The sequence below is a fragment of the Chryseobacterium sp. OV279 genome (assembly GCF_900128945.1).
GTDB lineage: Bacteria > Bacteroidota > Bacteroidia > Flavobacteriales > Weeksellaceae > Chryseobacterium.
In genome coordinates this window covers 288,357-519,042 of sequence record NZ_FQUD01000001.1, presented here as the reverse complement: position 1 = coordinate 519,042, position 230,686 = coordinate 288,357, and the positions used below count along the sequence as shown (strand labels likewise).

General features: G+C 37.3%; 214 protein-coding genes, 3 tRNA genes, 1 pseudogene and 1 riboswitch (1 of these 219 running past the window's edge). Of the genes and pseudogenes, 140 read left to right on the top strand and 78 right to left on the bottom strand.

What is annotated here, in order from left to right; all coding sequences use genetic code 11:
* The 3 genes in view from BUA72_RS02220 to BUA72_RS02210 are tightly spaced (at most 20 nt apart) and all read right to left on the bottom strand, a layout consistent with a single transcriptional unit that may run on beyond the window.
* Positions 1–1,951 carry the 5' portion of a TonB-dependent receptor gene (locus BUA72_RS02220; RefSeq protein ID WP_072921654.1) on the bottom strand. 506 nt of this gene lie to the left of the window's left edge, so only the first 1,951 of its 2,457 coding nucleotides appear in the window; its start codon is at positions 1,949–1,951; its stop codon lies beyond the left edge, outside the window.
* A gap of 20 nt (positions 1,952–1,971) precedes the next feature.
* A complete protein-coding gene (locus BUA72_RS02215; RefSeq protein ID WP_072921653.1) occupies positions 1,972–3,450 on the bottom strand; it encodes a trehalase family glycosidase in 1,479 nt (492 codons plus the stop codon).
* A 2-nt stretch (positions 3,451–3,452) separates the two neighbouring features.
* On the bottom strand, positions 3,453–4,682 hold the full coding sequence (locus BUA72_RS02210; protein ID WP_072921652.1) for an MFS transporter: 1,230 nt from the start codon (positions 4,680–4,682) through the stop codon (positions 3,453–3,455).
* A 123-nt stretch (positions 4,683–4,805) separates the two neighbouring features.
* Between BUA72_RS02210 and BUA72_RS02205 the strand changes: the two genes are divergently transcribed.
* On the top strand, positions 4,806–5,711 hold the full coding sequence (locus BUA72_RS02205; protein ID WP_072921651.1) for an AraC family transcriptional regulator: 906 nt from the start codon (positions 4,806–4,808) through the stop codon (positions 5,709–5,711).
* Positions 5,712–5,832: 121 nt separating this feature from the next.
* Here BUA72_RS02205 and BUA72_RS02200 read toward each other — a convergent pair whose 3' ends face one another.
* Positions 5,833–6,387, bottom strand: coding sequence for a thioredoxin family protein (locus BUA72_RS02200; protein WP_047452112.1), 555 nt, complete (start codon positions 6,385–6,387; stop codon positions 5,833–5,835).
* Positions 6,388–6,789: 402 nt separating this feature from the next.
* Between BUA72_RS02200 and BUA72_RS02195 the strand changes: the two genes are divergently transcribed.
* From BUA72_RS02195 to BUA72_RS02180, 4 genes are all read left to right on the top strand, one after another.
* On the top strand, positions 6,790–7,386 hold the full coding sequence (locus BUA72_RS02195) for a TetR/AcrR family transcriptional regulator (protein WP_034723706.1): 597 nt from the start codon (positions 6,790–6,792) through the stop codon (positions 7,384–7,386).
* 359 nt (positions 7,387–7,745) lie between these two features.
* Positions 7,746–8,906, top strand: coding sequence for an efflux RND transporter periplasmic adaptor subunit (locus tag BUA72_RS02190; protein WP_034723705.1), 1,161 nt, complete (start codon positions 7,746–7,748; stop codon positions 8,904–8,906).
* Between the two features lie 40 nt (positions 8,907–8,946).
* Entirely contained in the window at positions 8,947–12,129 is a 3,183-nt protein-coding gene (locus BUA72_RS02185; protein ID WP_072921650.1) for an efflux RND transporter permease subunit, read from the top strand.
* A gap of 151 nt (positions 12,130–12,280) precedes the next feature.
* Entirely contained in the window at positions 12,281–13,693 is a 1,413-nt protein-coding gene (locus BUA72_RS02180; protein WP_072921649.1) for an efflux transporter outer membrane subunit, read from the top strand.
* A 71-nt stretch (positions 13,694–13,764) separates the two neighbouring features.
* Here BUA72_RS02180 and BUA72_RS02175 read toward each other — a convergent pair whose 3' ends face one another.
* Positions 13,765–14,382, bottom strand: a complete 618-nt coding sequence (locus tag BUA72_RS02175) for a SixA phosphatase family protein (RefSeq protein ID WP_083544104.1) — start codon at positions 14,380–14,382, stop codon at positions 13,765–13,767.
* A gap of 117 nt (positions 14,383–14,499) precedes the next feature.
* Positions 14,500–15,411, bottom strand: a complete 912-nt coding sequence (gene miaA / locus BUA72_RS02170) for a tRNA (adenosine(37)-N6)-dimethylallyltransferase MiaA (RefSeq protein WP_072921647.1) — start codon at positions 15,409–15,411, stop codon at positions 14,500–14,502.
* A gap of 43 nt (positions 15,412–15,454) precedes the next feature.
* Between miaA and BUA72_RS02165 the strand changes: the two genes are divergently transcribed.
* The 3 genes from BUA72_RS02165 to nadA all read left to right on the top strand — a co-directional run bounded on the left by BUA72_RS02165 (position 15,455) and on the right by nadA (position 18,079).
* Positions 15,455–16,312, top strand: coding sequence for a YicC family protein (locus BUA72_RS02165; RefSeq protein ID WP_047452121.1), 858 nt, complete (start codon positions 15,455–15,457; stop codon positions 16,310–16,312).
* 70 nt (positions 16,313–16,382) lie between these two features.
* Positions 16,383–16,949, top strand: coding sequence for a guanylate kinase (gene gmk / locus BUA72_RS02160; protein ID WP_047452124.1), 567 nt, complete (start codon positions 16,383–16,385; stop codon positions 16,947–16,949).
* A gap of 110 nt (positions 16,950–17,059) precedes the next feature.
* On the top strand, positions 17,060–18,079 hold the full coding sequence (gene nadA / locus BUA72_RS02155; RefSeq protein ID WP_072921646.1) for a quinolinate synthase NadA: 1,020 nt from the start codon (positions 17,060–17,062) through the stop codon (positions 18,077–18,079).
* Positions 18,080–18,140: 61 nt separating this feature from the next.
* Here nadA and BUA72_RS02150 read toward each other — a convergent pair whose 3' ends face one another.
* From BUA72_RS02150 to BUA72_RS02120, 9 genes are all read right to left on the bottom strand, one after another.
* Positions 18,141–18,347 (bottom strand): bacteriocin-like protein, encoded by a 207-nt coding sequence (locus tag BUA72_RS02150; protein ID WP_047452128.1) that lies wholly within the window; start codon positions 18,345–18,347, stop codon positions 18,141–18,143.
* Between the two features lie 140 nt (positions 18,348–18,487).
* Positions 18,488–18,682, bottom strand: a complete 195-nt coding sequence (locus BUA72_RS02145) for a bacteriocin-like protein (protein ID WP_072921645.1) — start codon at positions 18,680–18,682, stop codon at positions 18,488–18,490.
* 80 nt (positions 18,683–18,762) lie between these two features.
* Positions 18,763–18,933, bottom strand: coding sequence for a bacteriocin-like protein (locus BUA72_RS24330; protein WP_156122750.1), 171 nt, complete (start codon positions 18,931–18,933; stop codon positions 18,763–18,765).
* A 218-nt stretch (positions 18,934–19,151) separates the two neighbouring features.
* The gene (locus tag BUA72_RS02135) at positions 19,152–19,352 is read right to left on the bottom strand and encodes a bacteriocin-like protein (protein WP_139259481.1); all 201 of its coding nucleotides are present in this window, start codon (positions 19,350–19,352) and stop codon (positions 19,152–19,154) included.
* 202 nt (positions 19,353–19,554) lie between these two features.
* Positions 19,555–19,725 (bottom strand): bacteriocin-like protein, encoded by a 171-nt coding sequence (locus tag BUA72_RS24325; RefSeq protein ID WP_156122751.1) that lies wholly within the window; start codon positions 19,723–19,725, stop codon positions 19,555–19,557.
* Between the two features lie 33 nt (positions 19,726–19,758).
* Positions 19,759–19,944: a hypothetical protein gene (locus BUA72_RS02130; RefSeq protein WP_047452134.1), complete on the bottom strand. Its 186-nt coding sequence runs from the start codon at positions 19,942–19,944 to the stop codon at positions 19,759–19,761.
* A 28-nt stretch (positions 19,945–19,972) separates the two neighbouring features.
* Positions 19,973–20,191, bottom strand: a complete 219-nt coding sequence (locus tag BUA72_RS02125) for a hypothetical protein (RefSeq protein ID WP_072921642.1) — start codon at positions 20,189–20,191, stop codon at positions 19,973–19,975.
* A 41-nt stretch (positions 20,192–20,232) separates the two neighbouring features.
* Positions 20,233–20,406: a bacteriocin-like protein gene (locus tag BUA72_RS24320; protein WP_175548845.1), complete on the bottom strand. Its 174-nt coding sequence runs from the start codon at positions 20,404–20,406 to the stop codon at positions 20,233–20,235.
* Positions 20,407–20,617: 211 nt separating this feature from the next.
* A complete protein-coding gene (locus tag BUA72_RS02120; RefSeq protein WP_131401672.1) occupies positions 20,618–20,818 on the bottom strand; it encodes a hypothetical protein in 201 nt (66 codons plus the stop codon).
* A gap of 363 nt (positions 20,819–21,181) precedes the next feature.
* Here BUA72_RS02120 and thrA point away from each other — a divergent pair, with 363 nt between their 5' ends.
* The 7 genes from thrA to BUA72_RS02080 all read left to right on the top strand — a co-directional run bounded on the left by thrA (position 21,182) and on the right by BUA72_RS02080 (position 28,304).
* Positions 21,182–23,629 (top strand): bifunctional aspartate kinase/homoserine dehydrogenase I, encoded by a 2,448-nt coding sequence (gene thrA / locus BUA72_RS02110; RefSeq protein WP_072921639.1) that lies wholly within the window; start codon positions 21,182–21,184, stop codon positions 23,627–23,629.
* A 10-nt stretch (positions 23,630–23,639) separates the two neighbouring features.
* A complete protein-coding gene (locus BUA72_RS02105) occupies positions 23,640–24,581 on the top strand; it encodes a homoserine kinase (RefSeq protein WP_047452142.1) in 942 nt (313 codons plus the stop codon).
* Between the two features lie 10 nt (positions 24,582–24,591).
* Positions 24,592–25,905, top strand: a complete 1,314-nt coding sequence (gene thrC / locus BUA72_RS02100) for a threonine synthase (protein WP_072922470.1) — start codon at positions 24,592–24,594, stop codon at positions 25,903–25,905.
* Positions 25,902–26,273 (top strand): dihydroneopterin aldolase, encoded by a 372-nt coding sequence (gene folB, locus BUA72_RS02095; RefSeq protein WP_072921638.1) that lies wholly within the window; start codon positions 25,902–25,904, stop codon positions 26,271–26,273. The genes thrC and folB overlap by 4 nt, the downstream gene beginning before the upstream one ends.
* A 29-nt stretch (positions 26,274–26,302) precedes the next feature.
* Positions 26,303–27,661 carry a DUF4403 family protein gene (locus tag BUA72_RS02090; RefSeq protein ID WP_072921637.1) on the top strand — a complete coding sequence of 453 codons (1,359 nt, stop codon included), beginning with the start codon at positions 26,303–26,305 and terminating at the stop codon, positions 27,659–27,661.
* Positions 27,662–27,686: 25 nt separating this feature from the next.
* Complete coding sequence (locus BUA72_RS02085) at positions 27,687–28,166, top strand: RDD family protein (protein WP_072921636.1); 480 nt, start codon at positions 27,687–27,689, stop codon at positions 28,164–28,166.
* Positions 28,167–28,233: 67 nt separating this feature from the next.
* Positions 28,234–28,304 (top strand) — tRNA-Cys (locus BUA72_RS02080).
* A 368-nt stretch (positions 28,305–28,672) separates the two neighbouring features.
* On the opposite strand, the gene BUA72_RS02075 is transcribed toward BUA72_RS02080, so the two are convergent.
* Both BUA72_RS02075 and BUA72_RS02070 read right to left on the bottom strand, forming a co-directional pair.
* On the bottom strand, positions 28,673–29,257 hold the full coding sequence (locus BUA72_RS02075) for a DUF6705 family protein (protein ID WP_072921635.1): 585 nt from the start codon (positions 29,255–29,257) through the stop codon (positions 28,673–28,675).
* A gap of 11 nt (positions 29,258–29,268) precedes the next feature.
* On the bottom strand, positions 29,269–30,597 hold the full coding sequence (locus BUA72_RS02070) for a hypothetical protein (protein ID WP_072921634.1): 1,329 nt from the start codon (positions 30,595–30,597) through the stop codon (positions 29,269–29,271).
* Between the two features lie 466 nt (positions 30,598–31,063).
* Between BUA72_RS02070 and BUA72_RS02065 the strand changes: the two genes are divergently transcribed.
* From BUA72_RS02065 to BUA72_RS24795, 4 genes are all read left to right on the top strand, one after another.
* Positions 31,064–31,246, top strand: coding sequence for a hypothetical protein (locus BUA72_RS02065; protein ID WP_047452288.1), 183 nt, complete (start codon positions 31,064–31,066; stop codon positions 31,244–31,246).
* A gap of 274 nt (positions 31,247–31,520) precedes the next feature.
* On the top strand, positions 31,521–31,682 hold the full coding sequence (locus BUA72_RS24315; protein WP_175548844.1) for a hypothetical protein: 162 nt from the start codon (positions 31,521–31,523) through the stop codon (positions 31,680–31,682).
* Between the two features lie 118 nt (positions 31,683–31,800).
* Positions 31,801–31,989 carry a bacteriocin-like protein gene (locus tag BUA72_RS24800; protein WP_410493271.1) on the top strand — a complete coding sequence of 63 codons (189 nt, stop codon included), beginning with the start codon at positions 31,801–31,803 and terminating at the stop codon, positions 31,987–31,989.
* Between the two features lie 421 nt (positions 31,990–32,410).
* Entirely contained in the window at positions 32,411–32,584 is a 174-nt protein-coding gene (locus BUA72_RS24795; RefSeq protein WP_410493270.1) for a bacteriocin-like protein, read from the top strand.
* A gap of 149 nt (positions 32,585–32,733) precedes the next feature.
* Here BUA72_RS24795 and BUA72_RS02055 read toward each other — a convergent pair whose 3' ends face one another.
* The 3 genes from BUA72_RS02055 to BUA72_RS02045 all read right to left on the bottom strand — a co-directional run bounded on the left by BUA72_RS02055 (position 32,734) and on the right by BUA72_RS02045 (position 36,197).
* Positions 32,734–33,462 carry a hypothetical protein gene (locus BUA72_RS02055; protein ID WP_072921632.1) on the bottom strand — a complete coding sequence of 243 codons (729 nt, stop codon included), beginning with the start codon at positions 33,460–33,462 and terminating at the stop codon, positions 32,734–32,736.
* A gap of 31 nt (positions 33,463–33,493) precedes the next feature.
* Positions 33,494–34,222 carry a hypothetical protein gene (locus tag BUA72_RS02050; RefSeq protein WP_139259479.1) on the bottom strand — a complete coding sequence of 243 codons (729 nt, stop codon included), beginning with the start codon at positions 34,220–34,222 and terminating at the stop codon, positions 33,494–33,496.
* Positions 34,223–34,748: 526 nt separating this feature from the next.
* Positions 34,749–36,197, bottom strand: coding sequence for a serine hydrolase domain-containing protein (locus BUA72_RS02045; protein WP_072921630.1), 1,449 nt, complete (start codon positions 36,195–36,197; stop codon positions 34,749–34,751).
* 1,034 nt (positions 36,198–37,231) lie between these two features.
* Between BUA72_RS02045 and BUA72_RS02040 the strand changes: the two genes are divergently transcribed.
* Entirely contained in the window at positions 37,232–38,059 is an 828-nt protein-coding gene (locus BUA72_RS02040) for a glycosyltransferase family 2 protein (RefSeq protein WP_083544103.1), read from the top strand.
* A 488-nt stretch (positions 38,060–38,547) separates the two neighbouring features.
* On the opposite strand, the gene BUA72_RS02035 is transcribed toward BUA72_RS02040, so the two are convergent.
* On the bottom strand, positions 38,548–38,997 hold the full coding sequence (locus BUA72_RS02035) for a hypothetical protein (RefSeq protein WP_072921629.1): 450 nt from the start codon (positions 38,995–38,997) through the stop codon (positions 38,548–38,550).
* A 249-nt stretch (positions 38,998–39,246) separates the two neighbouring features.
* Between BUA72_RS02035 and BUA72_RS02030 the strand changes: the two genes are divergently transcribed.
* From BUA72_RS02030 to BUA72_RS01995, 8 genes are all read left to right on the top strand, one after another.
* Positions 39,247–39,795, top strand: a complete 549-nt coding sequence (locus tag BUA72_RS02030; RefSeq protein ID WP_072921628.1) for a glycine zipper domain-containing protein — start codon at positions 39,247–39,249, stop codon at positions 39,793–39,795.
* 51 nt (positions 39,796–39,846) lie between these two features.
* Positions 39,847–41,478: an LIC_10190 family membrane protein gene (locus BUA72_RS02025; RefSeq protein WP_072921627.1), complete on the top strand. Its 1,632-nt coding sequence runs from the start codon at positions 39,847–39,849 to the stop codon at positions 41,476–41,478.
* A 50-nt stretch (positions 41,479–41,528) separates the two neighbouring features.
* Positions 41,529–42,599, top strand: a complete 1,071-nt coding sequence (gene aroC, locus BUA72_RS02020) for a chorismate synthase (RefSeq protein WP_072921626.1) — start codon at positions 41,529–41,531, stop codon at positions 42,597–42,599.
* 15 nt (positions 42,600–42,614) lie between these two features.
* Entirely contained in the window at positions 42,615–43,178 is a 564-nt protein-coding gene (locus tag BUA72_RS02015; RefSeq protein ID WP_072921625.1) for a thioredoxin family protein, read from the top strand.
* Between the two features lie 48 nt (positions 43,179–43,226).
* On the top strand, positions 43,227–43,766 hold the full coding sequence (locus BUA72_RS02010; protein WP_047452305.1) for a TlpA family protein disulfide reductase: 540 nt from the start codon (positions 43,227–43,229) through the stop codon (positions 43,764–43,766).
* An 84-nt stretch (positions 43,767–43,850) separates the two neighbouring features.
* Positions 43,851–44,192, top strand: a complete 342-nt coding sequence (locus BUA72_RS02005; protein WP_034723657.1) for a YkvA family protein — start codon at positions 43,851–43,853, stop codon at positions 44,190–44,192.
* Between the two features lie 124 nt (positions 44,193–44,316).
* Positions 44,317–45,696, top strand: coding sequence for an orotidine-5'-phosphate decarboxylase (gene pyrF, locus BUA72_RS02000; RefSeq protein WP_072921624.1), 1,380 nt, complete (start codon positions 44,317–44,319; stop codon positions 45,694–45,696).
* Between the two features lie 54 nt (positions 45,697–45,750).
* On the top strand, positions 45,751–48,573 hold the full coding sequence (locus BUA72_RS01995) for an aminopeptidase (RefSeq protein WP_228407827.1): 2,823 nt from the start codon (positions 45,751–45,753) through the stop codon (positions 48,571–48,573).
* Between the two features lie 403 nt (positions 48,574–48,976).
* Here BUA72_RS01995 and BUA72_RS01990 read toward each other — a convergent pair whose 3' ends face one another.
* Positions 48,977–49,744, bottom strand: coding sequence for a T9SS type A sorting domain-containing protein (locus BUA72_RS01990; RefSeq protein ID WP_047452311.1), 768 nt, complete (start codon positions 49,742–49,744; stop codon positions 48,977–48,979).
* An 88-nt stretch (positions 49,745–49,832) separates the two neighbouring features.
* Entirely contained in the window at positions 49,833–50,588 is a 756-nt protein-coding gene (locus BUA72_RS01985; RefSeq protein WP_072921622.1) for a T9SS-dependent surface endonuclease, AS87_RS02955 family, read from the bottom strand.
* 186 nt (positions 50,589–50,774) lie between these two features.
* Here BUA72_RS01985 and BUA72_RS01980 point away from each other — a divergent pair, with 186 nt between their 5' ends.
* Entirely contained in the window at positions 50,775–53,966 is a 3,192-nt protein-coding gene (locus tag BUA72_RS01980; protein ID WP_047452316.1) for a hypothetical protein, read from the top strand.
* A 269-nt stretch (positions 53,967–54,235) separates the two neighbouring features.
* The gene (gene dusB / locus BUA72_RS01975) at positions 54,236–55,231 is read left to right on the top strand and encodes a tRNA dihydrouridine synthase DusB (RefSeq protein WP_047452318.1); all 996 of its coding nucleotides are present in this window, start codon (positions 54,236–54,238) and stop codon (positions 55,229–55,231) included.
* 42 nt (positions 55,232–55,273) lie between these two features.
* On the opposite strand, the gene deoC is transcribed toward dusB, so the two are convergent.
* From deoC to BUA72_RS01950, 5 genes are all read right to left on the bottom strand, one after another.
* On the bottom strand, positions 55,274–56,020 hold the full coding sequence (gene deoC, locus BUA72_RS01970; RefSeq protein WP_072921621.1) for a deoxyribose-phosphate aldolase: 747 nt from the start codon (positions 56,018–56,020) through the stop codon (positions 55,274–55,276).
* A gap of 2 nt (positions 56,021–56,022) precedes the next feature.
* The gene (locus BUA72_RS01965) at positions 56,023–56,493 is read right to left on the bottom strand and encodes an Lrp/AsnC ligand binding domain-containing protein (RefSeq protein ID WP_047452322.1); all 471 of its coding nucleotides are present in this window, start codon (positions 56,491–56,493) and stop codon (positions 56,023–56,025) included.
* 18 nt (positions 56,494–56,511) lie between these two features.
* Positions 56,512–57,447: an endonuclease/exonuclease/phosphatase family protein gene (locus BUA72_RS01960; protein WP_228407848.1), complete on the bottom strand. Its 936-nt coding sequence runs from the start codon at positions 57,445–57,447 to the stop codon at positions 56,512–56,514.
* A gap of 383 nt (positions 57,448–57,830) precedes the next feature.
* Positions 57,831–58,502 carry a tRNA (guanosine(37)-N1)-methyltransferase TrmD gene (trmD, locus tag BUA72_RS01955; protein ID WP_072921619.1) on the bottom strand — a complete coding sequence of 224 codons (672 nt, stop codon included), beginning with the start codon at positions 58,500–58,502 and terminating at the stop codon, positions 57,831–57,833.
* The gene (locus tag BUA72_RS01950; protein WP_072921618.1) at positions 58,499–59,761 is read right to left on the bottom strand and encodes an NAD(P)/FAD-dependent oxidoreductase; all 1,263 of its coding nucleotides are present in this window, start codon (positions 59,759–59,761) and stop codon (positions 58,499–58,501) included. Before BUA72_RS01950 ends, trmD begins: the two co-directional genes overlap by 4 nt.
* A gap of 72 nt (positions 59,762–59,833) precedes the next feature.
* Here BUA72_RS01950 and BUA72_RS01945 point away from each other — a divergent pair, with 72 nt between their 5' ends.
* Genes BUA72_RS01945 through BUA72_RS01935 form a run of 3 tightly spaced genes read left to right on the top strand, consistent with a single transcriptional unit; the run spans position 59,834 to position 61,919 of the window.
* Positions 59,834–60,559: a hypothetical protein gene (locus BUA72_RS01945; RefSeq protein ID WP_139259475.1), complete on the top strand. Its 726-nt coding sequence runs from the start codon at positions 59,834–59,836 to the stop codon at positions 60,557–60,559.
* Positions 60,552–61,022: a hypothetical protein gene (locus tag BUA72_RS01940; RefSeq protein WP_072921616.1), complete on the top strand. Its 471-nt coding sequence runs from the start codon at positions 60,552–60,554 to the stop codon at positions 61,020–61,022. The genes BUA72_RS01945 and BUA72_RS01940 overlap by 8 nt, the downstream gene beginning before the upstream one ends.
* Positions 61,023–61,055: 33 nt before the next feature.
* Positions 61,056–61,919, top strand: coding sequence for a glycoside hydrolase family 25 protein (locus BUA72_RS01935; protein ID WP_072921615.1), 864 nt, complete (start codon positions 61,056–61,058; stop codon positions 61,917–61,919).
* Positions 61,920–62,093: 174 nt separating this feature from the next.
* Here BUA72_RS01935 and BUA72_RS01930 read toward each other — a convergent pair whose 3' ends face one another.
* The gene (locus BUA72_RS01930) at positions 62,094–63,740 is read right to left on the bottom strand and encodes an alpha/beta fold hydrolase (protein ID WP_072921614.1); all 1,647 of its coding nucleotides are present in this window, start codon (positions 63,738–63,740) and stop codon (positions 62,094–62,096) included.
* Positions 63,741–63,885: 145 nt separating this feature from the next.
* A complete protein-coding gene (locus tag BUA72_RS01925) occupies positions 63,886–64,398 on the bottom strand; it encodes a 5' nucleotidase, NT5C type (protein WP_072921613.1) in 513 nt (170 codons plus the stop codon).
* A 379-nt stretch (positions 64,399–64,777) separates the two neighbouring features.
* Here BUA72_RS01925 and BUA72_RS01920 point away from each other — a divergent pair, with 379 nt between their 5' ends.
* Positions 64,778–66,670, top strand: coding sequence for an ABC-F family ATP-binding cassette domain-containing protein (locus tag BUA72_RS01920; protein WP_072921611.1), 1,893 nt, complete (start codon positions 64,778–64,780; stop codon positions 66,668–66,670).
* A gap of 93 nt (positions 66,671–66,763) precedes the next feature.
* Here the strand turns inward: BUA72_RS01920 and BUA72_RS01915 are convergent, their stop codons facing one another.
* The gene (locus BUA72_RS01915; RefSeq protein WP_072921609.1) at positions 66,764–67,819 is read right to left on the bottom strand and encodes a Gfo/Idh/MocA family oxidoreductase; all 1,056 of its coding nucleotides are present in this window, start codon (positions 67,817–67,819) and stop codon (positions 66,764–66,766) included.
* Between the two features lie 188 nt (positions 67,820–68,007).
* Between BUA72_RS01915 and BUA72_RS01910 the strand changes: the two genes are divergently transcribed.
* From BUA72_RS01910 to BUA72_RS01900, 3 genes are all read left to right on the top strand, one after another.
* A complete protein-coding gene (locus BUA72_RS01910) occupies positions 68,008–70,290 on the top strand; it encodes a TonB-dependent siderophore receptor (protein ID WP_072921607.1) in 2,283 nt (760 codons plus the stop codon).
* An 86-nt stretch (positions 70,291–70,376) separates the two neighbouring features.
* Positions 70,377–70,892 (top strand): hypothetical protein, encoded by a 516-nt coding sequence (locus BUA72_RS01905; RefSeq protein ID WP_072921605.1) that lies wholly within the window; start codon positions 70,377–70,379, stop codon positions 70,890–70,892.
* Positions 70,893–71,053: 161 nt separating this feature from the next.
* On the top strand, positions 71,054–71,647 hold the full coding sequence (locus tag BUA72_RS01900; protein WP_072921603.1) for a hypothetical protein: 594 nt from the start codon (positions 71,054–71,056) through the stop codon (positions 71,645–71,647).
* A gap of 100 nt (positions 71,648–71,747) precedes the next feature.
* Here the strand turns inward: BUA72_RS01900 and BUA72_RS01895 are convergent, their stop codons facing one another.
* Positions 71,748–72,383, bottom strand: a complete 636-nt coding sequence (locus tag BUA72_RS01895; protein ID WP_047452341.1) for a peroxiredoxin — start codon at positions 72,381–72,383, stop codon at positions 71,748–71,750.
* A gap of 94 nt (positions 72,384–72,477) precedes the next feature.
* Here BUA72_RS01895 and BUA72_RS01890 point away from each other — a divergent pair, with 94 nt between their 5' ends.
* Positions 72,478–73,362, top strand: a complete 885-nt coding sequence (locus BUA72_RS01890; RefSeq protein WP_072921601.1) for a mechanosensitive ion channel family protein — start codon at positions 72,478–72,480, stop codon at positions 73,360–73,362.
* Positions 73,363–73,403: 41 nt separating this feature from the next.
* Here the strand turns inward: BUA72_RS01890 and BUA72_RS01885 are convergent, their stop codons facing one another.
* The 8 genes from BUA72_RS01885 to BUA72_RS01850 all read right to left on the bottom strand — a co-directional run bounded on the left by BUA72_RS01885 (position 73,404) and on the right by BUA72_RS01850 (position 81,074).
* Entirely contained in the window at positions 73,404–73,886 is a 483-nt protein-coding gene (locus BUA72_RS01885; RefSeq protein WP_072921599.1) for a hypothetical protein, read from the bottom strand.
* A gap of 80 nt (positions 73,887–73,966) precedes the next feature.
* Positions 73,967–75,157: an ADP-forming succinate--CoA ligase subunit beta gene (sucC, locus tag BUA72_RS01880; protein WP_047452345.1), complete on the bottom strand. Its 1,191-nt coding sequence runs from the start codon at positions 75,155–75,157 to the stop codon at positions 73,967–73,969.
* Between the two features lie 131 nt (positions 75,158–75,288).
* On the bottom strand, positions 75,289–76,566 hold the full coding sequence (locus BUA72_RS01875) for a chloride channel protein (RefSeq protein ID WP_072921597.1): 1,278 nt from the start codon (positions 76,564–76,566) through the stop codon (positions 75,289–75,291).
* 96 nt (positions 76,567–76,662) lie between these two features.
* Positions 76,663–77,346, bottom strand: a complete 684-nt coding sequence (locus BUA72_RS01870) for a hypothetical protein (protein ID WP_139259473.1) — start codon at positions 77,344–77,346, stop codon at positions 76,663–76,665.
* Positions 77,347–77,415: 69 nt separating this feature from the next.
* Complete coding sequence (locus BUA72_RS01865; protein ID WP_034723624.1) at positions 77,416–77,802, bottom strand: DUF423 domain-containing protein; 387 nt, start codon at positions 77,800–77,802, stop codon at positions 77,416–77,418.
* A gap of 33 nt (positions 77,803–77,835) precedes the next feature.
* Positions 77,836–78,495: a hypothetical protein gene (locus tag BUA72_RS01860; RefSeq protein WP_072921593.1), complete on the bottom strand. Its 660-nt coding sequence runs from the start codon at positions 78,493–78,495 to the stop codon at positions 77,836–77,838.
* Position 78,496: 1 nt separating this feature from the next.
* Positions 78,497–79,579 carry a hypothetical protein gene (locus tag BUA72_RS01855; protein ID WP_072921591.1) on the bottom strand — a complete coding sequence of 361 codons (1,083 nt, stop codon included), beginning with the start codon at positions 79,577–79,579 and terminating at the stop codon, positions 78,497–78,499.
* Between the two features lie 166 nt (positions 79,580–79,745).
* Positions 79,746–81,074 carry a hydroxymethylglutaryl-CoA reductase, degradative gene (locus BUA72_RS01850; RefSeq protein ID WP_047452358.1) on the bottom strand — a complete coding sequence of 443 codons (1,329 nt, stop codon included), beginning with the start codon at positions 81,072–81,074 and terminating at the stop codon, positions 79,746–79,748.
* Between the two features lie 143 nt (positions 81,075–81,217).
* Here BUA72_RS01850 and BUA72_RS01845 point away from each other — a divergent pair, with 143 nt between their 5' ends.
* Positions 81,218–82,477: a putative DNA modification/repair radical SAM protein gene (locus BUA72_RS01845; protein WP_034723618.1), complete on the top strand. Its 1,260-nt coding sequence runs from the start codon at positions 81,218–81,220 to the stop codon at positions 82,475–82,477.
* Positions 82,478–82,607: 130 nt separating this feature from the next.
* Entirely contained in the window at positions 82,608–83,366 is a 759-nt protein-coding gene (locus BUA72_RS01840; protein WP_072921589.1) for a TIGR03915 family putative DNA repair protein, read from the top strand.
* Between the two features lie 377 nt (positions 83,367–83,743).
* Here the strand turns inward: BUA72_RS01840 and BUA72_RS01835 are convergent, their stop codons facing one another.
* Positions 83,744–84,544, bottom strand: coding sequence for a DNA alkylation repair protein (locus BUA72_RS01835; RefSeq protein ID WP_072921587.1), 801 nt, complete (start codon positions 84,542–84,544; stop codon positions 83,744–83,746).
* Between the two features lie 96 nt (positions 84,545–84,640).
* On the opposite strand from BUA72_RS01835, the gene BUA72_RS01830 reads away from it, so the two are divergent.
* From BUA72_RS01830 to BUA72_RS01770, 13 genes are all read left to right on the top strand, one after another.
* A complete protein-coding gene (locus BUA72_RS01830; protein ID WP_072921585.1) occupies positions 84,641–84,982 on the top strand; it encodes a winged helix-turn-helix transcriptional regulator in 342 nt (113 codons plus the stop codon).
* 366 nt (positions 84,983–85,348) lie between these two features.
* Positions 85,349–86,221 carry a DUF4846 domain-containing protein gene (locus BUA72_RS01825; RefSeq protein WP_072921583.1) on the top strand — a complete coding sequence of 291 codons (873 nt, stop codon included), beginning with the start codon at positions 85,349–85,351 and terminating at the stop codon, positions 86,219–86,221.
* Between the two features lie 83 nt (positions 86,222–86,304).
* A complete protein-coding gene (gene pfkA / locus BUA72_RS01820) occupies positions 86,305–87,291 on the top strand; it encodes a 6-phosphofructokinase (protein ID WP_047452372.1) in 987 nt (328 codons plus the stop codon).
* A gap of 31 nt (positions 87,292–87,322) precedes the next feature.
* Entirely contained in the window at positions 87,323–88,327 is a 1,005-nt protein-coding gene (gene gap / locus BUA72_RS01815) for a type I glyceraldehyde-3-phosphate dehydrogenase (protein WP_072921581.1), read from the top strand.
* A gap of 787 nt (positions 88,328–89,114) precedes the next feature.
* Positions 89,115–89,888 carry a LuxR C-terminal-related transcriptional regulator gene (locus BUA72_RS01810; protein WP_047452377.1) on the top strand — a complete coding sequence of 258 codons (774 nt, stop codon included), beginning with the start codon at positions 89,115–89,117 and terminating at the stop codon, positions 89,886–89,888.
* A gap of 96 nt (positions 89,889–89,984) precedes the next feature.
* The gene (locus BUA72_RS01805) at positions 89,985–91,172 is read left to right on the top strand and encodes an oxygenase MpaB family protein (RefSeq protein WP_072922468.1); all 1,188 of its coding nucleotides are present in this window, start codon (positions 89,985–89,987) and stop codon (positions 91,170–91,172) included.
* 204 nt (positions 91,173–91,376) lie between these two features.
* Positions 91,377–92,381: a recombinase RecA gene (gene recA, locus BUA72_RS01800; protein ID WP_034723605.1), complete on the top strand. Its 1,005-nt coding sequence runs from the start codon at positions 91,377–91,379 to the stop codon at positions 92,379–92,381.
* 390 nt (positions 92,382–92,771) lie between these two features.
* A complete protein-coding gene (gene htpG / locus BUA72_RS01795) occupies positions 92,772–94,664 on the top strand; it encodes a molecular chaperone HtpG (protein ID WP_047452379.1) in 1,893 nt (630 codons plus the stop codon).
* 173 nt (positions 94,665–94,837) lie between these two features.
* Positions 94,838–95,923, top strand: coding sequence for a hypothetical protein (locus BUA72_RS01790; RefSeq protein WP_072921579.1), 1,086 nt, complete (start codon positions 94,838–94,840; stop codon positions 95,921–95,923).
* A gap of 13 nt (positions 95,924–95,936) precedes the next feature.
* Complete coding sequence (locus tag BUA72_RS01785; protein ID WP_072921577.1) at positions 95,937–96,488, top strand: LemA family protein; 552 nt, start codon at positions 95,937–95,939, stop codon at positions 96,486–96,488.
* A gap of 2 nt (positions 96,489–96,490) precedes the next feature.
* Complete coding sequence (locus tag BUA72_RS01780) at positions 96,491–96,847, top strand: hypothetical protein (RefSeq protein WP_072921575.1); 357 nt, start codon at positions 96,491–96,493, stop codon at positions 96,845–96,847.
* Between the two features lie 9 nt (positions 96,848–96,856).
* Positions 96,857–97,642 (top strand): hypothetical protein, encoded by a 786-nt coding sequence (locus tag BUA72_RS01775; protein WP_139259471.1) that lies wholly within the window; start codon positions 96,857–96,859, stop codon positions 97,640–97,642.
* A gap of 156 nt (positions 97,643–97,798) precedes the next feature.
* Positions 97,799–98,179: a helix-turn-helix transcriptional regulator gene (locus tag BUA72_RS01770; protein WP_034723592.1), complete on the top strand. Its 381-nt coding sequence runs from the start codon at positions 97,799–97,801 to the stop codon at positions 98,177–98,179.
* Positions 98,180–98,295: 116 nt separating this feature from the next.
* Here the strand turns inward: BUA72_RS01770 and BUA72_RS01765 are convergent, their stop codons facing one another.
* Positions 98,296–99,090 carry an alpha/beta hydrolase gene (locus BUA72_RS01765; RefSeq protein ID WP_072921571.1) on the bottom strand — a complete coding sequence of 265 codons (795 nt, stop codon included), beginning with the start codon at positions 99,088–99,090 and terminating at the stop codon, positions 98,296–98,298.
* Positions 99,091–99,506: 416 nt separating this feature from the next.
* Positions 99,507–99,803 (bottom strand): MGMT family protein, encoded by a 297-nt coding sequence (locus BUA72_RS01760; RefSeq protein ID WP_072922467.1) that lies wholly within the window; start codon positions 99,801–99,803, stop codon positions 99,507–99,509.
* Positions 99,804–99,920: 117 nt separating this feature from the next.
* Here BUA72_RS01760 and BUA72_RS24310 point away from each other — a divergent pair, with 117 nt between their 5' ends.
* Complete coding sequence (locus BUA72_RS24310) at positions 99,921–100,067, top strand: hypothetical protein (protein ID WP_175548843.1); 147 nt, start codon at positions 99,921–99,923, stop codon at positions 100,065–100,067.
* A 263-nt stretch (positions 100,068–100,330) separates the two neighbouring features.
* Here the strand turns inward: BUA72_RS24310 and BUA72_RS01755 are convergent, their stop codons facing one another.
* Both BUA72_RS01755 and BUA72_RS01750 read right to left on the bottom strand, forming a co-directional pair.
* Positions 100,331–101,305, bottom strand: a complete 975-nt coding sequence (locus tag BUA72_RS01755) for a deoxyhypusine synthase family protein (RefSeq protein WP_034723588.1) — start codon at positions 101,303–101,305, stop codon at positions 100,331–100,333.
* Between the two features lie 180 nt (positions 101,306–101,485).
* On the bottom strand, positions 101,486–101,866 hold the full coding sequence (locus BUA72_RS01750; protein ID WP_072921570.1) for a GreA/GreB family elongation factor: 381 nt from the start codon (positions 101,864–101,866) through the stop codon (positions 101,486–101,488).
* A 22-nt stretch (positions 101,867–101,888) separates the two neighbouring features.
* On the opposite strand from BUA72_RS01750, the gene BUA72_RS24725 reads away from it, so the two are divergent.
* Complete coding sequence (locus BUA72_RS24725) at positions 101,889–102,023, top strand: hypothetical protein (RefSeq protein ID WP_262484389.1); 135 nt, start codon at positions 101,889–101,891, stop codon at positions 102,021–102,023.
* 194 nt (positions 102,024–102,217) lie between these two features.
* On the opposite strand, the gene arfB is transcribed toward BUA72_RS24725, so the two are convergent.
* Positions 102,218–102,610: an alternative ribosome rescue aminoacyl-tRNA hydrolase ArfB gene (arfB, locus tag BUA72_RS01745; protein ID WP_072921568.1), complete on the bottom strand. Its 393-nt coding sequence runs from the start codon at positions 102,608–102,610 to the stop codon at positions 102,218–102,220.
* A gap of 39 nt (positions 102,611–102,649) precedes the next feature.
* Positions 102,650–103,684 (bottom strand): AMP-binding protein, encoded by a 1,035-nt coding sequence (locus tag BUA72_RS01740; protein WP_072921566.1) that lies wholly within the window; start codon positions 103,682–103,684, stop codon positions 102,650–102,652.
* A 100-nt stretch (positions 103,685–103,784) separates the two neighbouring features.
* Here BUA72_RS01740 and BUA72_RS01735 point away from each other — a divergent pair.
* Together BUA72_RS01735 and BUA72_RS01730 are read left to right on the top strand one after the other, a co-directional pair.
* A tRNA-Gln gene (locus BUA72_RS01735) sits at positions 103,785–103,855 on the top strand.
* Between the two features lie 527 nt (positions 103,856–104,382).
* A tRNA-Gln gene (locus BUA72_RS01730) sits at positions 104,383–104,453 on the top strand.
* Between the two features lie 179 nt (positions 104,454–104,632).
* Here BUA72_RS01730 and BUA72_RS01725 read toward each other — a convergent pair.
* The 6 genes from BUA72_RS01725 to BUA72_RS01700 all read right to left on the bottom strand — a co-directional run bounded on the left by BUA72_RS01725 (position 104,633) and on the right by BUA72_RS01700 (position 110,220).
* Positions 104,633–105,736 (bottom strand): agmatine deiminase family protein, encoded by a 1,104-nt coding sequence (locus BUA72_RS01725; RefSeq protein WP_072922466.1) that lies wholly within the window; start codon positions 105,734–105,736, stop codon positions 104,633–104,635.
* Positions 105,737–105,740: 4 nt separating this feature from the next.
* Complete coding sequence (locus BUA72_RS01720; protein WP_072921564.1) at positions 105,741–106,355, bottom strand: hypothetical protein; 615 nt, start codon at positions 106,353–106,355, stop codon at positions 105,741–105,743.
* Positions 106,356–106,464: 109 nt separating this feature from the next.
* Positions 106,465–107,268, bottom strand: coding sequence for an AraC family transcriptional regulator (locus BUA72_RS01715; RefSeq protein ID WP_072921562.1), 804 nt, complete (start codon positions 107,266–107,268; stop codon positions 106,465–106,467).
* A gap of 125 nt (positions 107,269–107,393) precedes the next feature.
* Positions 107,394–108,194, bottom strand: coding sequence for a GLPGLI family protein (locus tag BUA72_RS01710; RefSeq protein ID WP_072921560.1), 801 nt, complete (start codon positions 108,192–108,194; stop codon positions 107,394–107,396).
* 193 nt (positions 108,195–108,387) lie between these two features.
* Positions 108,388–109,809: an amino acid permease gene (locus BUA72_RS01705; RefSeq protein WP_072921558.1), complete on the bottom strand. Its 1,422-nt coding sequence runs from the start codon at positions 109,807–109,809 to the stop codon at positions 108,388–108,390.
* A gap of 117 nt (positions 109,810–109,926) precedes the next feature.
* Positions 109,927–110,220, bottom strand: a complete 294-nt coding sequence (locus tag BUA72_RS01700; RefSeq protein WP_047452397.1) for a helix-turn-helix domain-containing protein — start codon at positions 110,218–110,220, stop codon at positions 109,927–109,929.
* 186 nt (positions 110,221–110,406) lie between these two features.
* On the opposite strand from BUA72_RS01700, the gene ccoN reads away from it, so the two are divergent.
* The 5 genes from ccoN (at position 110,407) to BUA72_RS01675 (ending at position 122,362) form a co-directional block, all read left to right on the top strand.
* Entirely contained in the window at positions 110,407–112,686 is a 2,280-nt protein-coding gene (gene ccoN, locus BUA72_RS01695) for a cytochrome-c oxidase, cbb3-type subunit I (protein ID WP_072921556.1), read from the top strand.
* A gap of 19 nt (positions 112,687–112,705) precedes the next feature.
* Positions 112,706–113,593, top strand: coding sequence for a cbb3-type cytochrome c oxidase N-terminal domain-containing protein (locus BUA72_RS01690; RefSeq protein ID WP_072921554.1), 888 nt, complete (start codon positions 112,706–112,708; stop codon positions 113,591–113,593).
* Between the two features lie 477 nt (positions 113,594–114,070).
* Positions 114,071–119,101: a translocation/assembly module TamB domain-containing protein gene (locus BUA72_RS01685; protein WP_083544102.1), complete on the top strand. Its 5,031-nt coding sequence runs from the start codon at positions 114,071–114,073 to the stop codon at positions 119,099–119,101.
* On the top strand, positions 119,101–121,428 hold the full coding sequence (locus BUA72_RS01680; RefSeq protein WP_072921552.1) for a translocation and assembly module lipoprotein TamL: 2,328 nt from the start codon (positions 119,101–119,103) through the stop codon (positions 121,426–121,428). Before BUA72_RS01685 ends, BUA72_RS01680 begins: the two co-directional genes overlap by 1 nt.
* 1 nt (position 121,429) lies before the next feature.
* Positions 121,430–122,362 (top strand): YihY/virulence factor BrkB family protein, encoded by a 933-nt coding sequence (locus BUA72_RS01675; RefSeq protein WP_034723575.1) that lies wholly within the window; start codon positions 121,430–121,432, stop codon positions 122,360–122,362.
* A 126-nt stretch (positions 122,363–122,488) separates the two neighbouring features.
* Here the strand turns inward: BUA72_RS01675 and argS are convergent, their stop codons facing one another.
* The 7 genes from argS to BUA72_RS01640 form a co-directional block, all read right to left on the bottom strand.
* On the bottom strand, positions 122,489–124,255 hold the full coding sequence (gene argS / locus BUA72_RS01670; protein WP_072921550.1) for an arginine--tRNA ligase: 1,767 nt from the start codon (positions 124,253–124,255) through the stop codon (positions 122,489–122,491).
* A gap of 121 nt (positions 124,256–124,376) precedes the next feature.
* The gene (locus tag BUA72_RS01665) at positions 124,377–125,777 is read right to left on the bottom strand and encodes a SusD/RagB family nutrient-binding outer membrane lipoprotein (protein ID WP_228407826.1); all 1,401 of its coding nucleotides are present in this window, start codon (positions 125,775–125,777) and stop codon (positions 124,377–124,379) included.
* A 39-nt stretch (positions 125,778–125,816) separates the two neighbouring features.
* Positions 125,817–128,840 (bottom strand): SusC/RagA family TonB-linked outer membrane protein, encoded by a 3,024-nt coding sequence (locus BUA72_RS01660; RefSeq protein ID WP_072921546.1) that lies wholly within the window; start codon positions 128,838–128,840, stop codon positions 125,817–125,819.
* 528 nt (positions 128,841–129,368) lie between these two features.
* A complete protein-coding gene (locus BUA72_RS01655) occupies positions 129,369–130,814 on the bottom strand; it encodes a SusD/RagB family nutrient-binding outer membrane lipoprotein (protein WP_072921545.1) in 1,446 nt (481 codons plus the stop codon).
* Between the two features lie 11 nt (positions 130,815–130,825).
* Positions 130,826–133,822 (bottom strand): SusC/RagA family TonB-linked outer membrane protein, encoded by a 2,997-nt coding sequence (locus BUA72_RS01650; protein ID WP_047452413.1) that lies wholly within the window; start codon positions 133,820–133,822, stop codon positions 130,826–130,828.
* 379 nt (positions 133,823–134,201) lie between these two features.
* Positions 134,202–135,848, bottom strand: a complete 1,647-nt coding sequence (locus BUA72_RS01645; RefSeq protein ID WP_072921543.1) for a SusD/RagB family nutrient-binding outer membrane lipoprotein — start codon at positions 135,846–135,848, stop codon at positions 134,202–134,204.
* A 10-nt stretch (positions 135,849–135,858) separates the two neighbouring features.
* Positions 135,859–138,852: a SusC/RagA family TonB-linked outer membrane protein gene (locus tag BUA72_RS01640; protein WP_072921542.1), complete on the bottom strand. Its 2,994-nt coding sequence runs from the start codon at positions 138,850–138,852 to the stop codon at positions 135,859–135,861.
* 315 nt (positions 138,853–139,167) lie between these two features.
* Between BUA72_RS01640 and BUA72_RS01635 the strand changes: the two genes are divergently transcribed.
* On the top strand, positions 139,168–139,752 hold the full coding sequence (locus tag BUA72_RS01635; protein WP_047452418.1) for a ribonuclease HII: 585 nt from the start codon (positions 139,168–139,170) through the stop codon (positions 139,750–139,752).
* Between the two features lie 85 nt (positions 139,753–139,837).
* Here the strand turns inward: BUA72_RS01635 and yidC are convergent, their stop codons facing one another.
* Positions 139,838–141,634, bottom strand: coding sequence for a membrane protein insertase YidC (gene yidC, locus BUA72_RS01630; protein ID WP_072921541.1), 1,797 nt, complete (start codon positions 141,632–141,634; stop codon positions 139,838–139,840).
* 179 nt (positions 141,635–141,813) lie between these two features.
* Entirely contained in the window at positions 141,814–143,421 is a 1,608-nt protein-coding gene (locus BUA72_RS01625) for a CTP synthase (RefSeq protein WP_034723566.1), read from the bottom strand.
* A 153-nt stretch (positions 143,422–143,574) separates the two neighbouring features.
* Between BUA72_RS01625 and BUA72_RS01620 the strand changes: the two genes are divergently transcribed.
* From BUA72_RS01620 to BUA72_RS01595, 6 genes are all read left to right on the top strand, one after another.
* Positions 143,575–144,177, top strand: coding sequence for a CDP-alcohol phosphatidyltransferase family protein (locus BUA72_RS01620; RefSeq protein ID WP_072921540.1), 603 nt, complete (start codon positions 143,575–143,577; stop codon positions 144,175–144,177).
* Positions 144,167–144,970, top strand: coding sequence for a phosphatidate cytidylyltransferase (locus BUA72_RS01615; protein WP_072921539.1), 804 nt, complete (start codon positions 144,167–144,169; stop codon positions 144,968–144,970). The genes BUA72_RS01620 and BUA72_RS01615 overlap by 11 nt, the downstream gene beginning before the upstream one ends.
* Positions 144,971–144,974: 4 nt before the next feature.
* Positions 144,975–146,012, top strand: coding sequence for a patatin-like phospholipase family protein (locus BUA72_RS01610; RefSeq protein WP_072921538.1), 1,038 nt, complete (start codon positions 144,975–144,977; stop codon positions 146,010–146,012).
* A gap of 236 nt (positions 146,013–146,248) precedes the next feature.
* On the top strand, positions 146,249–147,010 hold the full coding sequence (locus BUA72_RS01605; protein WP_072921537.1) for an SDR family NAD(P)-dependent oxidoreductase: 762 nt from the start codon (positions 146,249–146,251) through the stop codon (positions 147,008–147,010).
* Positions 146,917–148,287: a phosphatase PAP2 family protein gene (locus tag BUA72_RS01600; RefSeq protein ID WP_139259469.1), complete on the top strand. Its 1,371-nt coding sequence runs from the start codon at positions 146,917–146,919 to the stop codon at positions 148,285–148,287. The genes BUA72_RS01605 and BUA72_RS01600 overlap by 94 nt, the downstream gene beginning before the upstream one ends.
* A 3-nt stretch (positions 148,288–148,290) precedes the next feature.
* Positions 148,291–149,985: a bifunctional alpha/beta hydrolase/class I SAM-dependent methyltransferase gene (locus tag BUA72_RS01595; RefSeq protein WP_072921535.1), complete on the top strand. Its 1,695-nt coding sequence runs from the start codon at positions 148,291–148,293 to the stop codon at positions 149,983–149,985.
* A 150-nt stretch (positions 149,986–150,135) separates the two neighbouring features.
* Here the strand turns inward: BUA72_RS01595 and BUA72_RS01590 are convergent, their stop codons facing one another.
* Both BUA72_RS01590 and BUA72_RS01585 read right to left on the bottom strand, forming a co-directional pair.
* The gene (locus BUA72_RS01590; RefSeq protein ID WP_072921534.1) at positions 150,136–150,705 is read right to left on the bottom strand and encodes a YceI family protein; all 570 of its coding nucleotides are present in this window, start codon (positions 150,703–150,705) and stop codon (positions 150,136–150,138) included.
* A gap of 67 nt (positions 150,706–150,772) precedes the next feature.
* Positions 150,773–151,183, bottom strand: coding sequence for a hypothetical protein (locus tag BUA72_RS01585; RefSeq protein ID WP_072921533.1), 411 nt, complete (start codon positions 151,181–151,183; stop codon positions 150,773–150,775).
* Between the two features lie 55 nt (positions 151,184–151,238).
* Between BUA72_RS01585 and radA the strand changes: the two genes are divergently transcribed.
* The 3 genes from radA to BUA72_RS01570 all read left to right on the top strand — a co-directional run bounded on the left by radA (position 151,239) and on the right by BUA72_RS01570 (position 154,391).
* Entirely contained in the window at positions 151,239–152,588 is a 1,350-nt protein-coding gene (gene radA / locus BUA72_RS01580; RefSeq protein ID WP_072921532.1) for a DNA repair protein RadA, read from the top strand.
* A gap of 11 nt (positions 152,589–152,599) precedes the next feature.
* Positions 152,600–153,703: a helix-turn-helix domain-containing protein gene (locus tag BUA72_RS01575; RefSeq protein WP_072921531.1), complete on the top strand. Its 1,104-nt coding sequence runs from the start codon at positions 152,600–152,602 to the stop codon at positions 153,701–153,703.
* A gap of 91 nt (positions 153,704–153,794) precedes the next feature.
* Complete coding sequence (locus BUA72_RS01570) at positions 153,795–154,391, top strand: acyl carrier protein phosphodiesterase (RefSeq protein ID WP_072921529.1); 597 nt, start codon at positions 153,795–153,797, stop codon at positions 154,389–154,391.
* Between the two features lie 561 nt (positions 154,392–154,952).
* Here BUA72_RS01570 and BUA72_RS01565 read toward each other — a convergent pair.
* Positions 154,953–155,453, bottom strand: a complete 501-nt coding sequence (locus BUA72_RS01565; RefSeq protein ID WP_072922464.1) for a DUF6702 family protein — start codon at positions 155,451–155,453, stop codon at positions 154,953–154,955.
* Positions 155,454–155,522: 69 nt separating this feature from the next.
* Between BUA72_RS01565 and BUA72_RS01560 the strand changes: the two genes are divergently transcribed.
* Both BUA72_RS01560 and BUA72_RS01555 read left to right on the top strand, forming a co-directional pair.
* Entirely contained in the window at positions 155,523–156,101 is a 579-nt protein-coding gene (locus BUA72_RS01560; RefSeq protein ID WP_047452444.1) for a HupE/UreJ family protein, read from the top strand.
* A gap of 67 nt (positions 156,102–156,168) precedes the next feature.
* The gene (locus BUA72_RS01555; RefSeq protein ID WP_072921527.1) at positions 156,169–158,559 is read left to right on the top strand and encodes a M1 family metallopeptidase; all 2,391 of its coding nucleotides are present in this window, start codon (positions 156,169–156,171) and stop codon (positions 158,557–158,559) included.
* Between the two features lie 283 nt (positions 158,560–158,842).
* Here the strand turns inward: BUA72_RS01555 and BUA72_RS01550 are convergent, their stop codons facing one another.
* Positions 158,843–159,541 carry a LytR/AlgR family response regulator transcription factor gene (locus tag BUA72_RS01550; RefSeq protein WP_034723538.1) on the bottom strand — a complete coding sequence of 233 codons (699 nt, stop codon included), beginning with the start codon at positions 159,539–159,541 and terminating at the stop codon, positions 158,843–158,845.
* Positions 159,541–160,647 carry a sensor histidine kinase gene (locus BUA72_RS01545; protein WP_228407825.1) on the bottom strand — a complete coding sequence of 369 codons (1,107 nt, stop codon included), beginning with the start codon at positions 160,645–160,647 and terminating at the stop codon, positions 159,541–159,543. Before BUA72_RS01545 ends, BUA72_RS01550 begins: the two co-directional genes overlap by 1 nt.
* 151 nt (positions 160,648–160,798) lie before the next feature.
* Between BUA72_RS01545 and BUA72_RS01540 the strand changes: the two genes are divergently transcribed.
* From BUA72_RS01540 to BUA72_RS01485, 12 genes and pseudogenes are all read left to right on the top strand, one after another.
* Positions 160,799–161,494 (top strand): DUF2490 domain-containing protein, encoded by a 696-nt coding sequence (locus BUA72_RS01540; protein ID WP_072921526.1) that lies wholly within the window; start codon positions 160,799–160,801, stop codon positions 161,492–161,494.
* An 18-nt stretch (positions 161,495–161,512) separates the two neighbouring features.
* Positions 161,513–162,799 (top strand): CitMHS family transporter, encoded by a 1,287-nt coding sequence (locus tag BUA72_RS01535; RefSeq protein ID WP_034723535.1) that lies wholly within the window; start codon positions 161,513–161,515, stop codon positions 162,797–162,799.
* Between the two features lie 242 nt (positions 162,800–163,041).
* Positions 163,042–164,280 (top strand): cation:dicarboxylate symporter family transporter, encoded by a 1,239-nt coding sequence (locus BUA72_RS01530; RefSeq protein ID WP_072921525.1) that lies wholly within the window; start codon positions 163,042–163,044, stop codon positions 164,278–164,280.
* A 99-nt stretch (positions 164,281–164,379) separates the two neighbouring features.
* The gene (locus BUA72_RS01525) at positions 164,380–164,895 is read left to right on the top strand and encodes a hypothetical protein (RefSeq protein WP_072921524.1); all 516 of its coding nucleotides are present in this window, start codon (positions 164,380–164,382) and stop codon (positions 164,893–164,895) included.
* Positions 164,896–164,945: 50 nt separating this feature from the next.
* Positions 164,946–165,665: a DUF3108 domain-containing protein gene (locus tag BUA72_RS01520; protein ID WP_072921522.1), complete on the top strand. Its 720-nt coding sequence runs from the start codon at positions 164,946–164,948 to the stop codon at positions 165,663–165,665.
* Positions 165,666–166,236: 571 nt separating this feature from the next.
* On the top strand, positions 166,237–166,515 hold the full coding sequence (gene groES, locus BUA72_RS01515) for a co-chaperone GroES (RefSeq protein WP_034723531.1): 279 nt from the start codon (positions 166,237–166,239) through the stop codon (positions 166,513–166,515).
* Positions 166,516–166,626: 111 nt separating this feature from the next.
* Positions 166,627–168,252: a chaperonin GroEL gene (groL, locus tag BUA72_RS01510; protein ID WP_072921520.1), complete on the top strand. Its 1,626-nt coding sequence runs from the start codon at positions 166,627–166,629 to the stop codon at positions 168,250–168,252.
* 189 nt (positions 168,253–168,441) lie between these two features.
* Positions 168,442–169,437 (top strand): phosphotransferase, encoded by a 996-nt coding sequence (locus BUA72_RS01505; protein ID WP_072921519.1) that lies wholly within the window; start codon positions 168,442–168,444, stop codon positions 169,435–169,437.
* A 21-nt stretch (positions 169,438–169,458) separates the two neighbouring features.
* Positions 169,459–169,632: pseudogene (groEL, locus tag BUA72_RS01500) on the top strand (chaperonin GroEL); the annotation flags it as partial.
* Between the two features lie 232 nt (positions 169,633–169,864).
* Positions 169,865–171,712 carry an NACHT domain-containing protein gene (locus BUA72_RS01495; RefSeq protein ID WP_052202410.1) on the top strand — a complete coding sequence of 616 codons (1,848 nt, stop codon included), beginning with the start codon at positions 169,865–169,867 and terminating at the stop codon, positions 171,710–171,712.
* 196 nt (positions 171,713–171,908) lie between these two features.
* Positions 171,909–173,003: a DUF2971 domain-containing protein gene (locus BUA72_RS01490; RefSeq protein ID WP_047452458.1), complete on the top strand. Its 1,095-nt coding sequence runs from the start codon at positions 171,909–171,911 to the stop codon at positions 173,001–173,003.
* A 185-nt stretch (positions 173,004–173,188) separates the two neighbouring features.
* Positions 173,189–174,004 carry a hypothetical protein gene (locus BUA72_RS01485; RefSeq protein ID WP_047452460.1) on the top strand — a complete coding sequence of 272 codons (816 nt, stop codon included), beginning with the start codon at positions 173,189–173,191 and terminating at the stop codon, positions 174,002–174,004.
* A gap of 95 nt (positions 174,005–174,099) precedes the next feature.
* On the opposite strand, the gene BUA72_RS01480 is transcribed toward BUA72_RS01485, so the two are convergent.
* Positions 174,100–174,333 carry a helix-turn-helix domain-containing protein gene (locus BUA72_RS01480; RefSeq protein ID WP_047452463.1) on the bottom strand — a complete coding sequence of 78 codons (234 nt, stop codon included), beginning with the start codon at positions 174,331–174,333 and terminating at the stop codon, positions 174,100–174,102.
* Between the two features lie 40 nt (positions 174,334–174,373).
* Positions 174,374–174,592, bottom strand: a complete 219-nt coding sequence (locus tag BUA72_RS01475; protein WP_072921517.1) for a helix-turn-helix domain-containing protein — start codon at positions 174,590–174,592, stop codon at positions 174,374–174,376.
* Positions 174,593–174,639: 47 nt separating this feature from the next.
* Between BUA72_RS01475 and BUA72_RS01470 the strand changes: the two genes are divergently transcribed.
* The 40 genes from BUA72_RS01470 (at position 174,640) to BUA72_RS01275 (ending at position 207,551) form a co-directional block, all read left to right on the top strand.
* Positions 174,640–174,834 (top strand): SymE family type I addiction module toxin, encoded by a 195-nt coding sequence (locus BUA72_RS01470; RefSeq protein WP_228407824.1) that lies wholly within the window; start codon positions 174,640–174,642, stop codon positions 174,832–174,834.
* 119 nt (positions 174,835–174,953) lie between these two features.
* Complete coding sequence (locus BUA72_RS01465) at positions 174,954–175,811, top strand: GLPGLI family protein (RefSeq protein WP_072921515.1); 858 nt, start codon at positions 174,954–174,956, stop codon at positions 175,809–175,811.
* An 84-nt stretch (positions 175,812–175,895) separates the two neighbouring features.
* The gene (locus tag BUA72_RS01460) at positions 175,896–176,741 is read left to right on the top strand and encodes a hypothetical protein (RefSeq protein WP_072921513.1); all 846 of its coding nucleotides are present in this window, start codon (positions 175,896–175,898) and stop codon (positions 176,739–176,741) included.
* A 59-nt stretch (positions 176,742–176,800) separates the two neighbouring features.
* A complete protein-coding gene (locus tag BUA72_RS01455; protein WP_072921511.1) occupies positions 176,801–177,073 on the top strand; it encodes a hypothetical protein in 273 nt (90 codons plus the stop codon).
* Between the two features lie 127 nt (positions 177,074–177,200).
* Positions 177,201–177,869, top strand: coding sequence for a DUF4919 domain-containing protein (locus BUA72_RS01450; protein WP_083544101.1), 669 nt, complete (start codon positions 177,201–177,203; stop codon positions 177,867–177,869).
* Between the two features lie 193 nt (positions 177,870–178,062).
* Entirely contained in the window at positions 178,063–178,914 is an 852-nt protein-coding gene (locus BUA72_RS01445; protein ID WP_072921508.1) for a Kelch repeat-containing protein, read from the top strand.
* A 236-nt stretch (positions 178,915–179,150) separates the two neighbouring features.
* Positions 179,151–179,687 carry a hypothetical protein gene (locus tag BUA72_RS01440; RefSeq protein WP_072921506.1) on the top strand — a complete coding sequence of 179 codons (537 nt, stop codon included), beginning with the start codon at positions 179,151–179,153 and terminating at the stop codon, positions 179,685–179,687.
* A 104-nt stretch (positions 179,688–179,791) separates the two neighbouring features.
* Positions 179,792–180,379 (top strand): hypothetical protein, encoded by a 588-nt coding sequence (locus tag BUA72_RS01435; protein WP_072921504.1) that lies wholly within the window; start codon positions 179,792–179,794, stop codon positions 180,377–180,379.
* A gap of 28 nt (positions 180,380–180,407) precedes the next feature.
* Positions 180,408–180,896 carry a hypothetical protein gene (locus BUA72_RS01430; protein WP_072921502.1) on the top strand — a complete coding sequence of 163 codons (489 nt, stop codon included), beginning with the start codon at positions 180,408–180,410 and terminating at the stop codon, positions 180,894–180,896.
* Positions 180,897–180,913: 17 nt separating this feature from the next.
* A complete protein-coding gene (locus tag BUA72_RS01425) occupies positions 180,914–181,786 on the top strand; it encodes an aldo/keto reductase (RefSeq protein WP_072921500.1) in 873 nt (290 codons plus the stop codon).
* A gap of 88 nt (positions 181,787–181,874) precedes the next feature.
* Positions 181,875–182,528 (top strand): hypothetical protein, encoded by a 654-nt coding sequence (locus tag BUA72_RS01420; RefSeq protein ID WP_072921498.1) that lies wholly within the window; start codon positions 181,875–181,877, stop codon positions 182,526–182,528.
* A gap of 72 nt (positions 182,529–182,600) precedes the next feature.
* Entirely contained in the window at positions 182,601–183,260 is a 660-nt protein-coding gene (locus BUA72_RS01415; RefSeq protein ID WP_072921496.1) for a DUF2461 domain-containing protein, read from the top strand.
* 81 nt (positions 183,261–183,341) lie between these two features.
* Complete coding sequence (locus BUA72_RS01410) at positions 183,342–183,731, top strand: VOC family protein (protein WP_072921494.1); 390 nt, start codon at positions 183,342–183,344, stop codon at positions 183,729–183,731.
* A 144-nt stretch (positions 183,732–183,875) separates the two neighbouring features.
* A complete protein-coding gene (locus BUA72_RS01405) occupies positions 183,876–184,646 on the top strand; it encodes a hypothetical protein (RefSeq protein WP_072921492.1) in 771 nt (256 codons plus the stop codon).
* A gap of 129 nt (positions 184,647–184,775) precedes the next feature.
* Entirely contained in the window at positions 184,776–185,159 is a 384-nt protein-coding gene (locus BUA72_RS01400; RefSeq protein WP_047452494.1) for a 5-carboxymethyl-2-hydroxymuconate Delta-isomerase, read from the top strand.
* A gap of 69 nt (positions 185,160–185,228) precedes the next feature.
* On the top strand, positions 185,229–186,485 hold the full coding sequence (locus tag BUA72_RS01395) for a serine hydrolase domain-containing protein (protein WP_072921491.1): 1,257 nt from the start codon (positions 185,229–185,231) through the stop codon (positions 186,483–186,485).
* A 157-nt stretch (positions 186,486–186,642) separates the two neighbouring features.
* The gene (locus BUA72_RS01390) at positions 186,643–187,254 is read left to right on the top strand and encodes a TetR/AcrR family transcriptional regulator (protein WP_047452502.1); all 612 of its coding nucleotides are present in this window, start codon (positions 186,643–186,645) and stop codon (positions 187,252–187,254) included.
* 24 nt (positions 187,255–187,278) lie between these two features.
* Complete coding sequence (locus BUA72_RS01385; RefSeq protein WP_072921489.1) at positions 187,279–188,124, top strand: sialate O-acetylesterase; 846 nt, start codon at positions 187,279–187,281, stop codon at positions 188,122–188,124.
* Positions 188,125–188,330: 206 nt separating this feature from the next.
* Positions 188,331–188,846, top strand: coding sequence for a DinB family protein (locus BUA72_RS01380; protein WP_072921487.1), 516 nt, complete (start codon positions 188,331–188,333; stop codon positions 188,844–188,846).
* 40 nt (positions 188,847–188,886) lie between these two features.
* Complete coding sequence (locus tag BUA72_RS01375; RefSeq protein WP_072921485.1) at positions 188,887–189,447, top strand: hypothetical protein; 561 nt, start codon at positions 188,887–188,889, stop codon at positions 189,445–189,447.
* 58 nt (positions 189,448–189,505) lie between these two features.
* A complete protein-coding gene (gene arr, locus BUA72_RS01370) occupies positions 189,506–189,922 on the top strand; it encodes an NAD(+)--rifampin ADP-ribosyltransferase (RefSeq protein WP_072921484.1) in 417 nt (138 codons plus the stop codon).
* A gap of 17 nt (positions 189,923–189,939) precedes the next feature.
* Positions 189,940–190,434 carry a tetratricopeptide repeat protein gene (locus tag BUA72_RS01365; protein WP_072921482.1) on the top strand — a complete coding sequence of 165 codons (495 nt, stop codon included), beginning with the start codon at positions 189,940–189,942 and terminating at the stop codon, positions 190,432–190,434.
* Between the two features lie 9 nt (positions 190,435–190,443).
* Positions 190,444–190,950: a hypothetical protein gene (locus BUA72_RS01360; RefSeq protein ID WP_072921480.1), complete on the top strand. Its 507-nt coding sequence runs from the start codon at positions 190,444–190,446 to the stop codon at positions 190,948–190,950.
* A gap of 121 nt (positions 190,951–191,071) precedes the next feature.
* The gene (locus tag BUA72_RS01355; RefSeq protein ID WP_072921478.1) at positions 191,072–191,830 is read left to right on the top strand and encodes a hypothetical protein; all 759 of its coding nucleotides are present in this window, start codon (positions 191,072–191,074) and stop codon (positions 191,828–191,830) included.
* A gap of 71 nt (positions 191,831–191,901) precedes the next feature.
* Positions 191,902–193,146: a hypothetical protein gene (locus BUA72_RS01350; RefSeq protein ID WP_072921476.1), complete on the top strand. Its 1,245-nt coding sequence runs from the start codon at positions 191,902–191,904 to the stop codon at positions 193,144–193,146.
* A gap of 77 nt (positions 193,147–193,223) precedes the next feature.
* Positions 193,224–193,772 carry a dihydrofolate reductase family protein gene (locus BUA72_RS01345; RefSeq protein WP_072921474.1) on the top strand — a complete coding sequence of 183 codons (549 nt, stop codon included), beginning with the start codon at positions 193,224–193,226 and terminating at the stop codon, positions 193,770–193,772.
* A gap of 116 nt (positions 193,773–193,888) precedes the next feature.
* The gene (locus BUA72_RS01340; RefSeq protein ID WP_072921472.1) at positions 193,889–194,668 is read left to right on the top strand and encodes an alpha/beta fold hydrolase; all 780 of its coding nucleotides are present in this window, start codon (positions 193,889–193,891) and stop codon (positions 194,666–194,668) included.
* 32 nt (positions 194,669–194,700) lie between these two features.
* Positions 194,701–195,360: a DUF4272 domain-containing protein gene (locus BUA72_RS01335; RefSeq protein WP_072921470.1), complete on the top strand. Its 660-nt coding sequence runs from the start codon at positions 194,701–194,703 to the stop codon at positions 195,358–195,360.
* A 147-nt stretch (positions 195,361–195,507) separates the two neighbouring features.
* Complete coding sequence (locus BUA72_RS01330; RefSeq protein ID WP_072921468.1) at positions 195,508–196,257, top strand: hypothetical protein; 750 nt, start codon at positions 195,508–195,510, stop codon at positions 196,255–196,257.
* Between the two features lie 65 nt (positions 196,258–196,322).
* A complete protein-coding gene (locus BUA72_RS01325) occupies positions 196,323–197,342 on the top strand; it encodes a sensor histidine kinase (protein ID WP_072921466.1) in 1,020 nt (339 codons plus the stop codon).
* An 8-nt stretch (positions 197,343–197,350) separates the two neighbouring features.
* Positions 197,351–198,118, top strand: coding sequence for a LytR/AlgR family response regulator transcription factor (locus tag BUA72_RS01320; RefSeq protein ID WP_072922461.1), 768 nt, complete (start codon positions 197,351–197,353; stop codon positions 198,116–198,118).
* Positions 198,119–198,141: 23 nt separating this feature from the next.
* A complete protein-coding gene (locus BUA72_RS01315; RefSeq protein WP_072922460.1) occupies positions 198,142–198,900 on the top strand; it encodes an SMI1/KNR4 family protein in 759 nt (252 codons plus the stop codon).
* Between the two features lie 174 nt (positions 198,901–199,074).
* A complete protein-coding gene (locus BUA72_RS01310; RefSeq protein WP_175548842.1) occupies positions 199,075–199,488 on the top strand; it encodes a toxin-antitoxin system YwqK family antitoxin in 414 nt (137 codons plus the stop codon).
* A 214-nt stretch (positions 199,489–199,702) separates the two neighbouring features.
* Positions 199,703–199,828: riboswitch (FMN riboswitch) on the top strand.
* 90 nt (positions 199,829–199,918) lie between these two features.
* Positions 199,919–200,563, top strand: a complete 645-nt coding sequence (gene ribB / locus BUA72_RS01305; RefSeq protein WP_072921463.1) for a 3,4-dihydroxy-2-butanone-4-phosphate synthase — start codon at positions 199,919–199,921, stop codon at positions 200,561–200,563.
* A 131-nt stretch (positions 200,564–200,694) separates the two neighbouring features.
* On the top strand, positions 200,695–201,690 hold the full coding sequence (locus tag BUA72_RS01300) for a T9SS type A sorting domain-containing protein (RefSeq protein WP_072921461.1): 996 nt from the start codon (positions 200,695–200,697) through the stop codon (positions 201,688–201,690).
* Between the two features lie 244 nt (positions 201,691–201,934).
* The gene (locus tag BUA72_RS01295) at positions 201,935–202,687 is read left to right on the top strand and encodes a DUF3575 domain-containing protein (protein WP_072921459.1); all 753 of its coding nucleotides are present in this window, start codon (positions 201,935–201,937) and stop codon (positions 202,685–202,687) included.
* A gap of 92 nt (positions 202,688–202,779) precedes the next feature.
* Positions 202,780–203,457 carry a response regulator transcription factor gene (locus BUA72_RS01290; RefSeq protein ID WP_072921457.1) on the top strand — a complete coding sequence of 226 codons (678 nt, stop codon included), beginning with the start codon at positions 202,780–202,782 and terminating at the stop codon, positions 203,455–203,457.
* Positions 203,454–204,722 carry a sensor histidine kinase gene (locus BUA72_RS01285; protein WP_072921455.1) on the top strand — a complete coding sequence of 423 codons (1,269 nt, stop codon included), beginning with the start codon at positions 203,454–203,456 and terminating at the stop codon, positions 204,720–204,722. Before BUA72_RS01290 ends, BUA72_RS01285 begins: the two co-directional genes overlap by 4 nt.
* Before the next feature lie 102 nt (positions 204,723–204,824).
* The gene (locus tag BUA72_RS01280; RefSeq protein ID WP_139259467.1) at positions 204,825–206,237 is read left to right on the top strand and encodes a porin; all 1,413 of its coding nucleotides are present in this window, start codon (positions 204,825–204,827) and stop codon (positions 206,235–206,237) included.
* 21 nt (positions 206,238–206,258) lie between these two features.
* Positions 206,259–207,551 carry an MFS transporter gene (locus BUA72_RS01275; RefSeq protein ID WP_034723451.1) on the top strand — a complete coding sequence of 431 codons (1,293 nt, stop codon included), beginning with the start codon at positions 206,259–206,261 and terminating at the stop codon, positions 207,549–207,551.
* A gap of 205 nt (positions 207,552–207,756) precedes the next feature.
* On the opposite strand, the gene BUA72_RS01270 is transcribed toward BUA72_RS01275, so the two are convergent.
* On the bottom strand, positions 207,757–207,969 hold the full coding sequence (locus BUA72_RS01270) for a hypothetical protein (RefSeq protein WP_040997349.1): 213 nt from the start codon (positions 207,967–207,969) through the stop codon (positions 207,757–207,759).
* An 857-nt stretch (positions 207,970–208,826) separates the two neighbouring features.
* Between BUA72_RS01270 and BUA72_RS01265 the strand changes: the two genes are divergently transcribed.
* The 5 genes from BUA72_RS01265 to BUA72_RS01245 all read left to right on the top strand — a co-directional run bounded on the left by BUA72_RS01265 (position 208,827) and on the right by BUA72_RS01245 (position 213,382).
* Complete coding sequence (locus BUA72_RS01265) at positions 208,827–209,678, top strand: alpha/beta fold hydrolase (protein ID WP_047452538.1); 852 nt, start codon at positions 208,827–208,829, stop codon at positions 209,676–209,678.
* Positions 209,678–210,148: an RNA polymerase sigma factor gene (locus tag BUA72_RS01260; RefSeq protein ID WP_072921452.1), complete on the top strand. Its 471-nt coding sequence runs from the start codon at positions 209,678–209,680 to the stop codon at positions 210,146–210,148. Before BUA72_RS01265 ends, BUA72_RS01260 begins: the two co-directional genes overlap by 1 nt.
* Positions 210,138–210,740, top strand: a complete 603-nt coding sequence (locus BUA72_RS01255) for a hypothetical protein (protein ID WP_072921450.1) — start codon at positions 210,138–210,140, stop codon at positions 210,738–210,740. The genes BUA72_RS01260 and BUA72_RS01255 overlap by 11 nt, the downstream gene beginning before the upstream one ends.
* A gap of 46 nt (positions 210,741–210,786) precedes the next feature.
* A complete protein-coding gene (locus tag BUA72_RS01250; RefSeq protein ID WP_072921448.1) occupies positions 210,787–211,398 on the top strand; it encodes a class I SAM-dependent methyltransferase in 612 nt (203 codons plus the stop codon).
* A 199-nt stretch (positions 211,399–211,597) separates the two neighbouring features.
* The gene (locus BUA72_RS01245; RefSeq protein WP_072921446.1) at positions 211,598–213,382 is read left to right on the top strand and encodes a GEVED domain-containing protein; all 1,785 of its coding nucleotides are present in this window, start codon (positions 211,598–211,600) and stop codon (positions 213,380–213,382) included.
* Between the two features lie 66 nt (positions 213,383–213,448).
* On the opposite strand, the gene BUA72_RS01240 is transcribed toward BUA72_RS01245, so the two are convergent.
* The 3 genes from BUA72_RS01240 to truA all read right to left on the bottom strand — a co-directional run bounded on the left by BUA72_RS01240 (position 213,449) and on the right by truA (position 216,823).
* Positions 213,449–215,209, bottom strand: a complete 1,761-nt coding sequence (locus BUA72_RS01240; protein ID WP_047452549.1) for an ABC transporter ATP-binding protein — start codon at positions 215,207–215,209, stop codon at positions 213,449–213,451.
* 286 nt (positions 215,210–215,495) lie between these two features.
* Positions 215,496–215,837: a hypothetical protein gene (locus BUA72_RS01235; protein WP_072921444.1), complete on the bottom strand. Its 342-nt coding sequence runs from the start codon at positions 215,835–215,837 to the stop codon at positions 215,496–215,498.
* Positions 215,838–216,067: 230 nt separating this feature from the next.
* Positions 216,068–216,823 (bottom strand): tRNA pseudouridine(38-40) synthase TruA, encoded by a 756-nt coding sequence (truA, locus tag BUA72_RS01230; RefSeq protein WP_228407823.1) that lies wholly within the window; start codon positions 216,821–216,823, stop codon positions 216,068–216,070.
* 88 nt (positions 216,824–216,911) lie between these two features.
* Here truA and lpxK point away from each other — a divergent pair, with 88 nt between their 5' ends.
* From lpxK to BUA72_RS01200, 6 genes are all read left to right on the top strand, one after another.
* Positions 216,912–217,937, top strand: a complete 1,026-nt coding sequence (lpxK, locus tag BUA72_RS01225) for a tetraacyldisaccharide 4'-kinase (RefSeq protein ID WP_047456586.1) — start codon at positions 216,912–216,914, stop codon at positions 217,935–217,937.
* Entirely contained in the window at positions 217,921–218,736 is an 816-nt protein-coding gene (locus BUA72_RS01220) for a purine-nucleoside phosphorylase (RefSeq protein ID WP_072921443.1), read from the top strand. Before lpxK ends, BUA72_RS01220 begins: the two co-directional genes overlap by 17 nt.
* A gap of 102 nt (positions 218,737–218,838) precedes the next feature.
* A complete protein-coding gene (locus BUA72_RS01215; protein WP_072921442.1) occupies positions 218,839–219,354 on the top strand; it encodes a TlpA family protein disulfide reductase in 516 nt (171 codons plus the stop codon).
* Positions 219,354–219,809: a GNAT family N-acetyltransferase gene (locus BUA72_RS01210; RefSeq protein ID WP_072921440.1), complete on the top strand. Its 456-nt coding sequence runs from the start codon at positions 219,354–219,356 to the stop codon at positions 219,807–219,809. Before BUA72_RS01215 ends, BUA72_RS01210 begins: the two co-directional genes overlap by 1 nt.
* Before the next feature lie 280 nt (positions 219,810–220,089).
* Positions 220,090–221,187: a DNA polymerase IV gene (dinB, locus tag BUA72_RS01205; protein ID WP_072921439.1), complete on the top strand. Its 1,098-nt coding sequence runs from the start codon at positions 220,090–220,092 to the stop codon at positions 221,185–221,187.
* A gap of 48 nt (positions 221,188–221,235) precedes the next feature.
* Positions 221,236–222,708, top strand: coding sequence for an alpha-amylase (locus BUA72_RS01200; protein WP_072921438.1), 1,473 nt, complete (start codon positions 221,236–221,238; stop codon positions 222,706–222,708).
* A gap of 82 nt (positions 222,709–222,790) precedes the next feature.
* Here the strand turns inward: BUA72_RS01200 and BUA72_RS24305 are convergent, their stop codons facing one another.
* The 3 genes from BUA72_RS24305 to BUA72_RS01190 form a co-directional block, all read right to left on the bottom strand.
* Entirely contained in the window at positions 222,791–222,946 is a 156-nt protein-coding gene (locus BUA72_RS24305) for a hypothetical protein (RefSeq protein ID WP_175548841.1), read from the bottom strand.
* Positions 222,947–223,102: 156 nt separating this feature from the next.
* Positions 223,103–224,440 (bottom strand): carboxylesterase family protein, encoded by a 1,338-nt coding sequence (locus BUA72_RS01195; RefSeq protein WP_083544097.1) that lies wholly within the window; start codon positions 224,438–224,440, stop codon positions 223,103–223,105.
* A 165-nt stretch (positions 224,441–224,605) separates the two neighbouring features.
* The gene (locus BUA72_RS01190) at positions 224,606–225,508 is read right to left on the bottom strand and encodes a helix-turn-helix domain-containing protein (protein ID WP_072921436.1); all 903 of its coding nucleotides are present in this window, start codon (positions 225,506–225,508) and stop codon (positions 224,606–224,608) included.
* A gap of 131 nt (positions 225,509–225,639) precedes the next feature.
* Between BUA72_RS01190 and BUA72_RS01185 the strand changes: the two genes are divergently transcribed.
* Complete coding sequence (locus BUA72_RS01185; protein ID WP_072921434.1) at positions 225,640–226,044, top strand: cupin domain-containing protein; 405 nt, start codon at positions 225,640–225,642, stop codon at positions 226,042–226,044.
* 42 nt (positions 226,045–226,086) lie between these two features.
* Positions 226,087–227,142, top strand: coding sequence for an NAD(P)-dependent alcohol dehydrogenase (locus BUA72_RS01180; protein WP_083544096.1), 1,056 nt, complete (start codon positions 226,087–226,089; stop codon positions 227,140–227,142).
* Between the two features lie 367 nt (positions 227,143–227,509).
* Here BUA72_RS01180 and BUA72_RS01175 read toward each other — a convergent pair whose 3' ends face one another.
* On the bottom strand, positions 227,510–227,872 hold the full coding sequence (locus BUA72_RS01175; protein WP_034723417.1) for a winged helix-turn-helix transcriptional regulator: 363 nt from the start codon (positions 227,870–227,872) through the stop codon (positions 227,510–227,512).
* A gap of 82 nt (positions 227,873–227,954) precedes the next feature.
* Here BUA72_RS01175 and BUA72_RS01170 point away from each other — a divergent pair, with 82 nt between their 5' ends.
* Positions 227,955–228,839, top strand: coding sequence for an NAD(P)H-binding protein (locus BUA72_RS01170; protein ID WP_072921432.1), 885 nt, complete (start codon positions 227,955–227,957; stop codon positions 228,837–228,839).
* 342 nt (positions 228,840–229,181) lie between these two features.
* On the opposite strand, the gene BUA72_RS01165 is transcribed toward BUA72_RS01170, so the two are convergent.
* Positions 229,182–230,465 carry an alkaline phosphatase family protein gene (locus BUA72_RS01165; protein WP_072921430.1) on the bottom strand — a complete coding sequence of 428 codons (1,284 nt, stop codon included), beginning with the start codon at positions 230,463–230,465 and terminating at the stop codon, positions 229,182–229,184.
* Positions 230,466–230,686 lie beyond the last annotated feature (221 nt).

The following is a 230,686-nucleotide window of genomic DNA, read 5'->3' as shown; positions in this document are numbered from 1 at the left end:
CTGAAGTTCCGTCTGAGAATACATCAGTAAATGAAAGGTTTTTAAGCGTAGAATAGAAAGGAATAATTCCGATATCGAAAGTACGTGAATAATATTTGTACCCTACTTCCAGCTGATTGGTATCAACCGCTTTGATCGCGCTCAGATCTGACATATTATTGTAGTAAGCTTCCTCATTTGGAGATCTGAAACCGTGGGAGAAACGGGCATATACCGCATTTCCTTTGTTAAGCTTATAATTCGCGGCCAATGTGTAAGACACTTTGTTGATATCATAGTTCCAGTAGGTATATTTATTACCCAGTACCGCCATATTATCATCTGCCGTAGTCGTTGCAAAACTGTGGGTTCCGTCAGTCGTTAAACCGGAATTATTCAGATTCGCTGTGGTTGTATTGACGCCATATCCTTTATAGTAATCACGGCTGTAACGCATTCCTGCATTAAGGCTTAAGTCCTCTGTAACATTATAATCAAAATTCAGATACGCATCATTAAGACTTCCCTGAATCTGTGAATCTCTGATCAGGAAAGACATGTCTTTCACCCCATTGTAAGTCTGAGAATATCCTGTAGCTGAAGGACTCATAGACGGATTCACCAAATTTAAAAGCTCCGGTTTATCAGAAGAAGTCGCTAAAACATTGCTCCAGTTCCAGTACTGATGAGATTTCCAGTTTGATTTATAAAAACCTGCCGTTACACTTCCTTTGTCAAATTTATAATTGAACTGTAAATCATTCACGAAATTATTCATCTGCTTATCAATCGCCCAGAATCCTAATTTCTGTATGTACTGTGGATTCACAATAGCCCCATTGCTCACCAGAGAATACTGATAATTGCTCATTCCCAAACCACCTTCACTCCCTGGTTTAGTGGCATAATCGGAAGCCAGTTTAGGAGCTCCTGCAGGGAACATCCCTGTGTACTCCATATTGATATTGGTATATCTCGTCTTGTTCAGAACACTGAAATTATTTCCAAGATCATATTTAAATTCTGCGCCCACTACATCTACTTTCGGATGAATTCCGTTTTCAAGATCTCTCTTAAAAAATCCGCCGCCTGCCTGTGGAATATTAAGCTGACTTACACCTCTGTAACTGTAAGTTCCATAGTTGGCATCAAAACCAGGGAATTCCTTAAGTTTGTCTCCGTCCTGTAATAAAGGAATTGGAAGGTAGAAGGTATTTCTGTCGTCCAGTTTTTTGTAATAGACTTTAGCGTAACCTTTATCAAAGACATATTTAAGATTCATTCTGATCTGTCCGCCATTATTAGCTCTGAAACCTGTCTTTCTGATTCCGTTATCTGTTCTGTAGAAGCCGCCGACGTTAAAGAATAATTTATCCTTTACCAAAGCACCGCCTACATTCATGTCTGTACGCATCAGGCCGTAAGTACTGGTTTCAAGCTTAGCCGTTCCTTTAAAATCATTACTTCCTTCTTTGGAAATAAAGTTGATCAGTCCTCCGGGAGAATTGTTTGCATAGATAGAACCTGAACCTCCTCTCAGCGCTTCCAGACGGCTCACTGTATTATCTACACGGAAAAAATTATCCGCATTCGCAAACTGAAGCGCTCCGTCCTCAAACACAGGAAGTCCGTCTTCCTGAACCTGCACGAATTCATAAGCTCCTGCAGAAGGAATCCCTCTTGCGAAAAGGTTGTTTCCCACCTCACCACCTGAAGTTTCCACAGCAAATCCCGGAACCCTCTGTAAAAGAGCGGCTGCACTGATAGGATTCTGCTTCTGGATCTCTTTTGCCGTAAACGTAGAGATAGCGGTGCTTGATTCTATTTTCTTTTTCGGGCCGGAGTTTCCGGTAATAACGATTTGGTCTATGGATGACGTCTTGATGGAATCCTGAGGGGTTTCCTGGGCATACGCATTGTTAAAGTACAGCGTAGCGGTGGCAGCCATTAAAAATATCGATCTTTTTTTCATAGCAAATGATTTTTATAGAGTTAGTTTTGTTTTAATTTGAGATAGACCCCGTTTGTCCATCCGAATCCGTCCTGATTCGGGTACTCTCCTCCTCCTGCAATGGTTTCAGTGTCTAGCGCGTTGTATTTTTCCATTAATTTTCCGGTGTTGCTGTAGACCCTTTCCACATTCTTACACCAGTTATTTTTTATTTCCTCAGCCAGTTCATCGAAACCATAATTCTTCATTGCTTTGTAACCTAACCACTGATACGGCGCCCACGCATTGGGAAGATCCCACTGCTGACCGGTTTTCTTTGTAGTCGTTACAAGACCTCCCTGATAAAGGAATTTATCTTTAATATGCTGAGCAACAGATTCAGCCTGTGTCTCGTCTGCCAGTCCCAAAAATAATGGGTAAAGAGCAGCAATATGTTCAGACGGTGTGTTTTTGTGTTTTTTTAAGTGATAATCTTTATAACATTCAGTGTTTTCATCCCAAAAGTAAGTGTTGATCATCTGTCTGCGTAATGCTGCTCTTTGAGTAAAATAATTTTCTTTTTCTGTCAGATTCAGAAGTGCTGAAGATTTGGCCAGTGTTTTCTCCAAATGCCATAGAAGGCTGTTCAGATCCACTTCTGCAATATTCAGTGTTTCTATCGTCTGTATATGTTCTCCGTCTGCAAACCATCTGCTGGAAAAATCCCAGCCGGATTCACAGGCACTTCTAATATTTCTGTAAAATTCTTCGCCTGCATTGTCGCCGTCTTCAATATCGATCAGATAGCTTTCAGGGCGGGGTGCATTTTCTGCATCATAATAACGGTTCAGAAGATCTCCGTTCTTCGTTTTCACCACTCTTTTCACACTGGAATCATTCTCCAGCCATTCTTCCCCATTCATCCAGAAAGCATATTCCTTCTCTAAAGTATCGTGATATTGGGTGTATATTTTTTCATCACCATTGGTTTCAAATAAAAGATCCAGCATCAGCGAAAAATACGGTGGCTGTGAACGGCTCAGGAAATGGGTTCTGCTCGCATTCGGAACAAATCCTACATTCTGAATTAAATAAGAACAGTTTTCCACAATATTCTCCATCATTTCCGTTCTTCCCGAAACCTGCAGCCCAAGCATAATGAAATAGCTGTCCCAGTAAAAGAATTCATTGAAACGGCCTCCCGGTACGATATAAGGCTTCGGAAGTTTCAGTAATGTTCCTTTTTCTTCATAAGCCGTACGGGTCAGTTCATCCCAAAGTTTTTCAATATGCTGCTCAATCGGCAACTGATCTTGTCTGTGGATAGAAATTTTGGCTCCCAGGAAATCAAAATTCGCCATCACAAAATCTTTCAGATCAAATCCCTGACTTCCCTTTTTCTTTTCATATTCCGCATTGATCTCCGAAACAGGAAACATCGGAACGGCATCAGTCATCATCTTCTGGTCTTCAAAGATCTCTGCTCTCTGTACATCATCAAAAAGAGTCTGGATTTCATTTATGTAAAGCTGTTTATTCATTATTATTTCTTAGGATTTATTTTTAATTTATTCATGAAAATCGCCGAAATGATCAGCAGTGAAAGCGGGATCAGTGAAAGATAAAACGCCTGCTGTCCGCTGAATTCCTGAAATACAAAACCGGTAATCATAGAACCTATCGTTCCTCCGATGGCAGAAAAAACCACGATCAGTCCGGCCATCGCACTGTGTAAATATTTTGGAATGGATGCCAGGATCACAGAATTGATACTTGGATAAATTGGTGCCAGCAAACCTCCCATCAAAGGAAATAAATACACGACAAGCGGAGCATTGAACCAACCCGTTCCTTTATCAATCTGAATATTGTGAGTTAATGGCAGAACCAGAATAATACTTACCGCAAAACCAATCACGCAAAAGGAAACCACATAAATCCAGCTGAATTTCTTGGAGAAAAAGCCTGATAAAAATCTTCCCAGTGCAAAAGCTCCGGCTAAAACGGCTCCGGCCTGAATACTCATAGACGTCGGAAGCTTTAAAATTTCTTTATAAAAAGTAGGCGTCCATGTCTGGAAACTCTGTTCTACCAATACAAATAAGAAGGCACACAGGAGAAAAAACAATACTTTTTTATAGCTGAATAAGCTGATACTGTTTTTCAGATCTCCCAGCAAATCGGTTTTCTCGCTTCTGGCCTCGCTTTCGTTCAATTTTGAAAAGAATAAAAACAAAAATGACAAAGTAGATACAGCACCCAACACCCAATACACGTTCAGCCATTGAGTCGATTTCGGATTATGATCATCAATGAACAGACTGAAAAGAACATTTCCCGCCAAAACTCCAATCATAAAAAAACCTTCCAGAAAGCCCATAAAGCTTGAATGCTCTTTATCGGTGTTCGTTACAAGACCAATAGAAGTAAAAACTGAGATTTTTATTAATGCAAATGAAATTCCCACAATGGCAAACAACAGTTTGAAAAACCAGAAGTCATTGGAAAAGGGCATCACAAAACACATGCAGCTAACCAGAAAAAGAGCGATAAGCATGGAATTTTTAATCCCTATTTTCGGCAGAAATGATGCCAGAATAAATGAACATATAGCAATCGGGAGATCTTTAAATCCTTCCAGAATACTGGCTGAAGATTTTGAGATTCCGAAGTTTTGCTGTACCTGCAGAATAACGGTTCCCACGGAATTCAAAAGAATCGCGAAAACAAAATAGTTCAAAAACAGTACGGCTTTAATATTGAAATTTTTCATGGAGATCATTTCTTGTCGGCTAAGATAGAAGCATTTCGCTTAACATTAATTTAACACAATAAATCAATATTTGAACTATATTAATATAATTAGTATTTTTATTGAATAAATACGATTAATCAGATGAAAGTCAGTTTTGAAAGAATCATTGCGAGTGAAAAGAGTTCCTTCCGCACCCTGCACAACAATTCGCCCATCTGCGAGTTCAAATGGGAATACCACTACCATCCCGAAATCGAACTGGTTTGTGTTATTTCCGGGAACGGAACCCGCCACGTAGGTTATCACAAAAGCAATTATACGAATGGAGATCTGGTATTGATCGGTTCCAATATTCCGCATTCGGGGTTTGGATTAAATTCTACGGATCCGCATGAAGAGATTGTTCTTCAGTTCAGGGAAGAAATTCTTCAGTTTCCTCAGCAGGAAGTGGAAGCCCGGTCGATCAAAAATCTGCTGGAGCTTTCCAAATACGGAATTCATTTTCATCATAAGATCAAAAAACTTATGCTTCCCAAACTGAAACTCATGCTGGAATCTGAAGGCTACAAAAGGTATCTGCTGCTGCTTGAGATTTTGTTTGAACTTTCAAAATGTAAGGATTATGATCTTTTGAACAAGGAGATTATGCCCTACACAATTATCTCTAAAAATAAAACGAGACTGGAAAATATCTTTACCTACGTAGAACATCATTATGATAAGGAAATCAATATCGAAGATGTAGCCAAACTAGCCAATCTTACCCTGCCAGCTTTTTGCAACTTTTTCAAAAAAGCGACGCAGATCACTTTTACGGAATTTGTGAACCGTTACCGTATCAATAAAGCATGCCTACTGATGGCTCAGGATAAGAGTATTTCAGAATGCAGTTACAGCTGTGGATTTAACAATGTGACTTATTTTAACCGGATGTTTAAAAAGTATACGGAAAAAACGCCTTCTGAGTTTATAAAGAATTTCTCGCACAATAAGGTAAATGTGGGTCTGAAGGTTGAAAAAGAGGTTACATTAAAAGCTAGCTTTTAAAAATTCTATTATTCTTGGCAAGGTTTTGAACCTTGCCAAGGATAAAAAAAGCCGCTCTTAAAAAAAGAACAACTTTATACTTATATATATGACGGTTAAAAATTTTCAACCATTCATCCTATTATTTCCATTTGATATTGCATCCCATGCTTGGCTTCTGAATCTCTTCCTGCGGTTCACCCAACAAAAGGTTTTCGAAAGCGATGATCAGGTCTTCTCCGGTTACATCTTTGTTGTTTCCCGGTCTTGAATCATCCATTTGTCCTCTGTAGATCAGATCTAATTTATCATCGAAGAAATAGAAATCAGGTGTGCACGCAGCATCATAAGCTTTGGCTACGGCCTGGCTTTCGTCATACAGATATGGGAAATCAAAATTCCTTTCGATCTGGAATTCGATCATTTTTTCCGGAGAATCCGCCGGATATTTTTCTACATTATTGGCATTGATTGCAATGAATTCAATCCCTTTTTCATTATAGTCTTCATACAGTTCGTTGATCTTGTCGATCACGTGAAGAACAAACGGACAGTGGTTGCACATAAAGATCACCAGTGTTCCTTTCTCACCTTTCAGATCTTCCAGAGATTGGATCTCATTAGTTTTTGAAGGGTTCGGAAGTTCGAAAAACGGAGCCTTGGTTCCTAAAGCCAGCATATTGGAGGGAGTATTCATATCCTTTATTTTCTTTATCAGCAAAGATAAAGTTTCTTTTAATACAAGCCAATTCAGTAATTTATAAACTTGCGTTAAATGTTAATTAACCGGAGGTCGGGATAAGAAATTCAGATTAAAGGATTGGAAGACGGAAGCTGGAGGATGGAAGTTATTACTGGACGGTAAATATTGAACAATTTCTTTTGAATGTATTGAAGTAGTTTAAAAAATAGTAATAACATACCTCTCGTATTCACATATTTGGACTTCAATAACTTCCCTCTTCTAGCTTCTGACTTCCTTACTTCACGATAAAAACCGAAATGTTATCTCATGAACTTATGTTAATTATCAAATATTATTTGGAAGATATACTTAAAAGTTTGTAGTTTTGCTAACACTGTTAGTAAATAAAAAATCATGGGCCTACATGAACGTCGTCAAAGAGAGAAAGAATCCATACGTGCAAATATTTTGCAGGCGGCTTTCGGTTTGGCTAAAACAGAGGGCTGGGCATCACTTTCGATGCGTAAAATTGCAGATGCCATTGAGTACAGTGCTCCTGTAGTGTATGATTATTTTGAAAACAAAGAAGCCATTTTGTATGAAATTTCTATCAATGGTTTTCACTGTCTTCATATAGAGCTGTTAAAAGCTCAGCAGAAATTTGAAACTCCGGAAGAGCAGCTTACGGCCATCGTAGATGCTTACTGGGATTTTGCTTTTAAAAATAAAGAATACTATCAGCTGATGTTCGGTTTGGGAATGCAGTGTAGCGGTAAGGGCCAGATGAAAGAAGAATTTTCGTCATTCCAGGACCTGATCTATGAGTGTACCTTCAACATCATTAAAAAGAACGGATCCAATCCGGACAATGCCTGTCATATGTCTCACGCTTTATTTTCTGCGGTGCACGGTTTGATCTCTATTATGATGATGCGAAATACAGATATTCCTTCTACGATGAATAAAACGACTTTAGACGAAACGGTTTCAGCTTTCGTTAAGTCTTTGTAAATTTTTTTTGAACCAAAAATTAACACCGTTAGGAAAAATAACATCGAATTTCGGTAAAATATTCAGTTAAAAAACTAAAAAAAGTAACATGGAAACTATAATTCAAAATTTCAGGACAGCTTTTATCAATCACTTAACACTGTTAGATAAATTAACACTCAATTAATACACCTCACTTATCCATACATTCAACATTAAAAAACAGACAGCACTTATGAAAATGACGATCTGACTCCTTTATTAAAAATTCTGAAATTTTTTTTGAACTTAATATTAACACCGTTAGGAAATATATCAGAATTAATTTAAAAAACACTATTACTTAAATCTAACACTTCATTAAAAAAATTAAACCCACAATGAAAATACCTGGAAAAATAAGGTTTATCGTACTTATATCAAGTATTATCCTTTTGCAGAACTGTACCCAAGCAGCAGAAGGTTCCAATGCAGCACCGCCTGCTCCGGAACTTCCGGTTTACACCGTGATCACATCTCCAGCGACAACATATCAGGAATTTCCTACCGCACTGGAAGGTAAAAACAATGTAGAGATCAGATCTCAGGTAGACGGATACCTGGACAGAATCTATGTGGAAGAAGGTTCTTACGTAAGAGCCGGACAGCCATTATTTAAAATAGATTCAAGAGCGTATGGCGAGCAGGTGAATATGGCGCAGGCCAATCTTCAGGCTGCCAATGCCAATATCGAAAAGGCTAAAGTGGAAGTTGACAGACTTCAGCCGCTGGTAGCTGCAAAAGTAGTTTCCGATGTACAGCTTAAAACCGCAAAAGCCAATTATGCTGCTGCCGTTGCCGCTTCATCACAGGCCAGAGCTTCAGTAGGAAACGCAAGGATCAATGTAGGATTTACAACGATCACAGCACCGGTAAGCGGATACATCGGAAGAATTCCTTTCAAAAAAGGAAGCCTGATTTCAAGAACAGATGTTAATCCATTGACATTACTGTCGGACATCAGTGAAATTTATGCTTACTTCTCTTTAAGCGAACTGGATTTCATCGCGTTTCAGAAGAAATATCCGGGAGCTACTTTAGATGAAAAGCTGAAGAATATGCCAATGGTAGATCTGGTGATCGCAGATAACAGCATTTACCCACAAAAAGGAAAAATGAGCATTGTAGACGGTCAGTTTGATAAAACTACAGGAGCCATCAGCGTTCGTGCCGTTTTCCCTAATGCGCAGGGAGCTTTAAGAACCGGAAATACAGGAAGAGTGCGTATGCCTCAGATGCTTTCCAATGCCCTGATCATTCCACAGGAATCTACTTTTGAAATTCAGGACAAGACCTACGTATATATCTTAGGTAAAGACAACAAAGTAACCAGCAAGCCGATTAAAGTCTCAGGAAAAACAGAAAACTATTACTTTATTTCTGAAGGAGTTGCTCCGGGAGAAAAAATCGTGTACACCGGAATCGGAGCGTTGAAGGATGGTGCTTCTGTCAAGCCAAAAGCAATCTCTTCTGACAGCTTATTGAGAGCCAGACCTTTGTAATCTATTCCGAATACAGAAGACTTAAAAAAATAAACTTCTTATGTTAAAACAATTTATAGAAAGACCGGTACTTTCAACGGTCATCTCCATAATACTCCTATTATTGGGGGCGCTGTCCCTCTTTAATTTACCGATTGCCCTCTTCCCCGATATTGCTCCACCGAGCGTTCAGGTAACGGCTTTCTATCCGGGAGCTAATGCTGAGGTAGTTGCCCGTTCGGTAGCCACCCCTATTGAAGAAGCCGTGAACGGAGTGGAGAATATGACCTATATGACCTCCAACTCCAGTAATGACGGTACCATGACCCTGAGTGTTTATTTCAAACAGGGAGCTGATGCCGATAATGCTGCAGTAAACGTACAGAACAGGGTATCGAAAGCGATGAGCCAGCTTCCTCAGGAAGTGGTACAGGCGGGGATTTCCACACAGAAAGTTCAGAACAGTATGATTATGTTCATGGGACTGAGCAGTGATGATCCGAAACAATATGATGAACTTTTCTTACAGAATTACCTTAAAATCAACGTAATTCCACAGATACAGCGTATTCCGGGAGTTGCACAGGCTCAGGTTTTCGGAACGAGAGATTATTCCATGAGACTATGGCTGAAGCCGGACAGACTGGCAGCCAACAATCTTTCACCACAGGAAGTACTTGCGGCAGTTAAAGATCACAATCTTGAAGCTGCTCCGGGACGTTTAGGCCAGGGAAGTAAGGAAACCTACGAGTATATCCTTAAATATAAAGGAAAATTGAGCAAGAATGAAGATTACGAAAATATCGCCATCAAAGCGAATAATGACGGATCATTCTTAAGATTAAAAGATGTAGCGAGAGTAGAATTCGGTTCTTATACGTATACAGCGACCAACAGAGTAGATGGAAAACCGGTTGCCGGATTTGCGATTCTTCAGACTGCAGGTTCCAACGCGAATGAAATCTTAACTGAAATTGAAAAACAGGTTGATCAGATGAAAACTACCCTTCCAAAAGGAGTTGAGCCGATCATCATGTACAATTCCAAGGATTTCCTGGATGCTTCTATCCATCAGGTTGTTGAAACTTTGGTGATTGCATTTATCCTGGTATTTCTTGTCGTGTATATTTTCCTTCAGGATTTCAGATCAACATTGATTCCGGCTATTGCGGTACCGGTTGCGATTATCGGAACCTTCTTCTTCCTTCAGCTGTTTGGATTCAGTATCAACATGCTTACCTTGTTTGCATTGGTACTCGCCATCGGTATTGTGGTGGATGATGCCATCGTTGTGGTGGAAGCCGTCCATTCCAAAATGGAACAGACAGGAATGCCGGTAGATCAGGCAACGACAAACTCTATGAGTGAAATTTCCGGGGCTATTATTTCCATTACTTTGGTGATGTGTGCCGTATTTATTCCGGTAGGTTTCATGCAGGGTCCTGCAGGGGTTTTCTACAGACAGTTTGCCTTTACTCTTGTGATTGCCATCCTGATTTCTGCGGTGAATGCCTTAACATTAAGCCCGGCTTTATGCGCAATGTTCTTAAATGATCCTCAGGGAGAACATGGGGAACACGGTCTTAAAAAAGGATTTGGAGCAAGATTCTTCAACGCATTCAACGTGGCCTTTAATAATATGACCCGTAAATATATTTACAGCCTTAAGTTTTTGATTAAAAATAAATGGGTTGCGATAGGAGGATTAGTAGTAATTACCGCTGCAAGTGTTTTCTTAATTAAAAAAGCACCGTCAGGATTTATTCCTACTGAAGACCAGGGATTCGTTCTTTATGCAGTTAACACGCCTCCGGGAAGTTCACTGGAAAGAACCCACAGAGCTACCGCGCAGATCGATAAGATCATCAATGGTGAAAAAGCTACCAACCACCTTTGGGTAGCAGACGGAATGAACTTTATCAGTAACGCCAATGCTTCTCCCTATTCTGCAGGTTTCATTAAACTTAAAGATTACGATAAACGTGGCGAGATGAAAGATCCGGACCAGATCGCAGCTGCTCTGACAGGAAAAGTAAGTCAGGTGAAAGATGCGAACGCGTTCTTCTTCAACTTCCCAACGGTACAGGGATTTGGTAACGTTTCCGGGTTTGAATTTATGCTTCAGGATAAAACAAACAGTTCTTTTGAGCAATTGGGAACAACGACTCAGGCCTTCATTGGAGAGCTGATGAAACGTCCGGAGATTGCCTTTGCTTTCACAACGTATGCCGCAGGAAATCCTCAGTATACAATTGATGTAGATGCTGACAAAGCCAATCAATTGGGAGTTTCTATCACAGAACTGATGCAGACGATGCAGATCTATTACGGAAGTAGTTTCGTTTCAGATTTCAACAGATTTGGGAAATACTACAGAGTAATGGCTCAGGCAGATATTCCTTACCGTACAGATATCAATTCTCTGGAAGGGATTTATGTGAAAAATAAATCAGGAGAAATGGTTCCGGCGAAAACACTGGTCACCTTAAAAAGAACCTTCGGACCTGAAACAGTGACAAGAAACAACCTGTTCAACGCAGTAACGATCAACGGAACTCCAAAACCTGGTTACAGTACCGGAGATGCCATCAAAGCGGTAGAAGAAGTTGCGAAACAGTCGCTTCCAAGAGGTTACGGTTACGAATGGACGGGAATCACCCGTGAAGAGATCAAAACGGGCGGTCAGACAGTATTTGTCTTCCTTTTAAGTATCCTGTTTGTGTACTTCCTGTTAGCAGCACAGTATGAAAGTTATATCCTACCGTTTGCCATTATTCTTACCATTCCTACCGGGATATTCGGAGTATTTGCTTTCACTGGATTAGCCGGAATTGATAATAATATTTATGTTCAGGTAGGATTAATCATGCTCGTCGGGCTATTGGCTAAAAATGCCATCCTGATTGTAGAATTTGCCGTTCAGAGAAGAAAAGCAGGTAAAAGCCTGATCGAATCTGCACTGCAGGCTTCAAGACTACGTTTGAGACCGATCCTGATGACCTCTTTCGCCTTTATCGTGGGGATGCTTCCATTGGTATGGACGCAGGGAGCTTCAGCCAAAGGTAACCACTCTATCGGGTACAGTACCGTAGGAGGAATGCTTACAGGAGTGATATTCGGGATTTTCATCATCCCGGTCATGTATGTGATTTTCCAGTATCTGCATGAAAAAATGCCGAGCAGAAAAAATAAAAGACTTCAAAGACAGAAATTGGAAGAAGAACTTCTAACCACAGCTCATTAATATATATTGAAATACAAAACTTTGAGCTTCATAGAGAAGCAACTATTCAAACTAATATCATAAAAAAAGCAGAGTACTCTCCTACTAAAGACCTCTTTGCTTTACAAAACCGCTCAAAGTTTTGTATTCAACTAAAAGTCTATTTAAAACTATGAAAAGAATTAAGAATTTTATCTTAACCCTTATATTAGCTTTAGGCGCGGTGTCGTGTGTGTCCAAACTGGCATATACCGAACCTGACCTTCAGCTTCCGGAAAAGTTCCAATACACCGCTACTGCTGATACAGCCAGTATTGCCAACCTGGAATGGAAACAGTTTTTCAGCGATCCTATTTTACAGGATTTGATTGAAAAAGGAATTAAAAATAACTATGATCTTCAGATTGCTTTAAAACAGGTAGCTTCATCCCAGGAGAAACTGAAACAGGCAAAATATCTTCAGTATCCGGATGTAGGTTTTGCCGTTTCAGCGCAAATTTCAAAACCATCGGAAAACAGCATGAACGGAAAAAGCTTAAATTCATTTTTAGGTCAGAGTCATGTTGAGGATTATAATGCAGCCTTCAACCTTTCATGGGAAGCTGACATCTGGGGAAAAATTAAAAACCAGCAGGAAGTTTCAAGAATGCAGTATCTGCAGACTTATGAAGCAACAAAAGCTGTTCAGACACAGGTCGTAGCAGCGATTGCACAAGGATATTACAATTTATTGATGCTTGACAAACAGATTCAGATCGCAAAATCAAACCTGGAATTAAGCACCAATACGCTTTCCATTACTGAAAAAATGTGGCAAAGTGGAGATACGACTTCTTTAGGGGTTCAGCAGGCAACAGCTCAGAAACAATCTACAGAACTTCTGATCACTCAGTTGGAGCAAAATATTGCCATCCAGGAAAATGCTTTAAGTATTCTTGTGGGTGAAAATCCAAACAAAGTGAACAGAACGATTGAAATGTCTGATACTTCTCTGCCACAGACTATTTCAACGGGTCTTCCTGCCGCGATGGTAAGCCGTCGTCCGGATGTCCGTCAGCAGGAACTGGTTTTGTTGGAATCCAATTCAATGGTAGGAATTGCTCAGGCGAATATGTATCCTGCTTTGAAAATCACAGCTAATGGTGGTGTGAATTCATTTAAAATTGATAACTGGTTCCAGATTCCGGCTTCATTGTTCGGATCTGTATTGGGAGGAATTACTCAGCCTATTTTCCAGAAAAGACAATTGAAAACGGATCTGAATGTAGCTAAAATCCAGAGAGAGAAAAACGTGCTGGCTTTCCGCCAGTCTGTTTTAAATGCAGTAGGCGAAGTTTCTGATGCTTTGGTTTCTAATGAAAGTTTAAAAGTTCAGGAACAGAAAGCAACAGATCAGGTAACCACGTTGAAAAACGGAATAAAAAGTGCAGAAATGCTTTACAAAGGCGGTATGGCCAATTACTTAGAAGTGATTACAGCTCAGGGAAATTCTCTGCAGGCTGAACTGAATCTTGCGTCCGTAAAAAGACAGAGACTGAGCAGCATTGTAGATCTTTACAGAGCGCTTGGCGGCGGTTGGAAGTAGTAAATTTAATTATATTGTTTTTAGTGCGGTCTCTTTTCAGGGACCGCATTTTTTTTAATAGAGTTCAGGTTTTATGGTGTACTTTGTCCAAACTTTTTTTGAACCGCAAACACTGATCCCGCTGCTGCAGAGTTTTTCGTAATAAATACATTATCAAACTGTGTCTCACTGATGGTCACATTCAACGTATTATTACTCAACACTTTTACCATTTCAGGAACTGTATTGGAATGGCCGACAATGACAACAACTTTTCCCTGATTTTGTGCAAGAATATTGTTTATAAATAATTGAGTGGCAGCAAAAGTAGCAGCCGGCGCATATTCCTTAATAACAATTCCTTTACTCTCTGCCAGTGGAATGGCTGTTTGGCGTGTACGATTGTATGCTGTAGTATAAATATTATCTATATGAACATTTCCCAGTAAACGTTTCAATTCTTCTGCTCTCAGTTTACCGGCACTGGTAAGATCAGGATCTGTTCCTACATTTTCTTTTTCTGCATGACGCAGCAGAATGCATACCGTCTCTGTACTGCTGATTTCTGAAGGGAGAGGAATGCCTAATGGGTTTTCAGTATTCTGAACATTATTTTTAATATTCTCGTTTTGGATTTCCTGGCTGGAAGCTCTTTCACAGCTTGTGAAGATCATCAGAGGTATCAAACCCGATATAATTAGTTTTTTCATAATTCAATTGATTTAAACTGTGTTTGGAAATCGTCCTATTTTCAAGCCCAATTTAAATAAAAAAAAACGATAAAACTTTTTATAAATAGATATTATTTTTAAAATAGAATGAATTTTCTATTGATTTGAGATGGAAATAAATTCAATTAAACGATCAAAATCTTCCTGTGAATATCCCAATGACAGATAGTGAATATCATCCGCTTTTCTGTACCATGTCAGCTGGCGTTTTGCATATCTGCGGCTGTTTTTTTTGATCTCGGAAACGGCAAAGTCAAGGTCCCATTCTCCATCAAAATATTTGAAAAGTTCAGAATACCCTACTGTTTTCAAGGCGGTAAGATCTTTAAATTCCTCCAAACTTTCTGCCTCAGCCAAAAGTCCTTTCTCCATCATGATATCTACCCTTCTGTTGATCCTGTCATACAGATCTTCTCTCGGAGCTTCAATTCCGATACGGATCACATTGAAATCTCTGGAATCCTGGGAGACAGCAATCTGTTCGGAATATTTTTTATCCGTCTGCCAGATCACGTCAATAGCGCGTAAAAGTCTTCGGTGATTGTGAAAATCTACCACTTCAAAATACTCGGGATCGAGCTCTTTAAGAATCTGCTGAAGTTTTTCGATTCCTTCCGTATCCAGTATGTCCTGAAGTTTTTTCTGATTGTTTTCATCCGCTTCCGGCAGATCATTCAACCCCTCAATCACTGCTTTTTCATACATCATGCTTCCACCTACCAAAATGACGGTGTCATGATTGACAAAAAGTTCATTAAGTTTTTTTAAAGCATCTTCCTCATACTGCCCGATAGAATAATAGTCCCGAACCGAAAGATTCCCAATAAAATGATGAGGTGCCTGCGCCAGTTCTTCTTCCGAAGGTGATGCAGTACCGATTTTCATTTCTTTAAAAAACTGACGGGAATCGCAGGAAACAATTTCCGTATTGAAATGGTTGGCCAGATCAATGGCCAGTCTCGTTTTACCTATTCCGGTGGGGCCTACAACAGAAATCAATTTTTTCACAGTGCTAATTTAAATGTTTATCTTTGTACAACAATAAAAAACTATGATTTTATCAATGACCGGATTCGGCAGAGCCGAAGGTGTTTTTGAAGGGAAAAAGATCTCAATAGATATTAAATCCTTGAACAGCAAAAGCTTTGATTTAAATATTAAAGTTCCTTTACGTTATAAAGAAAAGGAATTCGAGATCAGAAAAATTCTTAACGACAGGATTATCCGAGGAAAGGTAGACTGCTACATCAATCTGGAGAACCTTGAAGAGACAAACGACGTGAAAATCAACAGGAGTTTAATTGACTCTTATATGAATGAGCTTCGTAACATCGCTTCAGACGGGCCAGACTTTGAATATCTGAAAATGGCGGTAAGACTTCCGGATGCGATTTCTTCAAGACCTGACGAACTTACGGAGGGTGAATGGGAAGCTCTGGCAAAAATCGTTCACGCATCGGTAGACCGTTTCATGGAATTCAGAAAAACGGAAGGAGGTATCCTGCACGAAGAACTGGAAAGAAATATCCAGAATATTGACAAATACCTTTCAGAAGTTATTCCTTTTGAAGAAGAAAGAATCATTGCGGTAAAAGAGCGTTATCAGAAATCTCTAAAAGAGTTTGAAAATGTAGACGAGACCCGTTTCTATCAGGAAATGGCTTATTTCACAGAGAAACTTGATATTGCAGAGGAAAAGGTAAGGCTTACCCAGCATTTGAAATACTACAAAGAAGTGATGGACAATGAAGATTTCAACGGAAAAAAACTTGGTTTTATTTCTCAGGAAATCGGAAGAGAGATCAATACTTTAGGGTCAAAAGCCAATCATGCAGAAATCCAGAAACTGGTGGTCATGATGAAAGATGATTTGGAAAAAATTAAAGAACAGACGTTAAACGTATTATAGACCATAGACCTATAGACAGGAGATCATAGATTTTATTCTCTTATCTCTAATCTAAAAATCTCTAATCTAAATGGATAAAGTAATCATATTTTCAGCGCCGTCTGGAAGCGGAAAAACTACATTAGTAAGACATTCTCTGGAAACATTTCCTGAACTCGCATTTTCTATCTCATGCACGACAAGACAGCCGAGAGGAAGTGAAGCCCATGCCGTGGATTATCATTTTTTGAGTCCCGATGAATTCAGACAGAAAATAGCGGAAGATGCTTTTGTAGAATATGAAGAAGTGTATACTGACAAATATTACGGTACTTTAAAATCAGAAGTGGAAAAGATCTGGAATCAGGGAAAAGTGGTGATCTTTGATGTGGACGTAAAAGGAGGAATTTCTTTAAAAAAATATTTTGGAGAAAAAGCCCTGTCTATTTTCATTGAACCGCCGTCCATAGAAGAATTGGAACGAAGATTGATCTCCAGAAACACAGATGATGCAGAAACCATCAAAACCCGAGTAGCAAAGGCCGGAGAAGAAATGACCTATGCGAAAGAGTTTGACAGGATCGTAATCAATACCGATCTTGATGAAGCAAAAAAAGAAATAGAAAGTTTAATAAAAAAATTTATAGAAAGAAACTAGAAGCTGGAAATTAGAAGTTAGCTGTGCCGTTATACCCATTGAAGTCACATCGAAACTCTAACTTCTAATTTCTAAATTCTAACTTCTATAATCAAAAAATTGAGGTTGATATGAGTACCGAAACATTAGAAAAAGCTAAATCTGCGATTCCCGTAAGAGGATTTCTGGATATAAAAGATATAGCGATTCCTCAAGGAGAAGAATTAGTGAAAGCTATTCTTAAGCTTAAAGAAGAAAAAAATGCGGTGATCCTTGCCCATTATTACCAGCCGGGAGAAATTCAGGATATCGCTGATTTCCTTGGAGATTCTTTACAGCTGGCTAGACAGGCCAAAGATACCAATGCAGACATGATCGTATTCTGCGGAGTACATTTCATGGCTGAAGCCGCTAAAATTCTGAACCCGACTAAAAAAGTAGTTCTTCCAGATACGATGGCAGGATGCTCTCTGGCAGACGGATGTTCAGGAGAAGGCCTTAGGAAAATGCGTGAGCAGCATCCGAATGCCCTGATCGCCACTTACATCAACTGTAATGCTGAAACCAAAGCAGAAAGCGACATCATCGTGACCAGTTCAAATGCTGAAACGGTGATTGAAGCTTTACCAAAGGACAGACCTATCATCTTTGCACCGGATAAAAACTTAGGAAGATATCTTTCTAAAAAGACCGGTCGTGATATGATTCTTTGGGATGGAAGCTGTATCGTGCACGAAGCATTTTCTATGGAAAGAATTGCTCAGCAACTGGCTGAAAATCCTGATGCGAAAATGATTGCACACCCTGAAAGTGAAGAAGCGGTTCTGAAGCTGGCTCACTTCATCGGTTCTACTTCTGCCCTGTTAAATTTTGTTGAGAAAGACGACTGTCAGAAATTCATCATTGCTACTGAGGAAGGAATTCTTCACGAAATGAGAAAACGTGCACCGCACAAAGAACTAATCCCTGCTTTAGTTTTTGACGAAAGTTGTAACTGTTCAGAATGTTTCTACATGAAACGTAATACCATGGAGAAACTGTATTTGTGCATGAAATATGAACTTCCGGAAATCCTTATTGACGAAGAGCTTCGTTTAAGAGCTCTGAAACCTATTGAAGCGATGCTGGATCTTTCGAAAAGCATCAAATAATTAAAAATAAATAGTAAAAAAGGAACTGTTTTCTAAATGTTTAGAAAACAGTTCCTTTTTTTTATAATTCAGGATTTATACACTCCATACTTACAAGAACACACATTTTACAATGATCTGCAATTCCCTGATAAGCTGAACATGGATACTTATATCCAGGGCCATCTCCAAAAGTAGCATTTTGAGGACATCCTGAACATCTTGATGGACCCGCTGCTCCGTTTACTTTCTCCAACTCTTTTCTGTTTAATTTTTTTAAATTTTTCATGATAATTTTAATTTTTTTGAATTTTAAATATAGTAATTTTATCCCATAAAGGTGATATACCTATTAAAAAAATTAAAATACTTAGAATAGTTCTTTAAAAGACAAAAAAAGCACTATCCTTAAATAGTGCTTTCTTATTCTTATAATGGTCCGGAACATAGATAATCTACTTTTACCCGTAATTTACAGCATTCAGGTAAAGCATTAAAATCATCGCATGATCTCGGGTAATTCGGTCCTGGTCCATAAGGTCCCGGAGGGCAGTTTTCGAAACAGCCATTTCCTCCGTTAATGGATTTCAAATTTCCTCTGTTTAATTTTCTTAGATTTTTCATATTAATTTGTTTTGGTTTATAAATATATGATTTTAAACCTAATTCATGAAAATACACAGTTAAAAGCAGAATACTTTTAATTACAGCATGGGTGCATAACAGGTACCACCTGGTTTTCTCCAGCAGCCCCATGCACCGCCTCCACGGAAACATACATAGGCAGCGCCTCCGCAGGTCTCAATCTGAAAATCGGTAATTCCACCACTCACTTTGCTTTTTTGTTCTCTTGAGAGTTTTTTTAAATTTTTCATATTAATTTTATTTTGTGTCATAAATATAACATTTTATCCCTTTATGATGAAATATTATACGCCTGAAAAATAATGAATTAAGATAGAAAAATAAAAGAGCGGAGATGGGAGAGATAAAAGCCGGTAAAATATTTAACCTCAGCTTTATTACTTCTATTTTAAATCCCCATAATTAATAATCAAAGAAACTTCTTCCATCTCTGCTCCTTAAGTCCGGATTAATTAATAACAGGACCTACACAACCCATATGTACCAAGTACTGACCTTTACAACAGTCACTCAAAGCATTATACTGTTGACAGCTGCGGGTAGCACCAGATCCCGGAGGTCCAAAAGTAGTTCCTGCAGGGTAAGGACATCCTCCTGGGCAAGCAGCACCATTGATGTTTTTCAATTGTTCTTTTGATAATTTTTTCATAATAATTTTTTTTGAGATTGATATAGTGATGTCCAGAAGCCTGAAATTGGAAGAAGGAAGGTAAAAGCAGCACCACAACGCAACTTTGTTAATTTTCAAACCATTACCTGCTAAAAATGAATGTCTAACAGTAACTTCCAGCCTCCATCTTCCATCCTCAAACTTCTTTAATCTTAATTTTCTTAAGTCTGGTTAAGGCCAATTACACCATCGGAGGATAACAGGTTCCGCCGGGTGTTCTCCAGCATCCCCACGCACCGCCTCCACGGAAACATACATAAGCAGCACCGCCACAGGTTTCGATCTGAAACTCAGTAAACCCACCGCTGATCTTACTTTTTTCTTCTCTCGAAAGTTTTTTCAGGTTTTTCATATTGAATGTATTTTAATGTGTTTTTTTAAGATCTTACCACCCTCCGCCTTCTCCGGGAACCACAAAATCATTGCAGTTCGCTGCGGCAGAGATGCATGTCTTGCCTTTTTCACACCATTTGCGGTTTTTTCCACAGTAGACGTAAACAGGACCATCAATTCCAGTTGCTCCTTTTAGGTTTTTCAATTCTTCTCTTGAAAGTTTCTTCATTCTTTTCATAATGATTAATATTATAGAGATTTTTAACTTATAATTCTACTTCAAGGCCAGGCATACCACATCCTCCTCCTTGAAGACAGTTACTGGCTCTGCAAACTTCAGAAACCGGTGGACAAACCTGAATGGCCTTCAGAACATTACACAAGGTAGAGCCTCCGCTTGGAGTATTACAACTAATTAAGACATAGCCGTAACCTCCAGTAATATTTCTGAGTTTTTCTCTTGATATTTGATTTGCATTTTTCATATTGATCTTTTGGTTTTTAATTACACATGTAAAGACAGTATCTATTCTACTTCTACAGGAAGCTTACCACAGTAGATTCCTTTGGGAATACATTTTTTCGCGTATTCACACCAATAATGGGTATAAATGCAGACACATGGGAAAGGGCCACAATCTATACCGGCACCCGCCACTGTTTTTAACTCTTCTCTGGTTAATTTTTTAAATTTTTTCATAATATTCTGAGTTTAAATTACTGTTGTTATTATTTTTCACACTCTGTTGATATGTTAAACAAATATGAAACGTACAGACTTCAAAACAAAGCCAGAATTCACAGGTGTAGCTGAATATTGAGTAAGTGATCCGTTTTGGGTGATTACCGTTATTCTACATAAAAAAAGACTGCCTTTTCAGACAGTCTCTTGAATTTCTTTTATCTTTCGATTATTGAAAACACGCCGAGCTAACAAGAACGCAGGTACTGCAACTTGCCGTAACAAGTTCATAGTAGTCCTCGCATGAATAGGTATAGCCTGCTGCAGAACCTCCAGGACCAAATCCGCCTCTAGGGCAGCTTTTACAATTGGAAGCAGCTCCATTAATCATTCCCAAATGTTTTCGGGTCATTTTCTTTAAATTTTTCATGTTTATTTTGTTTTATTTTAACGCCTAAATATAGCAGTTTTACTGGAAAAAAAAAGCCTAAAACCCAATATATTTCTCTTAAATATGAATTAAACAATACAGATATGTACCATTAATTAATATGGCCATCTAAAAATAATTTGTACATTTGTTCCGTAAAGAATGAATTTTCTAAGAAACATATCAGCTATTTCTACACCGGAATTACTTATTTCGGGGCTGTCTTTTGTTTCTACATCAACGATTACATCTACAACATCTACCCCGTAGCGGGGTACATTTTCACATATCATTTCCTGCACCCGTACTCTTTTTTTTAAAAGAGCAAACATTCGCTTTTCTCCAATCTCAAATACATCATAGATGAAAGTCTTAAAATTCGGCGGTACATCCGTCGCCAATGCCCGGAATATTCTTCTGGCAGAACATATTATCAAAAAAGAATCTTCACAGAACAAGATTATTGTTATAGTTTCAGCCCTTCATGGCGTTACCGACAGTCTTATAAAAGCGGCGGAATATGCTGCTGTTAAAGACGAAAATTACATCCCGATCATCAAAGATCTTGAAGAAAAACATCTTGAACTGGTCAAAGAACTGATCCCGGTTTTAGAACAAAGTTCTTGGCTGAGCTTCGTTAAAAAACATTGCAATGATATGGAAGATATCTACAACGGGATCTTTGTATTAGGTGAATTCACAGATAAAATCAGGGACAGAATTACTTCATATGGCGAATTTCTGTCTTCAAATATCATGGCAGCCAGGCTTCATTACGAAGGACTGGACAGTCTTTGGATGAATTCATCTGAACTGATCAGAACAGATAGCAACTTCACTCACGCTAAGGTAGATTTTGATAGCACAGACCAAAATCTGAAAAACTACATCGCTGATCACCAAAACCAGATCATCATTGCACCCGGTTTTATAGCTAAAGATAAAAACGGCAACGCCACCACATTAGGACGCGGCGGCTCCGATTACACTGCGGCTATCATTGCTGCGGCTGTTTCTGCTGAAGAACTCCAGATCTGGACCGATGTAAGTGGAATGATGACTGCAGATCCCAGACTGGCATCCAATGCCAAACCCATTCCTGAGATTTCTTATCATGAAGCGATGGAGCTTTCTCATTTTGGAGCAAAGGTTCTTTATCCACCTTCCATACAGCCCGTCATGGCTAAAAATATTGACCTTAAGATCAAAAATACATTTGATCCGGAAGCCTATGGAACTTTGGTTTCCCACAATCTCAATAAGTCTGCAGATGAAAAGCAACCTGCAGCAGGCGTTTCCAATATGAGTCATATTGCTCTTCTTACTTTGGAAGGAAGTGGAATGGTAGGAATTCCCGGCATTTCTGCAAAGCTTTTCCAGTGTCTGAGTTTTGAAAAAATAAATGTGATTCTTATTACCCAGGGATCATCGGAACATTCCATTACTATTGCTGTGAATGAGAAAGAAGTATTTCATGCCGAAAATGTGGTGAATGCAGCTTTTGAAGATGACATACAGCTGCAGAGAATGGCTCCAGTAAAAATAGAAACCGGACTTTCAATTGTTGCTCTGGTTGGAGAAAACATGAAGAACAGAAGCGGTCTCAGTGCCAAAATGTTTGGATGCCTCGGAAACAATGGGATCAATATCAGAGCTATTGCCCAGGGATCTTCTGAAAGGAATATCAGCATTGTTATTTCTGAAAAAGACACCAAAAAAGCGGTCAATATTTTACATGAAGAGTTCTTTGAATCGGAAATAAAACAGGTTCATCTTTATATCTGCGGAACCGGAAATGTGGGTTCAAAACTCGTACAGCAGATTTATGAACAGAACAGTTATCTTCAGGAAAATCATTTGATTAATTTAAGAATTGCCGGAATTTCAAACAGCCGTAAGATGTTCTTTTCCGATCATGGAATCTCTGAAAACGAATTTAGCAACTGGCATGAAAAAGCTATTGAAGCCTCTATCCACGGATTTGCAGACGAAATTATTTCACGAAATCTCAGAAACTCTGTATTTATCGATGTGACTGCCAGTTCATCAGTCCCGGAAGTGTATGAGGATTTATTAAAAAGAAGTGTGAACATTGTGGCCTGCAACAAAATCGCAGCTTCTTCAGATTTTGAACAGTATAAAACGTTAAAACGCACTGCCCGAAACCATAACTGTAATTTTTACTTTGAAACAAATGTAGGTGCCGGACTTCCTGTGATTGGAACCATTAATGATTTAATGAAAAGCGGTGACAAAATCACATCTATTCAAGCGGTACTTAGTGGAACTTTAAATTTTGTTTTCAATAATTATGACGGAAGCAGGACTTTCTCTGAGGTGGTTGCCCAAGCGCAGAAAGAAGGTTATACTGAACCGGATCCGCGTCTGGATCTTACAGGAACAGATGTAGCCCGCAAGATTTTAATTCTGGCCAGAGAAGCCGGATATACGCTTCAGTTTGATGAAATTGAAAACGAAAGCTTTCTGCCTGAGGAATGTCTACAGGGAAGTGTGGAAGACTTTTATCTGAAGCTTACCGAGTATGAAGATCATTTTAAAAATTTACTAAATGCTGCAAAAAAAGAAGGCAAGATTTTAAAATATACCGCTGATTTTAAAGACGGAAAAGCCAAAGTCGGTTTGCAGCACGCCGCTCCGGACAGCGATTTGTATCATCTTTACGGTAAGGACAATATCGTCATCTTTAAAACCTTAAGATATTCCGAGCAGCCTCTTGTGGTAAAAGGCGCAGGCGCTGGTGCTGAAGTTACGGCCAGTGGTGTTTTTGCAGATATTATAAGATCCGTTTAAAATAAATAGTATGAAAAGTATAAAAATAAAAGTTCCGGCCACTGTTGCCAATCTGGTGTGCGGATTTGATATCCTGGGAATGGCCATCCATGAGCCTTACGACGAAATGGAACTGAAATTATTGGACAGCCCGGAGATCATTATCAGACATGAAGATCATTTCGGGCTTCCGGAAGAACCTTCTCAAAATGTAGCAGGTGTTGTTCTGCAGAATATCCAGCAACACCTTCAGCTGACGAAAGGTTTTGAAGTAACGATTCGCAAACATATTAAACCTGGCAGCGGGCTCGGCTCCAGTGCGGCAAGTGCCGCAGGAGCCGCTTTTGGGGCCAACGCTTTGTTAGGAAATATTCTGTCTGATGAGGAACTGGTTCACTTCGCTATGTTTGGGGAAGAGCTGGCTTCAGGAGTGCGTCATGCCGATAATATTGCCCCGTGCATTTATGGTGGCATTACATTGGTGAAGTCCTCCTCTCCTATTGATATTATTCCGTTGAGTACTCCCAATCTGTTTGTGGCAGCTGTACATCCTCAGGTTGAAGTGAAGACTTCCGATGCACGACAAATCTTAAAGAAAAATATTCTGCTGAAAGATGCGGTAGAACAATGGGGAAATATTGCAGGATTGGTCGCCGGAATTTTAAAAAATGACATTCCATTAATCGGACGGAGCTTGAATGATGTATTGATAGAGCCTGTCCGCAGCATATTGATCCCAAAATTTGATGAAATTAAAATGAAAAGTTTAGAAGCGGGAGCTCTAGGCGGTGGAATTTCAGGTTCCGGACCCTCCATTTTCATGCTGGCAGAGACCAAAGAAACGGCAGAAAAAATTGCTCAGCTGATGAAATCCGTGTATGACGAAATTGAGATTGAGAGTTTTGTATACGTGTCAAAAATAAATCCTGCGGGAATAGAGATCGTTGAAGAAATAAATGATGAAAACCAATAAAGCAAAGACAATGAAGTATTATAATTTAAAAGATAAAGAAGAAACCGTTGATTTTAAAACGGCCACTATAAAAAGCCAGGGCAGCCGGAAAGGATTATTTTTTCCAGAAACTATTCCACAATTTGATCAGGAATTCATCTCCAATCTGCACCTCTATTCTAATGAGGAAATTGCGTTCCGATGCATGAAAGATCTTATCGGGGAGGAAATTCCAGCGGAAGAATTAAAAAAGATAGCTGCTGAAACGGTCAACTTTGATATTCCATTGAAAAAAATCAATGAGCAGATATCCGTTCTGGAGCTTTTCCATGGCCCCACTTTGGCCTTTAAAGATGTCGGTGCAAGATTTATGAGCCGGTGCCTGTCTTATTTTCTGAAAAATCAGGATAAAAAAGTAACGGTACTGGTTGCCACTTCCGGTGATACAGGAGGAGCCGTTGCTCATGGATTTTACAACGTTCCGGGAATCAATGTGGTTATTCTTTATCCTAAAAACAGGGTAAGTCCGGTTCAGGAAAAACAGCTTACCGCACTGGGTGGAAATATTTCTGCCTTGGAAGTCGATGGAAATTTTGATGACTGCCAGCATCTTGTGAAACAGGCTTTTTCAGATGAAAGCATTAATTCCGAATTGTTTTTGACATCCGCCAATTCCATTAATATCGCAAGGTGGCTTCCTCAGCAGATTTATTATCTATTAGCCCTAAAACAATGGCAACAGCAGGAAAATACAAATCCTGTGATTGGTGTTCCAAGTGGAAATTTCGGGAATATCTGCGCTGGACTTCTCGCCTATTTCAGGGGACTTCCTGCCGGACACTTTATTGCAGCCTGTAATGAAAATGATGTGGTTCCGGATTATCTGAAATCCAACGAATATCATCCTAAAAAAGCAGTAGCCACTTTGTCTAATGCCATGGATGTGGGAGATCCAAGCAATTTCACCAGAATCCTTGAACTTTTCGGACATCAGTTTGAAGATCTGAAAAACATGATCTCAGGCTATTCTGTCGATGATGAATCTACGTTGAAAACCATCGCAGAGGTTTATGAAAAATATGGATATATTCTTGATCCTCACAGTGCCGTTGCTTTTAGTTCTCTCGAACAGTATCTGAATGAAAATCCGGGTAAAAAAGGATTTATTCTGGGAACCGCTCATCCGGTTAAATTCCCTGAGGCAGTGGAAAAAGCAGCCCATATCAGAATTGACATTCCTGAAGCCCTTAACGATCTGATGAAAAAGGAGAAAAAAACTACAGAAATACATGCAGATTTTGAAGAATTAAAACGATTTTTGCTGAATAAAAATCACGAACAATGAGCAAGATCTTTCTTGAAGATGTAAAAATATATGCGTACCACGGGGTTCTTCCCGAAGAAAACATCATCGGCACCTATTATATTTTAAATGCGGAACTGCACACGGATCTTTGGAAGGCCGCTGAAACAGATGACCTGAATGATACGATAAGCTATGCAGATATCAACGGAATCATTCATCAGGAAATGGCCATCAAATCCAAGTTATTGGAACATGTGGCGGGAAGAATTACGATGAAGATTCATGAAAATTTTCCTCAGATTTCTTATATCAAACTGAAAATCACAAAAACTTCCCCACCCATGCAGGGCGAAATGAAAGGCGCAAGCATCGAACTGGAAAGAAGTTTCAAACCCGGTGATCAATAATTTTTATTTCACTAAAAAAACATAAAAAATTGAAATCCATCACACTATTATTTTTATTAAGTTTTGCCGTTGTTTTCGGCCAGACTACAGGTGATACGCCAACATATAATTTTCCTAAGATCAGATCCAGCATTACCATGCCGGTCACCATTCCGCTTTCTGAGATCAGTAATATGATCAATGCTTCGGTAAAGGAACTGGTATTTCAGGACGATTCCTATACGGATAACAATAACGACCAGTTTAAGGTCAAAGTTTGGAAAACCCGTCCTATACGTTTGGTGGGCGGGACAAGCCAGAATCTACTGATTGAAGTTCCGTTGAAAATATGGGCGGAAAAGGGAATCGGTACTTTGGGTGTGTATTCATACCAGAACACGACTTTTGAAACGGTAATGTCTTTTAATACCACCATTAATTTTAATAATAACTGGACGATCTCTACCAATACGCAGCCTAACGGTTTCAGATGGGTCACAAAACCTGTCCTGAATTATGGTAAAATACAGATCCCAATCACTTCACTGGTAGAAAAAAGCCTGAAAGAACAGCAGGGAAAATTTGCTAAAACGATTGATCAGCAGATGAATGCTCAGCTTAATTTCCAACAGTATGCGGTAATGGCCTGGAATGTTTTTTCACAACCTTTTAATATTTCGGAGGAATATAATACCTGGCTGAAAATAAGTCCGGTAGGGGTTAACATCACTCCATTGAAGTTCTATGGAAATGAAATCACCACGAATATCGGAATGGATATTTATTCGGAAACATTTACCGGAAGCAAGCCGGCTGCATCACCCAATGTAAAATCAGCTGGTAATTTTACTCTTGTTCCGGTTTTAGCGGATAAATTTCTTCTCCAGACCACAGCCAATGTTCCTTTTTCTGAGGCAACGAATATTGCGAGAAATATGTTCATGAACAAAGAATATGACGTGAGAGGTTCAAAAGTGAAAATCAAAGACATCAGGGTTTACGGTTTGGACGGAAGGGTGATCATTGAGGCTGAAACAGAAGGTTATGTGAACGGTAAAGCTTTGATCTCGGGAATTCCTGTTTATGATGAAACAAAAAAGAAAATTGTACTTTCCAATACAAAATTTAATCTGAGAACTGCCAATATCCTACAGAAAACCGCTACGCTGCTCTTTAAAGGAAAGATCGTAAAGATGATCGAAGATGAGTATGGAATTCCAACTCAGGATCTGGAACTGGCTTCAAAGAAAAGCATTGAAGACGCCTTCAACAAAGAATATTACAAAGGTTTAAAAATGAACGGAAGGGTGTACAACCTGAAACCCGGTAGCATTCTCTTAAATGAATCAGGAATCACCGCAGTCATTGAAACCAACGCTACTTTAAAACTAATACTCAACGGAATCTAAATTTTTCAAAAACTAATTACCAACCATGAGAAAATATTTACAGATCATCGATAGAAACCGGGCTTCCAAGGGTGCAAGATTTGCCAATTATATGATTGATCTTATTGCATTTTATATTGTGTTCTTTGTCATTATGCTGATCATTACCCTCATCAATCCTGCGTACGGTCGTTGGTTTGCCAATACACACGATCTGCTGCAAAGATTGATAGGGATTGTTTCTTATACATTATTTTCTTTCTTCATTGAAGCTGTAACCGGCGGGAGAAGCCTTGGAAAACTGATTACCGGTACAAAAGTGATTATGACCGACGAAGAAAAACCATCTGTGGGAGCTTATTTTTTAAGAAATATCATAAGAGGAATCGTATTAATCGATCAGCTTTCATTTTTTGGAGAAAATGGTCTTCACGACAGCTGGAGCAATACCCGGGTCATCAACATCAAAAATTATGATGCTGAAAGACAGCTAAAAAGCGATATCAACAGCATTGGAGCGAAATAAATTATTTAAAAATTTTTGTTCATTAAGAATTTTTGCTATATTTGCACACCTCAAAAATGGTAAAAATGGTACTTTGGCCGAGCGGCTAGGCAGTGGTCTGCAACACCATCTACAGCGGTTCGAATCCGCTAGGTACCTCAATAAAACCTCTAATTATTTTAATTAGAGGTTTTTTGTTTTTAAAGTGTGTCAATATCAGTGTCAACCATTTTCAAAATCATTGTATTTTGAAATTTTCACATATTTAAAAAATGCTCTCTTAACCTCATTTCAAATCAACGTCATCCCGCTGATTTAATTTTTTCCTTAGTTGTGCATACCGTTTTGTAATCTTACCATTGTAGAATTTTTTTAAATATTTACAGGTGGTTCCACAACAAAAACTGTAATATTCTGTAATAGAAAAAATTTAATTCCAATACTATATACTTGAACTCTCATTTTAAAATTTATCCAATAAAAAAAACCGCCTCTAGGGCAGTTTCAGTTTATTGTTAATCTTTTCACTACTGTTTTGTAAAAATTAAATCTTTTGTCTCTGGAAGATATATGTTAATATCTATTCCTTCGGGACACTTATTACTATCAAGGATAATGTCGTTTGGCCTATATTCCCATGAAATCTTTGTGGAATTTATTTTTTTTAAGTAAATATCTCCCCAACCCACACGACAATTTGTTCCTCCATAATACAAGAGTATTTTATTATCATCAGATTCTACCCATCGGCTATATATCGTATTTTTTATCTGATTTGACTGGAACGTATCATTCTGAGTATCTTGAAGAGTAATTCCTAATGAATTTTTTATAATGTACCTAACAGATAATACGTCTTTGTAATATTTATACTTACCTCTATCAAAAAACATATGATTTTGTTTTGCTATAAACAACGTAATTTTTTTATCTTGGAAATTAGCAGTGTAGTTTCCTACATATGTATCTAATTCATTGTTAATATCTTTTAAATAAGAATTGTTAGGTATTTGTGTATAATCTGTTTTTAAAGGAAATTCTTGCTGTGCTTTGCAAGAAAAAATGCAAAAAAATACAAATGTAAAAGCTGATTTTATGATTATTTTATTCATATTATTATTTTTTAAGGGCAAGGAACATCAGTTATAGTTCCGTTTTCATTTTTATTAATTGTTTTTATAGTTCCATCACTTTCTACTCTTTGCAGCCTTACTTTTCCATTAAGGTTCATATCATCAAGTATTCCAAAAAAAAGTTTTTCATATCCTTCGTGAGTTGAGGATTTATAAATACTATTTCTTAATGCCATGTTATCTATATAATTGTCCAAATCTTCTTGTGAAAAACTTATCAAAGCATCACTATAATTTCCGTCAAAAGTCGCTACATAATGCATGCCATTTGGTGCTACCATCCCAATAAATGCGTTACTGGGAGTTCCGTGATCTCCCTGTGCTAGTGCAAATTGAAGTAACTGTTCTACATCTGGTGGAGAAAGCATTGGAATTCCTGTAGGTGTGTGATTATGGTAACCACCAGCATAGCCTGTTTTATCTCCGAAATTTACACTGTGAGCACTTCCATGTATTACATCTGAAGGTGTTCCGTCTGCCTTTATTTTATAACCATCTTCTCCTCCTTCTGTTGATTTTGTTTTTAAATTATCTATCGCTGGTTTGGATATAGTGTTAGTAATAATTTTCTTTGTTTGTTCACATGGATTCGCAGGTGTATTAGGACTTGGGGTTTCCGGACCATTTCCTTCACCACCACCAGTTCCACCGGGACCTTCTGGATTGAGACAGTTGTCATAAGGTTGACATCCTCCTGGAGGTGGTCCTCCATTCCAAATTCCTCCGGGAATGCCACCGCCTGTTCCGGGCATAGTAATAACTACCTCTCCAGTATCACAAGGTGATCCGTCAGAACTGCAATTACCATTTCCTTTAGCTGTAATTCTTTGCTGTAATGTATTTTTTAGAAATGCTTCTTTAAATAACCCTAGCATTTTATCATAATTTTCTACTTCAGGATACATTTTTAAAAATTCTACCTGAGTATCATTTTCCTTTAGCTTGGCAATAATAATACCATCAACCTTTCTATTTCTAATTAATGGAAAAAGTGTAAATTTTTCATTGGTCTTCGTGGTGAAATCCTGAGAACGAATATTGAGTTCTACATATTCATCTGCCATTTCTGATGAATTTTTAAATGCTTTCCTCAGTGCTTTAGCGGTGTGTTGAACATTGTGAATGTCATCATAGCGTTCCAATAGTGTTTTGAAACCTTTCGCATAGTTGACCGTTTCTTCTCCTTGAGCAGTGAATACTCTAAATTTAGATGGCTGTTGTTCTTCACTACTGTTAAGAAGATCCTCTGAACGGCAGGAGATTAAAGAAAGGACCACGGCAGCATTGAGAAGCAGCCGGATCGATAAATTTTTCTTCATTGGTGATGTTTTTTTAAGTGTTAAATATAATTAAATTTTCATCATCACTATGAAGTGATATTTGAAAAACTCAAATTCTATTTTTGCATAAATTTTAAAATTTACGCGTTAATCTTAAAAATCATCAGAGCTCCTTAAATGTGGAAAGTACTGTATTTTAATTTCTTTATTACATAATAACATAAAGTTACAGCGACATAGCCTATCGTATTTCATAAATCAACTACAATTTGTTTATTAATAAAGCTTACCGAGTTTTAAAATAGTATATGAAGCATTATTTGGGCATACCATATAACGCAATAAAATCTCTAATTACTAGAGGTTTCTTGTTTTTCGTTTCCCAATTATTTTAGCACCAGTGTAAAAAGTACTTCCAATGAATTCTATCAATTGACTCCAATATATAATCACCATGTCGGGAATTTATGTATATTAGCCATAACTAATTATAAAATAATATTTTATGAAAAATTTTGAAAGTCTAAAAAGAAAAGCAACAAAATTCTCAAGAGAAGATATGAAAACTATAAAGGCAGGTATGCAATGGACAGGTCAGGGCAGTTGTAATATTGAAGACGAAAGACCCGGTGCTGCTCCAATGTGGTGGCAAAAAACAAAAAATTATTTCTGTAATTTGACTCGCTAATCTTAAATTATTTAAACATAAAAAATTCCCCATTTAATAAGTGGGGAATTTTCTTTACATTTTTCATGGTTTTGATTTTAATTAGGCGCAAAATATTGGAACTATTCCCTAATCACAGACTTAACATAAAAAAATAACTCTCTGCACGGTTGATTTATTTTAATACTTTTGAAATAATCTTTTTAATTAAATAACAAATCAGAACGAAAAACTATGAAAAAATTAAATGTTAAGAATCAACTTACAAGAGCCAAATTAAAAGTCGTATTTGCAGGTGGCCCAATTGACGAACCAGCTCCTGGTGAAGGAGAACCGACTGGAGAAACATGTGGAACTGGAGGAAAAAGATGCTACGATTACGAAAGATGTTGTCAGCATCCAGCTGGCTTTACCTATTGCAATACGCGTCCTTGTGGTGAATAGTCAAACAATCTGAACTAAAAATTATACTTCACCAGCTATAACAGTTAACATAATAATTTTCTTTAAAAATTTAATTCTCCATTATTGGAATAGTATTATATTTGGGATCTAAACGAATTAAATACTTAACTATGAAAAATTTAAAGAAAATCTCAAGAGAAGAATTAAAGCAATTGAAAGGTGGAGGTCCTAATGTACCAACATGCCCTCGTGGAGCAATTTGGAGATGCGAGGCTATTGGAATCTGTGATGAAAACTTCGATCAATGGGATTGCCTGTGTGGATGCTATCCAGTGAACACACTTCCTTTTCCAAGATAAATCAAAGCCCTCTTTTTAGAGGGTTTTTCATTTCCTTTCTTTTAAGTTCAGCTTCTACCAAAAAGACAAAGCTTTGAAAATAAAAAAGCCTCCCGGGGCACGAGAGGCAAAACTGTAATTTTTTTTTAGAAAGATATATTATTAGTGATGCGATTCTTATAATCCAAGGTTTGTGCCGTTCGATATCATAAATCCAAAAATCGTGACTTTTGTGGTATCTTTTATTTTATACTTCAGAAACTCATTATAAAGTCTATTAATAATAACCTGTTGCTCTTTTAAAAATAAATCTATGACTTTTTCACTTGGTTAAAATTTATTTTGCTAAATGCGTAATTAACATAATAAAATTCTTTAAAAAATTTAATTCCCTGTTAATGGATATTAGTATCTTTGAAATCTAACGAATAAATACTTAACTATGAAAAATTTCAAAAAGCTAACTAGAGAAGATTTAAAAAATGTTGCAGGCGGAGGAGCAGTACCTTATTGCAGAGTTGGATACATTTATATGTGCCAGGCAGTAGGAGCATGCTTTCCGGACCAGGACATCTGGGACTGTGCATGTGGTTGCGTTCCGAAAGTTAAGCCTTAATAATTTAAACCCTTCTTTTTTAAGAGGGGTTTTTCAATGGAGAGCTTTTCTAGTTTAATATTTTCCTTTTGATTTTAGATACCATTCTATAAAAAAATCCCGCCTGGAGCGGGATTTACTGTTATCATTCAAAAGATTATTTTTTACATTTATAACCGGAAAACTGTAAAAGTATATGTTCTGGCTATATTTCCGTTATTGGTAATGGTATAGGTATTCGCAGACGTTTTAACCAGGGTGTAATCAAATTGGGTACCTCCTCCACCGTCAGCACAACCGGTTACATTCGCAAATTGAAGTCCCCAGGTGGCTGATGTTCCGGCTCCGCCTGCAGAGCTTGTTACTGTTCCTACTTTGTCTCTGGCAACAGCACTTAAATATCCTAGTGCTATATCAGAATACATATAAGTAGAAATCATTGTTCTTCCGCACGCATTCCCAGACCTCACGATCAGCATTCCTGCAGGAATATTAACTGCAGCAGGGATTGTAACGGTGCCGCTTGCCCCCGGTAATATGCTTGTGCTGTTTATAGAATAGCTGTATTTTGCTGTGGTTACATCACCGGTAGCCCCTCCCCTTATCAATAGGTCATGATCTGCTGGAACCTGACGGATCAGATTCTGAATACGCAGACTCTGATTATTGGCATCAACATCTAATTTTCTCTGCGGAGATACGTTTCCAATTCCCGTATTTCCGGATGACGTAATGATAAAATCATTGGCCTGCTGCCCCGCTGAAGGAACTCCCGAAACAGAGTTGTCCTTTGCCGCGTCTATATGGAATAATCCCTGTGTATTGGTTGTATTAATACCAAATTGCGCATAACTCACAAAAGATATGAGTATATAAAGTATGATATATAATTTCTTCATAATTTTATTTTTTTGTAAAAATCAGAAAAGATTACAAACGGAAAATAGTCACCACATAGGTTCGTGCTACATTCCCGTTGTTTACAATCAAATAACTGCTGGCTGTAGGTTTTGAAACCGTAAAATCAAACTGAGTAGCATTTCCTGTGGCACAGGTTGCAGTTCCGGGAAACTTAACAGACCATACGCCGGATCCTCCACCTCCGCCTGGTATAGGAGCAATCGTTGAAGTGCCCACTTTATCACCTGCAATGGATGTTGCATAACCAAGAGAAATATCCGAATAAATAAAATTCGTGATCATGTTTGCTCCACATGTATTGCTTGTTTTAACGACCAACATTCCGTTTGGAATACTTATACTGGCAGGAATAGTAACGGTTCCGTTTGCAGCCGCTGCTACAGTAATGGTTGTAGTATAGACGTACCTTGTCGCGACTACGTCTCCATTAGCTGTATTGATCGTAAGAAAATCATGATCATCAGGAAGTTGCTGGGGTAGATTTCTTATCCTGAGACTTGCACTACCGGCATCGATATCCAGCTTTTTCTGTGGAGCTATCAAACCTATTCCAACATTCCCGGCAGCAGTAACCACAACATCATTAACCTGTTGTGCCGCTGTGGGCGCTCCTGTTGTAGGATTGTCCTTTCCTCCGTCCACATGAAACACAGTTTGTGGATTCGAAGTGTTAATACCAACCTGCGCAAAACTTAGCACAGCGGTACAGATGTAAAAAATCGAAAAAATTTTCTTCATAAGTTGATTTTTTTAGTGAAGGTTTTTTATTGCTTTTAATTTGTGTCTTAATACGATAAACATTGAGCTCAGACCATTAATGGTATTCTGATTCACTTGTCATCAAGCAGTTCATTGTGTGTTTTTTATTATTATGAATAAAAATAGATTATTTTAAAGAAATAATCTCCAATATTTGAATTATTTTTTATCAAAATTAACCATATAATAATTAATGCATTCTTGAGTCATGCAAAATAAATAATCCTTTGAGTCCTCAAATTTGATATTTTAAAAAGCAGACCTCATTAATTATCAGTCAACGACGCATTTCTTCAGCAAACAATGATCACGTTAATAAAAACCTTACGCCTCTTCCGATAATCCTAATCGGGAAGTTGCAAACAAAAAAAAACTTCCCATTACGGGAAGAATTGTAAGTACTAAATGATTGGGAATGAATGATAATAAACAGGGCTAAATTAATCCATAAGCAGCCATCCATCCTATGACCCAGATCATAAAGAATATGTTTGTATTATGGTTTTCAATTCTGGGCCTGAACTTCTTTTAAAACTTTCTTCCCGTTTTCGTTATCAGGATTTAAGTCAAGAGACTTTTTATACATTTCAATACCTTTAGTTTTATCACCGGTTTTTAACAGTACTTCACCGTAACTGTCATAAGCATTCCAGCTATCAGGATACAAATACACACTAAGTTTAAAAATACCCAGCGCTTCTTTCTTTTGATTGGTGGCCAACAACCGGTATCCCCAATTGTTCAGTTCAGATTCCTGTGGTTTAAAATCCGGATTTTGTTTTTTCTCATTCTTCACAAAATCTATTGCATTTTCATATCCGACCTTTTGTAGATTTTTTCTGAGGTAAGTCAACGGATCCGCTTTAATAATATCTGGAATATAACATCCCGCAATTTCTTCAATAAAATCTTCCGGAGCACTTCCTCCTAAATTGGTCAGTACAATCACTGCCAAATGATCATCAGGATAAATGAGCAGAGCAGATCTGTTTCCGCCCGACATTCCAATCGCCTTATGATTTTTTCTAAGCTTCGCAATTCCCCAGCCGCGTACCCAATCCGTAGGTTTCCCGTTATTAAATTTGGCAGGGGTCCACATCATATCAACTGTTGATTGTTTTTGCAGCAATTTTCCGTTTTGCAGGGCAATAACCCAATTGGCAAGATCTTCGGAAGTGCTGTTAAGACCGGCGCCTGTTCTGGTGAAATCAGGAAATTCATAATAATTATTGACCAATTTATCCCCACTCATCCTTTTTCCATCGAAAAAACTTCTGTAACTGTAGCTCGGCGCATAATGCGGAATAATATCTCTCGAATCTCCAAAAACCGTATTCTTCAAATTAACCATCTTAAACTGTTTGTCTTCGAAGAATTCAGCAAATGGCTTATGGGTAAGCTTCTCAATAATTTTTCCAAGTAAATAATAATTGGTTTGATTATAACTGAACTGCTCACCTGTCTTAAATTGCATAGGAGTGGTTTTAAGTTTTTCGAAAATTGCTTCCTCACTTCCTAATGCCCCAACATTCCCGGTTGTAGGATCTAAAAGTCTCAGCATATCAGGCAATCCGGAAATATGGGTCAACAGTTGATCTATTGTTATTTTCTGCCATTCCAAAGGCAAGCCATCCAAATAAGTACTGACGGGTGCCTCCAGTTTTATTTTTCCCTGTTCAACCAATTGCATAACGGCTACCCCAGTGAAAATTTTAGTATTTGAATTAATTGGAAAAATCGTGTTATCCTTTACAGCAATTTGATCCTGCACATTGGCGAGCCCGTATGATTTTCTTAAAACAATTTTCCCATTTTGAACAACAGCAATCTGCACTCCTGGAATTCGCCTTATTTTCATCTCCCTTTGAATGACTTCATCTACACTGGAACTTACGTTTTGGGCAAGAGAGGATAAGGAAATGAATAATGATACAATAAACAGATAAATTTTCATGGCTTATTTTTACCTATAAAACAACTGAAAACCAAATCTATTACAGTCTTTCAATAATTTAACATGAATATTTTCCGGTTTTAAGATCTTTCCGCAAAATATCTTATTAATTGTAGGGTTCAGGACACCAAAATTACCGACGGAATACAATAAAATGTAGAGCAAAAAAAATCCCCAGATTGCTCTGGGGATAAAAACTAATAACCATGAAAACTCAAATTAAACATGAGTTGCTTCATATATTGAAAAATCGTGCCAAAGTAGCTTTTGGAAAAAATACTTTTCTATATTTTTTTTAATTTATTATTTCTGAGGAAGTTCGGATTTAGATTTTTTATTCAGGGACAAAACCATGAAAATTACCGATATAATCACACTTTCAAGTACGTATAGAAAGTTTTTAAAATATATAAATCACAGATTTACTTTGAAATTGAAATCATCATGAAGCTAATTTTATGATCAAAATCATAATTCAGCCATTATTTTCTTTTTATATTATCGTGAAACCAATTCCGTTTCCATCAATATTTTTTATCGTTAAAAAACAGGAAATTTTTTTTTGGGACTTTTATAACGAGAACCTTTTAGGCTAAAAGCTGTAGTAAAATAAAAAGCCCCCATAATGGAGGCCTCAAAAAACACAAATGATGAAAAAATTTTTATAATCTTTAAATAATTATCTCTCGTTTAATCTTACAGTCAAAATTACTTTATTTTAATCTTTCCACTTTATGACTGAACTCATAAAGTTCTTTTTTTTCAATTCACACTTCTTCCAGGGATCTGTTTTAAAATTTAAATGCCGTTAATCAAAAAAATACACAAGCTGTATGTTCAACAATATCAAACAGTTTAGATAAAAAGATATAAAATAATTTTACCATATTTATACAAATAAACAATTATTAACGAATATTATACGTCATAATTTTAGAAAATACAAAAAATAAATTAAATATAACATGATCGAGGTTATGTTTTTCCATTATTTTATTTCCTAGTTTTACATATCTATTTTAATTCAATATAACGTGATAAAATTCTCTATTCTTATTGCCAATTACAACAATGGCAAGTACTTTAGAGACTGTTATAACTCGTTGATCAGCCAGACATACGGAAGCTGGGAAGTTATAATTGTCGATGATGCATCTACTGATGATTCTGTAGAACAAATCAAGGGCATTATACAAAATGACCCCCGTTTCAGACTCTACAAAAATGCCACTAATCAAGGCTGCGGCTATACCAAGAGAGAATGCATGAAATATGCAAAAGGAGAAATATGTGCCTACCTGGATCCGGATGACGCCCTTTATTCTGATGCTTTGGAGAAAACAGCTGAAGAATTTACTAAAAATGACATTACAGCCGCCTACTCGCAGATGATGCTCTGTGATGAAAATTTAAATCAGAATAAGGTATACGCCAGCACCAAACAGATCTACAACAGCAGATATTTTTTCAACTGCCCTACTCAATTTGCACACTTCTTCACTTTTAAAAAAGAAACTTACCTGAAAACTTCCGGCATCAATCCCAATCTAAAAAGTGCCGTAGACCAGGATCTCTATCTGAAGATCCTGGAACATGGTAACGTAAAATACATCAAAGAACCCCTCTATCTGTACAGATTACACTCTAATGGTATTTCCCAGCATAATTTCAAACAGGGAGCCAAGGAGTCTTTTGCCAAAGTAATCCACGATGCTATGAAAAGACGGGGCATCAGCAAAATCAACAACAAAATTGTTCCGGATGTATATACCGATGCACAGGAGATTTACGAACTCCTGAACTATCAGACCCAGAAACTTCACCGGCTGATCAATAAAGTAAAAGTAACTTTCAACATATAATTTGATTATGGCTTCTCAGAAATGGGAAGCTTTTTTATTACCAATCACTGTCTCTTTCTTTCAAACGGGTTGTCAAAAAAACGGCCCCCAATCAAGGAGGCCTAAAAACACAAATGATGAAAAAAATCTATTTAGAAAAATCCAAACAGAATCTGTTGACAATGACTGTCTTAATATTTTTTCTTACTGTATTTCTTCCAGTAAGCGAAATCATAGCTGTAACACCAAAAGTCAGATTTATGATTGATTTTTTTAAGAATCACATAACACCCCAAAATAACGAGCATTGATAAAACAAACAAAATAACCAGTTTTAAAATAAATGAATAGTCATGGATATCCATAATGAATAGTTTTCAGTTTTTATAATGTTAAATTTAATATAAATTTCCACACAGTGTGAATAAAAACTATTTATATCTATGAATTCATTAAAAAAATCCTCGTGTGAGGATTAATAAACGGATGTAAATATTTTCAACACCATGCTATTCTGCCCAGGTCACCGGAATATAAACGGTAATATAGCCATCAGCATCTACCTGCGCATCAGATACAGTTCCTGTTACAGACCCATATCCTGTCCAGCCTCCTTGTCCCTGCATAGCGGAAAACTTATAAGTTCCTGCCGGAATTCCTTCATAATACCCCGGAAGTGTCTGGAAACCTCCGCTGTAATAAGTATCAAACACTTCTCCTGTCACCGTATTCTCGGCCAGGAAACTTCCAACATCGTGATTTCCTGAAAGCATCTTGGTTCCATCTAAAGAAATAAGACCGAATCTCACTTTGTAGGTGTTCGTTTTTGAAGCCTCTTTAGAGACTTCAGATTTTGCCTGAGGTTTAACATCAGTCACCATATCATCATTGGAAGAGCACGATACAGCTGCCACCGACAAGGCTACAAAAGCCATCGTTTTAAAAATTGCTATTTTCATATTAAAGTAATTTGGTATTTCAAAAGTAACCAATTCATGTGAACTGAATAAAAACCTTTAATTAACTTAAAATTACATTCTAACCCTGATCCACAGGGAAAAGCTGTACAAACCCTTTGAGCCGGAAAAGGAGGTTTTATGTAAAAATTCATTAATTTAACATTCATTAACTAAATTTTGGCTTCATAATTGAAAATACAAAGGAAGTTGTTGCCGTTTTGGCTCAGACTACTTATTAAAATTTGAATTATGAGAAAGATAGTATTAACAGGTATTTTATCAGTTTTTTTACTGACAGCCTGTAAGAAAGACGATAGGACAGCTGAAAAATCTCTTGAAGAGCAGAAACTTGAATTTCAGGCAAGACAGCTTGATATAGAAAAACAAAAGCTGGCCATTGAGAAAGAAAAACTAGTGTACGAGGCACAGAAAAAGGTAGACAGTATCTCAGAAAGTAAAAAATCTCAGGCAGCTGCAGCCAATTCAAAACCTCAGATCATAAGAGAAACGAAAACAGTATATAGAGACAGAGGATCCAACTCCAATTCAGGAGGCGGTACTTATGCAGATAACGGAAACAGTTCTTCACAGGGAACCACCCAAAAGAAAAAAGGATGGAGTAAAGCCGCTAAAGGAACCGCAATCGGTGCCGTAGGTGGTGCCGCTGTAGGAGCCATTGTTGCTAAGAAAAACAGAGGTCTTGGAGCCGTGATTGGCGGTGTCGTTGGTGGTGCAACCGGTTATACAATCGGTAGGGCCGGAGACAGAAAAGACGGACGGGTACAACCGCGTAATTAATATTTTCACGATAACATTTAAAGATTGCTTATTTTTAGGCAATCTTTTTTTATGATATTACTTTTACTTTCTACGGTACTCATTCTCCCGGTCCTCGCAGGCTGGGGAAAAATCATGGAAAGATTTACGGGTTCTTTATTGAATGGGATTTCAGGAAATGTTGTAACAGGGATTTTAGGACTCAGTCTGACCTGGACCGTTCTCGCCTTTTTTATTCCTATGACTATATATGTAGAAATTCCTTTTGTATTAGCGGGGATTTTATTTTTCTTCATCAGGAAACTCTATATTGAATTTTATAAATTCTCCAGAAAAGACATTTTTCTGATTGGAGGAATTTCACTGATCATTTTATACACCGGTTCCTTTTATCCTTATATATTGGATCATTTTGGCTATTATGTTCCTACGATCAAATGGCTCACAGAATTTGGCCTAATCAAAGGGATTTCCAATCTGGATCTTACGTTGGGGCAGATGTCTGTATGGCATATTTTTCAGGCAGGATTTTCCAACTTTTCAGATCCTTTTTTAAGGATGAATGCTATTCTTCTGATCATCTACACCCTTTACATTTTTGAAAGAAAAAGTTGGATACAGCTTTGTTTTATTCCGGTCTTATTACTTTTTTCACAGTCTCCCAGTCCTGATCTTCCGGTGATCACATTATCATTAATTATTTTAAATGAAATTATAAAAGGAAATAAAAACATTGGTCTTTTGTTCGCTTATTCTGTTTTTATTTTTTCTATAAAGCCTACGATGATCTGGCTTCCTGTATTCACTTTTCTTTGCTCTGTATTTATCTTTAAACCTAATTATAAACATTTCATCTTCGGGATTCTCATCCTTCTATTATTCTTTATTAAAAACATTTGGACTTTCGGATATCCTGTATTCCCTGTTGCATTAGGCGATCTCGGATTCAGCTGGAAGCCTAATCCTGAGGTTTTAAAAATCTCCTCTCAATATGCCATTCAGAAAACCTATGATATGCAGTATACCTATGAGGAAATTCAAAAATTTTCTTCTTACGACGCGGTCAGAAACTGGTTTTCGCTGGAAGGAATTAAATCAAAGATCAATATTATTTTCATCCTCAGTTTAGCACTGTTTTCTGTTTTCGCTATCCTTAAAAAGAAAAAAATCATCACACTGATCTGTATTTCTCTGTTAATAAAAAGTATACTGGTATTGGCTTTTTCTGCTCAATACCGATTTTTTATCGATGTGTTTTTTGTCATATTTTTTATCCTGTTCATTCAGTTAAGCAAAAGAAATTCACTTGTCTTTTTCTCTGCATTAAGTTTTATGGTGATCGGAGTTTTGAGCTTTCCCAACTTTATCCGCCAGTATATTCCAAGTTTTAAGCCCGGAAATTTCATGGCCGGATTCAAAAAAGAGCAGCTTTACAAACCTTCAACTTATCATTACAACAAATTTGAAACGTTCCGGACTGGAAATTTAAAGTTCAATATATCAAAAGATTATCCTTTTAATTTTGACACACCGCTTCCTGCCATTTCATCCGGATATATTCTTGATGATGTGCAATCAGGAATTTTCCCACAATACATTGACGAAAAAAACATCAAAAAAGGGTTGATCTGGAAAAAGCTCACCGCAAAGGAAAAAAAGGAATTGGAGAACGTTATTAATAGTATCAAAAACACTGATAAATAGAACAAATCCAGAAACTTTAATATCTGAAGAAAAATAGGTAATTTTGTATCATGTTCAACACATTAGGTAATCTTCTCAGTCTTACAACATTTGGAGAAAGTCACGGCGTGGCTTACGGCGGTATCATCAATAATTTTCCGGCAGGATTAACGGTAGATTTCGATAAAATTCAATATGAATTGGATCGTAGAAAACCGGGCCAGTCTGCAATAGTCACTCAAAGGAAAGAAAGCGACACGGTAAAGTTCCTTTCCGGAATCTTTGAGGGAAAAACTACGGGTACCCCAATCGGTTTTATTATAGAAAATGAAAATCAGAAGTCTAAGGACTATGATCATATTGCAGATTCGTATCGTCCGAGTCATGCAGATTTCACGTATGACCAGAAATTTGGAATAAGAGATTATCGCGGAGGAGGAAAATCTTCAGCAAGAGAAACCATCAACTGGGTCGTTGCCGGCGCTTTGGCTAAACAGCTTTTGTCAGGCATCGAGATCAATGCATATGTTTCGTCCGTAGGCGATATTTTCTGTGAAAAACCTTATCAGGCACTGGACTTTTCCAAAACGGAAAGCAATGATGTACGTTGTCCTGATGCTGAAACTGCAGAAAGAATGATCGAAAGGATCAAAGAAATCAAAAAAGAAGGTAATACAATCGGTGGTACGGTGACGTGTGTAATCAAAAACGTCCCTGTTGGCATTGGAGAACCTATTTTCTCTAAGCTTCAGGCTGAATTGGGCAAAGCAATGCTGAATATCAATGCCTGCAAAGGTTTTGAATACGGAAGTGGTTTCTGCGGAGCAAAAATGACCGGAAAGGAGCACAATGATGCTTTCAATACCGATTTCACAACAAAATCCAATCTTTCAGGAGGAATCCAGGGAGGTATTTCCAACGGAATGGATATTTATTTCCGTGCAGCATTCAAACCAGTGGCTACTATTTTAAGACCTCAGGACAGTGTAGACAGATATGGAAATCCTGTGACCGTAGAAGGAAAAGGACGTCATGATCCATGTGTAGTGCCAAGAGCAGTCCCTGTTGTGGAAAGCATAGCTGCATTTGTGTTGGCAGATCTGTTTTTGATCAACAAAACAAGAAATATTAATAATTTTTAATACATAAGTTTAGTAATGAAAAATTACTGGGATCAGGGTATTTCTTTTGAAGAATATATCCGCATCGGAAGAGAAAGACTGGAAAATCCTTCCACTCAACAAGAAATTGAATACAAACAATATTACGAACTGGGACTTCAGAGAATGGACCGGACACTTAAAAAGTATGTTCCGGATGAAGAACAGTTAAAAGAATTAGCTGCCAAAAATTTTGACGGAAAGATTCTCATCATTTCAGAAGCGTGGTGCGGCGATGCCAGTGCTACGGTTCCTGCTCTTGTTACTTTTTTTAAGGGACACAATGAGGTGAAAATTTTCCTGAGAGACAGTGATAAAAGCCTGATTGGCCAGTTTATGACCAACGGTACGGAATCTATCCCGAAAGTGATCATCCTTGACAAGGATTTCAATGTGAAAAATTCTTGGGGACCGCGTCCAAAATACGGATACGAACTTTTAATGAAGCATAAGGCAGATCCGGAAGCTTACCCGAAAGATAATTTTTACAACGATCTTCAATTGTATTATGCCAAAAACAGAGGCAAGGATGCAGTTCAGGAAATTTTAGAATTATTATAATACAAGATTGAATTCCATACGGCTTAAAATAACAGTAAAGATCAACGCATGAAAAAGAATATCATTTATATTGTCCTTATCATCATCATTGGGGTGGTAGCTTTTGTCCCGGGACTAAAGGAATATCTGAGAGATCAGTTTTTCCCGATCGCTACGATTGAAAATGCCGTGCATGTAAGTGAAGAGGATTATGATGTTGAGCTGAAAGGAATCAATGTACCGAGTACGAATCTTAAAGCTTTTAAAAACAAACCTGTTTTCCTGAATTTCTGGGGAACATGGTGTCCACCGTGTAGAAAAGAGTGGCCTACCATTCAGAAATTATATGATACAAGAAAAGGGAATGTAGATTTTGTGCTTATTGCGATGAATGATAAGGAAGAGGCGGTCGTAAAGTTTTTAAAGGAAAATAATTACAACGTTCCTGTCTATATTGCTCAAAGTCCTATCTCCGAAAAAATACTTCCGAAAGTATTTCCTACCACGTTTCTTATCGATCAGCATGGAAGGATCATCATTAAGGAGGATGCCTACAGAGATTGGAACACAGAGACTGTGCATCAGTTCATTGATAATATCATCAAGTAATTTATTTAACTAAATTTTATAGTTTATTGGTATAAAATTTGCGAAATTTACTGTGTTGAAAAATTTATTAAAACTAAACACAAAATGAAATATTCAAAATTGAATCTTGCAAAAGAAGCCATCAGCCACAAAGGTTTCGTAAAGAAAATCCCTGATATATTCAGAATGGTAAAACTATGGAGAAAAGGAGAATATCCAATGAGATCCATTGACATTATCCTTCCGCTTCTGGGACTTTTATACGTGATCTCCCCTATTGACCTTCTTCCTGAATTTGCGGTGCCTGTATTGGGTGTTATGGATGACTTAGCAGTATTATCGCTTACGATTCCAAAGCTGATCAAAGAAGTGGACAAATTCTTACTGTGGGAAGCTGAACAGAGGCTGAACGGAACAAAAGTTATCGACGCAGAAATTGTAAAATAATAATTTACAGAAATATTCTTCACCCATCCTGAAACATTTCAGGGTGGTTTTTTATTGACAAATGACGGATAAATTTTTAAGCCTTATTTCAAATCATTAAATTTGCAGTATCTAATAAAAAATAATGGAAAGTAAAAAAGAATTTTTCTTAGAGTGCTACAAGCTGGGCATCATCAAATTCGGAAGGTTTACCTTGAAAAGCGGCATCGAAAGTCCGTTCTATGTAGACCTGAGACCTTTGGCTTCAGACCCTAAAATTTTAAAAAATCTGGCTAATTATCTGTTGGAAATGCTTCCACTGGATAATTTTGATTTAATCTGCGGGGTGCCTTATGCGGCGCTTCCGATGGCTACTGCTATGTCTTTGGAAAGCTACATTCCATTAATTATTAAAAGAAAAGAGGCTAAAAACTACGGAACGAAAAAACTGATCGAAGGAATTTATCAGAAAGGACAGAACTGTCTTTTGGTAGAGGATGTGATCACTTCCGGAAAATCTCTTGTAGAGACCATTGCCGAGGTAGAACAAGAAGATCTGAAAGTAGCTGACATCGTGGTGGTTCTTGACAGAGAGCAAGGCGGAAAACAGTTACTGGAAAACAAAGGCTACAGAGTTCACACGCTTTTCAATATTTCAGAAGTTTGTACGATTCTTCAGGAAACTGGGGAACTGTCTGATGAAGAGGTAAAAAGAATTCAGGATTTCTTACAGGGAAACCATATTCAGTTTGAAGAAAAGACAAGAAGTTCTTACGAGCAGAAACTCGCGCACGCACAGCATTCTGTATCCAAAAAGTTACTTGAAACCGCTTTAGCTAAAAAATCAAACCTGATTGCATCGGCTGATGTTACCACTACACAGGAATTACTTGCTCTTGCCGAAAAAGTAGGTCCTCATGTGATTGCATTGAAAACGCATATTGACATCATTTCAGATTTTGACTACGAAAAAACAATTCTTCCGTTAAAAGCATTAGCTGAAAAACACCAGTTCTTACTGATGGAGGACAGAAAATTTGCAGATATTGGCAACACGCAGGAACTTCAGTTCACCAGCGGTGTATTTAAAATTACAGACTGGGCAGATTTCGTGACCTCACAGGTGATCGGAGGATTTGAATCTCTGGACTGCTTTAAAAATGTAGGGGTTGTAGCTATTGTAGGAATGTCTTCCAAAGGAGCACTGACTACAGCAAATTACCGTGAAGAGGCTCTTAAAGTGGCATTATCACATCCAAATGTAATCGGTGGGGTATCTCAGAATCAGATTCCTGAAGAACTCCTTCTTTTCACTCCGGGTGTTAATCTTGCAGATTCAGGAGACGGAAAAGGACAACAGTATAATACTCCTGACCATGTCTTCAAAATGCTTCACTCTGATTTCATCATCGTAGGCAGAGGAATTTATAAGTCTGACGATCCAGAAACTGCTGCTGTCACGTATAAAAACGAGGGCTGGAACGCTTATGTTAATTCTTTGCAAAAAAATACCATCCAGGGCTAAAACGCTGTTGAATATATTCAAAATAAGTTTATATTTGGGCTTTATCACAGGATATTGAAAAAGATCACCACATGCCTTGTTTTGTTTTGGGGAATTGTACAGGTTTCTGGGCAAAAAGACAGCATATATATTGAAGCAAAATTATCTGCCGACAGAAAAACGCTGGAGGTCAATCAGGAAATTGTGTATTACAATCATTCCGATAAAGACCTGCATTCGGTGAAACTTCTCAATTGGGTTTCTGCTTATAACAAAAAAGGAACCTCTCTGGTTTACAGAAAACTGGAAGACCGCAGCAGTGACCTTCATTTTGCAAAACCTGAACAACTGGGTAAGCTTCTGGATTTAGAAATCAAAAATTCAGCACAGCAGCCAGTTCCAGTAAGTTCCAAGACGGATGAAAATCTTTTTCTTCCTTTGACAGAAGCTTTAAAGCCTGGTGAAAGTATTACCTTACAGCTTCATTACAGTATGTCTCTTCCTGATAAGAAATTTACAGGTTACGGGACAGCTGATACAATGACAGCCTTAAAATATTTCTTTATTGTTCCGGATCATTTTGATCCGGACAATATTTCCAAAAGAAATTATCATGATATTGAAGAGTCCGTAAGTTTCAATACTTTCTGGACCGTTAATTTCGATCTTCCTCCCAACAGTTTTATCGAAGGGAATCTCCCACAGGTTCAGATGAATTCATTTAAGGGTTATCTTGATTCTGATCCTGAATTTGTGATTGCACAGAACGGGCTTCCTTCCATAAAAATTAATGTGGATGGATCGGATATGGAAATCAAGTTCGGTTATAATCTGAAGCCGGAAGAAAAGCAGAACCTTGAATTTTACCTTCCTTTGCATTTAAAGTTCATTAAAGAGAAGATCGGTTTCCTTCCGAAAAATCTCTTTATATCTGATAAATTCAGGTCTTCGGAAGACTTTTTTGGAAATAATGACATTGCTTTCTGGAAATTCAGATTTCAGCTGTTCAATGATGCTGAAAAAACAGACCTCGATTATTTCGGAATCATCACCAAAAAAATTCTTGACGAAAGTATTATCGCGGATAAACTGGAGCATCACTGGTTTAAAAACGGTTTAAAATCATATCTAGAAATCCAGTATCTTCAAAAGTTTTACAAAGACACCAAATTATTGGGTAATCTTCCGGAAACAAAAATTTTTGGAGTAAAACCTCTGAAACTCTTCCATGCGTCTCAGGTTAAATTGATCGACCGTTACGGATTATCGTATCAATACATCATGTCTCAGAACCTTGATCAGAAGATCAGTGAAAAATTCACGGTTTTGAGTAATTTTAATCATATGGCGGTCAGCAGTTTTGAAACGGGAAGTCTTTTCAATTATACCGCAGAAAAAATGGGGTATGATCATTTCAACAGCATATTAAAAGATTATATCGCCAAAAATACAGACAAGAAGATCAATCCCGAAGAGTTTCTAAAGGAGTTGGCTGAAAAAGATAAAACATCAACGTATCTCTCAGATTTCTTAAAACAAAAAAACAGGGTTAACTTCAGGCTGAGAACTGTCAGAAAAGAAGAGGATTCTCTCAATATTAAAATCGCAAAAAATACAGATTCTCCGATTCCTGTAAAGCTGGAAACCAAGACTAGTGAAGGTGAGAAAAAATCTTACTGGATAGAAACGGAACAAGACGAAAGAATTACAAATTTCGCTCTTCCTGCTTCAGAAGATATTCATAAAGTAACGCTGAACAGTGGCTATATTTTCCCTGAATCTAAATACAGAGACAACTTCCTGTATGCAAAAGGTCTGTTTTCGAATGCTAAAAAAATAAAATTCAAGCTGATTAAGGATATTCCCAATCCTGAATACAACGAAATATACATCAGCCCAAGGGTGCGTTTTAATAATACCTATGATAAATTCCTTTTGGGGGTGAATTTAAAAAATCAGTCTTTGTTTGATCAGAAGTTTCTGTATTCATTTACTCCAACCTACAGTACCGGAACCGGAAAACTGACAGGATCAGGAGCGGTCTCCTACTCTTTTCTTCCGGCAGAAAGTATTTTCAGAAGCATTACTTTCGGAGTGTCAGGATCTTATTTTCATTATGATTACGGATTGGCTTACAGAAAAGGTTCTATATTTTCGAATTTCAGCTTTAGAAAAAATCCACGAAGTACGGTCAGCAGAAGTATCGGATTTTCCTACAATTATCTGGAAAGAGATCTGAGTCCAAAAATGGTTGCCAACAGAGACTATGGTAAATACAATCTATGGACTGCAGGCTATGGCTACAGTGACAGCCAGATGATCCATGAAAAAAGCTTAAGTTTGAGCACTCAGGGTATGGAAGACTTCAATAAAATAACTGCTGAAGGATTTTACAGATGGGAGTTTGCGCCTAAACAAAAGTTGAGCGTCAGATTATTTGCCGGTTATTTTGTAAGGAATGAGACCCGAAATAATATGTTCAACTATGGAATTTCAAGGGTTTCCAACTACTCTTTCTCCTACAATCTTCTGGGTGAAAGTGCCAACAGCGGGTTACTCGCTCAACAGTTTATCTTGGCTGACGGAGGATTTAAATCTTTTCTTCCCGGATCTGTCAATCAGTGGATCACGTCTTTCAATGTAGATTCAAGTGTGTGGAAGATATTTCACGTTTATGCGGATGTCGGAATGTATAAAAACAAAAACCGTCCTGCAGAATTTATCTGGGACAGTGGTATTAAAGTAAGGGTGATTCCGGATTTCCTTGAAGTTTATTTCCCGATACAGTCGTCCTTAGGTTTTGAACCTTCTTTTAAAGATTATGCTAAACGCATCAGATATACTTTGGTCCTTAATCTTGGTGCGGTCATCAATGCGGCAAGAAGAGGTTGGTATTAAGGAGCTGGAAGAAGGAAGAGGGAGGCTGGAAGTTACTATTGGTCATTCATTTTAATATTTCCATAAACTTGTTTTAAATAAAAAAGCAACTGTAAAGTACAGCTGCTTCTTTTAACATGTTATATTGAAAACTAACTTTTAAATTCTCTTAAACAGATTTTATCCATCTTATTCAAGCCAAATATCCCGGCTGTTATTACTATCTGGAATATATCAAAAACAGTACCACAAAAAATAAGGATTTTCAAAGAATACGCTTTAAAAGAAATACATTCTATAGATTTCAAAGTATTAATTAATAAATTTTAAATAAAACTCAACTATAAGGTGTGATTTTATAAAAAAGCTCCGGCCATTTCTTCGAAATGGCCGGAGCGTATATTCTTTAAAAGAAACTAAAAAATTAGTCTTTTAAGATCTTCTGAGATACAGGCTCGTTGTTTACAGTTCCTGTTACGATATAGTTTCCTTTTGCCAGGTCTGCAACATTTACAGCCTCATTTTCTTTTACAGAAAGAGATTTCACAACTTGTCCGAACATATTGTAAATTTTTAGGTCTTTACAATTTTTCGCAAAATTAATTTCTGATTTTACAAAAGTATTTTTAACTAAACTGTATTTTGATACAGATAAATCAACCGTAGATAAAGAAGAGTTCTGGATTAAAGAAAACTCATCAAAGCTCGCTGTAGAGTTGTTATAAGCACGTACTTGTAACTGGAACTGAACAGCCGCGGCAGGAGAAGTAAAAGTTAACGTTTTTTGAGTCCAAACACCTACTTTAGCTAAGTAACCATTATTATTTCTCAATGGATCTGTCGTTGCATCAGATGTCAAATACACAGGAGCGGATCCGGCATCTAGAAAGCAAGACCAAATTCTAGCTCCATTTCCAGTACCTGCTGATTTATACCAAAAGCTAACGGTATATTGAGTATTAGCAATAATAGGAATATTTTGATAGAACCCTGTTGTTGCTGTTGCTACATATCTAGCATAATTTGCTCCCTGGTAAGGAGTATCCGTCTCAGCTGTAGGTAAAGTGTAAGAAGCTACCGTACCTGCTGTCCAATTACTAAGCCCACTTTCAAAACCTGGGTTTTGAACTAAATTTTGAGAAAATCCCAAAATACATGAAGTAATTCCTAAAACAGTAAAGATTTTTTTCATTATAAAAAGTTTTAAATTTATGGGGTAAAAGTACAAAAAAACCGTCATTATATTAAAATGACGGTATATAATTAACAATTAATTAAAGTTACCTTTTTATTATTTTCTCGGAAACCGCTTTACCATTGACATTTCCGGCAACAATATAAATCCCTTTCTTGAGATCTATTATGTTTAGCATTCCATTTTCTTTTACGGAAGCTGTTTTAACCAACTGTCCGCTTACGTTGAAAATTTTAACATCAGATTGAACTCCAAAATAGATTTCATTCTCTACTGAAGTATTTTTAATGAACTTAACTGAAGAAGCTTTAGTGTCATTTACAGCAAGTGCACCTTGAGTCACCAGTTTAATATCATCAATGAAGAATCTTCTTCCTCCTGCTGCTGAAGCAAATTTAAGTTTTGTAGCAGCTGTTCCTCCCAGTATATTTACTGTATAGGTAGAGAATGCAGAGTTGGTCAAAGTAAAAGTACTTGTACCACTGATGCTTCCTCCTCCGGTGATGGTAACCGTTAACGATGTATTATCAGTACTGAAACCAGCAGCTCTGAAAGTTAAGGTTGCATTACCTGAAAGCCCTGTTAATGCTGGTGTAGTCACCGCTCCTGCCGTACTCCCAGATCCAGCTTTAATACATTGTGACCCTCCTCCTGAAGCTCCAAACACCCAACCTGCTGTAGTATAAGCGCTCAGTGATTTTGTTCCAACGTTTCCTGTCCAGGAATCATCATTTCCTCCAGTTCCATCTAAATCGTCAAACGTTGCATTGAAAACAGTAGTCTGAGCAAATGTCGCAACAGCAAATACAGCTGTAGCCACTAACGAATAAAATTTTTTCATGATTGTAAAATTTAATTATTAATAATTTATACCCCAAAATTACCAGTATTTTTCAGGGGTTTACAATAATTAGATTAATTTTCTGTTAATAATGCTAAACCTACTTCCGTTAACATTTTTTAGCTATTTTTACGACTTATTTTGATAGGCTTGCGCAATTTTTTTATTCTGATCGGTTTATTTTTCATGGGCATATTTTCGGCTCATGCACAAATATTTTCGTGGAAAAATCCAAACATTCCGCAAGACAGTATCAAGAAGGACAGTATTCTCGCCGCAAGGTTTGAACAGGACATTTTCGCAAAGGATACACTTGATTTCGTAAGGACTAATAACAAAATCATCGTAGATGAAGCCGTACTTGCCAAAAACGATAAAAAACGATTTCTCGGCGAGCTTAATTCAAAAGGTTCCATTATCCGCGGGATTACTTTTGGTAACAATCAGGGGCAGTCGGTACAGAGTTCTATGGACCTTCAGATCTCCGGACGTCTTTCAAAGGACGTTACTATTTTAGCCAGTATTTCGGATCACAACTTACCTATTCAGGCTGACGGTTATACGCAAACTTTAGAAGAGTTTGACAAGATTTATATGCAGCTTAATATTAAGGATAAATCGATCCTGAGAGCCGGACATCTTGATCTTGTAGAAGCTAAGAGTTATTTTGCAAAATTCCAGAGACGAAGCATGGGAATTGAGTTCCAGACTGAGTTTGGAAATGATAATAAAACCTTTGTAGACGTTTCTATGGGCGTCGCACGAAGTGAATTCCACAGGGTGCGTTTCCAGGGAGTTGAAGGTAACCAGGGACCTTATCGTCTGACGGGGAAAAACGGTGAACAGTTCATCACGCTTATCTCAGGTTCCGAGCAGGTATTTATTGACGGTATTTTGATGAAGCGTGGGGAAAACCAGGATTATACCATCAACTACAATACAGGAGAAGTCACATTTACCAGTTTCCGTCCGATTTTCCAGCAGAATTTCATCACGATCTCTTATAATTATACAAACAGAAATTATTCAAGATATTTATTTACCGGAAAAGTTGAGCATCAAAGGGAAAAACTTAAAGTAGGACTGAATTGGTTCATGGAAAATGACAATAAAAATGCTCCTCTGGCCCTCAATCTTTCTAAGGAAGACGAACAGATTCTGGCAGACGCCGGAAATAATCCTGACTTAATGTATGCTCCATCAGGTGTGGTTACCGCTTACGATGTCAATAAAATTCTGTACAAATTAAATCCCGCCGGGAATTTCTACGAATTCTCTACCGATCAGAATGAAACACTGTATCAGGTTTCCTTTACTTATTTCGGGATCAGTAAGGGGGATTATAAAATCACGCAGACTACGAATAACGGACGTGTTTTTGAGTTTGTAGGTAATAATATGGGAGATTACAGAGCGGTAAGAAAACTTCCTTCGCCTCAGAAATCACAGGTATATTCAGTGAATTCAGAATATCTTTTAAAAGAAGGAAAAATAGGCGCAGATTTCTCCCTGAGTAATTATGACCTGAACCTTTTCTCCTCAAAAGATGCGGCTCAGAATATGGGGTATGCATGGCGTGTTTTCGGAAATAAAACGTTCACAAAAAGCAAATGGAAAGGGACTCCAAGTTTTGAATACCAATATATTGATAAGCAATTCCATATCTTGGACCGTATCAATGATGTGGAATTCTCAAGAGACTTTAACTTAGTTCAGGAATTCAGCCAGCGAACTCAAAACAGATTTACGTTCAGCTTTTTAAATAAATGGAACAATAAGTCAACCCTGAACTACAGAATCAATTATCTGGATGAACAGGATACATACAAGGGGATAAAAAATGACCTTGATTTTGGCTGGATCACAGGAAAGTTCTTCACCAAAGGAAATTTATCCTACCTTAATACCAACGCTACTCTTCAGGATACCAAATTCATCAGAGGTGGAGTTTCCACTGAATTTACCGGTAAGAAAGGAAGCTGGGCCTTCGGAGGAAGTATGGAACATAATGAGAAAAAGTATAATGATACGCAACTCATGGATGTCACCAGTTTCAGCTGGAAAGAACTTTTCGTACAGAAAAAAATCGGTGACAGTACCCGTACAAAATTGTTGGCCAAAGTGTATATGAGGGACAATGACTCCGTCCGTAACAACAGGCTTGAGAACATGAACAACATCTTAGGGATCATGGCGGAAAGTCAGCTGATTAAAACGGATAAAACCACTTTAAATGCTTTGGTACACTACAGAAAATTTTTCTACCAAAGTAATGAAGGTGATGTGAGCAGAAATAATGATTTCGTTGTCGGGAATATCCTTTATAACCAACAGCTATTCAGAAACGGGATGCGTTTGCAGGCTTTTTATGAACTCGGAAACGGACAGGAAGCGCAAAGAGAATTCCAATACCTTAAAGTAACAGACGGACAGGGTGTTTATAAATGGACCGATTACAACGGAGACGGTATTCAGCAGCTCGATGAATTCGAAATTGCAGAATATTCCGACTTGGCGAAATATATCAGGATTTATACGAATTCTGTACGCTACATTCCTTCCAATAAAAATAAAATCCAGCTGGCATTATTCGTCAATCCATCGATTGTTTTCAATTCTGAAAATAAATTCTTAAAGCGATGGAATTTTAATGTTTCGTTAAATTCACAAAACTCATTCTATAAAAAAGACAAGGTTCTGGTATTGAATCCTTTTGAAAAAAACAGCGACCAGATCCTTAAAAATCAGAATATTTTAGCTTCCATGCAGTTCAATCCAACTGAAAAATCAGGATGGAACGGAAATTACCGTTTCATTACCAACGATAACCTGATCAATGCCAATTTCAGTAATGAGGAACGTCAGCAAACATCTCACTTTGTCAATGTCGGTTACTGGTTTAACAAAGAATTCAGAGTAGATTGGGAAAACTCTATTCATGATCTCAAAAATTCATCCCAACTTTTTACCACAAGGGATTACCGTCTGAATAATGTTGAAACGAAACCAAAAGCAACCTATAAATTTACAGATGCTATTCAGGCCGAGCTTTCTTCTGCTTACCGCCAGAAAAAAAGAATAGACGGTGAAGAATTACTGAAAGCTTTTGACATCACAGGAACCATTCAGTGGGAACGCAAGAAAACTTCGATCAGAGGGAATTTCTCTTTTATCAACAACAATTTCACCGGAAACAATTTCAGTATTGTAGGAAACCAGATGCTGGATGGCCTTAAGCCCGGGAAAAACCAGGTGTGGAGTGTCTTTATTCAACAGGCGATCAACTCTTTCCTTCAGCTTAATCTCAACTACGAGGGAAGAAATTCCGGAGAACGAACCATTCACATTGGAAGTATGCAGGTGAAGGCGAGTTTCTAGTTGAGTTGGAGGGTGTGAGAGTTAGAGAGTCTGAGAGTGGGAACTAGTTACTGGTTGAAAAATTGACGACGAAGGTCTCACGTTTCTCATCTCATGTCTGAAATCTGATGTCTAAAATTCACAATTCACTTGCGAAGCACAATTCACAATTCTAAATCCACGACCTCAATTAGTCTTAAATCTGACATCTCCTATCCGATATCTCCGCCCTATCTTCACCATAGAAATTATCATATCCCCGAATGTTTATAATTTCGTAAATTTGCCGCATGGTAAAAATAGGCAATATAGAACTGCCGGAATTTCCGCTTTTGCTGGCTCCGATGGAAGATGTAAGTGATCCTCCGTTCAGACGCCTGTGCAAGATGCATGGGGCAGATCTGATGTATTCAGAATTTATTTCTTCTGAAGGCTTGATTCGTGATGCGATGAAGAGCCGCAAGAAGCTTGATATTTTCGATTATGAAAGACCGGTCGGGATCCAGATTTTCGGTGGAGATGAGGACGCAATGGCAATGTCTGCAAGAATTGTAGAGACGGTAAACCCGGATCTGGTAGACATTAATTTCGGATGTCCTGTAAAAAAAGTAGTATGCAAAGGAGCAGGCGCAGGAGTTCTTAAGGATATTGACCTTATGGTACGCCTTACCAAAGCTGTTGTAACCTCTACGCACCTTCCTGTAACGGTTAAGACCCGTTTAGGATGGGACAGCACCAGCATCAATATCGATGAAGTGGCAGAGCGATTACAGGAAACCGGTATCAAAGCATTAACGATTCACGCCAGAACCCGTGCACAGATGTACAAGGGTGAAGCGGACTGGGAACATATTTCAAGAATTAAGCAGAATCCTAATATTGAGATTCCTATTTTCGGAAACGGTGATATCGATTCTCCGGAAAAAGCTCTTGAATACAAACAGAAATATGCATGCGACGGAATTATGATTGGCCGTGCAGCGATTGGTTATCCATGGATTTTTAACGAAATCAAACATTTCTTTGAAACGGGTGAGCATCTTCCTGAACCGGTTATTGCAGACCGTCTTTTGGCTGTACGCCAACATGCAGAATGGAGTGCAGAATGGAAAGGTGAAAAGCTGGGTCTTATTGAGATGAGACAGCATTACAGCAATTACTTCCGTGGGGTACCTCACTTCAAAGAATTCAGAAAAAAATTCCTGGAGGTCTATACTTTAGAAGAAATGGATGCCTTGATCAAAGAAACGCAACAATTCTACGAAGAATATCAGGCACAGGTATAAATAAAAAAACCATCAAAATTTTGATGGTTTTTTTTATGTTTTTTAATAACCTCCGGATGAGGATTCGTTTTTAATTAATGCCAGTGCTGAGGAAGTTCCAATTCTTTTCACTCCCATGTTGATCATTTTTTCAGCGTCTTCAGGAGTTCTTACCCCTCCGGCAGCTTTTACAGGTAGTTTTCCTGCATTGTCCAGCATAATTTTAATGCCTTCAAATGTGGCTCCGTTGGGTTTTCCGCCTTCTGTCTGGTAAAAGCCTGTAGAAGATTTTACAAAAATATCCGGGAACTCATTTTCAGAGAAATTCTCTTCTGCCCAGTTTGAAATATTTTTGGTGATATCTGCAATCTGCTCATCGGTAAGTGCTGCAATTTCAATGATCCATTTAACCACTTTTTGATGCTGCAGTCCCAGCTGAGTACATTCTACAAATTCTTTTTTCACCAGTTCCAGATCTCCTTTGAGATACGCACTGTAATTCGTAACAAAATCCAGTTCATCCGCTCCGTCTTCAATTGCTTTCGAAGCTTCCACAAGCTTTTCTTCAATAGAATAGGTTCCTTCATGAAAACCTATTACGGTTCCTACCGCAACATTTGAATTTCTTTCCTGAATATACTTTTTGATATCAGCTACATAATCCGGACGGATCATGACGGCAAAAATACCGTTATCAATGGCTTCCTGCGCTAATTCTTTATCTAATTGTAATGTTTCTTCGTTTGAGATGCCTGACTGTGCAGGTGTTTTCAAATAGGTTGAATCCAAATATTGGGCAATGTTCATAATCGTTATACTTTCAGTTGTCTGTAAATACCTTGTTCCAAAGATATGAAAGTTTCTGTTCTTGTCACCCCTTTAAACTTCTGAAGTTTGTTAAGAATCTGCATAAGATGGTCATTGTCTTTGCAAAGAACTTTTAAGAATATGGTATAATTTCCTGTTGTATAATGGGCTTCTACTACCTCATTCACATCATGCAGAGATTTTACAACCTCCTGATAATGGCTGGGCTGATCTAAAAATACGCCGATATACGAAATTACTTTATATCCTATTTTTTTAGGATTAAGAAAAGAAATGGAGTTTTCAATAACTCCGGCATGTTCCAGCTTTTTGATTCTCTGGTGCACTGCCGTTGTGGAAATTCCAACGTTTTTCGAGATGTGGGCTAATGACGTTTTAGCGTTATCCATTAGCATGTAAATGATCTCCTTGTCAATTGAATCTAAATGATAACTTGTGTTGCTTGAATTTTTCATTTTCTACTTTTTTATTATTTATGTTTTTGTTTCTTCAAATTGTACAAAAACCGGAAAGTGATCGCTGTATCCGCCCAAGTACCGTGTACCGGCATAGGTTCGGAAGGGTCGTCCTTCAAAATTTCGTGTCCGGCTGCTTATTTTTTCAGAATTAAAAATTTTGGCATTCTGAAAGTTCAAAACATCGTTGTCAAAAAGAGATTTTGACAAGATAATCTGATCATAAAGCAGACCTGACTTATAATGAAAAGTAGAATAATTTCTTGTAGAGAACAACTCTTGAAAAGGGTTTACCAATACCTCCTCATGATCGTTGTCGTAGAGAATTTTTACTAAATTTTCATCATCCGGGTTTTCGTTAAAATCACCGCACAATATCACATGTTCCTTTTCTTCAAGTACAATCCTCAAGATCCGAGAACGGATCTCATTAAGAATAAAGTCTCTTTTGGGCTTGTTAACGTCTTTTTCTCGCTTGGAGGGAAGATGGGCGATAAAAATATTAACAACAGTTCCTTTATATTTAATTTTAGAAAATAGTACGTCTCTGGTTGTGTCGTAATTTTCTGTGTTTTTTTTATTTATAATTTCAAAGAAGAAAGTAATAGTTTCTGAATCTATGATTTCTACTTTGCTTTTATCATACAGCAGGGCAACATCTACCTTTCTTTCATCCATAGAATTGTAATGTACAATCCCGTATTCGGAATTAAAAGGTTCCATTTCTACCAGATCTTCCAAAACTTTCCTTCCGGAGACTTCTGAAAGTCCAATCAAAAATGGGAGTACACCATTTTCCTCCTTCATCAGTTGAAAAACGTGTGATATTTTAAAAAGCTTGTTCCTATATCTTTGTTCGTCCCAATTTTTCAAGCCCGATCTCGTAGGATCTAATCTGTGGGTTGGTTTGGGATCAGGTAAAAATAAATTTTCGACATTGTAAAAAGAGAACATCTCCATCTGCACAAATTGCTATCTTAAAAATTATCACTTTCTTTTCCGTTGTAAATTTATTATTTTTTTTCAAATTCCGTTAATTTATTTATAATATTTTTACATTAATGTTATACAATAAATGTAACTTATTGAATAAAAAACATCAACAAGAAAGCTTTTATACGATTAAATTATCAAGCATTTAGAATTATTAACCCAAAGGAGAAAATTAAAACAGCATCCATTTTTCAATTTATAAAGAAAAAAATAAATATATTCTAAGACTTTCAATTAATAATTTTCGCTTATTTTAATTTTTATATCAATTCTTATTCCGTTTTATTTTTAACGGTCTGAAAATGTGAAAAAAGTACCGATTTAGGGTAATTTACTTATTGTTTTTACAGTAAATCCGGACGCTTCTCCTGAGTAATCCTTACGGCTTCTTCGTGACGCCACTCTTCAATCTTCGCAAAATTACCACTTAAAAGTATTTTTGGAACCTCTAAATCTTTATAAACTTCAGGTCTTGTATAGATAGGCGGCGAGAGAAGATCATCCTGAAAACTGTCCGTAAGGGCACTCTGCTCATCATTTAACACTCCGGGAACCAGCCTGATGATAGAATCTGCCAGAACGCATGCTGCCAGCTCTCCTCCGGTAAGTACATAATCCCCGATTGAAATTTCTTTGGTAATATGAAGGTCACGAACTCTCTGGTCAATGCCTTTGTAATGACCACAAAGGAAGATCAGGTTATTTTTGATAGAAAGGGAATTGGCAATTTTCTGGTTCAGGGTAACACCATCAGGTGTCAGATAGATCACTTCGTCATAGTCTCTCTGGGATTTAAGCTCAGTAATGCACTTATCAATTGGTTCTATCATCATCACCATTCCGGCTCCGCCTCCATAAGGCTCATCATCTATCTGCTTGTGTTTATTGATCGCCCAGTCTCTCAGCTGATGAAAGTGAACTTCTACCAAACCTTTATCCATTGATCTTCTTAAAATAGAAGTCTGAAACGGACTTTCCATCAATTCAGGAAGTACGCTTATTATGTCAATTCTCATTGTAATGTTCCGTTTTTCTTATTCGGTGAAATAATTAATCTTAAAGAAGAATCTTTGTTGAAGTAGCTCCACATCCAGTTGAAAAAGACTGCCAGTTTATTTCTGACACTCAGAATCAGCATCAGGTGAAGGAACATCCAGAAATACCACGCCAGGAATCCCTGGAATTTGATAAACGGAAGATCTACCACAGCTCTGTGTTTTCCAATGGTTGCCAGTGAGCCCTGATCTTTATACTCATACTCTACCCACTCGCTTTCGTTCTTCTTCAGGAAATTTTTCCCTAAATTTTTTGCTTGATTAATGGCTACGTTTGCTACCTGCGGATGTCCCTGCGGATACTTTGGAGTTTCCATGTAGGCAATATCCCCGACTGCATAAATATTATCGTAACCTTTTATTTTATTAAATCTATCTACTATATATCTGTTTCTCACTAATTTTTCCGCCGGAAATCCATCGACTACATTTCCCGTAACTCCTGCTGCCCAGATCACATTATTGGACGGAATATCTTTTCCGCTCTTCATGTATACCTTGTTGCCATCATAATCCGTAACGATCTCACCGCTTAAGAAAGTAACGCCAAGATCCTTAAGATATTTTTCAGACTTTTCCTGAGCCTCGCTGCTCATGACAGCCAGAGGTTTTTCGGTAGAACTCACCAGAATAATTTTAAGCTGGTCAAAATTCATGTAGGGATAATCTCTCGGAAGAATTTCTTTTTTCATCTCTGCAAAAGCTCCTGCCAGCTCTACACCGGTAGGCCCGCTTCCAACAATAACGATATTCCAGTTACCATCGTCGCTTCTGCTTTTTTCGAGAATCAGCTTCTCAAAGGTCATCAGGATATGATTTCTGATTCCTATCGCTTCCTGGGTATTTTTCATCCCGAAAGCTCTTGATTCCATATCTTTATTACCGAAGAAATTTGTTTTACATCCGGTGGCTATGATGAGTTTGTCATAGGTAAATTCGGCTTCATCCGTGATCACTCTGTTGTGCGCCGGATCAATTTCTTTTACTTCGGTAAGACGGAACTGTGTATTTCTGGATTGCTGAAAAATTTTCCGGAAAGGAAAGGAAATATTGGAAGGTTCTATCCTCCCGCACGCAACCTGGTAAAAAAGCGGCTGAAACATATGATGATTCACCCGGTCCAGAACGATTACTTTTTTGTTCCTGTTATTCAACGTTTTTGCAAGCTGTAGCCCCGCAAATCCTCCTCCTATAATGATGATTTTTTCGCGTGTTTCCATAATACAAATTTAAAAAGAATAAATGACTAATGGTAGTAAACTTGTTGTTGATTTGATTTAAAAATCATAAATTTGAATATACAAATTAATTGTTTAAGTAACAATTTTGTAATACAAATGGCAAAAAAAACAACTGAGAAAGAAGATGTCACTGAAAAGGCTGTCAGAACGGAAGGTTGGACTCTAAGTAGTGCTAACTATATTGTCATTGAACCTGCATCAAATTATGAAAGGGTACTGAAAATTTCAAAAGAAGGGTTAATAAACCCATCAACGGCAAGTGTGGATGTAACTTCTGCCTCATTCAGTTATGCTGATGAAAATGAGAAGTTAGTAGCCAAGCTGGAAAAACGAGTGGCTTATATGGAAAAAATTATTTTTTCAGACAGATCAAAATTTTTGTCCAGAAGGCAACGGCATTACGCTAAGGAATACGTTACAACCTACAATTTAGAATCTCCTTATGAAGATAAAATTTATAGTGTTTCGTTTGAAAAAAACAAGTACATTTCCAATGAAGACAATCTGTGGAAAGTAATATACATCATGGATCATAAAGAGATTTTTGAAAGTACTCTTCATGAATTTGACAATCATATCAATGATGATTTTATAGAAGCATTATTCAGAAAATCATCTTCTCATTACTATATTGATCATTTGTCTAATAGGATTTTCACAAAGAAAAATTCTGATCAGGATCATTACAAATTGATTTCCTTAGCCGGTCTGCTGGAATACCTTACCATTAATGAAATTGAAGCTTTAATTCAACAAGGCATAATGGCTTATGAATAATTCAAGAAAAACTGAATTACTGATAAACTTAGGACCTTTAACATTACCCTTCGGAAGAACCTCAGAACCCGGAAGAAGTATTGAAAAAGGGGCGGCAGTTCTTTTCCCGTCTTACAATGCCAACAATAATGGTGCTCCGGGTGATGTTGTTTACTACAATGACGAAGGAGGCAGAAATAACAATAAAAAGGACAGCACTTATCTTTGGGTCATTAACGACAATGGAGATCTCTTAATCCTTTTAGAACAGACACCCAATAAAAATTCACTGAGAAAAAATGTTTGCCATACCAATATTACCGGAGGGGCAGAAGCTTATCAGGGAGGTGAATTATGGTTTATGACCAGTCAAAAAATAATTATCAATAGAAAGTCCGGTAGATACGGAGGAAATGATAGTCAGGAAAAATATATTATAGAATATTTTGAATTATCAGGCTACGAGGTCAGTATTACGCCTTAGTATTCCTAAATTTGCAGCCTATCTATTTCTTTTATGACACCCAGAAAGTACACCAAAAAAACGGCCAAAAAGGTACATGAGAACCGTCGGAAGAATTATTTTTTCCGGAGAAAAGTAATATTGGCGGTTTTAATTATTGCTTTAATTGGGACGGGATTTTACCTGAAGCAGTCTATCAGCTATTATTACGCATTATACTTTAATAAATTCAGTCATAAAAAACTTCACAACAGCGAAACAGAAACTTTAAGGATTCAGAAAATACTCTCTTCGAATCTGGATAAAACGTATGGTTTTGACGTTTCGCATTATCAGAACAGAGAAGATATCAAATGGGACAGTTTAAGCATCGGCAATAAAACCATTCCGCTTGAATTTGTAGTGATGCGCGCTACGATGGGAAACCGGAATGCCGACAAACATTTTGATGAATTCTGGGCAAAAGCTCAAAAACATAATCTGATCCGTGGAGCCTACCATTTTTACAGGGCTGATGAAGATCCTGTGATCCAGGCCAATAATTTTTTAGCGAACGTAAAGCTGGAAAGTGGAGACCTTCCTCCTATTTTGGATATCGAAAAAATTCCAAAAAGAAAGACCAATAAAAAACTGATCGAGGATCTGAAAATATGGTGCAGGATCGTAGAGGAAACTTATGGTGAAAAACCGATTATCTACACTTACTATCATTACTACAAAGATTTTCTGAAAGGTGAATTTGATGGCTATCCGCTCTGGCTGGCCAATTACAACGATGTTCCTTCACCAACTCCCAATGATCACTGGGATTTCTGGCAGTTTACGGAAAACGGAATTGTTCACGGCATCAATTCCAAAGTAGATCTTGATATATACAACGGAAGTACGTGGTCTTTGAAGAGAATGACGCTGGATTAGAAGGCAGGAAGGTGGAAGCCAGAAGATGGAAGTTCTGAAACCAGAAAGAACTATTATCCCCAAACTTATGCACTTTTAAAATCAATTTAAAATTTAATCAGTTAATGAAATGACTGATTAAATTCAATCGTCTACAACATCTCCCAGCTTCCATCTTCCCTCTTCCATCCCAAATTATTTCCCCAGAAACTTCAAAATATCTGCATTCAGTTCATCTGCTTTTTCAAAAGGAATCATGTGGGTCGCATCTTTGTAGATCTTCAGCTCTGCATTTGGAATTTCTTTGGCGATCATTTCCGTATGGTCCTGTTTGATCACATCCTTATCTCCTGCGATTACCAAAACAGGGCTTTGTATTTTTGAAAGATCTTTTTTGCTGATATGAGGTTCTTTCAGCATGATTGTTACCAGTCTGCGTTCGTCGAATTTCTCCGGTTTGTTCTCAATATTCAGTACCAGAAGCTGGTTTTTCATATGATTAACCAGTCTTTCATCAACACCTTCAGGAAAAGCATTAGCTCCTATAGCTATTAATTTATTCAGATTTTCCGGATATTTTAGAGCAAACTCAAGTCCTGTGATTCCACCATCACTCCAGCCTGCAATATTGATTTTCTTTAAACCCAACTTATCGGCAAGCGCTTTTATATCCTCTGCAAATTGAATATAGGTAAACTGCCTGTGAGAAGTATCGGTACTTTTACCCTGTCCTCTGGTATCTACCACAATCACTTTGAACTGTTTCGAAAGAACCGGAATCTGCTGGTAAAAATCTTTTATACTTCCTGAATTTCCATGAAGAAGAAAAAGAGGTTCTCCTTCCCCGTAGATTTCATAGTAAAGTTTCGTGTCTTTTAATTCAATATAACTGCCTGAAGATTCATTTTTCCCATAGCCGGAATTTTCAGATGCAGCCTGATATTGGGACACATCGGAAACCAGCCCTTCAAGGTCATCCCCTAAAGCTGCTGCTTCATCTTTGGTATTTTTTGCGCTTTTATCCACTTTTACATCTATATTGATCGCCGGTGCCGCCAGTGTCATTTTATGCCAGTCTCCATAAAACTTCCTCATAAATCCTGTCCGGAACAACGCTGCACTGATATTAATCTTACCATCAAATTCTTTCAAAAACTGAATTCCGACAAAGAATTTCCCCTGCACCCAAATATTATGCTCGTTGACATCCAGTGTATAGGTTCCGTCTTTGATCATATCCTGCGTAAGTTCCACAGTGATTTCTTCATCCAGAATATTTTCATTTGGAAATCCGTTTTTCTCACTGTAAATACTGTACCGCATCAGTACGGGCCTATCGGAAGTGTAGCTGGCAATATTCAGATTGATATTTTTGATCTTTGAACGTTTGCTGGCATTAAATTCCAAAGCCGTTTCACCAAGGAAATCTTCTTTCTTAAATTTAGAATTCACGGAATACAGGACACTTTTCGTTTTGGTATTGACGCCCCAGTTTTTATCAACCAGTTTCTTGACTTTGATGTTGACTTCTTTTATATTCTTAACCTTTTCTTTTAATAATATCTGTCTGCGGTCCTGCTTTCTGAAATTCTGTACGGTTTCCGCATACGGTTCATAGCCGGGAACTTCTATTCTGAGTTTTCGGGAAGCATCCAGCCCGGAAAGATCAATGGAAAAATTCCCCTTTTCATCGGAAACCGTTCCTGCATTTTCTTTTTCTATTCCGATTTTCACGTAAGGAACAGGCAGGTTATCATTTTTGGAAATCACAGTTCCGGAAATTACCTGTGCATGGAAAGAATAAGCGGCTAAAAGAAAGAATAAAGTATTCAGTTTTTTCATGGTGTAAGTTTGCTGCAAAATTCTTTATTTCCGGCATTCAACACTCATAACAGCTTATTAAATTTAAGATCCGTTTAGTTAAATTTTCTGTAAAATATCACCGGTTTGTGATGCGAATTCTAAAAAATGTATAAACTTTCCTTTTTTACAGGATATTCATGATGTCTTGCCATGAATGCACTCTTTTGTAATTTTCGTTTTCAATCAGTTCGTTGTGCGGCTGAGTGAAGATTAATTTCTCCCCTGCAAAATGATCCAGATTCTTAGGATAATCATCAATCATTACATCTCCGTGGACTACTCTTTTACTTCCGCATAAAACGATCTGCTCCCAGCTGATAAACGGAAAGTGTTCTGCCAACCAGTCAAATTTTTCTCGTAAGCTGTTGGGAAACTCCATTCCTGCGGAAACGATATAGAGTTCGTACTTGTTGTTAATGTATTCCAAAGCGTCGCGGCTTCCTTCCATTACAGCAAGTGTTCTGAAAAAACCTACTTCATTAACGTGTTTCTTTCCATTCGGGAATGCTTCTATTTCAGACATTCCAGCGAGACCTGTGATCTCAATTTCTTTTCCTGAGTCTCTTTTTTCAAACTTCACCAGCTGATGGTATACATCCGCCATCACCCCGTCCATATCGACAATTACTTTTTTCATTATTTTAAATAAGATTTAGCATTATGTGGTAGCAAAAATCAAGCCTTAGCTCAATCAAAATTAGGGAATGTGTTTGGGGAAATTTACTTGATGGGTATTAAATAAATCTTAATTTTTGGGGCTGGAGGATGGAAGAGGGAAGATGGGAGTTATGGAAACCGAAAGCATGACTGGATCACAGTCTTATTAGTTTGTCAAAAATATGTCTTCAAATTTTGTGGTAGCCAGTAAAATTATTGTCCAATAGTAACTTCCAGCCTCCTTCTTCCCTCTTCCATCTTCCTTACCCCTAATTCACTTCATTAGGTCAAACTTTTCTAGTTACATTTTCGTACTTTTGCCGCTGAATACAAAATCAATATCAAACCATTACATTCCAATGAATTACGTTTCTGTCGAAAATCTTACTAAATCTTATGGCATCAAAGTTTTGTTCGAAAACATCTCCTTCCACGTTAATGAGGGTGACAAAATAGCCATCGTTGCCAAAAACGGAAGCGGAAAGTCTACCCTTCTTAAAATATTAATGGGGAAAGAAATTGCAGACAGCGGAACTGTAACTATTAATAAAGACATCCAGGTAGTTTTATTTGACCAGGAAATCGAGTTTGATTCGGATCTTACCATTGACGAGTTTATGATGACTCTGGATTCTGCGCCCATTCAGGCTCTGAAAAATTATCACAAATCACTTCTTTCCACAGATTATGATTTCATTGAAAAAGCTTTGGCTGAAATGGAAATTCACAAAGCATGGGATCTTGAGAATGATATGAAGCAAATTCTTTCCCAGCTGAAGATTACAGACCTAGAGGCTAAAATGGGAACTCTTTCCGGAGGGCAGATCAAACGTGTGGCTTTGGCCAAATTACTGACTGAAACCAGAGCGGAACACCGTCATACTCTTCTGATTATGGATGAGCCTACCAACCACCTTGATGTGGAAATGGTAGAATGGCTGGAAAGTTATTTAAGCAAAGCAAAAATTACATTAATCCTGGTTACTCACGACAGGTATTTCCTGGATGCTGTTTGTGGAATTATCTGGGAAATGGAGGATAAAAACCTGTATTTCCATAACGGTTCTTACGCGACTTATCTTGAAAACAAAATGATTCGTGAGGACAATATGAATTCTACCATCGACAAAGCCAATAATCTTTACAGAAAAGAACTGGAGTGGATGAGAAGACAGCCCAAAGCAAGAACTACAAAATCAAAATCCAGACAGGATGACTTTTATGAAACTGAAAAAATAGCGAAAACCGATACGAGAAAAGAATCTCTTGAACTCGATTTCGAAATGAAGAGGCTTGGAAACAAAATTCTTGAACTTAGAGATATTTCCAAAAGCTATGGTGATAAATTATTATTAAAAGATTTCAGCTATCAGTTTCAGAGAGGCGAGAAAGTAGGAATTGTAGGAAAAAATGGTGCCGGGAAATCTACTTTACTGAATATTATTCAGGGACTTGAACCCAAAGATTCAGGAGAAATTGAAACCGGAGAAACGATCAAATTTGGATACTTTTCACAAAAAGGACTGAAGTATAAAGAAGATGAAAGAGTCATTGATTTCATTAAAGAAATTTCTGAGAACTTTCCTTTGGCTAATGGGAAAACGATCTCTGCATCACAGTTCCTTAGATTATTCTTATTTGATGATCAGACGCAATACTCCCCTATTTCAAAACTTTCGGGTGGTGAAAAAAGAAGGCTGCACCTGATGTATATCCTGTATCAGAACCCTAACTTCCTGATCTTTGATGAGCCTACCAATGACCTGGATCTTCCTACATTGACTGTACTGGAAAATTTCTTACTGAACTTCCAGGGAAGTTTGATTATTGTTTCTCACGACAGGTATTTCATGGACAGAATTATTGACCATGTTCTTGCTTTTGAAGGCGAAGGAAAAATCAGAGATTTCATAGGAACTTTCTCCGAATACAGAGAAGCGAAAAGCCGTGAAGATGCACAGGGAAAAAATACAGCCCCTAAACCGGAACCTGTAAAAGAAATTGTTGTAGCAGCACCAGAGGTTTCTCAACCTGCTTCCCCAAAAAGAAAAATGTCTTTCAAGGAACAGAGAGAACTGGAAACGATAGAAAAAGAAATGCCTGAACTTGAAGAAAAACGCGCCAGGATCATGGATCAGCTTAATAATGAAACGGAATATGAAAAGGTAGCCAAGCTTTCTGCGGAACTGGAAACCATTTCTGAAAAGCTGGAGGGATATGAGATGAGATGGCTGGAGCTTCAGGAAATATAAATAAGTTAGAGGGTTTTAGAGTAAGAGTGTATTAGGGTTTAAACCCAACGCTTTTACTCTAAAACACTCCAACTCACCCACTCTCAGACTCTCCTACAAATAAACCACTTTCTCCCCTTTCGAACTCTCCAGAGAAGCATCAATGATCTTCATATTCTGAACCACTTCTCTTCCCTGAGACGGCAGTGCATATCCGAAGACAATATATTCATAAATTTGCTGGTAGTAATCCATATAATTTCCGGGATCGCTGGACGTGAGCATTCTTTCTGTTTCTGAATTTTCATTCAAATAATTTAAAATTCCGTCTGTTCCCTCTAATGGCTTCGTCCATTCGTTCCCGTAAACAGGTATAGATCCGGCTACCAATTCATTTTCCTGATTATCAGTTCTTTCCTGCAGGAAACTTCCTTTTTCTCCGTGAATATTATAAGCATAGTGTGCTTCTTTCGTAAAAACCGATGATTTCAGTCTTACCCTTAAATTATTCTTATAATATAGTAAGATCTCAAAGTAGTCATTGGCATACTCTTCACCTTTCATAGAAAATACGTCTGCGAAAAGCTTTTCAGGATATCCGAAATACTGTACCGCCTGATCTACAAGATGAGCTCCCAGATCGTGAAGTGATCCAGAACCTGTCTGCTGAGGATCTTCTTTGTGCTGTTTTCCGCTTGGTGTTGTACGGAATCTGTCAAAACGGATCTCTGCTTCTTTAATCTCGCCTAATTTTCCTTCATTCAATATTTTATGAACCTGTAAAAAATCGCGGTCGAATCTTCTGTTTTGGTACACGCTTACAAATAATCCTTTTTCTTCGGCCAGATTCACAATTTGCTCAGCTTCGGAAACGGTTACAGTAAAGGGTTTTTCAACGATTATATTTTTCCCAGCCTCAAGCGCCATTTTCGCATATTCAAAATGGGTCTGTACGGGGGTATTGATGATCACAAGCTCAATATCTGCATGCTGAAGCATCTCCTCCACCGAACGGTAAATGGTAGCTTCCGGATATTTTTCTTTAGATTCTTCTTTGCTTCTTTCTACGATAGCAGCCATAAAAAATCCCGGATGTTCTTTCAAAAACGGAGCATGAAATACTTTTCCGCTCATTCCAAAGGCACAAAGTCCTGCTTTTACCAATTGCATATGTATATATTTTTTAACAAATATATTCAATAATCCTCAGTTTAACAGCCTTTGACAACAGCAGCCCTTTTTATCACATCTTCAAAGTATGATAAAAATCATTTTATTATTTTTATTAATTCTAAATTAATCCTTTCCGAATTCTTATTTTTGCCGCTATTTAAAACTGTTCTACATAAAAATAAGAAATGAAAAAACAACTAGCTTCTTTAGGTTTTTTATTGGCCGCTTTATCTGTAAGTGCGCAGATGAAAAACCTTGAAACCGATACCATCAGGTCTCAAACCATTGAAGACATTAATCTTCACAAAACAGGAAATCCCAACCAGGCAAGAACATTATCTACGAAGTCAGCTCTTACGGTAATGGAAAATCCTCAAGCCATCTCAATCGTAACGCACGAAATTATTGAGCAGCAACAGGCAAAACAACTGAGCGATGTTATTCAGAATATCAACGGTATGTACGTGACTTCATCCAGAGGAAATTCTCAGGACAGTTTTGGAGGCCGTGGTTTTATTTTAGGTAACGATAATGTTTTTAAAAACGGAACGAGAGTTAACAGCGGAGTATTTCCTGAAGTAAGCGGTTTAGAAAGAGTTGAGGTATTGAAAGGAGCTAATGCAATGCTTTACGGAAATACGGCTGCAGGAGGAATCATCAATATGATCACCAAAAAACCTAAATTCAATTTCGGAGGAAGCATAGGACTCAATGGAGGAAGCTGGAATTCATATAAGCCCACTGTAGATATTTATGGTCCGTTATCTAAGAATATTGCGTTCAGAGTAAACGGAGCTTATGAATACGCTGAAAGTTTCAGAGATGTGGTACAATCTGAGAAGTATTATTTCAATCCTTCTATCTTATTTAATTTGAGTTCAACATCTCAGTTGATTGTAGAAGCGGATTATCTTAAGAATAATTTTACTCCGGATTTTGGGATTGGTTCTATCACCAATAAAGATTTGAGCTATTCTATGAACAATTATGTGGATAGAAATACATTTTTCGGTACAGACTGGCAATATCAAAATGTAGAACAGGCTTCCGCGAATGTGACCTTCAATCATCAAATAAGTACCAACTGGACATTGAATGCAGTTGCTTCTTATCAAAACTATGTAAAAGACTATTTCTCATCCGAGCGTGTGCAATGGGGATATGATAAAAAAATATCGGAGACCCGTCTGTCATGGACCAGACCTTTTAATAAAACCAACAACAGAAGTAAATATGGTTCTGCACAAGTGAATATTAACGGAGAATTTAACACCGGATCAATCAATCATAAATTACTAATCGGAGCTGATGCTGACTACAACCAGGCAGACGCTTATGCTTATAATGTTATTGCTCCTGTTAATGTTCTGTTCCTTGATGACCCTTCAACATGGGGAAATATCGCAATGCCGGACAGTGGTGAAAATGCACTGACAAGAATCAATACAAGAAGAGCGGGTGTTTATGTACAGGATTATATAAGTCTGACCAAACAGTTTAAAGTAATAGCTGGTGTCCGTTGGTCTTATGTAGAAAATATGCCTTCTATAAAGACTACGTATGCAACGGCAACAAAGCCTTTGGATAAAAACTTTGTACAAAACTCTGCAACTTCGGATCAGGCGTTCTCTCCAAAGTTAGGGGTGGTTTATATGCCTAATGATAATCTGTCTGTATTCGCTACTTATACCAATTCATTTGTTTCCAATGCAGGATATATGTCTAATGAAATCGGTTCTTTAGATACTTCAGGTACGGTTGCACAGGTGAGAGACAGAGTTAACAATCTTCAGAAGCAAGGTATCAACCCAACTACTATTGATCAGTATGAAATCGGAGCGAAGAAAAACCTTTGGAATAATGCCCTGGCTATTAACCTTACGGTATATCAGATTTTACAAAATAATAACTACCAGAACTTCTTTTACGTAGATAATACGGGAACTGTACAAACCCCTGATACTAATCTTAAGGAATTTGCGGGTAAAATGAGAAGCCGTGGTGTTGAAGTGGATATCACAGGAAATCCTACAGAAAACCTTTCTATCATCGGTGGTTTCTCTTATAATAATTCTGTATATATTGACACCCCTGAAAAAGGATATGTAGAAAAACAAAGACTGGTAAGAACTCCAGCTACTACAGCCAATGCATCTGTGTTTTATAAATTCACCAATTATGCAAAAGGATTAAAAGTAGGGGCCGGTATCTATTATATTGGAGACAGAATAGCAGGTTGGAATGATTCAAAATCTACCAATGTTACCAGAAAGGATGTCAGCAGAATGTTCGAATTAAAAGATTACACTACAGTAACTGTTTCTGTAGGCTACGAGTGGAAAAAATTCTCTATTCAGGGGAAAGTTGGGAACTTATTCGATGTAGTGAACTATAACGTACACGAAAATTACTCGGTAAACCCTATTACTCCAAGAAACTATTATTTCACACTGACGTATAAACTTTAGAATTAAAGAACGAATAATTTCATCAATCAAAGGGGAAATTGCATTTTTGCAGTTTCCTTTTTTAAATTAAACAAAAACAATACGATATGGATAAGATCAAGGACACAAGAAGTTTCATGAGAATTACGCACCGCTATCTGGGCTTTTTTCTTGCAGGAATAATGGCTGTATATGCAGTAAGCGGAGTTCTGCTTGTTTACAGAGATACTGATTTCCTTAAAAAGGAAAAAAAATATGACAAAACAGTTGCGGTAAATCTTTCTGAAAAAGAATTAGGTAAGGAGCTAAAGATCAAAGGGCTGGAAGTAGAAAAAACCGAAGGAAATATATTGTACTTTAAACAGGGAACATACGATGCAGCCTCCGGAAAGGCAAAATATGCTAAAAAAGAACTTCCTTTCGTTCTGGACAAGATGGTGAAACTTCATAAATCCCAGTCCAAGGAAACATTATCCCCTCTGAATACATTTTTCGGGATCTCTTTATTTTTCTTTGTAATCTCCAGTTTCTGGATGTTCAATCCAAAGACAAAAGCCTTCAAAAGAGGAATCAAGTTTGCTATTGCAGGCCTTATCATTTCAGTGATTCTTCTGTGCATATAAATTTGTGGTATCAACAAAAAAATGACCATATAATTCACATTTCGATTCCTCCCAAATTAACACTTATTCTGAGTTTTTATCTAAAATTAAGAAGCTTGGCACATTTCTTGTTTTTTCTTTAATCTACAAATGATAACATTTAATTATTAAAATAATAAATTATGAAAAAACTAATTTTTGCAGGAATATTGGCAGCAACAGGTTTGACTGCAACAGCTAATGCTCAGATTCAACAAGGTAATTGGATGGTAGGAAGTACTTTAGCTACAAGTAACTTTGGATTAAACTCTGGAGCAGGTTATGATTTCTCAGTTGAGCCAAGAGCTGCGTACTTTATTAAAGACAATGTTGCAGTTGGAGGTTATGTGAAATTAGGTTTTTTAAAACCTGGAAAAGGAGAAGCAACTCAGTTTAACTATGCTGTTGGAGCTTTAGGACGTTATTTCTTATCACCAGGTGAAAAAGGAGTAGATAATTTACTTAACCACGGGCGTTGGTTCCTTGAAGGTAACGTAGGTATCGGAGGAACTTCAGTAGAAAACGGAATTTCAACAACAGGTCTTGACTTTGGTGCAGGTCCGGGTTATTCTTATTTCATTACACCAAACATCGGTATTGAAGGTTTGGTAAAATATAACGGTGTAACTGGTTTTGGAAATGAAGGGCTAACATCTAAAATTAGCTTTAACATAGGATTCAGTATTTATTTACCGACTTCAAAAGCTAAAGATGTAGCTAGAGATGTAAGAAATTAATCCTTATAACTTACCGAATAAAAAAATTGAAATCGCCCCGAAATATTTTTCGGGGCGATTTTCGTACAAATTAAAACTAAACTATAAAAAATCAAATAAATCATGTATTGGGTTGGGGCGTATATCTCAGATACGGCTTTATTTCTGTCACGCCTTTCGGAAATATCTTTCTGGCATCTTCTGTAGAAATAGCTGGCGGAACAATAACGTCTTCGCCGTTTTCCCAGTTCACAGGAGTCGCCACTTTATGTGAATCAACCAACTGAAGAGAATCAAGTACTCTCAGGATTTCATTAAAATTCCGTCCTGTAGAAGCCGGATACGTAATGATCAGTCTCACTTTTTTATCGGGATCAATGATCAATAAAGAACGCACAGTAGCAGTTACTGAAGCATTCGGGTGAATAAAATCATAAAGCTCTGAAATCTGTCGGTCTTTGTCTGCAATAATAGGAAACTGTACATCCGTATGCTGGGTCTCGTTGATATCTTTGATCCAGCTCTGATGATCCTCTACTCCATCTACACTTAGGGCAATTACTTTCGTTCCTCTCTTATCGAATTCTGATTTAAGCTTTGAAGTATACCCAAGTTCCGTAGTGCATACCGGTGTATAATCTGCAGGATGTGAAAACAGAATCCCCCAGGAATTCCCTAAAAATTCGTGAAATTTAATATCCCCTGAAGAAGTCTCTGCCTGAAAGTCCGGTGCTGTATCTCCTAGTTTAATTGACATAATATTCTGCTTTATTAGTCTACAAATTTAGTAGACTTTTTGGAACTGGCAAAATTTTTGTTAATTATTTATATCTTTAATTAAAATTTTATTCATGAAGAACATTGAACACAGCTACATAGACGTTGTTTACAGGGTTTTAGAAAGCTGGTATATGAGGTTTGCCGAGCTTACACCGAAACTTATTGTCGGAATTCTGGTATTTTCATTCTTTCTTATTACCAGCAAGTATTTAAGTATAGGAGCGGTAAAATTATTTCACAAATTTTTCCCGAAAAGCCAGAAAGAAGGCTCTCTGGTTACTTTAATAGGTGTTTTCAGATTTCTGATCATGATGATGGGGAGTTTTATTGCCCTCGAAATTATGGGCTTTAGTGGTTTCCTTTGGAAGTTTATCGGAAGTTTAGGGGTAGCCGGGGTTATTGCCGGGGTCGCCTTGAAAGATCTGGTATCGAGTATTTTTTCAGGAATGCTGATTGGGATCGATAAAGCATTTAAGGTAGGAGATTATATTACCATCGGGAATCATTCCGGAACGGTTCAGGAAATCGGTTTCTTGACGACCAAGCTCATCACGGATGACGGAAAGAAAGCATATATCCCGAATCAGGTTATTTTTAATGCCCCATTTTACAATATTACAGCATCTCCGCAGCGCAGAATTATTTTAAATTTTGAAATTCCTGCGGATGAAGATATCACCAAAGCACAGAAAGGAATGCTTGATGTCATAAAAAATCTTGACAGTGTAGATAGATTAGACACTTCAGAAGTTATTTTCACAGACCTCAAACAGGGCAATTTTAACCTCCAGGCCAAATTCTGGATGAAGGTAGGCGCCAACATGGTTCAGCTGAAAAGTGAGGCTTATCTGAAGATCAAGCAGCGTCTGGATGCCGACAACATTCAACTGGTCACACCTACGAGCATCAGTATAACGAATGGAGAATCTTTTCCTCCCGAACATCAGGACAAATAAAATATCAGCCGCTTTTTTTAAGCGGTTTTTTTATGCTTCAATTATTTGTGATGTTTTAATTTGAGGCTGTCTTTCTGAAACATTTTGTCTACGGAATCATTCCGGACCACAGCCGCACCCACAACATAGTCATCATTTTTAGGAATAGAATCTTCTTCAATCTTGGTTTCCCCAATGATAGCATGAGCTTTCTCTTTTGGTTTTGCACAGCCTGCCAAAAATAAAATCAGAGAAAAGGCAGCCAGTGTCATTCTGCTTTTCTGAAAATTTCGGGGAATATATTTTAAAAGCCAACTTTTCAGCTTCTCAGATTTCTCAACGTCTTTATCCAATTGATGACTAAAAAATCTGCCGCAAATATCTTCACCCTGCTTCTCTTTGAAAACATATTCAATTTCTTCGGATTTCTTTTGTGTAAAATCAACCACACATTTGCTGCAGACAGAACAAAACTTTCCCTGCTCATGAGAAGACATTGTTTCCCAGCTTTCGGAACAAGGATTAGGAATATATATTTTTTTCATCAGGTTGCATTTTGATTTTTAAATATAAAAAAACCGCTCCAAAAAATGGAACGGTTTTTCAATTTATTTAAAAGTTCAGCCTACGCTAAAACTTCTTTTACTTTGTTTGCAGCTTCTTCCAAAGTAATTGCAGAATGTACAGGAAGACCTGAATCGTCAATTAATTTTTTAGCTTCTACAGCGTTTGTTCCCTGTAATCTTACGATCAATGGAACCGGAAGGCTACCCATTGCTCTGTAAGCGTCTACAACTCCCTGAGCTACTCTGTCACATCTTACGATACCTCCGAAGATGTTGATAAGGATTGCTTTTACGTTAGGATCTCTAAGGATGATTCCGAAAGCAGTCTGAACTCTCTGAGCATCTGCAGTACCTCCCACGTCAAGGAAGTTCGCAGGGCTACCACCAGATAATTTGATGATATCCATCGTTGCCATTGCAAGACCAGCTCCGTTTACCATACAAGCAACGTTACCGTCTAGCTTTACGAAGTTAAGACCAGCTTCACCAGCTTCTACATCCATTGGATCTTCTTCTCTTGTATCTCTTAAAGCTTCAAGATCTTTGTGACGGAACAATGCGTTACCATCGAGAGTTACTTTAGCATCTACAGCGATAATTTTGTTATCAGAAGTTTTCAAAACCGGGTTGATTTCGAAAAGAGAAGCATCAATTCCTGTGTAAGCATTGTAAAGAGATGCAATGAATTTTGTGAATTCTTTGAAAGCATTTCCTTCAAGACCAAGGTTGAAAGCAATTTTTCTAGCCTGGAATCCCTGAAGACCTAAAGCCGGATCAATGATTTCTTTGTGGATCAAATGAGGAGTTACCTCAGCTACATGCTCGATATCCATACCACCTTCCGTAGAATATACGATGGTATTTTTACCTTCAGCTCTGTCTAAAAGAATAGAAACATAAAATTCTTTAGTTTCAGATTCTCCAGGATAATAAACATCTTCTGCAACCAAAACAGAGTGTACTTTTTTACCTTCAGCAGAAGTTTGTGGAGTTACCAACTGCATTCCGATGATGTTCTGAGCGTTTTCTTTAAGTTTATCCATGTTTGGAGAGAACTTTACACCGCCACCTTTACCACGTCCACCTGCGTGAATTTGTGCTTTTACTACCCAAGCCTGAGCTCCGGTTTCAGCAGTCAATTTTTCAGCAGCTGCTACAGCTTCTTCTACATTGTTCGCTACGAAACCACGTTGGATAGCAACTCCGTACTTTGATAAAATCTCTTTTGATTGATACTCGTGAAGATTCATATTATTTTTATTATTTTATTTTAAAATTTAAAGGTTGACAAATTTACTAAAAAGACATGGAAGTTCAAGTTTATTGACTTAAAAATTAAGGCACAGGAAACTTGATTTTTAACATATCCTCCAAATTTGCTTTATTCTTCGGATAATTTTTCAGACTGCGAACCGATGAACGGAATCTTAGGAGCCAGAAAATAGCCTGTTAAGCTTGCAAAAAGTATCGGAACGAAATACGTAAACCCGGTTAAGGTTCCCAGAATAATGGTTGTACTCATAGGTGTTCTGGTCACACAGGCATTAATGGCAGCCATACAGCTTACAATTGCTAAAGTGGTATCAACAGTGGGAAACAGCTGATGAATGATCAATCCTAAAGTAGTTCCCACAAAGAATAACGGGATAATAAAACCGCCTCTCCATCCTGAAGTTACGGTTACAGCAATCGCTATGATTTTAAAAATAAGGACCACAATTAAAAAGTTCAATGCAAAATTTCCATTGATCAGTTCATTGATTTCATGATGCCCAAAGTATCTTGTAATCGGGAAATTGTAGGCAATAACGCCTAAAATAATGCCTCCAGTTAAAGTTTTAATGTAGATTGGAAATTGTCTGTATTCGAAGATCTTTTTGAAAAATTTAACCACAAAAATAAAGATCCATCCGAAAATAGTGGCCACTACTCCAAACAGAAAGGCATAAATGAAATCATACACTCCGGAATAGTGATAAGCCTTCAGGTCCCATGTTGCGCCTATTCCCAAATGAATGATCAAAGCAAACATCACATAACTGAAACAGCTCGCCACCAAAGCAGGAATGATTGCTCTGTAATATTCAACCGCATGTTTGTGATGCAGAATTTCAAGTGAAAAAAGACTTCCTCCCAGCGGGGCCCCAAACAGAGCCGTAAAACCTGAAGCCATTCCGGCAATACTCAAGGAACGCAGTTCCTCTCCTTTCAGTCTGAAGATTTTTCCCAGCCAGGTTCCCGTAGATCCGGTGACCTGAACCAAAGGTGCTTCCGGACCGAGACTTCCGCCCGACGCCACACAAAACAGGGACGAAAGGATCATGGAAGGATTGTTTTTAGGATCCAGCTTTCCTTTATTAAATCTGATATTATTAACGATCAAATGAATTTCTCCGGGATCTCCTATAAAGTGAATCACAAGTCCCGCCAGAAGACCACAGATAGCCATGGTAGGAATAACCATCCATCCCTGAAATTGTACTAAAAATTCTGTAAAATGTTCCAATACGATCCAGTAACCACCGGCAATCGCACCTCCGACAAGACCGTTAAGAGCCCACATGAAAAAAGTTCTACTGAATACAAACGGATTGAATTTTATAGGCTGATCCAGAAGATTGAATGTTTTTATTAAACGTCTCCTTCTATTGATTTTCATTTAATTTATTTTAAATATTAAAGGAACCTCATCATTTGTTTTTACTGTTTTTGAATGTGTACCTACATGATAATTTCTTAAAGTACATGTTACGACCTATTCAAATCTTACTATAATCGGTTGGGAAAACTGTTGGATGATTGGCTTTTTGTTATACATCAACGGTTCATCCAAAGATCCGATGGCATACAGGAACAATGCACTGATGATATTGAATTCTGTGCCGGATGACCCGCTGTATTTTACTTTTTTGAATTGACCGTCCACATCAATGATGAAATTCAATTTACATTGGTATACGCCTTCACTGCTGTCCTCGATCAAATAAACCGGAAAATCAACAGTCAAACGTTTTTTTAAGTCTGTAAGCTGTTGATAATTTTCAATCTGAGTAATATCCACAGTTTTTGTTTTTGTTTCATTTTGAGGAGGAGCTTCTCCTGGCGATACGGTGTTTGCTGGTACCTCGCCCGTTGCTTTAAATGAAACACTGGTATCAAACTTTCCGATAATTACATCCTTGTCATAGATACTCTGATACAGGTTTTTCAGATTCTGTATTTTTTCAATGTAAAAAAATCTATATTTTTCACTGTATACAACAGAATTCTTTTTGTAATCATAATGACTGATACTATCCGAAAAACGCTTTTGAATATTTTTCACTTCTGTTAAAATACTTCCATTCAGTAATTTTCTCTTCTCCTGTGCTTCCATATTCTGAACACTTAGAAAAAAGAAAAGGAACGTTATAAGAAAACTTGTAAAGCGATGATTCATTTTTAAATTTTTCGGTGAGCCACTCAGTAAAGTGAGTCTATTTTCTTTCTGCAGACTGAACCGCAACGATTATATTTTTGTCTTGGCGAAATACCAAATCAGCATTCCCCAGCTTAAAATCATAAACAGACCTCCCAGCGGAGTAATAGGTCCTAAGAATTTCAGGTTGGCACCCAGATAATCCTGTAAGCTCAGAAAATAAATACTGAAAGAGAACAGAACCGTTCCTGCAATCATGAAAATAGAAATCCATTTTTGTGACGAAGTATCAAATTTCAAAATATATCCCACAATCAATAAAAAGAAGGCAGCATACATCTGGTATCTCACTCCCGTTTCAAAACTTTCCAGTCTTTCTACAGATAATATTTTTTTTAAAGCGTGCGCCCCGAAAGCTCCGAGAATAACCGACAGCATTCCATAGGCAGCACCGAAAATTAAAGTAATTGTTTTCATTATTTTAGCTTAAAATATTTTTATTAGATTTATTTATTGCACCGCAAAGGTCAGAGACTGGTTGAATCTTTTTCTTACAGCAACTCCATTCTCCATTTCAGGTAAAAACACTTTCTGAATGGAGTAAAATTTCAGAACAGCAAATAGTTTGATTTCCTCATTATCCGTCCCCATCACTTTTATGTCTTTTATAATACCATCTTTATCCAGAACAAATGTAAATGTGAGTTTTAGAGGGGCGTCCAGATTTTGAAAAAGATCATTACCACTAAAGATGTTAACCAATTCCTTGCGGATAATGTCTGGTGAAAATGATTGTGTAGCAGATGAAGAAGTATTGTTTTTTATTTCAGAAACAGCCTTATTTTCACTTTCGACTTGTTCCAACAATGATTTTAGCTTCTCAATTTTTTGAGGCTGACTTTTATTTTGACAATCGGCATAGGAATGTTTCAAACCATTGAATTGTTTAGAATATTCTGCTTCATCAGCTTTCGACAGATTTCTATCTGGAGATTTCTCCAAAATTGCTTTATACTTTTCATCAAGTAGTTTAAAATCTTTACCGCATTTATTTTCAATATCAGAGTAGAGACTATTTATTGTTTTGGATAAAGTAGCTCTTGTATTTTGGGCAAAAACAACTGTAACAAGAGTGCAGGCTAAAAGTGAAAATATCTTTTTTTTGATCATTTTATAATTCTTCTAATTCCAGATTTAAATATTTTTTTGTTTTGTTATCCTGCCAGGTTCCGGTGATCCTGTTCCCTTTGATATCAGCCTCTACAAATCCCGTCACCATCCATTGTCTGGCTTCTTCACTGTAGAATTCACTTTCTGTGATAGAGATATGATTCTCTTTCATTTTACCGTTCCACTCGATGAGTTTTTTATTTTTATCATACCAGTACGAAGCGTTAAAGCTGGCCGCGCCACCTTGCTCATCATACAAGCGGTTAACAAGAACCGTAACCGGATATTTTCCACCAATTGTCCCTTTGTACAGTTTGTTTCTGAAACTTGTAGGATCTACCTGTGAGGAGCCGGATACTAAGTTTTTAGCATAAGGACTCCAATATTTCTCCAGGAATTTATAGGAAAATTCAATCACATGACTATCCAGCTCATCCAGTGCTCTCATAGCATGATTGGCACATCTTGGCGCAATAAACTTCAGCTTATCTTTTGCGAAATAATATTCCATACCGTCTAAACCATAATCAGTATAGCAGTTTTCATAAAGGCCAATCTGCGCAAGAACCTCATCTGACTGATTTTTCTCTGCTTTTAACACGACAAGAAAATCAGCAATCTGTTTCTTTATTTCTTTCTGGATCAAATTTTTAATGGTTTTGGCAGCATCCGGTCGGAACAAATCCTCAACATTAATATAATTCCCTGTTCTCAGGTCAAAATTCTTTGCAATAAAAAAATTCTCCGGATACGCTCCCGAAGCTTCACCTTCCATCGTAATACTCAGAATATTTTCAGGAGATTCCATTTTTTCCCAACTGTAATAATCTACATAATTGGAGTAAGAATTGGTAGCCGTGGAAGCCCGTTTAAAAGGATTTCCACCGGAATTCGGAACATATTCCAATTCACTTACCTGCAGAAAAGTATTGATCTTATTCTCAAGTAAAGGCTTTCCGCTGTAAGAAATTAAAGGAAAAGTATGACTTTCAGAAACAGGCTTCAGATCATTAATCTTCACATTTTTTTGTTGTGAAAAACTTAAGCCTGAAATCAAAAGGAAGAATACAATGTTGCGTTTCACTATTTCGATTTTATGTAGATTAAAATAAGTTTCGCCACCAACGTTGAAATTCCCAATATAATAAAGACATTGGAAAGTTTTTTAGAATTTCTAAAGCCCGACGATGTCGTTTTCTTTAAAAAGATCCCGAAGATGATGAATATAATGGGTAAGATGATCTGCAGCATTATTGAGCTCTTAATCTGTTAAACTCATGAATCACTTCATGATGGCTTACCGTTTTATCTTTAAAATACGTTACAAAATGCTGTTTTTCTGCCTCTGTAGCGCCCATTTGGTTTAAAATATTCAGTAAGTGCATTTTCATATGCCCTTTTTGGATTCCTGTGGTTACCAGAGAACGGAGGGCTCCGAAATTTTGCGCAAGACCTGAAACGGCAAGAATACTCATCAGTCCCTGTGCAGAAGGTTTTCCAAGAAGTGCCAGTGAGAACTTCACCAGTGGATGAAGGTTCGTAAGTCCTCCTACTACTCCTACAGAAATAGGAAGATCGATCCAGAATCTGAAAATTCCGTTATCTATCGTACAGTGTGTTAAAGATCTGTATTGTCCGTCTCTCGCTGCATAGGCATGAGCACAGGCTTCAGTCGCTCTGAAATCATTTCCTGTCGCAATTACAACAGCGTCTACTCCATTCATTACACCTTTGTTGTGAGTTGTAGCACGGAAAGGCTCAATTTCAGCGATGGTAACAGCCTGTTTGAATTTTCTCGCGAATTCTTCATTGGAAATTCCGCTGTCATCTTTTAAGTCTTCAATCTTACATGAAACCTCAGCTCTTACAATACAGTCCGGTGTAAAGTTGGAAAGAATATTCATTACAATCTGAAGTGAGCTTTTCTCTTCCTGTGTGAAATCTTCACTTGTCGCAATCTCCTGCTTCATGGTTTTCCCGAACTGCTCTAGACATGAATTGATAAAATTCGCGCCCATGGAATCTACCGTATCAAAGCTAGCTTTAAGCTGGTAGTAATTTGCCATTTCAGCGGTTTTATCGACTAATTTAATATCTAAAATTCCACCCCCGCGCTTTCTCATATTCGCGGTAATGTCTTCTGTAGCTTCAAGGAGTTTTTTCTTTAAATTAAAATTAAAGAAATGCAAAAGTTTATGAGATTCTACATTGAATATAAAGTGCGTGTGCCCCAGTTTTTCATTGTTGATAATGGTCGTTTTAAAACCTCCTTTATCAATCCAGAATTTTGCAGCTTTGGAAGCGGCGGCTACCACTGAACTTTCTTCGACAGCCATTGGAAGAGCGAATAATTTCCCGTCAATTAAGAAATTCGGAGCAATTCCGTAAGGCATATAGAAATTGGAAATGGTATTTTCAGAAAACTCTTCGTGAAGCTTCTGAAGTTCAGCATTTTCGTTCCAGTATTGTTTTAATATATTTTGATATTCTTCGTTTCCTTCAAGGTATTCGCCGACAAGCCAATCGATTTTTCCCTGCTTGGTCAATTTAGAGAAACCTTCTACCGGTTTATGATTCATAGCATAAATTTAATAAGTGTAAAGATAGTAATTTTGAAAGTCTCCATTGTTGATAACTTCTATAGAAAAATATTGATAATTATATATTTTGGAACTATTTTTGAACAAAGTTTAGATACAAATTGTAACATCCAGTTGAAAATATGAATTTTGAACGCCTGAAAGAAAAGCTCGAAATCCTTGCCGATGCAGCGAAATACGATGTTTCCTGCTCATCGAGCGGAGGAACGAGAAAAAATAAAAAGGGCGCTTTAGGAGATAGTTCCGCGAGCGGGATTTGTCATACCTATACGGAAGACGGGCGATGTGTATCCCTGCTCAAAATTCTGCTGACCAACCATTGTATCTATGATTGTGCGTACTGTGTATCCAGAAGTTCCAATGATATTAAAAGAGCAGCGTTTACTGTAGAAGAAGTCGTGGATTTGACGATAAACTTTTACCGAAGAAATTATATTGAAGGGCTGTTCCTGAGTTCCGGTATTTTTAAAAATGCAGACACAACGATGGAACGTCTGGTAAGAGTCGCGAAAAAACTACGGACTGAAGAAAATTTCAACGGCTATATCCATTTAAAATCCATTCCCGGAGCAAGCGACGAGCTGATGCAGGAAGCTGCGTTGTATGCAGACCGACTTTCTGTGAATCTGGAAATCCCTACGGAAAGCGGACTGAAATTACTCGCTCCCGAAAAGAACCGTCAGGATATGATCAACCCGATGCGTTATATCCAGAAAGGCATCAGTCAGTATAAAGATGAAAAGAAAATTTTCAGAAAAGTTCCGAAGTTCGCACCTGCAGGCCAATCTACACAGATGATCGTAGGAGCGACCAATGAAAATGATTTACAGATCATCAAAGTCGCTGACCATTTCTATAAAAACTTCAATCTGAAAAGAGTCTATTATTCAGGGTATGTTCCTGTTTTGGAAGATAAAAGACTCCCTTCTCTGACTACGGAAGTTCCCATGCTTCGTGAGAACCGCCTGTATCAGTCGGATTGGTTAATGCGATTTTACGGATTTAAAGCGGAAGAAATTCTCGATCCTCATATGCCTTTCCTGGATCTGGAAGTCGATCCTAAACTGAGCTGGGCTTTGAGACACCTTCACCAGTTTCCGGTTAATCTTCAGACTGCAGATTACCAGATGATTTTAAGGATTCCCGGCATCGGAGTAAAAACAGCACAGAAGATTGTTCAGGCACGCCGTTTTCAGGCTTTAAATATGGATCATCTGAAAAAATTGGGAGCAGCTGTCAATCGGGCTAAATATTTCATCGATTTTAATGCAGGGAATGCTTATCTAAAATATTTAACCGATAAAAATTTAAGGCAACTGCTTGTAGGCGGAAGTTCTTCTAAGTTCCACAATCAGTTTTCACAGCAGCTGAGTTTGTTTTAGATTGATTTAAAGATTGAAGGATTTAAAAATTTAAAGATTAAGAGATTGAGGAATTAAGAGATTTAGAAATAAGGACTGGAAGTCATCAGCTTAACTTTTACCTCATCATCAAATCAACATATCACCCACCATGACTACACTCCTCTATGACGGAAGTTTCGACGGCCTTTTAACTGCGGTATTTGAAGTTTTCGAATACCGGTATAAAGATGTGGAGATCGTGAATAAAGAAAGATTTCATCAGGAAAATATCTTTGCAGAAATTCATGAAACCATTACGCAAAATGATAAATCTGAAAGGGTGTTCAAAAAACTGGAACAGAATATCGGGAGATCGGGCGTTCATCAGCTGCTGAAAGTTTTCCTGTCAGAAGACCCGGAACTGGAGCATCTTATTTTATCCGTGGTCAGACAATCCATCAAACATCCTGAAGAAAATATCCTTCAGAATTATGCAGATAACGACATGCTTTCCATATCAAAAATCTGTAAGTCTGTGAATCGGGAACGTCACAGAATGACCGCTTTTGTACGTTTTGAAAAAATGCAGGACGGTGTTTTCTTTGCGAAAATAGATCCTGATTTTGATGTTCTTCCGCTGATCCGGAAACATTTTAAAGATCGCTATCAAGACCAAAAATGGATGATTTATGATTTGAGGCGACATTATGGCATTCTGTACGATCTGGAAAACTGTGAATTCTTTTATCCGGAAGAAAAATTAGACCTTCACCAATACCAGCAAAAATTTCACGACGAAGAACAAAACTACCAGACTCTCTGGCAGCGATACTTTACTAAAACCAATATTGTTGAACGAAAGAATTTAAAACTGCATGTTCAGCATGTCCCGAAAAGATACTGGAAATATCTGACCGAAAAATGGTAAACAGATCCTAAACTTTAAATAGCTGATCACTGGAAATACGTTCTAAAACCGAATCAATAATTCCATATTGTGGATAACTTTTTATTTCGGCAAAAAAAGACCTGATTTCAAATCTCTTTTTGATCTCCATCATTTAAATCATTCATTTCGTGAGATGTATAATCCCCATTAATCAAAAACTCATATTGTGGATAACTTTTTCCAGTTAATATACAGTTAACATTGAAGCTTTTTCAATCTTATTTTTCCTGTCCAATGAAGCAAATTATTACCTGGTCAACGGGAATAAAGGGTTTGAGAAAATCATTTAAAAATTTGAAAATCCGTGACATATGCAATGAAAAATTACATCACCATTCTTTCTTTGTGGATAAGTCTTACTTTTTAAGGGTTCGCAAAGCTTTTTTTACGATATACTGCGTTTCTTTCGTCGGACTTTCCCGAAGCCATTCATCGCAGATTTCTATGACAAACTCAGGTTGTGATTTGCTGGCATCATTTAGCCAGTTCCCCACACTATCCTGCACATATCTTGAGAAATCTGACCGTAAAGGTTCGAGAATTTCCAGTCCTAGCCCGGGATTTTGCTTTAAAGCACTGATATGCTCGCACCAAACTCCTCTGGGCCTTGTAGATTCGCTGGCAAAACGTCTCACATTCTCATTATCATGCCTCGTCCATTCGGATAAAACAGATAAGCTTTCATCAAGATTTCTGGAGATATCCGGACGCACCGCCATCCAGCAGATTTCCCTCACTCCAAAATGAGAATCAGAAGCAAATGACTGAATCCTGTCTAATTTTTCTTTAATTTTTAAAGTATTGTTTCTTCCAATGGTATAGGCAGCCCAGCAACGTACGAGATCTGCCGGATGGGCTGAAAGTTTGAGAAGAAAATCATCGTCATTATTTTGAGCAGCCAGATTGAGCAAACCTATTCCGATGGTTTCATTAATGGTATTGACGGTTTGTTTTTTCAGCTGATCTACATGTTCTATAATAGGCTTCAAATATTCTGTACGGTGATTCTGCTGAAGCAAATTTTCCAGCAACAGTCTTTGATCTACCGCCAGCCATTCTGTAAGGTTTACACTTTCGATATCACCCCGGTTCAGCTGTTCGAGGATATCTTTCGGAATATCTTTTATAGAGCGGGCGCCTTTTCGTTTTTCGGTCATGATTCTATTAATGATTAACTTTACAAAAGTCCGAAAGTGAATCAAGATGGGCAACAGCGCATATTTTTCACCCATAGGGATAAAAAAGTCAATTTTATGAAAACAAAGGAGAAAGCTAAAGAAAATAAAATCTGTCCGTTGGAAGTTGCCGTTAATACCATCAGTGGAAAATGGAAAATTCCGATCGTCTGGCAGATCAATGAAGGGAAAAAACGTCCGAGTGAATTTCTCCGGGGAATTGCTAAGGTAGACCGCAGAGTTTTGAATCAGCAGCTGAATGAGATGGTGGAAGATGGCATTTTGGTTAAACACTCGTTTAATGAATTACCTCCCCGCGTTGAATATACCCTAACAGAACTTGGCGGAAAACTGGTAGAAATCCTTTGGCAGCTGAACGATTGGGGAAAACTTTTAATCCCTGAAAATGAGAATGTTTAATGTTTTTACTCACGCAGATTAAACAGAAAACGCAGATAAAACGCAAACATCTGTATACATCTGTACAATCCGTGTATTCTGTAGGAAAAATACCAACCACAAAAGACTCAAAAGTTTTTTGAAACACTTAAGTTTATTTAAAGCTTAAAATCTTACTGCAAAAAAGTTCACTTAAGTTTGTAAAAAATCAACGATTTTTATAATACCATAAAAATATCCTCAAACATCTGTGTAAATCTGTGCAATCTGTGGTTAAAAAAATTAATCCTAAAACACAAGCACCTTTACAAATTCATGCCATCAGTGGTTAAAAAAATTCACTTCATGTTCAAAAATCCATGATATTTGTAATTGAAGAAAAACCACATGAAAAAAACTATTTCCATTCTCACAGTTGCAATAATGACAGCAGCGTGCAGCAATGACAAAGCCATATCAGGCAGCAAAACCAGTATTACAGAAGGTTTGGCTCCGGAAAACTCCGTTTCCATTCATAAAGATAAAAATACAATAAGAGAGAGATTCTCTCCTCCCAAAGGCTATACCTGGATTGAAGAACAACCTGATTCTTTTGGATATTTCCTTGAAAACTTTAAGCTAAAACCTTATGGCAGCCAGATCTTGAGATATGATGGAACTCCCATCGAAACACAGGATCTTCATGAAGCTGTATTTGATATTGACACGGGGAATAAGGACCTTCAACAGTGCGCTGATGCCGCCATCCGCCTGAGAGCTGAATATTTATACAAAGCCAAAAAGTTTGACGAGATCAAATTTCATTTTACAAGTGGTGATCTGGTTTCCTGGAATGACTATAAAAACGGCATCCGCGCCTTTGTCAGTGGGAATAATGTCACTTTCAGAAAAACAGCAGGCTTTGATGATTCCTATCCCAATTTCAGAAAATATCTGGATCTGATCTTCAATTATGCAGGAACCATATCTTTAAATAAGGAAACAAAACCTGTCACTACAACTTCAGATCTCAAAACCGGTGATATCCTGATCACAGCGGGAAGTCCGGGACATATTGTTTTTATTTCCGGAGTATGTCAGAATAAAGAAGGGAACAAGTTATTTTTATTAAGTCAGGGATTCACTCCGGCGCAATCTATTCATGCACTTTCCAATCCTTTTGAGAAAAATATTTCGCCATGGTACAGTCTTGATGTAAATGCTGCAGAAACGAAAACGGCGAGGTATTTTTTTAAACCTACAAATTTTAGAAGCTTTTAATTATTTATATTCAAAACTCTTCTCAACTTACTGCCATTATCTGAACTTGTTTTTGTAAATTTGTGTTCGAAATTTTTTACTAGATGAAAGAGAGTGCTGTAAAAAAAATTGCAGTTCTTACCTCTGGAGGTGACGCTCCGGGTATGAATGCGGCATTAAGAGCGGTAGTAAGGACCGCAAACTATTATAATATTGAATGCTACGGAGTAAGGGAAGGCTATAACGGCCTTATCCACGATGATTTCCTGAAAATGGGTCCCCGTTCCGTAAAAAATATAATCAACCAGGGCGGAACCATTCTTAAATCCGCCAGATCCGTGGAATTCAGAACTCCGGAAGGACGCCAGAAAGCCTATGACAACTGTGTGAAACATGGTGTGGATGCATTGGTATGTATCGGAGGAGACGGAACTTTTACCGGAGCAAAGATCTTTTACGAAGAGTTTGGGATCAGAGTAATCGGGGTACCTGGAACAATCGACAATGATATTTTTGGAACGGATAATACCATCGGTTACGATACGGCTTTAAATACAGCGATGGAATCTATTGATAAGATTCGTGATACGGCAACTTCTCACAACAGAGTTTTCTTTGTAGAGGTAATGGGCCGTGATGCAGGTTTTATCGCTTTAAACAGCGGACTGGCAACGGGTGCGCTGGATATTCTTATTCCTGAAAAAAAAGACAGCAGAGATGAGCTTTTCGCTAATTTCAGAAAGGCTGAAAAGACTGGAAAGGCATCAAGTATTGTTGTCGTAGCAGAAGGTGAAAAGCAAGGCAGCATCTATGATCTTGCCAACCTAACTAAGGAGGAATTCCCTGATTATGATATCCGTGTAACCATTTTGGGACATATCCAGAGAGGTGGTTCTCCAAGCTGTGCAGACAGAGTTTTGGCCAGCAGACTGGGTTACGGTGCCGTAGTGGGATTAATGGAAGGAAAAACAAATGTAATGGCCGGAATGCGTTCCAACGATATGGTATACACACCGATCGAAGATGCCATTAAAAAACATAATGAAATCAATAAAGATCTTTTACTGATTTCCGAAATTTTAGCAATCTAATTATTTTTTTATAAATCTAAAACAAACTATTATGTCAACAATCAAAGTAGGTATCAACGGTTTTGGTAGAATTGGACGTCTTGTTTTCAGAGCAATGACTGAAAGAGATAACATTGAAGTAGTAGGAATCAATGACCTAATCAACGCAGAATACATGGCTTACATGTTAAAATATGATTCTGTACACGGTATTTTCCCGGGAGAAGTTTCTGTTGAAGGAAATGACCTTGTGGTAAACGGAAAAAGAATCAGAGTAACTGCTGAGAAAGATCCTAACAACTTAAAGTGGAATGAAGTAGGTGCAGACTATATCGTAGAATCTACAGGTCTTTTCTTATCTAAAGACTCTGCTCAGGCTCACATCAACGCCGGAGCTAAAAAAGTAATCCTTTCTGCTCCATCTAAAGACGATACTCCGATGTTCGTAATGGGTGTGAATCACCTGGAACTTACTGACGATGTCAAAATCTTATCCAACGCTTCTTGTACAACGAACTGTTTAGCACCTTTAGCTAAAGTAATCCACGATAACTTCGGAATCGTAGAAGGTCTTATGACTACGGTACATGCTACAACAGCAACTCAGAAAACGGTTGATGGTCCTTCTGCTAAAGACTGGAGAGGTGGTAGAGCCGCTCTAAACAACATTATCCCTTCTTCTACAGGTGCTGCTAAAGCGGTAGGAAAAGTAATCCCTTCACTAAACGGAAAATTAACAGGTATGTCTTTCAGAGTACCAACTGTTGACGTTTCTGTAGTAGACCTTACTGTAAGATTAGAAAAAGCTACTTCTTACGATGAGATCTGTGCTGCGATCAAAGCTGCTTCTGAAGGTGAATTGAAAGGAATCTTAGGATACACTGAAGATGCAGTGGTTTCTCAGGATTTCGTAGGAGATAAGAGAACTTCTATCTTCGACAAAGACGCTGGTATCATGCTTTCTCCAAACTTTGTAAAACTTGTTTCTTGGTATGACAACGAAATGGGTTACTCAAACAAATTGGTAGATATGCTGATTCATTCTGCTTCTTTATAATCAGTAATGAGCAATTAGCAATACATAATAAAAACCTTCCCGATGGGAAGGTTTTTTGTTATAACTATGCTTTCATGGCTATTAGTTTTCTACAAAGTTTGGAATTCCATGAATACAAGTAAAGTACCCGTTCGGGTGATTTTAAAATGTGGGAATATTGGCTCTATTTCAAAACTTAGAGAGCAAATAAATACAATAAAACCTACAAATAATCTTAATTTTCTTAACCTCAATAAATTTTAGTTTATTTCTTAATTTAAAACATTAAGGATTTAAGCATTACGTTTATTATTATGAATGAAGAAATCAATAAATTGATTTTTTTAAGTTCTTTAAGCACCTCATCTTTTAAGATCTTAATTTCTTAATGTTAAAAATTGTTTTAAAAAATTAGATAGTCTGTAAGGTTCTCAAAGTTTTAGACTGAGCCGGAATATTGAAGAAATCTGTTGGTAATAAAAAGAAAAAGCCTCTCCAGCAACGAGAGGCCATTAGTTTATCATTTTCAAACAACTAAAAAGAAAAGAGTAAACTGATTTTATAACATTCATTATCGTTTCAAATAAAGCCGCCCTGAAGACGGTTCGTCAAGTTTGCTATGCTCAACATTTTCCTAATTACAATAAATTATGGAAAAAATAAATCACAAAACAAAACGGGATAGTAGAAATTGAGTCGCCATGGTTATTAGCTAGTACAAAGTTTATCATTTTATCAGTGTAAAAAAATCCCCCTTTTGTGGTATTTTGTAAGTTTTTTAGTTATTTTAGCGTAAAACTATTTATTCATGGGGAATTCAGAAAAAAAACATCCTCTGCTTGAAGTCTGGGATACCTACCCGGGTGTGAGAAGAGACAGAGAAATCCTGAATAGACCTCCGGTGGAACGTATCATCGGCGAGATGTTTGCGATCGGCGAGTTTTATTATTACGCTCTGAATCTTACCAACAGTACGCTTTCGCACCATCATGAAAACATTCTCAAGCTTCATGGTCTCCCTGAATATCCCGAAAATTTAAAAGAAGTCATCGACCTGACCCATCCTGATGACATTGAATTTGTCATGAAAGCCGAACAGACCCTCATTGATAAAATGACAGAGATCGGCCTGGAACACCAGCTTTACATCAAGTGTAGCTACTGCTTCAGAATGAAAACAGCGGAAGGAAATTATGAACTATTTCATCACCAGTCTGTTATCACAATGGAAGACGAGACCGGTATTCCTGTACAGGCCATAAATATCCATACCAACATTCATCACATCACAAAAGAAAATCCGTATACCGTCCTGATTTCCGGGATAGGTCCAAGAAATGATTTCCACCAGGTGAAACTGGATTGTTTTTCCAAGCCTGAGCAGTTTTCAGAGCATTTAACGAAAAGGGAAATGGAAATCCTGGCTTTGATCACCAAAGGTTATTCCGGACCTGAAATAGCGCAGGCATTGATCCTTTCCGAACATACAGTACGCACCCACAGAAAAAATATTTTAAGAAAAACAGATTCCAGAAACTGCAAGGAACTCGTGAAAAAGGCCTTTGAGCGAGGGCTTATCTGATATTTTCAACATTCAATATCCAACATAATCTAACACTGATAAATCTCACCAGGGTATTTCGGTGCAAAACTTGTATTTTTATATACAATGGAAAGAATGACTATTCAGCCGCGTTTTAAAGATTCTCCCCACTTTAAAGATTTTTGGGAAAAAGGCAACGGAAAACAACTTCTTGATTTTTCCGGAGCAGAAGTAAGTTTTAAGGACTTCGACAGATTTTCCGCCCATTTTTATCATGTGGATGAAATCGGTGATGAGGTGGTGAAAGATGTTTATTTTACTAAAAAATTTCACGAAGCCTCCAGAGAAATTGAAAATTATATCCGAAACGGGGTCTCCGAAACAGATGATGTTCCTGAAAGTGTGAAGAAGCTTTTCACCCAGACCCAACATATTCCCGAATGGCTTGATTACAGCCTGTTAAAAAGCGGCGCAGAGCTTTGCATGCGTGGCAACATCGATTCGCTCATTTCGTTAAGGGATTACTGTCTGATGGGAGGTTATGATTATGCTTACCTCAACAAACCCCTTACTGCTACAGAAGCTTTGAAAAAAGGGGCAGTAAAACGTCTTTCCGAAACCCTGGATTTCTGGGTCAATGCGACCCGTTATGATGCCCTGGAACTTCATGCAAAAGGCTATGAATTCGCGATAAAAACCCGTCTGATCCATTCTTACGCCAGACTTTCCATCAAGAAGCATTATCAGCAATGGGATACTGAAAATTGGGGTGAACCCATCAATTCATGGGATATGATGGCGACGTATATCGGTTTCAGTCTTGTTTTTCTCCACAGTCTTCAGAAACTGGGAAATACTTTTACGGAAGAAGAAGAGAAAGGAATTTTTCATCTTTGGAAATACGTGGGATATTTATTGGGAATTCCGGAAGAGCTTCTTCCCGACAGTAAAAAACAGGCAACGGAATATTTCTATCTGTGGACTTCTGTACAACCTCCCTCCGATAAAGACTCTATTCTGCTAGCTCATTCTTTACTGAATGAATCGTTGGAAAATCCTATTTTAAAGTTTAAATTTCAAAGAAAGAATTTGAGATACCTTCACATCTGCTGCACCTGGTTTCTTCTGGATGATGAAGTCTGCAAAAGACTACAGATTCCGGATGTCCCGAACAGAAACCTGTTTCCCAAAACCAAAATTATGATCAACAAAATTTATGATAAGATTGTAAGCAGAGATGCCAGAATAAAAAAAGGGAACAAAGACCAGATGAAAGTACTGGAAGACTATCTGAGCATTACAAAAAACTCAAATTTCCACTAAAAAAGCCCTGAACAGGCCATACATTAAAAGGTAAAAATTATTTTTTTATGTTTTGAATCATAAAACGCTGCATCCTGTTCGTAATGAACGATATCAGCCTCTCTATTTTATTATTTTTTAACTCTAAAAACAGATTTCTGACCTAAATAATATTAGCTTTTGATGTTTAAATTATGTACTTTTGAAAAATTATTTTAACAACAGATGAGCAACATAGACGATAAGAAAAAAGCACTTGCATTGGTGCTTGATAAGCTAGATAAAACATACGGAAAAGGAACTGTAATGACATTAGGTGACAGTACTATTGATACGACCATCGAAGTGATTCCTTCCGGATCTTTAGGATTAGACATTGCTCTTGGAGTAGGCGGATATCCTAGAGGAAGAATTATCGAAATCTACGGACCAGAATCTTCAGGTAAAACCACTTTAACCCTTCACGCTATTGCAGAAGCTCAAAAAGCAGGTGGAATTGCAGCATTCATTGATGCAGAGCACGCTTTCGACAGAGGTTATGCAGGAAAACTGGGGATTGATCTTGAAAACTTAATTATTTCTCAGCCGGACAACGGGGAGCAGGCATTGGAAATTGCTGACAACCTGATCCGTTCGGGAGCTATTGATATCGTAGTTATTGACTCGGTAGCAGCACTTACTCCAAAAGCAGAAATTGAAGGAGAAATGGGAGATTCTAAAATGGGTCTTCATGCAAGATTAATGTCTCAGGCATTAAGAAAACTGACCGCTACGATTTCAAGAACAAAATGTACCGTAATTTTCATCAACCAGTTGAGAGAGAAAATCGGTGTTATGTTCGGAAACCCTGAAACAACTACAGGTGGTAACGCCTTGAAATTCTACGCTTCTGTAAGAGTAGATATCAGAAAAGCAAGTGCCCCGATTAAAAACGGTGATGAAGCAGTAGGAAGCCGTGTGAAAGTGAAAATTGTGAAAAACAAAGTAGCTCCACCTTTCAAACAGGCTGAATTCGACATTATGTACGGTGAAGGAGTTTCTAAAACAGGAGAAATCCTGGATCAGGCTGTAGAACAGGGAATCGTAAAGAAAAGCGGTTCTTGGTTCAGCTATGAAGAAACTAAATTAGGTCAGGGACGTGATGCCGTAAAAGATGTATTGAAAGACAACCCTGAGCTTGCTGAGGAGTTGGAAAATAAAATCAAAGAGGAACTGAAAAATAAAAAATAGGTTCTATCTACGGACAATATTAAAGACAGCTTTTGGGCTGTCTTTTTTTGTACTTATTATTTAGGTTTTGGCTAAAGCCAATATGGCTTTATGTATATTTTGTAAGCGGGCTAAAGCCCGCTCCTATTGAATTTTAATACGTTTGAACTAAAGTCGGTGCGTGTTATTTATTTTTCGGGTAAGCGGGCTGAAGCCCACTATTGAATTTTAACAAGGTTCTTTTAATCTTTTAATCTTTTAATCTTTTAATCTTTTAATCTTTTAATCTTTTAATCTTTTAATCTTTTAATCTTTTAATCTTTTAATCACCCACGACTTCTGTCATTCTGTCACTTTCTTCAAATCGGTATTTTTTTTGAGCATTCAAAAGAAATTAAAACAAAAATTATTATGACTAAAGGAAATATTAATGTATCTGTGGAAAACATTTTCCCGCTTATTAAAAAATTTCTTTACAGTGACCACGAAATATTCCTGAGAGAACTGATCTCCAATGCAACTGATGCTACTTTAAAATTAAAGCATTTAACAAGCATCGGTGAGGCTAAAGTGGAATACGGAAACCCGAAGATTGAAGTTAAGATCGATAAAGAGCAAAAGACCTTACGCATCATTGACCAGGGAATCGGGATGACAGCTGAAGAGGTTGAGAAATACATCAATCAGGTGGCTTTTTCTGGGGCTGAAGAATTCCTTGAAAAATATAAAGATTCAGCAAAAGACTCCGGAATCATCGGCCATTTCGGCCTTGGTTTCTATTCTGCATTTATGGTGGCAGAGAAAGTAGAAATTCTTACAAAATCTTACAAAGACGGATCTGCCGTAAGATGGATCTGTGACGGAAGCCCGGAATTTACCCTTGAAGAAACCACTGATAAAACCGACAGAGGAACGGAAATCATTCTTCACATCGCTGAAGATTCTACAGAATTTTTAGAAGAAGCAAAAATCCGTGAACTGCTTTCAAAATATAATAAGTTCATGCCTGTTCCCATTAAGTTCGGAACAAAAACACATACACTTCCATTACCGGAAGACGCTCCTGAAGATGCTGTAGCAGAAACTGAAGAGGTTGACAACATCATCAATAACCCGGCACCGGCTTGGACCATCGCACCAAGCGAGCTTAGCAACGAAGATTATATGAAGTTCTACCATGAATTGTATCCCATGCAGTTTGAGGAGCCTTTATTTAATATTCACCTGAATGTTGACTACCCTTTCAATCTTACCGGGGTTTTATTTTTCCCGAAACTGAGCAACAATTTAAATATTGATAAGGATAAAATTCAATTGTACCAGAACCAGGTATTTGTTACGGATGAAGTAAAAGGTATCGTTCCTGATTTCCTGATGCTTTTAAGAGGAGTAATCGATTCTCCGGATATCCCGTTGAACGTTTCCCGTTCTTACCTTCAGGCAGATGGTGCGGTAAAGAAAATCTCTTCTTACATCACTAAGAAAGTTGCTGATAAAATGGCCTCTCTGATCAATGAGAACCGTGAAGATTATGAGCAAAAATGGAATGATATTAAAATCGTCATCGAATACGGAATTATCACCGAAGAAAAATTTGCGGAAAAAGCAGATAAATTCACCCTGTATCCTACCACTGACGGGAAATATTTCCTTTGGAATGAACTGATTGAAAAAATCCAGCCGGCTCATACGGATAAAGACGGCAACACAGTGATTCTTTATGCAACCAACGCAGATGAGCAGCACAGCTATATTCAAGCCGCTAATGATAAAGGTTATGATGTTCTGTTATTAGATTCTCCTGTGATCTCTCACGTGATCCAGAAACTGGAAACTTCAAAAGAGAAGATTTCATTTGCAAGAGTGGATGCAGATCATATCAACAACCTGATCAAAAAAGACGAGCCGGTTATTTCTAAATTAAATGAGACTGAAAAAGAATCATTGAAGAAGAACGTTGAAGAAGCCGTAAAAGATGCTAAGTTCACGGTACAGCTTGAAGATCTTGACAGCAATGATGCTCCGTTTACCATCACACAACCTGAATTCATGAGAAGAATGAAGGAAATGCAGGCCTCTGGCGGAGGTGGAATGTTCGGAATGGGTGGTTTCCCGGAAATGTACAATCTTGTAGTGAATTCAAACAGTGAACTTTCCAGCCAGATTTTAAAGACAGAAAATCCTGAGGAAAAAGAAACGCTGATCAAATACGCTCTTGATCTTGCGAAACTTTCACAGAATCTACTGAAAGGAAAAGACCTGACAGATTTCATCCAGAGAAGCTATAAGCAACTGGAAAAATAATATCACAAAGAAGGCCGTATCACAACCGTGACAACGGCCTTTTTTATTACCTTAATCCTTGGCAAGGATATCTTCCCTCTTCCAACCCCTTCATATTACCTAAGTTTAGTTTAAATTATCCTATAGATTCTTTATTATCCTGAATATCATTACATTTGTTCAAAACGTAACCGATGTTCGAAATAACCTCTGAAATACTTCCTTTTCTCCTCCTGTTCTGTTTAGGGATTGCCCTCTTTCATACCTTTATTTTATCCGGAATTTTCAATATTAACTTAAAACCCGGCTGGATTATGTTTGTCATAGATCCTGCTATTTTAGGGATTGCTTTTCTGTTTTTCCGGAAAGAATCGGGAATTGTTTTCATAGCGTTGTTTCTTTCTGTTTTTGCCATGGCTATTATCGGGATGATCAAAAACGGTATTGAATCTACCGTTGATTCCTTTAAAGAACAGCGAAAAAATAAAACCCCGGTCTGGAAAATTATTGGTGGCGGATTGCTGGCCCTTTTAGGATATCTTGCTTTTTTCTACTTAGGCATCTATTCTTTCTTCCTCATCTTTTTTGTGATCATCTTAAGCTCCATGCTCCCGAATAATAAAAACAGGTTTTACTTCTATCAAAGAACACTTCCTACTTCCACAATAAAAAGTGTAGCGATGGGTCTTGCAGAAATTTCGGGGAAAGCAAAAGCTATTCAACCCGTTATTTCTCCGGACACGGATACGTCTTGTGTAGGTTATATTTATACGGTTGATGAAATTCATACCACAAGAGATGATGACGGCAGAACTTCTACTTCCTATCACGAGATCTCCAGAAAAACAGAGCTTAAAAACTTTTATATTGAAGATGAAACCGGAAAAATAGAAATCGTTCCTGCACAGCTTCAATGGATTAATTTTTCACCCACCCATTCGCGGGAAGGTGGTGGAAAACGGTATCAGGAATATATTCTCGATGAAAAGACTGATTTCCTTTTAATCGGACAGGCTTTTTATGAAGGTTCAAACTCAATTCTCCGTTTTGATGAAGGTAAAAAAGTATTTGGAATTGCTCCATTGGATATTGTGAATTTCTCCAACAAATGGAGACCTTTAAAACTCAGGGCACTAACTGCATTAGCCTGCATCGCTGTATTTGCTGCCATTATTCTTTTTACGCCTGTTACCATTAATGGGACTAAAATCATTATTGAACAGAGAAACTGGAAAGAGGTCCTGAAGTCAAATCCTTTCGAAAGTATTTTTAACCGTTAATAACAACTGAACTATGATTTCGCTTTTACTTATCATTATTGTTTCTGTGGGTCTGATTACTTTTTTAATCAGCAACTATAACCGACTGGTGATGCTGGAAAATAATTCACAAAAAGCTTTTGCCAACATTGATGTGGTGTTGAAACAGCGGGCAGACGAAGTTCCCAATCTTGTAAGAACAGTAAAAGCAACCGCCCTGAACGAGAATACAATTCTGAAAGAACTTGTAGCCCTTCGATCCCAATATCTTAATACCAAAGAAAACGATCAGAAAATGAAAATCGCTGACCATATCGACGGAAAACTGAAATCATTTTTGATTACTGTGGAAAATTATCCTGAAATAAAGGCCAGCCAGTCATTTCTTGAGCTTCAGAAAAGATTAAGTGAACTTGAAGATATTATTGCTGACCGAAGAGAATATTTCAACGATTCTATCAATTTGTACAATACCGGCATTGAAGTTTTCCCGGATTTTATTTTTGCTAAAATGATGAATTACCGGAAAAAGGAAATGCTTCAGTTTTCAGATAGCGAAAAACAAAATAATACAATAACACTTTAATTATGGAAATAGATTTAGGCGCCCTCGGCAGTTTTATCAATTCTGAGAAATTTTTCGGAAGTCTGGCTATTGGTTTTCCGGTTCTTACCATCGGATTATTGATGCTGTACAGTATTTTTAAGAAAATATTCTTTGTCAAAAAAATTCTCAGGTTCATCATTCTCACTTTCGGATTGTCCGTAATTGTGTTTATCCCTTTTATTTTTTTCTCAGCATTTATTGGCTTTGAAAAACTAAAGCTGACATTGATTTATCTGGCCATTCTAATTTGCGTAACCGGTTTCACACTATTCAATACAGAGGAGACCGTTAATTTCCTCAAAGACGCCTCAAAACTGAAAAACGCACAAAAAGATTAAAACAAAACCATGGGAAAATTTATTTTATTGACGCCCTTCATTTTTACAGTCTTCATCCTTTTCATGAATTACAGAAGGAAGAAATCCAGACAGGATGGTGTACCTATTTCTCTGGCTTCTTTTATTTACCCCGGCCTTGTTGTTTTTGCTGTTTCCAGTCTATTTTTCGGCTTGGTCGCTATGATTTCTCACCCGGTAATTTCTTTTTTTTCATCCCCAAAATATGAAGCTAAAGTGGTTGACTATGATCTCATGGAATCAGATACCGATGAAGCTAAAAGAGCAATAGTAGAATTCAAGGATCATAAAAATCAATTGATCAAAAAACCTTTAAACTATGGGAGCAGTCATCCCGTAGAAATAGGCGAAATAATAACGATTGGCTATGAGGATGGAGATCAAAGTGTGACCAACTTAAGTTTCGGAACACAAAAACTCATCGTTTTTATTGTTTCACTTTTCCTTTTTGTATTAGGACTGGCAATGGCCTGGATTATCTTATATTCATTGGGTCAGGACTACTCTATTATTTTCCGGATAGGGATTGGTTTTGTGATGTACTTGGTTTTTCCTGCAGCCATGCTGTTTTTTATCGGAGTGATGTCCTGGGTGATCTGGGAATATTTTCAGGGGAGAAGAAATGATATGCCGATTTGGGCATTGGGAATTTGCAGTCTTTTTGTAACCATTCTGATTCCTGCTTTCTTCGGATACTTAAAAATGCTTTTTACCAGAGAAAAGACCGTCAAAAAAAACAGTAGATTTTCCGCCTTTAAAAACCGAATTCGTAAATAATTTTTACTATAATCTAAATAAAAACTCAAATTTAGCTACCGATATCAATATTCTACGAATGTAACGTAGTCAGGACATAAAATCTTATTGCACATTTTTTATGTTTTCTATTGTACACATTGTGCTTTTTTTCCATTTTTGTATAAAATGTCGGATATGCAAAAAGAAAAATTACGCGTCATCAGAAAACAAAAAGGCTATACCCAGCAGCAGATAGCTGATATTATCGCGACTGATGTATCCAACTACAGCAGAAAAGAAAGCGGAGATGTACGGATTGTAAAAGATGAATGGGACAAAATTGCCCGTTTTCTGGATGTGACTGTAGAAGATATTTATGAGGATGAGGAAGCTAAAGTAGTGGTTAATTATGATCATCCTGTATTTAATGACAGCTCTTCAGGAAATGGAACCATGACTCAGTTTCATAATATTTCGGCCTCCATTATTCAAAGCTTGCAGGATTATATTGCCCTACTGAAAGAGGAAAATGAAAGATTGAAAGAAGAATTAAGAGCTCCGAAAGGAAGAAAATAATGATGGGATTTTAAACCTCCCTGTTAATTTATAAATTTAAATCTCCCTGAATACATCAGTATTCAGGGATTTTTTGTGGGTGTTTCCAGCGGCTTCGCCGCTGGAAACCCTTTTCATTATAGTTTATCAATTGCTTTCAGGATCTCTTCTTTGTTATTCACCAATCCCTGCAAGTGATCCCCTTTTGATTGAATGAATACTTTAGGCTCGGAAGCATTATCAAAAACCAGTTTTCCCTGTTCGTAAGGAATGGTTTGATCTTCTCCTCCATGAATCACAAGCACAGGAAGCTTTCCTAAGGCTTTTACATCTTCTTTAGCGGCATATGGAGAAACCATCGACTGTAGGATGAAATCTTTATATTGAGGCGCGAAATGAGCAGCTATATCGGTGAAAGAAGACATTGGACAGTCAAGGATCAAACCTGAGATTTTTGAAACATTATCTTTGGCAAGGTGAGCGGCGATCTGCGTTCCCAGAGAAGCTCCGTAGATATAGACTTTGGTGTTTTTTACATCGGACCTTTTCATCAGTTCATCAAAGAGCTTCTGCCCGTCTTCTGCTACATTTTTATGGTTGGGTTTTCCTGTAGACATGCCGTAGCCTCTGAAATCAATCATCACGACCTGATAGCCTGCATCTACCAAAGGTTTGGTCATAAACTGATAGGTCGTCACATTTCCTGCTGCACCATGAAAATAGAAAATCGTTTTTTTAATATTTTTTGTGTTGGGTTTTGCAATAAAGGCAGCGACTGTATCTTGATCAACCGGCAAATTAATCTGCTCAGCTATTTTAAATTCAAAAGGCTTCATGGTTTTGTTTGGCTGATAAAATTTTTCATCCAACTGAGCTTTTGAAAATACAGCCAAAAAAAGGAATACAAATGTGAAAATTGAAATTGGTTTCATAAGTTTTAGTTTTATTATAAACCAAAGGTATTGCGGTTGCCTGCTGTTTAAAAAAATAGATGACTGAGCTGTAAATATTTTTATCTGAACGGTAAGATTGTTAAGACTACCTGAGTTCAAGATAAGAAAATTAAGATTTAGGTTACGGAGTATGGGTCTGAACGATATTGTTTTTTCAGGTTTTGGCTAAAGCCAAATTGCTTTCTTCTTTTTTGTTGAATGGGCTAAAGCCCATTCCTATTGAATATTAAATTACCCTAAGTTTGGAAGATTTTAAAATAGGTGGATGTAAAAGTTAGTTGCTGGTTTGAACCACGAACCCGCATCCCGAAACGTTATGTAGTGATAATATTTATACTTTAAACATTCTTAAATCATTATAAAAACAAATATCTTATCCCGAACTCTAGTTAAGATTAAATCTCCTCAAGCGGGTTCCAGAATAGTTTTTTGAAATCTTTTATCCTCAGATTTTCCACAGTAATTCCTTCCGCTTCCAGTCTTTTCTGAAACTCAGGAACCGATAACACCCCTGAACTGGATATGACCCGGTGCGCAGGTACATCTTCCGGGCATCCTCCCATCGCTTTTCCTACATGACGGGAATGATTGGGATACCCTACCGCTTTAGCTATGGCCCCATAAGAGGAAACTCTTCCTTTTGGAATAAGTCTTGTGATCTCGTAAATCTGTTGTTTGAAAATTTCGTCCATCGTAAAGTGATCGGTTTTATTTTGTTGAAAAATAAGGCTTAAATACATTTCAAACCATTTCTGCATCATTTTTGAACTCTTAATGATTCAATGATGTCTGATTTTAAATATAAAGATATGAAAAAATCATTTTTCAGACTGCTGAATGCAGCGAATAAAAAGATGCTCCCGAAGTTGAGCAATAAGGATCCGAACCGTCTCAGTAAAATAGAGAAAGGAATTCTGGCCTACCGTTATTTTGTGCTGGTGAATTCTCTTGACTGACCTTCGCGTGAGGGATATGGAGGGCGCGAGCGCAGCGAGCGGTACAGCGTACCGGAACGAAGTGGAGCCCGGAGCAGCCCGACCCGAGGTATGGGATTTGGGATTTGGGATGGTGAGGGGCACGCCATTTTTTTTATAATGTATAATGTAAAGATATGGTGTATCAGTGAGATTGCTTCGCTTCGCTCGCAATGACGGTGTGGGGATATAAAAAACGCTTCAAAGTGAATTGAAGCGTTTGTATTTTGATAAGAAATCTATTCTTAAGAGTTTTCTAAGATGTAAGAGAACATCAATGGTGCACAGATGGTAGCATCACTTTCAACGATGAATTTCGGTGTTGTGATATCCAGTTTACCCCAAGTGATTTTCTCATTCGGAACTGCTCCTGAGTATGAACCGTAAGATGTGGTAGAATCCGAGATCTGGCAGAAATAAGACCAGAAAGGAACGTCATGCATCTCCATATCCTGATAAAGCATCGGTACTACACAGATTGGGAAATCCCCTGCGATACCTCCTCCAATCTGGAAGAAACCAACTCCTTTTCCAGCTGAATTTTTAGTGTACCAGTCTGCAAGATACATCATATACTCAATTCCTGATTTCATAGTAGTTGCCGTAAGCTCACCTTTGATACAGTAAGAAGCGAAGATATTCCCCATCGTAGAATCTTCCCATCCCGGAACCACGATTGGAAGGTTTTTCTCAGCGGCAGCGATCATCCATGAGTTTTCTCTTGGAATCTCATAATACTGCTCAAGAACTCCTGAAAGAATCATTTTGTACATGAATTCGTGCGGGAAATAACGCTCACCTTTAGCTTCTGCATCTTTCCAGATATCCACAATATGCTTCTGAAGTCTTCTGAAAGCTTCTTCTTCAGGGATACATGTATCTGTAACTCTGTTTAATCCTCTTTCTAATAAAGCCCACTCATCCTGTGCCGTAAGATCTCTGTAATGAGGAACTCTTTCGTAGTGAGAGTGTGCCACAAGGTTCATCAAATCTTCTTCAAGATTCGCTCCTGTACAAGAAATAAAATCAACTTTTCCCTGACGGATCATTTCTGCAAGGATTTTCCCCAATTCAGCAGTAGACATAGCACCTGCCAAAGTGATCATCATTTTTCCGCCATCTTTAAGATGTGCAACATACCCCTTAGATGCATCTACCAATGCAGCCGCATTGAAGTGCAGGTAATATTTCTCTATAAATTCAGAAATCGGTTTGCTCATTTTTTTAATTTTTGCAAAGATAAAACTTAAAAACGGAATGCAACATGAGTACGGAAAGAAACTCTCCTCTCAACATCCTTTTTTAACAAATGATAAACAGCACCGTCATCAGCAGGCTTTTAAATAAAAAAGTACAGCCCTGGAGCTGTACTTTCTCTAACAATATAGATTACACAGGGGTTACCCGTGACAAGATTCTACTTTTAAGATCTCAATCTTTCTTTCGCCGTCTCTAAAAGGCCAGTCGATGATATCTCCCACTTTATATCCTACCGTTGCCAAAGCGATATCCGACAAGATGGAATGTTTGTTCTTTACTGGTTTAGCTTTTGCAGAAGCCACGAAAATATATTCATGTTCAAAATTCCGGGTGTGATCTTTGATGGTCACTTTTCTGTCCACCGTTACAATATCGGCAGGAAGATCTCTTCTCAGAACCTGTTTCGCTTTTCTAAGCTCTTCTGCAAGTCTTTTTTCTTCAGGCATACTTACTTTTTTTCTTCTGAGGGTATCTTTTATCGCATCATAAATTCCGGTGGTGAGTATAATAGGATTGGACATTTTTTACTTGTTTTAAAAATTAATGAATGCAGTTATTCTTCGTGATCCAATGCAGGATGACACTTCTGTTCAGTTTTTCTCCTGTAGAAAACTGCAAAAAATAATAGGTAAAATAAATCGGGATGTTTTCCCTGTCGTGGATCCTGACAGGGCTTAATTAATAAAGTCCTTAGAACTCTTCAGAAAAGAATCTGTATGTAAATATAACAGCGACAGCAAAAGACCATTGGAATGGCAGTCTGCAGATAAAGAAATAAGTGCTGTCATAAATTAAATAGTAATTAATACCCCTAAGATACTCAAAAATCCCGACATACGGAAGAAAACCATCTTAAACTCTTAACCCGTATCCTAAAACTTAAACTTCCTGTTATCCTTCTTCTCAGAAATTTTCTTTTTGGTATCCAGCCTTTTTTGCTTTTGTCCTTTGGAAGGTTTGGTTGCGACTCTTTTCTTGGGAACAATCAAAGCTTTATTGACTATTTCAATAATTTTTTCAATTGCTTTATTTTTGTTCATCAACTGGGTTCTGCTTTCTGAAACCGTCAGGAACAGATAGCCTTCAGCATTGATCCTGTTTTTTAATTTAGTCTGGATCAGCTCTTTTTGGTATTCATTGAAAAATTCGGACTCAGCGACAGACCAGAGAACCGTTACAGCAGTTTCGACCTTATTGACGTTCTGGCCTCCTGCTCCACTGCTGCGGGAAGTTTTAAAGTTGAGTTCTTTTGAGAAATCTTTCATAGGATAGAGACTGATAGATTAAAGCGTAAAGATAAAAGATTATAACCCTTTGGTTATTATTTTATGAAGTTCTGTTCGGTTTACTTTACCGTTTGGGGTTCTTGGGATTTTTTCGGTAAAAATAATTTCTTTGGGTCTGTGAAAGTTCTTTTCAAAGGGTATTTCAGAAATTTTTTCAATCAAACTTACAGATTCTTCTCCTTCTATGATTAATATTAATTTCTGACCAAGGCTTTCATCTTGTATTCCAATGAAAACGACCTCGTTTGGAATTTCTTTTTTGACCAAAGCTTCCAGGGCTTCAGGAAAAATTTTCGCTCCTCCGGAATTGATGACGTTATCAATTCGCCCAAGAAATCTAAACTGCTTTTCATTTTTAATTTCGACTAAATCATTAGTCTGCAGCACTTCAGCATTCACATTCGGAGCAAAGATCTTCAGACAGCCACTTTCATCTGTACTGATAGAAACGTTTTCGAAAGCGGTGAAATAATCTTCAGGTTCAGGCATCAGTCGCTTTAAGGCAATATGAGAAAGGGTTTCAGACATTCCATAGGTTTCAAAAATACGGTTTGACGTTTGGGAACGCTGAGCTGCTTGATCAATTTTCTCTTTCAGGTTTTCTGAAACCGTAGCTCCTCCGATGATTAAATTTTTAATCAAATGTAGCTTGTCCAGCGAGTTTTCTACCTGAAGCGGAGTCATCGCGCAGAAATCTATTTCTTCACTCAAATGCTCTACAGGCTTCAAAGATGGCTCTGAAACGATCAGTTGCAGTTTTCTTTCAATGGAACGAACGACCATCATTTTACCGGAAATATATTCTACCGGAAGGCATAATAAAGCTTTATCACCTTGTTTTAAATCCAGAAAATTACAGGTCATCACCGCAGAATTGACCATTTTCTGTTTCTCAATTTCAAAAATCTTTGGTGTTCCTGTAGAACCGGAAGTCTGCACTTTTACCGTATTTCCATCGGAAAACCATTCGTCCAGGAAATTTTTGGTTTTCTGTTCAAAATCGGTTTGAAATGATAATTTATTAATATTGAGATTATTGAAGTCTATCCGCATGATTGTAGTACATAAAAAGTGATGTAAATGTAAAAAAAACTTTAAAAAGTTCTTGTATCTAAAGAAAAAAGCTGTAAATTTGCCTCACCAAAATAAAAACAGACCCATGGTGTAACGGTAGCACTCTGGTTTTTGGTACCATCAGTTGGGGTTCGAATCCCTGTGGGTCTACAAACCATTCTTTTTTAAGGATGGTTTTTTTGTTTCATAAACTTCTCCATCCGCACCATTCCCATTATTTGTAATGGATTAAACTTATTCAAAATTTATAGCGCAGATAAAATTCATTTTTCTAACACAAAGAAAATTATTCTGATGCTTTATAGAGGGAAGCAAAGGCGGAATCAACTTCGTTGATTCTGATGAAGGAAATGGATAAAACGCTTGCTTAGTCGAATCAATCGAAGATTGATTTTTATCTTTCGCTTTCTTAAAATATCCAATACTTTTGTAAACCTTTGCGTCAAAAAAAAATACTATTTTATTCACAAATTTTGAGTCTGATCCTATGTTATTGATTTACGATAGATTAAAAGTTATTCTAAAATGCTAGGAAAGATAATTACATCAGAAAAAAAAATCTTAACTCATCAAGACATAGCCATTTACCTTTTCTCCACTTAAAAATTCTTTACTTTTTATCGGAGATTCTTGCCTGTAAAGAAAAAAATTGTAAATTTGCACCACCAAAATAAAACAGACCCATGGTGTAACGGTAGCACTCTGGTTTTTGGTACCATCAGTTGGGGTTCGAATCCCTGTGGGTCTACAAACCATTCTTTTTAAGGATGGTTTTTTTGTTTTTAAATGATGCAGAGAATAAGGTCTGAAAAAGTTGAAATCATCAAGACAGAAAATGTAAAAGCTGGTCATCTTTTTCACACATATAAAAACCCTCCATAAAAATACATTCATTCTTACGGAGGGGTTGTTTTCAATTATACAATTCTACTTCAATAGACTTCCGGCAGGCTGCTGTTGCGTCACACAATGGATCATTCCGCCATTTTCATATAAGTTTCTCACATCAATTCCAATGACTTTTCTGTCGGGATACTGCTCCTGAATCATTTTATTAGCGACTTTATCGTTAGGATCGCCATAATTGGGAACCAGAACCACTTTATTGGCCACATAGAAATTGATATAAGAGCCTTTTTCCTCCAGCTGCTTTCCATAAGCGGTTTTTACTTTATTTTTTGTGGCCGGCAGGTATACTTTTTTGTACTCTTTTCCATCCACATTGGATGCTGCGTATAGGGTATTGATATCTTTATCGGTAAGCCCCATTTCAAAAAGACCGTCCTCGTCCATCGTGATCATGGTATTGTGGTTGATGAATTTCATAAAACCGTCGATGTGCATATCGGTCACATCCAGTCCTGTAACCCCATCAAGCCAGATAACCTTGGAAACACCGTAATATTTTTCAAACATTTCTTCAGCTTCCTGCTGCGTAATTCCTTTCGTTCGGGTAGCTCCTCTTTTCTGACTGATCACAGAACTTTTACAGGCCATCAGAACACCGTTTCCATCGGTTTCTACCGATCCGCCTTCATTTACCATTTCTTCGTTCAGATCAATTACTTTAATGCCCAGATCTGCTCCTATCCGCTGAGGAATTTCATCACAGTTTTCGGAATCATATTTTCCTCCCCAGCCATTAAATCCCCAATCTTCGATAAGTACACGTCCGTTATTGTCTTTCACGAAAATAGGTCCGTTATCTCTAACCCAGACATCATCGGTAGGATATACTTTGAAATCTACATTTTTTAAAGAGATTTTATTTTTTTCCAGCAGATCGGAAATTCTTTTCTTTTCCGTGTCATCATAAGCAATGATGTGAACTTTTTCCCCGGACTGAAGCTCTCTGGTCATATCGATCCACGTCTGCTCTATTCGTTTCCGGTATTCAGCGCCGTGCTGATGATGGTGCGGCCATTGCAGCCAGGTTCCTTCATGAGGTGAAGATTCTTCAGGGAAGTGATACGTCTGTGCCATACAAAATGTTACATTAAATAAAAGGGTGAGTGCGAATAATTGATTCATATCATTAAAATTTTTTTCCAATAAATAGTCCGAAATTGATATCGGTTTCGAAAGTACTTCCGGTCTGGGAAATATTGCTTCCTATCCCGAACTGCATTTTTTTGCTGTTTTCCAATCCCAAACGGATGATCTGGCTGCTGGCCTGATGTTCCTGAAAACTAAAATCAGATTCTACCATCAGCATGCTGTAGAAATTAAGCTTTTCATTCAGTTTAGGCGTGTATTCCAGTAAGGTGTAAAGTCCCAGTCCTGCTTTTCCGGTATCCAAAGAATAGGTAACGGCAGGAAATAAGTTGATTCCTAAAGTCCGGGTTTCTTTCACAAAAGCCAATCCCAGTGAAGGCATCACATCTTCTTCTGAAATATAAACCCCGGCGGAAGCGCCCCAGTTGCTGCCAACATAATAATTAAGGCTCTGATACACTGCCGGACTTACCTTTCGTGTTTCATAATCATAGGAAACCGTTCCTGAAGCGAAATAATTCCATCTGTTCTTAAAATCTTTATCATAAATTCCCAACACGTCAGCTTCTTTATTTCCGCCATAAGCCTGGATGGAAATCTGAGATTGTGCATAAGATGAAATCAATACAATAAAGAGGCATACATTTTTTTTCATTCTGTCCTGTTTTTCTAAAATTTTACGCGATAAATTCCATCAGTCGGGTTATTTATCTGGGGCAAAATTAGATCATCAAAAAAACAAAACTTGTCCTAAAAGGACATCCTTAAGAATGCAGCGGAAAATAAATATGGGTCATCATTTCTCCCTTATCAGACCGCACATGTTCTTCTATAACATCTGAATTATCCAGCAAAAGTTCTGGTTTAGTGAGCCAGAAACGGTAAAAGGCCCGGTAAGTTTCTAAAATATTTTCAAAAGATCCGTAATGCGTAAACCGGATGTATTTCCCTCCAAAAATTTCTGTTTTCTGAAATACTGAAGCTCCCGGCGCAGTATTTAGTATCGCTGCTCCATATCGGCAGTGGGAACGATTGGTGATCAACGGCTGATCCCGTATAATTCCGTAAGCAGGAAAAGAATCACCATTTTCCGCTTCAATAGTTACCCACAAATCGTCAATCTCCTGATTATTGTAATCTTTAGCTTTAATGAATGTACAATACACTGAAACCGCATCCTTGTATTTGATCTCATACTGCAAATCAGTTACTTCATTCTCCAGAAACTCTTTAAAAATCTCCTGTTTCTGACTTCTGGCTTCTGCAGGCGAAATATCATACTGTTTTTTAAACGCTTTTGAAAAAGACTGGATATTGAAATAACCGACTTCCCAGGCAATATCAGAGATTTTATCGGTGGTGTAGATCAGTTTTTTGTAAGATTTTTCCAGGCGGAGACGCTTTTGAAATCCGGAGATGGTTTCTTTAAAGATCTTAAAAAAAATCCTTTGAAAATTACGGTAAGAATACTGAGACAGATGTTCTATTTCATCGGCAGTGATCTCCCGGTCAAAGTTTTCTTCGATATGATCAACAATCTTCTGTATTTCATTAAAACTGATCTGCACGGCTTTATATTTTGCAAATGGATTGACTTACGTACTACTAAAGATAAAGTTTTTCAGTTGATTACTTAACAAATTAATGAAACGAATTGCTGTTCGAAATTGCTGATACAAACCGGAGAACATTTTTATTTATAATTGATTTTATGATTTAGCTCTAACGGATTATCATCTTCAAGGATAGATTTTTGTGCCCGTTTGATCATTTCGTTCATATCCTGTTCTTTTCCCTGAGGATCATAAAATGTAACTTTCCCTGCAGTTTTGGAATTCCATGGGTCATTATAATAGGATTTTCCCAGATGATCATATTTTGCCCAATCGATGGTAATAGCTTTTTTTCTTGCATCAAACCAGTCGCCCCCTTTTTTAATTTGCACTAAATGGAATGAGTAGTCGTGCTCCGTGTCTTCAATGGAAATGATTAAACCGGGCAATCCACTGAAAACATAGGGACCATCATTAAAAGGTAATTCTGTAGTAAACCAGGCAATCCAGTTTCTGCCACCATAATTAACTTCTGCTTTTTGTGATTTATATTTTCCGATTGTTTTTTGTTCTGATGAGATTTTCCAGTTTAACGGTTCATCAATTGGAAGAAGATAATTCGCACGTAAATACGTAATAATCTTTTCTGTTTTAGTATTGCTGATATCTTTTTTAATGTAAAACTGATTTTCAACTCCCATTTTATAGCCTCCATTTTTATTCATGAACGACAGAGAATCCGCTTTTTTAGCCATTGATTCCCGGAAAATAGAAGTATTATTCTCAAAATCCAGCACCATATGATCTTTATAAATATCATCAGGTTTTCCTTTAGCTGACAAGAATTTAGTTTCATAAATAAAACTGAACTTCTGTGAAAAACAAAAGGTTGATACTAATGAAAAAAGGAAAATAAATTTCAAAGGGGGTGTTATTTTCATACAATTCAGGTTACGTTTTTAGACTTGTTGCTCAGACGAAAAGCACTCGTTGGATGAAGCCAAATCAAAGCACAAATACTTAGGTAACTTACACAATTCCATTGAAAAGCACAAATATTCTGAATTCTATTTAAACAAAAAAAGGACAGATAAAATCCATCCTTATATTATTGTACCAGGTTTGTTCTGTGAATTATTTTGCTTTATATATTTTAAACATTAAAAACAGGAATGCCAGCCATATCGGAATTAAAATCACCTGAATTTCCATGCCTGTGATACTCATCAATACCAAAATAGTCAGTAAGAATACGATGCAGATATAGTTCGAAACCGGGTAGAAAATAGACGGGAATGAAGTTTTTACTCCTGCTCTGTCTTGCTCTCTTCTGAATTTCAAATGCGTATAACAGATCATCAGCCAGTTGATAATTAATGTAGAAACTACCAGAGCCATTAGGTATTCAAATGCTTTTTCAGGAACCAGTTTATTGATGATGATACAGATTCCGGCAAAACAGGAAGAGATCAGAATTGCATTGGTAGGAACACTGTTTTTATTAAGCTTCTTCAAAAATTTCGGTGCATTTCCCTGCTGAGCCAATCCGAAAAGCATTCTGCTGTTGCTGTAAACACTGCTGTTGTACACAGACAAAGCCGCTGTCAAAACGATCAGATTAAGGATATTGGCAATTAAAACATTGAACTGGATCACCTTTCCGAATATGTTGAATTCAAATCCATTTAAATTTTGGAAAACCATCACAAACGGGCTTGTTCCTTCTGTAATTTCTCTCCACGGGCTTAATGCAAATAAAATAACAAGAGCTCCCACATAGAAAATCAAAATTCGGTAAATAACCTGATTGGTGGCTTTTGGAATCGTCTTTTCTGGATTTTTAGCTTCTGCAGCTGTAATTCCAATCAATTCCAGCCCTCCGAAAGAGAACATGATCATTGCCATAGCAGCAAAGAGTCCTGAGAATCCGCCTTCTCCTTTATTAAAAAATCCTTTGGGGAAAAACCCGCCGTCGTTCCACAGATTGGAAATACTCGCTTTATCGCCTCCGGTACCGCTCAACAATAAATAAATCCCGAAAACAATCATTCCGATGATCGCGACCACTTTGATGATGGAAAACCAGAATTCAGTTTCTCCGTAGACCTTTACAGAAGCCAGGTTTAAAGCATTAATGACGATAAAAAAGAATAAACTGGAAACCCAGAGTGGAATTTCGGGCCACCAGAAGTGAATATAATGTCCGATAGCCGTTAGTTCGGCCATACTTACCAGAATGTAAAGAATCCAGTAATTCCAGCCGGAAGCAAAACCGGGAAAATTCCCCCAATATTTATAGGCAAAATGACTGAAACTTCCTGAAACAGGCTCATAAACTACCATTTCGCCAAGCTGACGCATAATAAAAAAGGCGATAATTCCTGCTAAAGCATATCCGAGAATAACGGATGGTCCCGCCAAAACTGCTGCCGGACCGATCCCGAGAAACAGTCCCGTTCCTATAGCTCCTCCGAGGGCAATTAATTGAATATGTCTGTTGGTTAATCCTCTGACAAGAGCCCCATCATTGGACTCCGTTTTCTGTTCGCTGCTCATAAAATCAATTATGCCCTAAATATATAAAACTTTAGAGAAATTTGCCTTCTGTGAAGCATTAAGAACCTTCAAAAGATTCAGTTTTAAAGAATTAAAAAGTAAAAATGAAGTATTTCTTTATAAATATTCCTCAGGAATTGAAATATTATTCTTTTTCATATACTCCAAAAGCGACTGATACCGGTCTTCAGTCCCATCATTTCCGCATTTGTGCGAAATACTGCAGATATCGGAAGGTTTAATTTCAAGAATATCTGAAATCTTCGTCAGGATATCGAGATTGATCTTCACTTTAGAATTTTCAATATCGGAATAGGCCTTTTGGGAAATGCCCATTTCAAAAGCCATATACTCCTGCGTAAAGTCTTTGCTCCTACGGATTTTCCTGATATTTTGGCCACATACTTTCATCGTTTTTGTTTTAGTAGTTTTCGGTATAGTTTAGAAGGATACCTACTAGACTTACACAAAGTTAATAAATACCTTTGGCAAAACATTATACACGTTACATGATATTTATTTTTTCATCCAAATCAAGGTCACTGCCTTCTGATTTCAGAGGATAAATATCACTTCCGTACAACAACAATTGGAATTATGGAGACGCAAAAATTCAATTATGACAATAATATTGTCAGAGCATTCTTGTATGCTACTATCGTATTCGGGCTGGTCGGCTTTCTGCTGGGACTTTCGGCCGCACTGATGCTTTTCTACCCTGAGTTGCCTGAGTTTTTATTCGGGACAGATGATACCACGATTCAGAGTCTGAGAAGCGGAAATATCCAGGGACTGATCAACACGCAGGGTGCCATGGGATTCGGAAGGATCAGAATGCTGCATACGAGTGCCGTTATTTTTGCTTTTGTGTGTAATTCCTTCTTCTGCGGTGCTTATTACAGCATGCAGAGACTTTTAAAAACAAGAATGTACAGTGATACGCTTTCATGGATTCATTTCTGGAGCTGGCAGCTGATGATCGTTGCCGTAGTGATCACGTTCTTAATGGGAATCAATACCTCTAAAGAATATGCAGAACACGAATGGCCGATTGACATCCTGATTACCTTCTCATGGGTTATTTTCGGAATCAATATGTTCGGAACCATTGCGAAAAGAAGGGTAAGACACCTTTACGTAGCTATCTGGTTCTATATCGCAACATGGATTGCCGTGGCGATGCTGCATATCTTTAATAATCTTGAAGTTCCCTTATCATTCACAAGTTGGAAATCCTATTCTGTATATGCTGGTGTAAAAGATGCACTTGTACAGTGGTGGTACGGTCACAATGCTGTAGCATTCGTACTCACAACACCGGTACTGGGTCTGATGTACTATTTCATGCCGAAAGCGGCACAGCGTCCTGTATTCTCCTATAAATTATCCATTATTCACTTTTGGTCGCTGATATTCGTATACCTGTGGGCGGGCCCTCACCACCTTCAGTATACGGCGCTTCCGGCATGGGCTCAGGCCGTAGGTACGGGATTCTCTATTATGCTGATTGCTCCGTCATGGGGAGGAATGCTGAACGGTCTTCTTACCTTAAGAGGAGCCTGGGATAAAGTAAGAGAAAATCCGATCCTTAAATTCTTCGTCGTAGCAATTACCTGTTATGGTATGGCTACTTTCGAGGGACCTTTATTAGCTACTAAATCTTTAAACAAAATCGGGCATTACACCGACTGGGTCATCGGGCACGTACATTTGGGTGCGCTTGGGTGGAATGGTTTCATGGCCTTCGGAGTAGTCTATTATCTGATCCCGATCATGTGGAGAACCCCGTTATGGTCTAAAAAATTAGCCAACTGGCACTTCTGGCTGGGAACATTGGGAATTATCTTTTATGCCGTTCCGATGTATATCTCAGGATTCACCCAGGGATTGATGTGGAAACAGTTCAATCCGGACGGAACTCTGTTATGGAAAAACTGGCTGGATACGGTGACTGCGATCATTCCTTACTTTAAAATGAGATTCTTAGGAGGTCTTCTTTACCTTTCCGGAGCTATTTTAATGGTGATCAATGTGATTAAAACCGTAAGATCAGGTTCATTCCAGAAAAACGTTCCGGCAGAAGCTCCCGCATTGGCAGATATCGGAACCGCAAGAAAAGAAGGCGAAGGCGTACACCTTTGGCTGGAAAGAACACCAAAACTATTATCTATCCTGGCTTTCATTACCATAGCAATAGGCGGATTAATAGAAATCGTTCCGACCTTATCATTAAAACAAAGTGTTCCGACGATCACGGCTGTAAAACCCTACACACCGCTTGAACTGGAAGGAAGAGATTTATATGTCCGTGAAGGATGTAACTCCTGCCACTCCCAGATGATCAGACCTTTCCGTGATGAAATCGTGAGGTTTGAAGGTAAAAACGGACAGTATTCCAAAGCGGGAGAATTTATTTATGACCGACCGTTCTTATGGGGTTCCAAGAGAACCGGACCGGATCTTCACAGAGAAGGAGGCAGAAACCCGGATTCATGGCATTTCAAACATATGTACAACCCAAGAATTACCTCTGCAGGCTCCATTATGCCGCGTTTCCCATGGCTGATCACGAATCAGCTGGACCGTACTCAAATGGTAGCCAAGATGAGGTTAATGAAAAATGTTTTCGATGTACCTTATTCAAAAGCGGAAATAGATTCTGCCGGACAATGGGCAGACAATCAGTCCAAAGCGATTGTACAGAGAATTTATTCAGAAGCGGCAGATGTGAAAAGCCAGATGGAAAAAGAAAAAACAGCAAAAGGCGCTGCTTATATACCGCTTGAGCAGAGAGAAATTGTAGCGATGATCGCTTACCTGCAAAGATTGGGTACCGATATTAAAACGACACAGATCCAGACCGCAAGTGCTGAGTAACCTATAAAATTGTACTGCAATGAAAAAGAGAACCCCGATTTCAATATATATCGCAACAACGATAGGCTTAACGATCATGGCGTTTGAAATGTTCGCCGGAGATTCAGGTTATTTTTCCTCGCCGTTTTTCTGGGCGCTTATTCTCATCGCTGTCATTCTTCTCCTGATCATGAACTCGATTGGAGATCTGGTGGAAAATGAGAGTTTCAACAGGCTGACGGATGAGGAAAAGAAAGAATATTTAGCAGAAAAAAACATTCCGTATTATCAGAAACTTTGGAATTCTGCATTCAAGAAACAGTCTGCTACGGAAGAAAAAGACATTCTTATTGACCATGGTTTTGATGGAATCACAGAGCTTGACAATTCATTGCCGAAATGGTGGATCGGTCTGTTCTGGTTCGGATGTATATTCTGTGTAGTGTATCTGATGGCTTTTGCCTTCACGGAATACGCTCATCCTGAAGCTGAATATGACAAGGAAGTGAAAACCATGCTGGCTTCCATTGAAGAATACGAAAAAAATGCCCCTCAGATCAATCTGGAAAATGCAAAATACAGCGCCGATAATATCGCTGAAGGTCAGGAATTATTTAAAACCAACTGCGTAACCTGCCATGGTGACGGTGCAAAAGGAGGCATCGGACCAAATCTTACGGATACCCACTGGATCAATATCAAAGAAAAAAGTCTGTTTAAAAATGTCTTCTGGATGCTTGAAAACGGCTCTCCGAATAATCCTACGATGCGTCCTTTCATCAAAGACGGAACCATTACAGGAAGAGATGCTGAGAAAATTGCAACGTATATCTATCACATCAACCAGGAAACGGCTGCTATCACTCCGGCTCAGGGCGGTGCCGCTGCTCAGGGTGAAGAAGTGAAATGGGAAAACGGAAACAATTAGTTTTAATAGTCTGGAAGTTTGAAGCTGGAAGAGGGAAGTTATTGATGTCGAAAGGAAAACTTAGAGAACCATTTATTATTTTTTTCAACCAAATCATTAAATTTTAAAACAACAATCAAAATGAGTGGACAATATGAACTTCCAGCCTCCCTCTTCCAGCTTCCCGCCCTTTAAAACTTAGATCAAATAATTAACAAAATTTATTATCTCCATATATTCCTTGCCCCCTTTGAAACCTATCTAACATTTGAATTTCATTTTTGCTAAACCTTTTCAACGTTAAAAAATGATATAAAGGGGGCTTTTATTAAAAAAAATCCAAACCTTGGTTGTCTTTATCAACATATTCACTTGACAACTATTCAACTAAATTCCATATCAGGACAGCCAAGGCAGGATTTTTGTACTTATACTAGGATACCACAACGAAGAACTAATAAAATAGTATTCTTATATTTGTTAAAAACCTAGTCACATTTGAAACTGAAAATCAACAAAAGAAAAATTTTAAAGCGTATTGCAATAACTTTTATTTCGATATTGGTTTTTGTTACCCTTCTGATAGTAAGTCTGAGGCTTCCTGCCGTTCAAAATTTCATCAAAGACAAACTCGTCGTCTATCTTGAGAAAAAAATCAAGACCAAAGTAAGTCTGGAAAGGGTCTATATAGGATTCCCGAACAGTCTTGTGATGGAAAACCTCTATCTCAAAGGACAGGACGTAGACACGCTTCTGGCCGTTAAAAAGCTGGATGTAGGTCTGAATATGATGAAGCTTATCAGTTCCACGGCCGACATTACTTCGGTGGATCTTGAGGGAGCACGCGCCAATGTAGTCCGTAAACCGAACGGAACATTCAATTTCGATTATATCATCAATGCTTTTGCGACCAGCGATAAAGAGGAAAGTCCTTCCAAGCCATTTATTATTTCTCTTGATAAGATTAATTTAAAGGATATTGGGGTGACCTTCAACGATCAGCAGTCGAGGAACGATATTAAATTATATTTCAAATCATTTGATACGAGGGTTAAAACCTTTGATCTCAATAAAAATACCTATGCCGTTAATGATATCAATCTTGACGGACTGAAATTAAAATTAAAGCAGGACCTTATTGAAGAGGTTTCTAAAAAAGTAGAGAAAAAGGTAGATTCACTCAACGACAAAAAGCCGATGAATATTGGCCTTAGAGGAATCAAACTGACCAATTTCGATATAGATTACGGAGATGACAACACCAAAACGTTTGCTAAAGTTCTGTTCAAAGAATTAAGTACGAAGGTGAATAAGCTGGATCTTGAGAATAATTCCTACAATATTTCCAATGTTTTTCTTTCCGGGGCAGACATTAACGCCAATCTTTATCTTCCTGCACAAAACGCCAATCCGAAGGATACAAAAGAACCTGAAGTTTCTAAAATTTCAGACAAGGATAAAGCGATGAAAGTGCTTCTCGGAAAACTGGTACTGAATGATGTAAAAGTGGTGTACAACAATACCGCGATTGCTCCCACCAAACAGGGAATGGATTTCAACCACATGAATTTTTCTAAAATGAACGTGGAAGTAAGAAGCTTCAAAATGGAGAACAATACTTTTGCAGGAACCGTGAATTCAGCAGAAATTCAGGAAGGAAGAGGTCTGGATATCCAGAAATTCAATACAGACTTTGTCTATGAAGAAAAGCAGGCTTACCTGAAAGATCTTTATCTGCAGACTCCAAAAACGCTGATCCGTGATGAGGTGATTTTAAATTATGAATCCCTTGATCAGCTGACTTCAAATCCGGGTGCTGTAAAAATTTCAGCCAATATCAAGGATTCTAAAATAGGTTTCGCCGATATCCTGAATATCGTTCCGACTTTGCGAAATACGGCTCCATTCAATAAATATCCGAACGCGATTCTGAATGTGAACGCCAATGTTCAGGGAATCGTCAATGATTTACTGATCAAAGATCTTAAAGTGTCAGGTTTGGATCAGTTGAGAGTGGCTGCATCAGGAAGAATCAAAAATGCAATGAAACCTGAAAATCTGTACTATGATCTCAGGATCGGAGAATTTTCAGCAGAAGCTAAAACGGTTTACAATCTGGTTCCGAAAAATACCATTCCATCCAATATTTCCCTGCCTTCCCATTTCAGTATCAAAGGAAGTGCAAAAGGAACAACAAAGGTGGTGAAGGCAGACCTTAACCTCTACTCTACCCTTGGAAACGCTGCTATCGTGGCAGATGTGGATATGAGCAGAAAAAACCGCGAACTGTATGATGTAAAAGCTAATCTTCAGGCCATTCAGGTTGGAAAGATTATTAAGAATAAGGATGTAGGAGCCGTTACCGCTCAGATTTCCGCAAAAGGTGAAAGCTTTGATTTTAAAAATGCAAAAGCAGATCTTAAAGGTCATGTAGCATCAGCTGTTTATAAGAGATACCGTTACCAGAATATGGATCTGACAGGTAAAATTAATAAAGGAGTTTATAATATCGTTTTAAATTCAAAAGATCCGAATGCGAATCTGAATTTAATAGCTTCCGGAGTTTACAGCGAAAAAAATCCTACCGTGAAAATCAACGGTGAAGTGATCAAACTTGATGTGAATAAACTTGGATTCTATGAGAAACCCATGATTATTGCAGGAAAGATCGACGGGGATTTTTCAAGCCTTGATCCGGATGCACTGAACGGTTATTTAAACTTAAAAGATTTCGCGTTTTCCGACACCAAAGAAGTCTATCCTGTGCAGGAAGTTAATCTGAAAGCGTCTTCTACGCAGGATTCCACACAGATTATTTTCAATTCTCAGATTGCAGATGTTTCATTAAAAGGAAAATATAAACTGACCCAGATCTTTGGCGCATTAACACAGACGATCAATCAGTATTATCAGTTCCAGAAGCCTGCTAAAGGACAGAAAATTGATCCGGGACAGTTTTTCACCTTCAATGCCAAGATCAAAAATGATGATCTGATCAGGAAATTTGTTCCGGAACTGAAAACTTTTGAAACCATCAATTTAGCAGGAAATTATGATGCTGATTCTCAAAAAATTGAAATAGACGGACAGATCCCGCAATTATTATATGGTGAAAATTCGTTGGAAAATGTCGCGTTAAAAGTGACCAATGAAAATCAGGCGCTACAGTACAGTCTCAATGCAGGTTCTCTAAAAAGTTCCAGTTTCACCCTGAAAAAAATCGCGGTGACCGGAGATGTAGCGGATAATACCATTAATTACAATATTACCACCAAAGACGACAAAGATGCTACGCAGTTCCTTATTGCAGGAAAGGCCAAATCTCTGAATGATATCACAGAAATATCTCTGAACCCGGATGGTTTAAAACTTAATTATTCGGACTGGAATGTTGCTGAAAACAATAAGATCCAGATCAGCAGCAAAGGGATTCTAGCAGATAATTTTGTTTTGTCAAACGGAGGAAGTCAGATTTCGCTTCAGTCTGAAACCGAAAGTCCAGCCAGCCCGCTGAATGTTGCCCTGAAAGATTTTAAAATCGAAACCATTACCGAACTGATTAAAAAAGACACGGTTCTGGCTAAAGGAACAATCAACGGAACGGCTCAGCTTCGTGACGTAACGAAAAATATGACCTTCACTTCAGACCTTAATATTACGGATCTCATCGTGTACGGAAATGCGGTTGGAAATCTGGCGGTCAAAGTGAATAATGCTTCACCGAATATTTTAAATGCTGATGTTGCCCTATCCGGCAATGATAACGATGTGAAAATTCTTGGAGACTACAATACTTCTTCAAGCACATTTGATCTGAATATGGCGATCAACAAGCTTCAGATGAAGAGTGTTCAGGGCTTCTCCATGAATGCGATAACAAATACGGAAGGCTATATTTCAGGGAATTTAAAGATCACCGGAAATACAGAAAAACCGAATATTTTAGGTAAAGTAAAGTTCAATGATGCAGGGCTGGAAATTGCCAAAACCGGCAGTGATTTCAGAAAACTGAATGATGAAATTGACTTTACGAACCGTGGTATTGAGTTTAATAAATTTAAAATCAACGACAAGGACGGAAATTCTCTTGTCATCAACGGACAGGTTCTTACGCAGACGTACAGGGATTTTGCATTTAATCTTGATGTGAATGCCAAAGATTTCAAAGTCGTGAATTCAGAAAAATCCAATGACGCGATGATGTATGGAATTCTTGCCATTGATGCAGGACTTCATATCCGCGGAAACCTGGATCTTCCGAAAGTAGACGGCAGACTGGCCGTTTCAGATGATACTGATTTCACGTTTGTTCTTCCGCAATCGAGTCCTTCTGTACAGGAGAGAGACGGAATTGTTGAATTCATTGATCAGGATCAGGTAGTTTTAAATAAAACCGTTAAAGCTGATTCTCTGAAAGCCCAAAGCCGCATCAAAGGAATGGACGTGAGTGTGAATATTGAAGTAAGCAAGGAAGCTAAAATGTCCATTGTGATTGATAAAGCTAACGGAGATTTTGTAAAACTTCAGGGTGAAGCAGAACTGACGGGCGGAATTGATCCTTCAGGAAAAACAACGCTTGTAGGGGTTTATGAAGTGGAAAAAGGTTCTTATGAACTTTCCGTAAGTCTTCTGAAACGTAAATTTGATATCCAGAAAGGAAGTACCATTACGTGGACCGGTGAACCGACTGCCGCGATTATGGACATCACCGCTGTGTATAAAACGGAAGCTCCACCTATTGATCTCGTTGAGCAGCAAGTGGGTGGTGAAGATGCTTCCATACTGAATCAGTTTAAACAGAGAATCCCTTTCAATACTTTACTAAAAATGAAAGGTGAACTTCTGAAACCACAGATCAGTTTTGATATTACGACGGACGAAAAAAATAATGCGATCTCCTCTACGGTAAAAGATATTGTTGATCAAAAGCTAACCCAGCTGAGAACTCAGGAATCTGAAATGAATAAGCAGGTTTTTGCGCTTCTTTTACTGAACCGTTTCATTGGGGAAAATCCTTTTGAATCGGGTGCGGGAATGTCTGCTGAAATGATGGCCAGACAAAGTGTGAGTAAAATTCTTTCGCAACAGCTAAATAATCTTGCTTCGGGCTTAATTAAAGGAGTGGATATAGATTTAGGTCTTGATTCTTCTGAAGATTATTCAAGTGGGAAGAAAAACACAAGAACGGATCTGAATGTTGGGGTAAGTAAAAAATTACTGAATGACCGTCTGAAAGTTTCCGTGGGAAGTAATTTTGCCCTGGAAGGTGAAGCACGCCAAAACGAAAGCACAACGAATATTGCAGGAAATGTCACAGTAGATTACAGCCTTTCAAAAGACGGAAGGTATATGCTTAGAGCGTATCGTAAGGATGAGTATCAGGTGGCTCTTCAGGGGCAGATCATAGAAACGGGAGTAGGTTTTATCATTACTTTAGACTATGATAAATTCCGTGAGATTTTCCAAAAAAACAAGAAGGAGAGACGCAAAAAAGAAAACAAAAATAACCAAGTGGTAGAATTTAAATAATGAAAAGCAGACTTAATCTATATTGTAAATATCTGTTCGCTTCGGGCCTTACCGCAGCTAGTCTTTCCTGCAGCAATACGAAATATCTGAAGCAGGGACAGATGCTGTATACCGGCGGGGAAGTGAAAATAGAAAACGACAGTCTTTCGAAGAAGGAGAAAAAAGAACTTAAGGCTGCATTGGAGGAGAATTTAGTTCCTAAACCTAATTCCACTTTATTAGGTCTCCGTCCGAAATTATATTTCTACAATATCGCCAAAGAACCTAAAAAAGATAAAGGTTTTAATTACTGGCTAAAATATAAAGTAGGTGAAAAACCTGTATTACTGGGAGATGTAGACCGTGAGTTTAACAGAAAGATTATTGAAAACTATTCTGAAAACAAAGGCTATTTTAATGCAAAAGCGACCTATGATACGGTTTCCAAAAATAAAAAAGCACAGGTTATTTACACCTTAAGACCCGGTGCAAGATATCTGGTGAGCAATGTTAAATTTCAACAGGATTCTTCACTGGTAAATAAAGAAATCCAAAGTCTGGCCAATAAAACGCTGCTTAAATCCGGAAAACCTTTTGATCTCGATGTGATTAAAAATGAAAGAGAAAGGATAGATAATGGCTTAAAAGAAAGAGGCTTCTATTACTTCAGTCCGGACAATATTATTGTTCAGGCAGACAGTACCATAAGCAAAAATCATAAGGTTGAACTTAACGTAAAATTAAAAGAAGACACTCCGGATCTGGCCACTGATCAGTTCAGTATTGACAAAGTAATTGTTTTCCCGAATTATAATATTCAGGATGTAAAAAGAGGAAAGTATAACGTTCCGATGAATCCTGATTCGCTTTCCAAATATGCCTATGATGACATTTATGTGATTGATCCGCAGCATAAATTTAAACCAAAGATTTTCGACAGAGCTTTGTACTTTAAAAAAGGAGATCTGTATAACCGTTCCAACCATAATCTTACGCTCAACCGTCTGATTAGTCTGGGCGTTTTCAAATTTGTAAAAAATGAATTTATAGTTTCAGATTCATTAAAACATCAGTTTGATGCGTATTATTTACTGACCCCAAGACAAATTCAGTCGCTGAGGCTGGAAGCTTTGGGAAGAACCAATTCTGCGAACTACGCTGGTAGTGAGCTTAACTTAAACTGGACACACAGAAACTTTTTCAGAGGAGCCGAACAGTTTAAAGCAGCTGTTTATGGTGCATTTGATTTCCAGATGGGAGGTCAGGAAAATGCAAAGAATCTTTTCCGTGCTGGATCAACCGTACAGCTTTCCATTCCAAGAATCGTAGCCCCTTTCCGTTTCAATTCTTCAAGTGCATTTGTTCCGAGAACGAATATCAATTTAGGATTTGAATTCCAGAACCGTACTGAATATTATACGTTGAATACATTCAGTGCATCATTTGGGTATTTATGGAAGGAAAATGTAAGAAAGGAGCATGATCTGAAGGTATTGGACGTGACATTGGTTTCACCTGCCAAGGTTACCGCTCTGTATGACTCTATATCGGCTAACAGTGATGCCATGCAAAGGGTTGTTCAGAAGCAGCTTATTTTTGGTCCTACCTATTCTTATACCTATACGAATACAATGCTGTCCAAGCCGACAACCATTTATTATAAAGGAACATTGGATTTGGCAGGAAATCTTACAGGTTTGGTAACCGGTGCCAATGTTGAAAAAGGAAAAGAAAAAAAGATTTTCGGAATCCCTTTCAGCCAATATGCCAAAATAGAAAATGACTTCAGGCTTTATCATAAGTTTACAGAAAAAACATCTTTAGCCACCCGATTTATAGGCGGGATCGCTTATCCTTACGGGAATTCGGAGAATATTCCTTTCTCCAAACAGTTCTTTTCGGGAGGAAGTAACAGTATCAGAGCATTCCGTGCGAGAACATTAGGTCCGGGAAGTTTTGATCCGAGAACCATTAAATCAGGTTATTATTTTGACCAGTCCGGAGATATTAAGCTGGAACTTAATGCAGAATACCGTGCCAATCTTTATAAGTTTTTAAATGTGGCGGTCTTCGCAGATGCAGGAAATGTTTGGTTAATTAATGAAGATACCCAAAGACCGGGTGCTAAATTTTCTAAGGAATTTTTAAGTGAAGTTGCAGTCGGAGCCGGAGTTGGTCTAAGACTTGATTTCTCTATCTTAATTTTGAGGCTGGATCTTGCCATGCCGTTGCGTGTTCCTTATTATGAAAAAGGAGACCGATGGGCATTTAACCGGATCAACTTCGGAGATTCACAATGGAGAAAAGATAATTTAATTTTAAATATAGCCATCGGATATCCTTTCTAATATGATCAACAATATCAAATTTTTCTGGGAGACTTTAAAAGAGACTTTCGACGAATGGAACAATTCTTCCGCATCAAAAGATTCGGCAAGTTTAGCCTATTATGCGATCTTTTCCATCCCGGGATTATTGATTATTATTATCTGGATCGCAGGAAATTTCTTTGGTGAGGAAGCCATTCGTGGAGAAATCAGTAATCAGATCGGCGGATTAATGGGAGCTGATGTAGCTAAAAGTATTGAGGGAATGATTGCCGGAGCCCTTATTGATAAGCAGAATGTTTTCATGAAAACCGTAGGAATCGGATCTTTGGTTTTTGGTTCTACTACTTTGTTTTTTCAGTTACAACATACTCTAAATACGCTTTGGGATGTAGAAGCTGCTCCTAAAAAAGCATTAATCAAATTTCTTCTGGACCGCGCGAATTCATTGGGAATGATTCTTATTTTAGGTTTCTTACTGATGATCACAATGATTTTATCTTCAATGATCAGTCTGTTCAACAACTGGATCACCAATTATTTTGGACTTGAAACGTATATGCTTGTAGAGCTAGTGAATTTTGCCATCGGTTTTGGTTTGGTCATGCTCTTGTTTGCATTGATGTTCAAAGTACTTCCTGATGTGAAAATCAGCTGGAAACCAGTATGGAAAGGTGCTTTACTTACTACCATTTTATTTACCTTGGGTAAATTTTTACTGAGTCTGTATTTCGGTAATTTCAAACCTACCTCTACTTTCGGAGCGGCAGGAACTGTTATTTTAATTATGATGTGGATTAATTATTCCTGTATGCTGATCTTTTTCGGAGCGGAATTTACGAAAGTGTACAATTACAAAAAAGGCTACAAAGTCGTTCTTTCCAAGCATGCAAAATGGAGTGCAGCGAAGATGTACAGAGATAGTGCAAAGAAGAATGAGTTGGGAGAGAGTTGAGCGTTTCGGGGTACGCGTTGCGTGGTTTGAGTTGCGAGATTCTGGAGTACTAATAGTCGTTTATCATTAATACATTTTACACTATAAAAAAAATAGCCTCCCAAAAATTTCAGGAGGCTTTATTTTTTACATTCTGTTTACTGTTCCTATTCCCAGTAGTTTTAATGATTTTTGTATTGTTTTTGCTGTTATATCGGATAGATTTAAACGGAATTGTTTCAAATTTTCGTCTTCAAGCTTCACTATCGGAGTGCTTTGATTCTGATAGAATGAATTGTAAGATTTAACCAGGTCATAAACATAATTGGCTACCAATGCCGGGCTTAATGCTTCTGCAGCTTTCTCCACCACATTTTTATAATTGACCAATACTATGATCAGTTCTTTTTCAAATTGATTCGCATCAACAGTAGTGACTTCTTTATAGTGATAATCAGCCTTTGCCAATAAAGATTGAATACGCGCATAAGTATATTGAATAAACGGACCTGTATTTCCGTTGAATTCAATACTTTCTTCCGGATTGAAAAGCATTTTTTTCTTAGGATCCACTTTCAGCATGAAATATTTCAAAGCTCCCATACCGATTATTTCATAAGAAGCCTCTTTTTCATCTTCTGAAAGACCTTCCAATCTTCCCTGTTCTGTCGCTTTTAGTTTTGCGGTCTCATGCATTTCCTGCATCAGATCATCGGCATCTACAACAGTTCCTTCACGTGATTTCATTTTTCCGTTCGGAAGTTCTACCATTCCGTAAGAAAGATGGAATAGCTGATCTGCCCATGCATATCCCAGTTTTTTCAAGATTTTAAATAAAACCTGGAAGTGATAATCCTGTTCGTTTCCTACCGTATAAATTAATTTCTGAATATTATTTTCTTTAAAACGCTCAACAGCCGTTCCTAAATCCTGAGTCATGTACACAGAAGTTCCGTCTGAACGCAACAATAATTTCTGATCTAAACCTTCATCTGTAAGATCACACCAAACCGAACCGTCTTCTTTCTGATAAAGAATACCTTTGTCCAGTCCTTCCTGGATCAGGTCTTTTCCTAAAATATACGTATTGCTTTCGTATTGAACCTGGTCAAAATTTACTCCTAATCTTTGGTAAGTTTCGTTGAAACCTTTGTAAACCCATGAGTTCATTTCGTTCCAAAGATTTCTCACCGTCTCGTCGCCATTCTCCCAATCTAAAAGCATTTTTTGAGCTTCTTTGATCAATGGAACATCTTTTTTAGCCTGATCTTCTGTTGAACCCTGTGCAACAAGTTCTGCAATTTCTGTTTTGTAGTTTTTATCAAATTCTACATAATAGTTTCCTACAAATTTATCGCCTTTTGTATTCGTTGACTCCGGAGTTTCGCCTTTTCCAAATTTTTCCCAAGCCAACATTGACTTGCAAATATGAATTCCTCTGTCATTGATGATCTGAGACTTGATCACATCATAGCCCGCCTCCTTAAGAATCTGCGCTACGGAAAATCCTAATAAATTATTTCTAACGTGTCCAAGGTGAAGCGGTTTATTGGTGTTCGGGGAAGAATATTCCACCATTACCGTAGAATTTTTCTTTTCTATGGTATCGAAATCGTTGCTCACAGATCTGAAGTTATCCACAAACAACTGGTTTTTTACCTTAACATTAAGGAAACCTTTTACTACATTGAAGCTTTCGAACAGATCAGAGTACTCCGTCAAAGCTCCTCCCAATTCAACGCCAATATTTTCCGGATTTTTTTTCAGTTGTTTTACCAATGGAAATGTAACAATGGTAAAGTCGCCTTCAAATTCCGTTTTATTTTCCTGAACTTCCAGATTGATGTCTTTCAATTGAAATACATTTAAAATAACCTCCGAAAGTTTCTTCTCTATGATATCTTTAATATTCATGTGTATCTATTACTTTTTTTAAGACTATGGGGAATAGTCTTTTCTTCTCAAAATTTTAAAGTACAAATATACGGAAATAAAAAAACCGCCCGAAGGCGGTTTTTGATATGAATGCATATTCTTAGTTGATATCCCAGAATATTTTTGTAGTTAGTTTGTCACCTCCAATCGCGGCGCTTGCGGCAGAGTTGTTGGTTCCATTAGTTGTAGATTCTGCAGGAGGATATTGAAGTCTCACAGGGACTTTACCTCCGGCGTTTGGAATTGCTGTAGTAGGAGCAACTAGTTGTGGATAATCAAGTCTTCTGTAGAAATTCCAAGAAGTTACTGCCTGATTATACATCGCTACCCAAGCCTGTTCTCCGATTGATTTTTTCCAATTTGAAGCGTTGTACGGATGAGCTACTAAATAGGCTGCTGCATCAGAAGCCATTCCCCAATCAGTAAAAGAAGAGGTAACTGCATCATTATATAAAGTAGCAGGAGCTCCTCCTATTCCCCATCTTGCAGCTGCTTCAGCAAGATAAAACTTCACTTCAGTATAGCTTAAAAGGGTTCCTGGTGTAGTAGCATCTCTAGTAAAAGTGCCAGGTTTTGAAAAGCTGGCAAAAGCGCCAGGTGAACCAATTACCTGACCAACATATTGGCCGGCTATCGGTCCTCTATAATATACACTAATTCTTGGATCTGCTGTAGTCTTCATATAATCCACTAATGTCTTTCCTGCAATAAAATCATTTCTAGAAGTCACTTCCTGATAAATAGGGTTTTCATTAGGTGAAGAATCCAGATACTGAAATTTACAGTCATCACCTGATGAAGACATTAGTCCACCTGCGATCGCCTGATTAACGGTAGTCTGGGCCAAACCTGGATTAACATCTGCCAAAGCCATTCCGAGTTTAAGCAGCAATGAATTACCAAATTTTTTCCATTTTCCAACATCTCCTTTATAAAGCACATCTCCGTTTCCAAAAGCATCTGAAGCTGTAGATAAGTTATTTATGTCGACCGTTAATTTTGAAATAAGTGACGCATAAATATCTGATGCTTTATCATATTTAGGAAGAGGGTAAGCCTCTATATCTAAAGCTTGTGTGTAAGGAATATCTCCATAAGTATCTACTAAAACCTGGAACGTATACACCTGCATTATATCAATCACGGCCAATTGATTTTTCTTTATACCCGGCCAAGTTGCTGTTTCCTGAAAAGTTGGAACATATGCTTCAATAGTTCTTCTTGCCTGATCTAAATTTTTTAATGTATTCACATAGGTATCAGTCCAGACATTATTTGATACGTTTCTATTTGTAAAGTCATAATTACTTTCGTTTACATAAATAGTTTCCTGCCAATATTGCATGGTTAGCCTAAAGTTATTTTCATTCACATTAGGTGTAGTCATATAATCACTTAATTCTTTCTGTGCATATGTTATTAATGCTTCTGGCGTGGTATTATATGTTGCATGCTGATCGGTGTTTACATCATCACTTGTTGAACATCCCACGAACAACATAGCGACTAACGATGTTAATATATATTTTTTCATATTTTCTTAAAAATTAATTTTCACATTAAACGATATGTTTCTTGTAGTTGGAAGTGGTCCAGACTGGTATCCCTGAATGTTTCCTGCTGATAAACCTGCCTCTGGATCTGAATAAGGAAGATTCTTATGAATGATCCAAAGATTATTACCTATCAGACTCATTGACATTCCCTGTATAAATTTAGAATTAAAGAAATCCTTATCAAATTTATAAGTTATTGCTACTTCTCTAAGCTTTACGAAACTTGCATCATAAATATAAGCAGCTCCCGGAAGATCTGTTCCTAACACCTGGCTGGATCTTGATTTATCTAATCTAATTGTATTTGGAATATAATTTCCTGGATTATTAGGATCCTGCATTACTCCCGGCATAATTACACCTCCACCGTTAGGAAGAGTATTTCTTATCGGGTTACCCAAGTCATTCATACCTACTGAATCAGGATAAAGCCCTGTTCCATAGCCATAGAATTGGTCTAAAGAATATACTTTTCCACCCTGTCTCCAGTCAATTAAGAAGCTTAATGATAGTTTTTTATATGTTATCATATTGTTTAAACCAGCACTCCATCTGGATTGAAAGCTTCCTTGATTGTAAGTAGCTTTATCTGTTACCAAATAAGCTCCGTTTGGTCCTACAATCTTTTGTCCGTTTGAATCATAAACAAAATCAGATGTCCAAAGAGTACCATAATCTCCATTTAGAGGGGCATTAACACTTGCTCCACCCTGAAGTCTACCAATTGAAATATTCTCAATCCCCGGACTCAATGCTGTAACTTTAGTCCATGGATTAGACCAGTTTAGATTAATGTCCCAGGAAAAATTAGTTGTTTTAATAGGAGTTAAGTTAACAGCTACTTCAAATCCTTCTGTTGTCAACTCACCCGCATTTTGAGTTCTTGCGCCAGACCCTGTAGCAAATGAAACTGGTAATGCCAGAATTTGATCATAAGCTTTATTCTGGAACCAAGATACATCAAAACCTACACGATTATTAAACAATTTTGCTTCAATACCAAGCTCCACATTTTTAAGTCCTTGAGATTTAAGATCAAAGTTTCTTAGCACAGCATTGTAAGCATATACCGGAATATCTCCGTATGATGGTTGTGAAAAATATCGATTCATCAACTGATCTGCATTTGTATCCGATCCTACTTGAGAATATCCAGCACGTACCTTTCCAAAATTCAACCAATTAGCTTTTAACAAATTAGAAAAAACGAGACTTCCTGATATTGAAGGATACCAATAAACTGCATTATTATTCGGCAATGCGGTAGACTGATCCCTCCTGATAGTACCTTCTAAATAATACGTATTTTTATATCCAAATGAAACCTGAGCAAAAGTACCATATAAATATTTCGATACATCAGATATCAAGGGTCTTGCAGGATTAGATTTTGAATTAGCTATAGTATAGATTCCCGGAGTATACAATCCTCCAGATGTTGATTGTTGATTTGAAAAAGCTTTCTGAACATTTACGTTTCCTCCTAATAAGGCACTCACATTAAAATCATCAGTGATATCCTTTTTATAAGTAGCAATAAGGTCGTAATTTGTTTCGTTAAATTTATAATTACTTAAAGCATATCCCGACGGCTGAACCACAGTATTTAAACCAAAAGTGTTTCCTACATAAGATCCGACGGCTTTTCTATCTTCAGTCATCATTGTATATCCGTCTGTACCCATTCTAAATAGTAAATTAAACTCTTTACTTACATCATAGTTTAAGCTAAAGTTTCCTGCAAACCTATCTCTTGAATCATTCTGATAATTTTCATATCTCTGAAAATAAGGATTGTCCCAAAATGCTGGCGATAAATCATCAGACCCATTGATATTCCAAGTATAATTTTTCTTGTAAGCATTATACAGATACTGCAAATCTTTAACATCTACGTTGGTGGGCCACCATTGTCTAAAATTAGTCATAATGTTATCATTATAACCGGTACTATTTCTACCCTTAGTTTTTTGGGTAACATAATTAGCATAAAAGTTTGCCGTTAGTTTATCTGTAAGCTTGTAAGAGGCATTACCACTAAAGTTATTTTTCATTAGTGAACTATTTGGCAGGATATCAGTGGCATTTGTATTGGTATAACTTAAACGATACGTTGCCACATCATTGCCACCACTAAATGCTAAACTGTTTACATATGTGGATCCTACATCGAAAAACTTAATCGGTCCATTTTTTGCCATTTGCCAAGGAGTCCTTTGCCCTTCAGTTGGTGATCCTGGGGTAAAAGCTCCATATTGCCACACCATTGATCCATCATAAGGCGAACCATATGAAGCATCATTTCCAAATTCAACAACTTGGCTTCCGTCCAAGGTACCCGAAAAACTTGTTCCCCTGTATCCTTGCCCATACTCTGATTGATATTTTGGAAAAGTAGACCTATCAACAGTTGACATTGTAATAGAGCTAGAAAACTCCATTCCTATGCCTTCTTTATTCTTTTTACCTTTCTTAGTTGTAATGATAATAACCCCGTTTTGAGCTCTTGATCCATAAAGAGCAGTTGCAGCAGCTCCCTTAAGAACGTTAAGAGTTTCTATATCATTAGGATTTATATCAGATATTGCACTACCGTAGTCATAACCGCCACCTCCGGTATTTTGGGAAGCAGTATTGATATTATTATTTAAAATAGGGATTCCATCTACGACAAAAAGCGCTTGGTTATTACCTAGTAGGGATTTAAACCCTCTCATTACCACATTAACAGATCCTCCAAAGTTGGTACTTTGTTTAATTTCCAGACCAGCTACTTTACCGGATAAGTTATTTAAGAAGTTAGTTGTAGGATTTTTATTAACAGCATCACCCTTTACTTCCTGGGTTGCATAACCAAGAGATCTCTTTTCTCTTTTAATTCCGAGCGCGGTTACTACCACCCCCTCAATTTCTTTTGTTTTTACAGTATCATTCGTCTGCTGAGCGTTAGCAATAGCAACAGATGAAGACAATACCAAAACAAGCAGACTTGTTGTTAGTTTCTTCATATCAAATTTTAATTTTGTGACTGTACAAATTTGTAAAACTTTCTTAAAAACACAAAACAAAATCTTAAAAAAATATCAAATATTCATTAATTTCTAAATTTAATATAAAATAAATTATTAAATTTAGTTAAAATGAATACAATTAACAAAAACAAAACATTTTAGCAATATTTTTTTTCAGAAAAACACAACTGCTTCTAATTGATATTTTCTATATGATACATTACCCAAAATAACAATAACAAGCTGATAGTCAAAAGGATTCAAAATAATCTTTTGATAAATAAGATTAATAGCAAAAAACAAAACTATGTTATGCATATATTATTTTTCTACTAAATAAGGGAGGTTCGACGCTATAAAGCAAAAAAAAGAAAAAAATGATCATAAAAATATAGTATAGTTTTGTCTTATAATCGGATAATGCGAAGCAATACTCTTATCAATGAAATCTTTTCAGATGTAAAAACAAAAAAAAGGTCATTTTCACAAATCGTGAAAATGACCTTTAATGTAAATAATATTCTTCTAGAATTTATCCCAGAATAACTTTGTCGTTGCTTTATCACCACCTATTTTACTGGCAGCAGCATTAACATTTGTTCCATTTAGCACATATTCCTGATCAGAATAAGGCATTCTGTATGGCACAGATGATAGGTTGGACTTTGGAGGATTAACAAGAATTGGGTTATCTAAACGTCTTGTGAAATTCCAACTGGCAAACCCTCTGTTAAACAAGGCTATCCAAGCCTGAACACCGATAGATTTTTTCCAGTTAACCGCATCATATGGATTACCAGCTAAATAAGTCATTGTATTAGCTGCACTTACTCCATTTTCATTCATTGAAGCAGTAACTGCTGCTGCATAAAGATTTGCAGCTGTGTCGCCAGCAGAATAATTTCTGGCAGCTGCTTCAGCCTTAAGAAAGACTACCTCCGAGTAACTCAATAGGTTTGAAGAACTGGTTGCAGATCTAAAGTAAGGACCTAATTGTGAAAAATTAGTATAAGGATCATTTAATTCTCCAAAAACACCACCTTTATAAGCTCCTGCAACTTTTGTAAACCATACATCCATTCTTGGATCTGATAAATTTTTCATGGTATTCACAACCAATTCACTAGGTAAAAAGTCATTTCTATTCGAGGCCACTAGGTTGTCAAAAACTGGATTTGAAAATGTATTCCCGTCATACTTAAATTTATAAGCCTCTGCATCAGAAGAAATAACTCCACCTGAGATTGCTGATTCAACAGTGGCTTTTGATAGCACAGGATCAACATCAGCTAAATTCATTCCTAACCTTAGTTTTACGGAGTTGGCCAATTTAATCCATTTTGTCATATCACCCGAATAAACCAGATCTCCAGAATATTCTCCCCCAATTGGAGCATATCCTTTAACAGATGGTTTTATAGTTGCGATAACATTGTCGATTCTTTTAATTAAATCTACATAAATACCTTTCGCGTCATCATATTTTGGGCTTAAAATCTCATCAGGTTTAAAAGCCTCAGAGTAAGGAACATCCCCATAAGTATCAACTATATTTTCCCAAATAAAAATTTCTTCAATTTCTAACGTTGCCAATTTATTTGTTCTAATATCTTCAGTTTCAACTTCATTTTTCAGATTAACTTTTGCCTGTCTAAGGTTATTAATACTATAAACATACATTCTATTAAAATGATTTCTAGGTTGATTTCGGGTAATCAAGTTATATTGAGTTTCATCCGGATATTGAGTTTCAGCCCATTGTTGCGTAAAGAACCTGTAGTTATTAAAATTTACATTGGGATTATCCATATAATACGATGACTGGTATAAAGCCGTCGCTAATAAATTTTCAGAAGGCAGAACTGATGGATGTTTAGGGTCATCATTAAGGGAGGTTAAATCACTTTGACATGAACTTAAACCTAAACCCATGCATACAGACACTAAACTTATTTTTATAATATTTTTCATTTTTAACGTAATTAGAATTTAAATGTTACATTGACACCCACATCTCTTGTAGTTGGCATCGAACCAATAGACCAACCATAAGAGTTGAGTCCTCCTCCAACCACAGCTTCAGGATCAGCATATGGCAGGTTTTTATGAATAATCCATAAATTTCTTCCAACAATCGAAATTTTGGCATCATAAATTTTTGTTCCCGCTAATAAAGATTTAGGAAGCATGTATCCAATACTCGCTTCTCTTAGCTTAATATATGAACCGTCATAAACAAACTCTCTCGAAGGCTGAGTTTTATACCCGTAACTGCTTCCATTGTCAAACTGCGATAATGGAATATTATTTGGAGAACCATTAGGGAGAACACCTGGAAGGACAACATTTTGATCTCTATAAGATCCTTCAGCAGTTTCTTTGTATAAACCTGAAGACAAGCCATAATACATATCAGTTGAGAAAATATCTCCGCCTTTACGCATATCAATTAAGAAACTCAATGAGAATCCTTTATAGCTCATACTGTTTCTTATTCCTCCAATCCAATCTGGAGTTGTATTACCGATAATCTGATTACCATTCTGTAAATATTTACCCGTAGCCGGATTAATAACCTTTTCACCATTTAAATAGGTATAATCAGCGCCAACTAACGTTCCCCAAGCTTCTCCTACTCTGGCATTTAAAGATACACCTCCGGTAAAACTGTTTAACAATAAGTTCGTGATACCCGGATAAAGTTCGATAACTTTATTTTTATTTTTAGACCAGTTGACATCAATATTCCATGTAAAATCTTTCGATTTGATAGGTACCAGGCCAAGTTGCACTTCGTATCCGGTATTATCAATTCTACCAGCATTAACAACTTTACCTAAGTAGCCTGCTCCCGAAGAAACCGGAAGAGTAATAATCTGATCAACTGTTTTTGTTTTATAATAGGCAAAATCAAGTGTGATCCTGTCTTTTAAGAAATGAACTTCAGTTCCTACTTCAAATTCTTTAGATCTTTGAGGCCTTAGACCCGGATTAGACTGATTTAAAATTGGATTGTAGATCCCTACACCAGATAAAATCCCTGCAGATCTATAATTATTAACTAACTGATAAGGATCTGCCGTACCGCCTACTTCAGCATAGTTCGCTCTTAGTTTCCAGAAATTCATCCAGCTTTTGGTATCAATAATTTCGGACATTATTAATGATCCTGTTACAGAAGGATAATTATAAACATTATTTCCTGCTGGCAATGTTGAACTTTGATCTACCCTCCACGTTCCATCTACATAGAATTTTTTAAAGAAATCAAATGAAGCAGTCACATATCCGGAATTTGTCTGTGTAGTGGATTCATTTTCATCCGATGCTAAAGGTGACTTTTTAGAATTTGATAACGCGTAGATTCCCGCAACGACAAGTCCTCCTTCCGTTGAAGCATAAACAGAATTTAAATAATTCCTGCGTATATTTCCTCCAAGGACTCCGGAAACGTTAATATCATCTGTTATATCAAATTTATAATTCACCATTAAATCATAGTTGGTTTCTGTTCTTAACAGATCACGTCTTGCATAACCTGAACCAACAGAATTATTTGATTGTCCAAAAGCTTGTGGCAGAGCTCCAACAGCTAATCTGTTTTCAGCCATAAGATTGGATCTGTCATAAGATATTTTTCCGGTAACAGAGACTTTATCAAATAGATCGTAGGTTACCTGTCCATATGTGAAATTTCTAAATCTTCTATCAGATGTATAGTTTTGATAGGCCTGGAAATACGGATTATTCCAATAAGCAGGTGCTCCATTAGCTGCAGATTTCCTACTCCAGGTAACGTTTCCAAAATTATTAGCTGCACTGGCTACAGAAGGATCAATATTAGCAAGATAAGCTCTTTCCAAATCATTAAGATCTACATTGGTTTGCCACCATTGTCTGAAACCTGTTGCGATATTGTTGGAGTATCCTGTAATACCTCTTCCCTTAGTTTCCTGTAAAGTCAGTGTAGAATAGAAAGAAGAATGCAATTTAGGAGTCAGATCGTAATTAACCTTTAAAGAGAAGTTATTCTTATTGATGTGCGAGTTGGGTACCAAACCATCAGACATCATATTATCATAAGTAAAACTAATATTCTTTCCTTTTTGCCCTTTTTCAAGAGTTATGCTATTGGTATATGTTGTAGGATTATTAAAAAACTTAATCGGTCCATTTTTAGCAGCTACCCAAGGCGTTGCTTTTTTATAGTTAGGAGAAGTTGGGTCAAAAGAATCCCATTGATAAACCATTAAGTTGGGATCAAATTTTGGCCCCCAAGATGCATCAGCGCCATAGTTCGCATTATTTAAACCATCAGCAGCCTGACTTCCAAATTTTTGAGAATATCCGGCACCATAACTTGTCTGGTATTCCGGAAAAGTAGATTTATCAATAAAACCAACCTGCATTGAAGATGAAAATGTGACTCCCCAAGATCCGTCATCTTTTCCTTTTCCATTTTTCGTTGTGATAACAATTACTCCATTTAAACCTCTTTCTCCATATAATGCAGATGCTGCTGCACCTTTTAAAACGTTGATCGATTCGATGTCTTCCTGATTAATATCAGAGAGAGCATTTCCATAATCTACATTTTTTTCCTGGGTATAGGTATTGTTTACCGGTGATCCATCAATAACAATCAGAGGATTTCCTCCTCCTAATGATTTAACACCTCTTATCAATAAGTTTGACGAGCCTCCGAAGTTATTGTTTGTTGTCACATTAAGCCCGGCTACTTTACCTGATAACTGAGAGGCAATATTACCTGTATTAGTAGTTCCATCTGAGAGTGCACTTGCTTTAATTTCTTGCGAGGCATATCCCAAAGATTTTTTCTCTCTTTTAATTCCGAGTGCGGTAACTACCACTCCCTCTATCTCCTTCGTTTTTACAGTATCGTTCTTTTGCTGGGCATGAGCAACAGCGATAGACGAAGACAACACCAAAACAAGTAGACTTGCTGTTAATTTCTTCATATAAATTTTAATTTTTGTAGCCGTACAAATTTGTAAAACTTTCCCAAAGACACAAGGAATTATAAAAATAAACGGTTATCATTAACTAAAAAGAATAAACAATAGTAATTAATTCACAAAATAATGATTTTTAACAATTTTTAAAATAAAGAACCAAAACATTAATTATTTTTTTTCATAAGACACCCATTCTATAAAAAAACTCACAATAAGATGAAATAAATTGATTCTCAAATACATATAGAATAAAGTCAATATATCCCTAACTATGCATATAATATACAATTATAACACATAATCACAAAAATCGTTAGCAAAATCATAAAACAAAAAAAACCGCCCGAAGGCGGTAATAAAAATATATTAAAATTTGTCTTACTTATTTCAACCAGAATGGAGAATAAGCATTGATATTGTACATATCATCAATACTTGGGTTTGGCACGTTAGCCGTATTGGAAATATACTCAGACTGAGGATACATTAATCTCTTCGGTCTTGATGAATAATAAGCTCCTTGTGGCATCGGTAACTGAGGGAATCCAGTTTTTGTATAACTGATGTACGTCTCAGTAGGGTTGATATTTGTTAATGCAACCCATTTCTGGTACTGAATAGCTTGAATCTTATTAGCAGTCGCAGCCCATCCCATTCCTGGTTTTGCAGCTATCGCAGTAAGATACGCAGCACTAGCAGCTGCACCAGAGGCAGGTCTAGTAAATGTTTCAAATGACTCAGTAATACCTTGATTAAAACTCGTTTGAGCATTAAACGCCATGGTAGTAGGATATACAACCGCAGCTTCAGCCTGTAAGAATCTTACTTCTGATAATGTCAGCACAAGTCCTGGATTTGAAGCTAATGCCGTACTTGTATTAGGTCCAGTAGAACCATTAGTAAAGGCCATGAATAAACCTAAAGTAGCAAAATCACCTTCAGCCTTTCCTGATTGTTTAGTTCCTCCCTGAGGTTGTCCTATTACATTAGCAGCAGCATTACTTGGACTTCCAAGTCCTCTACCAATAAATAATCTGGAAATTCTTCCATCTGATACTCCTGAAGTTTCAGTTGTTAATCCTTTTAGAGAATTAATGATATGCTCTGATGCAAATGTTTGTCTAAAACCTGCACCAATATCTCCCGCATCTATATCTATTCTTCCAAAATTTGCATAGAAAGGATTTCTCTGATCTAATGCATTTGGATTAAATCCTGGCTGGATCTTCACATCTGCACTAATAAAATTAGCTGGATTACTAGTCAATGGAGCCATAGCCAGAAGTTCTGCATTTCTCCATGTAATAACCTCAGGATCTGTACAGTTAGAAAGCCTAACAAGCATTTTAAGTTTCACTGTATTAGCCATTTGCGTCCAGAAAGTTCTCCATGTAGCAAGATCCTGAGTTGTACCAGAACCTAGGAAGATTGGATCTTCAGCAAAAGCCAAATTATAATTAGACGAACTTGGAGTCTGTGGGATCAAGGCAAGTGCTTGGTTTAGTTCCGCTAAAAGTCCCTTATAAACATCCTTAGCCTTATCATATTTAGGATTCTTATTAGCCTGTCCTTTGAACGCCTCAGTATAAGGAACATCATTGTATAAGTCAACGATCATCTGCATATAATAAGCCTTCATCACTTTAGCTACAGCAACGTGGTGTGGATATTTTGCAGATTCCGGTGCATCAATTACCGCCTGCAGGTTAGATACTCCTAAATAAAGATTATCCCAGATATTGTCATAGAACTGTGAATCTGCTCTCATTCTGAACTCATCCCCGTAAGGAGAGGCATAATAGTAAATATTTCCTGCCCATGCATTCATCATCAGGTTACCGAATCTGTTCATGGTATTACCCTGCGTTCTGAATACAACAGTCTCAGCAGCGCCCAGTCTATCTTTAGGAGTTACCTGATTAGTATAGGCTTCGTTTACATTTTTATTTACATCCAGGAAATCATCACTACACGAGTTGAAAAACAGCAGCGTCGTCATTCCTAAAATAGGTATTAATATCTTTTTCATTATGATTTATTTAAAAATTAATTGTAGTAGTGAATCCTACTGTTCTCGTTGATGGATATTGATTTGCATTGGTCAGTCCCTGGATATTTCCTGTTGTGAAAGATCCTTCAGGATCTGCATACCCTCTATTTTCTTTAGCAAATTTATAGAATGGGTTTCTTGCATATACACTGAAGCTTAGTCCAGTCAATCCAATAGATCTAGCTGCATCTGCACTTAATGCATAAGATACACCTAATTCTCTAACTCTGAATGCAGTACCACTTAAGATAAAGTTTTCCCCAACTCTTGAGTATACGCTTCCATAGTAATCCGGCAAGTCTCCATAACTTTCTCCTCCAGATTTGATTGAAGTATTTTCAACATACTGTCCAGCTGAGTTCATATAAACAGAGTTTGGAATAACATAACCACCTTGAGTTCTGTCAAAATCTGCAGACTGCTCCAGGTTTCCACTGAATGCCAGACCTGCCATTGCTCCAGAATAGATTTTACCACCATTTCTGTAATCAAGAACTGCATACAATCCAAAGTTTTTATATTTGAAGTTTGTATTAAGTGCTAATGTATAGTTAGGTGTAACACGTCCAAAGCTCACATAGTTGTTAGAAATATAAGGATTCCCGTTGTCAGGGTTGATAATGATTCTTCCTTGCTCATCTCTCATATAGGCAGTAGCCTTCAATTGAGGGAAATCTTCTCCTTTCACGGCATAGATACCAGCAATTCCTCCCGTAGAAAGGTTTACTTCATCCTGTCCATCAGCCAATTCAATTACTTTCGTTCTGTTAATAGACCATCCAAGGTTTAAATCCCAAGAGAAGTCAGTCCCTTTTATTGGCGTTAATCCTAAATTAACCTCCATCCCCTTGTTTCTAATATCACCTACGTTAACTGCTGTAAGCTGTAAACCTGATGCTGAAGATGTAGTCTGGTTAGTGATAAGGTCTTTAGTCGTTTGAAGATAAAAACTCGCATCTAAGGTAATTCTGTTTTTAAGGAATCCTAAACCTAAGCTTACTTCATCACTGGTTATCTTTTCAGGTCTGATATTAGTATTTGTAGGTCTTTGATTGTTTACAAAACTTAGAGGTCCCGCTGAACCAAACGGATATCCTTGCCCTAAAACAACAGTATCTTCAATACCAAAGATAGTTACCGGGTCATTTCCTACTCTTGTATGAGATCCTTTCACTACAAATCTGCTTACCACTTCGCTTTCAACATTGAATGCTTTCAAAGGCATGAATGATACCCCTCCAGAATAGTAGAAGTAGCTAGGCTTGCTATCCTGAGTCTGATCAGAATGAAGAAGTTTAGAAGAATTTTCGTATCTTCCTGTAGCATTTACAAATAAATAATCTTTATATGAAAGATCCATATTAGCAAAGAATGCATATCTGTTATCAGTGAATCTTCTGTTGTTAAGGTTATATGGAATAGTTAGATTACTAAGGTTCCAGTATTGATAAATACCAGGAATTTTAATCCCGCTACCTCCTACTGATGTAGTCTTACTTTCAGTTCTCTGTACGTTATAACCTAATGTCAATTTAAAATTAATGTCTTTTGTAAAGTCATAATTAAAATTAGCCATCAAGTCATTATAGAAATATCTATTGATCGCATTAGACTGAGCCAAAGTTGAAGTAATTGAATTTGGTGCAGGAAGACCATCTGGTTTCACAATCGTTGGAACAGATTGTGATGCATTATATCCGTTGTTATAGTTCAATATGTCGGTTGAAGTGATCTGAGCAGTTCCGTTATTGTTAATGGAGATATGATCATTGATCTTATAACCTAATGAAATAGTTCCGTTTAAGATATCAACCTTAGATGTATTTCTAACATTTTGGATTGTCCAGTAAGGGTTTTGATAGAAAACAGTCCAAGCATAAGGATTTGGGCTATTTCTGAAATCCACGATAGGAACCTCTGCAGCAGATTGAAGAAGGTTTGTATATAGTGCAGGATCTGTTGAGTTAACAGATCTGTTGATATAAGTTACCGATCCATCTAGAGAAAGATTTCCAATTTTGAAACCTCCATTTAACATTACTGAAGTTTTCTTCAACTTATCATCAGCAACAATAAATTCTCTATCTTGACGGTTGATCGTTAATCCTGCATAAGCACCTTCGCTTCCTGCAGTAATGCTTAATGTATTATTAAGGTTAAGACCAGTTCTGAAGAATTCCTTAGCATTATCTTTTTTTCTCGGCGCAAATGGTGCGAATACAGATGCAGCTGCATCTTCCGTAGGAACATCTCCGTCTGGATTAACTGAGATTACTCCATCTCCGTCCACATCATAAAAAGGAACCCCAATAGCTACATTCTGACCAGCAAAAGCAGGATCAGAATACGCAGGTCCCCAAGAACCGTTTTCTACGTGAATTCTATCCCCGTACCAACCTTGTCCGTATTTTTGTTGTCTTTTTGGTGTAAAAGCAACATTATCAAATTCAACGTTACTGTTGAAATTAACTCTAGGCTTTCTGCTTCCACTTCCTTTTTTAGTAGTTACGATAAGGGCACCGTTAACCCCTTGAGACCCATAAAGAGCTGCTCCTTGCAGACCTAATAGGGTTGTAGTAGATTCTATAGCATCAGACGGTAAAGACTGAAGAATTGTCATCGTAGAAATTACACCGTCAATAACAATCAATGGAGAAGTACTTCCTGTTAATGTTCTAGAACCTCTGATTTTAATATCATAAGTACCATCAACACTGCTGCTTGTTTTATTAATAGTAAGACCAGGTACTTTACCTGCCAAAGCTGCAATAGCATTCGGAGCACCAGCTTGAACAAGCTTGTCTTTCCCAATAACGGCAGCCGTTGAAGTCTGAGCATCCAACTTCATTTTTCTGTTCATGGCTCCGGTCATGATTACCTCACCAATCTCCGTCGTTTTAACAGTATCTTTCTTCTGACCACTTACTAAAGCAAAAGTCGAAGACAGAACTACCACTAAAACACTTGTAGTTAATTTCTTCATATTTAAATTGATTATTTTTTTTTATGATTGCAAATATGTGAAACTTTCTTAAAATCACCAAACATTTCGTTAAAAATATTTAATTTAACAAACAACAAAGCAACAATAAGTTAAATACTTAGAAATATATTAATAAAAAAGGCCATTATTTAAAAACAATCAAAACTATCGCCATTTAACACTATACAACCATTGTGTTAAAAAGAAGCAATATGTTTATTAAATTCGACATATATATTAAAAAAATACACATCACCTCAAAATGCAATTTTTACTATTTTTACATCTCATTTACTAAATAGTATAAATAATTTTATGGATTTATTGCAAAAATGGACAGATCTTTATATTGAAGCTGGATGTGATGAAGTTGGGCGAGGATGCCTGAGCGGACCTGTGGTTGCTGCAGCGGTTATCTTAGACGATAGTTTTCAGCAAAATCTTGTCAATGATTCAAAGAAGTTAACATTCAAAACGAGAATGGATCTGGATAGCTACATTAAAGACAATGTAAAAAATTACGCCATTGCAGAACTACCTCCGGAGTTTATAGATGAACACAATATTCTTAATGCGAGTATCCACGCTATGCACCGTGCACTGGATCAATTAACAATAAGACCTGAACTTATTTTAGTAGATGGAAATAAATTTCATCCTTATAATTTCATTCCTCACCAATGTATTATAAAAGGTGATTCAAAAGTATTATCTATTGCGGCAGCTTCTATTCTTGCTAAAAACTACAGAGATAAGCTAATGATCGAACTTCACGAAGAACATCCGGAATACAGCTGGAATACCAATTTCGGGTATGCTACTAAAGCCCATCAGCAAGCGCTCATAAAGCATGGCCCTACGAAACACCACAGACAATCCTTCAGACTGAAATATGATTAATCAGAAGTAATACTTACCGATAACAATTCAATGCAAAAAAAAAAGAGAAGCAAAATTTGCTTCTCTTTTCTATTATAGATATTTCTTATTTCTTTTTTTTCTGCTGCTCTTGAATCTTTTGTTGATCCTGAGCTTTCTCCATCATCTCTCTCATTTTCTTCTGGAACTTGCCTTCAGATTTTGGCTTTTCCTTATTCGCCTGGATCTGTGCATGAATTTTCTTTTCATCCAGTATCACATATTTAATAACCAGGATAATTAAAATGTTAATCGCATTGGATACAAAATAATACCAAGAAAGACCTGAAGCTGATGTATTCAGGAAGAACAGGAATGTGATCGGGAAGATATACATCAACACTTTCATGTTTGGCATTCCCTCCTGTTGAGGCTGCTGCATATTTCCTGAAGTCATTACAGTATAGATTAAGATCACAATCGTACACGCTATTGCAAAAACACTTAAATGATCTCCTAAGAAAGGAATCTTAAATGGTAGTTTAATCAAATCATCATAAGCAGTCAAATCTTTTGCAAACCAGAATCCTTGTCCTCTAAGATCAATAAAGTTCGGGAAGAAACGGAATAAGGCATAGAAGATTGGGATCTGTACCAATGCCGGAAGACATCCCGCCATCTGATTCACGCCCGCCTTTCGGTAGATCTCCATGGTAGCCTGCTGCTTCTTCATTGGGTCTGCATCTTTCAGCTTCGCGTTTACTTCGTCAATTTCAGGACGAATCACTTTCATCATCGCACTTAGCTTGTGCTGTTTATACATAATTGGTGATAAGATCAACTTCACAATGATGGTCATGGCAAAAATAACCCAACCAGCTGACAATCCCCAACCTGCAATAAGGCTGTACAGCCACATAAAGAAGTAACGGTTCATCCATCCGATAAATGACCATCCTAATGGTAAGATTTCGTCAAAATTTTTGTCATAAGATTTTAACAATGGTAAATCAAGTGGCATAAAGTACCAGGTAAAGTCCTGATTAAGCTCACTTCCTGTCATCTGTACGAATCCTTCAAAATTAAGCTTCTTAAGATATTCACCTTCTTCGATAGCTTCCTGATTTCCTTTACTATTCGTGAAACCATTTTTAGCTTCAATTACAGAAGTGAAAAACTGCTGCTTTACACCGATCCAGTTAAGAGTTTCTTTTTCTTCACTCATTTCCGTTCTTCCATCATAATCATAGTCTTTATAATTATTGAAAGCGTATGAGAATTCGGAGTGAGACTGTTCCTGAGCTCTACCCTTTTCTAAGTTTCTTACATTGTAATCCCAGATAAAGTCTGCTTTGTTATCAGAAGTAACAGCGGCAAGCCCTTTTGTTCTTACTTTAAAATCTAATGTATATTTTGGAAGTAATGTATAGATAAACTGAATAACCGCACCATTAAGATCTGCCGTCATAGTTACAGCATTCCCATTAACAGCCGGTGTAAAAACTAAGTCTTTAGTATTGATTACTTTTCCGGTTTTATCTTTAAACTGAAAACCGTAGTTGGAGTTCTTTTTATCAATCAGATAAAGCGGAAGATCTGCCTTATCCGTTTTATGATCATATGCTTTGTACTCCGAAAGCTGTACTTTAGAAACCTGTCCTCCTAAGCTTGAGAATTCCACATTAAGCTCTTTGTTGTTCAAACTGGCGGTCTGAATGGCATTAGGAGTTACATTTGGATTGATATTACTCGCCTGAGTCTGTTTTACAGCATTTTTTACCTGCTCGATTTTCTGCTCCTGAGCTTTTACCTGCTCTTCTTTCGACTGCTTGTTCTGGAAATAGAACATGAATCCGAAAAGAACCAGACATAAAACCGCAAAACTGATCATCTGACTTTTATCGATTCCTTTGTTTTCTTGCATTTTATTTTATATTAAAATTTTAAATTTAACCCAAGTATCACAATATGCTACTTTTTGAGCTGACAAAAATACTGTTTTTTTATCAAAACTCTATGCATTACCATGTTACTATATAATAAACTCAAGCTGAGAATAATCAGCCTGAGTTTATGATAAGACGTTTATGGTATAGTATTACCTTATTTCTTTTCGCAAGCCTTCACAAAAGCTCTGAACAGAGGATGCGGCGTTGCTACTGTACTTTTATATTCCGGGTGATACTGCACCCCTACATAGAACGGGTGATCTGGCATTTCAAGAGCCTCTACCAATCCTGTTTCAGGGTTTGTTCCTGTTGCAAGGAAACCGTTCTTTTCAAACTCCTGAAGATAATCACTGTTGAATTCATAACGGTGACGGTGTCTTTCAGAAATATTTTTAGCTCCATAGATATCATACAGCTTAGAAGCATTTTTCAGTGAACACTTCCATGCTCCTAGACGCATTGTACCTCCTTTGTCTACTACATTCTTCTGCTCTTCCATGATAGAAATTACAGGATCCGGTGTAGAAGTATCAAATTCCATGGAGTTAGCTTTTGAGTGACCAAGAACGTTTCTTGCAAATTCAATGGTCATGATCTGCATTCCCAGACAAATTCCCAACATCGGAACTTTATTCTCTCTTGCATATTGAGCCGTAAGTACTTTTCCTTCAATTCCTCTATCGCCAAAACCTGGAGCGATAAGGATTCCGTCTACACCACCTAAGGTCTCTTTAATATTTTCAGCGGTGATATCTCCACTGTATACCCATCTCACCTTTACTTCCGTTTCAAGACTTGCACCGGCATGTTTGAAAGCTTCAGCAATAGAAATATAAGAATCCTGCAGAGAAATATATTTTCCTACTAAGGCAATTTCTACAGTTCTTTTAGGGTTTTTGAATTTTTTAAGGAAAGTTTTCCAGTCTTTCAGATCAGCTTCTTTATCATTTTTCAGATCCAGTTCTTTTAAAACTACATCATCAAAATTTTGTTTCTGAAGGTACATCGGAACTTCATAGATCGTTTCCAAATCTTTACATTCAATAACATTATCCAGAGAAACATTACAGAACTGAGCTAATTTCGCTCTCTGATCTTTTGGAATATTGTGTTCTGTTCTGCAAACCAAAACATCTGCCATGATTCCGCTTTCCATCAACTGACGAACGGAATGCTGAGAAGGTTTTGTTTTCAATTCGCCGCTTGAAGCCAGATAAGGCAACAGCGTAAGGTGGATCACCATAGAATTTTTCTCACCAAGTTCCCATTTCAGCTGACGTACAGTTTCAATGTATGGAAGAGATTCAATATCTCCTACCGTTCCTCCGATCTCAGTGATGATGATATCGTAGTTCTGCTTGGAAAGCATTTTGATTCTTCTTTTAATCTCGTTGGTGATATGAGGAATTACCTGAACTGTTTTCCCTAAGAAGTCTCCTTTTCTTTCTTTTTCGATAACTGTTTGGTAGATTTTCCCTGTCGTAACGTTGTTGTTTTGGGATGTAGGAGCATCAAGATAACGCTCGTAGTGGCCTAAATCCAGATCCGTTTCTGCGCCATCTTCGGTTACATAGCATTCTCCGTGTTCATATGGATTCAGTGTTCCCGGGTCGATGTTGATATAAGGATCCAGTTTTTGGATCGTTACGTTAAAACCGCGTGATTTTAACAAAAGTCCCAGAGAAGCAGACACGATTCCTTTTCCCAAAGATGAAGTTACACCTCCTGTCACAAAGATGTACTTTGTATTCTTTTTACTCATTAGATTAGGTTTGTGCAAAGTTATGGGAAAAAGAAACACAAAGCAATTTTTTAAATTTTGAAAATGGAAAAACCCTGCGCTATGAATTATAAATTCTGCTTAAAAATTTTATTCTATATTTGATAAACACAATGACAAAAAGCGATAACCATCATGATTTCGGTATATAAATTAAAACCAAAATTCCAGCAGCTGCTCACCCCGGTTTTATTATTCCTGCACAGGAAAAATATGACGGCCAACCAGATCACGGTAAGTTCCATAGTACTGTCGGTGATTATTGGCATATTATTCTGGAATGCAGATCTGTCGAAATGGTTCTTTTTAAGCCTTCCCATCGGATTGCTTATAAGAATGGCTTTGAATGCTCTGGACGGCATGATGGCAAGAAAATTCAGCCAGACCAGCAGATTGGGTGAAGTTTTAAATGAAGTAGGTGACATTGTTTCCGATGTGATTATCTTTTTTCCTTTGCTTAAATTCCAGCCTGAAAGTATATACCTGATTGTCACCTTTATAATATTAAGTATCATCAATGAATTTGCCGGTCTGATAGGAAAAGTCGTTGGAAAAGAACGCCGCTACGATGGCCCGATGGGTAAAAGCGACCGCGCACTGATCTTAGGAGTCTACGGATTGGCTGTATTTTTCGGAGCACATATTTCAGGGATTTCAAAATACATTTTCGCCCTTATCATTGTTCTGCTGACGGTCAGCACGTATATCAGATTAAAGAAATCACTGCATGAAGCCTGAAGAAAATAAATTTGCAGACGTTCCTTTAAGGGTAAAAACATGGGTTTACATTATCATCGTTTTTGCGTTGGGAATCTCACATCCTCTCGCTATGAAGCTTTTTGTTTCATGGATCAGTTTTCAGTGTTTCTTTGAGTTTTTAAGACTGTTTAAGATCAATTCAAACCGTGTTCTTCCTTCGTTATTTGTCGGAACCGCACAGTTTTTTCTGTTGTATTTTATCACTATTGACAACTATTTTATGTTCAGTTCTGCGTTGACCATTATCGTTTTGCTTTATTTTCTTCTTTTAAAAACAGCCTTGAAACAACTTTACGGCGTCTTCATTGCTTTATTGGTCTGCCTGTTTGCTTTTCCGCATTTATCATTCATCAGAGAAACCTCTTCCGGATTAAATTCAATTATATTCGTGGTCGTTGTGACTGAATTGAATGATGTTTTTCAGTACCTGATGGGTAAGTTCTTCGGAAAACATAAAATCACGCCTACAATAAGTCCCAATAAAACTTTAGAAGGCTTTATTGGCGGTGTTTTTCTTACGGTAATATTAAGTAACCTCTTAGGATTTTTCTTACTAAAGACAGATATTTTCGTTAATACAATTATAGGAATGATCCTTGGTATTTTTGGATTTTTCGGCGATGTATTGATGTCTTATTTAAAAAGAAAAGCAGAAATAAAAGATACAGGAACCTTGCTTCCAGGACACGGTGGTCTTCTTGACCGGATGGACAGTTTGATTTTCAATGCTCCTATTTTCTTCTGGATCCTTTCTCTCCTTTTAAAAAATTAAAATCATGAGTGAAAAATTTAAAAGAGCTGTTCTATTTTCAGGAGGCGGAACCAGACTCATGATTTATCTCGGAATTTATGCCGCCCTGGAAGAAATGGATATAAAGCCTGATGTAATGATTGCTTCGTGTGGTGGAGCCTTTGCGGCAACAGTGATCAATGCTTTTCCTGATACTATTTCCCGAAAGGCGTATTTAAAGTCGGAAGAATATTTCAGGTTTGTATCCGGTACGGTTTTGACAAAGCAGAAAAAACTGTCTCAGATAGGGCTTTTTTCATTAAAAAAAATGCTGGACAAAAGAAGTGCACCCTACCTTGAAGATGTTTTCAGCAGATATCTGGTTGAAATGCCTCAAGATCTGACAGAAGTTTTTCCCTCCTTAAAAAACGTTCAGTTTTCAAAAGAGATCCCAACCGTTATCATCGGTTCCGAAATCCTTTTTGATCCAAAAGAAGCAGGACAGGAAAGAAACGGCAGGAAACTTTATCGAAAAATTATTTTGACGGATCCAAAGACCGCAGAAAAAATAAATCATGAACAGGTCATCATCCCCTCTGAAAATATGATGAACAGTGCTGTAGAAACAATGCCAGTGATAAAAACTGATTTTTCTTTACTCGAAAGTACCCGGATTTCCGTTTCCGATATGTTTTATGTGGAACCGGTTTATCTTAAGGGGAAATATTTTGCTGGCGGAGCAATTGATCTTATTCCTGCTGAACTGGCTCACCACCTTGCCGAAGAAATCATTATTGAAAAAAAGCAGGCATACAGTTCTGTTGAAGAAGCTTTTGTCCGGGCTGTACTTGGTTTCAGTGGTAACGAAAGACTTTCAGAGATTGAACAGATTTCAGCAGATTTCCAGATCGACACAACGGGAATTAAGCAGGATTTAAAAGAACATTATTTAAAAAAAGGAATCAATTGGGGAAAATTTGAGATTGATTTTTCTTTTCCGAAAACCTATGAACAATTTGCAGAAGACATGGAAATGCAGTGGCAGTACGGTTTTGATCAGACGATGAAATCTATTCGTGGATGATTTTTATGATGAAGTATATTTTGGCTAAAGCCGAATGATATTGCTATTATTTTCATTAAACGGGCTAAAGCCCGTTCCTATTGAATATTGAAAATCTTATATGAACTTCTATCTACCAATCTTTACACTTAAAATCACTAAAGTGTTCAAAACTTTTGCCCCTTTTGTGGTTGATAAAAATCCAACTTTCAGTTTTAAAATCTATTTTTACATAAAATTCAAATCACAACCCTCTCATGACTGTTTTTATCGCAGGCGGAACTTCCGGTATTGGCTATGCTCTTGCCCGGCATTATCTTGAAAAAGGATACGATGTAGGAATCTGTGGACGAAATCCCGGAAAGTTTCCCGAAAATACTTTTGAAAATCTAAAACTATTTCAGGCTGACGTTTGTGATATGGATTCAATTGCTGCTGCAGTCCGTTCTTTTCAAACCGATGGAAAACCCCTTGATATTTTCATCAATTGTGCGGGAAGCTATGCCGAAGATGTAGCAGGAAAAATTCCCTATGAAGAGGCGGAAGAAATGCTTCAGACCAATATTCTGGGAACAGCCAACTGTTTTGAAGTCGCCCGAAAAGCAATGAAAGGACAGAAAAAAGGCAGCATCGCTGTTATTGCTTCTGTTTCAGGAATATTAGATTATGAAAATTCCAGTCTTTACACCAAAACAAAACGGTCGGTGATTCAGATTTCGGATGCTTATCGTCGGGCACTAAAACCGTTCGGGATTTCTGTAACGGCCATCGCTCCCGGATATGTAGACACTGAAAAACTCAGACAGCTCAATCATAATGATCTTCATAAGAAACCTTTCCTTACTGATGTGGAAACGGCTGTCAACATTATTTCCAAAGCGATTGAAAATCAGGAAAAACTGGTAATTTTCCCCACAAAAATGAAATGGATGATGAAATCGTTATCCTTACTTCCTTCGTTTTTATTAAATATGATTATGTTCAGGAAAGCCCAATGGATGAAAGACGACCGACCTTAAAACAGCAAATCTTTGCTTTTGCTCTCTGTGCGATTGTATTCACGACGGTTTACAATTTTGCTGCATGGTATACGTCAAGAGCTGAAAAAGTTCCGTCTTTTGTGTTTGATTTTGAAAAATACATTCCGTTTCTGCCGTGGAGCATTATTCCCTATATGACCAGTGGTATTTTTTTCTGTGCGGTATTCTTTTTCTGCCGCGATAAAGAACAGCTTGCGGTTTTGACCAAAAGAATGCTTTTCACGACTGCTTCAGCGGGTCTGTGTTTCATTGTATTTCCGTTACAGTTTTCTTTACCCAAACCAATGACAGACGGCTCTGTTCTGGACTACTCTTTTCAGTTTTTAAAAATATTTGATTCACCTTTCAACCAGTCGCCTTCGCTTCATATTGCGTATGCTTTTATTTTCTGGAGCGTTTTCAGGAACTTTACAAAATTCCGCATCTTTTTAATGCTATGGCTTATTGTGCTTGGAATTTCTACGCTAACAACTTACCAACATCATTTCATTGATATTCTTTCGGGAACGGTTCTAGCGCATATCAGTTTTATGGTTTTCCCTTACCGGAAAAATGATTTTCAGTACAGAAATTTCCAGGTGGCCAATTTCTATTTTCTTTTTGGATGGATTTTGATTTCGGCTTCAATTCTCATGTATCAGTTTTTCGGGCATTTGTGGCTGATTGTATTGTGGCCGGGTGTGATGGCCATCATCATCGGATATCAGTATCAAAAGAACAATATTCATTTTTTAAAAGACAAAAACGGAAATATTTCATGGTGGAAAACGATCTTTTATACACCTTATCTCATAGTCTATTGGACGTTCTGGAAATTTTTAAGGAAGAATAAAAAACCGTTGGAAATTGCGCCCCGAATTTATATTTCATCAAGGCCCTGTCGTCAAGATCTGCATTATTTTGAGATCAGCAGAAATACTTTAGTCTATGATCTTTCAGCAGAAATGGAGGAAATATCTGACTTAAAAAATAAATCTTCCTACCATTCAATTCCTTTTCTGGATATCGGAACTTTAGATATCGAACCAACCCAAAAACTGGTTACAGAAATCACAGAAAAGTATAAAACACTTCCGACGGATGGAAAAATATTCATTCACTGTACGATGGGCTTTACAAGAAGCTCTGTAATAGGCATTTTAATAATGAAAAATATTCTATCTTTACCCATAGATGAAGCAGTAAACACCATGACAGGCATTCACAAAAATGCAGTAATTCATCCTTATCTCAAGGATTTTTTGAAAAAAATTTAAACTATGAACAGCGGACATTTTAAGAGTTTTGACGGCAGTAGTATGTTCTACCGCGAGTGGAATTATCAGCCTCAACAGAAAAGCATCATCATTATCCACCGTGGTCATGAGCATTCGGAAAGACTGAATGATATCACCCAGTCACTCCAGTTTTCGAAGTACAGTATTTTCGCTTTTGATCTCCGCGGACACGGGCATACAGAGACCAAGACCTCTTCTGTATTCATGGATTACGTAAGGGATCTGGATTCTTTCTCAAAATTTTTGGGATCAAAATATGATGTCAACATATCAGATATTTTTGTTTTAGCGAACAGCATCGGAGGTGTTGTAGCTTCGGCATGGGCTCACGATTTTGCTCCGGATATCGCAGGTATGGCACTTCTGGCGCCTGCTTTTAAAATTAATCTGATTGTTCCATTGGCTAACGAAATGATCACGCTGGGAACAAAGCTTAAAAAAGGACTGATTATTAAAAGCTATGTAAAATCCAAAATGCTGACCCACGATCCGGAACAGCAGAAAGCATATGATACGGATCCTCTGATCACCAGATCTATAGACGCTGAACTTCTTATCGACCTTGCCAAAGCAGGAAAACGTCTGGTAGAAGATGCTGAGGCCATTGATACACCAGCATTGATTCTGGCAGCAGAAAAAGATCATGTGGTTTTTAATAAAGAACAGAAAACATTTTATGATAAACTTGATACGGATTTAAAGAAATATGAAGTCCTATCAGGCTTTTTCCATGGAATTCTGTTTGATACAGGAAAAGAGAAAGTTTACGATAAAGTGGCCGATTTTGCAGAAAAATGTTTCAACAGAACGCATAAAACAGCTTCTCTACATCCTGACCGATTTTCGTTAAAGGAATATGAAGATCTTCAGAACAATGTCGGGAACAATCTGAATTTTAAATTCCAGAAGTTCTCTCTTAATAATATCGGGAAAATAAGCAACGGAATGGCTATCGGCCTGAAGCACGGCTTTGATTCCGGAGCTTCCTTACATTATGTCTATCAGAACCAGCCGAAAGGGAAATTAGGTTTTGGGAAAATGATGGATAAAAATTACTTGAATGCTATTGGCTGGAAAGGGATTCGTATCCGTAAAGAACATTTGATTCAGCTTTTGGAGCAGAATATTCAAAGTCTTAAAAAGGAAGGCCGAAAGATTAAAATTCTTGATATTGCCGGTGGAACTGGAAATTATCTATTCGATATTAAAGAAAAGTATCCTGAAGCAGAAATCATTATCAATGAATTTGTCATGGCTAATATTGAAATCGGGGAACAGGTAATCAAAGATAAAAATTATCAGAATATCCGTTTTACCAACTTCGACTGCTTTGATCCTGAAACTTATAAAAAGATCAACTTTGAACCGAATATCACCATTATTTCAGGAATCCTGGAACTGTTTGGAGATAATGAAATGGCAGCTAAAGCGATAAAAGGAGCGGCTTCCGTTTCCGAAAAAAATTCTTTTGTTGTTTACACAGGACAGCCGTGGCATCCGCAACTTAAAATGATCGCTTATGTTTTGAATAATCATCAGAACAAAGACTGGGTCATGAGAAGACGTTCGCAAAAGGAACTGGACAGAGTCATGAAGCACAGCGGGGTTCGTAAAGAAAACATGCTGATTGATGATTACGGTATTTTCACCGTTTCTTCAGGGAAGATTAATTCTTAAACTAAAAAATAATCTCGCTCAGATTACGCAGATAGAGCAGATGTTTACGTTAAATCTGCCTGATCAGCTGAATCTGCGCGAGCCACAAGCTAATAAAAAAAGGTTTTTCAATCACTTGAAAAACCTTTTTTACCAAAACTATCTATAAAATTATTGTTTTACCAGTTCAAAATATAGGCTTACGTCTACATCTTTAGCTACGCCTGCACCGGTTGGATCGTATTTAATTCCGTAGTCTAAACGGTTAACTGTTAATTTTGCCTGGAAGCCCATCACTTCTTTCCCTTGCTGGTTTTTAGTCACCCCACCGAATGTCACCGGAATACTCACATCTTTTACCGTTTCTTTAATTTTCAAAGCACCTTTCAGGATGTATGTATTATTTTTATCCTTAGTGATTGATTTGCTGTGAAAGCTCATCGCCGGATATTTTTCGACATCAAAAAAGTCTGCGCTTTTAAGGTGCTTGTCTCTCATATCCGTTCCGGTATTGATTGAGTTTACATCTACTTCGAATGCAAAAACGGCATTATCTAAATTGGCCGCGTTTGCAGTTACTTTTCCTTCAAATTTATCAAATCTACCCTGTACAAAGTTGATTCCCATATGCTTGATATTGAAATTCACTGAAGAGTGCATCGGGTCTACAGCCCATTCCGTCTGTGCAAAACTTAAAACGCTTAACAGCGTGAATACGAAAGATAAAAGTACTTTTTTCATTATAACTTATTTTTTTAGTTGAGTAAGTAAAGGTAGGATATATCACTCATTCTCATCTTGATGTATGTTAGTTTTTAATTTTGGTTCTAATTATTTTAGAATAAATTAAATCAAAAAGACAAATCAAAAGAAAAATACCTATTGAATTTACGTACAACAGTAAATTCGTAAGATGAACATCTGATGTCTCCGCAAAATAGGCAAAAGGATTAGTTCCGGATAACAGGAGCATCAACAGATAAAGGACTTCAAATAAAACTGCCATTTTCCATATTGTATCATAGCTCTTTCTGAATAATAATATCGTTACCCAGGCAATCACAGTAATGATTAAAGATGCCACGATAATAGAAGCCGAAAGCATTCCAAACTGAACGCCAGACTGCGTAAAGAATCTGCCAGTCCAATCTGCCAGCTGAGCATTAAGAAGACTCATCACAATAAATAGGACCAGGCTTCTCACCAGAATATTTTTCATGCCCGAAAATTAATTAAAATTCTGAAAGGAGATTCATTTTTTTTAACTTCGCAGTATGGCAAAACTGAAAACAGCATATTTCTGTCAAAACTGCGGAACCCAATACTCCCAATGGATGGGGCAATGCAAAAACTGCGGAGAATGGAATACCCTTGTGGAGGAAGTCGTTGAGAAAACCTCATCCAAAACCCCACCCTTTTCAAAATCAAAACAGCATGTCATCAACATTATTGAAGTGGTGACCAGCGAAGAACCGAGAATAAAAACGCCTTCCGAAGAACTGAACCGTGTTCTGGGAGGTGGTATTGTATTGGGTTCGGTAACGTTGATCGGTGGAGAACCAGGAATCGGAAAATCTACCCTTTTGCTTCAGCTGGCTTTAAAGATGAAGAAAAAAGTGTTCTACGTATCCGGAGAGGAAAGTGCCTCGCAGATCAAGATGAGAGCAGACAGACTGACGGATGTTCAAAACCCGAACTGTTTTCTTTTTACGGAAACGTCGCTGGAAAAAATCCTTCACGAAGCCAAAAAACTGGAACCGGATTTCATGATCATCGATTCCATTCAGACTTTACAATCCCAACTGATTGAAAGCTCGCCGGGAACAGTTTCTCAAATTAGAGAATGTTCCAATGAGATCATCAAATACGCGAAAGAAAATAATACCCCCGTTTTCCTTGTAGGCCATATCACGAAAGACGGGCAGATTGCCGGGCCGAAGGTGCTGGAACATATGGTAGACGTGGTTTTAAATTTCGATGGCGACAGAAATCATCTTTTCAGACTGCTCAGAGCCAATAAAAACCGTTTCGGATCTACTTCCGAGATTGGAATTTATGAAATGGTTTCACAAGGTTTAAAAGAGATCAGAAACCCTTCTGAGATCCTGATCACCAAGAAATTTGAAGAACTTTCCGGAAATTCAGTGGCGGTAACTTTAGAAGGAAACCGACCGATGCTTTTGGAAATCCAGGCTTTGGTAAGTACCGCTGTTTATGGAACTCCGCAAAGAAGTTCAACAGGATTTGATGCCAAAAGACTGAATATGCTGTTAGCTGTTCTGGAAAAACGGGCAGGTTTTCAGCTGGGTGCGAAAGATGTCTTTTTAAATATTACGGGAGGAATTAAAACGGATGATCCTGCGTTGGATCTTGCCGTGGTGGCTTCTATCCTCTCTTCCAATGAAGATATTGCGATTTCCGAGCATTTCTGTTTTGCAGGTGAAATCGGGCTAAGCGGAGAGATTCGTCCTATCGCACAGGTGGAACAGAGAATTACAGAAGCTGAAAAATTAGGCTATGAAAAAATATTTGTCTCCAACCTTAACAAGATTCCGAAAAGAAAATTTGGAATTAAAATTGAGGAAGTGAGCAAGATTGAGGATTTCCACGAACGGATCTTTTAAAACCATTCTACATGCAGCTTGAAAATATCCAAAAGTTTGTTCTTGTCCTGCTCTACGGAGGTCTGACCCTGCTTTCATTTACGGTACTGATCAATCCGATGAGGGTCAACAGGAAAGCGAACTTGTTTTTCGGGCTGTTTCTGCTTTTGTGGTCCAGCTACTGGATTTTGAATGTTTTACAGTTTTGCGGATTACCTCCGGGGCCTTTGTTGACATCTTCAGTCTATTCGATACAGATATTCACGCCAGTTCTCCTGTTTTTCAGTGCTGTGTTTTTCATTAATCCCAATTACCGTTTTAAAACGAGGGATCTGGTCTGTCTTATCGTTCCGGTGGTCTATTGGATTTTACTGTTCAATTCTGATAAACATCCGGTAATTTACAATGCCGTTTTGCTTATAGATGTCGCTCACAATCTTCCTTATATCGCACTTATTTATTTTAAAATCAGGAGACATCAGAAAAGGATTGAAACCATTTCTTCCAATACTGAAAATATGGATCTTCAGTGGCTGATCAAGCTGAGTTTCCTCCTTTTTGTCACCATTATTATTACGGTGGGTTACGAGCTGTTTAATGCTTTTGTGTATAAAATGCATCAGCACCTGGTGATGGATCTTTTATTTTTATTCATTGTTTACAGCACTTTATATTATGTATTGAGGCAGAAAGAAATTTATCCTGTGAATAAAAAACAGCGGGATGAACTGTTAGCTATCGAGCTGGAAAGTGAGGAAGAAACGGAAAGAAAAAAACTGATTCCTGATCATGAACTTGAAAGTTTAAAACTCAGATTAAATGCTTTAATGGAATTAGAAAAGCCTTATCTGGACGGCGATCTGAATTTGCTTAAGCTGTCGGATCTCCTTCAGATCAATGCGCATCAGCTGTCTTATCTTCTGAACAACGGCTTTCATGAAAACTTCTTTTATTTTGTGAATAAATATAGAATAGAACACGCCAAGAAAATGCTCACAGATGATTCGTACAAAAAATTATCTATGGTAGGCATCGCCTTTGAATCGGGTTTTAATTCCAAAACAGCTTTTAATACGATTTTCAAAAAAATGACGGATATGACACCTTCCGAGTTCAAAAAAGAACAGGCCGGCTGATCCTTATAGATTTTCAGAATTCTTAAAAGTTTCTGAATGCTCTGTTCCTTACGGATGGAGGTTTTTTGGGTAAAAATTTTTATATTCGTTTATGAATTATTTAGCCCATTCTTTTCTTACTTTTTCGGACGGACAGATCGTAGGACAGTTTCTTGAAGATTTTATCCGCAATAAAGACCGCTATTCTTTTCCGAAAGATATTCAGGATGGTATTACGCTGCACAGAGCTGTGGATACTTTTACAGATTCTCACCCGGCTATTCATGAGGCTAAAAAAGTATTTGCCCCTTTGGTCAGACTCTATGCCGGTGCTTTTGTAGATGTTGCCATGGATTATTTTGTGGCTACTGATCTTTCCCTGCATTCTTTGGCTGAGTGGAAAGCCCATTCGTTAAGGGTGTACAGAGTTCTAAACGAACATGAAGAATGGCTTCCTGAAAACTTTAAATTAATGCTGGCTAAGATGGAACAGGATGACTGGCTGTACAATTACCGCGAAGACTGGGGCATTAAATTCAGCATGCGGAATGTGATGAATAAAGCCAAATATCTGGAACCGGACATCGCTGTTTACGAAGCATTCCTGAACAATAAACCTTTTCTGCAGGAATGTTATGATGATTTCTTTCCTGATCTCCTCGCTCACGCCAAAGGTGTCAATGCACTGATCCAGCTCGATCATCAATAAAAAAGCACTCACAGGGAACGTAAGTGCTTTTAACAATTTGTGTTGTTAGAATCAATATCTCATTTTCGGTTATCTTAATTTTTTATGTTGTGTTGCCCTGTCAAATCCAAATATTGCATTGAGGGTTGCAATACCTACCTAGACAGTAAACCCGACAACTTACTTTAAAAATCAAATACAAAATAAGTTTGTTTTATTCATATGAGTTGTTTTAGTATATTATTAAAACATTAAACTTATATGTTTTCACAAGCAGTAGTCAAATTACAATTTTGATTAAATTTTTACTTAAAAAAGTGATTTAATAAAAATAAATTAAACACAACTAGATCTACACAAATATAATTTATTTTAAAGAAAAAACAAATATTATAAACGTTAATTAATAAAATAATATTTATACATTAATTATTAATACTAAAAAACACTATTTATTATTAATTAATTATTAAAAATAATTTTAAAAGAGAGACAATATAAAAATATTAATCAATACTTAGTGATTTAATATTTATTTAAAATTTGAAATGATTCATAAAAGAAAATGAGGAAAAAGGAGAGCTAAAACTGGCGATACAGGTAACGGTTTGGATACGTAAGCTTCTCACTTTTCCGATCACCATTTACAATCATGTGAACAATATTGATCTGGTCATCAAAAAGATTATAGAGAAAACTTACGGCGGCTTCCAGTTTTTTAGGACTGGTCACGGTTTCAGACTCCAGAAAGACATTCACTGACTCGCTGTCTTCTTCATAGCCTACGTAGTTTATTTTTAAGAACTTTCCATCTGCCTTTAATTTAAAATACTCAACACAGTACTTTTCCAAAGCCTCATTGAGCTTAGCTTTATATTTTTCATCATTAAAGTGGAAAGAGCTTCCGTATTTCTTTCCTAATCCGTTTTCCAGGTCATCCAGAAAAAACCGACCGGTGATCTCAAAGGATTTTGATTTTGCATTATAATTAATTTCTACAGAACCTACATGATAAGGGTGTTTCGCTTTTGAAAAAGAGAATAAAAAAAATACGGGAAGCAGAAACAGCCATAAATTCTTCATAAGTTCTGACATTTAAAATTTGTTCGAAATTAATCATTATTTTCGTACGCATTATATTTTTACGTTATGATGCAGGATTTTTTATTCTATTTAAAGCTTGGCTGGGAACATATTATTTCTCTGGATGCGCTGGACCATCAACTGTTTGTTCTTGCCCTGATCGCAGTATATTCTTACACTGACTGGAAAAAAATACTGGTGCTGGTGACAGCTTTTACCATTGGACATTCCATCACGCTTGCTTTAAGTATTCTTGATGTGTTCCGTGTTCCTTCGGCCTGGGTAGAGTTTTTAATTCCGCTTACGATTGTCATTACTTCTCTGGATAATATTCTGATGAAAAATAAAAAGCAGACGCTTATGCGGGCCAATTATTATCTCGCTCTGATCTTCGGATTGATTCATGGGATGGGTTTCGCCAATACAGCAAGGGTCATGATCGCTAAAAGCCAAAGTATCGCTGTTCCTTTATTAGGATTTAATATCGGATTGGAACTTGGACAGATCGTTATCGTATTGGGTATTCTTATCCTTTTATTTATTCTGCTGAAAATTTTTAAAGTCAATAAAAAAGACTGGGTTCTGTTTGTATCTTCCGGAGTATTTGCACTGGCTCTAAAAATGACTTTGGAAAGACTTCCGTTTTAACTTTGAAACATTTTCAATTTTTCAACTACTTATTATTATCTTTGGTAATTATTAAATCAATTCGGTAATGAAACTAAAAACAGTTCTACTTTCATTTTCTGTATTCGCTTATACAGGTTTCACCGCACAAAATATCCAGAATAATCCTGGAAGCAATCACGGAAACAGATTCGAGCAGCTGGGAACTATTCTCCCGACTCCCAATATATACAGAACGGCTTCGGGATCTCCAGGCCACGGCTATTGGCAGAACAGAGCTGACTATGACATTACAGCTTACCTGGACGAAGACAAAAGAAATCTGAAAGGTTCTGAAACCATTACCTATTATAACAATTCTCCGGATGATCTGGATTATATCTGGCTTCAGCTGGACGAAAATGAACAGTCCACTGTTAAAAATGCAGGTTTTCAGTTTCCATCTACCCTTCCCGCTTCTTCCAATGATCAACAGCTTAAAGTTACCGAACTTCCGGAAAAAGACAACGGCTATGGCGTGAATCTGGAAAAGGTAACGGATGCTTCAGGAAACCCACTGAAATATACGGTCAACAAGACGATGATGCGTATTGATTTACCGAAGGTTTTAAAGAAAGGTGAAAAACTGGTCTTCAAAGTAGACTGGAACTATAATATCCCGAACAGAATAAAAATGGGCGGCCGCGGCGGTTATGAAAATTTCGCTGAAGATGGCAATGACCTGTACACCCTGACGCAGTGGTATCCGAGAATGTGTGTATACAGTGATTTTCACGGGTGGCAGAATCACCAGTTCACGGGTCGTGGCGAATTTGCTTTGGTATTCGGAAATTTTAAAGTTTCGATGAATGTTCCTGCAGATCACATCATAGGCGGAACCGGTGAATGTAAAAACTATGATCAGGTTTTAACATCAGATCAAATGGCCAGATACCGAAAGGCTGAAAGTGCTGCTGAACCGATTGAAATTGTAACGCTGGATGAAGCCAAAAAAGCAGAAAAAAATCATTCAAAACAGAGAAAAACATGGAATTTTGAAGCTAATGATGTAAGAGATTTCGCATGGACCTCATCCAGAAAATTTGTCTGGGACGGAATGCGTGTTACGATTCCTGAAAACAACAATAAAGTAATGGCGATGAGTTTCTATCCAAAAGAAGCTTACGGATTGTATAGAAAATATTCAACAAAAGCAGTTGCTCATACGATTAAAACGTATTCTGAATTCACAATTCCTTATCCATATCCTGTCGCACAGTCTGTAGAAGCAGCCAATGGAATGGAATACCCGATGATCTGTTTCAACTTCGGAAGAACTGAAAAAGACGGAACGTATTCTGAAGGAACCAAAAACGGAATGATCGGCGTGGTGATCCACGAAGTTGGACATAATTTCTTTCCGATGATCATCAACTCTGACGAAAGACAGTGGAGCTGGATGGATGAAGGTTTGAATACCTTCACGGAATATCTTACGGAAGAAAAATGGGATAATAAATTCCCTTCTAAAAGAGGTCCGGCATGGACGATTACTGATTATATGAAGCTTCCGAAAGATCAGTTGGAGCCAATTATGAGTAATTCTGAAAACATTATTCAGTTTGGCCCAAATGCCTACTCAAAGCCGGCTACCGGATTGAATATCCTTCGTGAAACCATTATGGGAAGAGAACTTTTTGACAAAGCTTTTAAAACTTACGCTAAAAGATGGGCCTTCAAACACCCTGAACCTGCAGATTTCTTCCGTACGATGGAAGATGCCAGCGGTGAGGATCTTGACTGGTTCTGGAGAGGATGGTTCTACGGAACAGATCCTGTAGATATCGCCATTGATAAAGTAACTGTAGCAGTTCCGGATCTCAATACGCCTCCAAAAGAAGCCAAAGAAATAAAGTATAAAGTGGAAAAGCCACTTCAGAATGCTTTTGAAGATATTTCTAAAATCAGAAATAAAGAAGATAAGAACATCACGTTCTATGTAGATAAAGATAAAGAACTCCAGGATTTTTATTACCGATATGACAGAGGTCAGGAGAAATTTGACACCGAAAAGGAATATACGGTAAATACGGAAGCCGGTCAACCTCTGGATGCGAAGGATAAAGAGAAGTTCAAAAACCTTACAGGCTACCAGATCGATTTTGTGAATAAAGGCGGGCTTGTAATGCCAATCATCCTTGAATTCACTTTCGAAGACGGATCTAAACTCTACGACAAATCCTCTGCACAGATCTGGAGACAGAATGAACAGAAGGTTTCAAAGACTTATTATTTTGACAAAAAGATCAAGTCTATCCAACTGGACCCAATGAGAGAAACTGCGGACATTGATACTTCCAATAACTTATGGAGTAGCAATGGCACAGATACTCAGGTTTCAAAATTCCAATTGTTTAAACAGAAACAGGGAGGTGGCCCGGTAAGAGGTGGCGCCAACGGAAAAGTAAACCCGATGCAGGCCGGCGGAAAGAAATCATAAAAACTATAAAGGTTGTTTCAAATTTGAGACAACTTTTTTTCTTTTGATTAATGTAACGGATTTATGATTTGGCTAAAGCCAATTTTGATTGTCATTATATATTAGGTGGGCTAAGCCCACCCCTATTGAATTTTTTAATCTTATATTGAAAAAACTCCATAATCCATTTATTTTTCGGGAGCCAAGCGGGCTAAAGCCCGGTCCTATTGAATCTTCTGGAGCTCCATTCAAAAGAAATCTGCGGAATCCGTGGAATTTGCGGGAGATTTTTAAACGAAAAAAATTAATTCAAATAAGCCTTTAAAGAATTTTTATACGTTCTCCCCAACGGAAGTTTTTCTCCATCTTTGAGATACACATTCGCCGTATCATACGAGCTGATATGAGAAGAAAGAACGATATAGGATTTGTGAATTCTGATAAACCCCAGGTTTTGAAATTTCTCTTCAAAATTGGACATCCTTTCAAGAATCATGTACTTTTTCAGATGCGTCACCAGAATGATATATTCCCCGAATCCCTGTACCCACCGTACATCGTCCAAAAGAACTTTGTGCATCACGTAATTGGATTTGAACATGATAAAATCTTCTTTCTTCTGCTGTTCCGTAGAATTTTTGAACTGCAGGAAATCTTTTGCTTTATTGATCGCCTTTCTGAACGTTTCAAAATCGACAGGTTTTACAAGATAATGGACAACATCCAATTCAAAAGCTTTCACCGCATACTGAGTTTCCAGTGTGAGGAATATGCACAATGGTTTGTAAGGAAGCTGATGCAGGAGCTCAATTCCATTGATGTAGGGCATATTGATATCCAGAATCACCAGATCTACCGGATTCTGTTTAAGATATTCCAATGCTTCTTCCGGGTCCTGAAAAACCTTCAGCAGATCTACATCTTCCATCTGCCCGCAGTATTTCTGGATCAGCTGGAGCGCCGGGTATTCATCATCTACACTTACAATCGTCAGATTAGCCATTACAGTTTAATTTTTAAAATAGTCTGATAGTTGTTATGGTCTGCAGGCTCAGATATAAAAGTATATTTTCCCGCATAATTTTTTTCCAGAATATTGATGACCGCTTCATTTCCTAAGCCGCTGTCATTCATATTTCCGACAAGATTTTTTTTCTTTGATACAGAATTTTCGATCTCAAACAAAAGTTCCTGATCCTGTATTTTATAGCTGACATTGATATAGGTCTCCGCCTCTATTCCCACCGCAGAATGCTTCAACGCATTTTCAAATAAGGTAAGACAAACAGAAGGCGGAATATCTATTAATTCCAAAGTTTCTTCATCTGCAATACTAAAACGGATATTCAGCTCTTTATTATACTTTAACTGATACAAGCCTGCCAGAGATTTAATGGATGAAAATTCCTGTGCCATAGAAATCTTTTCCTTGCTGGTATCATAAATCACATACTGAAGCAGTTTACTGAGCTGCAATATAGATTCTGACGTATTTTCTGAGGGCTGGAAACTTTTAGAGTAAATATTATTAAGCGTATTCAGCAGAAAATGGGGATTCATTTTAGATTTAAGCAAGTCTAAGTAGAGCTGGTCTTTTTCTTCACCCAGATCTTTAAAATCCTGTTCGATAAGAAATTTATCCTTTGTAATGCCTAAAAATGAAGCCACCAATATGACAATTCCCTGCGCCGTATAGACGTTGTAGAGGAATTTGGTATTGGAAAGGGTTTCATTAAAATTCATATGAAATACTGCGGGCTGCAACAAAATTCTGAAAAGGCTCGAGACCAGAAAACTGATCAGCGCATAAAGAATGAACTCGGGATATTTATTGGAAAGATAGAATTCCGGGACCAGATAAAAATAGACCAGACTGTAAATTCCGACATTAAAAATAATGACCGACAAAACACTCCAGATAAGTTCCGGAACGTCCAAAAAGTAGTTTTCAGTAAAAAAAGTGATCATCGTGAAGACCAAAAAGAAGAAAATATGCTGAAACTTCAGCAAAAATCCCCAATGATATTCCATCAGCCTTTTCAAAACTTTTGCATTAAACAAAATCCTGAAAACCAGTAATATAAATACAATATTTATAATTAAAAACATCTAAAAAATCCAAATTTCAATCTTTCAAATATACCATCTTTTTTACCCCATCGTGCAGTTCACTGATAAAAACTGTCATTGATTGAAAAATAAATCTGCGGCTGGTTCTTATAAATATATTTGAGACATCAGGATATTAACTCAATATTACATGAAAATTAAATTCAGATTAATCATCATTTTGCTGCTGGGAATGATCCGGCTCGCCAACGCGCAAAGCCGCGACAACTACAATATGTGGTTCCAGTATCTGATGTCCGCAAGACTCACCGACAAAAGTACACTGACTGCCCTTTCTCAGTACCGTTCTTTTGACCTCGCGTATGATACGAGGCTTTTCCTCGTTTCTGCCTATGTAGATTATGAAGTGGCCAATGAAGTGAAACCCGCTGCCGGATTCATGTTTCTGGTTCTGGATTCCTATAAAACTGACAATTCAAAGAAAGAACGCTATGAGAAAAGACCTTTCCAGCAAGTGACATTGGGAGGCAATATCGGCAGAACTTCCGTCTCGCACCGTTTCCGCGTGGAAGAGCGTTTCATCAGCAATCCGGATGAGTTCATCGTCAGGCTCCGCTATCTGATTTCCCTGAGAATTCCTTTTAACAGAAAGGGAGAAAAAGAAAAACTGTACGGCATTCTGAAAAATGAACTGCGAATGAATGTGGTGAAGGAAGACCCGTTTGACAGTAACCGTTTAACGGCCGGACTTGGAATTAAAGTCGGAAAAAATTCAGCCATTGAAGTCGCTTTCATCAATCAGCTGGAGACCGGATCTACGAGTAATTATGGCTACATCGGCTACAGAAACAGTTTCGACTGGAGAAAGAAAAACAAAAATAAATAACTATAAATCAAATCATCTATGCTTACATTCCTTGGATTCGTCATGATTCTGATCTTCATGGTTCTGATCATGAACAAAAAAATGACTCCGCTTACGGCATTGGTCATCGTCCCTGTAACCGTAGCTCTCTTTGCAGGGTTTGGTCCTGAACTGGGAGAAATGATGAAAAACGGGGTTAAAGAAATAGCCCTCACCGGCGTTATGCTGATCTTCGCCATCCTGTATTTCAGTTTAATGATCGATACGGGACTTTTTGAGCCTTTGGTCAATATCATTTTAAAAACAGTTGGGGACAATCCCGTTAAAACAACGATAGGAACAGCTGTTCTTACCGCCCTGGTTTCCCTGGATGGTGACGGTTCTTCCACTTATTTAATTGTCGTAGCTGCGATGCTTCCGCTTTATAAAAAACAGGGCATGAATCCGTTGATTCTTACCTGCATCATTATGCTGGCAGGACAAATCATGAATATCCTTCCTTGGGGCGGTCCCACAGCAAGAGTGATGAGTTCCCTGAAACTGGGACACACAGAAATTTTTGTTCCCATGATCCCAATTATGGCCATCGGTATTCTTTGGGTGATATTTGTGGCCTATATTTTAGGAAGAAGAGAAAAAATAAGAATTGCCAAGCATGGAAAATTCACCAATTATAACACAAATGATATCATCGGGGAAGTAGATCTTAAACTTAGACGTCCCAAGTTGATCCTGATTAATCTGGCTCTTACTATCACTCTTTTGGTGGTGATGATTCTGGACCTTGTTCCGCTGGGAATTGCCTTTATGATTGCTTTCTGTATCGCTTCCATTATTAATTATCCTAAATTAAAAGACCAGCAGAAAATTATTTCCAAACATGCGGGCAATGCCTTATCTGTAGCGGGAATGATCTTCGGAGCAGGAATTTTCACCGGGATTCTGAATGGTTCCGGCATCATGCAGGCAATGGGAAACAGTATGATTGAAATTGTTCCGAAAAGCTGGGGCGGTTACCTGAATATTGTGACGGCTGCTTTCAGTATTCCGCTGACTTTTTTCCTTTCCAATGATGCTTATTATTTTGGAATACTCCCGATTATCGTTGCTACGGGCCATCAGCTGGGTATTTCTCCGGAAATTCTGGGAAGAGCGAGCCTTATCGGACAGGGTTCACATCTTTTGAGCCCGCTGGTTCCGTCTACTTATTTATTGGTATCGCTGGCTGGTGTAGAATTTTCAGACCATTTGAAATATACGCTGAAATGGGCATTGGGATCTTCAATTGTCATGTTGATCGCGGCATTGATTCTTGGAGTGATTTAATCTAAAGATTGGAAGCTGGAAGAGGGAGGATGGAAGTTAATATGGGACACAGTTTTAAAATTAATGGTAAATTTTAAAGATTAATAAACAGGATTTAAAAATCAATAGAAACCCGGCTGAAAGCTGTTATTTCCGACTTTAAATAACTTCCATCTTCCAGCCTCAAGCTTCCCTACCCCATTATTCTATTTGAGATGTAAAAAAAACAACAGATCTTTGTACGGACAGTATATTTTATTCAGATGAACCTTTTTGACACCCAAAAAACATTCACAGGAAGATATTTAAAAAATCTCACCTTATATGTATTTGCCGCCATTCTCGGTGGAGTGCTTACGGGACATTATGCGCCTGAGGCAAGTATTCAGCTGGGTATTGTGAGCCGGTATTTCTTTATGGTTCTGGAAATGCTGATCCTTCCGATTATCTTTATGGCGATCATGTATGGAATCTGCCAGCTGTCGGGAATCAGAAATGCAAGCAGCATCGTTTGGAAGACTGTTCTGTATTTTCTGATCATCAGTTCGGTCGCTATAATTTTAGGATTTATATTCGGATTTGCTGTAAAACCTGGTGCTGATACGGGAATTGACACGGCGAAGATCAGCAGATCTCTTCCCAAAACATTTGAAATCAACGACAGCACTTTATCCGGAAACCTTTATCTAAACAGGCACGGGATTTTTCTAATTATCTCCATTGTAGCAGGGATTTTCATGAATCTTTCCGGAGCAAGAGAAAAATTTCTGAACATCTTGGACAGAGGTCTTAAGCTTTTTTATACGGTCATTAAATACCTCTACATTATCCTTCCGGTCATTATTTTCTGCAATATTGCCTATGGAGTTGCAGTTTACGGGATCACTACACTTCTTCCGCTTAGTAAAGTGGTTGCAACGGTTTATCTGGCTGATATCGTCTTTATCTTTGGAATTCTGGGGATTGTCGCGTACCTGTTCAAAATCCAGTTGTGGAAATTTTTGCTTGACTTAAAGGAAGAAATTATCCTCGTAATCACCACATCTTCCTCCAAAACAGCTTTCCCGCTGATCTTTGAAAAAATGGAGTCCGAAGGGTACAGCAGAAAAATTTTAAGGTTTGTGATTCCTTTGGGTTATAATTTTAATCTTTCCGGGGCGTGTATTTACATTTCTGTGACTTGCTGCTTTCTCATTCAGTTTTATAACATTTCATTAACCGTCAGTGATTATCTCTGGCTTTTCGTTATTATTTCCGTGACTTCGAAAACGGCATCGGGAGTTCCCGGTTCAGGATTTTTAGCTTTAATTTTTACGTTAAACCGATTTGGGAAAATTCCATTAACTGACATTGCCCTTCTTTACAGCGTAGACCGTTTTATGAATGAGGCGAGATCCGTGACCAACTTCATCAGTATTGCGATTTCCGGGGCGGTGATCTCGAAAATAAATCAGGCTTCAAAGAATCATTTAGCTGATAAATCCCAAGCTGAAACATTTTAAAATATTTCAAATATTATTTTAAAATGTTAATACTCAATATTTTTACATTCTCTTTCTGCTTTTTTGTAATTTGGTTTCATCCAAACTCAACAGAAAATTATGAAAAATATACTTCTAATGCTCAGTATCTTTCTTTTAGGATTTAACCTGACGTATTCGCAAATTCAATCAGGAACCGAAAAAGATCAGGCTGAACTCCGTAAAGTACTGAATACTTTTATGTCCAGCTTAAAAGCCAAAGACAGCACCAGTCTTTACCGTTTATTTTATGACGGACCGGTAACATGGGTCGGCGTTTATAAGGATAAAACCCAGCAGAAAAGAATTGAAAAAGATCCCAAATCTTCAGATCATAAATTAGCAGATTATAAATCCTGGTTCAGAAGCACCACCAAAGGATCCGTGAAAGAAGAAAAATTTTCCAATGTGAATATTGATACCGACGGCAACATAGCTTCAGTAACCTTTGATTTCAGTTTTTGGGCGGGCGGAAAGAAAGGTTTATGGGGAAAAGAATCCTGGGGACTGGTGAAAATTAAAAATGAATGGAAGATCACGAGCGTGATATTTTCAATGGAGCAGAAAAGCATTTCTCCCGAACCTCAAAGAGAATAGTAAAGCTGTAACTTTTTGAAAATGAGTAACACTTATTATTAAAAAAAATCATGAGAACATTTCTTATCCTTTTATTAGTAAGCAGCACTCATTTATTTTCACAGAAACTGCTTACCCCAGCCAACAGCAGTATTGATTCCAAACTGATCAAAGATGAAACCTCGGAAGCCATATGGTATGCCGACAATGCAGGCACAAAAACAGAAATAGGAAGCATCATTACCGAGCTTAAAAAATTAAACAAAACGGATCTTCTCATCAGAACCACCGTAAAGCTAAAGCAGGCACCTGATGCCAAGTGGACGGATTCTACCATTGTAAAAACAGCCAGTTTCGAACCGGTTTATCACTCTTCTTTTAATATGATGAGAGATATGGTACTCAAATCAGGTAAAACGAAAGTAACTGGATATTATCTCAACAAAAAATCTCAGGAAAAACACAGTATAGATATTCCGGCAGCGAATTATTTCGACAGCAGCAGTTATCCTATGATGATCCGGTTTTCTCCGCTTAAAGAAAATTATACCGCTGACCTTTCCATTTTCGATTATAATCCGGATGCAAAACAAGGACTTATAAAAGCCTATATTCTGGAAGTGAAGAAAACCGATTATGACGGTAAAAAAGTCTGGGCTGTAAAAACAACGGATGATATCAGAGATAAAACAACATTCGTCACCTATTATATTGATACCGAAACCCGAAAAATACTGAAACAGGATATGGACCTCGGCGGAAGAAAAATGACACTGGAAACCATCAAATAAAAATCTCTAAAGTTTACTGTTATAGTAAACTTTTTCTTTTTTAAAGGGTAATCCTATTTACAAAACCTCCGCACTCCCCTACTGCAAAGCAATCATTAAACGGTTGATTATCATCACACAAACATCAATAATAAATCTACACACGGTGTATTATGTAATGATATTTTTTTTATCTTTGATGGACACTTACCACACCAAATCGTCAAAAATCCTGATTGACATTAAATGTTCAGGACTGTAAAACAAATTAAATATTAATCTATGAAAAATGCTAAATCATTAAGCAGAGACGCGCAAAAATCCATTATGGGTGGTGCGGCAAGACTTGTTTGTTGCGAGCGCGACGATCAGGGAAAATGTACTTTATGGATCGGGCCTGGACAGCACTGCCCTTAATTCAACGAATTATTAGAGTTAAATACAAAAGCCGGAAGTTTCCGGCTTTACTTTTTTCATTTTTCTGCCAAATTTTCACACTTGAAATTAAAACTCTGCCATTTCATCCACAGGGACCTCATGGCATACATTTAGAGAATTATAATGGAGAATTAATTAAAAAATAAAATATATTATGTCAGTAAACTTTAAACCATTAGCAGACAGAGTTCTTATCGAGCCTATCGCTGCAGAAACTAAAACAGCTTCAGGTATTATTATTCCGGACACTGCGAAGGAAAAGCCGCAGGAAGGTACTGTAGTAGCAGTAGGTCCAGGTAAAAAAGATGAGCCTACAACTGTTCAGGTAGGTGACAAAGTTCTTTATGGTAAATATTCAGGTTCTGAATTAAAATTAGACGGAAAAGATTTCTTAATCGTTAAGGAAGGAGATTTACTTGGAGTAATTGGATAAGACTCCAGATACAAGACATCAGATTTCAGACTTAAAACTGAATAAAAAATAAATTTTCAAATAATGCTTGACGTCTAACATCTGACGTCTAACATCTAATATCTAAATAAAATGGCAAAAGAAATAAAATTCGATATTGAATCAAGAGACGCTTTAAAAAGAGGGGTTGATGCATTGGCTAATGCAGTAAAAGTAACGTTAGGACCAAAAGGTAGAAACGTAGTGATTGAGAAATCTTTCGGAGCTCCTCACGTAACTAAAGACGGTGTTTCTGTAGCAAAAGAAATCGAACTTGAAGACAGAGTAGAAAATATGGGTGCGCAAATGGTAAAAGAAGTTGCGTCCAAAACTAATGATATCGCAGGAGACGGTACTACTACCGCTACTGTATTGGCACAGGCTATCGTAAGAGAAGGTCTTAAGAATGTAGCTGCAGGTGCTAACCCAATGGATTTAAAAAGAGGTATCGACAAAGCAGTAACAGCTGTTGTTGCAAGTCTTAAAGCTCAGTCTAAAGAAGTTGGAGATTCTAAGGAAATGGTGAAGCAGGTAGCTTCCGTTTCTGCAAACAACGACGAAACTATCGGATCTCTGATCGCTGAGGCTTTCGGAAAAGTAGGTAAAGAAGGAGTAATCACTGTAGAAGAAGCTAAAGGTATCGATACAACGGTAGACGTTGTAGAAGGTATGCAGTTTGACAGAGGATACCAGTCTCCTTACTTCGTGACTAACCCTGAGAAAATGGTAGCTGAAGTAGAAAACCCTTATATCCTTTTAGTAGAGAAGAAAATTTCTTCTATGAAAGAATTGCTTCCTGTTCTTGAGCCTATCGCACAAAGCGGAAAATCTCTGTTAATTATTTCTGAAGAAGTGGAAGGTGAAGCTTTAGCAACTTTAGTGGTAAACAAATTAAGAGGTTCTCTTAAAATTGCTGCTGTAAAAGCTCCAGGATTCGGAGACAGAAGAAAAGCAATGTTGGAAGATATCGCGATCTTAACAGGTGGCCAGGTTATTTCTGAAGAGCAAGGTTTCACTATGGAAAACATCTCTTTAGATATGCTTGGAACTGCTGAGAAAGTAACTATTGATAAAGATAACACGACGATCGTAAACGGTGGTGGTGATGAAGCTAAAATCAAAGGAAGAGTAGCTCAGATCAAAGCTCAGATGGAAACAACTACTTCTGACTACGACAGAGAAAAACTACAGGAGAGATTGGCTAAATTAGCTGGTGGTGTTGCTGTACTTTACGTAGGTGCAGCTTCTGAAGTTGAAATGAAGGAGAAAAAAGACAGAGTAGATGATGCCCTTCACGCTACAAGAGCAGCAGTTGAAGAAGGTATCGTTGCCGGAGGTGGTGTTGCTTTAGTAAGAGCGATCACGGCTTTGGAAAACCTTACAGGAATCAATTCTGACGAAACTACAGGGATCAAAATCGTGAAAAGAGCGATCGAAGAGCCATTGAGACAAATCGTTGCCAATGCAGGTGGTGAAGGTTCTGTAATCGTAGCGAAAGTTGCGGAAGGTACAGGAGACTTCGGATACAATGCTAAAACTGACGAGTATGTAAACATGCTTGAAGCAGGAATCATTGACCCTACGAAAGTAACAAGAGTTGCTCTTGAAAATGCAGCTTCTGTTTCTGGAATGCTTCTTACTACTGAATGTGTTATCACTGAAGTGAAGAGTGCTGAACCTGCTATGCCAATGGGAGGTGGAATGCCGGGAATGATGTAGTCATCACCGATGCTTTAAATATATAAACCGCTTTGCTTTTGCAGAGCGGTTTTTATTTTACGAAAAATCATGAACTTTTTACTTGAAATTTTATTTGCAATTGTATATATTGGGTATTGGCGCAATGCATCAATTTGGATGTTAGCCGTCATTGTAGAGCGACCGTAACCATAGACAAATCAAGAATTAATGACAGAGAAATTTCCGACAATAAACAGCACACTTTCACCCAATGAACTTGGCCAACTTATTCGAAAAAGATATGGACTAAGCGAGAAAACGGAATGTAGCATATTCAGACTTGCCATGAACCATTTATACATTGTTCACGATGACGAAAACAAATACGTTTTTAGAGTTTACACCCATAATTGGCGGACCAAATTAGAAGTTGAAGAAGAATTAAGGCTTTTACTTCATTTAAAAGAGACGGACCGACAAGTTGCATTTCCAATTGCTGACAAATCGAACCAATACATCCAGGAAATTGAAGCACCGGAAGGAACAAGGTTTGGCGTTTTATTTTCGTATGCTAAAGGCACAAAGACCGCAAAATTCTCGCAACAAACAAGTTTTCTAATCGGACAGGCATTAGCTAAAGTTCATCAATCGACAGAAGGTTTTGAACTAAACAGGATATCTTACAATAATCAAAACCTACTTACAAAACCTGTTTTAAGAATAAAAGAGTTCTTTAATAAAAGCAACAGCGACGTTGATTTTTTAGAAAACCTGTCAGCCTTTTTAACGCTAAAAATCCAAAATATTGACCAACCCAAAATGAGATATGGAAGTGTTCATCTTGACGTTTGGTTTGACAATCTGCACATTGACGATGAAAAAGAAATAACATTTTTTGATTTTGATTTTTGTGGCAACGGTTACTTATGTTTTGACATTTCTTATTTCCTTTTTCAGTTACTTGCAACTCATTTGAATGAAGCAGAATATCAAGAAAAAGCAGAAAGTTTTTTAAAAGGCTACAAAACTGTAACCGTAATTAGCACCGAAGAAAAAAGATTTTTGCCTTATGCCTGTTTAGTAATTATGACCTATTACATAAGTGTTCAGTGCGACAGATTTGAATATTGGACCAATATTTTCGTGAATGAAGACCATTTAAAAAGAATGGTTGGAAATTTGAAGCGATGGATTTCCTACAACAAAATTGAGATTGAATCATAAACTAAAATGGACGGACAAACGAAAACTGACGAGTATGTAAACATGCTTGAAGCAGGTATCATTGACCCTACGAAAGTAACAAGAGTTGCCCTTGAAAATGCAGCTTCTGTTTCCGGAATGCTTCTTACCACTGAATGTGTGATCACTGAAGTGAAGAGCGAACCTACTATGCCAATGGGAGGTGGAATGCCGGGAACGGTCAGCGACCGAGGCAATTTAATATATAAACCGTTCTGCTTTTGTGGGGCGGTTTTTTGTTTTTTATGGTTTCCCGTAAGGAAATAGTATATTTAGATTTTATATTTGATTCACAATAGATAGCTAAAATCAAAACAACATTGGCGCAATATCTATTGTCATTATTGACACTATGCGTAAATTAGAAAGTTAAGCATAATCTTAAAAACCGACCACTTTAAAAATAAATATGGATCTGAATGATATTCTTACAGAAAAATCTGTTGAAATAATTATTGAAAATGGAATTAAAAATGTAAGTAAAGTTTTTGATACTTTATATAAATCCACAATTAAAGCAGCAAAGAAAAAACTAAAAAAAGATGAATTTGAAGAATTTAAAGAAATATATAACTTTCAAATAGAAGAAGAAAAAGTATTAAATCAAATTAAGCATAATATTCAAGTTAGTTTAAACTGGGCAAGTGAAATTAATTTTGGTGCTGCTTTAAAATCAAAATCATTAAAAAAAGTTTTTGTTGATATAGATTTATATTTATCACCTTTAAAAAATCGATTTGATGTTGATGAAAAAACTAAGACAATAAGTTCCAAAAAAATTTTTGAAGATATTTATAAGAACATCATAATTTATGGTGGTGCGGGTGCAGGTAAAACAACACTTTTAAAGAATTTTTATCTAGAATTTTTGAATTCTGAAAATAAAAACAATTTCTCTTGCCCATTAATGATTAGGTTCAGAGAGATTGATTATGACAAACATTATAAAAATGAAAATTTCGGTCTTTACAAAATCTTAGTTGATATTTTAGGGATTGAAGTTAATTTCCCTCATAAATACAATGAATCATTTCCTTATGAGTATTATAATAGTATTAAACAAACAATTCTTAATTTTTTCAACAACACAAATATTCTATTAGTAGCAGATGGATTTGACGAAATACCAGATTTAGATTTAAAAAAAAGAATTGAAAAAGAATTTGAAGAATTATCATTATCTCTAATTGATTCGAAGTTTATAATGACTTCAAGAAGTAATGATTTCAATTTGAAATTAAACAACACTGATACGTTTGAAATATGCCCATTAAATGACAAGCAAATTAAATCTCTAATTAAAAAATGGTTAAATAGCCCTAGAAAAGCCGAAGATTTATTTCAAAAAATAAAAATTTCACCATTTTATGATACTTCAATTAGACCTTTGACTTTGTCACATTTATGTGCGATATATGAACGAAAAAAAAATATACCTGATAAACCTAAATATGTATATGATTTTGTTGTAAAACTATTACTTGAAGATTGGGATCAAGAAAGAAATATTACTAGACCTTCGAATTATGCTAATTTTTACATAGAAAAAAAGAAAGACTTTTTATCACATCTTTCATTTTGGTTAACATATCATCTTAATAAAAATGTTTTTAATAGTGATGATATTAGAAAATGTTACAATGATATCTATATATCACATGATTTACCAAAATCACAAGCTAAGAAAGTTGTATTAGAACTAGAAAATCACACAGGTTTATTAGTACAAGTTGGTTATGATTATTTTCAGTTTTCACATAAATCGTTACAAGAATATTTAACAGCAAAATATATATCACAAACTCCAAAAATTCCTGAATTTGATATAATTCAGAATTTACCTAATGAATTAGCCATTTGTGTGAGTTTGTCTTCTCAACCCAATATATATTTTGAGTATTTTATCAATTCATATATGAAGTTTGACTCTAGATTTTGGGATATTTTTTTCACTAGATTGGTAGATGAAAAACCAGATTTTGATAATAGTCACTACGCTTTATTATTTTTCTTTATTTATATAAACAAAAATAAAGATGAAAATTCATCAGTTACATTTACAAAGCTAATTGAGACGACAAATATTGCAAGGACATATAGACAATTTGAAAAGTTTTACAGCAAAAATTCTACTTACGAAAATGAAATTGAGTACTTATTTAAAGATTTAAATATTCCTTTAGATCGACGAAGTGGCCAACCAGGTAGAATATTTATAAGTAAAGATTTAATTGATAAAATAAAAGACTACGCCTAACATCGTATTGGCGAAATGGCGGTTTAAGGGGAAAATAGAAAATTCGTGAATTTTTATCCGCAACAGCTTTATATATTTCCTTTTTTCTTAATTTAGTAAATAATTAAAAGCTGTTGCTTAAATTAGTGCAAAATAGAAAGTTTAGGTTTTCTAATCCGCCACTATCGCCAAGCCGCGGGACGTTATCTGCAAGCTTATGACAAACAATATCGAAAAATTTGAATATAATAATTTCACTTACTTAATTGACTATTCAAGTCAAGAAAATGTACCAGAAATAATTCATAAACAGAGTATTCCTGATTCAATTTTTAAGTTTTACTCTATATCTAAATATAGTATTGAAGCATTATCTCAAAATTATTTGTACGCATCGCACCCAATAGAATTAAATGACATTTTAGATAGCAGTCCTTTCTTACTCTATTCTTCACGACCAATTTCATTTGAAATATATGAGAAATTTTATAAAGGCATTTTCAGTTCAAGAAAAGAATTGGAAGGTTTTTATACTGATGATGCTAAATCTAATCAGTGTAAGAAAATCATTAACCATATGTATAATATGTCTTTCAATTTGTTGGGGATAATTTCACTGTCAGAAAGAGAAAATAATACTTTGATGTGGCCTCATTATACTCAAGAAAAAGGATTCCAAGTCAAATTCAATGTAAAAAATTTACTTAAAAGTGTCAAAGATAAACTTAATGACGATGACGGTGAACTCTTTGGGTTTCACCCAATTAATTACACGAATGAACTTAAACCAATTGATGTTTCAAGTTTTCGCTCTTTTCATATTCCAACAGCCTATGCGTCAAATATAAAACTTAATGATTGGCAGTATGAAAAAGAATGGAGAATAATAGCGAGTAAAAAGAATATGGGAATTCCCTACTCAAAATCTGGACTAAATACAATTCCTGATCATAAAGGAATTGATGGGCATAGGCAAATAAAATATAATTCAGAAGATATTGAAGAGATTTCTGTGGGACAGAATTTCATTACAGCTAGAGATTTTGAAATAGAATGGATTATAGATGACAAAGAATTTATTATTACTGTTAAAAGAAACAGCGATGAGCAATATATCGCTATATGTGACTTCTTAGACATTATTTCACAGAAATACAGTGATAAATTTTACTTTTCTGGTGCAAAATATGAGTTAAACACTACCAATGAACCTTATCTAATCAGAACTAAAGAAAAAATGAATATTGAAAAAATAGAAGAAGCAAAATATAAATTAATTAGAACTTTTGAAATTATCAGATTGTTGAATTAAGCCTGCAACATTGTATTGCCAAAATTGCGGGTTAAATACAAAACTCAATATTTTTGCTTTTTTATCTGCCAAATGTATCCCACATTCGTTTTTTAAACTTTTTAATCCAATTTATCCACACGTAGTCAATGCATTTCCCGTTAGCAGAAATGCCACGACCAGTATAACAATTAATATTTTTGTCTATGTTTTTTAATGATGACGCAAAAGAAATATCTGCTATAATTAAGTCCTACAATAAAGAAATTTTATTAAATTTTATTAAAATTCATATAAATGCCGTTTCAACGACAAGAAATGAAATTCAATATTTTAGAACTTTTTTTCCTGCTTTAGAAACGTATTTAAATTCTGTAAGAATTCCTAGCGTTTATTTCACATGCAGAACACGTGAAATTCACGGAAAACCTATGGTAACATTTGGTTCTAGGAATACTTGTGAACTTGGAGATTATTTTATTGTTGTCAAATATATCAAGAACAATATATTAATTGGTCAAAAAACTATTATTTATCAATTAAAGCGTAGTCATACAAATTCTTGGAAAATCGATCAGAGACAATTAAATTTTCTAAAGAATTGGCCTTCATTTAATTTTGGAAGAACACAAAATGGTAGCAATTCATTTAGATTAAGACCAACTCGACCCGAATACGGAAGTTATGTTTTGATTAACGATTTAGATAAGGGGCTACATGAGTCAAATATTTATGGAACTGCTTATGATATTCATAACAATCAAGAAGCTGGACGAATACAATTAACAAACAAGCAAAAGTTTTATTATTGTAGTTTACTTTCTTATTTTAATTTAATGACATGGGAAAATGGTGAGCCAATAATACAAAACACCGATATTGGAGATTTTAACTTGGCATTATATCGGTATATGGGTTGGGAACAAAATGAAGATGATGAATTCAAAAATTTTAACAAGAAAAACTCTGAAGAGAGTTTCTGGGGTATTGAATTAACTATCGGAACTGAACAAAAAGAATAAATATTTGTACTAAACATTTTATTGGCAAAATGCGGGGTTAAATTTTGAATTGAAAACTTGCATTTTTTTAACAAAAAACAAGATACCAACTTTCGTTAGGGTTTCTCACCTATTTTAAAATCAAATAATTCTTGAGGATGAACTTCTAAGCCTTTAGACAATTCCTGTATTGTTGAAATTCTTAAATCAACTTCCCCTTTTTCAATTTTGCTGATATTACTATGGTCTACATCACATTTTTGAGCTAACTCACGATAGCTTAAACCCATCTTCTTTCTAAATTTTTCAACTCTTTTACCAAAAGCTATTCGAAATTCAATTCTATCCATGGTAATTACCGTTATCAAAGCAATTAAGAAACTTTATTTATCAACCCAAATCCACCAGCTCCGGCAAAGAAACCTCCAACGCATTGGCTATTTCCAACAAAGTATAAAGCGTAGGATTTACTTTACCGTTTTCCAATTTTTCAATTGCCTGACGGTCTTTGTTACACGCACGGGCAAGATCAGACTGGCTCCAGCCCTTCTGTTGACGAAGCATAACGATTTGCTTACCTAATTCTATCTTTAATTTCGCTCTGGTCATAAAACCAAATGTCAGCTAATTTGTTGACAAAATTGTCATGTAATTATATGACAATGATTAATTCAAGAAGACTCAAAATCTATACAAGATATCAGACAGGTACTTACAAAATAACAACTGTTTCTGAGACCCGTCTCAAGGGAAAATGGCTTGATAAAATAGGCTTTAAAGAAGGACAAATGGTGAACATAGAAGAAAAGAAAAACAAGCTGACAATCACTCTTGATAAAAGGAAGAAATAATATATAAATCGCTTCTCTTGTGAAGCGATTTTTTTTGTGTCTAATATCGTCACAATGCATAAATTTGGGTGTTAGCTAATAATTAAAAATAAATTCTATTTAAACCCATCAATCAAAAAATGAGAAAACTCACGATCCTTTTAATTTTCATGTTCACCACTTCTTTAGTATTTGCTCAAAATCAAAGATTTACCTATGAATATTCTTTTAAAATGGATTCTTTACACAAAGAAAACGTTGACAAAGAAATCATAAATCTTGACATTACCAAAGAGGGTTCCAATTTCTACAGTGCTTTGTTAATCAGCAGAGATTCCCTTTTTAAAGCACAGTTTGAGCGAGGAAAAGCTTCTCAATCTATGGTCTTTGATATGACAAAAATTAAACAGGCAAAGGTTAATTTCCGGGTTTCCAAAGATTACCCCAATCTGGAAACGGTTTACCATACGTCCATCAGTGCCAGCAATATCGCTTTAAAAGAACAGAACAAAATAAACTGGACGATCTCTCCCGAAACAAAAACGATTGAGGGTTTTAAAGTTCAGAAAGCAACGACCACTTTTGGCGGAAGAAACTGGGTGGCCTGGTTTACGAATGATATTCAAATACAGGACGGACCTTACAAATTCTGTGGTCTTCCCGGCTTGATTTTAAGTGTCGCAGACGATAAAGGGGATCATGTTTTCAATCTGGTTGGAAGTAAAAAACTCAATTATGAACCTTTAATGATCAGTTCAAGCATGAAAGAAATTTTTGTGACCAATGAAAAATTCAATCAGCTCTGGAATGAATATAAAAAAGACCCTGCAAAAAATATAAAGATCATGCACAATTCCTCAGAAATGTCAGATACATTATTTTCTGGCCCCAATGGAAATCCGCTCACAAAACAAGATCTCATCAAAGGAAAAGAAAAGCGGGCACAGGAAAGTTTTAAGAAAAATAATAATTTTATTGAAAGAGAATTGTATAAATAATAGAACTACCCTACGCTGACATGGGAATCTATACTAACAATGAATGCTTAAATTTGTGAACTAAACGAAATATTAAAACTACCGATGAAAAGACAATTATTCATACTTATATTATCGCTTTTTCTAACGGGTTCAAACCTGTATGCTCAACTTGATAAAAATGGGAATCCAATATTTAACAGTGAAAAAATAGAAAATTTCACTCTTGAGAATGTTGAAATAATTTCAAGTTATTACACCATTAAAGATAATATTGATAATAGGCAATCATCAGTTTTTATCAATGAAAATCCAACTTCAGATGACTATTGGAATTTTTCGAGCAAATTACCCTCTTACTATTTTATGATTGCTGATAAAGGAAATGTCAAGGGAATGTTGATGCTAATTCCTAAAAACGAAGATGATTCTTTTTTCTATAATGTAGTCATTCCGAGTAAAAATGAGAGTTTTCAAATTCCTTCAAAATTAAAAGGGAAAATAACAGAAAACAGGGCAAAAGAATTAGTAAACCTCAAAAAAAACAATGCAATAATCAAGAATGATGTTCTAAAATTCAACAATAAAGATTTTCAGATTTTAAAGTACAGTGATGTCATTGAAGAAGTGAAAAATATTGTAAAAGACAGATTCTTTGATAATCATGAAGATGAAAATTCTGATCTTGAAAAATATATTAAAACTGAGTCTAAAGGAGGAAAGTTAGACTTTACAAATACAGTCGAAAAATATGAAGGTACTTTTATAAACTTTGACGGAATTATGTATAACAAAAAAGACTTTGCTATATTGATGTGGGCAGCTGCAGTTAAAAAAACAGGGATAACAGAACTCAACAGAGCACAATCGCTTTGGCAGGAGATTAATGAAAGGAACTTAACAGAACCTGAATTAAAAGCCTTGCGAAAAGGTTTTGAAACGAAATTTTAAAAGAGTACTTCGTGCTAATATCCTGTTCGGTTGAGCAATAAAATTTAATTGTAAATAAAATGATGGAGTTAGAAGAATTAGATAAAATCAAAATACTTGAATTTCTAAAATTACAAATGTCAAAAAAGAAATTTGTGGTAACTCCTGTTTCTATTTTAAAAAAATGTGGTTTTCCCGTTTCTGAGCATCACTTCCTACTTGAAAATAAAGCACTGATTTTAAAACTAAAATATATTCTGGAAGAACTTAATGAAGACGATATTCTCATCCAAAGGGAATCAAAACAGGATTTTAAAGGAGTAAAAGAAATTGGATATGACTTTATTACTTAATAATTAAGGTAAGAAAGAACTACAGTGTTGTTTTGTACTACCTTCCTGTATAAATTCCCCTAACTTTGGGTATTAAATTTTTTAGCTTCAAATCGATCTTATAAAACTTACACTTAAAACATACATTATGAGAGCCACTCTTTTTTCCGGCATGCACCGTAAAATATATGTAACAACAATTTTCTCACTCTTTTCATTTTGCATTTTTGGTCAAAATATAAATCTTGACTCTATCAAAATAGATGTTCAGAATGAAAATTCAAAATTCTATTACGAAAAACTAATCTATAAATTTAAATTTGACCCAACTTCCCTATCAGATGAAGAAGTGAAAAATTTATATTACGGAAAAAAATTTTCAAATTATAAACCCCATTTTTTTGATACAGATTATTTAGATTTTACTAAAAACTTCGCACAGGGAAATTTGAAAAAAGCCATCATCTATGGAGAAAAATATTTAGAAAAAGATCCGATAAATCCTGAGGTTCTTACGTATCTGGAAATCGCCTATAGAAAAAAAGACAAAGAAGCCAAAAATTATTATTTATATTCTTTACAATCAAAGACATTATTAAACTGTATCATGAAAAATGGAGATGGGAAAACAAAAGAAACGGCTTTTAAAGTAAATTCGGTGGGCGAAGAGTATTTAATTGCAAACATCCTTGGTAAAAATATCAGAACGTTCAAAAGAACTTCAAGCATGGAAAAAGATGGAACCGTTGATGGGTTTTCAAAAGGAAATGAATCAATTTACTTTATGGTGTTTGAAGATATTGAGAATTTTAAATAAAAGATGTAAAAAGCTAATGAAGAAAAATAAATCCTCATGCTAAATTCCACTACTCAAAAAATATAGAATTCTTAGCAGAAATACAACCAAACACTAAATCTTAACACCATTGAAAATAAAATTATTATTCCTTTCATTTTTTTGCTCATTGTTAGCGCACGCACAAACACTTCATTTTAAAAATCTCGCCAATATGTCTGCAGGCAGAGGTGCCACAGCCAGTGTCATCGTGAATGATGATATCTATGTGAGCAATGGGTATCAGGAAAAAGCAAGTGATGCAAAGTATGTTGAAAAATATAATATCACCAATAATAGCTGGAGTATGTTCAATTCTACGCTACTTCCCAAAAAATTTGCTACTTCGGAGACTTACCATAATAAAATTTATATTTTTAACGGTTGGGGAAACAGCCATCTTGAAATTGTAGACCTTGCCACCAATACAATATCGAAGGGGGCTGTAAATCGTTCCTATACAGGAAATTCAGGTTCAGCAATCCATAATGGCAGAATATATGTATTTGGCGGCAGCGGATTAAATGGAGCTGCAACCACCGTATTTTCTAATAAATTCCAGTACTATGATATTGCTTCAAATACCTGGAATCCATTACCCAATATGCCCACAGCCAGAGAAGCAAAAGGTAAAATTGTTAATGATAAGCTTTATGTCATTGGTGGTTTTAACGGGACTCCATCCCGTCTGATCAATGTTTACGATCTCAATACTAATCGTTGGATCGATAAGTACACAATGCCCGTTGGCATATCCGGGCACGCATTAGCTGTATCCGGTCATAAGATTTTTATTGTAGGCGGTTTTAATAATCAATCTTTCCTGGCCTATTTTGATACAACAACCCATAAATTACATCAGTTATCATCCAATATGATTCCCAGAAGACACGCTGCAGCGGAAGTATACAACAATAAATTATACATCATTGGTGGAAGTACAACGTCTCTCACCAGCTCAGCGATTAAAAGCATACAGGTGGCAGATATTAGCGAAAGTCTACTTTCTGCAAGTAACAGCCAGTGAAGATTAAATATCTTAAACAAAGGTCTGCACCAACGCATCTAGGTAATGAGTATAAAAGCAACAGTAAAGAACCCGTTCAGGAAAAGAAAAATTGACTTTAAAAATTTGAAGATTGAAGAATTTTAATGAAAATAAATACCTCTCCAGTTTCATAAAGCTTCCGTACTTTGTGCAGTAAATAAATCTTTATAAAATATACTCTCAAAATTTCGTTATACTTAATAAAACCAACCACCATGTTTAAAACCCCGGACATACCCACTGACAATCTATACAAATTCATATCCATCTTTGGATTGGCCATTTTCGCACTAGCTATTTATATTTTCGTAAATAATCAACAATCCTTTGAGAACAGCATTGTAAACAGTAATATAAATCATTCAAAAATTCTTTTGGAAAAATCTCAGAGTGATTCGAAAAGAATCATTCTGGACGAGAAAATTGAAATGCTCCGAATAAAAATAAAAGTCAATTATGGCATAGAAAATACCTTAAAAATAACTGAACCGGAGTATTCCAAAATAAATAACAAAGAGGATTTTGAACGAGATTATGAAAAACTGAAAGAATTTGAATTGGATAATTTACTATTGGGTGACAAAGCCTTTCACACCGAGAACAATCTGAAGAAAAATCACGAAAATATTAAGGTATATACATTCATCCCTATACTCATATTATTATTGATAGGGTGTGTATTGATGGTTGCTGGATTTTCACTATGGTATACCAAAACACAAAAATACCACGATAAGCAGCTTAGACAGTAATGACTGTACTAAAAAGCATTCAAAAAAAACATTAAATAGGATGAAGCCGTTCCATTTTCCAGAACGGTTTCTTTATTTTTACAACCACAAAAAGTGAACAGGATATGAAGAAAATAGAAACAAAAATAGACGAAGCTTTTAAAAATACTTTTCTGCTGCCCAGAGAAAAAACAGTCACTCAATTCCTGGTGGATGTTTTACATTCAAAATATACATTCAGGGAGGATGATAAAAAAATTGAGGTGATCAGCCTGTATTATTATGCTTCAAGTCCGTTAAGCTTTTTATTTGCGTTGCCTCATTATGAATATTATTCCCCGGATAAAACCATTCAGATGGCAGAGCTTCATTTGAAAGACCATTCATTCGAAGATTATTCTTATATGGATGTTGAGGAATTATGCAAAAAGGTGCTGAATGAAAATAATATTGATTATTCTCCCTATCTTAATGCATATAATCAATTAGACTATGCGCATTACTGGGAAAACCAGTTCGGCTTGGAAAGTGATTTCTTAATGAACTGCTGGAGAAACGCCAAAGAACAAACGCAGTCTAAAACAATCGGATTTTTAGAGTCTTCAGATGGTGCAGGCGGAGTGTTTGATATGGATAACGGATTTGATGTTCCTTTTGATGTGGATATGGATGAATATCTTCGGTCTCATGGTTTTGTGATCGAAAAGGATTAAATAAACTGGAAAGCCCTCTTTATGCCTTATGAAAACAAAATTCACCATAAAATCAGTATTGATCCTACCCGTCCTCATCGGTTTAGTGTATGGAATGATTCGTATTTTTCCATCCATTTTTAGTGATCCTTATTATGATGATAAATTATTTCCTAAAATTTTTCTTCCGGGCATACTTATCTTCTCTTTTATCGTCCTGTTTTTTGGAGAAATCAGAACCAAATACATATCCGTAGAAATCAAAAAAGACGAAATCATTGAAAAACGATTTTTTGGTCTCCAAACAAAATCATACCTATTCTCTGAAATAGAAGGATGGAAGTACAGTCATTTATCCTCAAAGGGAGGAACATACGAGTATTTGTATCTATATAAAGACAATCATAAAATCATTAAAATCTCTCAGTTTTATCATCTGAATTATACCGATGTAAAAAATTATATTGAAAGCAAATTCAAATATTTAGGATATGAAAAATTCTCCTATCTTGATGAGTTAAAAGAAACATTCAGATAAACAGGACATAAAAAGATATGAATAAAACACCATTTTCGAAGATTATTGCCGGTACCATGACGTGGGGAGTTTGGGGTAAAAACTGCAGTACTCAACAGATGATCAAACTGATGCACACTTGTCTGGAAAATAGCATCACGACTTTTGATCATGCAGATATTTATGGAGACTATACAACTGAAGCTGCTTTTGGAAAAGCTTTCAAAGAAAGTACCATAGACCGGAGCACTATACAGCTGATCTCCAAATGTGGTATTCAAATGCAATCTGACAACAGAAATAACTCCGTAAAACATTACGATTATTCTGCTTCCTATATCATTGAATCCGTTGAGCAGTCGCTGAAAAACCTTCACACGGATTATTTAGACTTACTGCTGCTGCATCGTCCCAGCCCGTTAATGAGAGCTGATGAAATTGCGGAGGCTATCGAAAAACTTAAACAGGAAGGGAAAATTCTGGATTTTGGTGTTTCGAATTTTACGCCATTGCAAACGGATCTGATTGAGACAAAAATTAAAGTCAATTATAATCAAATCAGCTTTTCCATTACTGATTTTGAAGCGATGATTAACGGCAGTTTAGATCATATGCAGACCCGCCATATTACACCGATGTGCTGGTCACCGCTGGGAACTGTTTTTAAAGAGAATAATGATCAGACTCAGCGTTTAAAAAAGATACTTTCAGATTTTTCTACCCGATATGATGTTCCTGCAGATATTATTCTTCTGGCATGGATTTTAAAACATCCTGCCGGGATTTTACCGGTTTGTGGTACTGCTGATCCGTCAAGAATAGCCAATCTGATGACAGCCGCCACCGTCGTTATGGAATTGCAGGATTGGTTTACCCTCTGGTCGGAAAGTACAGGATTTCCGGTTCCTTAATTTTTTGATATGCTTATGAGATATGGGCAATTGTGACAGCATTTGGAAATAAAAAATAATAAGCACTTTACGATTCTAATACGATAATATGACACCACCGGACTATTCAAAAATCATCAATAAAACAGCAAAAAAAATATTTACCCCTTACGGCATAAAACAAAAAGGGAAATCAAGAATCTGGCTTGATGATAAAGGTTGGTGCACCACCGTCATAGAGTTCCAACCCTTTACAGGAAGGCAGGGAACGACGCTTAATGTTGGTATCAACTTCAATTGGCATGAGCAAATCTATTTTTCATTTGACATAGGTTCCAGGCTGGATGTTGATTTTATAGAATATGATGGAAATGAAGATCGTTTTTCAAAAGAGATTGAAAAACTTTGCGATCTGGCCCTTAACAAGGTGCTGGAATATAGAGAAAATCTTCAAAACATCCATAAAGCCAAACCATTTATTTTGAGCCAGATCTACACCAGCGAAGATATTTGGGGAAACTATCATAGAGGAACCATATGCGGACTGACGAATGATGTAGTGGAACAAAATGAGTATTATCAAAAACTATTACAAGCCGATCATCCGGGAGAGTGGCTAAATGAATTAAAAGACAACGTCAGTTTTCTGATGGCAGATTCCGGAGGTCACCATAAATTTACAGTAAAAATCATTGAAATAATCCGCAAAACAAGAGCATTGAAAAAACTTCCTGAAATGGAAATCAATTTTACAGACTCATAAAAATGACGAAATATCTTTATTTCCCATCTTCCATTTTGAACAGAGCCATATAATCAATATATACCTAATATCATGAAAAAAACCTTTGAATTCCTTAAGCAACTCGAAAAGAACAACAACCGTGAATGGTTTACAAAACATAAAGCGGAATTTGATTCGGTACTCAAAGACAATAAAGTTTTTTTCACGCAGATTTACAATGAACTTCAGGAACATGATAACTTAAAAGGCATTCATATTTTCAGAATTTACAGGGATGTCCGTTTTTCCAAGGATCCTACGCCATATAAAAATAATTTCGGGGTTGGATATTCCCGTTCCAAACCGATGTTAAGAGGCGGATATTATATTCAGCTTGAGCCTGGAAACAGTTTTGTGGGAGGTGGATTCTGGGGTCCGGAAGCTAAAGATCTACTGCGTATCCGTAAAGAATTTGAAATTAGTACCAGAGAAATTGACAAGATTAGGTCTGATGAAACTTTCAAAAAACACTTCGGAGAAATTGAAGGGGATGCTGTAAAAACAGCTCCGAGAGGTTTTGATAAAAATCATCCTGCCATTGATTTGATCAGAAAGAAACAATATGTCGTGATGAGAAAATTTACAGATAAGGAGGTTCTATCAGACAGTTTTCAAAAAGAAGTTCTTCTCACCTTATTAGCCATGCGTCCATTTTTTGATTATATGAGTGAAGTCCTGACAACAGATTTAAACGGAGAACCTCTATTTTAAAAATACAACACGATCATAAATCAAAGCCGTTCTGTTTTCCGGAGCGGTTTTTCGCTATATTTACTTTCCTAAAATGAATCCATGAAGGCAAGATTTGACACCATTATCCTGTACATTCAAAACGTTGAATTGATTAAAAATTTCTATGTTGAAAACTTCAGTTTAAAAGTAATTGAAGAAGATTCCGGCTGGGTTCTTTTGAATGCTGGAGCCGTCAATATTGGACTTCATAAAATCGGGGATCAGTATCTCGAAGAAATAGAGCCTGATTATCAGTTTGATAATAATACGAAACTCGTTTTTGAAATTGATGTGGATATAGAATCGGCGAGGAATGAATTGATTTCAAAAAATACGGCAATGCGAGAAATTAAAACCTTTGAAAATTATAATTTCTGGCTGTGTGACGGTACAGATCCGGAAGGCAATGTATTTCAGCTGAAGGTAAAAAAATCTAACGGCAATACATGAAGAATATTTTTAGAGAACCGGCTGAACCTTTTGCCTTTTTCAGCTATTCTGATTTTCTAATTTTAATCATTCTTAATCTGTAAAGAACTATTCTTAAACTACCTCTGATATTAAAAAGTTCTTCTTTTAAAGCTATCTTCAAAAATGAAATTTAAAATACTAATCCTACTCTCTATTTTTTCCATTATTCAAATTTTTGCTACAGGCCAGGAGCCTGACAAAATCATTATCAATAATAAAGAATACGACCTTCTGAATAATCCTTTGGAAAAATATTTTGAAGAACATCCTGATGATCATCCGATCTATGGAAACAAACTTTCTGAATTCAAACAGTATAAAAACGGCGAACAGATGATTTATTTTTCCACATCCAATTCCCGGGATTATATCGCAACGTTTAAAATTGAAAATGCTGTATTAAGTTTAGTTGATCTTAAAATCCGCGATCTCAATTCAGAAAAAGAAGACTTTGTTTCAGTGTACAAAAAACTGTTTGGTGATCAAAAAATAGTCCTTAACTATTCGGGAATACTTGTCGTCCCAACCGGAAAACTCATTGAAGCAGCCGATTTCGGATATTCCTCTTTACATGAGCAGTATCAATTAGTGACCATCAATAAAGATACAGTAGTCAGGGAAAAGGATCTCAATAAAGATGATTTTATCAAATTCAAATTTCGTCAGTTCGCCCAGTATAAAAAAACAGAGGAATACAAAACCGAATTTAAAAAATATATTCAAGATTGGGAGGAGAGTAAAAAATCAGAGCTATCCAAAGAGAATACCAGAAGAATGTCAAAAAAAGAAATCGCCGCATTAAAAAAGAAATACGAGCAGCCTCCTACCGAGGATTATATTAACGGGTATTTTTTCACGGTTGATAATCCAGATTTTGTCATTGTAGATTATTAATTCATCAAAAGACTTTTATTTCTTTCAACTATAGAACCGTTCTGAAGATCAGAACGGTTTATTATTTCAGAATCAGATGCTTATTTTACTTACTTTTATGTTCAATAACCCATTGATCACAAAATGATTATGCCTCATTTTATTATAGAATGCTCACAGGATCTTCTTCAGCAAAGAACACCGGACGAAATAATGGATTCCGTTTATAAATCGGCGGATTCAACAGGATTGTTTGCTCCGAATGATATCAAAGTGAGGCTTAAGCCCTATGAATATTTCAGGCTTGGAAATCAGAAGAAGGATTTCCTTCATGTTTTCGGGTATATTATGGAAGGCCGCAATACGGAACAGAAGACAGAACTGTCAAAGAAAATCTGCGCGCAGTTAACGCTACTATTCCCCGACATCTCTTTTCTATCTGTCAATATCAGTGAATTTGAATCTGCCACTTATTGCAACAAAGCACTCATCAATCCTGAAAATACAGATCAGAATCGTCATTTTGGACTGTAGAAACTTGGTTGAGAATAGCTGAACATGTAATATCAGTGTCTCTGAAGTTGTTTTTTAATAAAGCCCGTCATGAAAAATTTATATAGTTTATGCCTTTTTCTTTTGATGTTCACTTTCTCTGCTGCGCAGAAAAAGCCGTCACAGGAAGTGCTCAAAACCCAAAAAGAATTAACGGCTCAACTTGCAGAAATCAGTAAAACGAAAAGCTTCAACGGATTTGGAGTAGCCCTAGTTAATGATCGGGAAGTTTTATATCAGAACGGTTTCGGAATCGCACATATAAATCCTGTTCAAAAATACGATGAGCATACGGTTCAGAATATCGCATCGGTCTCCAAAACACTTATCGGCATTGCTATTCTTAAAGCACAGGAACTGGGAAAACTGAAACTGGATGATCCGATCAATACATATCTTCCGTTCAAAGTAATCAATCCTAAGTTCCCTAATATTCCCATCACCATCAGGCAACTGACCACGCATACTTCATCTATCAATGATAATAATGAATATATGACCCAAACGGTTGTATTAAAAGATACCACTAATCTGGCGAAAAATCTGAAAATAGATATTTCTCCTACAAAATTCAATCCTCCCTCCTCTAAAATTTCCATTGAAGAATTTTTGAATAATATCCTCAGCGAAAAAGGGAAATGGTATTCGAAGGATGTATTTTTGGATAAAAAGCCCGGCGAACTTTTTAATTATTCCAATATCGGAGCGACTTTGGCTGCTTTGGTGCTGGAAAAAGCGACCGGGATTCCTTACGATACTTTCACTACACAATATATTTTCAAACCGTTAAAAATGGATCATTCGGGATGGAACTTTAAGACGGTAAATTTTTCAAAATATACCCGGACGTTTATTGATAAACAGACCCCCTATCCCTATTATTCACTCAACACTTATCCCGACGGAGGAATGCTCACCACTTCCGGTGATATGAGTAAATATCTGCTCGAACTGATGAAAGGGTATTTTGGAAATGGAAATATTCTGTCTAAAGAAAGTTATAAAGAATATTTTACACCCCAACTGAAAGAGGAAAACTTCCAGGACAGAAGCAACAGCGAATACAGCGATGAATACAATATGGGCATCACCATGGGCTTCGGATCTACCGGAAATTTCGGACATACGGGCGGCGATCCGGGAATGAATTCCGTGATCTGGTTTTTTAAAGAGAAAAAAATGGGCAGATACCTCATCGTGAATACCGACTGGGATAATAAAGCTTCCGGAAAAGATCAAAAAGCTATTTATGATTTGCTTGATGAATATTTTATCAAATTAGATGCGATCAGCAGGTCCGGAAACTAATCTATTGCAACGAAATCATTTCCTTTACAACCCTTCTTATTCTTATCAGAAAATAATTTTCATCCTATTTTTTGTAATAATCCGAAAATAATATACATTTGCATTCGTAATTAAATGAACGTTCATTTAATTATAATCAACTGATAATAAAATAAATATGCGCAACCGGGATAGTAACAAAGAAAACAGTATAAAAGAAAAAGCTATTGAAATCATTGTGAAAGATGGATTGGATGGTTTTACGATCAATAAACTGGCGAAAGCATGTCAAATCTCTGTCGGGACACCTTATGTGTATTATAAAGATAAAGATGATCTCATACTGAAACTGGTTATTGAGGAAGGAAATAAAATGGAAACTGAGATCAATGAGGGATTTGATCCGGATTCTGCTTTTGAAGAAGGAATGCGTGTACAATGGACAAACAGATACCATTACGCCATCAAAAATCCTTTGGTGCTTCCTTTCTTTGAACAGATCAACCATTCTCATTACAGCCATCAGTTTATTGAAATGTTTAATGAAAAGCCGGGAACGTTTATGAGTGAATTCAAAAACAATCTTTTACAGTTCATATCCAATGCAGTGCAGCGTGGAGAAATCGATGAATTGCCATTTGAAATTTTCTGGTCTATTGCTTTTGCTCCACTCCACAACTTATTACGCTTTCATCAGCAGGGAAGAAATATCAACGGATTACCTTTTGTTTTGACAGACGAAATGGTATGGATGACCTTCGAAAAAGTCTGCAAAGCATTAAAAAAATAAAGAACAGAATAATCAATAAGTACAATGACACACTCATTTTTAATGATCGGCCAATCCAATATGGCCGGTCGGGGATTTTTGAATGAAGTCCCTCCTATTTATGACGAAAAGATTAAAATGCTGAGAAACGGCAGATGGCAAATGATGGCAGAACCGATGAATTTTGACCGTTCCACTTCTGGAATCAGTCTGGCTGCCAGTTTTGCTTCTTCATGGCGTTTACTACATAATCAGAAAGATGATATTGGAATGATTCCCTGTGCGGATGGAGGGACAAGTCTGGATGACTGGTCCGTGGAAGGTCCACTATTTCAAAATGCAGTTCTGCAGGCAAAAGCGGCACAAAAAATAAGCACTTTGAGTGGAATTCTGTGGCATCAGGGAGAAAGTGACAGCAACGGACAAAAACACCGACTTTACATTGAAAAATTTGCTCTGATTATAAAAACGTTGAGAGAAGAACTGAACGCTCCGGATCTTCCGCTCATTATCGGAGGATTGGGAGAATTTTTACAGGATGGCATGTATGGCCCGTATTTTAACGAGCATCACGAAGTGAATGCAGCACTGACGCAGTTTGCAAAAGATCAGCAGGACTGTTATTTTGTTTCGGCTATAGGTTTGACAGCTAATCCGGACAATATTCATTTCAATGCAGTTTCCCAGAGAAAATTTGGGGTTAGATATTTTAAAGCATTTCAGAAAAAGAACCACATCCTGGAAGCATTACCGGATGAGGATCAGATCATAGAAACCATTCATCAGAAACCATTGACGAAGAATGAAAAACATGAATTGCTTCAGTTTCAATGGGCAATGGGAACTATAAGTGCAGATGAATTTCAGGCTCAGGTAGCGAAACTTAGTTGATACGGGATGCGTGGTACGAGGTACGTGTTTGGGAGTCGGAGTGTTTTGGGGTTTTGAGGGTCAGGTCTTCTGATGTCTAAATCTCCTATCTCCAAAAAATTCACAATTCACAAAACGGTCTTTTTCAGGCCGTTTTTTATTTTTCAAATTCAATGAGTATTTTATTTATTTTTATATCACCTAAATCAAACTAAATATTAATCATCATGAATTTAAAAACATTAATCGATCACAGTGTTCAGTACAATAACTGGGTGGTCACTAAGTACATTGACTGGCTTTCCACGAAATCTGATGAGCAGCTTAACCAGAAAGTTATCTCAAGCTTTCCGACGATCTTAACCACTTTACACCACATCTGGCAGACCCAACAATACTGGTGGAGTCATATCGCAGAAAACGGTGATTTCGATTTTCCTGAAATTTCTGCTGCCAACACTAAGGAAGAGATTTTCAATGGGATTAAAAACAATTCCCAAAAGTTGGTAGATTACGTTGAAAGTTTATCCGAAGAAGATTTAACAAAAAACGTAAAAATTGAATCTCCATGGTTTCAGTGTGACTTTTCCAAGTATGAATATATCCAGCACGTGATTGTTCACGGAGCTTACCACAGGGGACAAATCGTCACGATGGGCCGAAATGTAGGAATCACCGATGCACCTATGACGGATTATAATTTCTGGAATGTCTATAAAAGTTCGGAGGTAGAACAAAATTAACGAATCAAAGAGGCTTCAAATTTAACGTAGTAATCCATTAATGATCAAAAAAATACTTATCCTGTCTGTCGTCTACGCATTTCTGATTACAGGAATCACTGTGACCCTATCACAAAAAGGAGACGGTTACCTGATTGCAGTCGTTATCGTAAGCCTCATTTTCATCTTTTTGTTGGTTCGTATCGTTTATAAAGAAAATATTTCAGGGGTTAAACCGAAAAATAATAAAGTAAACTACACCAACTCAAGTTTACAGAACTTAAATAAAATCTCAACGAAACCTTTTCTGTTCGGACTTGAGAAGAACATCATTTCAGATCAGGAATTTTATTTTGATCAGGAATATTTTTATGCCGTTAACAACCATCAGCAGACTGCAAAATTTAATTTAAAAGATATCAGCGAAATCAGTAAGACATCCGTTCAAATTAATAACAGCCGAATCTGGCAGGTCAAAATCAACGATAACGGCGAAGAAATTGTCTTCAAATTCGCACACAACTACACCATCTGGAATAAAAATTTTCTTGAGTTTTACCGGAAAATTCAACAGCTTAATCCATCTGCCATCCAGTCAAAATGGAATATTTGGACCATGTGAAATCGATCTTCCTCTATGTAAAATGAAAGTCAATCCTATTTTCTAAAAACATCCTATTATGAACTCTACTCCTATTGAAGAAACTCCCATCTATTACCATGGTACCAAAGCGGATCTCAAAACCGGAGACCTCATCGAAATTGGTTTCAGTTCCAATTACGGTACAAAAAGAAAGGCGAAATATATTTATCTTTCGGCTACGCTGGAAGCGGCAACCTGGGGTGCAGAACTCGCTTTCGGAGACGGGAAAGAAAGAATTTATATTGTGGAACCGACGGGACCTATTGAGGATGATCCCAATTTAACGGACAAAAAGTTCCCGGGAAATCCTACAAAATCTTACCGTTCTTTACATCCTTTTAAAGTGGTTGGAGAAGTTACAGACTGGCAGGGACATTCACCGGAGCAGCTGAAAACGATGAAAGATCACCTGGAAAAGTTGAAACAACAAGGCATTGAAGCTATTGAAGACTGATAAAATATAACTAAAAGATGACAGAATCTGAACTTTGGGAAAAAGAATTAAAAACCATATGGGATCAGTTGGGAACCATTTCCAATGATGAATTCATTGACCGGATAAAAAAACATACGGACAAAATTTCTGCCGATGAACCCAATGCTATCGCAGATTTCGAAAGAGCCTGCGCGTATGACTCAACAGGTTTTGAAAAGAATGCAGAACCGCTTTACAGATCTGCTTTAGCTTCAGGTCTTACCGGATTGCGGAGAAGAAGAGCCCGGATTCAACTGGCAAGTACCCTTCGGAATAACGGAAAAATCCACGAAAGTATTGAGATCTTAAGGGAAGAAAAGGAAAACTATTCTGATGAACTGGACGATGCTGTCAATGCTTTTCTGGCGCTGTCTCTTTCATCGCTTAATAATGATAAAGAAGCATTGTCGTTGGTTTTGGAATCGCTATCCAAACATTTGCCGAGGTATAACAGATCGGTGTATAATTATTCGAAGGAGCTTATTAAATAAAGTACTGATATGAAAAATTTAGCTTTTATTGTAACAGCTCTTTTCTTCCTCTCCTGTGAAAGCGACAAAGAAAAACTTTCAAAAGCTGAAAAAGAATGTGCAGCGCAGACTAAAATTGACGGCTTTCCAGTTTCTTTCTTCGGATATTTTCCAAAAGATGCAGACAGTATTCATATTAAAATCAAAAGAGGAGATCAGGTGATTAAAAGTTACAGCGACAAAATACCTGATCTTATTTCTGATTCTTTGAGACACCAGAGAAATTATTTTGTAAAGAATGAAATACTTTTAACAGATACGGTGCTTGTGAAAATTAAAAGCGAACCTGTTAAAAAAATTTACGGCTTTAAATATTTGGTCCGAAGCCATAATACCATGATGAATAAAGACTGGGGCTGTGATTTCTATGAACTCATTGTAGACGGCAAAGTCAGTCAGGGTGCAATGGTAGACTTTACCGTTAAAAACTGGAAAATTATTGACAAAAAGGACTTCATAAAATATTATCATTTCTAGTCATCATTGCGCGCACATACATTTTACTTTTTACATGATACATTTTACATTTCACAACATTCTATTTCTTTTCGTAATTTAACACTCCGGAAAAAATTCCGTCACACCAAAACATCACATTATGAAAACTGCCGGCTATATCCAGGTGAAGCTTTCTATTCTGCTATGCTGTCTGTATTTTCTGTTCAATTCCTGTTCAGGACCGGAACCGGCATCAAAGATTACAGATATTTCTGATCTGAAAGCAGAAATCAGCATTTATCAAAAACTGACAGATGAAAATGACAACAGTATTTCTGTAGTCCTTCGTGATAAGAACGGTAAAATGTTTGGCAATGATTCTGTGAGTATATGGGTGAATGGCAAAAAGGCAGAATACAAAATCGTACAGCAGCTCTATTACAACAAAAACCACCTGTACCATGCTGAAAAAATAGCCCCGGAACATAGTCAGTATGATCTTCAGATTCAATTGGCTAACGGTAAAAAGTTTTTCCTGGGCAGGGTTCCTTCCCTGAAATTAAGCAGTGCCATAAATATTATTTATGAAGAAGAAAACTCTTTGAACAAGGATTTTTCTATTCACTGGTCCGGCCTTCAGGATGTGAATGTGCTCTACCTGTCTAAAAGTGTTAAAATAGAAACGAAAGAGAAAAATAATATCGAAACGTTTATGCAACAGCCTGGAGATACCATCAGGATCGGTCCGGCAGGAACTTATACCCTAAAAAAAGAAAAATTCTCCAAACCGGGTGAAACGTTAGATATCCTCGGGTTTGAATTCACCGCTGAAAAAACCGGAACTGTGAATCCTAAGCTGTTAAAAGGAAGCAGCATTGTAATCACTGGAAACCATGACGAACATGCGAATTTCAAATAAAAAAAATAATTTTATTTTTAAGACAGGATATTCCCGTACAGAATATCTCCAAATTTATTTAATCATCAATTATGCAAAACACTACAATCCAGGAAGAATGGTTCTCAAAAGGAGAACGCTATGCAACAGAAATTAATGAAATGGTTGATTTCGGTGAAAAGAACGGCTGGGAAAACTGGAAAGGCGAAGAACCTGAAGATAAGAGATCAAATCTTGCGGAAAGCGTTTTTAATCTGCTTAAAACAGCCAATCAGAACGGAGATATTGAAAACTTCAGAGCGAACTTTCCGCCAGCTCATACGCCTATCATTCCTTTACTGGAAAACAGGTCGCAGAGCATTGAGCAGCTTCATTTTATTTCCGGTGAAAAGATCGTTTTCATGACCGGAACTTCCTATGAAAAAAGACAGGCTTATCTGCTGGATCATGGTCAGGTGACTCAACTTGAAGAAAAGATACAGGCCATTGGTAAATCAAAACGGGATGATGTTTTTGCCATCGCAACTCCCGGTAAAATATCAGTTTACAAAGGCTGGGAAGGAGAACTCATCAACGAATTTGAATTGAACCAAACTGCAGAACTGGGAATTACAGAGTTGATCCCGTTCAACGATGGAAGCAAAGTTCTTCTGGTCACTTCATTCGGAATCTATCTGATCTCGCAGAAAGAAGAAAAACTCATTCATCCGATCAATGAAGATGACGAAGAAGACTGGACACCTGACATTGATATGGAAAATGCGACCCTTTCCAACGACAATTCCTACATTGTGGTGGGAGACCAAAGCTATGATCACAGGATTTTAGATCCGGAAGGCAATACTTTAGGCTCGATCGGGGCACAGTCCTCCTACCCGCATTTCTGTCTGTTTACTAAAGATGACAGCCAGCTGATCACAAATTCATGTCATTTCTACAACGGAATTACCATAGGCATCAATTCCGGTCAGTATGAAAGTGCTGATATCGAAGCGTATACAGAAAGTGATGATTATACCACTATCGATGAGGAAATGAGAGTGTACGCAGGTACCGCTACAAAAGACTATTACATTCTGGGGGATGCTTACGGATACATCAAAGCATTTGATAAAGAAGGAAATCGCTTGTGGAGACACTTCTTTGGTTCCTCAATCTCGGGAATGACTCTTTCGGATGATGAAAAAACACTTTGGGTAGCTGCCCACTCCGGGATTTTGCACCAATTGAAACTGGACAAAGGCCGACGGGATACACACACCATCGGAAACGGAAATCATTATGAGGAATTCAGGCTGCTGATCTGGAAAGACGAGCCACAGATCTGGAAATGGTAACATTTTATAACGCAAAACGTTCTGGCTTCAGAGCGTTTTTTTATTTTTACAGTACCAAAACCTAATGAATAATAAACATGAAAAAAGTAGTTCTTGATCTCGCCGTTACTTTAGATGGATTTATTGAAGGACCCAATGGGGAAACCGATTGGTGCATTATGGATGACGACATGAATTTTGACGGATTTCTGGACAGTATCGACACCATTTTTTATGGCAGGGTAAGTTATGATGCATGGGGAAATTATCAGCCGGAAGACAGTGCTGATGCTGAAGAAAAGAAACTTTGGACAGCTGTACATTCAAAAAACAAATATGTCTTTTCAACACAGACCAGAGAGGATCCGCAGGCCGTTTTTATCATTTCAGACATTGCTGAAAAAGTGGCAGAGATCAAAAAACAGCCTGGAAAAGACATCTGGCTTTACGGTGGGGCCAGTCTTATCAAAACCTTTATTCAGCTTCATCTTATCGATGTATACAGAATCTCTGTTCACCCTGTTGCCTTAGGAAGCGGAAAACCATTATTTGAAAATATGAAAGAGAGGCTGGAACTGAAACTGATGGCCACCCATACCTTCCGATCCGGAGTGGTACAGCTCATCTATGAACCGCAGCGCCCATAAACAAATCTTCAAAAAAGCCCAATAATACAGGGATTTCACCATACTTTACAAATCTCTTTTTGTACATTAGCCTTTTAATCACAAACTCGCTATACAAGCAGAACAATATATTAATCATGGAAAAATACGCACAATCGTCAGACGGACAGAAAATTCATTATAAAGAAAGCGGGCAGGGAAATCCTACCCTATTATTCGTACACGGATGGCTCGGCAATGCAGAATGGTGGAACAGCCAAGAAGAATATTTCAGGAATACCTATCATATTGTACAAATGAGTCTTGCAGGACACGGCTTATCTGATAAATCGCGGAAAGAATGGTCAAGTGAGCTGTATGCAGATGATATCAAAGCTGTAGCAGATCAGATTGGTTCATCAGAAATTATTCTTGTAGGACACTCGATGTCAGGAGCTTATGTACTGGAAGCTTCTTTAAAGATCCCTCAGGTTAAGGCTCTTGTTCTGATAGATACGATAAAAGATTTAGATGAAGCCTTTACGGATGAGCAGGCTGAACAATATATGTTTGTGCATTATCGCAACGATTTTAAAAATGCGGTGGAACATATTCTTCCCCAATATCTTTTTGTGGAAAACACACCTTCGGATGTAAGAGAAAGGCTACAGAATGAGTTCCTTCAAAACACATCGGAAGCAGCCATCTATCTACTAAGACCTTTATATATAAAAGATTTCAGGGATACCGCTTCAAAAGTTCAGGTGCCGGTAAGAGCCATCAATTCTGATAATTCTCCTACTAACATTGAGAATAACAGAAAGTATTTAAAAGATTACAACTCTATTGAAATAGCCGGAACCGGTCATTATCCAATGCTGGAAAATCCGGAGAAGTTTAACGAATTACTTGAACAGACCATCAAAGAACTCATCTAAATTCATCACACCCATCTTTTATTATATTCAATATGTCCATCAACGAAGAAGGCCTTTCACGAAAAGAAAGAACTGAGGAAATCCTCAAAAAAGAAGGAATTAAAATTAATTTCAACCTTCCCTATATAGAAACGGAAGAAGAAACCACCCTGAGAACTTCTGAAGAAATCGCGCAAAGGCTGACCGTTCTTGCTGTCACCAACCTTATCGCTTTTGATTCCATTGAGCCGGAAGAGGCCATTGATTATCTTAAAGAATATGATCTCTGGGACTTTGTGACTCCGGACGAAAAAGATTTTTTAAACGATCCCACAGAACACAAAAAATCTCAGGAAAGCTGGAAGTGTGAATGCATCTGGGTTTTATTTTGGGCCCTAAAAATCGTTGACACCCTACCCTTTCCTGATGAACTGTGCGATCTGAATGATATCCCAGCGGAGCATTATCCTGTGGGTGGAGACCTCAATCCCAATGATTTCATCAGTCGAAATTATGAAGTCCGTTCAAAATCTGAAATCCTTGATGCAGCTGATTTGTATTACAGATACGATTGGGCCTGTGTAGATGCCCGCATCAACAACCTTGAAATGGAGACAATAGATTCCGGGATTGTGTATGAAAGACATTATGCCTTAAACTGGCTGATCACCTATATGGATCAGGATTGGGATGATGTTTCATGTGATACTTAATCTGTGTAACAAGAACTTTTCTGCCACTATCATGTAACTCATTCCTAAAATTCCTTTATTCAAAGGAATTTTTCCTTGGCTTATTACTTTTGGTTTGAGGAGCAATCAATATCTGAATAGTTTTGTCCTATACAATATAACAACACTATGAATAAAGAATTGATTTTTCTAAGAGCGTTTGCTTTTGCAACAGTAATCGGGATGGTTTTCCTTACGACCTCAGCTTTTAAAACAAACGGAAATCAAAAATTCACGGAAATTGATGTCGAAAGAATTAATATCGTGGAAAAAGACGGCACGGTAAAAATGATCATTACCAATGTTGACCGGTTTCCCAACGGAAACGATAAAATCAATACCCGCCCAACCAATGAAAGCAGGAAAAAACGTTCAGGAATGCTGTTTTTTAATGAAGACGGTATTGAATGTGGAGGATTTATCTATGACGGACAAAAAAAGGAAAACGGACATAGCTCAGGTTTATCATTAACCTATGATCAATACAATGGAGATCAGGTAATGCAGCTTTTAACTCAGGATTATACAAAAGGGGGCAAACGGTTTGTGTCCAGCAGTCTTGCTTTTAATGACCGTCCTTCAGAAGAATCACAAATAAAAACTTCCGAAATTATGAAAGAACTTGAAGACCTCCGGAAAAAAGATCCTAAAGCCATGCAGCAAAAGTATGACGACTATGTAAAAAAGAATCTGATAGGAGGCGCTCCGAGAATTATGCTGGGGAAATCCAAAGCTGAAAATAACGGCCTCTTTTTATTTGACGACAAAGGAATGCCCAAAGCGATGTTCTATATTGATAAAGAAAATAATGCAAAACTTGATTTCTATAATGACAAAGGAGAGGTCACCGCATCATTCCCGGATCATAAGACAAAATAATTTGAGTCATCAGCAGCCCTTTATTTTTTATAGGGCTATTTTTGTATCATCTGACCAGAATATCTATGAAAAATATTTTGAACGAAATTAGGCAAAGCAAGTACTTTCTACTTTTTGTATTTCTTTTTGGCTATGCCCAATCCATACAGATCAGGCTTCTGGTAAGGAAAACACTTGACTGGTACATCTTCACTCCGGAAGCAGCAGTCCTGTCTTTTATAAGTGCCGGAATTCTGTTTTTTGTGATGGAATTCTTTATGAAACACTGGCAGAAATCAGATACTTTCAGCACGGGTGAAGCATTAAAAATATTCAGCACCTCAATGCTCGTCTATTTAGCAGTCATGAAGCTATTAGGACTGTGCATCTCACTGGCATTTAACACTTTTGAAAGAAATTTCAATCAGGAAACCCTGATACTTTCAACCCTGTCCGAAATAATGGACACTTTTATCTATGGAAGTTTTTTTCTGGCTTTCTACTATTATCAAAAAAACAAAAGAAAACAAAAACAGATCGATGAATATAATCAGGCATTCTCCGAAGCAAAGATCAGCCAGCTCAAATCACAGCTTAACCCCCATTTCCTGTTCAACAATTTGAATGTTTTAGACCAGTTAATCAACGAAGATCAATACAAAGCCTCTGATTTCCTGAATGAATTTGCTGAAATATACCGGTATGTTCTTCAGGTTTCTGATAAAAGTTTAATCTCAATAGATGAAGAAATTTCTTTTGCAAAAAAATACTTCAACCTCATGCAGCACAAGTATGGCAATGCCTATCTGCTGGAAATCCAAAATCTAAACACCAGGGGCCAAATCATACCGCTCACCCTGCAGCTGCTTTTGGAAAATGCCATTCAGCACAACCTCGGAACAGAAAAAAATCCTGTTTTGATTACCATCTCTGCAGACAGCAGTCTTGTTGTATCAAATAATACCGTGATCAAAAGAAACACAAAATCCACTTCCGGAAGGGCACTGAATAATCTGAGACAGCAATATGCTCTGTTAGCCGGTACACAGTTTGAAATCGTCCATACGGAAAATGAGTTTTCAGTAACTTTACCCATAATCCCATGACAAGAGAAATGATCAAAATTCTTATCATTGAAGATGAAATCCCGGCAAGAAAAAAACTCAGAAGATTTCTGGACGAGGTAAACGAACCCATTTCCGTAGAAGCAGAGGTAGATACGATACAGGATGCTGTGAATTTCCTAAAAACCAATGTTACTATTGACCTTATCCTCTCGGACATTGAACTTTTGGATGGAAATGCATTTGATATTTACCGTGACGTACAGATTTCCTGCCCCATCATCTTCACAACTGCCTATGACCGGTTTTGGATGGATGCTTTCGAAAGCAACGGCATAGAATATCTTTTAAAACCTTTTTCATTAGAAAGATTCCAAAAGGCCTGGAATAAATTTCTATTGCTCAGAAAAAGTCACACAACAGATCATTCTTTGCATTTAAAACTGGATCAGATCATTGGCAATGGGGCAGAAAAAAAATACAAAGGACGATTTTCCGTCAATACCACTCAGGGGATTTATTTTTTTGAAACAAAAGACATTCTGCTTTTTGAGGCTGACGAAGGCGTTGTTTTTGCTCTGGATAAAACAGGAAAAAAACATCTGCTAAATGTATCTACCTTAAAGGAAATCGAAATACAGCTTAATCCATTGGAGTTTTTCAGGATCAACCGCAGTGAACTTGTTAATAAAAAATTCATCGAAAGAATTGAACGTTATTCTAAAAATGCATTAGCTTTAAAGATAGAGGGATATGAGAGGTATTTGATAACCAGCCAAAGCAATACCAGCCTCTTCCGGAAATGGATAGAAAAATAAATTTTGAACCGAGTAAACAGCCCATGATGCAACAGGAAATCATTGACCAATTCACCAGTCTTTCAGAAGGAAAACTCACCGCACAGGAATGGCTGAGCTGGTTCAGCGATCATAAAGGTGACGTAGAAAAAGTATGTGGAAGAACGGCCTTCCTTAAAATAAAACCTAAGGAAAGTTTCAGCGGGGTCAGAAATCTGTATATCGGGCAGCTGGGCGCTTTTGACTGGTTAAAATCTGTGAAAATAAATGCTGAGTTTTCTGATCTTTATAAAAAAGGCTGGGAAAGAGAATTTGATGATTTCTGTAAAGCAGAAAAACTAAAAGAGAAGCAGCTTCAGAAAGACGTTGAAAGTAAATTTGGCTATTTAAAAGACAGCTATCCGAAATTTTTCAGGCAATTAACGAAATCATACAGTAATTCTGACATCATCGAAGCCGGTGTACAGCAGGAATTTATACCGGATATAGAAAAAGAACTCTCTATCAAACTTCCTGAAGACCTGATAACATGGTACCGGAATGTATCCGTTTTAAAATTAGAGGGGCTGGAAATGGATTGTAATGAATTAACGATCGAAACTATTCAGAAAAAGCAATATCTGGTTCTGGGAGAATTCTGGCTGTATGGTGACGGAGATCAATTGCTGTACAGTCTGGAGAATCAAAATATTTACGTACTTGCCCACGAAAATACACCTCCGAAAGTGATAAAAATCGCGAATTCACTGTCTGACTTAATTGAGAAGAAAATAGTCTTTTATTTGAAGGAGTATGAATCTTAAGACTTAAAACTTTTTATCTTTGGAAAATGTCTCGATGCTTATCAAACTATTGACAATCCAACTCGAGAAATCTGTAAAAGAAAAATAATGACAATCTTATCTATGTATAAAATACTTCTTACGTTACTCTTAACAATTTTCGTAAGCAAAAACCTGTACTCCCAAAATATAAATTTGGAAGAATATGAAGTTTATCTTGGAAATACCCTGATTGCTAAGGGGGATTTCATTAAAAACAGCCAGAATTTAAATGAGGTTCAATCAAAAACACTTGAATTTAAACCAATAACAGATGGACTTAAAAAGGCTTACTATTTAAATGGCAAATTATACTCAAGCGGGAAGATTGAAAATCTGAAAGAAAATGGGGTCTGGGAATACTGGCATCCTAATGGACAAAAAGCAAGAAAAGGCGAATTTATTAATGGAAAGCCAAACGGAACTCATGAATATTGGTACGAAAATGGAAATATCCGGGGCATAGGAAACTGGAAAAATGGAGTATATGACGGCAAATGGGAAATGTATAATGAAAAGGGACTCGAAAAGACAGTTCAGGAATATAAGGATGGAAAACAGATTCTTTAAATCAACAATTATTAAATAAAAAATATCAAAATTTTATAAATTAAGCCATTCTAACTTTGAATGGCTATTTTTTTGAACTTAAAGCGACAATTGATAAATAGCATCAAAAATCCCTTCTCCAATTCAAAAAACTTCCCGAAATTTGCCGTCTGTGCGTTAAATATAATCAATGAAATAAAATTTTAAATCAGAACATACAGTAAAACTTAGTATAAGTTTTCTTCGGGGCAGGGTGAAATTCCCTACCGGCGGTTACAGTCCGCGACTCCTTTCTTTTGAAGGGACTGATTTGGTGAAATTCCAAAACCGACAGTTAAAGTCTGGATGGGAGAAGAAAATGAAACGGTCAGTAAGATTCCTTACGGGCTTATTGTGCCGTATTTCATTTCCATGTACCGAAGACTATTTTAACTTTTAAAAGTAAAATAACATGGAAAAATTATTAGAACAATTTGGAGCGACCTCCACAGAACGTGTAGAAAATGCACTTCTAAAACTACAACAGGGAAAAGGAATTCTTTTAGTAGATGATGAAAACCGTGAAAACGAAGGTGATATCATCTTTCCCGCATCCACCATTACAGAACAGGACATGGCACTTCTGATCCGCGAATGCAGCGGTATCGTATGTCTTTGCATTTCGGAAGAAAAAAGCAAGCACCTGAATCTGCGTCCGATGGTGGAAACCAACAACTCAAAAAACCAGACCGCATTCACCATTTCTATCGAAGCCAAAGAAGGCGTTGAATCCGGTGTGTCCGCAAAAGACCGTGTAACAACGATCAGAACAGCTGTGGCTGAAAATGCACAGGCAACGCATATTGCAAGCCCTGGACACGTTTTCCCACTGATTGCTAAGCAAGGTGGCGTTTTCGAAAGACGGGGCCATACCGAAGGCAGTGTAGATCTTGTAAAAATGGCCAATCTAGGTGACGATGCCGTACTTTGCGAGCTGACTAACGAAGATGGCTCGATGGCAAGACTTCCTGAAATCGTGAAATTTGCATCTTTAAAAGAGATGAGCGTAGTTACGATTGAAGACATTTACGCGTATCGCAAAATCATGAGCAACTAGAAAAAAATATTTAACGTACAGAACAGCCATCCGATCATACCGGATGGCTGTTTTATTTAAATTATTCATTAAAAACAAGTTAACATAAAAACTAATATCTGTTTTTATTTATCTTAGTGAAAATTTTGACCATGAAAACATCACTACTCTTTTTGCTGGGTATTTCCGGCGCACTTTCCGCACAGATCACGCTGACCAAAGCGGCCAACGATCCTTTATCAGGAGATACAGCGAATGATTACACGGTAACGGGAACCGTTAATAATACCGCTACAGGGGCCAATGTTACCTTTTCAAACGGCAGTCTGGTACAGGGAACAGCTTCTCCAACGGTGTATTCGACACCTTCTGCAGCAGAGATTACGACATTTCCGGGTTCTACTATTAAAATGGCCAGTGGAGCAACCTCTATTTTTTATAAAGCCTCCGCAACAAAACTGGAAATCACCGGAGTAATCAATCCTCAGGCTACTTTAAATTTTTCCGTAGACAATGGTACGTATATGAATTATCCTACAGCGTTCGGAGTAAATCAAACTGATAATGCCAGAGGAAATTTCACATCCTCTGCCGCTAATGGATTTTTCAGCGGGACAATGGGCACTCTTGCTGATGCCTACGGAACCCTGATCATCGGCAGCAAAACCTACACGAATGTATTGAGAGTAAAATTTACACAGAATTTTAATTTATACGCTCCATTTGACGTTGCATTAACCAATCCGATCGGAACTTTTACCAATACTGCTTATTCTTATTATGACGGCAGCCACCGCTATGCACTGCTGACATCTACAAGTGGAAATATTACAGTTCCTTTACTGGGAGTCAATCAATCTACATCAAGTGCTGTGGCTCTGGGTGAGACCTTTTTAGGAACGGCCAATACTGCAAAAAAAGAAGATTTCACTGTTTATCCTAATCCGGCGCAGGATTTTATTGGGTTTAAAGGAAATACAGGAAATTATACAACAGCCAATATCTATAGTCTGGATGGCAAACTGATCAAAACATCAGATCTGAAATCCGGAAAAGTACAGATTTCTGAGCTTCCGACAGCCAATTACTTTATCCAGGTTTCCGGAAAAGATGCTAAGACAGAAACGGTGAAGTTTATCAAGAAATAAAACAATACAATATTATAAACAAACAACCCCGTTCAGAACTGAGCGGGGTTGATTGTTGAGTGGTTATTTTACTTTAAAAGTAATGCCGCGAGATGCTGTCAATTATTCTTATTATATTCCCATCGAATAATACAAACAGCAATCATATTATTATTTTTAAGTTAAAAACAAACCCATATTGAAGTTTAATTAATTTTTTGCCCGTTTTTTGCTGATACTTTTTTACACCACAAAATATAAGATTATGAAAAAGCTCCTTATCTTAATTCCCTGTTTCCTGCTTTCCGAAGCAAACGCACAGGAAGTTCAGGCTGTTCCCTCGGAAAAAATGAATATCATCAAGACCAACGTTACAGCTTATGCCTTCAGAAATATCAACCTGTCTTATGAAAGAGCCATTAACCAATGGTTCTCCGTGAATATAGGTTTTGGAACAATGACACAGGGGAAAGTGCCCTTCATTAATGCTTTTTTGAAAGATGAAGATGAGAAAAGATTTCAGAACCTAAGGGTAAAGGCCACCAATTTCACCATCGAGCCACGATTCTACATCGGGAAAGGTTATGGAAAAGGATTTTATTTTGCTCCTTATTACCGGTATTCCGATGTTTCATCCAATAGTTTTGATTTCTATTATGATTATGATGCTGTTGACGGAAATACCTACCAGATCCCACTGAAAGGTCAGGGAAGCACAAGCGGAAACAGCGGCGGACTAATGGTTGGGGTCCAGTTTTTCTTAACCCGAAGCCAAAACCTGGTTCTTGATTTCTGGATCGCCGGCGCTCATTATGGAAGCGGAAAAGGAGACTTCACAATGACCAGCGATTATGTCCTGACTCCGGAAATGCAGGCTCAGCTTAAAAAGGAAATTGAAAACCTGGACATTCCGTTTGTAGATTACACCGTTGAAACAAATGCCAATGGCGCGAAAGTCAAAGTAGACGGGCCGTGGGCCGGCTTCAGAAGCGGCCTCTCCATTGGATACAGGTTTTAAAACCATAATTAAAAAATACCGTTCTTTATTTTCTGAACGGTTTTTTTATATCTTTAAACCGGATAACCGTTTATCCTGTTTAATACTTTCGCATGAAAATTCTCATCATAGAAGACCATAAAGATCTTGCGTCCAACATCACAGACTATCTTAAAAAAGAAGATTACGTCTGTGAAGTAGCTTCTGATGCGAAAGAAGCTATTGACAAAATAGAACTTTTTGAGTACGACTGCATTCTCCTGGACCTTATGCTTCCCGACGGAAACGGCCTGGATATTCTGAAACATATTAAAAACTACGCTCCCGGAGCAAGTGTCATTATTGTTTCTGCAAAAAATTCTTTAGACACCAAACTGACCGGACTGGATGACGGTGCCGATGATTATATCACCAAACCATTTTCATTACCCGAACTTCACTCCAGGATAAAAGCGGTGCTCAGAAGAAAAACACCGGAGGCCAACCGCATTCTAAGCTTCAATGAAATTAAAATTGATCTGGAATCTAAAGAATGCAGAATCAATGACCAACTGGTCAATCTTACCAAAAAGGAACTGAACCTGCTGATCTATTTCATCAACAACCAGAACAGGATGCTTTCCAAGCAGGCCATTGCAAGTCATCTTTGGGGCGACTATACGTACAGCATTGATAATGTAGACTTTGTGTATCAGCATTTAAAAAACTTACGGAAGAAAGTGATTGATACCGGTGGAAAAGATTATCTGCAAACTGTTTACGGATTGGGTTATAAATGGATTGATAAATGAATTTAAGTTTTCGTTTTGCCAGAGCATTCACCGTATTGGTATTTTTTGTACTGATCACCGGTTTTGCGATCCTTTATTTCGCTTTTGAAAGAGCAACGATGCGTTCTGCTATTCTTAAACTTGAGGATTTAAACAGTTATGTAGCCCGCAGACTGGAAAGTGACCCTTCCTATGATTATTTAAAATTCCATCACAGGCAGATCCAGGTGAAAATTCTCCCCGCAGATTCTAAAAATTTCAAGGAAAAAATCATTGAAGAGAAATACATCTGGAACAAAAGCATCCAGTCCCACATGAACAGGATTACGGTCACTACGTATCCTTTAATTAAGCAGAAAAGATACGCCATCACCAGTGTAAGGTACATTACGATCATCGAGAATAATTTTCTGATGAGCATCATCATGGTTATTGCCTGGATTATGGTTTTTCTGATCATTCTTACCATCATTGTGAGTATTCTGGTATCTAAAAAAATCCTTGAACCTTTTTATCATGCGATAGACGAAATTAAGAAATTCAGTTTGAGAGACAACCGCTCCATGGACCTGATGAAAACGGAAACCGAAGAATTCCAATCGCTAAACAGGTTTCTGCTGAAAATGACAGAAAGCTCTAAAAAGGATTATCACCTACTGGAAGAACTTTCGGAAAATACATCTCATGAATTGCAAACGCCATTGGCTTCCATCAAAGGAAAAATAGAACTACTGATGGACAGTGAGCTTTCGGAAAACCAGCTGATCACACTTTCGTCTATGAATGATGAACTGGACAGGCTTTCGTCTATTAATCAATCTCTTATTCTCCTCGCCAAGCTTGAACATTTTGAAAAAAATGATTCTCAACTTATCAATTTCTCAGAGCTGCTTCAGGAAAGGCTACTCTATTTTGAGGATATATTTGAAATACAGAATCTTACGGTAACGAAAGATATCCAGGAGGAAGTCTATCTTAATTTTGATCAGAATCTGGCTACGATCGTCATCAACAACCTCATCAATAATTCCAAAAGGCACAATATAGAAAACGGAAAAATATCGGTGATACTTACGGAAAGCTATTTACAGATATCCAATACAGGAAATCCGCCCACTGTTCCTACTGAGGAATTATTTCAGAGATTCAGACGCGGAAACCCTAATCAGAATTCCATCGGGATTGGTTTGGCCCTCGTGAAGAAAATTTTGGAGATTTATGACACTGAAATATTCTATCAATTTGAAAACAATCTGCATATTACAAGAATCAATTTCGTAAAATAAAATACTGAATTTCAAAAACATAACATCAAATGATTCAATTTTGTGAAAACTTCAGAATTTCTTCAGAATGTATGTATTGTTTAGGTGCAAATAAAAGCGCCAATGAAAAAACTACTTATCATTTTCAGTTTTACTGTTATGCAGTGTATGTACGGTCAGGATACGATGAGTATTAAGAAAAGCCCTGAAGAGATTTCTTCTGAGAAAAACCCTTTAGATGTGGGAGAGCTTAAAATCAATCTTAATGCTAAAGGAGACAAATGGCTGAAATTCGGTATTTCCAGCCAGATCTGGCTCCGCAGTATCGATAACAATCCCGGAACACTGGTGAACGGAGTTCCTCAGGAACAAACCTACGATGCCAGCATCCGGAGAATGAGACTCATTATTCAAAGCCAGGTCACTCCTTTTTATTCTGTTTTTTTACAGATGGGAATCAATAATCAGAGTTTTATTTCAGGAGGCGGAACAGGTACCGGAAACAATGGAGCCGGAAAAAAAGCACCTTTCTTTTTTCATGATGCTTATAATGAATTCGCGATTATTCCAAGAAATGATTTCCAGACAGGAAAACCGAACAAAAACAATCTATACCTAGGCGCAGGACTCCACTCATGGAACGGGGTAAGCAGACTCACCAACGCCAGCACAACCAAAATGCTCGCAGGTGATATCCCTGTTTTCAATTTTCCAATGATAGAAATAGCCGATCAGTTTTCAAGGCAACTGGGAATTTTTGTCCATGGGGAATTCGATAGAATTAATTACCGTTTCAGTGTTAACAAACCTTTTGCGACCAGTTTGAAACCAGCCATCGGAGGTGCGGCTGTAGACAATAACCAAAGTGGAAAACTGTCTTACGCAGGATATGCCTTCTACCAGTTTTTTAACAAAGAAACTACGGTGACTTCATTTCTCCCGGGAAATAATTTAGCTACAAAAAAAGTATTAAATCTTGGAGCCGGTTTTTACACCAATAAAGAGGCAACGCAATCTCAACCTTCTGAAAATGTTTTCGAATCTCATGATGTGAATATTTTAGGAGCAGATGTTTATACAGAACTTCCCGTAGGAGATAAAAGCAAAGAGATGGGATTAACACTATATTCTGTTTTTTACAATTATAATTACGGTCCTAATTATTTAAGAGTAAGCGGTCTTTTGAATCCCGGAACTCCCAACGCAGATTTCATGGGACAAAAAGCACTGGAAGGTCCCGGAAACAACAGGGTTCTGATGGGAACAGGAAATATCTGGTTTTCACAGATGGGGTTTGTGCTTCCGAAATTCAGTAAAATCCTGAAGGTTCAGCCATTTTTCAATTATGCCCTAAAAGATATGAATGCCCTTAACCAGAATGGAAGTTATTATGACATTGGAGCCAATTTCTATCTCTACGGTCAAAACGCAAGAATCGTTGCCCAATACAGCAGCAGACCGCTTTATGACCTTACATCCAAAACAATTTTTGACAGAAAAGGTGAATTTTTACTGTCTTTTCAAATCGTACTTTAAAAAATTTAATATCTTACTCATATGAATACTACTCAAATTACAACTGCTCAAAGGATCAAAGCCATTGTGGGCGGTTCCGTAGGAAACCTGGTCGAATGGTACGACTGGTATGCTTACGCTGCTTTTGCTATTTATTTCTCCAACTCCTTTTTCCCGGATTCCGACCTGAATGCACAGCTGATGAATACAGCAGGAATCTTTGCTGTAGGCTTCCTGATGCGCCCCATCGGAGGCTGGATCTTCGGAAGTATTGCAGATAAGATCGGAAGAAAAAAAGCAATGACACTTTCAGTTTTGCTGATGTCTTTCGGTTCGCTGCTTATTGCATTGACCCCGACTTATAAAACCATAGGAATTTTGGCTCCTGCCCTATTATTAATTGCAAGACTATTACAGGGATTGAGTGTTGGTGGGGAATATGGTGTTTCTGCAACCTACCTCAGCGAGATGGCATCGGAAAACCGGAGAGGGTTTTATTCAAGCTTTCAGTATGTAACGCTTATTGGTGGGCAGCTGATCGCATTGGGCATTCAGTTGATTTTACAGAAACTGCTTTTAACGGAGACTCAGCTTGAAGAATGGGGCTGGAGAATTCCATTCGTCATCGGAGCTTTGCTTTCTGTGATTGCTTTGTATTTAAGAGCCAATCTTCATGAAACAGAAGCTTTTGAAAATAAAAAAGAGGTTAACGACAAGAAAAAAGGAACCGTTACAGAACTTCTGAAACATCCTAAAGCCTTACTGACCGTAATTGGACTTACTTTAGGAGGAACTCTGGCCTTTTACACCTATACTACCTATATGCAGAAGTTTCTGGTGAACACCGTTCATCTTACCAAGGAACAGTCTACCCTGATTTCATTTATTTCACTGTTTATATTTGCCTGTCTGCAGCCAGTATTCGGAGCATTATCAGATAGAATCGGGAGAAGACCACTGCTTTTAGGTTTTGGAATTCTGGGAACATTATTTACCGTTCCTCTGCTCACCGCTTTAAGTACAACCACATCGATGTGGACGGCGTTTTTCCTGATTATGGCAGCACTTATTATTGTCAGCGGTTATACTTCCATCAATGCTGTTGTCAAGGCGGAACTCTTTCCTTCTGAGATCAGAGCGCTGGGAGTAGGTCTTCCGTATGCCCTTACAGTGGCTATTTTCGGAGGAACAGCAGAATATGTAGCCCTTTGGTTCAAGCAGGCGGGAACAGAACAGTATTTCTACTGGTATATCACCGGATGTATTCTGTTTTCTCTGATTGTTTATGCCGGAATGAAGGATACAAAAGAAAACTCTTCACTGGATAAAGATTAAAATAAATAACCTGAGTACAGGATAAGACATTTTTGTTTGCGTAAGTTTGATAAAAACCCTGAGGCAAAATATCGAGGACTACCCTTGTCAAGGTTTAAAACCTTGACAAGGGTACCAAAAGCAAGTTCCAATCACTTAACCTTCAACTCAAATTAACAGCTATAAAAACCGGGCGCCGCAGATTCTCTGCGGCGCCCATTTATTTTTAGTGGTAAGCCTTTTTAAATTTCTCTACCATACTGTCCAGGTTATGACGCTGAACATACACGCTTTTTATTTCCTGATATCTCGGAGACTTGTAAAAAACTTCATGGAAATCCATGCTTCCGTTTCCTACTTTCACTACTTTCTGTACATCGATATTCAGTTTTTTCAGCTCGTCTTTAAAGACTTTAAATTCATCTTGTATATTGCTCATTTATATTTTTTGGATTTTAGTTAAAAATTTCAATTTTACACTTCATACCCTTCGGCAAGCTGGGGCAGCTTCTTAATTAGTAATAAAATTAGTGAATTTTCCAATATAATCATCAGGTAAATACTATTTTTTTATTCAAATTAATGATTTTATACGGATTTTACATTTTTTTAGAATAATCAGATCATTTTAAATGACAAAAATCCCATAGAAAACTTATAGGTAAGGCCTATTAATTCAGGAAAAAATAGTGGAAAAGCAAATATTCTGATGAATCACATGAATCAGACAAAATATGATATTTTTCAGTTCAATAATTTGAAAAATTGTTGTGAAATCTATTGAAATAGAGCGGAGAGACCCGATTTTTAATACATTATGGTTGAAGTCGAAGGTTTTTAAGAAGAAGAAAGATGATTGATGAATGTTTTTACTATTTGAAAATTAGCTTGTTGGAAAAACACAAAGACGTAAAAATTAATTTAAATGTGAATATTTTAAGGCGCAAGAAAATCAAAGATTTTCAGCTAGGATGATGAGATTGCTTCGTCGCTGTGCTCCTCGCAATGACAGCAGTATCAATTTTATCGGAGATAAAATCCTTGCGCCTTAAAACATATGAATAGAAACAAATCTTTGCGCCGTTGCGTTTTACCAACATTCAGAAAACAAAAAAAATATTCGATGAGATTTCTCCGTTCCTCGCAATGACTGCGGATTAATAACTGTTTTAGAATAATAAAAAACTTTGCACTGCTGCGTTTTCACCAACATTCAGAAAATAATTTAAAAACATTTTGTAACATTTTAAAAAAACAGGTCTCTAAAAGGCATATTCACCTTAAAATTTTATAATCATGAAAAAATACAGAATCTTCTTTATCCTTATGTTAGTTTTTGCTGCAGCATGCAATATATTCGGGCAGACCAAAACCTATCCTTTTGAAGTCAAAAAAACAGGACACGGCAAACAGACCATTATTTTTATTCCCGGATTTGCTTCTTCGGGAGAAGTCTGGAATGAAACGGTATCCAAATTTGACAGCAAATTTTCCTGTTATGTATTAACGATGAAAGGATTTGCGGGCGTACCACCATTGGCTGATGCCAGTTTTAAGGACTGGGAAAAAGAAATTGCAGCTTATATCAAGGATCAGAAAATTGACAAGCCCATCATCATTGGACACAGCATGGGAGGTGGTCTGGCGATGGCACTGGCGGCAGATTATCCGGAGCTTATTGCAAAAATAGTAGTGGTAGACACACTTCCGTGTCTGGCGGCATTATCGGATCCGAATTTCACATCTAAAGAGAATAATGACTGTACCTCAACAATCAATTCTTTGAAAGCTATGAGTGATGAACAATTTAAACAGATGCAAACCGGCACCATTCCACGCCTTGTCGCTGATCCAGCTATGCAGGAAACCGTGATTGGCTGGAGCATGAAATCCGACCGGACTACTTTTGCCAAAATGTACTGCGATTTTTCGAACACAGATTTACGCGAAAAAATAAAAACGATTCAATGTCCTTCGCTTATCCTTCTGGAGTCTTATTTTGTTAATTTTAAACCGGCTATTGAAAATCAATATAAAAATTTAAAAAATGCAGATATGAGGTATGCTTCAAAAGGACTTCATTTTATCATGTATGACGACAAAGAATGGTACTTTGAACAGTTGAATAACTTTTTATCCTCCAAATAATGGTATTTGAAGATATATATGAGCTGTACTGGCAGAAGATATTCCGTTTATGCATGGGATATGTAAATAACTCTGAACTGGCTCAGGATCTCGCTCAGGAAACCTTCATTATTGTCTGGCGGCAGCTTCCGAAATTCAGGAACGAATCCAGCATTGGAACGTGGATCTTCAGAATTGCTTCGAACAACTGCTTAAAACAGATTGAAAAGGAGAAAAGATTTACCAAAGCGGAACTTCCCATTCACCTCGAAGAAAAAAAACAGGAATCTATGGAACCGCAGATCCAGCTGCTGTATCAGTTTATTTCGGAGCTGCCTGAAACGGACAGGATCATTATTTCGCTGGAGCTCGAAGAAGTGAAACAGGCGGAAATTGCAGGAATCGTGGGACTTTCGGAATCCAATATCCGGGTAAGGATTCACAGGATAAAAGAAAAATTAACAAAAAGATTCAAAGAAAATGGCTACTAATATAGATTTTAAAAACCTCTGGCAACGGCAGACTGCCGAGAAACCAAGTATAGAAGAGCTGCTTGGAAGACTTAAGAAATTCAAAAACGAAAACTTAAGAAGATTATTGGTTACCAATGTTTTGCTGATCCTCACCAGCCTATTCATAGGATTTATCTGGTATTATTATCAGCCTCAGTTTCTCTCTACCAAAATCGGAATTGTACTGGTTATTCTGGCCATGCTTATTTTTCTTTTTGCTTATAATAAGCTGTTCAGCCCTATTTATAAACTCGACAACACTCAAACGAATGCTGAATATTTACAGAGTCTGTATTCACTGAAGAGTAAGCAGAAATTTATGCAGACCACGATGCTGAACTTATATTTCATCATGCTCTTCGCAGGAATCAGTCTGTATATGTATGAATACGCGTCAAGAATGGAAATGATGTATGCCGTTTTAACGTATGGGCTCACTTTTTTATGGGTTGCTTTCAACTGGTTTTATTTAAGACCGAAAACCATCAGGAAACAGCAGGGAAAACTGAATGGATTAATTCATAAATTCGAAGAAATAAACCAACAGTTAAAAGAACAGGAGATTTCCTGACAAAAACCAAACTCAAGTTCTTTTACCCACATTCAAATGCATTAAGATGAGTAATACCAACACAGATCACTGGGAAAACGTATATGAAACTAAAAATCCGGACCAGGTAAGCTGGACTCAGGAAAAACCACAGACATCACTCGATTTCATTCATTCCTGTGGATTGGATAAAGAGGCAAAAATCATTGATATAGGAGGTGGAGACAGTAATCTTGTTGATTTTTTACTGGATGAAGGCTATGAAAACATCACGGTTCTCGACATTTCATCAAAGGCTCTGGAAAAAGCAAAGGCAAGATTAGGAGATAAAGCTCAAAAGGTGAAATGGATTGTAGCGGATATTACTGAATTTGATACGGATGAAACTTATGATATCTGGCATGACCGGGCCGCCTTTCACTTTCTGACAACATCGGAACAAATCTTAAAGTACACGTCCATAGCAAAGAAAAATGTACAGGCATTCATGATCATAGGAACTTTTTCCAAAAACGGCCCGACCAGGTGCAGCGGACTTGAGATTCAGCAGTATGATGAACATTCAATGGCTGCTGAGTTTGAATCAGATTTTGAAAAAATAAAATGTCACACCGTAAATCATATGACTCCTTTCGATACCTTACAAAATTTCGTGTTTTGTAGTTTTAAGAAAATATAATACGTTTTATCTTTTTATTTATTGGATTTTAATCGCAATTATTGCCATATTTCTATTTTTCATTTATATATAAATTTATCGGTTTATATGGTTTTTAATTATAAATTAAACCATTTAACAACCAATACATTATAAAAAGCAACAATTTATTGATTATTTTATTTATTTTTAACACACCCACAACTTAAATAATATATTCATGAAAAAACTACTATTAATTATTGTTTCAGGTTTATTCTGTACAAATCTCTACTCGCAGAAGCTGGAACCTCAGGAATGCGGAACTGATGAACTGATGCGGAAACATTACGAAAGGTATCCGGAACAGAAGGCTCAGGATGACGCTTTTAATTTAGAAATATCCAAACTGATCAAAAGCGGAAAATTCGCTAAGACCATCAACAAAAAGCTGGTTTATGAAATTCCGGTGGTGGTGCATGTAGTAGGCGACGGAAGTGCTATAGGAACCGTAAATAACAAATCCGATGCTGATATCATTGCATGGGTAAATTATACGAACGGCGTTTTTTCCGGAAGTTCGACCAGCGGTATGGCCGGAACCAGCGCTGTACTGCCTGTGAAATTTGTTTTTGCTAAAGTGAATCCAAGCTGTGATCCTACGAACGGAATTAACAGAATCAATGCCTCTCATCTTCCAAAATATGTAAGCGGAGGTGTCAATGATGACAATACCACCAATGCAGTAGCTGCCACTGAGATCACGGCCTTAGGGATGTGGGACACCAGCAAATATTACAATATCTATGTCGTGAAGAAACTAACCTCCAATGCAGGAGCACTGAATGGATATGCTTATTATCCGGGAGGCAGCAAGGACTATTCTTTCATGGCAACAAGCGCTTCTGCGGTGAACAAGCAGACTTTAGCGCATGAATTCGGGCATGCACTGGGACTTCGCCATACTCATGAAGGCTATACCGAATCTACAGGCGCCTGCCCTACCAATACCGATTGTACCTTGCAAGGGGATTTGGTTTGTGACACTGAACCGATGAAAAGTCTTTATCACTCTTCGGTTCCAAGCAGCTGCCAAACGGGGCAGATCAATCCATGTACCAGCGTGACTTATGCTGGTGGTGAGAGAAATGTCATGGCCTATACCTATTGCTTCAGAGATTTATTTACTTCGGGGCAAGCAGACCGTGCAACAGCGCAACTTCTGCAGTACAGACAGTCTTTGATCAACTCTACCGTTGCTTCTTCTACTACACCTAATAACAACACTGTTTTAACCACAGCCTGTGCTCCGACTTCCATCACAAATCCCGGAGGATCTAATATAGGGGTCACTTCTGTGAAGTTTGGGGATATCAATAATTATTCTTCCAACTACAAACAGGCTTCCAATAATTTCTACGAAAACTTTACAGGAAATTACTGTGCAGGTGTTTCCAAAACGACGATCCCAGGTGGTACAGCAACAACCCTTACCGTTGCACCGGGAACCAACAATTCACATATTATCAAAGCGTATATAGATTACAACAACGACGGACAGTTCAATGAAACGACTGAACTTGTACTTAATCAAAGTGGAATCAGCAACGGCTCTGTAGCCACAGCATCAGTAACTCCTCCTGCAACGGCTGTAGCAAATACGGCTTTAAGAATGAGAGTTATCGGTGAGTTTAACGGGACCGCGGTTACGGCCTGCTACACTCCAAAATATGGACAGGTGGAAGATTATTCGGTCATTATTAACCGTCAGAGTCTGTTAGCGGTTGAAAATGTCGCCAAAGTAAATGTCGCAGAAATCACTAAAGACGAGAATTCCGTATATATAAAAAGTGATCTGAAAATTTCCTCACTTCATATTTATGATGCTTCGGGAAGGCTTCTTACAGGCAGAACAGATATCAAATCTTCTGAATACAGATTTCCTTTGAATGCAAAGAACACAATTTTAACGGTAACTGCGGTTCTGGAAAACGGAAAAGTGGTCACTAAGAAATTAAAATTCTAAGGATCCATTGAAATAAAAAAGAGAGCTATAAGGCTCTCTTTTTGTTTTATATATAATCAAACTGATCTATGAATTCTGTTCTTCTTCTTCCAGTTCCACTTCATGTCTCAGCTGTGCTTTATACAGTGTAGCGTAGTATCCGTTTTGATCAAGAAGCTCCAAATGTTTTCCTTCTTCTACGATTTTCCCGTGCTCCATGACAATGATTTTATCCGCCTTTTCAATGGTGGAAAGTCTGTGCGCAATGATAATCGAGGTTCTGTTTTTAGTAATTTTTTCTGTCGCTTTCTGAATTAATTTTTCACTTTCATGATCTATTGAAGAGGTCGCTTCATCCAGAATCAGGATTTTAGGATCTGATAAATACGCTCTCAGGAAAGACAACAGCTGTCTCTGTCCTAAAGAAATAGAGGAACCTCTTTCGCTTACCACAAAATCATAGCCGCCCGGAAGCTGCTCGATGAATTCGTCCACTTCAATTTCCTTTGCTCCTGCTTTGATTTTTTCCAAAGTAATGCTGTCATCCCCAAACGCAAGGTTTTCAAAAATACTTCCATGGAAAAGGAATACATCCTGTAACACCACACCGATATGACTTCTCAGGTTATATAGTTCGTAATCCTTTAGATCAACATCATCAATGACGATTCTTCCGGAATTAATATCATAAAGCCTTGTGATCAAACTGATAATCGTAGATTTTCCTGCACCTGTAGCTCCTACAATAGCAACTGTTTCTCCGGGATTTACTTTAAAATCAATTCCCTTCAGTACTTCCTGCTTCTCATCGTAGGCGAAGCGTACATTTTCAAATTCGATTTTACCGTCAAAGTGATCTTTTTTCACGGTTCCTGTATTCGGCATTGCATAATCCTCATCCATCACACCCAATACTCTTTCTGCCCCTACAATTCCTCTCTGGATATTATTGAAACGGTCTGCAATCTGTCTTAACGGACGGATCAACATAGAAATATACTGAATAAATGCGATAACAACACCGGCACTGATCGTGATATATCCGCCATAGAAAAGAATAAATCCAATGAATAACGAGGAAATCAATTCTACCACCGGAAAGAATAGTGAGAAGATGAAAACCGTTCTCAATAAAGCAGTTTTCAGCGTAATATTAATGTCATCAAATCTTTTAAATTCAGCTCCCTGTCTGTTGAATACCTGAATAATAGACATCCCCGCCAGTCTTTCCTGAACAAAAGAGTTCTGATTCGCAGTCCAGGTTCTCTCGTCTCCGAAAGCTTTTTTCAGTCTTTTCTGGAAAAATCTGGTAATTACTACCATTAATGGAAGGATCGCCAATGTAATATAACTCAGGTGAACATTCGTACTGAACATCATTATCAAAACAAATACAATCCTCAGAATATCCCCGAAAACCATCAGGAAACCGTCAGTATAAACGGTAGCAATGGTTTCCACATCACCTACAGCACGGGTCACAAGCTGACCGATAGGCGTTTTATCAAAGAATGAGGTCCTGAAATAGATCAGCTTCGCATACAGCCTCTCACGAATATCACGGATAACGTTCTGCGAAATATAGTTGGAAAAATAAACTAAGAAAAAGTTTAAAATAGTCTCAGCAAAAACCAAACCTACCAGAATATAGATATGCTTCATCATCAAAGCTTTATCCTTCAGCTTGGTGATGTCATTATCCACCACTTCCATGGTAAGATAAGGCCTGTAGGTAGAAACTATGGACAGTATGACGGAAATTATTAATGTAAGGATGAACCAGGAACGGAATTTCATTCCAATAAAGAACAGCCTCTTAACAATCTCCCAGGTATCTTGTTTTTTCATTGTACGGGTTGAAGAAAGAATTTAAAATTCTATGCAAAAATAAGACTTTATAATTTGACAGCCTTTACAACTTCATCAATTCGTTATAGAAAATTTCAGATAAGTGTTATTTACAATATGAATATATTAAGCCCGGTTTTTCAGCCTTTTTCACGACAGATTTAGTCGTCAGAGTTTATAATTTTCCCGGCTTGTTTTAATGGTTTCAAAATTTGGCTGAGACACTCGGAGCCAACGTACCGATGACTTCGAGAACCTCAGTCACCAGGCTTTAGATCATCAAATTTTATAAGTTCTCTTTCCCTATTTTTTCAATTTCCAAAGAAGGCTTATTCATATGTTCCTTTACAAATTTTCTTTCAAGAAGGTGATAAACGCCATATACGGCTGCAATGGAAATAATCCAGCTGACAATATTAACGATAGAAAAACCTGTATAATTGACTTCCTCCAGAGAATCCGGATCGGTAATTCCCTGATAAATTCCATAAGAAAAACCAAAAAACAATTGCATTCCAAGATACACTCCAATGGCCAAAAGCCCGTAGTGCCATTTTGTTTTCCCGAACCTTTCGGCAAGCTGTGCGTAATATCGGTAGGCTCCGATAAGAATAAAAATTGATAACATAATTCGTGTTTTTATCATAGCAGAAAATTCAGGCCTTTCCTGAATTCATCATACGTTCAGTACTTTTCTATTTCCACTAAAGAACACTTTATGCTAAAGAAAGGGGATGTAAAGAATCTTTTCATGGAAATAGTTATCCTGCTAAAATAACAAATTTTTCTGTATTGTGAACAAACAGAATACGATACAAAAAATGTTGAAATGATTATTTGGGTTTGGTCTTCTTCTGACTAAAATTCATAGCCTACATCTACAAGGAACAGTCCGTGTCCCGGCGCTGAAGTTCCGGCAGCATTGCGGTGTTTATCTTCGATGATTTTACGCAGATCTTCAGGTTGTATTTTACCACTTCCGATTTCCACCATGGTTCCTACAATTGCACGTACCATATTTCTCAGGAAGCGGTTGGCTGAAACCGTAAACTTAAGTTCTGTTCCATCCTGCTCCCACTCGGCTTTGTACATTTTACAGATATTGGTTTTGTTGTCCGTTTTTAATTTCGCAAAACTGGTAAAATCTTCATATTCAAACAGAATTTTGCAGGCTTCGTTCATTTTTTGAATATCCAGCTGTCTTTTCCAGTGCTGCCACGCAGATTCCTGAGTGAACGGATTTTTGGCCAGAGAAATATAATATTCATACGTTCTGTACGTCGCATCAAAACGCGCATGGAAATCATCTTTCACCGGAAACATTCTTTTTATGCTGATATCTGGAGGCAGAAAACTGTTCAGTTTATAAGGAAGGTTGATCACATCCACCTCTTTTTCGGTATCGAAATGGGCAAATATTTTTTTGGCGTGAACACCGGTATCCGTTCTTCCGGCCCCTGTGGTTTTGATTTCTTCCCTTAATATCGTGGAAAGCGCTTTTTCCAGTTCTTCCTGTACAGAAATGGCATCCGGCTGTATCTGATAACCGAAATAATTTTTGCCATTGTAAGAAAATTCAATAAAGTATCTCAATGCATTAAAATAACTCCACAAAAATACTTTAATTTAATGAAATATTTGTTGAAAAGTCTTTGAGAATATTACACAAAATCCTTATGAAAATTCCTATTTTTGCAAACGTATGAAAAGATGGTACCTTTATCCTTTTTCCCTTGGTTATCATTTGGTAACGGGTATCCGAAACACAATGTATGATCTGGGAGTTTTTAAGACGACTAAGTTCAAGACCCCGATAATCAATGTCGGTAACCTTTCTGTGGGCGGAAGCGGAAAATCGCCTATGGTGATGTATCTTGCCCAATACCTGTCCAAACACTACAGGACAGGCGTACTTTCACGTGGGTACGGAAGACTGAGCAAAGGCTACGAAGTAACGAATTATGACAGCAATTATAAAGTAGTAGGCGATGAAGCCATGCAGCTTTTTGAGCGCTTCAAAAACCGTTTCGTCATTGCTGTTTCAGAAGAAAGAGTTCCCGGGGCGAAAAAAGTTATCGAAGATATGGACCTGGATGTTCTTGTTCTGGACGATGCTTTACAGCACAGAGCGATCAAAGCAGGATTCAATATTCTGATGACTGATTTTAATGATCCTTATTTCAAAGACCACCTTCTTCCGGCCGGAGATTTAAGAGAATCCCGAAATGGTTCAAGCAGAGCAGACATCATCATGGTCAGTAAATGTCCGGATGAACTTACCGAAGAAACCAAACGATATTATATCTCAAGGATAAGACCTTCCCACAACCAGAAAGTTTTCTTTTCCTCCATTGGCTACGATGAAAATGTGTACGGAAGAGAAAAAATGCTTCCGGATAACAACCTGAACTATTACGATATCCTCCTGATCACGGGAATTGCCAATCCTAAACCTCTTCTTGAGCATCTGGCCAAATTCTCACAGCGGGTTAAGCATTTAAAATTCAGGGACCACCATAATTTTACGGATGACGACATTAAAAAAATCATCGCAGAATATAAAAAATTAGGGGAATACAAACTGATCCTGACCACGGAGAAAGATTATGTACGTCTGAAAACTTTTGATTATCTTAGAGAAATTGTTTACTACTGGCCTATCAACGTCATCATTGATAAAAAGGAAGAATTCAACCAAATCATCTTAGATTATGTTAGAAAAAATTAAGCAGACTGCAGATTTCATTCACAATATTATCAAAGAAACTCCGGATTTTGCGATCGTTTTAGGATCCGGGCTGGGAAAACTGCAAGACGAAGTGGAAGCCATTCATGTTCTGGAATATCCTGAAATCCCCAACTTCCCGCAAACTACAGTTGTAGGACATGGCGGAAAATTAATTTATGGGATCCTTGAAGGCAAAAAAGTGCTGATGATGAGCGGACGCTTTCATTATTACGAGGGCCACTCTATGGAAACCGTGACTTTTCCGATACGGGTTTTTCATCTTTTGGGTATTAAAAACCTCATCCTTTCCAATGCCTGTGGCGGTGTCAACCCTGCTTACAGCGTGGCAGATATCGTTATTTTAAAAGATCATATCAATATGATGCCTGAGCATCCGCTTCGTGGCAAAAATATTGAATCGTTCGGACCCCGTTTTGTGGATATGAGCGAGCCTTACAACAGAAAAATGATCGAAGTGGCTGAAAAAGCCGCTGTCGAACAGCATATTAAAATTCATCAGGGCGTTTATGTAGCTTTACAGGGACCTACCTTTGAAACTCCTGCAGAATATGGAATGATCAAAGCCATCGGTGGTGATATGGTAGGAATGAGTACTGTTCCTGAAGTGATTGTCGCCAGACATATGTCAATGGATGTTTTCTGTATCTCCGTGATTACAGACCTGGGCGGACCTGATATTGCGCTTGCCGTTTCTCATGAAGAAGTTCTGAATGCAGCCAATAAAGCCATGCCGAATGTGATTGCTGTAGTGAAAGGCCTTATCAGAAACTATCCATAAGTCTTTATAGAAATTTTCAATTCATAAATTTTTCCTAATTCATCAGAAATCAATCCCAGATTGCATTTCATTGTTTAGATTTGTATAAATGAAATTGAAAGAATGAAAAAGTTAGTATTCATTTTTATGATCAGTGTTTTCGGACTGAGCTATGCACAACAGCAGCCGAAAGTACTTAAAACCTCTTTCTCCAAGGAAGCTTTAGTACAGAAGCTGGAAGATGAGGAAGGGAAAAACATCACCATTCAGCAGATTCTTGATCAGCATAAAGGAAAAGTTTTAGTCATTGATTTCTGGGCCGGATGGTGCAGAGACTGTTTAAAAGCACTTCCGAAAGCTGAAGAACTTGAGAAAAACAATCCCAATGTAGATTTCGTATTCCTGTCTCTGGAAAGATCAAAAGAAGGTTTTGATAAAAGTCTGGACAGATTCAATATGAAAGACAAAGATAATTACTGGTTTGCTTCAGGATGGAAAAATGATTTCAATAATTACGTTGACCTGAACTGGATTCCAAGATATATGATAGTGGATCAGAAGTCTTCTATTGCAAAATATTATGCGATTTCTCCCGAAGATCCGGAGATCCAGGAAACCATAAACCGTATTTCAAAATAATGATCACAAGAGAAGCTACAGAACAGGATCTGGAGGTCCTTTTAGAATTCGAGCAGGGAATTGTCCTTGCAGAAAGACCATTTAACAGTACGCTGCGTGATGGAGAGATTCATTACTACGATCTGCTTCAACTGATAAAGTCTGAGGATTCCTTAGTATTGGTCACGGAAGAGAATAACGAGATCATCGCATCAGGTTATGCCAAGGTTAAGGAACCGGGAAATGATTATTCTAACTTTGACCGATATGCTTATCTTGGTTTTATGTACGTAAAGCCTGAGCACAGAGGAAAAGGGGTGAACAAATTAATTCTTGATGAACTGATCAATTGGTCAAAATCCAAAGGTCTTTCTGAAATAAGACTTGATGTCTATTCCCAAAATGAATCTGCTGTAAAAGCATATGAAAAAGCCGGCTTTGATTCATTATTGGTTACCATGCGAATGAAAACATAATGAACAGCTATTCTTGCGGATAAGAACTTTCTGTTTTTTATAGTCAGGGAGTTTGAAGATGGAAGAGGGAAGTTATCGCAGCTCGCTAGAAAAACTGTAGGACAGTTTTATTCCTTTTTTCACCAAATATTCAAATTTAAGGTGAGTGTTTAAAATTATTGACCAAAAATAACTTCGAGCCTCCCTCTTCCTGCTTCCAGCCTATCATGTTAAGTTTTTTATCTCAAACTCCAGTTAATTATAATTTAATTCAAAATAAATGAATCCATATCTTTGCGGTATGGATTCTTCTTTTCCCACCCGTAAAATTATTCATGTGGATATGGACGCATTTTATGCTTCCGTAGAACAGCATGATGATCCTTCGCTTAAGGGAAAACCTATTGCTGTAGGAGGAGAGCATCGTGGTGTGGTTTCGGCGGCAAGTTATGAAGCACGAAAATACGGTGTACGCTCTGCTATGCCCAGTAAAACCGCTAAAGAGAAATGTCCGCATATTATTTTTGTTCCACCGCGCTTTGCCCGTTATAAGGAAATCTCCAAACAGATCCGGGAAATTTTTCATGAATATACAGATCTTGTAGAACCTCTTTCTTTGGATGAGGCCTATCTGGATGTCACCGAAAATAAAAAAGATATAGAATCTGCCAACCAGATTGCTAAGGAAATCCGTCAGAAAATATTTGAACAAACCGGATTGACTGCTTCTGCAGGGATTTCTGTGAATAAATTCCTCGCGAAAGTGGCTTCCGATATCAATAAACCGAACGGACAAAAAACCATCCATCCCGATAGGATTGAAAGTTTCCTTGAAGAACTTCCCGTCGAAAAATTTTATGGTGTAGGCAAGGTTACAGCTAACAAAATGTTTAGTTTAGGCATTTATAAAGGAAAAGATTTAAAGAAAAAATCACTGGAAGAACTGGTAAGGCTTTTCGGAAAATCTGGTGGCTATTATTACAATGTGGTCCGTGGTATTCATAATTCAGAAGTGAAACCTCATCGCATCCAGAAAAGCGTTGCGGTAGAAAGGACCTTTTTTGAAGATCTTTTTGATGACCAGGAAATTAATGACAAGCTGGAACATTTAAGCCAGGAACTCCATCAGCGTCTCCAAAAGAATAATATCCTCGGCAGAGCTTTGACTTTAAAAATTAAATACAAAGACTTTTCACTTTTTACAAGAAGCTTCACGAAGGAAGACTATTTCACTTCTCCTGAGCAGTATTTCAATACCGGAAAAAAACTTTGGGAACTGAGGCCTTTTGACAAACCAGTAAGATTATTAGGGCTGTCCCTCTCCCATCTCAACACGGAAGAGAAAAAGCAGGTTTCTATTCAACTAAAAATCCCGTTCGAAGAATTTGAGAATCAATAGATAAAAATTTTTCACTATCTTGTAGGAAACCAATCCAAATTACAGCCTATGAACGCGACAATGATTCAATTTTTCCACTGGTATTCTGAAGGAAACGGGAAATTATGGAAAGAAGCAGAAAAGCAGGCAGCCCATCTGGCAGAATTAGGAATCACTTCGGTATGGTTTCCTCCTGCTTATAAAGGCACGAACGGAGGCTACTCAGTAGGTTATGATGCCTATGATCTGTATGACCTTGGAGAGTTTGATCAGAAAGGAAGTCTTCCTACCAAATACGGAACCAGAAATGATTATTTAAAAGCCATTAAAGCCTTAAAACAACAGAATATCGGAGTCATCGTTGATATTGTTCTGGGCCACAAGGCCGGCGGTGATGAACTGGAAAAATTTAAAGCGGTAAAAGTTGATGAAAACAACAGGGAAAAAATTATTTCAGACGTTATCGAAATAGAATCCTACACTCAATTCACTTTTCCCGGAAGAGGAAAAAAATATTCAGATTTTGAATGGAATTTCACGTGTTTCAGCGGTGTTGATTTTGCCGAAGGTATGGATTCCCACATCTATAAAATACAGTCTGAATACGGTAACGACTGGGAAGAAATGATTGACGATGAAAAAGGAAACTACGATTATCTGATGTACAACGACATCGAGCACCGTAATCCGTTCGTTCGTGAAGAGCTCAATACCTGGGCTGAATGGTATTTTAACCTGACTGATTTCGACGGGGTAAGGCTAGATGCTTTAAAACATATTTCTTTTGATTTTTATAAAGAATGGCTGACAATGCTTCGCTCCAATTCCGGAAAAAACATTTTCGCAGTCGGAGAATACTGGGCTCCGGGACAGCTGAATCTGCTTCAGAAATATATTGATGTCACGGAAGGATGCATGAGCCTTTTTGACAGCTCGCTTCAGAATAATTTCCACACTGCTTCCAACGAAGGCGGCTCCTATGATCTCCGAAGAATTTTTGACGAAACGCTTACCCAGGCAGATCCTATGCATTCTGTAAGTCTTGTGGATAATCATGATACACAGCCTTTGCAGGACCTTGAAGCTCCTGTAGAATCATGGTTTAAACCGTTAGCGTATGCCTTAATTCTGCTTAGGGAGAATGGTTACCCTTGTGTATTTTACCCCGATCTGTATGGTGCCCATTATACCGACAAAGGCGGAGATGGAAATGATCAGGAAATTTTCCTGGAAAAAGTAGACGGCATTGAAGAACTTCTCATCGCAAGGAAAGATCATGCTTACGGTGAACAGAGGGATTATTTCGAAGATGCTAACTGCCTTGGATGGACGCGCGAAGGAGATGACGAACATTCCGGATGTGCCGTGGTATTAAGCAATAAAGAAGCTTACAGCAAGCCTATGGAAATGGGAAAACGTTATGCCGGTAAAAAATTCCATGACCTGCTTAAAAGAATAGAAGATGAATTAGTCATTGATGAGAACGGATGGGGAAATTTTCCGGTTCCTGCAGGGAATGTGAGTGTCTGGATTTCTGAATAATTCTACAAATAAAAAAAAACATACATGACCGGATAATACTTTGGTCATGTATGTCTTAAAATTGTACCGCTATAATAATTTTTTAACAGTTTATATAGCGGCAGTTTTCCATATTGATGGCCCATTCACAGCAGAAGCCATCTTCGTTGGAAGTACAGCATACCCTGCCACGGATAGGGCCTCCTCCTTTTAAATTTTTAAGTTCCTCCCGATTTAGTTTTCTTGCATTTGATTTCATAGTTAATATGTTTTAAGATTTGTTACTCAAATATAAATAAAATATCATCATATCATTGAATAATTACTCACAAATACATGATTTAGTCTATCAATTTCATAATAAATAAGAATATAATCTATAACGGTTTAGCAATACATATCAACAGATTTAAAACTAAATTTTTCGGATCCTTAAAATTTCAGGTCTTTCGGAAGTATCTGATATTGTTCCGGTTCTGGCAAATTCTGCCCAAATAGCTCTCAGCTTTTTACCATTTTCATGAATATACTTCCAGGGAATATTTTTCAATAGTTCCGCAGATTTCCAGGCTTCTTCATTCCCAAAAACCAAAGGAAGATCTATACAATGCGCAGCCCCAATATGATTATGCTCCGATTCTGAATGAATTCTGAACAGATAAACGTTCCCTCCTGCTTTCGCATAATTTTCAGCAAATTCTTCTGCCGGTTTTCCATAGATGAATTCCGTAGTTTTTCTTACCGCTTTATCTAAAATGATCAGGCCAAATCCTTTTCCGAAATATTTATTCAAAGCATCAGATGTTTTTAGATAGAATGCTGTTTCATTGTCATTTAAACCAATCAGCACATCATATTTTCCTGCATTGGATTTCCACTTTTCCACCGCTTCATTTTCCTGACATAAAGGAGGAAAACCATACTGGGTTCCGAAAGGCATGGCAGCCTTCAGTCCGTATTTAATCACAGCCGGTACATGTTTCCGGTATTCTTCTGCCATTTTTAAAACATCTGTTTCAACTTTAAGAAATTCTGTTCTTTTTAAAAATTCTGCAGACATTTTCTGCCTGTTGTGGCGCAGTCCCAAAGGCGCACTCTGGATAATTACCCGCTTAAACAAACCTTCAACACCATCGGAAATCATCAGATGAGCAATAGCATCACCGCCAGAAGATTGTCCCAAAAGCGTAATATTTTCAGGATCACCACCAAAATCTGAGCTATAGTTTTTGATCCATTTTAAAGCTTCGATGATATCAAACAGCCCTAAATTAGCAGGTCTCGATTCATCTCCTCCCAGAAAGCCAAAGAGCCCAAGTCTGTAGGAAACGGTCACTACAATGATGTGCTGTTCTTTTACCCAGTCACTGGGATCAGAAGTGGGCAGATCACCACAACCGATCTCATGGGAACCACCGTGAATCCATACCACCACGGGAAGCTTTTCATGATCTGTAAAATTTTCAGGACGGAATACAGAAAGAAACTGCGTAGATTCATCCGCATCAAAATCTTCAATATGAGTAGGCCCAATCATTTTTTCCGCCAACGGACTAATCACCTGTGGACAGACGGGCGTTTTGTAAGGGAAAATAATCTCTGAAGCTGACGGCTGTTCGGGAACGGGTCTTTTAAACCTTTCTGAATGGGCATAGCGGATGCTTTTTGCTCTGATGATGCCATTTTCTTTCAGCGCCATAATTTTCCCAAAGGAGGTCTGAAAAATGTGAGTCTTGGTCGGCTGAACTGTCATTTTAAAAACTTTGAAAAATTCTGTCTATTAAAATTAATTCAGTTTTTTGAAATGAGGAAATTTAAACACTAATATCACTAATTTTTAACACTAATATTCACAAATGATGTTGTATAAAAATCGTGCTATTTGTGAAAACATTCGTGTTGCTTGTGTTTAAAACAATCAGTTTAGCATTTTATATTCACTAGGAGAAACTCCTACTTTTGCTTTGAATAATCTGGTGAAATGCTGTGGATATTTAAACCCGAGATCGTAGGAGATTTCACTGATAGATTTTGCAGGATTTAAGATCTGTTCTTTCGCCGCATCAATCAGTTTATTGTGAATAAATTCCTGAGCGGACACTCCCAATTCTTTTTTGATCAGGTCTCCAAAATAATTGGCTGACAGGTTAAGTTTTTCCGCAAAGTAATTGACCATCGGGAAACCTATGTTTTTAGAATTGTCAGATTTGAAATAATCATCCACAAGGTTTTCAAATTTCCCGATCACCCCTTGATTAATGTGATCTCTGGTAATGAACTGACGATCGTAGAAACGCATGCAGTAATTTAAAAACAGTTCAATATTATTTACAATCAGTGATTTGCTGTGCTTATCAATGGACTGCTCGAGTTCAAGCTTGATGTTTTTAAAACATTCCAAAACAATTTCTCTTTCTTTTTCCGAGAGATGCAGTGCTTCGTGAACGTCATAGGAAAAGAAGCTGTAGTCTTTGATATTTTTACCGAGATTGGTTCCTTTGATCAGATCGGGATGAAACAGCAAGGCATATCCACCGGGTTGTATAGATTTTCCGTCATTGGTCACACCACTTACCTGTCCTGGAGCAATAAAAACCAGCGTTCCTTCCTGATAATCGTAGCTGTGTTTGCCGTAATGCATATCGCCACAGATGACATCTTTCAGGAAAACGGTATAAAAGGTATACGTTCTCCTGTACTGGCATATGGGATCGGATTTTGAAAAATCCACCACACTTACCAGCGGATGCAGAGTTTCATTGTTTACCATTTTATTGTAATCTGAAACGCTCTTTATATTATCAACTTCCTGATTTTGCATTGACTATCTTTTTAAACTTATTCAAAATTACCACTTTCCTGCATACCTTGTACAGGGTCTGTAAAATTGGTAAGTATTTCGGTAATCTGTATAAGTTGTGTTTATCTAAAAGTATCGACTTTTGTACCGTTATGGAAACATTTAATACAAACATTTTTCCAAAAGGAGAAAAAGCCCCTGCAGCTTATTTTTCCGGCGGAACAGCCTGGGTACAGATTTTAAAACCTAATGAAGATGATCTGAACTGCCAGATCGGAAACGTTTCTTTCGAACCCAGATGCAGAAATAACTGGCATTCTCACGGCGGCGGCCAGATTTTAATCGTAACTTCAGGAACAGGATTTTATCAGGAAAAAGGAAAACCGGCACAGATTTTACGTCCGGGAGATGTGGTGAATATTCTTCCTGATGTCATCCACTGGCATGGCGCAGGTCCGGATAGTGAATTCACCCATATTGCCATCAATCCCAATACTCAAAACGGAATTGTGGAATGGCTGGAGCCTGTAAGCGATGAGGAGTACAACAATTTATAACTGAACTTAATTAACTTAAATCAAATAAACCCAACCCAACCAATGAGCACATTAACAGTAAAAGCCTTCGGAGCTGAGTCTACGACGGCAGACCTTAAAGAAATGACTATTGAAAGAAGAGCAACCACTCCCAAAGATGTAGAAATTGAAATTCTATATTGTGGAGTATGCCACTCTGACCTCCATACGGCAAGAAATGACTGGGGCGGATCTTTGTATCCTGTGGTTCCGGGACATGAAATTGTCGGCAGAATTACCAGTGTAGGAAGTGAAGTTTCTAAATTTAAAGTAGGCGATCTTGCCGCAGTAGGATGTATGGTAGATTCATGCGGACACTGCGACAGCTGCAAAGAAGATCTTGAGCAATATTGTTTAAACGGATTTACAGGAACTTACAACGGAAAAGACAAACATTTGGGAGGTCACACTTTTGGTGGATATTCTCAGAAAGTAGTTGTAGACGAACATTTTGTATTAAGCGTCCCTGAAAACCTTGACCTTGCTGCAGTAGCACCGCTTTTATGCGCAGGAATTACAACCTGGTCTCCATTGAGACACTGGAACGTAGGACCTAACTCTAAAGTAGCTGTTGTAGGATTAGGTGGATTAGGACATATGGCGATCAAACTGGCAAAAGGATTAGGCGCTGATGTGACTTTATTCTCAAGAACTCCTGGAAAAACGGAAGATGCCAAGCAATTGGGAGCTGATCACGTAGTTATTTCCACGGATGATTCACAAATGGATACTGTAAAAGGAAAATTTGATCTGATCATTGATACGGTTCCTTACGAACATGATATCAATCCTTATATGCAGACGCTTACTCTGAACGGAACTTTGGTTCTCGTAGGATTTGTAGGTGAATTCAGCGAGACTGAAGTGAGCACAAGACCAATGATTTTCCAACGCCGTTCTGTAGCCGGTTCATTGATCGGTGGTATTGCGGAAACTCAGGAATTACTGGATTTCTGCGGAAAGCATAATATTGTTTCAGATATTGAACTGATCAAAATGCAGGACATCAATGAGGCGTATGAAAGAATGATCAAGAGTGACGTGAAATACCGTTTCGTCATTGATATGCAATCTTTGTAATGCCCCGTATATTTTAACAGAAAGACTGCCTTTGGGTGGTCTTTTTTTGTTTTTGAAATATTTTTTTAGGTTTTGGCTAAAGCCAGTTTCGATGTGGGTTAGTTTTAAACGGGCTAAAGCCCGTTTCTATTGAATTTTATCTTGAAAACGTTAAATGTGTATAGATAAATGATAGATTTTGGATAAATCCGGGGATATGTTTTTCATGAAAAAACGGGCTGAAGCCCATTCCTATTGAATTTTATCAGGCTATTGTAAACTTGTAATATATTCATCCTAGACCTTTATCATAAATACATTTTACATTTTACATTTTACATTTTACATTTTACATTTTACATTTTACATTAATACATTCTACAAAAAATCACTTATACTCCCCCTTCATATCAAGGAATGCCCAATCAGCCAAAGCTGCAATCACGGGAATCAGACCGGTTCCTGCCTTGCTTAATTTGTAGGTAACATGAGGTGGGACTACAGGTTTTGCGGTTCTGATGACCAGTCCGTCCGCTTCCAGCTGTTTCAGATGCTGGATCAGTACTTTTTCTGTCACGGCAGGAATAGCTCGTTTTAATTCGCTGTATCTTTTATCACCGTTGGAGAGCTGGTATAAAATAATCGGTTTCCAGTATCCTCCGATTTTTTCCATTACATAGGCAACGGGACATTTGTCCAGTGCATATTTTTTGTTTTGCTGAATGGTAGAACTTTCTTTGATGGCTGTCATAATCTTACATACTTCAGGGTAAGTACTTGTATAAAAGTAAGTACAAATATACCTTTGTTATCAGAATAAAAAAATATTTATTATGAAAATTATCATCACAGGTTCAACAGGAAACGTAGCAAAACCATTAACACAGCAACTCGTTGCGGAAGGACACGATATTACGGTGATCAGCAGCAACGAATCTAAGATTGGTGAAATTGAATCCATCGGGGCTAAAGCCGCTATTGGTTCTATTGCTGATCTGGATTTTTTAGTGAAAACATTTGAAGGAGCTGATGCTGTTTTTGCGATGACACCTCCTAATATGGGTGCTGTCAATATTGTTGAAAACACGGTGAATGCAGGAAAAAATTACGCTGAAGCTGTTAGAAAGAACAATGTAAAAAGACTGGTTATGCTAAGCAGTATCGGAGCTGAATCTCCTGTGGAAAACGGTCCTATAAAGAGTCTTTACCACATTGAGAAATTTTATAATGACCTGGAAAATACATCGGTCACTTTGTTAAGAGCCGGATATTTTTATTTCAATTTCTTTAATGATATTCCTTTGATCAAAGGTGCCGGAATTATAGGTGGAAATTATTCCGGAGACATCAGTATTCCATTAGTTCACCCGAATGATATTGCCGGAGCTGCTGCTGAGGAATTAGTGAAAAATACAGATGGTAAAAATATAAGATATATTGTAAGCGACGTTCGTAAAGCGGCTGATTTTGCCAACGTTTTTGGTGCTGCCATAGGAAAACCGGAATTGCCATGGGTAGAGTTTTCCGATGAAGATTCTTTAAATGGAATGCTGCAGGCCGGTCTTCCACAGGAAATGGCTGAGCTGTACACTGAAATGGGAAGAGGTGTGAGAACGGGTGTTGTGCAGAAGGATTTTATTGAGCATGGAGCTTCTGCTGATGGGAAGATTAAACTGGAAGAGTTTGCGAAAGAGTTTTCTGCACAATTTAATTCTTAAGGTCTTTAAATTCTTTTGTCTTGAAACAAAAGAATCAAAAGTTCAAGACTGGAATCAAAAGCTAAAAATAAATCTTGTTCTCTAAAAATTCTAAACTCGCGCGAATTTAATCAGAGTTCTTCGATTCTAACTTTGTGTCGCGCTTCGAACAGAAGAATTTTCTTAACGTTCACAAAATTTATTTTTTAAACGCTTTTAATTCCTAGGTCGTTTATGACAGTTTTCAATTGAAATTTCTACAAAACAGTTTCGGCGCACCTGCGGTGCGCCGAAACTTTATCTTTAACTCAAACTTTTCAGTTAAGTTTTTAATTTAAACCTTAAACTTAACCTCAATCTATTTTATTTCTTGTCCTTCAAAACTCCCTTTAAAACCTTCAATTTTCCATCGATAGGCTGGTCATTTTTCAATCCTAAAATTTCAGTCACCAAGGGATAAACGTTGACGTTAGTAAATTCATCGATAACCAAATTGTTTTTAAATTCCGGGCCCCACGCGAAGAAAGTAGCTTTCATTTCAGGGACTATTTTTGGATCGTAGCCATGTTTTCCTACAGATGTTTTTTTCCCCGCTTCCAGGAATATTTTCGGAGCTTTTGGAATCAGAAGGATTTGCCCGATTCTGTCGTATGTATCGTCTCTCGTCGCGAAATGTAAATATCTTGGAAGCTTTTTATCAAGATATACTTCGTAATCTGGTGTTTTATTCGCTTTCAGTTCTTTGTACACTTTTTTAACCTCAGCTGGATTTTTAACATAGACTCTCAATAAAGTCTGAGAATTGTAAAAATCAAATCTGGATTTATCTAAAAGCATAGCAGGAATTTCCAATGGAGTGCCACCATCTACTTTGACCATCCCATGATCGGAAACGAAAATAAAGTTAACATTTTTCAGTCCAAGATCATTGACTTTCTGAACCAGATCTCCAATGGCCTGATCAACCAGATGAACTGCTGTTTCTGTTTCTGGAGCATCGGGACCGTAATGATGTCCGCTTCCGTCTACTTCAGGGAAATACAGCGTGATAAAGTGAGGTCTTGTTTCTGCAGGCAATTTCAACCAATTAACTACTTTGTCTACTTTTTCAGAAGGCTTAAACTTTTCATGATACGGATAATAATACGAAGGTCGCATTCCTCCTGCATCGCTTGCCGAGCCCACCCACATTAAAGTCGCAGAAACCATTCCCTGTTTTTCTGCCAGTGCCCAAAGCGGAGTTCCGCCATACCAGCTTCCGTCTTCAGCATTTTTCTTACTGTTCATCGCGTAGGGCTCTTTCCGTTTGTAATCGTAGAAAAAATTATCGATCAGTCCGTGATGGGACGGATAAAGTCCAGTGATCAGACTCCAGTGGTTAGGAAAAGTAATACTGGGATAACTAGGGATCATGGCTTTGGCCTGTATGCCACCAGATGAAAGTTTCAAAAGATTTTCTGCCTGATATTTTTTTGCATAATCATAACGGAAACCGTCTGTAGAGATCATGATTACATAAGGCTTAGTCTGTGCCTCAGCATTGTTGATGCGGCCGGAAACGACTACCTGAGCCGTATCCATTTTTGCCTGCTGGGCGTAGATGGCCAGAGAAAAAAACAGCAGAACAATTTGTATTCCTCGCTTCATTGTCAAAATTTTCGGCAAAGTTACGGCCTATGAAGCTTCTGAAAAAGTTTATCAGATTAAAAGTATATTAAAACATTGAAGTTGGGAAGTCTGAAGTTTGAAGATGGAAGTCACTGAAACCGGAAAGCATAACTACAATGAATTACTTTTAGGCTAACCCAATCACAATTAAAGGTAATTCTTTAAAATTAAAAACCTATAGTAACTTCCATCCTCCCTCT

Excerpts from the sequence above, each read along its gene's own strand:
- BUA72_RS02215 (WP_072921653.1), bottom strand. The coding sequence starts at position 3,450 with ATGAATAAACAGCTTTACATAAATGAAATCCAGACTCTTTTTGATGAT.
- BUA72_RS02210 (WP_072921652.1), bottom strand. The coding sequence starts at position 4,682 with ATGAAAAATTTCAATATTAAAGCCGTACTGTTTTTGAACTATTTTGTT.
- BUA72_RS02205 (WP_072921651.1), top strand. The coding sequence starts at position 4,806 with ATGAAAGTCAGTTTTGAAAGAATCATTGCGAGTGAAAAGAGTTCCTTC.
- BUA72_RS02200 (WP_047452112.1), bottom strand. The coding sequence starts at position 6,387 with ATGAATACTCCCTCCAATATGCTGGCTTTAGGAACCAAGGCTCCGTTT.
- BUA72_RS02195 (WP_034723706.1), top strand. The coding sequence starts at position 6,790 with ATGGGCCTACATGAACGTCGTCAAAGAGAGAAAGAATCCATACGTGCA.
- BUA72_RS02190 (WP_034723705.1), top strand. The coding sequence starts at position 7,746 with ATGAAAATACCTGGAAAAATAAGGTTTATCGTACTTATATCAAGTATT.
- BUA72_RS02185 (WP_072921650.1), top strand. The coding sequence starts at position 8,947 with ATGTTAAAACAATTTATAGAAAGACCGGTACTTTCAACGGTCATCTCC.
- BUA72_RS02180 (WP_072921649.1), top strand. The coding sequence starts at position 12,281 with ATGAAAAGAATTAAGAATTTTATCTTAACCCTTATATTAGCTTTAGGC.
- BUA72_RS02175 (WP_083544104.1), bottom strand. The coding sequence starts at position 14,382 with ATGAAAAAACTAATTATATCGGGTTTGATACCTCTGATGATCTTCACA.
- BUA72_RS02165 (WP_047452121.1), top strand. The coding sequence starts at position 15,455 with ATGATTTTATCAATGACCGGATTCGGCAGAGCCGAAGGTGTTTTTGAA.
- gmk (WP_047452124.1), top strand. The coding sequence starts at position 16,383 with ATGGATAAAGTAATCATATTTTCAGCGCCGTCTGGAAGCGGAAAAACT.
- nadA (WP_072921646.1), top strand. The coding sequence starts at position 17,060 with ATGAGTACCGAAACATTAGAAAAAGCTAAATCTGCGATTCCCGTAAGA.
- BUA72_RS02150 (WP_047452128.1), bottom strand. The coding sequence starts at position 18,347 with ATGAAAAATTTAAAAAAATTAAACAGAAAAGAGTTGGAGAAAGTAAAC.
- BUA72_RS02145 (WP_072921645.1), bottom strand. The coding sequence starts at position 18,682 with ATGAAAAATCTAAGAAAATTAAACAGAGGAAATTTGAAATCCATTAAC.
- BUA72_RS24330 (WP_156122750.1), bottom strand. The coding sequence starts at position 18,933 with ATGAAAAATTTAAAAAAACTCTCAAGAGAACAAAAAAGCAAAGTGAGT.
- BUA72_RS02135 (WP_139259481.1), bottom strand. The coding sequence starts at position 19,352 with ATGAAAAAATTATCAAAAGAACAATTGAAAAACATCAATGGTGCTGCT.
- BUA72_RS24325 (WP_156122751.1), bottom strand. The coding sequence starts at position 19,725 with ATGAAAAACCTGAAAAAACTTTCGAGAGAAGAAAAAAGTAAGATCAGC.
- BUA72_RS02130 (WP_047452134.1), bottom strand. The coding sequence starts at position 19,944 with ATGAAAAGAATGAAGAAACTTTCAAGAGAAGAATTGAAAAACCTAAAA.
- BUA72_RS02125 (WP_072921642.1), bottom strand. The coding sequence starts at position 20,191 with ATGAAAAATGCAAATCAAATATCAAGAGAAAAACTCAGAAATATTACT.
- BUA72_RS24320 (WP_175548845.1), bottom strand. The coding sequence starts at position 20,406 with ATGAAAAAATTTAAAAAATTAACCAGAGAAGAGTTAAAAACAGTGGCG.
- BUA72_RS02120 (WP_131401672.1), bottom strand. The coding sequence starts at position 20,818 with ATGAAAAATTTAAAGAAAATGACCCGAAAACATTTGGGAATGATTAAT.
- thrA (WP_072921639.1), top strand. The coding sequence starts at position 21,182 with ATGAAAGTCTTAAAATTCGGCGGTACATCCGTCGCCAATGCCCGGAAT.
- BUA72_RS02105 (WP_047452142.1), top strand. The coding sequence starts at position 23,640 with ATGAAAAGTATAAAAATAAAAGTTCCGGCCACTGTTGCCAATCTGGTG.
- thrC (WP_072922470.1), top strand. The coding sequence starts at position 24,592 with ATGAAGTATTATAATTTAAAAGATAAAGAAGAAACCGTTGATTTTAAA.
- folB (WP_072921638.1), top strand. The coding sequence starts at position 25,902 with ATGAGCAAGATCTTTCTTGAAGATGTAAAAATATATGCGTACCACGGG.
- BUA72_RS02085 (WP_072921636.1), top strand. The coding sequence starts at position 27,687 with ATGAGAAAATATTTACAGATCATCGATAGAAACCGGGCTTCCAAGGGT.
- BUA72_RS02075 (WP_072921635.1), bottom strand. The coding sequence starts at position 29,257 with ATGAATAAAATAATCATAAAATCAGCTTTTACATTTGTATTTTTTTGC.
- BUA72_RS02070 (WP_072921634.1), bottom strand. The coding sequence starts at position 30,597 with ATGAAGAAAAATTTATCGATCCGGCTGCTTCTCAATGCTGCCGTGGTC.
- BUA72_RS02065 (WP_047452288.1), top strand. The coding sequence starts at position 31,064 with ATGAAAAATTTTGAAAGTCTAAAAAGAAAAGCAACAAAATTCTCAAGA.
- BUA72_RS24800 (WP_410493271.1), top strand. The coding sequence starts at position 31,801 with ATGAAAAATTTAAAGAAAATCTCAAGAGAAGAATTAAAGCAATTGAAA.
- BUA72_RS24795 (WP_410493270.1), top strand. The coding sequence starts at position 32,411 with ATGAAAAATTTCAAAAAGCTAACTAGAGAAGATTTAAAAAATGTTGCA.
- BUA72_RS02055 (WP_072921632.1), bottom strand. The coding sequence starts at position 33,462 with ATGAAGAAATTATATATCATACTTTATATACTCATATCTTTTGTGAGT.
- BUA72_RS02050 (WP_139259479.1), bottom strand. The coding sequence starts at position 34,222 with ATGAAGAAAATTTTTTCGATTTTTTACATCTGTACCGCTGTGCTAAGT.
- BUA72_RS02045 (WP_072921630.1), bottom strand. The coding sequence starts at position 36,197 with ATGAAAATTTATCTGTTTATTGTATCATTATTCATTTCCTTATCCTCT.
- BUA72_RS02035 (WP_072921629.1), bottom strand. The coding sequence starts at position 38,997 with ATGAAAATAGCAATTTTTAAAACGATGGCTTTTGTAGCCTTGTCGGTG.
- BUA72_RS02030 (WP_072921628.1), top strand. The coding sequence starts at position 39,247 with ATGAGAAAGATAGTATTAACAGGTATTTTATCAGTTTTTTTACTGACA.
- BUA72_RS02025 (WP_072921627.1), top strand. The coding sequence starts at position 39,847 with ATGATATTACTTTTACTTTCTACGGTACTCATTCTCCCGGTCCTCGCA.
- aroC (WP_072921626.1), top strand. The coding sequence starts at position 41,529 with ATGTTCAACACATTAGGTAATCTTCTCAGTCTTACAACATTTGGAGAA.
- BUA72_RS02015 (WP_072921625.1), top strand. The coding sequence starts at position 42,615 with ATGAAAAATTACTGGGATCAGGGTATTTCTTTTGAAGAATATATCCGC.
- BUA72_RS02010 (WP_047452305.1), top strand. The coding sequence starts at position 43,227 with ATGAAAAAGAATATCATTTATATTGTCCTTATCATCATCATTGGGGTG.
- BUA72_RS02005 (WP_034723657.1), top strand. The coding sequence starts at position 43,851 with ATGAAATATTCAAAATTGAATCTTGCAAAAGAAGCCATCAGCCACAAA.
- pyrF (WP_072921624.1), top strand. The coding sequence starts at position 44,317 with ATGGAAAGTAAAAAAGAATTTTTCTTAGAGTGCTACAAGCTGGGCATC.
- BUA72_RS01990 (WP_047452311.1), bottom strand. The coding sequence starts at position 49,744 with ATGAAAAAAATCTTTACTGTTTTAGGAATTACTTCATGTATTTTGGGA.
- BUA72_RS01985 (WP_072921622.1), bottom strand. The coding sequence starts at position 50,588 with ATGAAAAAATTTTATTCGTTAGTGGCTACAGCTGTATTTGCTGTTGCG.
- BUA72_RS01980 (WP_047452316.1), top strand. The coding sequence starts at position 50,775 with ATGGGCATATTTTCGGCTCATGCACAAATATTTTCGTGGAAAAATCCA.
- dusB (WP_047452318.1), top strand. The coding sequence starts at position 54,236 with ATGGTAAAAATAGGCAATATAGAACTGCCGGAATTTCCGCTTTTGCTG.
- BUA72_RS01965 (WP_047452322.1), bottom strand. The coding sequence starts at position 56,493 with ATGAAAAATTCAAGCAACACAAGTTATCATTTAGATTCAATTGACAAG.
- BUA72_RS01960 (WP_228407848.1), bottom strand. The coding sequence starts at position 57,447 with ATGTTCTCTTTTTACAATGTCGAAAATTTATTTTTACCTGATCCCAAA.
- trmD (WP_072921619.1), bottom strand. The coding sequence starts at position 58,502 with ATGAGAATTGACATAATAAGCGTACTTCCTGAATTGATGGAAAGTCCG.
- BUA72_RS01950 (WP_072921618.1), bottom strand. The coding sequence starts at position 59,761 with ATGGAAACACGCGAAAAAATCATCATTATAGGAGGAGGATTTGCGGGG.
- BUA72_RS01940 (WP_072921616.1), top strand. The coding sequence starts at position 60,552 with ATGAATAATTCAAGAAAAACTGAATTACTGATAAACTTAGGACCTTTA.
- BUA72_RS01935 (WP_072921615.1), top strand. The coding sequence starts at position 61,056 with ATGACACCCAGAAAGTACACCAAAAAAACGGCCAAAAAGGTACATGAG.
- BUA72_RS01930 (WP_072921614.1), bottom strand. The coding sequence starts at position 63,740 with ATGAAAAAACTGAATACTTTATTCTTTCTTTTAGCCGCTTATTCTTTC.
- BUA72_RS01925 (WP_072921613.1), bottom strand. The coding sequence starts at position 64,398 with ATGAAAAAAGTAATTGTCGATATGGACGGGGTGATGGCGGATGTATAC.
- BUA72_RS01920 (WP_072921611.1), top strand. The coding sequence starts at position 64,778 with ATGAATTACGTTTCTGTCGAAAATCTTACTAAATCTTATGGCATCAAA.
- BUA72_RS01915 (WP_072921609.1), bottom strand. The coding sequence starts at position 67,819 with ATGCAATTGGTAAAAGCAGGACTTTGTGCCTTTGGAATGAGCGGAAAA.
- BUA72_RS01910 (WP_072921607.1), top strand. The coding sequence starts at position 68,008 with ATGAAAAAACAACTAGCTTCTTTAGGTTTTTTATTGGCCGCTTTATCT.
- BUA72_RS01905 (WP_072921605.1), top strand. The coding sequence starts at position 70,377 with ATGGATAAGATCAAGGACACAAGAAGTTTCATGAGAATTACGCACCGC.
- BUA72_RS01900 (WP_072921603.1), top strand. The coding sequence starts at position 71,054 with ATGAAAAAACTAATTTTTGCAGGAATATTGGCAGCAACAGGTTTGACT.
- BUA72_RS01895 (WP_047452341.1), bottom strand. The coding sequence starts at position 72,383 with ATGTCAATTAAACTAGGAGATACAGCACCGGACTTTCAGGCAGAGACT.
- BUA72_RS01890 (WP_072921601.1), top strand. The coding sequence starts at position 72,478 with ATGAAGAACATTGAACACAGCTACATAGACGTTGTTTACAGGGTTTTA.
- BUA72_RS01885 (WP_072921599.1), bottom strand. The coding sequence starts at position 73,886 with ATGAAAAAAATATATATTCCTAATCCTTGTTCCGAAAGCTGGGAAACA.
- sucC (WP_047452345.1), bottom strand. The coding sequence starts at position 75,157 with ATGAATCTTCACGAGTATCAATCAAAAGAGATTTTATCAAAGTACGGA.
- BUA72_RS01875 (WP_072921597.1), bottom strand. The coding sequence starts at position 76,566 with ATGAAAATCAATAGAAGGAGACGTTTAATAAAAACATTCAATCTTCTG.
- BUA72_RS01870 (WP_139259473.1), bottom strand. The coding sequence starts at position 77,346 with ATGAATCATCGCTTTACAAGTTTTCTTATAACGTTCCTTTTCTTTTTT.
- BUA72_RS01865 (WP_034723624.1), bottom strand. The coding sequence starts at position 77,802 with ATGAAAACAATTACTTTAATTTTCGGTGCTGCCTATGGAATGCTGTCG.
- BUA72_RS01860 (WP_072921593.1), bottom strand. The coding sequence starts at position 78,495 with ATGATCAAAAAAAAGATATTTTCACTTTTAGCCTGCACTCTTGTTACA.
- BUA72_RS01850 (WP_047452358.1), bottom strand. The coding sequence starts at position 81,074 with ATGAATCATAAACCGGTAGAAGGTTTCTCTAAATTGACCAAGCAGGGA.
- BUA72_RS01845 (WP_034723618.1), top strand. The coding sequence starts at position 81,218 with ATGAATTTTGAACGCCTGAAAGAAAAGCTCGAAATCCTTGCCGATGCA.
- BUA72_RS01840 (WP_072921589.1), top strand. The coding sequence starts at position 82,608 with ATGACTACACTCCTCTATGACGGAAGTTTCGACGGCCTTTTAACTGCG.
- BUA72_RS01835 (WP_072921587.1), bottom strand. The coding sequence starts at position 84,544 with ATGACCGAAAAACGAAAAGGCGCCCGCTCTATAAAAGATATTCCGAAA.
- BUA72_RS01830 (WP_072921585.1), top strand. The coding sequence starts at position 84,641 with ATGAAAACAAAGGAGAAAGCTAAAGAAAATAAAATCTGTCCGTTGGAA.
- BUA72_RS01825 (WP_072921583.1), top strand. The coding sequence starts at position 85,349 with ATGAAAAAAACTATTTCCATTCTCACAGTTGCAATAATGACAGCAGCG.
- pfkA (WP_047452372.1), top strand. The coding sequence starts at position 86,305 with ATGAAAGAGAGTGCTGTAAAAAAAATTGCAGTTCTTACCTCTGGAGGT.
- gap (WP_072921581.1), top strand. The coding sequence starts at position 87,323 with ATGTCAACAATCAAAGTAGGTATCAACGGTTTTGGTAGAATTGGACGT.
- BUA72_RS01810 (WP_047452377.1), top strand. The coding sequence starts at position 89,115 with ATGGGGAATTCAGAAAAAAAACATCCTCTGCTTGAAGTCTGGGATACC.
- BUA72_RS01805 (WP_072922468.1), top strand. The coding sequence starts at position 89,985 with ATGACTATTCAGCCGCGTTTTAAAGATTCTCCCCACTTTAAAGATTTT.
- recA (WP_034723605.1), top strand. The coding sequence starts at position 91,377 with ATGAGCAACATAGACGATAAGAAAAAAGCACTTGCATTGGTGCTTGAT.
- htpG (WP_047452379.1), top strand. The coding sequence starts at position 92,772 with ATGACTAAAGGAAATATTAATGTATCTGTGGAAAACATTTTCCCGCTT.
- BUA72_RS01790 (WP_072921579.1), top strand. The coding sequence starts at position 94,838 with ATGTTCGAAATAACCTCTGAAATACTTCCTTTTCTCCTCCTGTTCTGT.
- BUA72_RS01785 (WP_072921577.1), top strand. The coding sequence starts at position 95,937 with ATGATTTCGCTTTTACTTATCATTATTGTTTCTGTGGGTCTGATTACT.
- BUA72_RS01780 (WP_072921575.1), top strand. The coding sequence starts at position 96,491 with ATGGAAATAGATTTAGGCGCCCTCGGCAGTTTTATCAATTCTGAGAAA.
- BUA72_RS01775 (WP_139259471.1), top strand. The coding sequence starts at position 96,857 with ATGGGAAAATTTATTTTATTGACGCCCTTCATTTTTACAGTCTTCATC.
- BUA72_RS01770 (WP_034723592.1), top strand. The coding sequence starts at position 97,799 with ATGCAAAAAGAAAAATTACGCGTCATCAGAAAACAAAAAGGCTATACC.
- BUA72_RS01765 (WP_072921571.1), bottom strand. The coding sequence starts at position 99,090 with ATGAAACCAATTTCAATTTTCACATTTGTATTCCTTTTTTTGGCTGTA.
- BUA72_RS01760 (WP_072922467.1), bottom strand. The coding sequence starts at position 99,803 with ATGGACGAAATTTTCAAACAACAGATTTACGAGATCACAAGACTTATT.
- BUA72_RS24310 (WP_175548843.1), top strand. The coding sequence starts at position 99,921 with ATGAAAAAATCATTTTTCAGACTGCTGAATGCAGCGAATAAAAAGATG.
- BUA72_RS01755 (WP_034723588.1), bottom strand. The coding sequence starts at position 101,305 with ATGAGCAAACCGATTTCTGAATTTATAGAGAAATATTACCTGCACTTC.
- BUA72_RS01750 (WP_072921570.1), bottom strand. The coding sequence starts at position 101,866 with ATGTCCAATCCTATTATACTCACCACCGGAATTTATGATGCGATAAAA.
- BUA72_RS24725 (WP_262484389.1), top strand. The coding sequence starts at position 101,889 with ATGAATGCAGTTATTCTTCGTGATCCAATGCAGGATGACACTTCTGTT.
- arfB (WP_072921568.1), bottom strand. The coding sequence starts at position 102,610 with ATGAAAGATTTCTCAAAAGAACTCAACTTTAAAACTTCCCGCAGCAGT.
- BUA72_RS01740 (WP_072921566.1), bottom strand. The coding sequence starts at position 103,684 with ATGCGGATAGACTTCAATAATCTCAATATTAATAAATTATCATTTCAA.
- BUA72_RS01725 (WP_072922466.1), bottom strand. The coding sequence starts at position 105,736 with ATGAATCAATTATTCGCACTCACCCTTTTATTTAATGTAACATTTTGT.
- BUA72_RS01720 (WP_072921564.1), bottom strand. The coding sequence starts at position 106,355 with ATGAAAAAAAATGTATGCCTCTTTATTGTATTGATTTCATCTTATGCA.
- BUA72_RS01710 (WP_072921560.1), bottom strand. The coding sequence starts at position 108,194 with ATGAAAATAACACCCCCTTTGAAATTTATTTTCCTTTTTTCATTAGTA.
- BUA72_RS01705 (WP_072921558.1), bottom strand. The coding sequence starts at position 109,809 with ATGAGCAGCGAACAGAAAACGGAGTCCAATGATGGGGCTCTTGTCAGA.
- BUA72_RS01700 (WP_047452397.1), bottom strand. The coding sequence starts at position 110,220 with ATGAAAGTATGTGGCCAAAATATCAGGAAAATCCGTAGGAGCAAAGAC.
- ccoN (WP_072921556.1), top strand. The coding sequence starts at position 110,407 with ATGGAGACGCAAAAATTCAATTATGACAATAATATTGTCAGAGCATTC.
- BUA72_RS01690 (WP_072921554.1), top strand. The coding sequence starts at position 112,706 with ATGAAAAAGAGAACCCCGATTTCAATATATATCGCAACAACGATAGGC.
- BUA72_RS01680 (WP_072921552.1), top strand. The coding sequence starts at position 119,101 with ATGAAAAGCAGACTTAATCTATATTGTAAATATCTGTTCGCTTCGGGC.
- BUA72_RS01675 (WP_034723575.1), top strand. The coding sequence starts at position 121,430 with ATGATCAACAATATCAAATTTTTCTGGGAGACTTTAAAAGAGACTTTC.
- argS (WP_072921550.1), bottom strand. The coding sequence starts at position 124,255 with ATGAATATTAAAGATATCATAGAGAAGAAACTTTCGGAGGTTATTTTA.
- BUA72_RS01665 (WP_228407826.1), bottom strand. The coding sequence starts at position 125,777 with ATGTTGTTCGTGGGATGTTCAACAAGTGATGATGTAAACACCGATCAG.
- BUA72_RS01660 (WP_072921546.1), bottom strand. The coding sequence starts at position 128,840 with ATGAAGAAACTAACAACAAGTCTGCTTGTTTTGGTATTGTCTTCATCT.
- BUA72_RS01655 (WP_072921545.1), bottom strand. The coding sequence starts at position 130,814 with ATGAAAAATATTATAAAAATAAGTTTAGTGTCTGTATGCATGGGTTTA.
- BUA72_RS01650 (WP_047452413.1), bottom strand. The coding sequence starts at position 133,822 with ATGAAGAAATTAACAGCAAGTCTACTTGTTTTGGTGTTGTCTTCGTCT.
- BUA72_RS01645 (WP_072921543.1), bottom strand. The coding sequence starts at position 135,848 with ATGAAAAAGATATTAATACCTATTTTAGGAATGACGACGCTGCTGTTT.
- BUA72_RS01640 (WP_072921542.1), bottom strand. The coding sequence starts at position 138,852 with ATGAAGAAATTAACTACAAGTGTTTTAGTGGTAGTTCTGTCTTCGACT.
- BUA72_RS01635 (WP_047452418.1), top strand. The coding sequence starts at position 139,168 with ATGGATTTATTGCAAAAATGGACAGATCTTTATATTGAAGCTGGATGT.
- yidC (WP_072921541.1), bottom strand. The coding sequence starts at position 141,634 with ATGCAAGAAAACAAAGGAATCGATAAAAGTCAGATGATCAGTTTTGCG.
- BUA72_RS01625 (WP_034723566.1), bottom strand. The coding sequence starts at position 143,421 with ATGAGTAAAAAGAATACAAAGTACATCTTTGTGACAGGAGGTGTAACT.
- BUA72_RS01620 (WP_072921540.1), top strand. The coding sequence starts at position 143,575 with ATGATTTCGGTATATAAATTAAAACCAAAATTCCAGCAGCTGCTCACC.
- BUA72_RS01615 (WP_072921539.1), top strand. The coding sequence starts at position 144,167 with ATGAAGCCTGAAGAAAATAAATTTGCAGACGTTCCTTTAAGGGTAAAA.
- BUA72_RS01610 (WP_072921538.1), top strand. The coding sequence starts at position 144,975 with ATGAGTGAAAAATTTAAAAGAGCTGTTCTATTTTCAGGAGGCGGAACC.
- BUA72_RS01605 (WP_072921537.1), top strand. The coding sequence starts at position 146,249 with ATGACTGTTTTTATCGCAGGCGGAACTTCCGGTATTGGCTATGCTCTT.
- BUA72_RS01600 (WP_139259469.1), top strand. The coding sequence starts at position 146,917 with ATGGATGATGAAATCGTTATCCTTACTTCCTTCGTTTTTATTAAATAT.
- BUA72_RS01595 (WP_072921535.1), top strand. The coding sequence starts at position 148,291 with ATGAACAGCGGACATTTTAAGAGTTTTGACGGCAGTAGTATGTTCTAC.
- BUA72_RS01590 (WP_072921534.1), bottom strand. The coding sequence starts at position 150,705 with ATGAAAAAAGTACTTTTATCTTTCGTATTCACGCTGTTAAGCGTTTTA.
- BUA72_RS01585 (WP_072921533.1), bottom strand. The coding sequence starts at position 151,183 with ATGAAAAATATTCTGGTGAGAAGCCTGGTCCTATTTATTGTGATGAGT.
- radA (WP_072921532.1), top strand. The coding sequence starts at position 151,239 with ATGGCAAAACTGAAAACAGCATATTTCTGTCAAAACTGCGGAACCCAA.
- BUA72_RS01575 (WP_072921531.1), top strand. The coding sequence starts at position 152,600 with ATGCAGCTTGAAAATATCCAAAAGTTTGTTCTTGTCCTGCTCTACGGA.
- BUA72_RS01570 (WP_072921529.1), top strand. The coding sequence starts at position 153,795 with ATGAATTATTTAGCCCATTCTTTTCTTACTTTTTCGGACGGACAGATC.
- BUA72_RS01565 (WP_072922464.1), bottom strand. The coding sequence starts at position 155,453 with ATGAAGAATTTATGGCTGTTTCTGCTTCCCGTATTTTTTTTATTCTCT.
- BUA72_RS01560 (WP_047452444.1), top strand. The coding sequence starts at position 155,523 with ATGCAGGATTTTTTATTCTATTTAAAGCTTGGCTGGGAACATATTATT.
- BUA72_RS01555 (WP_072921527.1), top strand. The coding sequence starts at position 156,169 with ATGAAACTAAAAACAGTTCTACTTTCATTTTCTGTATTCGCTTATACA.
- BUA72_RS01550 (WP_034723538.1), bottom strand. The coding sequence starts at position 159,541 with ATGGCTAATCTGACGATTGTAAGTGTAGATGATGAATACCCGGCGCTC.
- BUA72_RS01545 (WP_228407825.1), bottom strand. The coding sequence starts at position 160,647 with ATGTTTTTAATTATAAATATTGTATTTATATTACTGGTTTTCAGGATT.
- BUA72_RS01540 (WP_072921526.1), top strand. The coding sequence starts at position 160,799 with ATGAAAATTAAATTCAGATTAATCATCATTTTGCTGCTGGGAATGATC.
- BUA72_RS01535 (WP_034723535.1), top strand. The coding sequence starts at position 161,513 with ATGCTTACATTCCTTGGATTCGTCATGATTCTGATCTTCATGGTTCTG.
- BUA72_RS01530 (WP_072921525.1), top strand. The coding sequence starts at position 163,042 with ATGAACCTTTTTGACACCCAAAAAACATTCACAGGAAGATATTTAAAA.
- BUA72_RS01525 (WP_072921524.1), top strand. The coding sequence starts at position 164,380 with ATGAAAAATATACTTCTAATGCTCAGTATCTTTCTTTTAGGATTTAAC.
- BUA72_RS01520 (WP_072921522.1), top strand. The coding sequence starts at position 164,946 with ATGAGAACATTTCTTATCCTTTTATTAGTAAGCAGCACTCATTTATTT.
- groES (WP_034723531.1), top strand. The coding sequence starts at position 166,237 with ATGTCAGTAAACTTTAAACCATTAGCAGACAGAGTTCTTATCGAGCCT.
- groL (WP_072921520.1), top strand. The coding sequence starts at position 166,627 with ATGGCAAAAGAAATAAAATTCGATATTGAATCAAGAGACGCTTTAAAA.
- BUA72_RS01505 (WP_072921519.1), top strand. The coding sequence starts at position 168,442 with ATGACAGAGAAATTTCCGACAATAAACAGCACACTTTCACCCAATGAA.
- BUA72_RS01495 (WP_052202410.1), top strand. The coding sequence starts at position 169,865 with ATGGATCTGAATGATATTCTTACAGAAAAATCTGTTGAAATAATTATT.
- BUA72_RS01490 (WP_047452458.1), top strand. The coding sequence starts at position 171,909 with ATGACAAACAATATCGAAAAATTTGAATATAATAATTTCACTTACTTA.
- BUA72_RS01485 (WP_047452460.1), top strand. The coding sequence starts at position 173,189 with ATGTTTTTTAATGATGACGCAAAAGAAATATCTGCTATAATTAAGTCC.
- BUA72_RS01480 (WP_047452463.1), bottom strand. The coding sequence starts at position 174,333 with ATGGATAGAATTGAATTTCGAATAGCTTTTGGTAAAAGAGTTGAAAAA.
- BUA72_RS01475 (WP_072921517.1), bottom strand. The coding sequence starts at position 174,592 with ATGACCAGAGCGAAATTAAAGATAGAATTAGGTAAGCAAATCGTTATG.
- BUA72_RS01470 (WP_228407824.1), top strand. The coding sequence starts at position 174,640 with ATGACAATGATTAATTCAAGAAGACTCAAAATCTATACAAGATATCAG.
- BUA72_RS01465 (WP_072921515.1), top strand. The coding sequence starts at position 174,954 with ATGAGAAAACTCACGATCCTTTTAATTTTCATGTTCACCACTTCTTTA.
- BUA72_RS01460 (WP_072921513.1), top strand. The coding sequence starts at position 175,896 with ATGAAAAGACAATTATTCATACTTATATTATCGCTTTTTCTAACGGGT.
- BUA72_RS01455 (WP_072921511.1), top strand. The coding sequence starts at position 176,801 with ATGATGGAGTTAGAAGAATTAGATAAAATCAAAATACTTGAATTTCTA.
- BUA72_RS01450 (WP_083544101.1), top strand. The coding sequence starts at position 177,201 with ATGAGAGCCACTCTTTTTTCCGGCATGCACCGTAAAATATATGTAACA.
- BUA72_RS01445 (WP_072921508.1), top strand. The coding sequence starts at position 178,063 with ATGTCTGCAGGCAGAGGTGCCACAGCCAGTGTCATCGTGAATGATGAT.
- BUA72_RS01440 (WP_072921506.1), top strand. The coding sequence starts at position 179,151 with ATGTTTAAAACCCCGGACATACCCACTGACAATCTATACAAATTCATA.
- BUA72_RS01435 (WP_072921504.1), top strand. The coding sequence starts at position 179,792 with ATGAAGAAAATAGAAACAAAAATAGACGAAGCTTTTAAAAATACTTTT.
- BUA72_RS01430 (WP_072921502.1), top strand. The coding sequence starts at position 180,408 with ATGAAAACAAAATTCACCATAAAATCAGTATTGATCCTACCCGTCCTC.
- BUA72_RS01425 (WP_072921500.1), top strand. The coding sequence starts at position 180,914 with ATGAATAAAACACCATTTTCGAAGATTATTGCCGGTACCATGACGTGG.
- BUA72_RS01420 (WP_072921498.1), top strand. The coding sequence starts at position 181,875 with ATGACACCACCGGACTATTCAAAAATCATCAATAAAACAGCAAAAAAA.
- BUA72_RS01415 (WP_072921496.1), top strand. The coding sequence starts at position 182,601 with ATGAAAAAAACCTTTGAATTCCTTAAGCAACTCGAAAAGAACAACAAC.
- BUA72_RS01410 (WP_072921494.1), top strand. The coding sequence starts at position 183,342 with ATGAAGGCAAGATTTGACACCATTATCCTGTACATTCAAAACGTTGAA.
- BUA72_RS01405 (WP_072921492.1), top strand. The coding sequence starts at position 183,876 with ATGAAATTTAAAATACTAATCCTACTCTCTATTTTTTCCATTATTCAA.
- BUA72_RS01400 (WP_047452494.1), top strand. The coding sequence starts at position 184,776 with ATGCCTCATTTTATTATAGAATGCTCACAGGATCTTCTTCAGCAAAGA.
- BUA72_RS01395 (WP_072921491.1), top strand. The coding sequence starts at position 185,229 with ATGAAAAATTTATATAGTTTATGCCTTTTTCTTTTGATGTTCACTTTC.
- BUA72_RS01390 (WP_047452502.1), top strand. The coding sequence starts at position 186,643 with ATGCGCAACCGGGATAGTAACAAAGAAAACAGTATAAAAGAAAAAGCT.
- BUA72_RS01385 (WP_072921489.1), top strand. The coding sequence starts at position 187,279 with ATGACACACTCATTTTTAATGATCGGCCAATCCAATATGGCCGGTCGG.
- BUA72_RS01380 (WP_072921487.1), top strand. The coding sequence starts at position 188,331 with ATGAATTTAAAAACATTAATCGATCACAGTGTTCAGTACAATAACTGG.
- BUA72_RS01375 (WP_072921485.1), top strand. The coding sequence starts at position 188,887 with ATGATCAAAAAAATACTTATCCTGTCTGTCGTCTACGCATTTCTGATT.
- arr (WP_072921484.1), top strand. The coding sequence starts at position 189,506 with ATGAACTCTACTCCTATTGAAGAAACTCCCATCTATTACCATGGTACC.
- BUA72_RS01365 (WP_072921482.1), top strand. The coding sequence starts at position 189,940 with ATGACAGAATCTGAACTTTGGGAAAAAGAATTAAAAACCATATGGGAT.
- BUA72_RS01360 (WP_072921480.1), top strand. The coding sequence starts at position 190,444 with ATGAAAAATTTAGCTTTTATTGTAACAGCTCTTTTCTTCCTCTCCTGT.
- BUA72_RS01355 (WP_072921478.1), top strand. The coding sequence starts at position 191,072 with ATGAAAACTGCCGGCTATATCCAGGTGAAGCTTTCTATTCTGCTATGC.
- BUA72_RS01350 (WP_072921476.1), top strand. The coding sequence starts at position 191,902 with ATGCAAAACACTACAATCCAGGAAGAATGGTTCTCAAAAGGAGAACGC.
- BUA72_RS01345 (WP_072921474.1), top strand. The coding sequence starts at position 193,224 with ATGAAAAAAGTAGTTCTTGATCTCGCCGTTACTTTAGATGGATTTATT.
- BUA72_RS01340 (WP_072921472.1), top strand. The coding sequence starts at position 193,889 with ATGGAAAAATACGCACAATCGTCAGACGGACAGAAAATTCATTATAAA.
- BUA72_RS01335 (WP_072921470.1), top strand. The coding sequence starts at position 194,701 with ATGTCCATCAACGAAGAAGGCCTTTCACGAAAAGAAAGAACTGAGGAA.
- BUA72_RS01330 (WP_072921468.1), top strand. The coding sequence starts at position 195,508 with ATGAATAAAGAATTGATTTTTCTAAGAGCGTTTGCTTTTGCAACAGTA.
- BUA72_RS01325 (WP_072921466.1), top strand. The coding sequence starts at position 196,323 with ATGAAAAATATTTTGAACGAAATTAGGCAAAGCAAGTACTTTCTACTT.
- BUA72_RS01320 (WP_072922461.1), top strand. The coding sequence starts at position 197,351 with ATGATCAAAATTCTTATCATTGAAGATGAAATCCCGGCAAGAAAAAAA.
- BUA72_RS01315 (WP_072922460.1), top strand. The coding sequence starts at position 198,142 with ATGATGCAACAGGAAATCATTGACCAATTCACCAGTCTTTCAGAAGGA.
- ribB (WP_072921463.1), top strand. The coding sequence starts at position 199,919 with ATGGAAAAATTATTAGAACAATTTGGAGCGACCTCCACAGAACGTGTA.
- BUA72_RS01300 (WP_072921461.1), top strand. The coding sequence starts at position 200,695 with ATGAAAACATCACTACTCTTTTTGCTGGGTATTTCCGGCGCACTTTCC.
- BUA72_RS01295 (WP_072921459.1), top strand. The coding sequence starts at position 201,935 with ATGAAAAAGCTCCTTATCTTAATTCCCTGTTTCCTGCTTTCCGAAGCA.
- BUA72_RS01290 (WP_072921457.1), top strand. The coding sequence starts at position 202,780 with ATGAAAATTCTCATCATAGAAGACCATAAAGATCTTGCGTCCAACATC.
- BUA72_RS01285 (WP_072921455.1), top strand. The coding sequence starts at position 203,454 with ATGAATTTAAGTTTTCGTTTTGCCAGAGCATTCACCGTATTGGTATTT.
- BUA72_RS01280 (WP_139259467.1), top strand. The coding sequence starts at position 204,825 with ATGAAAAAACTACTTATCATTTTCAGTTTTACTGTTATGCAGTGTATG.
- BUA72_RS01275 (WP_034723451.1), top strand. The coding sequence starts at position 206,259 with ATGAATACTACTCAAATTACAACTGCTCAAAGGATCAAAGCCATTGTG.
- BUA72_RS01270 (WP_040997349.1), bottom strand. The coding sequence starts at position 207,969 with ATGAGCAATATACAAGATGAATTTAAAGTCTTTAAAGACGAGCTGAAA.
- BUA72_RS01265 (WP_047452538.1), top strand. The coding sequence starts at position 208,827 with ATGAAAAAATACAGAATCTTCTTTATCCTTATGTTAGTTTTTGCTGCA.
- BUA72_RS01260 (WP_072921452.1), top strand. The coding sequence starts at position 209,678 with ATGGTATTTGAAGATATATATGAGCTGTACTGGCAGAAGATATTCCGT.
- BUA72_RS01255 (WP_072921450.1), top strand. The coding sequence starts at position 210,138 with ATGGCTACTAATATAGATTTTAAAAACCTCTGGCAACGGCAGACTGCC.
- BUA72_RS01250 (WP_072921448.1), top strand. The coding sequence starts at position 210,787 with ATGAGTAATACCAACACAGATCACTGGGAAAACGTATATGAAACTAAA.
- BUA72_RS01245 (WP_072921446.1), top strand. The coding sequence starts at position 211,598 with ATGAAAAAACTACTATTAATTATTGTTTCAGGTTTATTCTGTACAAAT.
- BUA72_RS01240 (WP_047452549.1), bottom strand. The coding sequence starts at position 215,209 with ATGAAAAAACAAGATACCTGGGAGATTGTTAAGAGGCTGTTCTTTATT.
- BUA72_RS01235 (WP_072921444.1), bottom strand. The coding sequence starts at position 215,837 with ATGTTATCAATTTTTATTCTTATCGGAGCCTACCGATATTACGCACAG.
- lpxK (WP_047456586.1), top strand. The coding sequence starts at position 216,912 with ATGAAAAGATGGTACCTTTATCCTTTTTCCCTTGGTTATCATTTGGTA.
- BUA72_RS01220 (WP_072921443.1), top strand. The coding sequence starts at position 217,921 with ATGTTAGAAAAAATTAAGCAGACTGCAGATTTCATTCACAATATTATC.
- BUA72_RS01215 (WP_072921442.1), top strand. The coding sequence starts at position 218,839 with ATGAAAAAGTTAGTATTCATTTTTATGATCAGTGTTTTCGGACTGAGC.
- BUA72_RS01210 (WP_072921440.1), top strand. The coding sequence starts at position 219,354 with ATGATCACAAGAGAAGCTACAGAACAGGATCTGGAGGTCCTTTTAGAA.
- dinB (WP_072921439.1), top strand. The coding sequence starts at position 220,090 with ATGGATTCTTCTTTTCCCACCCGTAAAATTATTCATGTGGATATGGAC.
- BUA72_RS01200 (WP_072921438.1), top strand. The coding sequence starts at position 221,236 with ATGAACGCGACAATGATTCAATTTTTCCACTGGTATTCTGAAGGAAAC.
- BUA72_RS24305 (WP_175548841.1), bottom strand. The coding sequence starts at position 222,946 with ATGAAATCAAATGCAAGAAAACTAAATCGGGAGGAACTTAAAAATTTA.
- BUA72_RS01195 (WP_083544097.1), bottom strand. The coding sequence starts at position 224,440 with ATGACAGTTCAGCCGACCAAGACTCACATTTTTCAGACCTCCTTTGGG.
- BUA72_RS01190 (WP_072921436.1), bottom strand. The coding sequence starts at position 225,508 with ATGCAAAATCAGGAAGTTGATAATATAAAGAGCGTTTCAGATTACAAT.
- BUA72_RS01185 (WP_072921434.1), top strand. The coding sequence starts at position 225,640 with ATGGAAACATTTAATACAAACATTTTTCCAAAAGGAGAAAAAGCCCCT.
- BUA72_RS01180 (WP_083544096.1), top strand. The coding sequence starts at position 226,087 with ATGAGCACATTAACAGTAAAAGCCTTCGGAGCTGAGTCTACGACGGCA.
- BUA72_RS01175 (WP_034723417.1), bottom strand. The coding sequence starts at position 227,872 with ATGACAGCCATCAAAGAAAGTTCTACCATTCAGCAAAACAAAAAATAT.
- BUA72_RS01170 (WP_072921432.1), top strand. The coding sequence starts at position 227,955 with ATGAAAATTATCATCACAGGTTCAACAGGAAACGTAGCAAAACCATTA.
- BUA72_RS01165 (WP_072921430.1), bottom strand. The coding sequence starts at position 230,465 with ATGAAGCGAGGAATACAAATTGTTCTGCTGTTTTTTTCTCTGGCCATC.